Source organism: Flavobacterium turcicum (genome assembly GCF_011365745.1).
In the GTDB taxonomy this organism is placed as follows: Bacteria; Bacteroidota; Bacteroidia; order Flavobacteriales; family Flavobacteriaceae; genus Flavobacterium; species Flavobacterium turcicum.
The window spans coordinates 287,231-517,916 of record NZ_JAAOBY010000002.1; the positions used below are offsets into that span (position 1 = coordinate 287,231).

General features: G+C 33.3%; 196 protein-coding genes, 3 tRNA genes, 1 pseudogene and 1 riboswitch (2 of these 201 cut by a window edge). Of the genes and pseudogenes, 117 read left to right on the forward strand and 83 right to left on the reverse strand.

Annotated elements, in window-relative coordinates; genetic code table 11:
• The 9 genes from G9Q29_RS05140 to G9Q29_RS05180 form a co-directional block, all read right to left on the reverse strand.
• Nucleotides 1-499 carry the 5' portion of an endonuclease III domain-containing protein gene (locus tag G9Q29_RS05140; protein WP_166133994.1) on the reverse strand. 164 nt of this gene lie to the left of the window's left edge, so 499 of the gene's 663 nt are visible here — the first part of the coding sequence; the start codon lies at nucleotides 497-499; its stop codon lies off the left edge, out of view.
• A 24-nt stretch (nucleotides 500-523) separates the two neighbouring features.
• Entirely contained in the window at nucleotides 524-1,297 is a 774-nt protein-coding gene (locus G9Q29_RS05145) for a TIGR03915 family putative DNA repair protein (RefSeq protein WP_166133995.1), read from the reverse strand.
• 1 nt (nucleotide 1,298) lies between these two features.
• On the reverse strand, nucleotides 1,299-2,558 hold the full coding sequence (locus tag G9Q29_RS05150; protein WP_166133996.1) for a putative DNA modification/repair radical SAM protein: 1,260 nt from the start codon (nucleotides 2,556-2,558) through the stop codon (nucleotides 1,299-1,301).
• 54 nt (nucleotides 2,559-2,612) lie between these two features.
• Nucleotides 2,613-4,034 carry a TolC family protein gene (locus G9Q29_RS05155; RefSeq protein ID WP_166133998.1) on the reverse strand — a complete coding sequence of 474 codons (1,422 nt, stop codon included), beginning with the start codon at nucleotides 4,032-4,034 and terminating at the stop codon, nucleotides 2,613-2,615.
• A gap of 12 nt (nucleotides 4,035-4,046) precedes the next feature.
• Nucleotides 4,047-7,196: an efflux RND transporter permease subunit gene (locus tag G9Q29_RS05160; RefSeq protein WP_166134000.1), complete on the reverse strand. Its 3,150-nt coding sequence runs from the start codon at nucleotides 7,194-7,196 to the stop codon at nucleotides 4,047-4,049.
• Nucleotides 7,197-7,221: 25 nt separating this feature from the next.
• A complete protein-coding gene (locus tag G9Q29_RS05165; protein WP_166134002.1) occupies nucleotides 7,222-8,289 on the reverse strand; it encodes an efflux RND transporter periplasmic adaptor subunit in 1,068 nt (355 codons plus the stop codon).
• Nucleotides 8,290-8,441: 152 nt separating this feature from the next.
• Nucleotides 8,442-9,335, reverse strand: a complete 894-nt coding sequence (locus G9Q29_RS05170; RefSeq protein ID WP_166134004.1) for a helix-turn-helix domain-containing protein — start codon at nucleotides 9,333-9,335, stop codon at nucleotides 8,442-8,444.
• Between the two features lie 173 nt (nucleotides 9,336-9,508).
• Nucleotides 9,509-10,222 carry a DUF429 domain-containing protein gene (locus tag G9Q29_RS05175; RefSeq protein WP_166134006.1) on the reverse strand — a complete coding sequence of 238 codons (714 nt, stop codon included), beginning with the start codon at nucleotides 10,220-10,222 and terminating at the stop codon, nucleotides 9,509-9,511.
• Nucleotides 10,223-10,630: 408 nt separating this feature from the next.
• Nucleotides 10,631-11,614, reverse strand: a complete 984-nt coding sequence (locus tag G9Q29_RS05180; RefSeq protein ID WP_166134008.1) for an aldo/keto reductase — start codon at nucleotides 11,612-11,614, stop codon at nucleotides 10,631-10,633.
• A 126-nt stretch (nucleotides 11,615-11,740) separates the two neighbouring features.
• Between G9Q29_RS05180 and G9Q29_RS05185 the strand changes: the two genes are divergently transcribed.
• The gene (locus G9Q29_RS05185) at nucleotides 11,741-12,052 is read left to right on the forward strand and encodes a winged helix-turn-helix transcriptional regulator (protein WP_225872889.1); all 312 of its coding nucleotides are present in this window, start codon (nucleotides 11,741-11,743) and stop codon (nucleotides 12,050-12,052) included.
• A gap of 12 nt (nucleotides 12,053-12,064) precedes the next feature.
• On the opposite strand, the gene G9Q29_RS05190 is transcribed toward G9Q29_RS05185, so the two are convergent.
• From G9Q29_RS05190 to G9Q29_RS05225, 8 genes are all read right to left on the reverse strand, one after another.
• On the reverse strand, nucleotides 12,065-12,706 hold the full coding sequence (locus tag G9Q29_RS05190) for a hypothetical protein (RefSeq protein WP_166134012.1): 642 nt from the start codon (nucleotides 12,704-12,706) through the stop codon (nucleotides 12,065-12,067).
• Nucleotides 12,707-12,728: 22 nt separating this feature from the next.
• Nucleotides 12,729-13,643 carry a helix-turn-helix domain-containing protein gene (locus G9Q29_RS05195; protein ID WP_166134014.1) on the reverse strand — a complete coding sequence of 305 codons (915 nt, stop codon included), beginning with the start codon at nucleotides 13,641-13,643 and terminating at the stop codon, nucleotides 12,729-12,731.
• Between the two features lie 160 nt (nucleotides 13,644-13,803).
• A complete protein-coding gene (locus G9Q29_RS05200; RefSeq protein WP_166134016.1) occupies nucleotides 13,804-14,559 on the reverse strand; it encodes an SDR family NAD(P)-dependent oxidoreductase in 756 nt (251 codons plus the stop codon).
• A gap of 118 nt (nucleotides 14,560-14,677) precedes the next feature.
• Nucleotides 14,678-15,415: an SDR family NAD(P)-dependent oxidoreductase gene (locus G9Q29_RS05205; protein WP_166134018.1), complete on the reverse strand. Its 738-nt coding sequence runs from the start codon at nucleotides 15,413-15,415 to the stop codon at nucleotides 14,678-14,680.
• Nucleotides 15,416-15,492: 77 nt separating this feature from the next.
• On the reverse strand, nucleotides 15,493-16,062 hold the full coding sequence (locus tag G9Q29_RS05210; RefSeq protein ID WP_166134020.1) for a Crp/Fnr family transcriptional regulator: 570 nt from the start codon (nucleotides 16,060-16,062) through the stop codon (nucleotides 15,493-15,495).
• A 169-nt stretch (nucleotides 16,063-16,231) separates the two neighbouring features.
• Nucleotides 16,232-16,444, reverse strand: coding sequence for a hypothetical protein (locus tag G9Q29_RS05215; RefSeq protein WP_166134022.1), 213 nt, complete (start codon nucleotides 16,442-16,444; stop codon nucleotides 16,232-16,234).
• A complete protein-coding gene (gene folE / locus G9Q29_RS05220) occupies nucleotides 16,445-17,044 on the reverse strand; it encodes a GTP cyclohydrolase I FolE (RefSeq protein WP_166134024.1) in 600 nt (199 codons plus the stop codon).
• A 32-nt stretch (nucleotides 17,045-17,076) separates the two neighbouring features.
• A complete protein-coding gene (locus G9Q29_RS05225; RefSeq protein ID WP_166134026.1) occupies nucleotides 17,077-17,958 on the reverse strand; it encodes an NmrA family NAD(P)-binding protein in 882 nt (293 codons plus the stop codon).
• Nucleotides 17,959-18,063: 105 nt separating this feature from the next.
• On the opposite strand from G9Q29_RS05225, the gene G9Q29_RS05230 reads away from it, so the two are divergent.
• On the forward strand, nucleotides 18,064-18,534 hold the full coding sequence (locus G9Q29_RS05230) for a MarR family winged helix-turn-helix transcriptional regulator (protein ID WP_166134028.1): 471 nt from the start codon (nucleotides 18,064-18,066) through the stop codon (nucleotides 18,532-18,534).
• Nucleotides 18,535-18,574: 40 nt separating this feature from the next.
• Here the strand turns inward: G9Q29_RS05230 and G9Q29_RS05235 are convergent, their stop codons facing one another.
• Both G9Q29_RS05235 and G9Q29_RS05240 read right to left on the reverse strand, forming a co-directional pair.
• The gene (locus G9Q29_RS05235; RefSeq protein WP_166134030.1) at nucleotides 18,575-19,495 is read right to left on the reverse strand and encodes a helix-turn-helix domain-containing protein; all 921 of its coding nucleotides are present in this window, start codon (nucleotides 19,493-19,495) and stop codon (nucleotides 18,575-18,577) included.
• Nucleotides 19,496-19,515: 20 nt separating this feature from the next.
• Complete coding sequence (locus tag G9Q29_RS05240) at nucleotides 19,516-20,403, reverse strand: NmrA family NAD(P)-binding protein (protein ID WP_166134032.1); 888 nt, start codon at nucleotides 20,401-20,403, stop codon at nucleotides 19,516-19,518.
• A 431-nt stretch (nucleotides 20,404-20,834) separates the two neighbouring features.
• Between G9Q29_RS05240 and G9Q29_RS05245 the strand changes: the two genes are divergently transcribed.
• From G9Q29_RS05245 to G9Q29_RS05275, 7 genes are read left to right on the forward strand one after another with little or no spacing between them, the layout of a single operon-like run.
• Entirely contained in the window at nucleotides 20,835-21,563 is a 729-nt protein-coding gene (locus G9Q29_RS05245; protein WP_166134034.1) for a DUF6577 family protein, read from the forward strand.
• Nucleotides 21,556-23,574 (forward strand): methylation-associated defense system DNA methyltransferase MAD2, encoded by a 2,019-nt coding sequence (mads2, locus tag G9Q29_RS05250; RefSeq protein WP_166134036.1) that lies wholly within the window; start codon nucleotides 21,556-21,558, stop codon nucleotides 23,572-23,574. Before G9Q29_RS05245 ends, mads2 begins: the two co-directional genes overlap by 8 nt.
• Entirely contained in the window at nucleotides 23,571-24,986 is a 1,416-nt protein-coding gene (mads5, locus tag G9Q29_RS05255; protein WP_166134038.1) for a methylation-associated defense system restriction endonuclease subunit S MAD5, read from the forward strand. The genes mads2 and mads5 overlap by 4 nt, the downstream gene beginning before the upstream one ends.
• Complete coding sequence (gene mads6 / locus G9Q29_RS05260; RefSeq protein WP_166134040.1) at nucleotides 24,971-29,437, forward strand: methylation-associated defense system protein kinase MAD6; 4,467 nt, start codon at nucleotides 24,971-24,973, stop codon at nucleotides 29,435-29,437. The genes mads5 and mads6 overlap by 16 nt, the downstream gene beginning before the upstream one ends.
• Nucleotides 29,438-29,439: 2 nt before the next feature.
• Complete coding sequence (gene mads7, locus G9Q29_RS05265) at nucleotides 29,440-30,996, forward strand: methylation-associated defense system protein MAD7 (RefSeq protein ID WP_166134042.1); 1,557 nt, start codon at nucleotides 29,440-29,442, stop codon at nucleotides 30,994-30,996.
• Nucleotides 30,997-31,003: 7 nt separating this feature from the next.
• Nucleotides 31,004-36,442, forward strand: coding sequence for a methylation-associated defense system ATP-binding protein MAD8 (mads8, locus tag G9Q29_RS05270; RefSeq protein ID WP_166134044.1), 5,439 nt, complete (start codon nucleotides 31,004-31,006; stop codon nucleotides 36,440-36,442).
• The gene (locus tag G9Q29_RS05275; protein ID WP_166134051.1) at nucleotides 36,442-37,140 is read left to right on the forward strand and encodes a PP2C family protein-serine/threonine phosphatase; all 699 of its coding nucleotides are present in this window, start codon (nucleotides 36,442-36,444) and stop codon (nucleotides 37,138-37,140) included. The genes mads8 and G9Q29_RS05275 overlap by 1 nt, the downstream gene beginning before the upstream one ends.
• Nucleotides 37,141-37,195: 55 nt before the next feature.
• On the opposite strand, the gene mobC is transcribed toward G9Q29_RS05275, so the two are convergent.
• The 4 genes from mobC to G9Q29_RS05295 all read right to left on the reverse strand — a co-directional run bounded on the left by mobC (nucleotide 37,196) and on the right by G9Q29_RS05295 (nucleotide 41,975).
• A complete protein-coding gene (mobC, locus tag G9Q29_RS05280; RefSeq protein ID WP_166134624.1) occupies nucleotides 37,196-39,178 on the reverse strand; it encodes a conjugal transfer protein MobC in 1,983 nt (660 codons plus the stop codon).
• A gap of 17 nt (nucleotides 39,179-39,195) precedes the next feature.
• Nucleotides 39,196-40,482 (reverse strand): relaxase/mobilization nuclease domain-containing protein, encoded by a 1,287-nt coding sequence (locus G9Q29_RS05285; protein ID WP_166134053.1) that lies wholly within the window; start codon nucleotides 40,480-40,482, stop codon nucleotides 39,196-39,198.
• Nucleotides 40,470-40,859, reverse strand: a complete 390-nt coding sequence (locus G9Q29_RS05290; protein ID WP_166134055.1) for a plasmid mobilization protein — start codon at nucleotides 40,857-40,859, stop codon at nucleotides 40,470-40,472. The genes G9Q29_RS05285 and G9Q29_RS05290 overlap by 13 nt, the downstream gene beginning before the upstream one ends.
• Before the next feature lie 216 nt (nucleotides 40,860-41,075).
• A complete protein-coding gene (locus G9Q29_RS05295) occupies nucleotides 41,076-41,975 on the reverse strand; it encodes a toprim domain-containing protein (protein WP_166134057.1) in 900 nt (299 codons plus the stop codon).
• Nucleotides 41,976-42,125: 150 nt separating this feature from the next.
• On the opposite strand from G9Q29_RS05295, the gene G9Q29_RS05300 reads away from it, so the two are divergent.
• The 3 genes from G9Q29_RS05300 to G9Q29_RS05310 all read left to right on the forward strand — a co-directional run bounded on the left by G9Q29_RS05300 (nucleotide 42,126) and on the right by G9Q29_RS05310 (nucleotide 44,650).
• Nucleotides 42,126-42,419, forward strand: coding sequence for a hypothetical protein (locus tag G9Q29_RS05300; RefSeq protein ID WP_166134059.1), 294 nt, complete (start codon nucleotides 42,126-42,128; stop codon nucleotides 42,417-42,419).
• Nucleotides 42,420-42,767: 348 nt separating this feature from the next.
• Nucleotides 42,768-44,276: a MauE/DoxX family redox-associated membrane protein gene (locus tag G9Q29_RS05305; RefSeq protein ID WP_166134061.1), complete on the forward strand. Its 1,509-nt coding sequence runs from the start codon at nucleotides 42,768-42,770 to the stop codon at nucleotides 44,274-44,276.
• A gap of 92 nt (nucleotides 44,277-44,368) precedes the next feature.
• Nucleotides 44,369-44,650 carry a DUF6520 family protein gene (locus G9Q29_RS05310; RefSeq protein ID WP_166134063.1) on the forward strand — a complete coding sequence of 94 codons (282 nt, stop codon included), beginning with the start codon at nucleotides 44,369-44,371 and terminating at the stop codon, nucleotides 44,648-44,650.
• A 93-nt stretch (nucleotides 44,651-44,743) separates the two neighbouring features.
• Here G9Q29_RS05310 and G9Q29_RS05315 read toward each other — a convergent pair whose 3' ends face one another.
• The 3 genes from G9Q29_RS05315 to G9Q29_RS05325 are packed head-to-tail and all read right to left on the reverse strand — an operon-like array spanning nucleotide 44,744 to nucleotide 51,873.
• Nucleotides 44,744-47,395 carry a S9 family peptidase gene (locus tag G9Q29_RS05315; RefSeq protein WP_166134065.1) on the reverse strand — a complete coding sequence of 884 codons (2,652 nt, stop codon included), beginning with the start codon at nucleotides 47,393-47,395 and terminating at the stop codon, nucleotides 44,744-44,746.
• 1 nt (nucleotide 47,396) lies between these two features.
• The gene (locus tag G9Q29_RS05320) at nucleotides 47,397-48,827 is read right to left on the reverse strand and encodes a RagB/SusD family nutrient uptake outer membrane protein (protein WP_166134067.1); all 1,431 of its coding nucleotides are present in this window, start codon (nucleotides 48,825-48,827) and stop codon (nucleotides 47,397-47,399) included.
• Nucleotides 48,828-48,846: 19 nt separating this feature from the next.
• Entirely contained in the window at nucleotides 48,847-51,873 is a 3,027-nt protein-coding gene (locus G9Q29_RS05325) for a SusC/RagA family TonB-linked outer membrane protein (RefSeq protein WP_166134069.1), read from the reverse strand.
• Nucleotides 51,874-52,484: 611 nt separating this feature from the next.
• Here G9Q29_RS05325 and G9Q29_RS05330 point away from each other — a divergent pair.
• From G9Q29_RS05330 to G9Q29_RS05345, 5 genes and pseudogenes are all read left to right on the forward strand, one after another.
• Entirely contained in the window at nucleotides 52,485-52,721 is a 237-nt protein-coding gene (locus tag G9Q29_RS05330) for a helix-turn-helix domain-containing protein (RefSeq protein WP_166134071.1), read from the forward strand.
• Between the two features lie 389 nt (nucleotides 52,722-53,110).
• The gene (locus tag G9Q29_RS05335; protein ID WP_166134073.1) at nucleotides 53,111-53,512 is read left to right on the forward strand and encodes a hypothetical protein; all 402 of its coding nucleotides are present in this window, start codon (nucleotides 53,111-53,113) and stop codon (nucleotides 53,510-53,512) included.
• A gap of 133 nt (nucleotides 53,513-53,645) precedes the next feature.
• Entirely contained in the window at nucleotides 53,646-53,810 is a 165-nt protein-coding gene (locus tag G9Q29_RS05340) for a hypothetical protein (protein ID WP_205729834.1), read from the forward strand.
• A 514-nt stretch (nucleotides 53,811-54,324) separates the two neighbouring features.
• A pseudogene (locus G9Q29_RS14965) lies at nucleotides 54,325-54,456 on the forward strand (FRG domain-containing protein); the annotation flags it as partial.
• Nucleotides 54,457-54,486: 30 nt separating this feature from the next.
• Nucleotides 54,487-55,074 (forward strand): hypothetical protein, encoded by a 588-nt coding sequence (locus G9Q29_RS05345; RefSeq protein WP_262887515.1) that lies wholly within the window; start codon nucleotides 54,487-54,489, stop codon nucleotides 55,072-55,074.
• Nucleotides 55,075-55,171: 97 nt separating this feature from the next.
• Here the strand turns inward: G9Q29_RS05345 and G9Q29_RS05350 are convergent, their stop codons facing one another.
• Entirely contained in the window at nucleotides 55,172-55,696 is a 525-nt protein-coding gene (locus G9Q29_RS05350) for an ImmA/IrrE family metallo-endopeptidase (RefSeq protein WP_166134075.1), read from the reverse strand.
• Nucleotides 55,697-55,698: 2 nt separating this feature from the next.
• Nucleotides 55,699-56,037: a helix-turn-helix transcriptional regulator gene (locus G9Q29_RS05355; protein ID WP_166134077.1), complete on the reverse strand. Its 339-nt coding sequence runs from the start codon at nucleotides 56,035-56,037 to the stop codon at nucleotides 55,699-55,701.
• A 155-nt stretch (nucleotides 56,038-56,192) separates the two neighbouring features.
• On the opposite strand from G9Q29_RS05355, the gene G9Q29_RS05360 reads away from it, so the two are divergent.
• The 9 genes from G9Q29_RS05360 to G9Q29_RS05400 all read left to right on the forward strand — a co-directional run bounded on the left by G9Q29_RS05360 (nucleotide 56,193) and on the right by G9Q29_RS05400 (nucleotide 63,713).
• Entirely contained in the window at nucleotides 56,193-56,507 is a 315-nt protein-coding gene (locus tag G9Q29_RS05360) for a DUF3892 domain-containing protein (RefSeq protein WP_166134079.1), read from the forward strand.
• A 3-nt stretch (nucleotides 56,508-56,510) separates the two neighbouring features.
• Nucleotides 56,511-57,491: a nucleotidyltransferase gene (locus tag G9Q29_RS05365; protein ID WP_166134081.1), complete on the forward strand. Its 981-nt coding sequence runs from the start codon at nucleotides 56,511-56,513 to the stop codon at nucleotides 57,489-57,491.
• A gap of 3 nt (nucleotides 57,492-57,494) precedes the next feature.
• The gene (locus G9Q29_RS05370; protein ID WP_166134083.1) at nucleotides 57,495-59,156 is read left to right on the forward strand and encodes a ThiF family adenylyltransferase; all 1,662 of its coding nucleotides are present in this window, start codon (nucleotides 57,495-57,497) and stop codon (nucleotides 59,154-59,156) included.
• On the forward strand, nucleotides 59,153-59,617 hold the full coding sequence (locus tag G9Q29_RS05375) for a Mov34/MPN/PAD-1 family protein (protein ID WP_094152283.1): 465 nt from the start codon (nucleotides 59,153-59,155) through the stop codon (nucleotides 59,615-59,617). Before G9Q29_RS05370 ends, G9Q29_RS05375 begins: the two co-directional genes overlap by 4 nt.
• On the forward strand, nucleotides 59,610-60,362 hold the full coding sequence (locus tag G9Q29_RS05380; protein ID WP_166134085.1) for an NARF domain-containing protein: 753 nt from the start codon (nucleotides 59,610-59,612) through the stop codon (nucleotides 60,360-60,362). The genes G9Q29_RS05375 and G9Q29_RS05380 overlap by 8 nt, the downstream gene beginning before the upstream one ends.
• A gap of 1 nt (nucleotide 60,363) precedes the next feature.
• Complete coding sequence (locus G9Q29_RS05385) at nucleotides 60,364-61,425, forward strand: nucleotidyltransferase family protein (protein ID WP_166134087.1); 1,062 nt, start codon at nucleotides 60,364-60,366, stop codon at nucleotides 61,423-61,425.
• A gap of 760 nt (nucleotides 61,426-62,185) precedes the next feature.
• Nucleotides 62,186-62,404 carry a helix-turn-helix domain-containing protein gene (locus G9Q29_RS05390; protein ID WP_166134089.1) on the forward strand — a complete coding sequence of 73 codons (219 nt, stop codon included), beginning with the start codon at nucleotides 62,186-62,188 and terminating at the stop codon, nucleotides 62,402-62,404.
• Complete coding sequence (locus G9Q29_RS05395) at nucleotides 62,401-62,727, forward strand: HipA N-terminal domain-containing protein (protein ID WP_166134091.1); 327 nt, start codon at nucleotides 62,401-62,403, stop codon at nucleotides 62,725-62,727. The genes G9Q29_RS05390 and G9Q29_RS05395 overlap by 4 nt, the downstream gene beginning before the upstream one ends.
• Nucleotides 62,727-63,713 carry a type II toxin-antitoxin system HipA family toxin gene (locus tag G9Q29_RS05400; protein ID WP_166134093.1) on the forward strand — a complete coding sequence of 329 codons (987 nt, stop codon included), beginning with the start codon at nucleotides 62,727-62,729 and terminating at the stop codon, nucleotides 63,711-63,713. The genes G9Q29_RS05395 and G9Q29_RS05400 overlap by 1 nt, the downstream gene beginning before the upstream one ends.
• A gap of 102 nt (nucleotides 63,714-63,815) precedes the next feature.
• On the opposite strand, the gene G9Q29_RS05405 is transcribed toward G9Q29_RS05400, so the two are convergent.
• Together G9Q29_RS05405 and G9Q29_RS05410 are read right to left on the reverse strand one after the other, a co-directional pair.
• The gene (locus tag G9Q29_RS05405; RefSeq protein ID WP_166134095.1) at nucleotides 63,816-63,992 is read right to left on the reverse strand and encodes a histone H1; all 177 of its coding nucleotides are present in this window, start codon (nucleotides 63,990-63,992) and stop codon (nucleotides 63,816-63,818) included.
• 125 nt (nucleotides 63,993-64,117) lie between these two features.
• Nucleotides 64,118-65,815 carry an AraC family transcriptional regulator gene (locus G9Q29_RS05410; RefSeq protein ID WP_166134097.1) on the reverse strand — a complete coding sequence of 566 codons (1,698 nt, stop codon included), beginning with the start codon at nucleotides 65,813-65,815 and terminating at the stop codon, nucleotides 64,118-64,120.
• A gap of 349 nt (nucleotides 65,816-66,164) precedes the next feature.
• On the opposite strand from G9Q29_RS05410, the gene G9Q29_RS05415 reads away from it, so the two are divergent.
• The 4 genes from G9Q29_RS05415 to G9Q29_RS05430 all read left to right on the forward strand — a co-directional run bounded on the left by G9Q29_RS05415 (nucleotide 66,165) and on the right by G9Q29_RS05430 (nucleotide 69,871).
• A complete protein-coding gene (locus G9Q29_RS05415) occupies nucleotides 66,165-66,899 on the forward strand; it encodes a hypothetical protein (protein WP_166134099.1) in 735 nt (244 codons plus the stop codon).
• A gap of 301 nt (nucleotides 66,900-67,200) precedes the next feature.
• Nucleotides 67,201-68,061, forward strand: a complete 861-nt coding sequence (locus G9Q29_RS05420; RefSeq protein WP_166134101.1) for a helix-turn-helix domain-containing protein — start codon at nucleotides 67,201-67,203, stop codon at nucleotides 68,059-68,061.
• Nucleotides 68,062-68,102: 41 nt separating this feature from the next.
• Nucleotides 68,103-69,308 carry a hypothetical protein gene (locus G9Q29_RS05425; RefSeq protein WP_166134103.1) on the forward strand — a complete coding sequence of 402 codons (1,206 nt, stop codon included), beginning with the start codon at nucleotides 68,103-68,105 and terminating at the stop codon, nucleotides 69,306-69,308.
• Between the two features lie 32 nt (nucleotides 69,309-69,340).
• Complete coding sequence (locus G9Q29_RS05430; RefSeq protein WP_166134105.1) at nucleotides 69,341-69,871, forward strand: hypothetical protein; 531 nt, start codon at nucleotides 69,341-69,343, stop codon at nucleotides 69,869-69,871.
• A 28-nt stretch (nucleotides 69,872-69,899) separates the two neighbouring features.
• On the opposite strand, the gene G9Q29_RS05435 is transcribed toward G9Q29_RS05430, so the two are convergent.
• From G9Q29_RS05435 to G9Q29_RS05445, 3 genes are read right to left on the reverse strand one after another with little or no spacing between them, the layout of a single operon-like run.
• Nucleotides 69,900-71,018, reverse strand: coding sequence for a PepSY-associated TM helix domain-containing protein (locus tag G9Q29_RS05435; RefSeq protein WP_166134107.1), 1,119 nt, complete (start codon nucleotides 71,016-71,018; stop codon nucleotides 69,900-69,902).
• Between the two features lie 19 nt (nucleotides 71,019-71,037).
• Nucleotides 71,038-71,772, reverse strand: coding sequence for a DUF4198 domain-containing protein (locus G9Q29_RS05440; RefSeq protein WP_166134109.1), 735 nt, complete (start codon nucleotides 71,770-71,772; stop codon nucleotides 71,038-71,040).
• Between the two features lie 58 nt (nucleotides 71,773-71,830).
• A complete protein-coding gene (locus tag G9Q29_RS05445) occupies nucleotides 71,831-74,305 on the reverse strand; it encodes a TonB-dependent receptor (RefSeq protein WP_166134111.1) in 2,475 nt (824 codons plus the stop codon).
• A 319-nt stretch (nucleotides 74,306-74,624) separates the two neighbouring features.
• Between G9Q29_RS05445 and G9Q29_RS05450 the strand changes: the two genes are divergently transcribed.
• From G9Q29_RS05450 to G9Q29_RS05535, 18 genes are all read left to right on the forward strand, one after another.
• The gene (locus G9Q29_RS05450; protein ID WP_166134113.1) at nucleotides 74,625-75,119 is read left to right on the forward strand and encodes a hypothetical protein; all 495 of its coding nucleotides are present in this window, start codon (nucleotides 74,625-74,627) and stop codon (nucleotides 75,117-75,119) included.
• Between the two features lie 129 nt (nucleotides 75,120-75,248).
• Nucleotides 75,249-75,587, forward strand: a complete 339-nt coding sequence (locus G9Q29_RS05455; RefSeq protein ID WP_166134115.1) for a DUF4134 domain-containing protein — start codon at nucleotides 75,249-75,251, stop codon at nucleotides 75,585-75,587.
• Between the two features lie 11 nt (nucleotides 75,588-75,598).
• Nucleotides 75,599-76,027, forward strand: coding sequence for a hypothetical protein (locus G9Q29_RS05460; protein WP_166134117.1), 429 nt, complete (start codon nucleotides 75,599-75,601; stop codon nucleotides 76,025-76,027).
• Between the two features lie 38 nt (nucleotides 76,028-76,065).
• Nucleotides 76,066-81,648, forward strand: coding sequence for an Eco57I restriction-modification methylase domain-containing protein (locus G9Q29_RS05465; protein ID WP_166134119.1), 5,583 nt, complete (start codon nucleotides 76,066-76,068; stop codon nucleotides 81,646-81,648).
• 11 nt (nucleotides 81,649-81,659) lie between these two features.
• Entirely contained in the window at nucleotides 81,660-81,977 is a 318-nt protein-coding gene (locus tag G9Q29_RS05470; RefSeq protein WP_166134121.1) for a DUF4133 domain-containing protein, read from the forward strand.
• A gap of 39 nt (nucleotides 81,978-82,016) precedes the next feature.
• Nucleotides 82,017-84,497, forward strand: coding sequence for a TraG family conjugative transposon ATPase (locus G9Q29_RS05475; protein ID WP_166134123.1), 2,481 nt, complete (start codon nucleotides 82,017-82,019; stop codon nucleotides 84,495-84,497).
• Between the two features lie 29 nt (nucleotides 84,498-84,526).
• Nucleotides 84,527-85,225 (forward strand): conjugal transfer protein TraI, encoded by a 699-nt coding sequence (locus G9Q29_RS05480; protein WP_166134125.1) that lies wholly within the window; start codon nucleotides 84,527-84,529, stop codon nucleotides 85,223-85,225.
• 4 nt (nucleotides 85,226-85,229) lie between these two features.
• Entirely contained in the window at nucleotides 85,230-85,859 is a 630-nt protein-coding gene (locus tag G9Q29_RS05485) for a hypothetical protein (RefSeq protein WP_166134127.1), read from the forward strand.
• Entirely contained in the window at nucleotides 85,856-86,491 is a 636-nt protein-coding gene (locus G9Q29_RS05490) for a TerB family tellurite resistance protein (RefSeq protein WP_166134129.1), read from the forward strand. Before G9Q29_RS05485 ends, G9Q29_RS05490 begins: the two co-directional genes overlap by 4 nt.
• Nucleotides 86,492-86,502: 11 nt before the next feature.
• Entirely contained in the window at nucleotides 86,503-87,699 is a 1,197-nt protein-coding gene (traJ, locus tag G9Q29_RS05495) for a conjugative transposon protein TraJ (protein WP_166134131.1), read from the forward strand.
• A 17-nt stretch (nucleotides 87,700-87,716) separates the two neighbouring features.
• Nucleotides 87,717-88,337, forward strand: coding sequence for a conjugative transposon protein TraK (gene traK, locus G9Q29_RS05500; protein WP_166134133.1), 621 nt, complete (start codon nucleotides 87,717-87,719; stop codon nucleotides 88,335-88,337).
• Nucleotides 88,338-88,351: 14 nt separating this feature from the next.
• Nucleotides 88,352-88,843: a hypothetical protein gene (locus G9Q29_RS05505; RefSeq protein ID WP_166134135.1), complete on the forward strand. Its 492-nt coding sequence runs from the start codon at nucleotides 88,352-88,354 to the stop codon at nucleotides 88,841-88,843.
• Between the two features lie 4 nt (nucleotides 88,844-88,847).
• A complete protein-coding gene (gene traM / locus G9Q29_RS05510) occupies nucleotides 88,848-90,158 on the forward strand; it encodes a conjugative transposon protein TraM (protein WP_166134137.1) in 1,311 nt (436 codons plus the stop codon).
• A 17-nt stretch (nucleotides 90,159-90,175) separates the two neighbouring features.
• Nucleotides 90,176-91,021 (forward strand): conjugative transposon protein TraN, encoded by an 846-nt coding sequence (gene traN, locus G9Q29_RS05515; protein ID WP_166134139.1) that lies wholly within the window; start codon nucleotides 90,176-90,178, stop codon nucleotides 91,019-91,021.
• A gap of 26 nt (nucleotides 91,022-91,047) precedes the next feature.
• Nucleotides 91,048-91,845 carry a hypothetical protein gene (locus tag G9Q29_RS05520; RefSeq protein WP_166134141.1) on the forward strand — a complete coding sequence of 266 codons (798 nt, stop codon included), beginning with the start codon at nucleotides 91,048-91,050 and terminating at the stop codon, nucleotides 91,843-91,845.
• Between the two features lie 5 nt (nucleotides 91,846-91,850).
• Nucleotides 91,851-92,132 carry a hypothetical protein gene (locus tag G9Q29_RS05525; RefSeq protein WP_166134143.1) on the forward strand — a complete coding sequence of 94 codons (282 nt, stop codon included), beginning with the start codon at nucleotides 91,851-91,853 and terminating at the stop codon, nucleotides 92,130-92,132.
• Nucleotides 92,133-92,211: 79 nt separating this feature from the next.
• Nucleotides 92,212-92,397, forward strand: a complete 186-nt coding sequence (locus G9Q29_RS05530) for a hypothetical protein (RefSeq protein ID WP_166134145.1) — start codon at nucleotides 92,212-92,214, stop codon at nucleotides 92,395-92,397.
• Nucleotides 92,398-92,431: 34 nt separating this feature from the next.
• The gene (locus G9Q29_RS05535) at nucleotides 92,432-93,979 is read left to right on the forward strand and encodes a recombinase family protein (RefSeq protein WP_166134147.1); all 1,548 of its coding nucleotides are present in this window, start codon (nucleotides 92,432-92,434) and stop codon (nucleotides 93,977-93,979) included.
• Here the strand turns inward: G9Q29_RS05535 and G9Q29_RS05540 are convergent.
• A tRNA-Arg gene (locus G9Q29_RS05540) sits at nucleotides 93,945-94,018 on the reverse strand. The two genes, G9Q29_RS05535 and G9Q29_RS05540, sit on opposite strands and share 35 nt — an antisense overlap.
• A gap of 94 nt (nucleotides 94,019-94,112) precedes the next feature.
• On the opposite strand from G9Q29_RS05540, the gene G9Q29_RS05545 reads away from it, so the two are divergent.
• Nucleotides 94,113-94,625 carry an adenine phosphoribosyltransferase gene (locus tag G9Q29_RS05545; protein WP_166134149.1) on the forward strand — a complete coding sequence of 171 codons (513 nt, stop codon included), beginning with the start codon at nucleotides 94,113-94,115 and terminating at the stop codon, nucleotides 94,623-94,625.
• Here the strand turns inward: G9Q29_RS05545 and G9Q29_RS05550 are convergent.
• From G9Q29_RS05550 to G9Q29_RS05565, 4 genes are all read right to left on the reverse strand, one after another.
• On the reverse strand, nucleotides 94,622-94,762 hold the full coding sequence (locus G9Q29_RS05550; protein WP_166134151.1) for an SsrA-binding protein: 141 nt from the start codon (nucleotides 94,760-94,762) through the stop codon (nucleotides 94,622-94,624). The two genes, G9Q29_RS05545 and G9Q29_RS05550, sit on opposite strands and share 4 nt — an antisense overlap.
• 68 nt (nucleotides 94,763-94,830) lie before the next feature.
• Complete coding sequence (locus tag G9Q29_RS05555) at nucleotides 94,831-96,606, reverse strand: M56 family metallopeptidase (RefSeq protein ID WP_166134153.1); 1,776 nt, start codon at nucleotides 96,604-96,606, stop codon at nucleotides 94,831-94,833.
• 36 nt (nucleotides 96,607-96,642) lie between these two features.
• Complete coding sequence (locus tag G9Q29_RS05560) at nucleotides 96,643-97,011, reverse strand: BlaI/MecI/CopY family transcriptional regulator (protein ID WP_166134155.1); 369 nt, start codon at nucleotides 97,009-97,011, stop codon at nucleotides 96,643-96,645.
• A gap of 329 nt (nucleotides 97,012-97,340) precedes the next feature.
• The gene (locus tag G9Q29_RS05565; RefSeq protein ID WP_166134157.1) at nucleotides 97,341-98,567 is read right to left on the reverse strand and encodes an MDR family MFS transporter; all 1,227 of its coding nucleotides are present in this window, start codon (nucleotides 98,565-98,567) and stop codon (nucleotides 97,341-97,343) included.
• A gap of 309 nt (nucleotides 98,568-98,876) precedes the next feature.
• Here G9Q29_RS05565 and G9Q29_RS05570 point away from each other — a divergent pair, with 309 nt between their 5' ends.
• The 5 genes from G9Q29_RS05570 (at nucleotide 98,877) to G9Q29_RS05590 (ending at nucleotide 102,432) form a co-directional block, all read left to right on the forward strand.
• Nucleotides 98,877-99,380: a DUF1684 domain-containing protein gene (locus G9Q29_RS05570; RefSeq protein ID WP_166134159.1), complete on the forward strand. Its 504-nt coding sequence runs from the start codon at nucleotides 98,877-98,879 to the stop codon at nucleotides 99,378-99,380.
• Nucleotides 99,380-100,033, forward strand: coding sequence for a TatD family hydrolase (locus G9Q29_RS05575; RefSeq protein WP_166134161.1), 654 nt, complete (start codon nucleotides 99,380-99,382; stop codon nucleotides 100,031-100,033). Before G9Q29_RS05570 ends, G9Q29_RS05575 begins: the two co-directional genes overlap by 1 nt.
• 40 nt (nucleotides 100,034-100,073) lie before the next feature.
• A complete protein-coding gene (locus G9Q29_RS05580; protein WP_166134163.1) occupies nucleotides 100,074-100,787 on the forward strand; it encodes a tRNA threonylcarbamoyladenosine dehydratase in 714 nt (237 codons plus the stop codon).
• A gap of 71 nt (nucleotides 100,788-100,858) precedes the next feature.
• Nucleotides 100,859-101,533, forward strand: coding sequence for an HAD family hydrolase (locus G9Q29_RS05585; protein ID WP_166134165.1), 675 nt, complete (start codon nucleotides 100,859-100,861; stop codon nucleotides 101,531-101,533).
• A gap of 53 nt (nucleotides 101,534-101,586) precedes the next feature.
• Entirely contained in the window at nucleotides 101,587-102,432 is an 846-nt protein-coding gene (locus G9Q29_RS05590) for a DUF2911 domain-containing protein (RefSeq protein ID WP_166134167.1), read from the forward strand.
• A gap of 166 nt (nucleotides 102,433-102,598) precedes the next feature.
• Here G9Q29_RS05590 and G9Q29_RS05595 read toward each other — a convergent pair whose 3' ends face one another.
• The 13 genes from G9Q29_RS05595 to G9Q29_RS05655 all read right to left on the reverse strand — a co-directional run bounded on the left by G9Q29_RS05595 (nucleotide 102,599) and on the right by G9Q29_RS05655 (nucleotide 119,185).
• Nucleotides 102,599-103,009: a hypothetical protein gene (locus G9Q29_RS05595; protein WP_166134169.1), complete on the reverse strand. Its 411-nt coding sequence runs from the start codon at nucleotides 103,007-103,009 to the stop codon at nucleotides 102,599-102,601.
• Nucleotides 103,010-103,034: 25 nt separating this feature from the next.
• Complete coding sequence (locus G9Q29_RS05600) at nucleotides 103,035-106,325, reverse strand: T9SS type B sorting domain-containing protein (RefSeq protein ID WP_225872891.1); 3,291 nt, start codon at nucleotides 106,323-106,325, stop codon at nucleotides 103,035-103,037.
• A 425-nt stretch (nucleotides 106,326-106,750) separates the two neighbouring features.
• Nucleotides 106,751-107,182: a hypothetical protein gene (locus G9Q29_RS05605; RefSeq protein ID WP_166134171.1), complete on the reverse strand. Its 432-nt coding sequence runs from the start codon at nucleotides 107,180-107,182 to the stop codon at nucleotides 106,751-106,753.
• Nucleotides 107,183-107,219: 37 nt separating this feature from the next.
• On the reverse strand, nucleotides 107,220-108,944 hold the full coding sequence (locus tag G9Q29_RS05610; RefSeq protein ID WP_166134173.1) for a sodium:solute symporter: 1,725 nt from the start codon (nucleotides 108,942-108,944) through the stop codon (nucleotides 107,220-107,222).
• A gap of 120 nt (nucleotides 108,945-109,064) precedes the next feature.
• Nucleotides 109,065-111,596 carry a PIG-L family deacetylase gene (locus G9Q29_RS05615; RefSeq protein ID WP_166134175.1) on the reverse strand — a complete coding sequence of 844 codons (2,532 nt, stop codon included), beginning with the start codon at nucleotides 111,594-111,596 and terminating at the stop codon, nucleotides 109,065-109,067.
• Between the two features lie 157 nt (nucleotides 111,597-111,753).
• Nucleotides 111,754-112,287: a hypothetical protein gene (locus tag G9Q29_RS05620; protein ID WP_166134177.1), complete on the reverse strand. Its 534-nt coding sequence runs from the start codon at nucleotides 112,285-112,287 to the stop codon at nucleotides 111,754-111,756.
• A gap of 285 nt (nucleotides 112,288-112,572) precedes the next feature.
• Complete coding sequence (locus G9Q29_RS05625; protein ID WP_225872892.1) at nucleotides 112,573-114,375, reverse strand: hypothetical protein; 1,803 nt, start codon at nucleotides 114,373-114,375, stop codon at nucleotides 112,573-112,575.
• 107 nt (nucleotides 114,376-114,482) lie between these two features.
• On the reverse strand, nucleotides 114,483-115,688 hold the full coding sequence (locus G9Q29_RS05630; RefSeq protein ID WP_166134181.1) for an AI-2E family transporter: 1,206 nt from the start codon (nucleotides 115,686-115,688) through the stop codon (nucleotides 114,483-114,485).
• 151 nt (nucleotides 115,689-115,839) lie between these two features.
• A complete protein-coding gene (locus tag G9Q29_RS05635; protein ID WP_166134183.1) occupies nucleotides 115,840-116,376 on the reverse strand; it encodes a mechanosensitive ion channel family protein in 537 nt (178 codons plus the stop codon).
• 5 nt (nucleotides 116,377-116,381) lie between these two features.
• Entirely contained in the window at nucleotides 116,382-116,966 is a 585-nt protein-coding gene (locus G9Q29_RS05640) for a Maf-like protein (RefSeq protein WP_166134185.1), read from the reverse strand.
• Nucleotides 116,959-117,879 (reverse strand): geranylgeranylglycerol-phosphate geranylgeranyltransferase, encoded by a 921-nt coding sequence (locus G9Q29_RS05645; RefSeq protein WP_166134187.1) that lies wholly within the window; start codon nucleotides 117,877-117,879, stop codon nucleotides 116,959-116,961. The genes G9Q29_RS05640 and G9Q29_RS05645 overlap by 8 nt, the downstream gene beginning before the upstream one ends.
• A 21-nt stretch (nucleotides 117,880-117,900) precedes the next feature.
• Nucleotides 117,901-118,428: a KdsC family phosphatase gene (locus G9Q29_RS05650; protein ID WP_166134189.1), complete on the reverse strand. Its 528-nt coding sequence runs from the start codon at nucleotides 118,426-118,428 to the stop codon at nucleotides 117,901-117,903.
• Nucleotides 118,412-119,185, reverse strand: coding sequence for a Rossmann-like and DUF2520 domain-containing protein (locus G9Q29_RS05655; protein ID WP_166134637.1), 774 nt, complete (start codon nucleotides 119,183-119,185; stop codon nucleotides 118,412-118,414). Before G9Q29_RS05655 ends, G9Q29_RS05650 begins: the two co-directional genes overlap by 17 nt.
• 200 nt (nucleotides 119,186-119,385) lie before the next feature.
• Between G9Q29_RS05655 and ccsA the strand changes: the two genes are divergently transcribed.
• Nucleotides 119,386-122,598, forward strand: a complete 3,213-nt coding sequence (ccsA, locus tag G9Q29_RS05660; RefSeq protein WP_166134198.1) for a cytochrome c biogenesis protein CcsA — start codon at nucleotides 119,386-119,388, stop codon at nucleotides 122,596-122,598.
• A gap of 238 nt (nucleotides 122,599-122,836) precedes the next feature.
• On the opposite strand, the gene G9Q29_RS05665 is transcribed toward ccsA, so the two are convergent.
• Both G9Q29_RS05665 and G9Q29_RS05670 read right to left on the reverse strand, forming a co-directional pair.
• Nucleotides 122,837-123,622, reverse strand: a complete 786-nt coding sequence (locus tag G9Q29_RS05665; RefSeq protein ID WP_166134200.1) for an anti-sigma factor — start codon at nucleotides 123,620-123,622, stop codon at nucleotides 122,837-122,839.
• Entirely contained in the window at nucleotides 123,622-124,152 is a 531-nt protein-coding gene (locus G9Q29_RS05670) for an RNA polymerase sigma factor (RefSeq protein WP_166134202.1), read from the reverse strand. The genes G9Q29_RS05665 and G9Q29_RS05670 overlap by 1 nt, the downstream gene beginning before the upstream one ends.
• Before the next feature lie 449 nt (nucleotides 124,153-124,601).
• Here G9Q29_RS05670 and G9Q29_RS05675 point away from each other — a divergent pair, with 449 nt between their 5' ends.
• Together G9Q29_RS05675 and G9Q29_RS05680 are read left to right on the forward strand one after the other, a co-directional pair.
• Nucleotides 124,602-126,815, forward strand: coding sequence for a TonB-dependent receptor (locus G9Q29_RS05675; RefSeq protein WP_166134204.1), 2,214 nt, complete (start codon nucleotides 124,602-124,604; stop codon nucleotides 126,813-126,815).
• A gap of 232 nt (nucleotides 126,816-127,047) precedes the next feature.
• Complete coding sequence (locus tag G9Q29_RS05680; protein ID WP_394367676.1) at nucleotides 127,048-127,548, forward strand: glutathione peroxidase; 501 nt, start codon at nucleotides 127,048-127,050, stop codon at nucleotides 127,546-127,548.
• Nucleotides 127,549-127,730: 182 nt separating this feature from the next.
• On the opposite strand, the gene G9Q29_RS05685 is transcribed toward G9Q29_RS05680, so the two are convergent.
• Both G9Q29_RS05685 and G9Q29_RS05690 read right to left on the reverse strand, forming a co-directional pair.
• The gene (locus G9Q29_RS05685) at nucleotides 127,731-128,681 is read right to left on the reverse strand and encodes a tRNA dihydrouridine synthase (RefSeq protein WP_166134208.1); all 951 of its coding nucleotides are present in this window, start codon (nucleotides 128,679-128,681) and stop codon (nucleotides 127,731-127,733) included.
• A 59-nt stretch (nucleotides 128,682-128,740) separates the two neighbouring features.
• Nucleotides 128,741-129,238, reverse strand: a complete 498-nt coding sequence (locus G9Q29_RS05690) for a GNAT family N-acetyltransferase (RefSeq protein ID WP_166134210.1) — start codon at nucleotides 129,236-129,238, stop codon at nucleotides 128,741-128,743.
• Nucleotides 129,239-129,334: 96 nt separating this feature from the next.
• Here G9Q29_RS05690 and menD point away from each other — a divergent pair, with 96 nt between their 5' ends.
• Both menD and G9Q29_RS05700 read left to right on the forward strand, forming a co-directional pair.
• A complete protein-coding gene (menD, locus tag G9Q29_RS05695; RefSeq protein WP_166134212.1) occupies nucleotides 129,335-130,996 on the forward strand; it encodes a 2-succinyl-5-enolpyruvyl-6-hydroxy-3-cyclohexene-1-carboxylic-acid synthase in 1,662 nt (553 codons plus the stop codon).
• 90 nt (nucleotides 130,997-131,086) lie between these two features.
• On the forward strand, nucleotides 131,087-131,428 hold the full coding sequence (locus G9Q29_RS05700) for a DUF2853 family protein (protein WP_166134214.1): 342 nt from the start codon (nucleotides 131,087-131,089) through the stop codon (nucleotides 131,426-131,428).
• A gap of 70 nt (nucleotides 131,429-131,498) precedes the next feature.
• Here the strand turns inward: G9Q29_RS05700 and G9Q29_RS05705 are convergent, their stop codons facing one another.
• Complete coding sequence (locus G9Q29_RS05705) at nucleotides 131,499-132,851, reverse strand: M28 family metallopeptidase (protein ID WP_225872893.1); 1,353 nt, start codon at nucleotides 132,849-132,851, stop codon at nucleotides 131,499-131,501.
• A gap of 442 nt (nucleotides 132,852-133,293) precedes the next feature.
• Between G9Q29_RS05705 and G9Q29_RS05710 the strand changes: the two genes are divergently transcribed.
• The 8 genes from G9Q29_RS05710 (at nucleotide 133,294) to G9Q29_RS05745 (ending at nucleotide 141,829) form a co-directional block, all read left to right on the forward strand.
• Entirely contained in the window at nucleotides 133,294-134,148 is an 855-nt protein-coding gene (locus tag G9Q29_RS05710; protein ID WP_166134216.1) for a CvfB family protein, read from the forward strand.
• 451 nt (nucleotides 134,149-134,599) lie between these two features.
• Entirely contained in the window at nucleotides 134,600-135,469 is an 870-nt protein-coding gene (locus G9Q29_RS05715) for a 1,4-dihydroxy-2-naphthoyl-CoA synthase (RefSeq protein WP_166134218.1), read from the forward strand.
• A 79-nt stretch (nucleotides 135,470-135,548) separates the two neighbouring features.
• Nucleotides 135,549-136,070, forward strand: coding sequence for a PH domain-containing protein (locus tag G9Q29_RS05720; RefSeq protein ID WP_166134220.1), 522 nt, complete (start codon nucleotides 135,549-135,551; stop codon nucleotides 136,068-136,070).
• On the forward strand, nucleotides 136,070-137,581 hold the full coding sequence (locus G9Q29_RS05725; protein WP_166134222.1) for a PH domain-containing protein: 1,512 nt from the start codon (nucleotides 136,070-136,072) through the stop codon (nucleotides 137,579-137,581). The genes G9Q29_RS05720 and G9Q29_RS05725 overlap by 1 nt, the downstream gene beginning before the upstream one ends.
• Before the next feature lie 83 nt (nucleotides 137,582-137,664).
• On the forward strand, nucleotides 137,665-138,624 hold the full coding sequence (menA, locus tag G9Q29_RS05730) for a 1,4-dihydroxy-2-naphthoate octaprenyltransferase (RefSeq protein ID WP_166134224.1): 960 nt from the start codon (nucleotides 137,665-137,667) through the stop codon (nucleotides 138,622-138,624).
• Between the two features lie 87 nt (nucleotides 138,625-138,711).
• Nucleotides 138,712-139,389, forward strand: coding sequence for a metal-dependent hydrolase (locus G9Q29_RS05735; RefSeq protein ID WP_166134226.1), 678 nt, complete (start codon nucleotides 138,712-138,714; stop codon nucleotides 139,387-139,389).
• 156 nt (nucleotides 139,390-139,545) lie between these two features.
• Entirely contained in the window at nucleotides 139,546-140,751 is a 1,206-nt protein-coding gene (locus tag G9Q29_RS05740) for a tetratricopeptide repeat protein (protein WP_166134228.1), read from the forward strand.
• A gap of 25 nt (nucleotides 140,752-140,776) precedes the next feature.
• On the forward strand, nucleotides 140,777-141,829 hold the full coding sequence (locus G9Q29_RS05745; RefSeq protein WP_166134230.1) for an o-succinylbenzoate synthase: 1,053 nt from the start codon (nucleotides 140,777-140,779) through the stop codon (nucleotides 141,827-141,829).
• 34 nt (nucleotides 141,830-141,863) lie between these two features.
• Here the strand turns inward: G9Q29_RS05745 and G9Q29_RS05750 are convergent, their stop codons facing one another.
• The 7 genes from G9Q29_RS05750 to G9Q29_RS05780 form a co-directional block, all read right to left on the reverse strand.
• Nucleotides 141,864-142,340: a nuclear transport factor 2 family protein gene (locus G9Q29_RS05750; protein WP_166134232.1), complete on the reverse strand. Its 477-nt coding sequence runs from the start codon at nucleotides 142,338-142,340 to the stop codon at nucleotides 141,864-141,866.
• A gap of 240 nt (nucleotides 142,341-142,580) precedes the next feature.
• Nucleotides 142,581-142,937: a hypothetical protein gene (locus G9Q29_RS05755; protein WP_166134234.1), complete on the reverse strand. Its 357-nt coding sequence runs from the start codon at nucleotides 142,935-142,937 to the stop codon at nucleotides 142,581-142,583.
• Complete coding sequence (locus G9Q29_RS05760; RefSeq protein WP_166134236.1) at nucleotides 142,934-143,287, reverse strand: phage holin family protein; 354 nt, start codon at nucleotides 143,285-143,287, stop codon at nucleotides 142,934-142,936. The genes G9Q29_RS05755 and G9Q29_RS05760 overlap by 4 nt, the downstream gene beginning before the upstream one ends.
• Before the next feature lie 54 nt (nucleotides 143,288-143,341).
• Nucleotides 143,342-143,605, reverse strand: coding sequence for a YtxH domain-containing protein (locus G9Q29_RS05765; protein ID WP_166134237.1), 264 nt, complete (start codon nucleotides 143,603-143,605; stop codon nucleotides 143,342-143,344).
• Between the two features lie 132 nt (nucleotides 143,606-143,737).
• A complete protein-coding gene (locus G9Q29_RS05770) occupies nucleotides 143,738-143,890 on the reverse strand; it encodes a lmo0937 family membrane protein (RefSeq protein WP_166134239.1) in 153 nt (50 codons plus the stop codon).
• A 138-nt stretch (nucleotides 143,891-144,028) separates the two neighbouring features.
• A complete protein-coding gene (locus G9Q29_RS05775; protein WP_166134241.1) occupies nucleotides 144,029-144,640 on the reverse strand; it encodes a porin family protein in 612 nt (203 codons plus the stop codon).
• 335 nt (nucleotides 144,641-144,975) lie between these two features.
• The gene (locus tag G9Q29_RS05780) at nucleotides 144,976-145,863 is read right to left on the reverse strand and encodes an EamA family transporter (RefSeq protein WP_166134243.1); all 888 of its coding nucleotides are present in this window, start codon (nucleotides 145,861-145,863) and stop codon (nucleotides 144,976-144,978) included.
• A gap of 227 nt (nucleotides 145,864-146,090) precedes the next feature.
• On the opposite strand from G9Q29_RS05780, the gene G9Q29_RS05785 reads away from it, so the two are divergent.
• From G9Q29_RS05785 to G9Q29_RS05825, 9 genes are all read left to right on the forward strand, one after another.
• The gene (locus G9Q29_RS05785; protein WP_225872894.1) at nucleotides 146,091-146,609 is read left to right on the forward strand and encodes an ankyrin repeat domain-containing protein; all 519 of its coding nucleotides are present in this window, start codon (nucleotides 146,091-146,093) and stop codon (nucleotides 146,607-146,609) included.
• 21 nt (nucleotides 146,610-146,630) lie between these two features.
• Nucleotides 146,631-147,398, forward strand: coding sequence for a T9SS type A sorting domain-containing protein (locus G9Q29_RS05790; protein ID WP_166134245.1), 768 nt, complete (start codon nucleotides 146,631-146,633; stop codon nucleotides 147,396-147,398).
• A gap of 500 nt (nucleotides 147,399-147,898) precedes the next feature.
• The gene (locus G9Q29_RS05795; RefSeq protein WP_166134247.1) at nucleotides 147,899-148,483 is read left to right on the forward strand and encodes a Crp/Fnr family transcriptional regulator; all 585 of its coding nucleotides are present in this window, start codon (nucleotides 147,899-147,901) and stop codon (nucleotides 148,481-148,483) included.
• A gap of 93 nt (nucleotides 148,484-148,576) precedes the next feature.
• Nucleotides 148,577-149,467 carry an SDR family oxidoreductase gene (locus tag G9Q29_RS05800; RefSeq protein ID WP_166134249.1) on the forward strand — a complete coding sequence of 297 codons (891 nt, stop codon included), beginning with the start codon at nucleotides 148,577-148,579 and terminating at the stop codon, nucleotides 149,465-149,467.
• Between the two features lie 921 nt (nucleotides 149,468-150,388).
• The gene (locus tag G9Q29_RS05805) at nucleotides 150,389-153,796 is read left to right on the forward strand and encodes a PAS domain S-box protein (protein ID WP_166134251.1); all 3,408 of its coding nucleotides are present in this window, start codon (nucleotides 150,389-150,391) and stop codon (nucleotides 153,794-153,796) included.
• 8 nt (nucleotides 153,797-153,804) lie between these two features.
• Entirely contained in the window at nucleotides 153,805-154,218 is a 414-nt protein-coding gene (locus G9Q29_RS05810) for a response regulator (protein WP_166134253.1), read from the forward strand.
• Between the two features lie 432 nt (nucleotides 154,219-154,650).
• A complete protein-coding gene (locus tag G9Q29_RS05815; protein WP_166134255.1) occupies nucleotides 154,651-155,235 on the forward strand; it encodes a biliverdin-producing heme oxygenase in 585 nt (194 codons plus the stop codon).
• A gap of 3 nt (nucleotides 155,236-155,238) precedes the next feature.
• Entirely contained in the window at nucleotides 155,239-157,542 is a 2,304-nt protein-coding gene (locus G9Q29_RS05820; RefSeq protein ID WP_166134257.1) for an ATP-binding protein, read from the forward strand.
• Between the two features lie 142 nt (nucleotides 157,543-157,684).
• Nucleotides 157,685-158,275, forward strand: a complete 591-nt coding sequence (locus G9Q29_RS05825; protein WP_166134259.1) for an outer membrane beta-barrel protein — start codon at nucleotides 157,685-157,687, stop codon at nucleotides 158,273-158,275.
• Between the two features lie 384 nt (nucleotides 158,276-158,659).
• On the opposite strand, the gene G9Q29_RS05830 is transcribed toward G9Q29_RS05825, so the two are convergent.
• From G9Q29_RS05830 to G9Q29_RS05895, 14 genes are all read right to left on the reverse strand, one after another.
• Nucleotides 158,660-158,744 (reverse strand) — tRNA-Ser (locus G9Q29_RS05830).
• A gap of 289 nt (nucleotides 158,745-159,033) precedes the next feature.
• Nucleotides 159,034-159,118, reverse strand: a tRNA-Ser gene (locus G9Q29_RS05835).
• A gap of 165 nt (nucleotides 159,119-159,283) precedes the next feature.
• Nucleotides 159,284-160,417, reverse strand: coding sequence for a 3,4-dihydroxy-2-butanone-4-phosphate synthase (ribB, locus tag G9Q29_RS05840; RefSeq protein ID WP_166134261.1), 1,134 nt, complete (start codon nucleotides 160,415-160,417; stop codon nucleotides 159,284-159,286).
• 8 nt (nucleotides 160,418-160,425) lie between these two features.
• Complete coding sequence (locus G9Q29_RS05845) at nucleotides 160,426-161,859, reverse strand: LptF/LptG family permease (protein WP_166134264.1); 1,434 nt, start codon at nucleotides 161,857-161,859, stop codon at nucleotides 160,426-160,428.
• An 8-nt stretch (nucleotides 161,860-161,867) separates the two neighbouring features.
• Nucleotides 161,868-162,557, reverse strand: a complete 690-nt coding sequence (locus G9Q29_RS05850) for a LolA family protein (RefSeq protein WP_225872895.1) — start codon at nucleotides 162,555-162,557, stop codon at nucleotides 161,868-161,870.
• 3 nt (nucleotides 162,558-162,560) lie between these two features.
• The gene (locus tag G9Q29_RS05855) at nucleotides 162,561-165,011 is read right to left on the reverse strand and encodes a DNA translocase FtsK (RefSeq protein ID WP_166134266.1); all 2,451 of its coding nucleotides are present in this window, start codon (nucleotides 165,009-165,011) and stop codon (nucleotides 162,561-162,563) included.
• 18 nt (nucleotides 165,012-165,029) lie between these two features.
• Entirely contained in the window at nucleotides 165,030-165,404 is a 375-nt protein-coding gene (locus tag G9Q29_RS05860; protein ID WP_166134268.1) for a diacylglycerol kinase family protein, read from the reverse strand.
• An 11-nt stretch (nucleotides 165,405-165,415) separates the two neighbouring features.
• Nucleotides 165,416-165,913, reverse strand: coding sequence for a thiol peroxidase (gene tpx / locus G9Q29_RS05865; protein WP_166134270.1), 498 nt, complete (start codon nucleotides 165,911-165,913; stop codon nucleotides 165,416-165,418).
• Nucleotides 165,914-166,097: 184 nt separating this feature from the next.
• Nucleotides 166,098-166,355, reverse strand: a complete 258-nt coding sequence (locus G9Q29_RS05870) for a DUF6952 family protein (RefSeq protein ID WP_166134272.1) — start codon at nucleotides 166,353-166,355, stop codon at nucleotides 166,098-166,100.
• A gap of 96 nt (nucleotides 166,356-166,451) precedes the next feature.
• Nucleotides 166,452-166,760, reverse strand: a complete 309-nt coding sequence (locus tag G9Q29_RS05875; RefSeq protein WP_166134274.1) for a thioredoxin family protein — start codon at nucleotides 166,758-166,760, stop codon at nucleotides 166,452-166,454.
• A gap of 123 nt (nucleotides 166,761-166,883) precedes the next feature.
• Nucleotides 166,884-167,522 (reverse strand): peroxiredoxin, encoded by a 639-nt coding sequence (locus G9Q29_RS05880; protein ID WP_166134276.1) that lies wholly within the window; start codon nucleotides 167,520-167,522, stop codon nucleotides 166,884-166,886.
• A gap of 142 nt (nucleotides 167,523-167,664) precedes the next feature.
• Nucleotides 167,665-169,275, reverse strand: coding sequence for a glycoside hydrolase family 3 protein (locus tag G9Q29_RS05885; RefSeq protein WP_166134278.1), 1,611 nt, complete (start codon nucleotides 169,273-169,275; stop codon nucleotides 167,665-167,667).
• Between the two features lie 102 nt (nucleotides 169,276-169,377).
• Nucleotides 169,378-170,670, reverse strand: a complete 1,293-nt coding sequence (locus G9Q29_RS05890) for an MFS transporter (RefSeq protein ID WP_166134280.1) — start codon at nucleotides 170,668-170,670, stop codon at nucleotides 169,378-169,380.
• 9 nt (nucleotides 170,671-170,679) lie between these two features.
• Nucleotides 170,680-172,221, reverse strand: a complete 1,542-nt coding sequence (locus tag G9Q29_RS05895) for a glycoside hydrolase family 10 protein (protein WP_166134282.1) — start codon at nucleotides 172,219-172,221, stop codon at nucleotides 170,680-170,682.
• A 221-nt stretch (nucleotides 172,222-172,442) separates the two neighbouring features.
• Here G9Q29_RS05895 and G9Q29_RS05900 point away from each other — a divergent pair, with 221 nt between their 5' ends.
• Nucleotides 172,443-175,352 carry an FAD-binding and (Fe-S)-binding domain-containing protein gene (locus G9Q29_RS05900; protein WP_166134284.1) on the forward strand — a complete coding sequence of 970 codons (2,910 nt, stop codon included), beginning with the start codon at nucleotides 172,443-172,445 and terminating at the stop codon, nucleotides 175,350-175,352.
• Nucleotides 175,353-175,553: 201 nt separating this feature from the next.
• On the forward strand, nucleotides 175,554-177,485 hold the full coding sequence (locus G9Q29_RS05905) for an amino acid permease (protein WP_166134286.1): 1,932 nt from the start codon (nucleotides 175,554-175,556) through the stop codon (nucleotides 177,483-177,485).
• 146 nt (nucleotides 177,486-177,631) lie between these two features.
• Here the strand turns inward: G9Q29_RS05905 and G9Q29_RS05910 are convergent, their stop codons facing one another.
• The 4 genes from G9Q29_RS05910 to G9Q29_RS05925 are packed head-to-tail and all read right to left on the reverse strand — an operon-like array spanning nucleotide 177,632 to nucleotide 183,833.
• Complete coding sequence (locus tag G9Q29_RS05910; protein WP_166134288.1) at nucleotides 177,632-179,032, reverse strand: efflux transporter outer membrane subunit; 1,401 nt, start codon at nucleotides 179,030-179,032, stop codon at nucleotides 177,632-177,634.
• 5 nt (nucleotides 179,033-179,037) lie between these two features.
• On the reverse strand, nucleotides 179,038-182,190 hold the full coding sequence (locus G9Q29_RS05915) for an efflux RND transporter permease subunit (protein ID WP_166134290.1): 3,153 nt from the start codon (nucleotides 182,188-182,190) through the stop codon (nucleotides 179,038-179,040).
• Nucleotides 182,191-182,214: 24 nt separating this feature from the next.
• On the reverse strand, nucleotides 182,215-183,321 hold the full coding sequence (locus G9Q29_RS05920) for an efflux RND transporter periplasmic adaptor subunit (protein ID WP_166134292.1): 1,107 nt from the start codon (nucleotides 183,319-183,321) through the stop codon (nucleotides 182,215-182,217).
• A gap of 20 nt (nucleotides 183,322-183,341) precedes the next feature.
• Nucleotides 183,342-183,833, reverse strand: a complete 492-nt coding sequence (locus tag G9Q29_RS05925; RefSeq protein WP_166134294.1) for a GbsR/MarR family transcriptional regulator — start codon at nucleotides 183,831-183,833, stop codon at nucleotides 183,342-183,344.
• 227 nt (nucleotides 183,834-184,060) lie between these two features.
• Between G9Q29_RS05925 and G9Q29_RS05930 the strand changes: the two genes are divergently transcribed.
• From G9Q29_RS05930 to G9Q29_RS05975, 10 genes are all read left to right on the forward strand, one after another.
• Nucleotides 184,061-184,855: a 3-keto-disaccharide hydrolase gene (locus tag G9Q29_RS05930; RefSeq protein ID WP_166134296.1), complete on the forward strand. Its 795-nt coding sequence runs from the start codon at nucleotides 184,061-184,063 to the stop codon at nucleotides 184,853-184,855.
• Between the two features lie 102 nt (nucleotides 184,856-184,957).
• Nucleotides 184,958-186,187 carry an HD domain-containing protein gene (locus tag G9Q29_RS05935; RefSeq protein ID WP_166134298.1) on the forward strand — a complete coding sequence of 410 codons (1,230 nt, stop codon included), beginning with the start codon at nucleotides 184,958-184,960 and terminating at the stop codon, nucleotides 186,185-186,187.
• Between the two features lie 40 nt (nucleotides 186,188-186,227).
• On the forward strand, nucleotides 186,228-187,271 hold the full coding sequence (gene lpxD / locus G9Q29_RS05940) for a UDP-3-O-(3-hydroxymyristoyl)glucosamine N-acyltransferase (RefSeq protein WP_166134300.1): 1,044 nt from the start codon (nucleotides 186,228-186,230) through the stop codon (nucleotides 187,269-187,271).
• Nucleotides 187,264-188,652 (forward strand): bifunctional UDP-3-O-[3-hydroxymyristoyl] N-acetylglucosamine deacetylase/3-hydroxyacyl-ACP dehydratase, encoded by a 1,389-nt coding sequence (locus G9Q29_RS05945; protein ID WP_166134648.1) that lies wholly within the window; start codon nucleotides 187,264-187,266, stop codon nucleotides 188,650-188,652. The genes lpxD and G9Q29_RS05945 overlap by 8 nt, the downstream gene beginning before the upstream one ends.
• A gap of 69 nt (nucleotides 188,653-188,721) precedes the next feature.
• Nucleotides 188,722-189,507 carry an acyl-ACP--UDP-N-acetylglucosamine O-acyltransferase gene (gene lpxA / locus G9Q29_RS05950; protein ID WP_166134302.1) on the forward strand — a complete coding sequence of 262 codons (786 nt, stop codon included), beginning with the start codon at nucleotides 188,722-188,724 and terminating at the stop codon, nucleotides 189,505-189,507.
• Between the two features lie 57 nt (nucleotides 189,508-189,564).
• The gene (gene efp / locus G9Q29_RS05955; RefSeq protein ID WP_166134304.1) at nucleotides 189,565-190,131 is read left to right on the forward strand and encodes an elongation factor P; all 567 of its coding nucleotides are present in this window, start codon (nucleotides 189,565-189,567) and stop codon (nucleotides 190,129-190,131) included.
• Between the two features lie 87 nt (nucleotides 190,132-190,218).
• Nucleotides 190,219-191,148, forward strand: a complete 930-nt coding sequence (locus G9Q29_RS05960; RefSeq protein WP_166134306.1) for a UDP-3-O-(3-hydroxymyristoyl)glucosamine N-acyltransferase — start codon at nucleotides 190,219-190,221, stop codon at nucleotides 191,146-191,148.
• Nucleotide 191,149: 1 nt separating this feature from the next.
• The gene (locus G9Q29_RS05965; RefSeq protein ID WP_166134308.1) at nucleotides 191,150-191,512 is read left to right on the forward strand and encodes a nuclear transport factor 2 family protein; all 363 of its coding nucleotides are present in this window, start codon (nucleotides 191,150-191,152) and stop codon (nucleotides 191,510-191,512) included.
• 95 nt (nucleotides 191,513-191,607) lie between these two features.
• Nucleotides 191,608-192,480: a succinate--CoA ligase subunit alpha gene (gene sucD, locus G9Q29_RS05970; RefSeq protein WP_166134310.1), complete on the forward strand. Its 873-nt coding sequence runs from the start codon at nucleotides 191,608-191,610 to the stop codon at nucleotides 192,478-192,480.
• 213 nt (nucleotides 192,481-192,693) lie between these two features.
• The gene (locus G9Q29_RS05975) at nucleotides 192,694-193,116 is read left to right on the forward strand and encodes a hypothetical protein (RefSeq protein ID WP_166134312.1); all 423 of its coding nucleotides are present in this window, start codon (nucleotides 192,694-192,696) and stop codon (nucleotides 193,114-193,116) included.
• Nucleotides 193,117-193,166: 50 nt separating this feature from the next.
• On the opposite strand, the gene G9Q29_RS05980 is transcribed toward G9Q29_RS05975, so the two are convergent.
• Entirely contained in the window at nucleotides 193,167-194,357 is a 1,191-nt protein-coding gene (locus tag G9Q29_RS05980) for a cytochrome-c peroxidase (RefSeq protein WP_166134314.1), read from the reverse strand.
• Between the two features lie 255 nt (nucleotides 194,358-194,612).
• A riboswitch (SAM-I-IV-variant riboswitch) is annotated at nucleotides 194,613-194,709 on the forward strand.
• A gap of 54 nt (nucleotides 194,710-194,763) precedes the next feature.
• Here G9Q29_RS05980 and G9Q29_RS05985 point away from each other — a divergent pair.
• The 6 genes from G9Q29_RS05985 to G9Q29_RS06010 all read left to right on the forward strand — a co-directional run bounded on the left by G9Q29_RS05985 (nucleotide 194,764) and on the right by G9Q29_RS06010 (nucleotide 202,251).
• Nucleotides 194,764-196,086, forward strand: a complete 1,323-nt coding sequence (locus tag G9Q29_RS05985) for a Na+/H+ antiporter NhaC family protein (protein ID WP_166134316.1) — start codon at nucleotides 194,764-194,766, stop codon at nucleotides 196,084-196,086.
• 183 nt (nucleotides 196,087-196,269) lie between these two features.
• Nucleotides 196,270-197,016 (forward strand): 3-oxoacyl-[acyl-carrier-protein] reductase, encoded by a 747-nt coding sequence (fabG, locus tag G9Q29_RS05990; protein ID WP_086454968.1) that lies wholly within the window; start codon nucleotides 196,270-196,272, stop codon nucleotides 197,014-197,016.
• A 99-nt stretch (nucleotides 197,017-197,115) separates the two neighbouring features.
• Nucleotides 197,116-199,143: a hypothetical protein gene (locus G9Q29_RS05995; protein ID WP_166134319.1), complete on the forward strand. Its 2,028-nt coding sequence runs from the start codon at nucleotides 197,116-197,118 to the stop codon at nucleotides 199,141-199,143.
• An 11-nt stretch (nucleotides 199,144-199,154) separates the two neighbouring features.
• Nucleotides 199,155-200,045 carry a LysR family transcriptional regulator gene (locus G9Q29_RS06000; RefSeq protein WP_166134321.1) on the forward strand — a complete coding sequence of 297 codons (891 nt, stop codon included), beginning with the start codon at nucleotides 199,155-199,157 and terminating at the stop codon, nucleotides 200,043-200,045.
• Nucleotides 200,046-200,124: 79 nt separating this feature from the next.
• Nucleotides 200,125-201,105 carry a YeiH family protein gene (locus G9Q29_RS06005; protein ID WP_317164729.1) on the forward strand — a complete coding sequence of 327 codons (981 nt, stop codon included), beginning with the start codon at nucleotides 200,125-200,127 and terminating at the stop codon, nucleotides 201,103-201,105.
• Nucleotides 201,106-201,252: 147 nt separating this feature from the next.
• Nucleotides 201,253-202,251, forward strand: coding sequence for a zinc dependent phospholipase C family protein (locus G9Q29_RS06010; RefSeq protein ID WP_166134323.1), 999 nt, complete (start codon nucleotides 201,253-201,255; stop codon nucleotides 202,249-202,251).
• A 59-nt stretch (nucleotides 202,252-202,310) separates the two neighbouring features.
• On the opposite strand, the gene G9Q29_RS06015 is transcribed toward G9Q29_RS06010, so the two are convergent.
• Complete coding sequence (locus tag G9Q29_RS06015) at nucleotides 202,311-204,407, reverse strand: LTA synthase family protein (RefSeq protein WP_166134325.1); 2,097 nt, start codon at nucleotides 204,405-204,407, stop codon at nucleotides 202,311-202,313.
• 161 nt (nucleotides 204,408-204,568) lie between these two features.
• Here G9Q29_RS06015 and G9Q29_RS06020 point away from each other — a divergent pair, with 161 nt between their 5' ends.
• The 23 genes from G9Q29_RS06020 to G9Q29_RS06130 form a co-directional block, all read left to right on the forward strand.
• A complete protein-coding gene (locus G9Q29_RS06020) occupies nucleotides 204,569-205,006 on the forward strand; it encodes a thioredoxin family protein (RefSeq protein WP_166134326.1) in 438 nt (145 codons plus the stop codon).
• Nucleotides 205,003-205,989: an FAD:protein FMN transferase gene (locus G9Q29_RS06025; protein ID WP_166134328.1), complete on the forward strand. Its 987-nt coding sequence runs from the start codon at nucleotides 205,003-205,005 to the stop codon at nucleotides 205,987-205,989. Before G9Q29_RS06020 ends, G9Q29_RS06025 begins: the two co-directional genes overlap by 4 nt.
• A gap of 11 nt (nucleotides 205,990-206,000) precedes the next feature.
• Nucleotides 206,001-206,213, forward strand: coding sequence for a DUF4266 domain-containing protein (locus G9Q29_RS06030; protein ID WP_166134330.1), 213 nt, complete (start codon nucleotides 206,001-206,003; stop codon nucleotides 206,211-206,213).
• Nucleotides 206,214-206,251: 38 nt separating this feature from the next.
• Nucleotides 206,252-207,628 (forward strand): DUF3570 domain-containing protein, encoded by a 1,377-nt coding sequence (locus G9Q29_RS06035; RefSeq protein WP_166134331.1) that lies wholly within the window; start codon nucleotides 206,252-206,254, stop codon nucleotides 207,626-207,628.
• A gap of 25 nt (nucleotides 207,629-207,653) precedes the next feature.
• On the forward strand, nucleotides 207,654-208,316 hold the full coding sequence (locus tag G9Q29_RS06040; RefSeq protein WP_166134333.1) for a response regulator transcription factor: 663 nt from the start codon (nucleotides 207,654-207,656) through the stop codon (nucleotides 208,314-208,316).
• A gap of 6 nt (nucleotides 208,317-208,322) precedes the next feature.
• Complete coding sequence (locus G9Q29_RS06045) at nucleotides 208,323-209,717, forward strand: sensor histidine kinase (RefSeq protein ID WP_166134335.1); 1,395 nt, start codon at nucleotides 208,323-208,325, stop codon at nucleotides 209,715-209,717.
• A gap of 57 nt (nucleotides 209,718-209,774) precedes the next feature.
• Nucleotides 209,775-214,109, forward strand: a complete 4,335-nt coding sequence (locus tag G9Q29_RS06050; protein WP_166134337.1) for a CusA/CzcA family heavy metal efflux RND transporter — start codon at nucleotides 209,775-209,777, stop codon at nucleotides 214,107-214,109.
• Nucleotides 214,110-214,119: 10 nt separating this feature from the next.
• Nucleotides 214,120-215,235 (forward strand): efflux RND transporter periplasmic adaptor subunit, encoded by a 1,116-nt coding sequence (locus G9Q29_RS06055; protein WP_166134339.1) that lies wholly within the window; start codon nucleotides 214,120-214,122, stop codon nucleotides 215,233-215,235.
• Between the two features lie 14 nt (nucleotides 215,236-215,249).
• Nucleotides 215,250-216,368, forward strand: coding sequence for a VIT1/CCC1 transporter family protein (locus tag G9Q29_RS06060; RefSeq protein WP_166134341.1), 1,119 nt, complete (start codon nucleotides 215,250-215,252; stop codon nucleotides 216,366-216,368).
• A gap of 53 nt (nucleotides 216,369-216,421) precedes the next feature.
• The gene (locus G9Q29_RS06065) at nucleotides 216,422-216,925 is read left to right on the forward strand and encodes a hypothetical protein (protein ID WP_166134343.1); all 504 of its coding nucleotides are present in this window, start codon (nucleotides 216,422-216,424) and stop codon (nucleotides 216,923-216,925) included.
• 270 nt (nucleotides 216,926-217,195) lie between these two features.
• Nucleotides 217,196-218,053, forward strand: a complete 858-nt coding sequence (hisG, locus tag G9Q29_RS06070; protein WP_158729799.1) for an ATP phosphoribosyltransferase — start codon at nucleotides 217,196-217,198, stop codon at nucleotides 218,051-218,053.
• 87 nt (nucleotides 218,054-218,140) lie between these two features.
• Nucleotides 218,141-219,433 (forward strand): histidinol dehydrogenase, encoded by a 1,293-nt coding sequence (gene hisD, locus G9Q29_RS06075; RefSeq protein WP_166134345.1) that lies wholly within the window; start codon nucleotides 218,141-218,143, stop codon nucleotides 219,431-219,433.
• On the forward strand, nucleotides 219,423-220,475 hold the full coding sequence (gene hisC, locus G9Q29_RS06080; RefSeq protein WP_166134347.1) for a histidinol-phosphate transaminase: 1,053 nt from the start codon (nucleotides 219,423-219,425) through the stop codon (nucleotides 220,473-220,475). Before hisD ends, hisC begins: the two co-directional genes overlap by 11 nt.
• Nucleotides 220,476-220,491: 16 nt before the next feature.
• Entirely contained in the window at nucleotides 220,492-220,914 is a 423-nt protein-coding gene (locus G9Q29_RS06085; protein WP_166134349.1) for a DUF2846 domain-containing protein, read from the forward strand.
• A gap of 196 nt (nucleotides 220,915-221,110) precedes the next feature.
• On the forward strand, nucleotides 221,111-222,247 hold the full coding sequence (hisB, locus tag G9Q29_RS06090) for a bifunctional histidinol-phosphatase/imidazoleglycerol-phosphate dehydratase HisB (protein WP_166134351.1): 1,137 nt from the start codon (nucleotides 221,111-221,113) through the stop codon (nucleotides 222,245-222,247).
• A gap of 77 nt (nucleotides 222,248-222,324) precedes the next feature.
• Nucleotides 222,325-222,906 (forward strand): imidazole glycerol phosphate synthase subunit HisH, encoded by a 582-nt coding sequence (hisH, locus tag G9Q29_RS06095; RefSeq protein ID WP_166134353.1) that lies wholly within the window; start codon nucleotides 222,325-222,327, stop codon nucleotides 222,904-222,906.
• A gap of 104 nt (nucleotides 222,907-223,010) precedes the next feature.
• Entirely contained in the window at nucleotides 223,011-223,736 is a 726-nt protein-coding gene (hisA, locus tag G9Q29_RS06100; protein ID WP_166134355.1) for a 1-(5-phosphoribosyl)-5-[(5-phosphoribosylamino)methylideneamino]imidazole-4-carboxamide isomerase, read from the forward strand.
• Between the two features lie 99 nt (nucleotides 223,737-223,835).
• A complete protein-coding gene (gene hisF / locus G9Q29_RS06105) occupies nucleotides 223,836-224,591 on the forward strand; it encodes an imidazole glycerol phosphate synthase subunit HisF (protein WP_166134357.1) in 756 nt (251 codons plus the stop codon).
• Nucleotides 224,592-224,674: 83 nt separating this feature from the next.
• Nucleotides 224,675-225,274, forward strand: a complete 600-nt coding sequence (hisIE, locus tag G9Q29_RS06110; protein ID WP_166134359.1) for a bifunctional phosphoribosyl-AMP cyclohydrolase/phosphoribosyl-ATP diphosphatase HisIE — start codon at nucleotides 224,675-224,677, stop codon at nucleotides 225,272-225,274.
• A 153-nt stretch (nucleotides 225,275-225,427) separates the two neighbouring features.
• Entirely contained in the window at nucleotides 225,428-226,525 is a 1,098-nt protein-coding gene (locus tag G9Q29_RS06115; RefSeq protein ID WP_225872896.1) for an alpha/beta hydrolase, read from the forward strand.
• 45 nt (nucleotides 226,526-226,570) lie between these two features.
• Nucleotides 226,571-228,004 (forward strand): leucyl aminopeptidase family protein, encoded by a 1,434-nt coding sequence (locus G9Q29_RS06120; RefSeq protein ID WP_166134361.1) that lies wholly within the window; start codon nucleotides 226,571-226,573, stop codon nucleotides 228,002-228,004.
• Nucleotides 228,005-228,007: 3 nt separating this feature from the next.
• Nucleotides 228,008-229,222, forward strand: coding sequence for an ATP-grasp domain-containing protein (locus G9Q29_RS06125; protein ID WP_166134363.1), 1,215 nt, complete (start codon nucleotides 228,008-228,010; stop codon nucleotides 229,220-229,222).
• A gap of 81 nt (nucleotides 229,223-229,303) precedes the next feature.
• A protein-coding gene (locus G9Q29_RS06130) for a M1 family metallopeptidase (protein WP_166134365.1) crosses the window boundary here: on the forward strand, nucleotides 229,304-230,686 show its 5' portion. The gene runs 270 nt beyond the window's last position; 1,383 of the gene's 1,653 nt are visible here — the first part of the coding sequence; the start codon lies at nucleotides 229,304-229,306; the stop codon falls past the right edge of the window.

The following is a 230,686-nucleotide window of genomic DNA, read 5'->3' on the forward strand; positions in this document are numbered from 1 at the left end:
CTGTTTGTTCATTTGTTTTAGTTTTTAGGATGCCAACTCTGTTTAGAACTCGATGAACATGAGAGTCAACTGCTATGATATTTCCACCAAAATTAAAGTTGAGCATAATACTTGCACACTTTCTACCAACGCCTTGTAAGGCTAAAAGTTTTTCTTCTGTTCTTGGAACTTTACCTGCATGTTTATCAAGTAATTGTTGGCTCATTTCCTTCAAGTGTTTCGTTTTTCGATTGTAATGTGCTACTGGCCTGATTAGTTCAATTAATTCCTCGTCTGTTAGCTTTACTATTTCTTGAGGAGTATTTGCAACTTCATACAATGCAACAGCTGCCGTGATCACACGTTTAGTATGAGTCATTGTTGATAGCATAACAGATACTAAACTTTTAAAGTCAGTATCACTTAAACCATTAGCTTCCCAATCATTGTCATTTTCGGCAAAAATTTTGAAATCTCTGCTTAATATTTCATAAAACTTAATAATTTTTTCATTCTCCATTTTTTGTTTACTTTAGAGTTAAACTTAATCTTCTGGTAATTTTTCAATTAAATGTTTCCAATATCTTTTGGGCATATGTTGTAAATGTAAACGTGTGTTCTTTCGAGATTCAATATTTACAGCACTAAAATATCTTTTCCATAATTTTTGATAAAAAATCTCGTCTTTTTCAAAAATGGTTAAATTATTTTTAGATTTTAAAAATGAGTTATTACTAAATTCTACCTCTACATTTGAAAGTAAATTTAAATCGTAAAAAATTCCATACTTTCTTTTGGCATCAAAAATTAACCACTTTTGGTCTGCATATCGGCTTTTAAAATGATGACCAATTAGAGGAAGAACATCACAGTCTGGTTCAATTATTGCAAAGAAAACCTCATCGCTTGTTTTCATAAATCTTACAAATGCTTTCATTCTGTGTGTTTCACGTTTTACAAATTTTGTGATCTTCCGAATATTCCAAACATCACTGTTGCTAAAATCATTTTCAATGTTGGCAGTACTAGCAAAAGCGTACTTTACAAACCTTAGCATGATGGTTTCATTTTCATCAACTTCTGAAAGAAAGGCTAGATAAATTCTTTTAATTCCATCCTTTGATAATCTTTTTTTTAAACCATTTAGTACACGTTCTGATTTTTGTAAATCAGTAATGACTTTATGCTGATTTAGAAAAAGAGAATATTTTGGTCTATTTTCTTTTTCAAAGAAAACATCATTCAAATTGTACTCATAAATGTCAAAGACAGCAGTCAACCATCCTTCATACGTTCCATCATAAATAATCTTGTACATTTTAAAATAAAGAAAGTTGATTAGAGAAATTTGGTTTATACTTACTATTTTGATTTTTTAGTATTAATTGTTTTAGCTCAAAAGGTGTATAATCTTTCGTAATCGAAATAGGATTATCAAAGGTCATAAAATACTTAGCTCTACTGTAAGCAACACCAATAGTTTTAAGGTCTTCGGGTCTTATCTTTCTAAATTTTCTTGCTTCAACAATTTTTTTAGCACTAAGAAACCCAATACCTGGAATGCGTTTGATGATCTCTAAATCTGCGTAATTAATATTGATAGGAAACTGATCAAGATTTCGTAAAGCCCAACCCAGTTTTGGATCTATATCTAAATCTAAATTTGGATTAGTACTATTGACTAATTCTTTAACATCAAAATTATAGTAGCGAAATAACCAATCAGCTTGATATAATCTGTTTTCTCTGATTATGGGAACTGGTGTGCCAATTGCTGGTAATCTTGCATCATGGCTAATTGGTACGTAGCCTGAGTAGTAAACTCTTTTTAAGGACATTTTTTTATAAAAGCCATCAGCTGTTCCTAAAATTTCTAAATCAGTTTCATTACTTGCTCCAATTACCATTTGAGTGCTTTGTCCTGCTGGAGCAAAAATTGGAGCTTTGAAGTTGATTTTTTTTTCTTCTTTATGTCCATCAATTTGTTCTTTAAGAAAGGTCATCGGTGTTATTACATCTTTATGATTTTTTTCTGGAGCCAGTATTTTAAGATTTTTCTCTGAAGGAATTTCTAAGTTTATGCTTAATCTATCTGCATACATTCCTGCTTGTGTCATTAAATCACTACTTGCTCCTGGAATTGCTTTTAAATGTATATAACCATTAAAATTATGTATCGTTCTAAGTTTTTTAGCAATTCTTACAAGTCGTTCCATTGTTGCGTCTGGACTATCAAAAATACCAGAACTCAAAAACAAACCTTCAATATAATTTCTTCTATAAAAATTTATTGTTAACTCAACAACTTCGTCAACAGTAAAAGCCGCTCTTTTAACATCATTACTTTTACGACTAACACAATAAGCACAATCAAAAATACAATAGTTAGTCAATAGAATTTTCAGGAGTGATACACATCGTCCATCTTCTGTAAAGGCATGGCAAATACCATAGCCTTTAGAATCACCAAGTACTTTATTTTTATTTTCGCGATTACTTTGACCACTTGAACATGAAACATCATACTTTGCAGCATCAGCTAAAATCTCTAGTTTCTCAAGAACTCGATCCTGTTTCATAACTATTGTATCTTAAATTATTTAAAGTTTTATCTAAGTTTTTACTTTTACAGATTAGTTTGCACCTCCTCCCAATGCTTTATAGAGTAAGCCTATTGCCACAAATTTTTGTTTGTGAATAATTGCTAATTCTATCTCAACTTTTAATTTATTTGATTGTGCGGAAATTACTTCTAGGTAAGTAGTCTCACTTAAACTATAAAGCTTTAAAGAATTAGTAACCAATATATTGGCTTTTTCTACTTGCTTTTGAGCTATCATTTCTTGTTCTTTAATACTTTCTAGTGTATTTAAGAGATTTGTTACTTCAACAGTAGCAAACAGGAATGATTGTTTGAAACTAATTTCAGCTTGCAATGTTGCAACCTTTTGTTGTTCGTATTTTGTTTTTAATTTTTTACCGTTAAAAATTGGTTGTAAAATGCTTCCGGTAACTAAACCAAACAGAGAACTTGGAATATTAAACCAATTTTCTGATTTAAAGGAATTTATACCTCCTTGAGCAGTTATATTAACCGCAGGATACATATTTATTTTGGCTAAATTTGTTTTTGCCCAATTTTTTCTTAATTCAAACTCTTTTACTTTGATATCTGGTCTGTTGCTGAGAAGCTGTGCAGGAACTCCTTCACTAAATTTTGAGAGAAAAACTATATCTTGCAGTTTTGAAATTCGGTTAATTTTTGATGGCGTTGAACCTGCCAAAAGTAAAAGTTGATTTTCTTGAATGATTATTTGATTTTTAACCAACGGAATAGATTTTAGTATTTCCAATATAAAAACCTCTTGTTGCTCGACCGCTAATGAATTTATAGATCCAACTTCAAATTGTATTTTTAAAATTTTAAGAGTGTTTTCTGCTAACTTTAGATTTTGATTTATGATTTCTAATTGATTATCTAAGTACAATAGATTAAAATATCCATCGGCAACAGATGAGATTAGATGAGATCTTATAATTCTGGTGGAGGCTTCACTTTTTAACAAATCTGTGATTGCCTCTTCCTTTGTGTTTTTTAGTTTTCCCCAAAAATCTGCTTCCCAAGAAATACTTATATTTGAAGAGTAATCCTCGATGTACTTTTGACCTAAAAATTGATTTAAAGTTATTCCGTTTAAACTATTATCAGATGGTCTGTTAATGGAAGCTATACCAACTGCTGAATTAACAGTTGGTAACATACTTAACTTAGATTTTTTTACCTCCAATGTTGAAGACTGAATATTTAGTAACGCGATTTTTAAATCGTTATTCTTTGTTAAAGCTTCATCAATTAAATGGACTAGAACACTATCTGTATAAAATTCTTTGTAATTTAATTTTGATAATAAAATTGAAGTGTCTTTGTCAAATTCTCTTTTTTCAACGTTAAAAGTTGACGGTATTTCTATTTCAGGTTTTGAAATTTTATTTGATGAACAACTAATTAAAAGTACAGTAGTTGTTAGAAATAGTGATAATTTTATAAGTTTCATAATTTTTTATAATTAGTTAAGTTCCCAATCAGAATCAAGTGTTTTCTTTCTTTCTAGCTTTTCATGTATAAATTGAAAGACAACAAAGAGAACTGGAGTAATAAATAAACCTAAGATTGTACCAATGAGCATTCCAAAAATTGCCGCATAACCAATAGAATGATTACCTAAAGCTGATGGTCCTGAAACAAAAATTAAAGGGATTAAACCTGTTAGAAATGCTAATGAAGTCATTAATATTGGTCTTAATCTGGCTTTTGCACCTTCGACAGCCGATGCTGTTAAACTTTTTCCTGAATGTCTTCTTTGCAGAGCGTATTCTACTATTAGAATTCCATTTTTGGAAAGAAGTCCAATCAACATTACTAATGCAATTTGAACGTATATGTTATTGGTAATTCCTGCAAATCCGATTCCGATAAATACACCTGATAAACCTACTGGAATAGCAAGTAAAATAGCCCACGGAAGAATATAACTTTCATATTGTGCAGAGAGTAGTAAGTATACAAACAATAGACAGAGAGAAAAGATAATAATAGATTGATAACCCGTAGAACTTTCTTCTCTACTCAAACCTTTAAAATCATAAGTATACCCTGCTGGAAGATTTTTTTCACTAACTTCTTTAATTGCTTTTATAGCTTGACCAGTGCTATAACCTGGAGCAGGCATCACGGTTAAATTTGATGAGTTATAAAGATTAAAACGCTCTACAACCTCTGCACCAGTTGTAGAATTTAAAGTCACAATAGAACTAAGTGGAACTAGTTCATTTTTATTATTCTTGACAAAAATTCCATTAAGTGATTGAGGTGTTTTTCGTGATTCTGGATCAGCTTGAACCAAGACTTTGTAATACTTACCAAATCTGTTAAAATCGGATGATTGAATACTACCAAAATAACCTTGCATAACACTCATTGCATCTGTTGTATTTACACCTAAAGTTGCTGCCTTAGAGTTATCAATTACTGCTTCAAATTGCGGAAATGAAACATTAAATGTTGTAAAAGCAACAGCAACCTCTGGTCTTTGCATCAAAGCACCAATCATTCCATAGGTGATATTACCTAGTTTTTGAAGTTCGCTGTTAGTTCTGTCTTGAAGAACTAATTCCATTCCACTTGTATTACCAAAACCATCAACTGTTGGTGTATTTATTACTAGGAAATTAGCTCTTTTGTCACTTGATAGTTGATTTTGAATGTTCCCAATAACATCGTTTATCTTGTTAACGTTTCCTCTAAGCTTACCATCTTTAAGTTTAATAAAAAATGTACCAGCGGATGAGGAAAATGAGCTACTAAAAAGGTTTAAACCATTTACAGAAATAACATCTTTGATAGCAGGATTTTTAATTAAAATATCTTCGGTATTATTCATCACTTCATCTGTACGATATTTTGAAGCACCAGGAGGAAGATTTGCTGCTACGATAATAAAACTTTGATCTTCATCAGGTATGAAAGATTTTGGAGTTGTGTTTGACAACCAAAAGAAAATGCCGCCAAATACTAAAATGATTAAAGCTGCTACATATTTTTTCTTCAGTAGGAATAAAGTTGTTTTAGTATATCTCAGAGTAAGTCTATTGAATGACGCATTGAATCCATAGAAAAATTTGTCTTTAAAACTTTTTTCTTTATTAATTTCGTCATGATCTTCATGTTGTTTCAAAAATAAAGCACACAAAGCAGGACTTAGAGTCAAAGCATTTATTGCAGAAATAACAATAGCAATAGCAAGTGTAAGAGCAAACTGCTGATAAAATAAACCTGTAGAACCATCCATAAATGCCACTGGTACAAAAACAGCAGACATTATTAAAGTAATTGAAATGATAGCTCCTGAAATTTCATTCATTGCAGAAATAGTTGCCGAACGTGCATTCATTTTTTTATGGCTCATTTTGGCATGGACTGCTTCAACTACAACAATAGCATCATCAACAACAATTCCAATAGCGAGTACCAATGCAAAAAGAGTTAGTATATTGATTGAAAAGCCAAATAATTTCATGAAAAAGAAAGTTCCAACTATAGAAACAGGAACTGCGATAGCAGGTATAATTGTAGATCTTAAGTCTTGTAAAAAAATGAAAACAACTATAAATACGAGTAAGAAAGCCTCGATTAGTGTTTTTATTACTTGACTGATTGATTGATCAAGCGATTCTTTGGAAGCATAAGGAACTTTAAAATCAACACCTTTTGGAAAAGAACTCTTTAACTCTTCTAAACGTTCGTTAACAGCTAGTTGTACTTCATTTGCATTGGAACCTGACATCTGATAAATTGCCATAGTTACAGCTGGTTTTTTATTTAAATTAGAAGTAACACTGTAACTGTATGCTCCTAACTCAATTTTAGCAATATCTTTTAGATATAATATTGAGCCATCATTTTTAGCTTTTACGACGATATTTTCATATTGGGCTGGTTCAGTAAATTTTCCAGAATATCTAATTACATATTCAAAAGGCTCTTTGCTACTCTCACCCAATCTACCCGGAGCAGCTTCTAGATTTTGAGATTGAATTGCTCTTGAAACTTCAGAAGGTGTTAACTGATAAGAAGCTAATTTGACTGGGTCTAACCAAACCCTCATAGAATAATCCTTATTTCCATAAACAATTACATCGCCAACACCTTTAACTCTTTTTAAATCAGGCACAACGTTTATTTTTGCAAAATTTTCTAAAAATAAACCATCTAATTTTTTTTCAGATGAAGTTAGTGTAACTAAAGCAACCATTGTATTTTGTCTCTTAGAGGTTGTTACACCTGCTTGAACAACTTCTGCTGGTAACTGATTGGAAACTTGAGCAACTCTATTTTGAACATTTATTGCAGCTTGGTCTGGATTAGTACCTAATTTAAAGGTTACTGTTACAGTTAATGTACCGTCATTACTTGAAACAGATGAAAGATAATCCATATTTTCGACACCGTTAATTGCATTTTCTAATGGAGGCGCAACAGAACGTGAAATAGTTTCTGCGTTAGCTCCAGGATAGGCAGCTATTACAGTTACAACAGGAGGTGCAATATCTGGAAATTTTGTTATCGGCAATTTAACAAGCCCAACTATTCCTAGTGTCAATAAAATTATCGAAATGACAGTTGCTAAAACTGGTCTTTTTATTATACTTTTTAACATGTTTTAAGATTTGATATTAATGAGATTATTTTTTTTCTTTAATCTTTGTACCAGATTGAAGTCTATCAAACCCTGTAACAATATATTTATCACCTTTTTTCAATCCTGATTTTACAATAAATGAATCAGAAGATTTTCCAATAATTTCTAACGGAACTTGATTGGCGATTCCATTATTATCTACAACAAATACAAAAAGTTTATCTTGAATTGACATTGTTGAAGAAGCAGGAATTAGAATTGCATTTTCAATTGGTTTTGAAATAATTATTTTACCTGTATTACCCGTTTTAAGTAAATTATTTGGATTGTGAAATTTGGCTCTTATTAAGCTTGAACCAGTAGAGCTATCAAAACTTCCTTCAAAAGCATCTATATTTCCTTTTTTTTCATAAACTAATCCGTTGGGTAGAAGTAGTTCAACTACGATATCATTTGTTTTTTTACTCTTTTCAATATCACTAAAAATTGTGAAATATTCTTTCTCACTAATACTAAAATAGGCGTTTACAGAACTATTGTCTGATAAAGTTGTTAGTGGAGTTTGATCAGTTGCATTTACAAGACTTCCTACTTTATTAGGAATCAAGCCTATTTGTCCTGATATAGGTGCTTTTACAGTACAAAAATTCAAATTTATTTTTGCACTTTCTAATTCGGTAGAGGCACTTTTTACTGAGAGCTCAGCTTGTTGTACTTGAATTTCAGAAATAATTTTACTTTTAGCTAACTCTTTTTTTCTATTGAGTTCTATCTTAGCAGATGCAAGTTTAGCAGAAGCTGATTTATAAATTTCGCTGTAGGAAGAACTCTCAATAGAAAATAAAATCTGTCCTTTTGTTACGAAATCACCTTCATCAACAAATATTTTTTGAATGTAACCTGAAATTTGAGGTCTTAGCTCCACAGAATTGATACCTTCAATTTTCGCTACATACTCATTTTTGGTTGTTGCTTCTCCAGTTTTTACAAGAGCAACTGGTAATTCAATAGGTTGTTGTGTGCTTGAATTTGTGTTTGATTTTGTACAACTGTACTGAAATAAAACTAAAAACCCAATTAGTAACGTTTTTGCATTTTTTTTCTTAATCATTTTTTTGTTTATAAGAGTTATCGAATGCAAAGTTCGATTTATCGTATAAACATTTATGAATTCATTTTACGCCAATACATGTCCATTTTTCTCTTTTTAGAAAAAAATGAATAGTATAATTTCTTAAAAAAATGTCCAAATGTCGTATTTGATTAAAAGAAATCTGTTTTTTGATATTCTGAAGGACTATGATTTGTTTCTTTTTTAAAGAACTTACTAAAAGCTGCTTGTTCGCTAAAATTTAAATGCCGTGCAGCTGCGCTTATATTGTTACCGGGATTTCTAAGAAATAATTTTGCTTCAATAACGAGTAAATGGTTAAGCACCTCTTTAGGAGTTTTAAACATAGATTTTTTAATGATTTTTCCTAAATGCTTTGGAGTTAAACATAGTTTATCGGCGTAGAATTGTACTTCATGCTGTTCTCTTAAATGGGTACGAATAAGTTCAAAAAAATTAAGTGTAATCTCTTCATCTCTAGAAGTAGTACTATTTTGTTTTTCACTTAATTTAAAATAATTATCTACTTCATAAAGAAGCAAAGAAAAGTGATGCCAAATCATCTCTTTAAAGTAGTAATTATTGTTTCTACTATCATTTAAATCTTCAATTTCAGAGATATGAATTTTTAATTTTTCAAACAATTTTGGTTGATCCTTGATTGAACTAGATGGATTTTTAAAAAAACCTTTTAATAAATCAGTTGATTTGTGATGAAACCCTGATTGCGTTACAAACTCGAAAGAAAAAAGGATTTTTTTTGCTTTATAGTCATCTGAAATACTATTAATTGTGAAAGTTTCAGCAATATGAGAAAAAAGAATGTCATTTTCTCTAAGTTCATATTGCTCTCCAAAAACGGTGTAAACTAAAACACCACTTTCAACAACGAATAGACATAAGAAATTAGCCTTTGTTGGTGTGTTTAATTGACCATAGTAGTTAGAACTATCAATATTCACAACAGCAAGATCGGACACTCTTAGATTGTTTTTAGATTCTTTTATTATATCCTCAAAATCAAGCAGTAATATTAAGTTTTCCATCATATGATTTTTATCATTAACAATGATTTGTTAAACGATAATTTAAAAATTAAAAAAAATTCAAAGTAGCAAAGTTAATAGAAAAACTTATAGCTAAGAAATATTAGTACTAAGTAAGTAACTGGTTAACAATTTTTCTAGTTTTTCCCTAAAGTAATTTTTTTTCTTTCCTTTTAGTGTTTGGCTTTATTATAGTAGATGGCCATTTGTAATCCAGAACTATCATATTGTATTTCAGAGGGCATTGTTTCTATAATTCTATTTGGTAGTTTGCAGCCTGAAATCGCTAAACTCATTGCATCGATAATGTCGTCTTTAGCTACATCTTTTCTTAAGAATTTGGAAAGTGAACTATTATAAACCATCTTAACTCTCTTATCAAAAATCTCTAAAATTTCAAGACGCTCTTTAATCCCGTTTTCTGTTTTTTTACTAAAAATCATAGATTTTTCATTATTTAAAAAATGGAAAACTATTTCAGGATGAGATTCGTAAATTTTAATTTTATTGGAATTATTTAACAAAACGTTGTCTAATTCTTGAATCTTTTTAAAGATAAAAAAACTCTGTTTTGAAATGCCTTTTCCTAAAATCAACTTGTTTATTTTGTTAGCATTATCAAAATTTGAAGCTAGCAATGCTTCACGACATGGCACTCCAAACACACTACTTTTTCTTTTTTTGTCCAAATTTAAACGCATGAGTTTTTCACATGCTCTGACTGGATTTTCTTTATCTGGTAATCCAATAGGCATATCAATTAAATAGAAACAATCATCGCCATAAAAATTTATAACATTTTGAATAGTATCAAATTTATATACTTCCATTTCTGAACTCACTGTAATCCAACCAGATCGACAACCGTCAATTCCCACTGATTTCATATTTGTTGAATGTATTAAGAATTATTATAATAGGTCTGCTAATGTAATAAGTTTGTAAGTTATTGATTGAACATAATTCATTTAAAAATTATAAAAAATTCAAGTTTTATTCTAAGAAGTTTTTGAAATAGTTTTTTTTGAGTAAATAACAAATTTATCTTTTAAAATCTTCTTGTCATTACTTACTTTTCCATCCAAAACTTTTGCATAGTGTTGTGTTATTTGGATATTTTTATTATCTAATATTTTGTTTTCACTTTCAAGATTTACTAATTATAGAACCTTATTTTTTTATGAAAGACAAAAGCAATGTTGCTAAGTAGCAAAATATTCAAAATAGAAATATCACAATAAGCCTGCTAATTTACGTGCAGGCTTTATTCAATTTTTTTACAAATTGGTTAAAAATTAATCTTTTAGTGACCATAATTTCATCATATCTTCATCGGTTCTGTTACCGTGAATTTGAATTTTAGCTAATTCAGTTTCAATATTTGCATATTCGGTATCTGTTATTAGTACACTTGCTGCTCCAAGATTTTCAGTAATTCTTTTAGCATTTGTTGATTCAGGAATTGGCACTATAAAATCTTTTTTGTGGAGCATCCACGCTAAAGAAATTTGTGCTGGTGTTGCTTCTTTATCACTTGCAAATTGATGTAGTAAATCTAATAAGGGTTGATTTGCAATAATGTTATCCTTTTCAAAACGAGTAATTACTCTTCTGGCATCAATACCTGTGAACTTTGTTTCCGTACTTAATTTACCAGATAGAAATCCGCTTGCCAATGGAGAAAATGGAACAAAACCAATACGAAGTTCTTCGCAGACTGGAATTACATCTTTTTCATAGATACGTTCCATAATAGAAAATTCGCTTTGAAGTGCTGTTAATGGAGTTACTGCGTGTGCACGTCTTATTTCATTTACAGTTGCTTGTGATTGACCCCAACCCAATATTTTACCCTCTTTTATAAATTCACCCATACAATAAGCAATATCTTCAACTGGAATGTCTTGATTTACTCTGTGTTGGTAATATAAATCGATATGATCTGTACCCAGCATTTTTAAAGAATTTTCTAATCGACCTCTTAATTCTTTCATCAAGTGTTCTGTAGCATTGCCTTCCCAATCTTTTTGAAATAAGAATTTTGTTGCAATAACAACGTTATTTCGAACACTTTTTAAAGCCTCAGCAACCAATTGCTCGTTGGCACCCATTGCATAAATTTCGGCTGTATCAAAGAATGTGCAACCCAAATCATAGGCTTTACGAATTAATTTTATTGCTTCCTCTTTTTCTGGAGTAGCACCATATCCCATACTCAAACCCATAGCACCATAGCCAATTGCTGATACTTCTAAATCTCTTAATTTTCTTTTTTGCATAATTCTTTATTTAAAATTTGTTACAATGCAAAATTATCAATTAATAAGTATACATTTGATACCGATATACTAAAGGATACCAATAAAAATAATATGACAAGCGAAAACGAAAAAATAACAAAGAATATGATTATGTATGTCCAAGATACCTTATATGTATTTGGTGGTAAATGGAGATTGCCAATTATCATAGCCATAAAACAAGGAAATAGTAGGTTTACAGACATCAAAGCATTCATTCCAAAAATTACTAATCGTGTACTTTCTAAAGAGTTAAAGGAACTTGAACTTAATAAAATGGTAATAAGAACCGTTTACGATACATCGCCAGTAACGGTGGAATATAAAATTAGTGCGTATTGTTATACTGCCAAAGCAATAGTAGATTCAATGGCAGCTTGGGGAAAACAACATAGAGAGAAGATAAAAGAGGATTGAAACAAAGTTTGTTTAGTATTTAATTATTAAGGGTAGATTTTTAAATATAAATTCTTTTTTGTTTTGATTCTTATCAAACGTTAATGTTAAGTTCGTTTCTAAACCATTTTCAAATTTTATAAGTTTTTCATTTATAAAATAGCTTGTAAATTCATCTTGAATAATCGGTAGTTTGAATTCTATATTTGTTAAAGTTTTTATTCCATTTTTATGAGTAGTATGCTCGTCCACTATCTTCTTTTCGCCTTTAAAGGGTAATCGAAATGTCCAAGGTAATTTGGGATTTTTTTCGTTGGTAAGTATTTCAATTTCTAGTCCTTTAGGGAAATATTCTGGCTGGTATTTGATACATTTCTTAAATAACAATTCTGTTTCATCTGTATTAACAAGACACATTCCAAAAGGAGAGTATTGATTATTTATAAAATTGGAACGTTCCCATAATTTAGTGGGTAATATAAATTCACTTTTAATTTCTTCTTCACTTTCCACCCAAAGTATTTCGATAAAAAAATTTTGGAAATAAAATTTTCTGTTCACCGTTCCTTGTCCAATATGAACTCTGCTGGTTCCTTCTGTAAATCCAAATTTTACAAATTCACCAGCCTCTTGTCCTTTATTTTTTGAAAATATAAAAATATGATCTACTTCCATTTTTAATTTTTTACAAAGATATTTAATTAAACGATTTTCTATACTCTAATGGCGAAACTCCGCTTTTTGCTTTAAACAGTTTACTAAATGATTGCGGATATTCAAATCCTAACTCAAAAGCAATTTGGCTTACTGATAAATTAGTTGTCGTTAAAACATCTTTTGCTTTTTCAATTAGTTTGTTGTGAATGTGTTGTTGCGTATTTTGTCCTGTAACTGTTCTTAGCATATCACTCAAATAACTTGGCGAAAGATGCAATTGTTCTGCTAAATTAGTAACTGTTGGCAAGCCTATTTTTGAGTTATCTTCAAAGTAATTTGATAATAAATTTTCGAATTTAGAGAGTAAATCGTTGTTTGCCATTTTTCTTGTAACAAATTGTCTGTTATAAAAACGATTGCAATAATTTAATAACAATTCGAGATTAGCAACAATGACATCTTGACTAAAAGTGTCAATTCTTGATTGGTATTCTTTTTGGATATTTTGAACCAAGCTTTCGATTATTTTCTCTTCTTCATCAGATAAATGAAGTGCTTCGTTTATTTCATAAGAAAAATAGCCATAATTCTTAATTGTTTTTCCTAAAGGATAATTTCGAATTAAATCATGATGAAATAAAAGTGACCAACCTTCTTTGTCTCTGTTTTCATCATCATCCATTGCTATAACTTGATTTGGAGCAACAAATGACATGGTTCCTTCGTCAAAATCATAATAGTTTTTACCATATTTCATTTGACCTTGAAAACTTCTTTTGATTGATATATTGTAAAAATTTAAAAGTAATCGTTCCTTGTTTTCATCTGATATTGTTGCAACATCGCTGTGATTTATTAAAGTAATCAAAGGATGCGAAGGTTTTGACAATGACAATAATCGATGCAATTCAGAAACAGAATTGATTATTCTTATATTTTTATCATCTTTTTTCATTTTGTAAAGTTCTTAAAAAACAAAAAGAGAAATTTAATTGTTTCTCTTTTTGTTCAAATTATTTTAAATTTCGCCCTGCAACAAATCTAATTCTTCGCTGTTATCAGTTGTCTTTATGTCAATAGCTCTATTCCCAAAAATTTATTATTTCAGATAACAGTTATTTAAAGCCACCAGATACTTCAATAGTTTGCCCAGTAATAATACTTGAATCATCAGAGGCTAAAAATACTGCCATTTTACCAATATCGTTTGGTGTAGCCATACGACCTAAAGCACTTCTATTAACCATTCCTTTTATAGCATCGGAATCTTCAGTAGTACCTAAACTAGCCACACCTTCTGTGAAAACGCCACCCGGTCTTATAGAATTAACTCTTATATTTTTAGGACCTAATTCTTGCGAAAGTGATGTAGTTATATTGTCTACTGCACTTTTTGTTGCGCCATAAACTACAGAGTATGGTTCTGGTCTTGTACTTGCAAAAGAACTGATATTGATAATACTTCCACCATTTGTACCAAACAGTTTTACAGCTTCTTGTGATGTTAAAAGAAGACTTAACACATTAATATCAAACATTCTTCTATACGAATCTTCGGTGAATGTTTCTAATAATGCAAATTCATAGATACCTGCATTGTTTACTAATACATCTAAACCACCAAAGACTTTTACTGTTTCTTCAAAAAGCCTTTTTACATCAATTTGTTTTGACATATCGCCTTGCACAGCAATTGCATTACCGCCTGATTTTACTATTTCTGCCACTACAGCTTCTGCTCCTTCTTTGCTAGATGCGTAATTTACAACTACTTTTGCACCAGATGCTCCCATTTGTTTTGCAATGCCAACACCGATGCCTTTGGATGCACCAGTTACAATAACTACTTTGTTTTCTAATTTTTTGCTCATCTTTACTTTTATATTTTGTGAAGTACAAAGGTGCGCAGTATGCAAAATTTTAAAGTTTCCAAAATGAAGTTAGTTGTATCCAAAATGAGTTATTACAATCACAATTCCGATATTATTTTTACCAAGGACTTATTTCAGTTCTATCTTTTATATCGTTGCTAAAATATTTTCCTGTTGGTGTATTATCATCAGTTACAGTATGTTTTACTACAAATGTTGCAGCACTTTCCACAGTTCCTGGACCAGTATGATGATTGAAATCGGTAGCGGTAAAACCTGGGTCAATCACATTTACTTTGAAATTAGTTTCTCGCAACTCATAAGCCAAAGTGATAGTATACATATTTAGTGCCGCTTTTGATGAATTGTAAATAGCTGCTTTTATATCATAATATTGCCAAGTTGGATCATTGTGTAAAGTGAGCGAACCTAAACCCGAAGTTAAATTGGTAATTCGTGGTTGATCAGATTTTTTTAATAAATCCATAAAAATTTGAGTTACTTGAATTAGCCCAAACACATTAATATCATAGACTTCTTTAAAAATAGCGATATCAGTATCGATTGCTGATTGCGGAAATCCACCACTAATTCCTGCGTTGTTTATCAAAATGTCTAATTTGCCTTGCTCAGTTTCAATCGTGTTTTTGACAGCTACAATGGTATCCAGATTAGTAACATCAATTTGCACGGCTTTGATGTTTTCGTATCCATTATCGTTTAATTCTTTTACAACTGCTTCTCCTTTTTGAAGGTCACGGGTTCCTAAATAGACAAATAGTCCTTTTTTTGAAAGCTTTTTGGCTGTTTCTAACCCAATGCTTCTGTTTGCTCCTGTAATTAATACGGTTTTCATTTTTATACTTTTTAAATTAATACTGCAAAGTTGCATCGATTAAAAATGAAATCATTTGCCATTTGGCAAAAAGCAAATTATCGAATATTTTTTCTAATTCTGCTTAAAGAAGATTGTGTCATACCTAGATAGGAAGCCAAGTAGGATAGGGGTATACGGTTGGCAAGATTGGGATAAGTTTCTAAAAAAGCCAAATATCTTGTAGTTCCATTTTCTGAAACTATAGAACTTCTTCTTTCTATTTTTTGAAGTAATGCTTTTGAAATAATTTTAAATACGATGGCATCAAAGCCCAAAATCGTATTGAGCAGTTCTTGCCAATCTTTTTTCGAAAAAACAATCATTTTACAATCGGTTATGGCTTGAACGTATGCAATGGAAGGAAGTTCGTTTTCAAAACTTTCTAAATCGACTAAAATATTATTTTCTTCAATGAAATATTTGGTTATTTCTTCTCCTTTGTTGTTGTAATATGAAACCCGAGTAATGCCATCAATGATAAAACCAAACTGTTTGGAAACTTTTCCAGCTTCTAGAAAATAATCGTCTTTTTGAAGGATTAATTCTGTGGTTTTTTTTGAAATTAAGTCAATTTGTTGTTGGTTTAAATTTCCAAACTGTAAGACGTAGTCTATAAAATTTTTCATAGATGCAAGTTGGTGAAATCTGTTTTTACGAAATATGTCATTTGACAAAAAGTTTTTTAAAGTTTGAATTTCCATCTAAATTATAAAGCCTAAACTTTACTTTTTTGTTTGATAAATTTGAAAAAACACACTCATAAAATATTAGATTTATTAAAAAAGTGTGGTTTTTTTATTGCAATTCTTCACAAATAAACCCGCATAATTTAAAATTTGAAATTATTTCTGAAGCTTTATTACTATCAGTTTCAACTCTAAAAATATTATCAACATCTTCTAAATCAAAAGTCCAACAACCACTACCTAATGTATTGTCTAGTAATTGACTAATTGCAATAATTTCATTTTTTGTTGTTACATTAGTTTTAAATACAAATACTTCCATTTAACTAAACTTATTGGAGATTAGACTTATAAATTCTTTTCTAGTTTTATCTTTTTCAAATGCACCAGTGAAAGAAGAGGTTGTAGTTACGCTATTTTGTTTTTGAATGCCACGCATTTGCATACACATATGTTGGCACTCAATAACTACAGCTACGCCAAGTGGTTCTAAAGCGTCCTGAATACAATCTTTAATTTGGTCTGTCAACCGTTCTTGCACTTGTAACCTTCTGGCAAAAGCCTCAATAATTCTCGGGATTTTACTTAATCCAACTATTTTGCCATTAGGAATATAGGCTACGTGTGCTTTTCCGAAAAATGGTAACATATGATGTTCGCACATGGAATAGACTTCGATATTCTTCACTACAATCATTTGCTGATGATCTTCTGTAAACAATGCAGATTTCAAAATTTCTAAAGGATCCGATTCATATCCGTGTGTTAAAAACTGGAATGCTTTGGCAACTCTTTCGGGCGTTTTTTCAAGACCTTCTCTGTTGGTATCTTCCCCTAAATTTTCTATTATATTTTTGAAACTTTCTGCTATTTCAATTGTTTTCTCCGTGTTGTATTGGTCAATTTTTTTGTAACCTATCATTGATGAATTTAACTGTGTTTTGAAATTAATTTTTAAATATTTTCTTCTACAGAAGCCCAATGTAAATTTGGATATCTGTTATTATCAAGATTGGAGTGGTTTGCCAAAAACATACTGTAAACATATTGCGACTGTTGCCAAGAGGCATATAATTCCATTTCGCCTTTTGGGTTTGCCGCTCTTTGACTTTTGTTGTAGGCTGAAAAACCTTCCATAGAACCACCGTTTACAAGTTCAAATTTCTGATTTTTGTGTTGTTCGCTTAATTGCACTAAATCATTTGGACTTACTCTAAAACTTGCAATTCTTAAATCTCTTGGTGCATCATCATCCAAAGATGCTAATGCCGTGAAAGCAGCAGTATCGTCCATTGAAGTAAAATCCATTTCCCAGTCCATTTTATCGTCATAGTACACAATGGTTTTGTTATTTGTGTCAAACAATGGTGTGTTGTATCTTAAAATGTCTGTAAAACATCCGTTGAAAATAGAAGTTGCTTTAATTAGACTTCTATCCAAATGCTTTTTGAATTCTTTTCTTAAATCAAAGTTTCTATTTTCTCCTTCTGGAATGATTGTAAAATCTGTACAAAAATCAGAAGGAATAAAACGAGGAACACCTGCTTGAATTGCACCTTCCAAAAGATTTTTTTGTCCATCAATTATTACATCTTTTAAACCTGCTAGTACTGATACTACACAAGAAACGCCAACACAAGCTGCTGCAATTTCTGAAATGTTAGCCATATCTATTGGTATTACACTAACACCTAGATTTTTTAAAGCTTCAATTTTCTTTGGATCACTACCTTTACGAACTATCGCTTTAACTGCTGCTCCTTCTTTTACCAAAGCTTTTACAATGCGGCCACCAAGGTTGCCTGTTGCTCCAGCTACTAAAATTGTCTTTTTCATTTTTCGTTGAATTAAATTGTTTATCGCAAATGTAAACATTGTTTACTAAATAGACAACATTGTTTACTATTATTATTTTTATATCTTTGTAAAAAATATATCAAGATGAATGAAAATAAAGAGATTAAAGTTCAATATGATGATAAAGACAACTTTGGCAGGTTAATTTGTATTGCAAAAAAGCATTTTGATGTTTGGTCTCAACATAATATTAAACCTGAAAAGGTTGATATGAAATTGTCATTTATGCCTGTAATTTTTAATATTAGTCCAGAAGGCAATACTAACAGTGAATTATCAAAAAAATCATTGGTTTTTAAACAAGCAATGAGTAGAACTTTAAAAGAATTAGAAGAAATTGGTATGATAACTTCCAAAACTATAAATAATGATAAAAGAAGTAACAGAATTAATTTAACTGACAATGGTAAAGAATTTGTTACGACTTCAAATCAAAAATTATCCAATTTAATTGACAATTACATAGAATTAGTTGGAGAAGAAAAATTTAAAATAACAATGGAAGTTTTAAGCAAAATCATTGATTACCACGAGGGTTTAAATACCAATCAATAATACTAAACTTACCATTAAACCATTTTAAAGTCTCTTTTTTTTAATTAAATGAATTTCTAAACTCCAAAGGAGAAACACCACTTTTTGCTTTAAATAATTTGCTGAATGATGGCGAATGTTCAAAACCCAACAGAAAAGCAATTTCTGAAACAGTCAATTTTGTGGTTGATAATTTCTCTTTTGCTTTTTCTATCAATTTATTGTGAATGTGATGTTGTGTGGTTTGTCCAGTCAATACTTTGAGCATCGAACTCAAATAATTGGGTGATACATTTAGATTTTCAGCAATTGTATTGACAGTAGGTAAACTTTTAGCATTTAAATCATTCATTTCAAAATAATTGTCTAATAATTTTTCTAACCGATTTAATATTTGATGATTACTAATTTTACGTGTTAGAAATTGGCGGTTGTAAAATCTATCAGCATATTTTAAAAACAATTCTAATTGTGCAATAATTAGATCTTGACTAAATTTATCAATATTCGATTGGTATTCTTGTTTGATGTTTTGCAAAATGTTTATTAAACTTGTTTCTTCTTTTTCAGAAAGAAACAAAGCTTCGTTTATTGAATAGTCAAAATAGTCGTATTTTTTTATTTTTTGGACCAAACTTGTACCCCATAAAAAATCAGGATGGACAAGTAACATCCAACCTGATGTTTCTAAAACTTTATGGTTCTCAACTTCAATACTGAAAATTTGTCCTGGAGCAATGAAAAACAAAACGCCTTCATCGAAATCGTATTTTTGTTGACCGTACTTTATTTTCCCATTAATATTGCGCTTTAATGCAATGGAATAAAAATCCATAGACCAACTCACGGGACTAGCTTCTCCCAAATACTGCATTTCTTCAAAATTGATTAAACTAATCAACGGATGTTCGGGTGGTGGTAACCCTCTTTGTCGATGGTACTCGCTAATGGTTTTAAATCTATGAATTGGATTGCTTTTCATTGCTCAAAAATAAATATTTATTATGAATTATAGGTGGTTACAAAATCGTTTACAAAGTCTGAAAATTTTACTTTCCCTAAAACTGCTGGTTTGTTCAATTTATAGTCTTCGGCTAATTTACCACTGTTTAAACTTGAAAACATTTCAACATAATTATTTGAAAGAAGTTCAGGAAAACCGCTGTCTAAGAAACCTTTGCGTGTTTCGTCATCAGAAACCACAATCCACTTTAAATCAGGTTTACCTACTTTAGCTCCTAAAATATTAGCAATTTCAACTCCCGAAAGTGTGTCACTAGAAACATACCTTATTTTTCGATGTGTGGATGGCATTTCTATCTCTTCTAAAATGGCTGAAGCAATATCAATAGGTGAGACCATTTCAAAACTTTTTTCGCCACCATAATTCGCAAAAATGATTCCTGAACTTTTGATCATTGGGATAAGATTCATTAAATTGTAGTAGAAATAAGTAGGTCGAATGTGTGTTATTTTAACATCAGATAGCTCGTTCAAAGTTTGTTCAACAAAATGAGAACCTAAAATAATTCCTGTACCTTTATCTAAATGTGCACCGTAACTACTTAAATTTACAACTCGTTTTACGCCAGACTCTTTTATGGCTTTTTTGTAAATAATACCTATTTTGCGATAATATTCTCTTATATCTTCATCGGCAAAGTAATTGGGTGGCACCATCGTGTAAACGACATCTGCATCGTAAAATGTTTTTGCTAGGAAATCCCCATCATCTACTGAACCAATGGCTGCAATAGCTCCTAAATTTTCAATAGCTTGTAGTTTTTCAATATTGCTGCTTATCACTATTACTTGATGTCCTTTTTGGACTAACTCTTCCGTTAATGGTTTACTAATGTTCCCTAAAGAACCTGTTACAATAATTTTCATCTTTTTTATGTTTAAATATTTGATGCAAATTTCAGTAACTTTTAAAGTTTAAAAATAGCCAAATCAACTTTAATCGTAGTCGTTTCAATGTTTTTTGATAAATTTTACTTAGGTTTTTACAAACTTTTTATGATATTGTTATTTTGGAAATTCTTATCTAAATATTCAATAGTCTTTACAATATTATTTTTCTTGGTTTTTCATTAAAATTAAATTGTATTTTTTTATTTAAACTAAATTTAGTTTAGTAGAAATAAAATTAGGATACGATAAGGTTAATCACAATTACTCTTCACATACTTAAATAGCTTAAATTAAACACTTAGAGTTATTTAAAAAAATAAACAAAATATCGGCATTTTTAAAAATAAATTGCCAAAGTTTTGATTTTGTCAAAAACATTTCTATATTTGATGCTCCTAACCAATTTTATGAAAAATACCGAAGTAGCTTTAGCGATAAAAGGAAAGTTTTCAAATCAAACCACTATAACTTCAAAGGAGCTTGTTTTGTTCCTTTCTAACTTATTTCCGGAATTATCCAATAAAACTATACCATGGAAAATCAATCAATTAAAAGCTGAAAATCTTATCTATCAAACAGGTAGAGGTATATACACTTTTGCCTTTAAGCCTGAATTCAAGCTAGAACTCAGCTTAAAAACAAAACGTATTTACAATAAAACTAAAGTATTTACTGCTGCTGAATTGGTTGTGTGGGATACAGAAATGCTTGATGTAATTATAGAACGAGAAAATGAAAAGCGTGCTGTATTTTTGTTAGTGCAGAAGGATGAACTTAATGAGTTGTTTGAACAAATGCAATCCATGAGTAAACCAGTTTATTTGGAGCCTAATCAAGAAATCATTCAACGTTATATTCTTCCTCAAAATGATGTAATACTATTATACCCTTTGATTTCGGAAACACCTACCGATCATATTGGTGATTATGTTTTACCTACGCTAGAAGGAATCTTAGTTAATGCATGGTTGCTTTCTGAAAATTATTTGAAACCTCTTGATTATTCAATATCGGAAATTTTTGAATGTGCCTTTAGAAAATATAATGTAAATAAAAATAAGCTTCTGCGATATGCATCGAGAAGAGACCAACGAAATGAAATAGAACAACTTATACAAACAATACATAATGACTAACGAAACAATTACCCAAGAAGAAATAATTTTAGACGACAATCAAGTATTGTGTTTATTAACTTCTGAAGCCAAGAAAGCCACAAGTGCAGAAGTAAATTTACAATCTGTGGTTCGTATGCTAAATGAAGAGTATGGTTTTGATTTGGATGATATGGAACGCGATTTTAAAATTGAGTTTGTTGACCCAGATATTGGTAAAGCTAAAAAGCAGAAAGTTGAATTGGTTGTTTTTGAAAAGGGAAAAACTCATATTCAAGATACTATTATTCGAATTTGTGTTATTCAGGATGATAAAATTAAAGAGAATGACAGCAAGAAAGGATTAACAGCCACTCTTGAAAATGCAATGGCTGCCGTACCAAGTTGTTATTTTGGATTGTGGGCAAATGGTTCTAGTTATCATTTTCTTCAAAAAGAGGATGATGCTATAGGCTATGATTTTGATTTTACAGATTTATCAGATTTCCCAGGTGAAGGAGAAACATTGGCTGATATTGACCGAGCTGACCGTTCTTATAGTAGAAAACCTGCCAATGACTCGTTGATAAAAGTATTTAAACGAGCACACGATTATATTTATGGAAACGAAGGAAGAAAGAAAGATGCTTTTTGGCAATTGCTAAACCTTATTTTTTGTAAACTTTATGATGAGAAACGACGATTTATTGAAACCGATATAAGTTATAGAAGAGAATTTTGGGTTGGTATAAAAGAACAAAACACAGAAGCAGGTAGAAAAGCAGTTGCTGATAGAATTAAAGCAATTTTTCAAAAGCTAAAAGATAACTCCATGTTTTCGGAAGTATTTACAGGAAATGAAGGTATTGAATTAACTGATAAAGGAGTCGCTTTCATAGCCGGTGAACTTGCTAAATACTCTTTCTTGGATGCTTCTATTGATGTGAAAGGGATGGCTTATGAAACTATTGTGAGTAATACTTTGAAACAAGAAGCTGGACAATTTTTTACTCCTAGAAACATTGTAAAAGCTATGGTTGAAATGTTGAACCCCACTGAGAAACATCGTGTTCTGGATCCAGCATGTGGTTCGGGAGGTTTTATTGTGATGGTGTTGGACCATGTTAGAAAACAAATAGCCCAAGAGTTATTCCCAAATTTAGAAGGTCCTTTATTGATGGCTAAATATAATTCTATTGAAGTTAATGAACGTGTAAAGGAATATGCAGAAAATAGCATTTTTGGTTTTGATTTTGACCCTGATTTGAAAAAAGCTGCTCGTATGAATATGGTAATGGCTGGTGATGGGCATGCCAATGTTTTTCATGTTAACTCTCTTGCTTACCCAAAATGGGATCATCCAGAAGAAATAGCTAAAATTGAGAATGCTATTAACCGAAGTTTAGCTGTTATGGGAGATATTGAAGATCGTTACTATAAAGATGCTCGTGGTACTTTTGATATGATTTTTACTAACCCGCCGTTTGGTGCTAAAGTAAAGGTTGAAAAAGAAGTAGCTGAACGCTATGAACTTTCTAAGTATAGTGATGCTCCAGAGGTACTATTTTTAGAAGCTTGTTATGACTTTTTAAAACCCGGTGGTAAAATGGCAATTGTTTTGCCTGATGGTATCTTAGGAAACCCAAATATGCTTAAAGTAAGAGAGTGGATACTCAATAAATTTAAAATATTAGCGTCTGTTGATTTAGCAGTTGAAGCATTTTTACCACAAGTTGGCGTACAGGCCTCGTTGTTATTCTTAGAAAAGAAGACTGAATTAGCAAAACAACTCGCTCAAGATAGGGTTGAGGATTATGAGGTATTTATGGCTATTGCCGAAAAACTTGGAAAGGACAGAAGAGGTAATCCAATATATCTTAGAGATGAGGATGGTGCAGAGCTGCTATTTGATTCCATTACTGAATACTTATTTAGTAAGAAAGATGGTTCGTATATCGTGAAAAGTCGAAAAGAAAAAATAAGAAAACTAGACGATGACCTTCCTAAAATAACTGAAGCATATAGTAATTTTTTAAATGGAGATAAAGAGTGAAAGTACTTAAAGGAAAATACAGCTGGATATCAGAAGGAGATATAAGAATTGATTCTTCATTTCACTTAAGTGATGGAAGGGTCACCAGAAAAATACTTGAACAATCACCTTTAGGTAATAATAGATTAGGTGATGTCACAGATGAGATATTTTATGGAGGTAGAGCAAAAAGAATTTACGTAGAGAATGAAATCGTGGGAGTTCCTTTTATGGGCAGTTCTGATATGTTGAAATCAGATTTTAGTTCATTAAAGTATATCTCCAGAAAAATAACAAAAAACATAGAACAGTCTTATTTGAAAGAAGGATGGACTTTAGTGACTCGATCAGGGACGGTCGGAAAAACTGCATATGTAAATAAAAATTTTGAAGAAAAAACGGCCAGTGAACATATAATTCGTGTAGTTCCATGCGATAATATTAAATCAGGATATTTATATTCATTCTTATCTTCAAAATTTGGTTATTCTTTAATGACGCAAGGTACATTTGGAGCCGTTATACAACATATAGAACCCGATTACTTAGCAGCATTACCAATTCCCATTTTAAAAGAAATTATACAACAACAAAGTCATAACCTTATTTTAGAAGCGTCAAGTCTTCGTTTCGAAGCTAACACAATGCTAAAATCTGCGCAGAGAAAACTAAAAGTTTATACAAACCTTAATGATCTAAAAACAGATGCTTATGAATATTTTGGTAATCAAAGTAATAACAGAAAAGTCTCAGCATTCAAAAGAAATATTAGTGAAATTACACCAATTTCAATAAATGCTTTTAACTACTCCAAAAGAATTGAAAAGTTAGAAGAAAATGTAAAATCAGGAAAGTATTTGTCACTAGCAGAATGCCTAAATGATAAAAAATTCTTCTCTACTAGTTCGTTTCAGCGATTAGAATTAGACTCGCCAACTGCAATAAAATTGATTAATCAGTCGGATATTTTCCATATAAAAAAGCAAGGAAAAATGCTAGCGAGAAAGTTTGTTAAAGCGGATAAGCTTGTGGAATACGGAGAAGTAATTATTGCGGGTGTCGGTACTCTTGGCGAAAATGAAACATTTTGCCGGGCCATTTTCGCAAATGAAGAGCTTGAAGGGCAATTAATCTCTGGAGAATTTTTACGCATGAAAACTAATATGAAGGTTCCGCCAGGATATTTATATTGTTGGTTAGCTTCTGATTATGGCTTTAGATTTATAAGAAAAACACAGTCTGGCACAAAACTTTGTAGACCAATTCATAAATTATTAGAGTTAATACCAGTGCCAATAATCGAGGATAAGCTAATGAATGAAATAGATGAAATTGTGAAACATGCCCACAAAAAATTGTATGATGCCTATAACAAAGAAATGAGTGCGATTAAATTAATCGAAAAAGAAATAGAATCATGGCAAAAATCTTAAAACCACCTTACTTTGAGTCTGTTGTAAATGCAGGAGAAAAGCGAGTACTCGATTTTCTAGAAGCAAATCTTCCAGATAATTATTTCCTAATTCCAAATGTAGAAATTGCTTCGACCAATCCCAGAAATAACAGAACTCAGTATTGGGAATATGACCTTATTGTTGTTGCGCCTCATGCTGTATTTAATATTGAAAATAAAGATTGGAAAGGCCGCATTGAAGGTGATGATAATTACTGGTACTTGAACGACCGTCAAATGGCTAACCCATTGAAAACTGGTCGTCAAAAAACAGCAATATTAGCTTCTAAATTAAAAGAAGAAAATCATAGTTGGGGTCAAGCATGGATACAAAATTTAGTTTCTCTTTCTTATCAGAATTCCTATCAACCTATTATCTCTCGTGAAGCACAAAAGTTAACTTTTGAGTTGAATACTCGATTGCTTGAATTTATTACCGACCCTTATAGTGTTGGTAAAGTGAAAGATGATATCATTTCTATTCAAACTGCTATTGTTGATTTTTTAATTGGTAACCAAAGTAAAAAATCACCTAATGAAAAACGCGAAGTTGAAGGTTATGAGATTGTTGAAATTTTGCATCAAGAATCCAATTTTGTAGAATATTTTGTTAAGCCAAAAGGAGTTAATTCTAATGTTAGAAGGCGTGTTAAAGAATATTCGCTTAAATCTGTTGGTTTGTCCAAAGAAGAGTTACAGAAACAAGAAGAGCGTATAAAAAATCAATATAATGCTTTGAGTAAAATTAAAGCAAAACCTTTTATTCTAAATGTTGAATTTAGGAATGATGATGTTAATCATTTGTTTTATGAAATTACTGATTTTCTTGAAGAAAATTCGTTACGTTCTGAGGCTAGACATAAAACTTTTACTTTTCCAGAAAAGATAAATATCATCCGAAATGTTATGGTTGCTTTGAAAGAAGCTCACAAGGAAAATATTTTTCATAGAGATATTAATCCGGATAATATTTATTTGAGTAGCGGCTATGCTTATTTAGGAAATTTTGGTAAATCTTATTTTGTAGATCATAGTGATGAAGGTTATACTGTAATGCCTACCATAAATATCAATAATGCAACGGCTTATCATCCGCTAGAATTGACCGTTGGTGATGCTAATCAAGCTTCTGATATTTACTCTTTAGGTGTGTTAATTTATTGGCTTTTTACTGATGTAGAACCATTTAAATCACCCTATGAACTAGATAAATTAGGAGGCAAATTGCCAACCGATAAAATGCCAACAAAACTTAATACTAATCTTCCAAAATGGTTGGATGAGGTTTGTTTGAAAACAATACTTACCGACGATTCTACTCGAATTGAAAGTGTAGATGCTTTGGAAGAATTTATTCTTCAATCTTTAGAAAGTACTTCTACTGAACATCCAAAACCAGTTCCTGCACTTCCAGTTCCATCAACAAATGATTTTGCTGAATTAAAAGAAGGTGATTCTATTGGAGCGTATACTATTTACGAAATCTTGGGTAAAGGTGGATATTCTAAAGTTTTTAAAGTAAAACATAACATTCAAGATGCTTATTATACCCTAAAATTATTCAACGAAAGTGTTACTTTTTCTTCGGTTAAAGATGAATATGAAGCTCTTAAAGATTTGAAACATAATAATATTGTCAAGTTTGTTTGGAATGACTTAACGGCATCAGGACAATTTTTTACTGTTATGGAGTATTTAGATGGTGAAAGTTTAAGTAATTATACACGCACTGATGCTCGATTGCCTATAAATACAGTATATCAGGTTGGTAAAGATATTTTGTCTGCCCTGGTAGATATGCAAACTAAAAAAAGCCCATTGATGCATCGTGATATAAAACCTCACAATATCATCTGGGATAATGGTTCTCGATTTGTATTAATTGATTTTAATGTTGCCTCAGCCAATTCTGAAAATAAAGATTTTGTTGGAACTAATCCTTATTTAGCACCAGATTTAATTTCTGAAAATTATAGAGTCAATTGGGATTTGTCCGCTGATACTTTTGCATTAGGAGTTACTTTGTATGAATTGATATGTAAACAATATCCATGGCATCCAAGTAAAATGCCTTTCGCTCACAAGGCTCCGAATAATCCGAAAGTTATAGAGCCAAGAATATCAAAAGAATTTGCTGCTTTTTTACTCAAAGCGATTGGTACAAATAAATCAGAAAGATTTTTCACTGCTAAAGAAATGTATGATGCGTTACTTTTATTAGAAGACCGATTACTCGATGTTACTCCGACAGATGATAATGAAGGTGTTAGCGTACGTAATAAAAAATATCATACTCAATTGATTATTCATCAAGGAAGTTCATTCAATTTAAAATTGTATGATAAAATGAATGCTTATGTTGATTTGTATGAAGCTATTGAAAATGCTCTTTTGCGTTTTAAAGGAAAGCTTGAGAGTTACAAAACTACTATTGATTTAGGAAGCCCAATTAAATTACTGTTGAAAGTTGGAGATGAAACAATCATTAGTGATGTTTTTTGGAAAGGTGGAGCTAAGTCTTTTACAGCAGGTAATATAGACCGCGTTTATGATAGTATTAAGCAGCTTTTTGACACCCATAAAGATAAAATCAAGACTTTTAAAATAAGTGTTGAAGGCGCTAACATAGTTGATTACCTTAATTCTTTGTATAGCCAATCTCGATATGGCAATGCTGGAACCAGAGTTAATTTTAATACCAGTCAATTTGATGAGTTAACTTATACACCAACAAAGTTAGATAAGAGTTTAATTCCGGCTATAGTTGATGGACAATACAAATTACTAATCATTACTGGTAATGCTGGTGATGGTAAGACTGCTTTTATTAAAAAGATTGAAAATGATTCTAATGTAAAAGAAGTTATCCAACATCCGCATCATAATGGAGCAAGATTCAAAATAAATGGAAATCCATTTGAGAGTAATTACGATGGTTCTCAAGATGAAGAAAATAATATTAATAACGATGTTTTAGATACCTTTTTCTCTCCTTTTGAAGGATTGACCAATTATAATTTAGCTAAAGAAGGAAGGATAATTGCAATCAATGAAGGACGGCTTGTAGAGTTTTTAACTACTTCGCAAAAACATTCGAAATTAGCTACTACTATTGAAAATTATTTTTACGAAGAAGGACATACGAAATTACCTGAAGGTGTAATGATCGTTAATTTGAATTTACGCTCTGTTGTTGCTCAAGACGATGAAGGAGGTAGTTTGTTTAGAAACCAGTTTAAAGCACTTACCAAAAAAGAATTATGGAAACAATGTGATGGTTGTGTTCTAGCAAAAAACTGTTTTATTAAATACAATGTTGACAGCTTTAATGATTGTGCAGCAGGAGATACTATTATTTCAAGAATGGAATGGTTGATTAAAACGGTAAGTTTGAAAAGAGAACTTCATGTTACTATGAGAGATATAAGGTCATTAATAGCCTATACTTTAACACGTGATTATTCTTGTGAGGATTTAAAATCATTATTACAAACTACAGAAAGCGAACCGCAAAAGTATTGGCAATATTATTATTTTAATATTACTAATCCTTCTGTTCAAGATAGTGCTAACCAAGATAGACTTATAAAGCTATTGAGAGAAACTGATATTGGTGAAGTAGCAATACCATATTTGGATAGAGATTTGTTTTTCGGAAAGCATTTATCTAAAAATTACCTTGAGTTTGCTGAAAGAGAGTTTTCGTTATTGGATGTATTTAATGCTAATAAGTCCTATATTCCAGCTCATGAACAAAATACAGAGATTATTCAACAAATTAAAACCAAACATAAAAGTTTTGTTAGACATCAATATTTTGAAGGTAAATCTGAATTAATTGACACTGATTATAGAGATGAAGCTGATGATGAAATAGTTAAAATGCCTTCTTATTTGTTGCGATTACCCTATCATTCTGTTTTCACCTTTGTTAAAATATTAAAAAGCACTAACAATGAAGATTCTATAAAAAGAAGTATTTCTAGGGCTGTTTCTTTGAATGAAGGCTGTAATAATGAAAATTTGGATAAAGATAGTTTGGTTTTGTCTTCATCTGATGTAAAAGATCCTATGGGACAATCCTTCAAATTATTTAAATTAAGTGATTTTGAATTATTTGTAAATAAGACTGAACACTTGGTAAAATATTTAGAATACGAGCCGGATAGTCTTATTTTCAGACACAAAGAAGAAAAACATATCCGTTTAACCATATCACTTGATCTATATGAAATGCTATTCTTCATACAGCAAGGATTTAGCCCATCATTAAATGACCTTAAGGGAAAATTCATAGAACTAATTGTCTTTAAAAATTTACTTGAAAATTTGAGTTATAATGAAGTGGTTGTAACCCGAGATAATATTGCATTTTATAAAATTAAGAAAGACAGCTATAATCATATTAATGTTGAACCAGTAACCTTTTAACTATGGCTATAAAATTAAATAAAGAAGAAAGTGTATTTAGAAATGAATTACTTTTTACAGCTGATGCTAAAGCCGTAAATATTGACTATACCATGGTTAATTTGTATATGTTGTTGCGGCATGATGGTATAAGACCAAAACAAAGAAATAGAGCTGGTGAAAATGCTTTTATTGAAATTGAAAAGTTAAAAAATGCATTTAGAGTACTTGAAGAAGAAGGTTCTGTCACAGGATACACTGAACACTCTGAAGCTATTGAAATATGGATGCGAACTAATCTAGTAAATATGGTTTTTAGAGGAAATCTTGATAAAGAAAAGATATCTTCTCTAAGACCGATTCATTTAGAAAGTTATCGTGTACGAAACGCTCAAAATACCCGAGATTATTTTAGTGCTGACCAGGTTTACTTAATGCTGGGACAAAATCCCGAAGTTAAAGATGATTTGAAACAATTTTTAATGGAAGGTTGGGATAAAACAACTGATACCATAAGTAATACTAAAACCTTGGATGTTGATAGTTTAGCAATTTTACATTTAATAAAAAAAGTTAGACCCGGGTTTTTAGAAAGTGCTTCTGCATTAAACCAAATAAAACCCATATTGAAAGCTCAAGCTGAATTGTACTGTGATGATGTTAGGAGATTATTGGTTTATAAAAGAGAAATCCCTAGAAATGTTTTGATAGATTATTTAAAAACTATTACATCATTTCACTTATCCTTATACATTCAAAAGTTGATTTATCTGTTGCCAAAAATAGTTGAAACAGGTAGTTTTGATATTAAAGATGACTGGAGTATTGTTTTGGATAGTACCGATGATTTTGAAAGTAAAATATCAAAAATAGCTATCGAAGATGCTGATAAAATGTATAACTCTATTTATGATTACATCAAGGCCACATTTCAGATTAATGCCGTATTGAAGAAGGAAAATTTGGATAAGAATAATTTAAAGAATTTAGATACTACTTTAAATCTTTTAAAAAATCCTCAAAATGATTTTGACCTATATTTTCAAGTACTTTGGAATAATATTCAAAGTTCATTAGATGAAGAAGACAAAGAATTGTTGAATTCTATGGTAAAATATGAAACTACCTATTTTGACAAATACATTGAATTGCTTGTGAAAATAAGAGGACCATATCAATACAAGTATCACGTTCAATTTATTGATAATTTGTCTCAAAAAAATAATGAAAGAGGTTTTATTGCACAAGGAAGAAGTAAAAAACACCCTAGACGATTTGTGTTAGGAACACGATTACTCGAAGCTCTTGTACAAATACAAGTATTACATAGAGAAGATAATGATTTTATCACAAAAAGCTTATCAATAGAAGAACTCACAGAGAAAATCAGAAATCGATACGGTTTAATAATAAATGGCTTGTCTGAACCAAGATTTGAAGATGCTGATTTGAATACTCATTTAGCATTTAAAGAAAATGTAGAAGCTTTCAAACAAAAATTAAGACAAATAGGTTTTTATAATGATTTGAGTGATGCCTATATTTTACAAAAAATCAGACCTCGTTACGAACTAAAATAATTTTCCCATGGAGCTTACAAAAATTAATTCCTATTATCAAAATATCATAGATCTAGTAATTTCATTATATAATAATGAGTTTATTACAGCCAAGGCTGGACATTGCATGAAAATTACTGGTTTTGGTAATAAGGAACTTATGTATTTATGGGATGAAATAACGGAGAAATATCCGAGCATAAATACTTTTATTGTTTCTGAAGATGAAAGAGGTGACTGTTACATTTCAGCTACTAAATTAATTGAATTTAGAAATCAACAAGAAAAGCCTCTATTAGTTCTAATACCATCCAATAGTAGAACTGCTGCTGAAGATTCTTATGGCAATGCCACTTTTAAAGAAATATCATTAGAGGGTATTGAAATTAAACTGAAAGAAGTACTTATTTCTAAAATTCCTGCTAATAATAAACGTATTATTCATTCTATATTTAGCTATTTAGTTATTGATGAAATGGAAACTTCAAAGGTTATTGATTATTTAATCACCCTAGAAGAAAATGATTACGAGGCAAAATCGATAGGTAAAAACCTTTTTAAATTAGATTTGTTGCCAGATGAAGATTTATTAGAGAATGAAGATTTGCTTCGATCAAGATTGAATTTTAACCAAACCAGTGTTAAAATATTAAGTTCTTTTAATAGACCGTTATATGATAGAATAAATGAATTACCTATTGAACAGGATACTCTTCAAAAGTATTTTATTGATTTTTTCAGAACTGAAAAAGATGCAAAATCACAAGAAAGTATTTGTCAACTTATTGCTTCTTCCTATTCAGAGTTATGCTTTGATAAATGGTCTATACCTAATTTGAATTTTAAAGAAATTAAACTTTTTATTGATGATATTAGATCTACGGATTTTAAAACTGAAGAAGGTAAAAAAGTTTTAATTGCTAATCCAAATCAAACTTCAAAAGTTATAATTCGATACAGTACAAATCCGCCTCCAAAAGATATTGATGATTTGAAATATTTTAGAGTTGTTTTAATGTCTGTTGATGGTCGTTCTGGAGAAGAAATTTCAACTTTAAGAAAATTAAAAAATACGAATTCAAATAGACCTTATCAGGAGGCTAAAATTGAATTAAACCCTAATATGTTTGATGAGGGCTCTTATTTTTTCAAAGTTTTGGCTGAGGATGAACATGGTAATGTTTTGAATTCAAATGATGACTTTAAAGAATCAACTATTCAAAAAACATGGGAACAAGAAGGTAAAAATCCAGAAACAAAGAAGAACTATAATTACAAGTTGACTTGCGATTCTGATGATTTTGATTATTTTTTTGATGAAAACCCAGAGAAAGAGGAGACACAACGAAAAGATAAATTAAACAATGTTTTACAAGCTTTTTTTAAGTATAATATTGAGCGATTAAAAAGTAGGGAAGGTATAGATTTACCACCTCTGAGTGATTTGTCTAACGTTTGGTTAAATGATGATAAACTTACGCACGTTTCGACGTTCCATATTAATTATTCACCCAAACATAATTATCAAATTAATTTATCTACGAAGCTACGCCTATTAGAAAATGAGTTTTTAAAGCACAGCAATCAGTTAGGTCATATTAATTGTTCTATAAGTAATAATATTGCTTTTGTAGGACTTCAAGGAATAGATTTTGAAATCAGCGAACTAACCGATATAGCACCAAAATTATTAATTCAGTTGAGGCATCAGCTTTTTGAAGCTATAAAAAACTCAAATGAAACTGCGAATGGTATTATAGAAACTAGTAATTTATATTCTTTAAAAGAAGTAATTAAAAGCTATCTAAAGATTTATGATGAATGGTTAACGCAATTAAAGAATAATCTTTTTGATGATGAATTAAATGAAGATGAAAAAGAAACTATAAAACATTTTTTGAGTGAAATTCAAATCTTAGATTTAGTAAAAGTTAAAACTAAGCTCCCTGATGGAAGCTCAGTTTCCTGTTTACTAATGTCGCCAATTCATCCTTTGCGATTGTCTTGGTTTTTACAATTAATTGAATTGTTTGATGAGTGGTATAAAAAAACTATAGATTATCAAGTGCATTTAGAAGAATGGGGACAGCTTGAAGAACTATTCTTAGGCAATTTATCACCGGAAGTAAATCCGTTGGTTTATGTTGAACCGAATTCATTTAAGAATTATGATTATGCAGGTGAATTGTCTTTTGGTTGGGCAATATATTTAGACAATTCTAATGTTGGTACAAATGAATCTTTAGTGCCAGTAACACAACAACTAAAGCACTATTTAAGAACATTATTCAATATTTCAACAGAGAATTATGTTGAAACGGATATAAGTAAAAAATTAGTTGTTAAGCACCTTAAAAATTTCTTGTTACAACATCCTTATACCGATAAATTGGTTGTAAACTTATTTAATGTTGGAGATGCAGCAATATTCTCGGACTCGTTTGTTGAAATTGGTAAAAATTTAGATTATGTAGATACTAAATTTGAAGTTCGCATTTTCATTGGCGAAGATTCAATAATTGAACATGGTAAAGCATTAAAGAATTTAATTAATCCAGAAACCAACATTTCAGAAGAAGCCGAATTATTTTCTCAATCTTCTAAGAATAGATTATTTCCAAAGTTGAGGTTTTCAATTAATAAAATTGATGCTTATTTACAAAATCCATCAAAGTATGCTGCGCATTTAAGCTTTTTAGTTAATCCGTTTGCTGTAAAAATTACTCTTTTCAAGCCTCATCGTAACATAAAATCATTTTATTTAAATGGTTTAATATTAGAACATTCTATTGAAGTTGAAGAAATTGATGTTAACATTAAATGGAATAGATATATTGATGTTGATGCAATCCAAGACAATAATCAAAATTTATTGTATAGTTCACTATTTTCTTCTTTGCAATTTTTTGTCGCAGGTTCTTTAGCCATAAATTCAACAGAAGCGATTCCTTCTATTGAACTAAGACTTTCTAATAGAGATAAAGTTTTGCTTTCTCAATTGCATGAGTTTTCAGATTGGGTAATAACATTTGATAAAAACTTGGGACCTCAAATTTTTGACCAACCCTCAAAAGACGGAAAAACACCTTTCTTATTAGATTATGTTCCAGGAGAAGAAATTTCCGGGATATCTTCTTTTTTAACCACAAAGCCTTCGTCAGAGGTTCTAGGTTTGTTAGGTCCACATTTTGAAGAGTTCAATTTGAATATTCACAATACTGATGATGAGAAGAAAATAAAATTAATTCTTGAAGATTTAAGAGCAGTAAGTAGTTCTCTTGTATTACAACTTAATTCTACTAAGAATAAAGCTTTTGAAGTAATTGGTTCGGCTTTTACCAAAAGAGTACTAGAAAAAAAAGGTTTCCTTGAAGAAGCTGTTTTAGTTCCCATTGATTTGCATCAAAATATTTTTGAAAATCTTTCTTCTAATTCAAAAAGTAGAGCTGATAATTTGTTGTTCTCAATTGATAAAGATAAACGTGAAATATCAATTTCTATTATCGAAATCAAATGCAGAAAGTTTATAGGAGTGTCTGAGAAAGAAGATTTGAAATTAAAAATGAAAGAGCAGATAGAAAACACTATTCTGGCTATAAGACATCATTTTGATCCAAACAATTTTACTACTGTCGATCGATTGGATAGAGAGATAAAAAATAAAGAGTTTAAAACATTGTTAAGTTTCTATATTGAAAGAGCTTATCGTTATAATTATCTTTCAGACACTGCCTATAACACTTATTGTTCATTCCTTCAAACACTTGATGAAGGTTTTTGTTTAAAATTTAATCAGTTAGGATTTATTTTTGATTTTTCATTTTCTAAAAGACATGAGAAAGAAGTTGTTGATGATAGTCTAACTTTTTTCACTTTTGGGGCTAAACTAATTGAAGACATTTTAGATCCTGATTCTGATTTAAATACTACACGATTAGAAGAGAAAGAATTTGATAATGAATTACGAACTGCTCTTGGAACAAATGAAGCTTTAAAACCCTTTTTACAAAGGTTTAAATCAAAAATTAAACAACAAAAAGATGTAATCCCTGAAGTTGAAGTGCTTATTAAAACAATAGACTCAACGATAGATTCAACTCCTTCTAATAAATCTTATAGAAAAGAAGATAATGACGATTTAGACGATGATTTTAATGAAGAAGATATTCCTGTTACTCCAACACCGAATAGTCCAAATGAAGTTATTCATGAAGTAAACAAAGAGGTTGCGAGTGATACGAATACTTATATAAAGCCAGATTATGATATTATCGTTGGGAAGAGTTCCGAAAGTCCTCAATATGGGATTTTAGGAAAGAGTATTCAAAATAAAAAAATTGCTATCGATTTGAGTGAAACCAACACTATCAGTTTATTTGGTGTTCAAGGAGGAGGTAAAAGTTATACTATTGGTACTATATCCGAAATGGTTTTAAAACAATTTTCAAGCATCAATGTTTTACCATCGCCTCTAGCAGGAGTTATTTTTCATTATAGTGAAAGCATGGATTATGAACCAGAATTCACTTCAATGATATATCCAAATGATAAAAGAACTGAATTGCAAAAATTGAAAGAAGAATTTGGTGCAGAACCTGATTCAATAAAAGATGTAGTTTTATTAACTCCAAGAGATAAAATAGAAGATAGACGATTGGAATATCCTTCAATTGAAATTAAACCTATTTCATTTAATTCAATGGAGTTGAATGTTCAAGATTGGATGTTCTTGCTTGGCGCTGTAGGAAATGATTCTGCATATATCAAACAATTGAAATCCTTGATGAGAGAACAGAGGAGAAACATAACTATGGAAGGTTTGAGCGAAAGTGTAGAATCATCAGAACTACTCTCAAACAGTCAAAAAGCATTAGCCAGACAAAAATTAAGTTTTGCAAGAGAATATATTGATGACAGCTTTTATATACGGGATATTTTGAAACCGGGAAGGCTAATTATTGTTGACCTAAGAGATGAGTTTATTGTAAAAGATGAGGCACTTGGATTGTTTGTTATAATGCTTAATATATTCTCTGGAGTAAAAACTTATAATGACAAACATTTCAATAAATTTATTGTGTTTGATGAAGCTCACAAGTATATGGATAATAAAGATCTTACTGGAAATATAGTTACAGCTATACGAGAAATGAGACACAAAGGAGTAAGTATTATGATTGCCAGTCAAGACCCGCCAAGTTTACCAAATGAAATCATTGAACTTAGTAGTATAGTTTTATTACATAAATTTAATAGTCCTCAATGGCTTAAACATATTCAAAAGTCAATAACTCAATTGAGTAGTTTAACACCTTCTGATTTGAGTATATTGAAACCAGGCGATGGGTTTTTATGGTCAACAAAAGCATCTGAACAAAGTATTACGTTAAAGCCAATAAAAATTTCTACTCGTCCTAGAGTTACAAAACATGGAGGAGCTACAAAACAAGCAACAGGAGATCATTAATGATTAATTCATTTTCAAATAAAGGCAAAAGAAAAAGCAATCAGGATTATTTGTTTTCAAAATCAATTAATCCAGATTGGATTTTGCACATGGTAGTTGATGGCATGGGTGGTTATGAGTATGGGGATGTTGCTTCAAAATTAGTAGCAGAGAATATTCATACTTATCTTACTACAATAAATGATATAAGTGAAAAAGAAATTCAAAAAGCAGTCAATAAGTCTAATCTAATAATAAAACAAAAGTCAGATGATTTAAATGCTAAAATTGGAGCAACTTTGGGTGGTGCTATTATTTTAAAAAATAAAGCTTTTTTATTTTGGGTTGGTGACGTTAAAATCATTCACTTAAGAAATAATGAATTGCTTTATGAAACACATTCTCATACTTTAATAAATCAAATGATTAATAATGGAAGTATCATTAATAATATAGAGCGTTATAAGCATGTTGTAACTCGTTCTGTTTCTGGTAGTATCAAAGAAAGCATTATTGATTGTCATTTGGTCAATAATCTACTTCCTAAAGATATAATTATTATATACTCTGACGGTGTTTCAGATAAATTAAACTCTTACCAAATTAATAATGTATTTAAATCGGCTACTACAGTTCAAGAAGCTTTAAATCAAGTTGAAAATTTGTGTAGTCATGACGCTAAAGATAATTTTTCGATGTTGGTTACTCAGATAAGATAGCATTAAATTAAATTTATTTATCATAATAATATTTTTTATAGATTCTGATCCTATTTCACTTCTTAATCACCAAATAAGCCAACGCTGGATCATTTAATAATCGCTCCATTTCAGAATGAATGATGTCTTGAATGTCCTGTTTTATTTGTAAATAATTGCGTTGCACCATACTATTATCAACCATACGAATTACAGTGATATCTTCATAATTTTCTTGTTCTTTTTTTAGAGCTAGATGGTCATTTACAATTTCACAATGAAATGTTTTCAGGTCAATTTTACAATCTGGATCATCGGCAACCATACCTACAAATTCACCTGAACTTAGGGATGAAATTTTAGATGGTGGTACGGCTGATTCCAGTTGTTTGGAACGGCTAATAGATGTATCACCACTGTTTATGGATAGACTTTCTCTGTCTTGCATAATTTTACCAAAACGTTCTGATAGTTGTTTTGCACTATCACCTGTAACTTGTCCGCTAATAATATTTCCAGTGATATTCATAATGACATCTGCTTGTTCGCGTCCATAGTCTTTACGTAATTGACTGAAGTCTTGAATGCCGAGGCATGTTGCTACTTTATTGCTTCTTGCAGTTGCAATTAAACTGTCCATATTGTTGAGATAAATGGTAGGAAACTCATCAAATATTAAACTACTTTTTTGTTTTCCTTTTTGGTTCACCTGCTTTACTAAGCGATTGACATATAAAGACAAAACAGCGCCATAAATTTGTATTTTCTGTGGATTGTTTCCCATACAAACAATCTTTGGGTCGTCAGGATTATTGATGTCTAAAGTAAAATCATTGCCCGATAAAACATAGTACAATTGTGGTGAGGAAAGTCTTGCCATTGCAATTTTAGCAGAAGCAATTTGACCTTCTAATTGTTCCATTACGTCGTTGAGGTATGCATTTACGAATGGATTAATTAATACCTCAATTTCTTTCTCGGTTCTAAGCAATGTAAATAGACTATCGTAATCTGCTTGCATTAATTCGATAACATGTGGTAAGGTGCAAAATTCACCATCTTTATATTTTTTTAAATACCAAATTATTGCTGATAAAAAATTGATTGGCGATTCGACAAAGAAATCGCCTTGGCGTTTGATCCACTCACGATTGAGACCTAACAAAATGGTTCGCGCTGATTCAGATGCATCAGTAATATCAGTCATTGCCGATGGTTCTAAAGGATTGCAACGATGTGTGCGTGTAAGATCATCAAAATTAATTACATAAAATTGAGGAGGATTAGGATACAAATGTTTATAGTTAAGCCACGTATTGTATGCGATTTTAGAGAGGTCATCAAACTTGAAATCATAGATAAACATGGTAAAGCCTTTGCGTATATGTTGCGTAATTACGTGCCGGATTACAAAATAGGATTTACCAGATCCTGGTGTTCCCAAAACCATTACTGCTCGGAATGGATTGATTATATTGATCCAGCTTTTTTTTAATTTGTTTTTTAAATAGTATTTGGCCGGAAGATTTATCGAATATTCATTTTCTAAGAGTCGTTCTTCTTGTGGAAAGGTCTCGTTTTCTTTGTTGAAAATATCTTTATTATCGAGACGGTTTTTAATAATTCTAGATAATAGAGTGCCACCAGTTAGCATCAAAAGATATCCAATAGCAGTTAAAGTGATGTAAATTATGATGGCATGAATCACATTTGTTGTTACATGTAATGTGAAGTAACTGATTAGATAAATAAATATTCCAGTTATAATATAAGCGAAAGCTGTTTTGTAGTTCAGTTTTTCGTCTTTTCTACCTTTTGCACCAATTAAAGAAATTGCTAAAAATAGGAAAGCAAATAATTTGGATTTATGAAAACTACTAAACAATCGTGTATTGTGTATATTGCCTAAAATGGTATCACTAAATTCGCTGACAAGACCCCATTGTTTGAAACCAGCATAACAAAAATAATAAAAATGTAATACTAAAATAATGATACTGATAAGTCTAGTCATATCTAGAATCTTTCTCAGAGCTTGTTCGTTTTCGCCTGTTTGCATCGCCATATTATTTAGTTTTATTGATGATCAGATTGACCTTTTCTTTTTTTCTTTTTTCGTTTTCCTTTGAGTTGTTTCGGTACATAATCTAAGGGGTTTTCTGGTTGAGTAAGCAGTTTGAGTACTTTTCCAAAAGCTGTATTTGAGTCAGTTGTTTCATTTATATTTGAAGGAGCATTAATCGCAATTTTAGATTCAGATTCCATTTGTTTATGATAAATAGAAACTTTCTTTTTTTGTTCTGAAGCAGTTATAAATCCACATCGTTCTTGAATTGCCTTGGCGCTATATTGTTTGCCCAAAGTGCTACCATTTATGACACATTTTGTGGAATGATCGACGTATGTGATTCCATAGATTAGTCCTTCACTATTTTTTCTAAGAACAGTATTGATTCCCTCTTTTTGAAGTAACAAAGCCAATTCAGAAAGGGTAGTTTTCTTTCCTAAAAAGATCAGGTCGATGGCGTTTTTGATTCTATTTTTATTTGATGTTGAAATTGTTTTATTTTGAATGAACTTTTCTTCTAAGAATTTCAAAGTTGGTTTGTTGTAAAAATCACTAGCTTTGATTGGCACACCAATAGGTTTGCCATTTTCGTCAAGAATGCGATAAACCAGTCCATTTGATTTAAAGATTCTTGAATTTTCAGCACCTCGATCAGCAAGTACATTGTATTGTAGCAAAACTGCATTAAGTTCACTAAGATTTGCATATTTATAAGAGGAAAGCACTCCGTCAAGCACATTTGTAATTGCTTTTTTAGATTCAATTTTTCCATATTGAATTTTACTCGTTGTGATGGGTTTTAATTCAAAAGCTTCTCTTTTTTTAGCACCTTGTGCTTTAACTAGTCCGAAATTTTCTTCAATTTCTTTTCGAGCTGGTTCAGATTTTATAATAGCCAAATGATGCAAGTCAATTCGTTTGCCATCGCTTTCAATATTTATGGTTACCAAATGTATATGAGGATGTCCAGCATCGTGATGTTGGTATATCAGGTAAGGTTGATTCCCGAAACCTATTTTATCCATATACGTATTTGCGATAGCCATTAATTTTTCTTTAGAATAATTTTCTGAGGGATCAAAATTTAATGAAATATGCACACTGTTTCGCTTTACATTTTCATTCAATTCTAGTTGTTTTAAGAACCGATTTAGTTTGATAGTAGTATTCATTTTATCAACATCAATTGGATAATTTCCTGCTCCAATACACTCAGCAACACCTTGCTTTACTTTGTTTTCATTGTAGTTGAAAATAGTTTGAATTGAATGGCTTGTTTTTATTACTGCAACCATTTTTCTGTTATTTTTTGGATGTATTTTTTAGTTTCTTCAATCTTATTAAATAGTATTTTTTTATCCAGTTCGTAACTCATTATCCAGTTTTTAAATTCAGGAATTTGATGTAATGTGTGAAGCTTTTTCACCACTTGATTAAAGTTATTTCCGATGGCATTTAGTTCTTTATACAGTAGCATTATTTGAGCCATCATCTCATCTAAAGATTGGTTCCTGTAAGTAGTTTGAATGGGTTTTTCAAGTAATATATTACGCAGGTAATTGCTTAATTTTCTGCACGTTGTTTTTTTGAATTTTGCATGCAATTTTTGGTATTCATCTGTTGTTAATCTTAGATGAATCCATTTGGTGCGGTTGTTTTTTTTCTCTTCCATCATCTATAGTTTTCATTTTCTCTAATTTTCGGTGTCACTGCCCACGAGTTCCGAGTGATTGGGCAGCCAGATTCGGTTGTGATACAACCGTTCATCTGGCCGATTGCAGGAACGTGGCAATCTTTTAGCTATTTCAATTAGTTTCAAGATCTCTTAAGAGTTGCAATTTTTCCGATATAGCAATTTCTTAACCTATTAAAATAGTTGTCTTTACATTTATAACTTGCGTCTGAAATGCTTTTTAGAAGCTTTCGAAGATTGCGTCAAGTAGTCGTTAAAATCATTAAAGCTTTTGTAAAGGTGACTTTCGTCTTTGTATTTTGTACTCAATGAAAGTGCACGTTCAGTACAATTTAAACCCGTATTATCTCGATCGAGATAAAGCCGAATGGATTCGTGATTTTCCATAAAAGGGCGTGCTCTTTCAAAAAAAGATACAGAATTTAAAACAACAAAATCCTGACCGTTTTCGGGAAGGTTTTTGGTTGTCGCTTTAAAGGATAAAAAGTCTATAAAACCTTCAAAAACTGCAACCTCTGTTGCACCATTAATTATAGATGTAATATCTTTTGGTGAGCTACTGATTTTATAGTAGGGATTTCTAATTTCATAACCTCCAGAATTATTTTTAAAACCAATACCAAAGTATTTTTTATCATTGATTTCGTATCGCACTTCGCGACAAAATTGACGAGCAATTTCAAGTGGTATTTTTCGGTCTTCAAGGTAATTTAAAAGTGATGTTGATCTAAGTGGAAAATCATCTACTATTTTTAGTTTTCCTTCTTTAGAATCTATTAGTCTTACGTGCTCAATAATTCGATTTTGAGTATAGAGATTAGTATTTATTTTTTCTAAAAATTCAATAAGGTTGCAGTCATGAAAAAGCAGTCCAAAATCAATTAGATTTCCTCCTTTGCCTAAACCATGATCAAACCATACATTCAATTTTTGGTTTACTTTAAACGAAGGGTCATTTTCTTTTCGCAGTGGCGAATTATACCAGTAATCTGCGTTTCTAATCTTGACAGGCTGGAATCCTAATGAAGATAGATAGGCAGTAATATCAATTTTCTTTACGTCCTCAATCAAAAGTCTTTGTTTTCTGAAATCCATAGTTACACATTTTCAAGTTCATTAATCAGTCAAGGGCAAAGTTAAATAACTAAAAAAAGGTTTCACTAACATGGACATATTGTGTCTATCTCACTTTAGGTATGACTTTATACCTTTGTATAATTAATTATTAATTTAACTGTGAAAATTATGCTAACAACAAATGATGTAGCCAAAGTATTTGATACTATACTTAGTATCCCTGGTATGAATGATGTAGTGAAGATTGATTTGAAAATTTCACGAAAAAATGTACTGTTATTGAATCATGTTATTGAGCGTGGATTATCAGCTAAAGATGATGAGAAATCATCTGTATTATTGACTAGTATTTCACAAGAAAATCTGCAAGAATTAAAACTTTTAGCAGATGAATGTTTGCAAAAAGCGGGACTTATTGAACTCAGTGAAAAGCTTACTACTTTAAGTGCCACTGGAAAGTAACAGAATTTCAAAATTGTATCGGTATCATTTAGACAAATTTTGTTTAAATGGTATCGATTTTATTATTTAACTAAAATAGAATGTTTTTGAAAAATCTAAGCACGTTTTTGATAACAATATCTGAAACAGGCTGTTGTAATTTTGGTTTATTACAAATCCAAATCAAATAACTCTTAAATCATCAAGGTTTCGAATCAAATATTTACACTTTAAGGTTATTGGATTTGAATATTAAAAAGTAATTATTTTATAAAAAATGTATCTGTAATTTTTGTTCATCTGTTAATAAAAAATTATTATTATAAACATTTCGAGTAAGAAATATTGAATCATTAAACTCCTGCAAGTATGAAATCAAGAACAACTATTAAAAGTATAATTTTAGAAACTATTTGCTTGTTGTATGTGTTATTGTTTGTTTATGCTGCAGTTAGTAAATTATTAGATTTTGAGAACTTCGAAGTACAGTTAGGTCAGTCACCATTGCTAAGTGCTTTTGCGGGATTGATTGTTTGGATTGCTCCATTAACAGAATTATTGATTTCTCTTCTACTACTGATAAAAAGATTCAGGTTAATAGGTCTTTTTGCTGCTTATAGTTTGATGGTTATGTTTACAACCTATATCTACATTATTTTAAATTACAGTTCCTTTATTCCTTGTTCTTGCGGTGGCATTCTTGAAAAAATGGGATGGACGGAACACTTACTTTTCAATTTATTCTTTGTTATAATAGCTTTAATTGGAATTCTGGTTCTAACAATAAATAATGTTACTGAATTTTTTATAAAACCACGTATAATTTACTTTTCAATCTTCGGTAGCACTGTCATAAGTATTGGATTTATTACTTTGTTTTTTATTCTTTCGGAAGACATCATTCACCATCGAAATAATTTTGTCCGTCGGTATTCTGGAAACGCTGTAAAACTGAATGAAATAGATCTTAAGGTTAGTTCCTATTATTTTGCTGGTGCTACAAAAGAAGCTATCTATTTGGGAAATTATACAGCACCGCTTTTGGTAACAAAATTAGATTCTTATTTAAAGAAAAAGACGGAATTTAAGATACAACCAAACCGAATAGAATTTCCTTTTCAGTCGGTTCAGGTTCGTATTTCGGACACTAACTTTTATTTAATTGACGGATCGGTTCCTGTTATTTTTAAAGGAAAAATAAACGATTGGAAAGCATTTGTAAAATGGGAGGGAAGTACTACTTTTTCTCATTACCAGCTAATGGACTCACTGACATTAGCTATTCGTTCCAATAACAATGAAAGCGGCGAAAGTGTACTTGGTTCATTATATTTTGGAGACAAGTCTAAAACTTACTTTAATTCAAAATTACTCCAGAAGCAAATTGATGGTATTTTTGATGTGGATGGTACTTTACATTTTGATAAAGACATTCAAAAACTAGTGTATGTTTACTTATACCGAAATCAATTTATTGTAGCGGATAAGGATTTAAAACTTAATAACCGCGGTAAAACAATTGACACGATAAGTCAGGCACAAATTAAAGTTAGAGCAGTAGAAAGTAGAAACGAAATAAAACTAGCCGCTCCTCCTTTAATCGTTAATAAAACAAGTGCACTTTATAGAAATTTGTTGTTTATTAATTCGGCTTTATTAGGGCAGTACGAGCCTAAAGAAATGTGGAATGATGCTAGTATTATTGACATTTATGATATCAATACAAATTCGTATCAAGGTAGTTTTTACGTCTATAACATCAAAAATGAAAAGTTGAAAAATTTTAGTGTGGTCGATAACAATTTTTATGGATTTATTGGATCACGTTTAGTTCATTATAAACTTAGTGACATTTTAATTAAGGCATATAAAAACTAAAACTAAAATCATTCTTAAAATATACTGCAGTGTCAGGGTAAGGTCGAAAACCTGTAATAGAGTAGACCGTTAATAATTTTAAATTTATTATTATGAAAACAAATTTTGCCAAACAGGTTTTACCTGTTGCCGTATTTGCGCTTGCGATAGCAGGTGCTTTTACAACTAATGCAATGAGTCAGCGTTCCAAAACAGTTGCTCCAGTTCAAGGATTTATTAAACTGAACCTGCAAGCAACCTCTTGTGAACAACGAGACATGTGTTCGAATGTAAATAATGGAATTGTTTGTACCGTGGGTTTAGTACCAAGTGGTGCACAATTATTTGGTAAAAATTCATCTGGACAATGTTCAGTACCTATTTACAGACCATAATTCTAAAGTTTGCACAAATGGCAATGCAATTCCATAACTGGAATTGCATTGCTTTTTTTATTTCAAATTATATTTTCTTCCAGTCTTAAGTCCTTAATTTTTACTTATACCTTTTAAATAATAGTCAAACCAAGCTTCAATTTTTTGGGTCAAATCCTGTTGGTGCGATCGATTTGATAAAACATGACCTTCGTCTGGATAAATCAACATAGTGTTTGTTTTTCCGAGGCGTCTCAATGCCAAATAAAACTGCAAACTCTGATAATAATGTACTTGGCCATCCTGTTCACCTGACCAAGATAAAAGTGGAGTAGTTACTTTATCGGCATAGTAAATTGGAGAATTTTTCAGATAGCCTTGGTAATCCTCGTAAAGTGATTTTCCGATACGTAATTGTCCAAATTCATAGTGCCAAAAATTGGGTTTTTGATAACTTGGTGATGTCCAAAGATAACCGCTTACAAAATCGTTAATAGCTGCACCTGCTACCGCAGTTGCAAACATAGTACTTTGGGTGATGATGTAATTTGTTTCATACCCACCATACGAATGACCGATAAGACCAATTCGTGCAGGATCAATAGGTTCATTTGCGATAATTTTTTTTGTAGCAGCAATTACACAATCTGTAGCGGAAGCTCCGGGATTGCCAACTTCATAATCTATATCAGGTAGCAAAACAAAGTAACCTTTTGATGTTAGATTGGCAACATTAAACCCAGTAGGATTGTTGTGTGATGGGTTAATGTAGTTGTACAATTCCTTTGAAAGTTTTTCATATACATACACGATCATAGGATATTTTGTTTTTGGATTGTAATTTGCAGGATAGCATAAAACGCCATTTAAAATGCTTCCTTTAGCGTTGGTATATTCTATCAATTTGGAGTATCCCCAGTTGTATTTGAAATGTTGGGGATTGCTTTGAAATAGTATTTTTTCGTTGGATTCTTTTGTTTCTTTAAATACTAATTTTGGTGGTGTATTAAAATTTTCTTCCACATAGACAAAGCCATTACGACTCGTAGTAGTTATAACTTGGGAAGTGCGCATTTTTTTATCTAACAAAGTTTTTAATCCAGTTTTTTTATTCCAAAAACAGTAACCCGTATGGTCCAATGATTGCGTTTTTATGATTAATGTTTCCTTTGGTTCGAAAGATGCTTTATAATTTCCAGCATCATAATTCATCTTTGATAATTGGTTTTCTGGTGAAATGATAATTCTGTAAACTACTTTATTTTTTCTGCCATTGGTCAATCGAAAAGCTTTTGAACCATCTATAGCAATACACCAAATATCATATTGGTCGTAAATAAAAACTGTGTTGTCTTTTGCAGTCCATCCAGGGTTACCAAAAGGAGGCGATTCTTCTGCCCAATCTGATTTTTGATCAGAAAACGCAACATCAAGATCTTTGGTTAAATTTTTATGTAAACCGCTTTCCATATTATAAACCCACCAATGTTTGCTTTTAAAATAAACAATATGCTTTTCATACATCGATACAGAAGTGCCTCCTTCATTTCCTAATTGATTTTGAAGTAGTACTTTTTTCTCACCAGTTTCCAGATTTGCGGTATAAATATCTAATGGCGCATCATAATTTGCTTGTGGTTCATAGTGTTGCGAATTATAAACAAAAGCCTGTTTTTGGTCACCGCTTAACATCATTTTAGGAAATTCATTATCTGTAATTTGACTGTAACGATTTTCTTGAGGCCACCAAACTGCTACTTTGGTTTTGTTATTCCAATCATCAATTTGTATTTTAGCAGGATAAAGAAATTTATCTTGTGAATTCCAAACTTGTACCTGAGAAGCATTAGGAGGAACAACGCCTTTTTGCAACCCAAAGAATATTCTTTTACCATCTTTTGAAATGTTAAGATTTGCGAAAGAAGAAGAAATGATTTTCATATCTAACGGAAATTTATTTTGCTCCTTTGGGTCAAATATGTATAATTTACTTTCTGGAATAACATAGTAGAATACAGAGGATTTATTATTTTTTTCTACATCACTTGCAGATTGCTGTAAAAAAGCAAAGGATTTACCATCGTCTTGCCATACGAAATCAGTATTGTCAAGTAGCTCAGAAGAATTAGTTACTAGCGTCTTAACTTTATTCTTTAAGTTTAGTAGAATAACTGTCGAGTTTCCCTTGGATTTAGAAGTCAAGACTACTGCATCCGCTATAGAATTATAAGAATAGTTCTCAATGGAATCAAGAACAATAGATTGGTTAGTACTTAAGTTTTTCACCTCAAAAATATTCTCTTTGTCATTGCCTTTTTTTAAAATGATAAGTTCTTTACAATTGGCTCTTAAATCATATTTGATTACTCCTTGAATAGTTTCTCGTTTGGCTGTTACTAAATTAGTTACTGTTAAGTTTCCTTTTGGATTCATAGAACAAAACCAAGTATCATCGATAAATGATCCTTTACTTTCTCCAGCAAAACTGTAGGTTATTGTTCCTTTACTGCTTTTAACAAATAAAGTGTCTTTACCATTTTCATAATAATTAACATAGCTAACCCATTTTGCATTTTCAGAGAGTTTTTCGACTGTAAGATAACTCCACAAAGGATAATCGGCAGCCGTAAGTTCCTTTTTATTATTGTTTTGAGCAACGCCACAGCATGAAACAAAAAGAATTATAAGACCTACAAAGTAGGTCTTAATTCGATTTGAATAGCTAAAAGAATTTGTAATGATATTTTCTATGATGTGGTATCTCATATTAATAGCCAGGATTTTGCGGATTTAAATTGGGATTTAACGATAGTTCAGATTCCGGTAATGGCATCAAGTTATCTGTGGAGTTCCAGCCAGGTTTTATAGGAGTTAAAACTTCATTTATTTTATTAGCTCTTTTTAAATCAAAAAAGCGATGTCCTAATTCTGTGAAAAATTCCACTTTTCTTTCTTTTAAAATTGCTGTGAGTATGTCCTGTTGGCTAATTGCAGTTGTTTCAGGAAGACCTGCTGTCGTTCTAATTTTATTCAGATCTTCTTTCGCTCCAATCAGGTCTCCTTGCTGCGCACGAGCCTCAGCTCGAATGATGTATTGCTCCGCTAAACGAAATAGTATAGAATACTCTAATGAGCTTGACGTAATGGATTTTTCTTTGTATTTGTTGGCATGAAACCAAGTATCTATGCCATTAGTAACCGGACCTATCCATTTTTCTTTACGTTGATCTCCAGATTCAAAATCAGATAGTAACTGCTCACTTAAAGCAACGAGCGAAGGAGGTCCTGAAAAGAATACAAATGTTTCGCCTTCTTGCGTGTTTTGACCATCAAAACGCGGTGAAAATTGCCAAATAGTAGTAGTACTCTCTTTCAGAAATATTTTGTTCAAATCGGTTTCCCAAGCGTATACCGCTGTATTATTTAAAGTGTAGGAAGCTGAATTGGCCGCATCCGCCCATAAACCATTGTAAAGGTATACTCTAGCTAATAATGCTTTGGCTACGGATTTATTAGGTCGTACTCGATCCGTTGAAATGTAGTCTTCTGGCAGTAGTGAAAAGGCAAGTTCAAGGTCTGCTATGATGTTAGAATAAAGTTCCGCACTCAATGTTCTATTGGCTACCTTATTAATTTCATAATTTGTTGTCGTTATGTAAGGAACGTTTCCATACAAATTGACAAGATAAAAATGTAAAAGTGACCTAACGAACAATGCTTCTCCTGTCAATTGGTTTTTATCAGCAATAGCTAATCCAGTAGAAGCGTTAACACCTTCAATAATAGCATTAGCAGCATAAATTTGATTGTAGCTGTTGCTCCACCAACTAAAGATTTCGCCATTAGAAGGAAGTATGGTATTGTTGTAAAAATTTACGGTTGTTCCTGAAATATCGCCGAAGTAAACTAGTTCATCTGCATAGTTGCCTAATTGATTAGACATTCCTGAAACATTTCCGCTTAGTATTCCGGCGTCTCGCATTTTGGTATAAATATTAATCATTGCGGCATTTGCTGTTGCTCGATCTTGAAAAACGGCGTTTGTGTTTAGTTGTGATGTTGGTAAATCTACTTCTACAAAGTTGTCACAGGCATTTAAAAATACCAAGCTAAAAAGTAACATTCCAAATAATAATTTTCTATTTAATGACTCAAAAAGGATTTTTTGAGTGCAGTTAATATTTGATTTCTTTTTCATAATATATTGCATTAAGAGATTAAAAAGTAAGCTGAAGTCCAGTTGTAAAAACCTTTAGTGGTGGAAGACTGGTATTAAATCTGGACTCAGGATCTGCTCCAGAATACGAAGTAATTGTCAAAAGATTTTGTCCCTGAAATACCAGTCGGCATTGCACTCCTTTAAGCCATTGTTGCGGAATAGTGTAGGTTAGCGAAACGTTTTTAAGTCGAATATAAGAAGCATCTTCAATAATCGCATCACTTGCATAGTATTTGAAAAAGGCATCCACTGCTGCGCTGTTAACACCAGTTGTGTATTGCTGGTAAGTGGCGTTGTCGCCCGGATTTTGCCAGCTGTCAGTAAGGATTGTTGGTTGATTGGTTAGCGTTCCTGGAATTCCTGTTCCGTAAGATCCACTATAATTCAACTGCTTGACAAATTGAAATAAAAAGTCCAAATTCCAGTTTTTGTAAGTAATAGAATTTTGAAATCCCCCAAAATATTTTGGATTTAGATCGCGTATGGATTGCCTGTCTTCAGCCGCTGTAATGGAACCGTCTGCGTTATAATCTTCAAATTGATAAAGACCAGTTTCCTGATTTAATCCTGTGTAATGGTATACTTTTCTTATATTGAGTGGCTGACCAATTACATATTGGTTTTCAAAGGTCGAACCTTTAAGATTTGGAAAGGCGAGTAGTTTATTACGTGATACAGTCAAGTTAAAATTGCTTGTCCAATTAAAAGATGCTTTTTGAATGTTGACTGTTCGCAAAGTAAATTCTAAACCGCTGTTTTGAACTGTGGCATCTAAATTTGCTTGTATTGAATTAAATCCTGTTGTAGCTGGTAATGGAATTCCAACCAATTGGTTTGAAGAACGATTCCTGTACCAACCAGCAGTTATAAAAATTCGGTCTTTAAGAAGTCCTGTTTCTAGAGCGAACTCCAATTTTTTATTGGTTTCCCAGCCAAAATCAGCGTTAAATAAGCGAGTAGGTTCTAAGCCGATAATGCCACCATAATTATTTCCAGACGATCCGTAGGTATCTATAAATTGGTAATCTCCAATTTGGTCGTTTCCAGAAGTACCGTAGCTAGCTCGTAATTTCCCGAAACTTATAAAGCTGAGTTTCTCTTTTATAAATTGCTCATTTGAAAATACCCAAGCGCTTCCAATTGCTCCAAAGGTTGCAAACTGCCTGCCAGGACCAAACCGACTGGAGCCATCTCTTCGTCCTGTGAGATTTATAATGTAACGATCATTCCACGAAAAATTTACTCTTCCAAAGAAGGCTTGGTATTTATAAATTGTTTCATTGTCAATCAGATCAAATACATTAAACGCTGATGAAAGAGAATAGATTAAGCTATTGCTGGTAAATCCGCTTGCTTCTTGAACCAGTTGGTTTGATGTCTGTTGTTGCAAGGTACTACCAATTAATACTTCGGTTTTAGCTTTGTTAAATTTTCTGGACCACGATAATTGAGGTTCAATAATCCACGATTTTCTTGAAGTGGTGTTAACGTATATAGACGAAAATTCACTGCCTACTTGAAAAGCAGGATCAAAGATTGTTGAAGGTTGTGTTCGGCTATCTTCGAAGCGTGTATCGGTAAAACCAAAACTTGTTTTAGCAACTAAATTTGGTAATACATTATAAGATAGTAAACCATTGGCTAAAAGATCATTTGATGTCGAAATGTATTTGCCTTCAAAATTAGCGAGTGGATTGTTAAAAGTACTATTTTCCCAGTTTAAATTGCCCTCTGCGTCATATAATGAAGGTGCATTTGGTGCTAACAATATGGATTGTTGCGTTATATCAATTCCAGGCTGGTTGTTTTCTTGTGCAGTATATCCCATTGAAAAATTGATCCGAAATTTTTTGTCTTCGGATACGTGATTGATATTGGCAAGAAGATTTCCTTTTTTATAATTGAAGTCACCAGGAAAAACAGTTGTTTCTTTATGAAAATTACCATTGATTAAGAATTGTGTTTGTGATGAACCTCCCGATAATGAAGTTTGAATATCGTTGAACTCTGCTGTTCCTCCAATTAATTCTTTTTGCCAATTGGTAAACCGATTTTGATCCCACGTTCCGTTTACGTCATAATCAGTTGGTCCAAATGGAATACCATCATTGATAAATGCTTCTCTGCGCATCTGTAAATATTGTTGTGTATTCATCAAATCCATGAATCGGGTGACTTTGCCCAATCCGCCTGACACGTTTGCAGTAAATTTTGTTTTTCCTTCTTTCCCTTTTTTAGTAGTGATTAATACCACACCATTAGATCCTCTCGAACCGTATATGGCAGTTGCATCAGCATCTTTAAGCACCTCAATACTTTCAATATCGGCTGGATTTATGCTATTTAATGGACTGGTTTGTCCCGGAATAACAATCCCTGTTAAATCAGAACCTACAGCATCCGAAGAATAGGGCACGCCATCAATAATGTAAAGCGGTCTATTACCATCAGCACGCAAACTGTTTTGTCCTCTAATTTGAATATCAAAACCACCACCAGCTACACCAGTATTTTGCGTGATATTAACACCTGCCATTCTGCCTTGCATCGCGGCAAGTACATTGGTTACCGGTTGTTTACCTATATCTTTTGAGGTGATTTTTGAGATACTTCCTGTGCGTTCGCTTTCTTTTACAGAGTAGTAACCTGCATTGATTTTTACTTCCTGTAAGTTGGTCGCATCTTCTACCATTTTAACATTAATAACTGTTTTACTATCGATTGGAATAGTAATCGTTTTGAAACCGATGTAGGTAAATATAAGTGTATCGGTAGGTGAAACAGAAATGGAGAATGTGCCATCAAAATCTGATAATACTGTTTTTTGTTGTCCTTTAACCGTAATGCTGACGCCGGAAAGTGGACCAATAGCATCAGTTATGGTACCGCTAACTTTGAATTGTTGTTGAGAATATGAAAACGCTAAGGTATTCCTTGCTAAGGCTGGTGTACAGAAGAGGTAAAATCCGAAAATAAACGGATAGCAAAGTACCGCCAATCCTTTATTAAATGAAAATTTTTTCATAATATTGAATAAGGTTAAATTAAAACGAAAGTTTTTTTAATTCTGGCTCTCTACACTTGTCGCAAACAGTAGGTAGAGGGCTTTTTTGTTTAAATCTCAACCGATAATAATGATGAGACTAAGATTTTTTGAGTTCTTTAATAGCCTGCAACTGTTCACGAACTAATAAACTAACTAACTCAAAAAATTAAATAAGACAGCGCAGGCATTAAGTGTAGTAATCTTTTTTTTATTTCATTTGCACAATTTTTATTGATTAAACAATAGGTACTTGCGAGAATGATCAATAACAAATTGCGCTAAGAATTGAAGATGAGAGATTTTTAATAACCTCTATAAAAAGAGGCGTGGGTACTCAGCTTACTGCACTAGAGGTACTGGTATACCTGGAAACAATAAGTGAGCCCACGCCATAGGACGTGAGCATCTTACTTATCATCTCGTTTCTATTAAATTACCAGTTTTCTAGTGCGAGATTCAAAGCGAATGCTTCAATATTGTATTTGAAGAATCGCAAATTTAATTAATTCGGTGCTAATATAATAAAATATTTTAAAATACAGGATTATAGTCCTTAGTTTTTTAATCTTTTTTGAAGTCATTTTGTGACTATGCACGAATCACTTACTGACATAGAGAAATACTTAATAAAAAAAGTAAAAGAATTGAGGGAAAAGAAAGGTCTTAGCCAAGTTTCTCTTTCTCTAGCTTTGGGAAAAAGTACAACTTTTATATCTGATATTGAAGCTCCATCCAAAAAAGCAAAGTACAATGTCAAACATTTGAATGATATTTCAAGAATATTGGAATGTTCTCCTAAAGACTTTTGGCCAGAACAACCGCTATAAATAGTTAATTCAAAGATGCTTAGGCATTTTTTTTATTTAAACAATTTATTAACTCGAAATTAAAGCTTTTCATTTCAAAACTATTTTCCATTTAATATTTTTATATTTATTAAAAGTTTTATTATAAATTAGGGAATGGTTTGAGATAGTTGGGATTGTTATAGTTTGGTTTATTGGGTTTTACCTGTGAGGAAAGTTTTATGAATGGATGATTATAATAGATATGGAAGTAGGTGGAGGAAAAAATAGGGAAAGGAGCTAGAGGCACTTTTTTTTGTTTTTAAAAGGTTAAATTCTGAGAATAGATGCCATATATAATTTAATTAATGAGCTAATAGTTTTTATCTAAAAGAAAGATCAAATTAACAAAGTTTATAAAAGCCTTAGTTATGAATAGAATGCAAACGCATGAAGATATTTATGAAAAAGTATCTTCTTTTTTTAATATTAAATTCAAGGCACAATTAAAAGATAGTCCTATCGAATTTGAAAATTTTTTACTCGTAAAAAATTTAATTACTGAAAACGAAAATTATGTAATTTGTTTGCTCAATAGAAAAGAAGTTTTAAAGTTTAAAGATCGAGATGAATTAATAATTAAATTCATAGATTATATTGATTTTAGAATTAGTGAATTTCAAGATAAGTTTGAAGAGTTAAATAATTTTGAAATTTCACGTAGTGGTATTATATATGATGAAAATGAAGTGTTTATCCTTCATGAAAACATTGGACATGGATTGTATAAATTAAATCAAATAAAAGAAAAGTTTATAAAGATGAAGTTATAATTTAATCAGTACACGCGTATATCATAAAAGTAACTTTTGATTTATATTAAACAGATAAAGAAAATTTTGTAATTAAAGGCAAGCAGAAAGGTATTTCATATACTGGATCAAAGAAATTAAAGAATCTAAAAAGATGATAGAACAAGATTTGTCGTTGTTATTTGGTGAGAATATTACTTTTATATCTCAAATAGAAGCGCCATCAAAAAAAGCCAAGTACAATATAATTCACTTAAATTTAATCTCTAAAGCTTTGAATTGCTCTCCAAAAGATTTTTTACCGGAACAACCTTTATAAAAATAGTTAGTTCAAATATGTTTAGGTATCTTTTTTTGTTTTATTTGTATTTAAGTCTGGCAGTAGTTTTATATTACTTTTTTATAATGAGTCAATATATCACTAAAAGTCGATATTGCTATTAAAATATAAAATGCTGTAATTTGTTAGGTAATATTTAAAGTTCAAGAATTGCTAAAACTTTAAAAAATGCACTATTTATTAATTTTATAAATTAGTTCTAAGCTAGTTTACCAAAGTGAAGAAGAAATCAACAGATATTTAATAACAAAATATGAAATTACCAGAATATTCTACACTTGAAGAAAAGTCGAAAAACTTTAAGATAATAAATGTTGATACAATTAAGGAAGTTGTAGAATTATTAAAGTTACACGCCAAATCACAAGGAATATATAGGGGAATAAATTCTTCTACTTAGAAAATATACACATCATTACAAAGAGAAAATATTTTAAATAATACTCAAAATTTCAGTATTGAAAAATATATTGCATTAGTTAGAAATGAACCAATTCTTAAAAAATATTTTGAAAGTTTTAAAATAGTACCATCAAAACTCTCTGTTTGGAGTTATTTACAACATTATGGTGCCCCAACACCATTTTTAGATTTTACATTTGACATTAAAAAAGCTTTATATTTTGCAACCGAAAAATTTGAAATTCAGAATTTCGTGAGAATTAATGATTTCAAGGATCGTTTTAGTTTATTTTTTATTAATGATACAGAACTCGATCTAGTTGGAATAGACAAAGTTTTTTCTGGTTTCAAAAATTACAAAAAACATGCAACAGAAGTATTTAATTCTTATCCCGCAGAATCTGACTTTGATTATAATTCTTTGATTGAACACTATGATAAAATGTTTGAATTAAATGTATTAGAAGTTTTTTTAATCAAACATAATGAAGATTTTTTGGATATTTACAATGCATATAATAATATTCGAATTGTAGCTCAAGATGGTCTTTTTATCAATAATACTAATGATTTGAATCCTCTGGAAATTTCTTTAAAAAGTTTTTTTATTGAAGCAACTCAATTTCAACATTCTCCTTGGGATGAAATTGACACTCCCCAATCCAGAAAAATAAATAAAGAATATTTATCAACACTTGAAAATAATAGAAAATTTCAAAATAGACTTAAAGAAAATATAATAACGAGTTTTGAAATAAAAAAGGAATTAATTCCTGAAATAAAAAAAATTATCAATATTAATAAAAATGACATCTACCCAAACCAAGTAGAACTAGTTTGAGATTTATTCAAGAAAAGTCAATTTTAAATAAAACTAGTTGTAACAACCAAATTAATATAGATGTAATGTATAAAAATAATCTTTTCGCTTTATGCTTTTAATACATTCCTAAAAAAGAATAACCTAAATTATTCAACCTATAATTCATTGCTTGAGTACTAACTTTAAAAACATCAGAAAGATGTATTATTGGATCTATACCTGAAGGAATATTTTTAATTTCTTCTTCAATAAACATTTTGGGCATAAGTAAAGCTGCTGCAAAAGAATTGGCCTCTTTTTCTTTTAAAAGTTCTCCAGTTGTAGAGTCAGAATTTCTATAAAGAATTTTTTCGTTTTTATTAATAAACAATGGAGTGTCTTTGTGTAAAACAAAATGTCCTAATTCGTGTGCAATAGTAAACTTTTGTCTTTGTGGAGCTTCTTTTTCGTTATATCGAATGTATGGTTTTTGTTCTTTTATGACAAATAGTCCTGAAATTGAACTGTCAAGTGTGGCAGGTTTTACATCAACACCCAAATATTCAGCTATTTTAAAGACATCTATTTTATTTGGAGTGTTAATTTTTAATTCTGATAAAATATTAAATGTTTGCTCTTCTATTTTTTTATAAAGTATCATAACTATATACTATTTAATATATTTTCAAGGCTTTCTTTTTGAGATAAATCTAGATTTTGCGTGTCTAAAATTTTAGACAATTCTGGATTATTAGAGTTTAAGTTTGATTGAATTTCTTCGTTTGAAGGGATTAAATCATAAATCCCAATTTTAAAAAATAAGGATAGCTCATAAAGTAAAAATAATGGAATTTGGTGCCTTCCTAATTCAATATTAGAAATAGAAGCTCTAGATAAGTTTAAGTGTAATGAAAGGTCTTCTTGACTTAAACTTCTTTCTGTTCTTAAGGATTTAATTCTGTTACCAATCATATAGTAGAGAATACCTTTAAAGTCTCTCATAATGTATAGATTTTAAAATATGGTGCAAAAGTACGTTATGTTTATCATAATAGCAAATAAAATGCCAAATTGACAGATATATAAATGTTTTATCAGTTTGGCACAATGATTGCAATATGTGTCAGAATTATAAACATATAAATTATTAAAATATTATGGCTAAATCAGCAGATTATTTAATTTCAGGTGTATGGAAGGATTCAGAAGAAAGGATTACCCACGTAATGTTACATCCAATGACTAATGAAAACTCTTGGAAAATGGGAGAAAAAACAAGTGATTTAGAAGCTATTAATTTATTAAAACAACACAAAAACATAAAAACAGTTGTTTGGGAATATCCAAATTGGGATATTAAGGTAAATGTAACATATGTTTTGCGAAACGGAAAAGAATATTTAAGAAGTGACCCAAATGCTTCAACAAAAGACAATTTAGATAATTTAATATCAATGAAAGCAATTAAATAAAATATGGACAAGAATTTACATTTAGATTCGGTAATTAAAACGCATCAAATTACCAAAGTGGAACAGCTTTTAACGAAGCATAAAGAAAAGAACAAAGAGGTTAAAGAGGCTTTGGAAGAAAAGTATGGTGATAGTATTTATTCTCCATTTAATTCGGGTTCATACGCAAAAAATACGGCTATGAATACCAAGTTTGATTTTGATATGGTTTCGCCATTCAAAAGAAATGCTTTTGGTTCCAAAGGAACACTAAAGGAAATGTTCGAGGATGTTTATGATTTTCTCTATGAAAAATATAACGATGTTGCTACGGTTAGAAAGCAAAAAGTTTCCGTTGGAATTGAGTTTCATAGTGATGATGATGGAGATATTGTGAAAATTGATGTGGTTCCTGGGCGAGAATTAAATCAAGACCAATATAGTGATGATGAAAATTTGAATTTGTATGTGTATTATAAGTATGGTAATTATGACGCTGGAAGTGAAAGAATTAAAACCAATGTTCAAGCACAAATTAAAAACATCAAAGATAGAGCAACCACAGAAAAAGAGTCGATTAGGAAAATTATTCGTCTTTTGAAAGTTTGGAAAAACACCAAATATAATTACCCGACTAAATCGTTCTTTTTAGAATTGATTACAATTAAAGCTTTTGATAATAAAGCAATTACTGGTAATTTATGGAGTAAATTAGAAACTGTATTGGAATATATTCGTGATGAAGTAACAAAGGACGGTTTTACACTTAAAGATCCTGGAAATAGCTCCAATGATTTAATTGATTCACTAACTGAATCCGAAAGAGAAACACTTTCGTATGATATGAAAAATATGCTTGAAAGAATTGAGGATAATGATGAAAATATCAAAACATACTTTCCTGAAAACGCAAAATTTGTTGAAGAAGAGAAAGCTGATAATAAGTATGAAAATAAAGGAAATGGATTCTATTCTGCTCCACCAAAAAATGAAAGATTCGGTTAATTGATGGATGCAAGACTAAATAAAATACAACAAATCATTTCTGAACTAAATGGAGTTTCAATTGAAATCCCATTTAGTTCAGATTTTGATTCTACTATTGTTGGAAAAATAAAGGTCTCAATAGTTGATAGCGACGAAACTTTAATTTTTGATGTTAAGATTTTTCCTGAATATCCATTAAAGAAATTTGATACAGAATCAATAACTTTTTTTAATACTGATTTTTTAGAATATGGACACGTAATGGGCAATGGCTCTATTTGTATTCATACTTCCCATAATATTGATTTAAGGAAAAAAATTGAAATAGACATTAATTCATTGAAAAGATGGATTGTAAAATATTATTTGAATAAAGAAAATGATAGTCATTATGAACATATAATTCTCCAACCAAAAGAATTTAATAACATTCATTTTTCTTATTTGTTTACCGAAGTTGATTATTCTTTCAATAAAAATCAATTTGGCTTTTTTGAATATTCAAAAATAATTGATGGTTTGTATTTTGACAAAACAATTTCTAATCATATTATTCAAAATTTCAAAGACCCTTTCAGCAGAACAATCACAGAATGTAAATGGAGTAATCACATTAAGCAATTAGCAAATAGAAATATTGGGTTATACGTGTTTTTGGATACCCCACCCACAACAAAGAAAAAATTTATAATAAGTAATTGGGAAGATTTGGAAGGTCTCGTAACACAAGATCTTTTTAAGTTTTTAGACAATGTTCAAAAAAGAAATCAAAAAATAAAAGGGAATCCAATTCCTTTACTAATTGGTTATAAGATTTTTGAATTAGAAATACATTGGCAAGTAGCAATTCTAGAAGTTGGGAAATTCCCTATCGAATCTTGTAAAGAGAATCAAATCTGGAAAGGTAGATTCATTGACAAAGATATTATTTGGAGTTTTACAAGAAATTGCTCTTACGATTATTTTTTTGGAAGAGGCAAATTGGCAGATAAGATTACCAAAAGTAAAATTTTAATAATTGGAATTGGAGCTATAGGAAGTATTGTCGCGACAACTTTGACAAGATGTGGCTGTACCAGTATTGATATTATTGATTTTGATATAAAAGAACCAGAAAATGTTTGTAGGTCGGAATATTCTTTTCTTACTGGATTGTGTAATAAGGTCGATGAATTATCAAATGAATTGTTTAGAATTTCTCCATTTGTAGAAATTGGTATTATAGATTGTCGTTTATTTCATCATTACTCAAAGGTGTTAAATAAATCAAATGATGCCAAAAACATATTGCAACAAAGTTTAGATTGCTATGATTTAATTATTGACTGTTCAACTGATAATGATTTATTATATATTTTAAACCAACTTGATTTAAAACGCTTGATAACTATGTCAATCACAAACAATGCAAAAGATTTAGTTTGTTCAGTTGAACCGAAAAGTTATGATTGGGTTATGAATCAATTTGAAAATATTTTAGAAAATGATTTGGAAGATATTCATAATCCAACTGGATGCTGGAGCCCAACTTTCAAAGCTTCCTATAATGATATTAACACACTCGTACAATTTGCAATCAAGCATCTAAACTTAAAACTTTCAGATGAAAGTAAAGTATTAAGAAACTTTGTTCTGAAAACTAAAGATGAAAACGGATTTAACATTAAACTAAACGAATTTTGATATATAAAAATAAGGAAATAGGATTGATAATTAATATTGAGGATGTTCTGCTTTCAAATATTATTGATATTGGTGTACAGCATAATCCAAATGAGTTTGGAGGTTTTTTAATAGGTTATTATACCAGTGACCAAACTCAATTAAATATTACAGATACAATTCTTCCAAATAAATATAAAGCAACACCATATTTGTTTGAGAGAGATACTGTAGGAATAGATGATAAATTGAAAAACTATTATAATGAAAATCCCCAAAAGTATTATGTAGGCGAATGGCATACACATCCTAATAATTTACCAATACCTAGTAATACTGATATTAAAGCCATTAATGCAATAACAAACCATAAAGAAGTTTCAATAAAAAATCCTGTGATGTTAATTATAGGTTATAACAAAACCAAGATCGAACTTGGTTTTTATGTTCAATTTAAAAATAAATTATATAGATATGAGTAAACTTAAATTATTTGCAATTATATTTTCTTTGATGATTCAAAGTAATATATTATCTGCCGAAAACACACCTGATAAAACAGTAGAATTAGAAAAAAGAATTAGTTATTTAGAAGACTATAAGAGTAATATTGAAAATGTTTCTATAATTGAATTTCAAAAAGCTAAAGAGGAATTAAATAAAGAAATCGTAGATGATTATGACAATGTGAAAAATATATTTAGTCTGATATTATTATTTGGAATTCCAACAACACTATATGGAATATATATGATGTTCTGGGGGATAAAGAAAAAAGTCGAAAAATTAATTGATGATAAAATTGAAACAATAGTTGAGCAAAAACGAGAAGAAATTATTAAATTAGTGAGTAATCAAGAATTTGAAAATAGTCTTAAAAACACAAAAAAGATTCTTGTTATAAGTCCAAGTGAGGATGCTCAAATAGATATTAAAAGCACGATGTCTAAATTTAAATTTAAACATTTAATTTTTAGAATAAATAATACTACTAATGTAATTCCAGAACACGATTTAATAATTTTCAACAATATTGATGGGGAGTTTTCTCAAGCTGAAATTGATAAAATAATGGCGGAAGAGAGTGATGAGGATGTTTGTTTTGTTGCTTACACTACAAAAAATCTTGATAGAAATTCCAGATTAAATTTTGCTAATTCAAAATTCACATTATATCATAGTATATTGACTACATTAAGTTTTGTTGAATCAATAAAAGAAGATTAATATGAATAAAGCTTTAAAATATGCAACTAATGGAGTATTAATATTTGGTATTGGAAATGCTACAATTAATATTTTCCAACAATTAAATAATCCCAATTCTAATCAAAAATTTGATTGGTTAAAATTTTTCAAAGCATTTGGAAATGGTGCTGTTGTAGGTGGAACAGGTGGATTTGCGATAGGTTTAATTAGGGATAATAAGATGTCAAAAATTATTGCATCGGTTGGGAATGTTCCAAAATATTTGAATAAAACCTTGAATTATTATAAAGATGACAATACATTATTACTTGAAAAAGCGGAACAAATTCAAACTAAATTAGATTCTAAATTTAAAAAAGAGCTAGCTAATTATCCTAATTTAAACGGTTCGATTACAAAAGACACTTCAATTTATGGTTCAGACATAGATATACAAATACCATTTAAAAGAAACTCTGGCTCTATTGAGAATGTTTATAATTCAGTTTCTGATTTTATATTTGACGAATTTGAAGATGCAAAATTAGTTGGAATTAGAAAGCAAAAACATTCAATAGGATTGGAATTTAATATTGAAAATGAAATAAAAAGAATCGACGTTGTTCCTTTAAGGGAAGTCGATAATAATTCAGGAGACACTTATTTATATGTAAACAATACTGGCTTTTTTGAAAGGCCAACGTACAAGAAAACCAATTATTTGAAGCAATCAAAGACATTGCAATTTTCTGCTAAAGAGAAAAAAATTATTCGCTTATTAAAAGTCTGGAAACTTGAGAATAACTTAAAATTGAAGTCAATTCACATAGAGTTTTTAGTGAAAAAAGCTTTTGAGAAAAAGCAAATTTCTTATGGAATAGAGAAATGTTTACTAGAAACAATTAGCTTTTTTGCTGAAAATATAATGTTTATTAAAATCATTGATCCTGCTAATAGAAATAACATTATATCTAATTCGTTGACTAATAAAGAAAAAGAAAGTATAAGTGAATTTTGCTATAAAATGATTGAAAATATAGCTAAAGATAAAAGAAATATTATTGACTATTTTCCGTCAATAGAGGAAGAGGCTTTGATATGATAACTAATTTATTTAGTAGTGTTTCAATTTATCTAATTTAGCGAAAAGTAAATGAAAAACATATCGAGAGTAAAATTGTTTATTTTTTACCCGTGTTTATTTTATAAAGGTAAATTTCGCCCTTGTTTAATTACCTTAACTTATTTACTAAAGTAAAATTGAAAAAAAAACTTAATTGGTTTAAGATACAAATATTTGTTTATTGTTATGGATTTCATGAGTTTATAAAAAAATGTATTTTTATTTATTATGTCTGATTGAAACTCACTTATAAGTGACAAAACATGATTTTTGACTCAGAAAGTTAAGCCTTGGTATTAAAATAGTTTTATTGCCAAAACTTAATTTTAATAGTGTTAAGCAATAACCTACTAATTCAAATAGTTCTTTAATTCCAAAATTTAAAGTGTGTAATTCGCGAATTGAACACTATACTATTTGGTTTTTACAATTTAAGTTCAATTCTTGTTTGGCTTGACATTACGGCTCTTAATTCTGGAATATATAATGTTTAATTCTGGAATCAAGCATGATGCTATTTGCTTTTTACTAAAAAGATATTATGCTTATTTTTAATTAGTAAATAATGTGTATTTTAATTTTTTTATAATTGAACTGCAAATCGATAGTGCGTTATAAAGCACTATTTACTAAAATTTAGCATCAAACTTAATAAATTACATCAATTAGTGCTTTTTAATGCTCTTTTTATTGTAATTAATGATTTTATACCTATATTTGTATAAAAAAGAGCCGTATAATGCACTTCGATGAATTGATAAAAACAATAAAAGACCGTAGAGAGTCACTCCAAGTCACACAGGATACCTTGGCAGAATTGTCTAATGTTGGATTACGAACATTAAAACAATTTGAAAGCGGAAAAGGTAATCCTACGCTCAAAACATTACAAAAATTAGCTGATGTTTTGGGAATGGAAGTGTGTTTGCAAGTGAAAAATAACACAACTAACAAATGAGAAATGCTGTAATTCTTTTTAAAGATCAAGAGGCTGGTTTGCTAACCCAGCATGATGATGCGTCGTTCTCTTTTCGCTATTACGTTTCTTGGATTACAGATAGCAGTAAGCAAGCCATAAGTCTTACTTTGCCGAAAAGCGAGCAAGAATTTTATTCAAAATTTTTGTTTCCATTTTTTTATAATATGTTACCAGAAGGATCAAATAAACTAACAGTATGCAAATACAATAGGATCGATTTGGATGATTATTTTGGACTACTTATGATTACTGCAAAGGAGGATAGTATAGGCGCTGTTAGAGTTATTAAAATAGAAAAATAATGAATTTACCAGAAATAAAATATTGTCCAGGAACTTTAGTAGAAGGATTTGATACGTATAGCAGGACTTGTTTAAATAGGGTTTTTGATGGTAAAAAAGTGCGTCATTTTTTGCCTTATGATTCCCCAGCGTCAAATGAAGAAACAGATACGCTTTTTGAAGAAAATCGAAAACGGATGTCCATTTCAGGCGTACAGGAAAAATTTTCTGTATTGCTTGAAAAAAATAAACTGCGACTTATTAATGAAGGTGAACGAGGTTCTTACATTTTGAAGCCAATTCCTGGTGCAGGTAAAAAACCAAATCAAATGCCAGCCAACGAGCATTTGACCATGCAAATTGCGAGACAGGTTTATGGAATAGAAACAGCAGAAAATGCATTGATTTTTTTTAAGAACGGAGCACCCGCATATATCACCAAACGTTTTGATGTTAACGAAGATGGCACGAAAATGGGTCAAGAAGACTTTGCTTCTTTGGCTGGCAGAACGCCTCAAACCTTTGGAGAACATTACAAGTACTTAGGGAATTACCTAGAGTTATTTGAATTGATGCAAAAGTATCTGCCGGTTTATAAATTAGAAGCACCAAAGTTGTTGAAAATTCTATTATTCAATTACTTATTTTCTAATGGAGATGCTCATTTTAAAAATTTCTCATTGCTTGAAACTGCTCAGGGTGACTATAGGTTGAGTCCTGCTTATGATTTATTGAATAGCCGTATTCATATTGAAGATAAAGACTTCGCATTGGAAGATGGATTATTGCCTAAAAACTTAGGACAAGGAAAAATCAGCAAACAATTTTCAGTACTTTCTGATTTAGCTGGGATTAGTGAAAAGAACTTTAAAGAAATTTTGAATTTGATGCTATCAAAATCTGAAATGGTTGAAAAATTGATAAACGCTTCTTATTTAGATGACACTACCAAAAGGAACTATTTGCAATCCTACCAAGGACGTTTGAAGCAATTGATGAAAGAGTAGAATGATTTACAGAACAAATTTAAATTTATTCTTGAAATAAAGAGTTAGATAAAAAACAAACCTCAATTAAAATGAATTAGTTGAGGTTTGTAGTTTAAAAAATTATTTTTTTGCTTCCGCTACAGAAACTTTTCTAAATTCTTTCAGAAGTTTTTCTAGCTCTAATGTTGATTTACGAGCTCTTGCACCAGCTGCTTTAACTCCTTTTTCAGTTAACGATTCCGCTTCTGTTTTGAACGTTTCGATTTCTGCATTTATTTTTGCAATTAAATCTTTCATAAAAGTGTTTTTAAAATTAATTCTGTAAAAGTATAGTTTTACACCAGATAGCGGATGTAATTGCTATGAATTTTTAATAATTTAGTTTTCGCCATCCTATACAATTAATCTAATCCTACTATAATTTATTCTGTTTTTAAGTTTTCTATTTGCGTTTGTTCTTTTTTGAGTTGGTCAATAAAGTACGAGGTAGGCATTCCAGTTTTAGAAAAGAAAGCAGTAGCAAAGCGTTGTGTGCTGCTAAAACCTGCTTCTTCTGCTAAGGCTTTGTTAGTATAATTTCTCATTCTTTTATCCTCTTTCAATGATGAAGTAATGTAATCAATTTTTAGGTCATTAATATAATCTACAAATTTCTTTCCTCTGTAATGAAAAATTATTTTTGATAAGTATTTTGCGTTAGAACCAAAGGCAACCGTTAGCTTGACTGCTGTTAAATCTTTTTCCAGAAATTTTTTATCTTTTTCAAATTTCTCTAATTGTTTTAAAATAGAGGCTACTGTACTTTCATTAATATCTTCAATGCCTCTAGTACTTATCTTGGTTTCAGTTTTAGTATTTTCTTCACTCTTACTCATTAATTCCTCAAATTTTTGCCTGTATAAATTCTTATTGCGGATATGAAAATATGTAATGAAAAGTAGTGATATAAACAATATGGCTATTACGCTGATAAGAATGAAATCATTGTATTTTCTATTATTTAAGGAGTTTTCGATTCTGGTCTTATCCAACAGTAATTTTTTAGTATCATATTCTTTATAAATTTTCTTAGAGAGGTACTTGTACTTAGTATTTATAATACTGTCTGCTTTTAATAATTTACCAATATAGAAAAGCTGGATTTTTAAATCTTTTTTTGATTTATAATAATTGATTAATATTTCATAGTTTTCGCGAAGATCGGGACGAATGTAATTTTTGTTTTCAAAAATTTCATCTACTTTTTTAAAATAGGATAATGCAATTTCAATTTTTTTTAAACCCAGATAACTTTTGCCGATATAGAAATAGCCAACCGATTCATTTGCAAAATCTTTATTTTTGATTACGTTCGGCAATGCGTCGCTTATTTTTTGAATTGCTAACGTATAATTACTTTTAAAATATTGATTAATTCCTTCCGAATGAATAAAGTAATTTTTCATTTCATCATTCTTCAATCTTTTTCCTTCCGAAATACCTTTTTCATTAGTTTCTGTACATAAGCCATAGTTGCCAGTTTTATTGTAGCATAAACCTAGGGAATGAAGTGAATTTAAATAGGCTCTATCATTATTTTGTTTAAAGAAAGTGATACATTCGTTAAACAAAGAGATTGCCTCATCATAAAACCCTAGGTAGTATTTTATGCTTGCAATGTTGTATTTTACTTTATAGATTAAGTATTTGTCATTGGTTTTTGAAATAAAATTATTTGCTATCAAATAATTGTCCAACGCATAATTGTGTTTTTTTTGAGCATAATATTCAATTCCTTTTGAAAGATATGCCGAACCAATTAATGCATTATCTTTTGACCTTTGGGCACTGTAAATCATACTGTCAGCATAAACCAGTCTTAAATTTTCAGGAGCATAGTAGATGTAGTTTTTGTATCCATTTACAATTTCTTCTGCATTTTTTTCTGCTTTGGCCTTGTATAAAAACGAATTCAGATATAAAGCTTGTTTTTTCTCATCTTGCTGCGAGGATTCTATCTGTTCAAACAAATAATCAAAATCTTTATTCTGGAGCGAATCAGGGATCTGAAATTTTATTTCTTGTGCATAAGTAAATTTTACTATGCAAAGAGTTACTATTAAAAGTTTCTTTTTAATCATAGGTTTCAAAAAAGGTGGGGCGATAGTTAAAGTAGACAAGTATTTTTGAACTAAAAATACTCTTCAAAAATTATAACGATACAAATTATTGAAAATTGTAATAAAGATTACAAAACCTACAAATTTTGGTGAATTTTATGCTGAAAATCACCTATGGATTTCCAGAAAATCAATACTTCATATCTTGGAAATCCATACATGATGGTTTGCAACACAAAAATTTGACTTATAGTTTTGTCATGAATTCAAAAGCAAAAATGTTTAGCATCGTGCGAAACTAAAATTCTGCTTATCCGGGTGAAATGAATTGGCTATGAAAGTAGCCGGTCACATTTAACACATTTTAATCATGAAATCTATTTCATTTTCATTAATTATTTTAGTATTACTAACTTTTTCGTGCACCTCTGATACAGTAAATTCCGAAGAAACTATTACAAGAGGAACTGCCGCAAAAAAAATAAAAAAAGCTGAAAGTCTTGAAGAAATTTTGACCGCAGAAAATCCGGCAAATATTTATGATTTTGCTGGCAAATTACATAATGATATACTTGAGGTCTATCTGAATGAAAATTATCAGTACAATACAATACCGCTTATTAGTCAACAAATATGTGCCATTGTAAATGCAAATACAGAATTCTCATTTTTAAATTTGGATAATCAACCAGCATGTCTTGAGAAGTGCCAAGATATTGTGAATTATCCTCAAATGAAATTTGATGAGTCTATTGCAAATTCCTCATTATCAAATCTAGCAAAAGTCAGTTTTTCTGATTTTATGGAATCATTACTCTTTCTGGAAGGTGTCCAATATGAAACGGTTCATCAATTTATTGTTTCCTATGAATCAGGAGTTATGGCTGATGCACAATTTAGTGAGGAGGATAAGAGAATTATTTTGACCACTGCCTCAATCACTAGATATTCTCTTTATTATGAGGGTAGAAGGAAAGATAAAGATTGGGAATCATCGGTAGGTAATAGAGCAGGAGCTTTCATTGGTGCAGTTGATAATTTAGATAGTGCTGTTGGAAGATCGCTTGTTATAGGAATCATGGCAAATCTTCCAGCTACTAATTAATTATGCGTCAATTCCAATTATTTGAAAAGGAAATAATCCACTTTTTTTATCTGGTCTTAATCCTTTTCAACTTAGTTAGTCTTTATTTCATCACAGATTTATTACTCTGTGATGAAATAGTGGGCTACCTCATAAATGGTGAAATAAAAATTGCTGACCCACATAATTTAGCATGGTTGTTTCTTATTAATGGTGCTTCAAATTTATTTTTTATTTCAGTTTCATTAATGTTTAGATTTCTTTCTAAAACAAATTTGTAAAAATTCAAATTATGATCAACAGACTTTAAATAAGAAATGTTTTGGTTAATAAAAAAGCAAAATTAAATCACTCTGGTTTGCAAGTGTTCATTTTTGAAAGCTATACCTCTAAGAATGCTTTAAAAGAGATCATTATTGCACAGTATTATTCTATATTGATAATTCATTCGGGTTATTTATGGATGCAAATTAACAACCGAGAAATATATCTGTCAGTATGTGAACTTATTTCAATTCCTAAAAAGACAACTTGTGAAATTTTGAATATGAGCGATCAATTACAAATTAGTCAGATATCATTTACATCAGATTTTGCATTTAAAAACAGTATAAAATGGCCTCACATTGGCTATTTTGAATTTTTCATTCTACAAACTGCAAATAAAATCGCTCTTAATACTAATGAGGTCTTAGTGCTAATTTACCTATTTAAATATCTAAATAGAAAGCTACATACCTCTGACAAATATGTTTTTAAAGATGAATTAATATTATATAGTTTTAATCTTTTACTTTATGAATTAGCGCGTTTCTATTCTCGATCATCTTGGTATAAAGAGGTTAAGTATTCAAGAAATGAAAGATTAGTAATTCAATTTTTTAAACTGCTAGATGTAAATTGCAGAAAGCAGCATAGTGTAAAGTTTTATGCAGATGCATTGTTTGTCACTGCAGGTCATCTCAATAAAATTGTTAAAGAAGTTGTTGAGAAAAGTCCAAAGCAACTTATAGAAACAGCTATAGTTATGGAGGCAAAAATTATGCTTCAAAATAGTAATCTAACCATTTTATATATTTCAGAAGAATTGCAATTTAGCACTACTTCTTTTTTCAGTAATTTTTTTAAAAGACATACCTCTTTGTCTCCCTCAGAATACCGTTCACGATTTAATTTTCATTAACTATTTTGAAACAAAAATTTATTAATAAAAAGTATAAAATCATGACTCAAACCTATCTTTTAGCATGGCTGGATTCGGTGGTGACTTTAACGCTTGATCCTAAAAAAAATAATCTTAATCAGATTACAACATTACAATCAAAAGTAATAATTGAAAAAGCAAATCAAGAAGCACAAGTGATTCAGTCACAATTAACAGCTAAGGTGTTCTCTTATAAAAAGGAAAGACAAATAAAGGTTTTGATTCAAAATTATCATTCTGCTTTAATAATTCTTTTGGACAATCTTACAATTACAAACGAACTAGCTGGTGAAGAGAATGAAGCTGTAAAAGGAGTCATAAGTATACTTATTTCCTGTTTAGATGAGTTAATCTTGTTTATTGAAAACAGATTTGGTAAATATTTAAGCTTGGATTCCAGAATAACAGTTGCCTATCACACTCTATCAAAAAATAAAATGCGACAAAAATTAGACAAATTAAAAAGTAGTTTTATTGCAAATATATACGATGAAGAGTTGATAGGTATCGTTTTTACTAATCTGTATTCTTTTGTCAATCCTAGAAAGAATAAAGCAGTGACTTTGCGACAAATACTTTATAAAAAAGAATTGATCAAGGAATTGGAAGCTTTGACACTAAGTGTCAAATTGGAAAAACTTCATTCCGGTTTAGAGCAGCTGCTAATTTATATGAATTTTAATGATAGGCATTTTATTAATTATTTTACTCAGTCAATAATTAATAAAATTAACTCTCTAGAAAGTACTGCCGATAAAATGGAAACTCTTCTTTTGCATTATAAAGAGTTCAATCAGATCCAGATAAAGGCGAATGCGAGCTTAAATCCTCAATTTCACAACTTAAAAAAAATAGTTAGCGGTTGGTTTAAGCAGGAAATTATTTATCTTAAGAAAAAGCAGCAACTTTTGGCTGTTCCAAATTATGATATTGATAAAAATAAGCTTCAAAGTGTAGTGATTGATAAGGTACGAGATAAAGTGTTATGTAAACTATCCACAGACCAGACTGCTCTCATTTTACGAGCTTCAAATGAATTAAAAATTCTTATTTCAAAATCAATGAATCAGGTTTTTAAAACAATAGTTCCTTTTTTGTCAACACCTAACAAGAATGATCTGTCTTTTGACTCAATGCGAAGCAAAGCATATGTTGCAGAAGAGCGCGACAAAGAAATTGCTATTGATGCTCTTGAAAGAATGATTAAAAGAATAAAAGAGTATTAATTGAATAATAATAAATCTAAACTTTAAAAAACATGGAAAAGCTATTTTACCCGATAATCGTTATAAGTATATTAATTAATAGTTGCACCAATCCAACTTTAAATAAAAAACTGGCAACAGAAATTATTACAATGAAATACAAATACCCCAAAGTTTTGGACTACGATATGTATTGCAGTGATCCAAAATATGCACAAAAAGTCCTAAATGCTGGATTAGAAAAAAAGGGGTTTGTATTGGTGCAAAGAACTCAAAAATTGAAAGATCTTGGAAAACCGCTAATACAATTCACCAATGCAGCAAAACCTTACCTTTTAATAACAACTCAGGAAGATGAAAAGTATCATATTCAAAAAGTAAAAATAGCTGATGAAACTTTTGATGAGATTGAGACAATCATATTTGAAAATAATAGTAAACAGGCTAGGGTGAATTACAGTACAAAAATCAAAAGTACTGTTTTTGCTTCTTTATTAAAAAGTAACTTATCAAAAAAACACTATACCGTCTATTTTGTGTTAACGGAAGCTGGATGGCGAATTGCGGATAAATCAGATATATAATGATTGATTCATAAAAACAGAAAAAAAATTAATTTTTATTTACAATCAACTTACTCTTTTTCCTTCTTCCATACCAAATCATGAAACCTGTAACAGGCAAAGCTGCAGCAATTAAACTTACTGTGAAAGCTAAAATCTTTCCTGGCAAATTCAAAATTTGTCCTGTATGAATGCCGTAATCCATTTCAACAATTTTTAATCCTAGTGATTTTGATTCAAATGAATGTTCTTTTAAAAGCACTCCGGTATTAGGATGAAAATAATAATTGTTTTGATGATCAAATCGCAAAGAATACGGATATGCACCGGTAGTTATTGGCTCCTTTTTATCGTCTGGTGTGGTTATAAAATACATTTCTGATGTAGGGTTTTTCAAAAAAGTTGTTTTCATGGCCTTATCGATAGCTACACTAGTTTCAGACTTATAAAATGTTGTATCGACAACTGGTTTCTTTTGTTCTAGTTCACGATTTCCACCTAGATTTGCTGTATAATAAATTCCGTCACCTACCCAATCATAAGTAAAAACTAATCCCGTTATCGCCAATACTAATCCCGCTGTAGCAATGTAAAATCCCGACACATTGTGCCAATCATAATTTACTCGTCGCCATTTTGCAGACCATTTTACTTTCAATCTGTTTTTTAAATCTTTTTTCTTTTTTGGCCACCATTGAATAATTCCTGAGATCAATAAAATAACGAATAGTATTGTCGCACCGCCTATAATGTGCTTACCAATGTAATCCGGCAAAAGCAAATACAAATGGATGTATTCTACAATTATAAAAAAGTCTTCTGCAGGATTTTCGGTTTGAAGATATTTTCCATTATAAGGATTGAAATAAACATAAAAATTCCCTTCTTTATTATGGGTGTAAACAACCGCCGATCGATTTTTACCGTGATAAGCAACCATTCCTGATTTGCTATTAGGTATAATTTTGCTAGCCTTTTCTTGTAAAACCGAAGGCAATAGAAAAGCTTTGTTTTCTTGAGTTACAAATCGCCATTCTTTTCGAGTTATGTCTTTTATCTCGTCGTGAAAACAAAAAATACAACCTGTAATACTTATAATAAACACAATTAGCCCCGAAATTAATCCAAGCCATTTGTGTAAAAAACGCATTTTTTTTCTAACATCCATAACCTTGCAGTTGTTTTCTTTACTCAATCATAATGGGATAAGTAGCACTATGAAAAACAAATTGATACTCTTTTCCGTTATACTTTCCTGAAACTTCTTCTTTAATTGTTGTTTCAACTATGTATTTTGTTGCGAATGGTAAAGTAAATTTTACCAATCCATTTTCATCCGTTTTGATTTTTTGGTTGAACTGATTTTTAAGAAAAACTACAACTTCATTGTCTTTTACTGGCTTATTTTTATATAAAATCTTCAATACAACCTCATCGTTAAGCTTCAAATTTTTCTTTGAAACGTCGACAATCGTTATGCCTTCTGGATTAATTGAAACTGTTTCGGCATATTTTTCTCCAACTTCAATTTTGGCAGTGGCGTGATAATGAGTTTTGAAAATTCCAAAATCATATTGCGTATAATCAATCACATCAATTTCATTGTTATTTAGAACAATTGTATATGTGCCGTTCACTTTTGGTGTGAAAGTAGTTTTGTAAAATGTGGCTTCTGGAGTGACCTCTAATTTTATTTTGTCACCATTTGGACTGATTGCCCAAAGTGTAAAATTTTTAACTTTTTCAAAGCCTTCTTCGCCTACTTTGTCAATTGCACCATAACTGTATTCTCCAAAGAACACTTTCACTTCTTGTTTCTGATTGATTTTTCCTTTCGTATTGGTTTCAATCCATAAAAAATGGGCAAAACTATTGACTGAAAAAAGAAAAAATAAAGCGATAAAATAAATATTGTTTTTCATAAAATAATGATTTAAAAATTCCGCTTGAAAAAGTAATCAAACGGAATTTGTTTTTTAATTAAAATCTGTAAGCAAAACTTGCCGCAACACTTCTTGGTGTTTTTGGATGAACTGTCGACCAACCGTCGTACGCTTCTTCATTAAAGATATTGTCTAATTTTAATGTTAGCGTATATTTTTCGGCACCGTAAAATAATGATGAATTTAAGATAGTGTATTCTGGAATTCTAAATTGTCCTGAAACATTTCGGTTCATGATTTTGTTTTCACTTGCATAATTTCCTCCAAAACCAATTCCAAATCCGTTTAGTTTTCCTTGTTGGAATTTATAACTTGCCCAAAGATTGGCTAAATTTTGAGGTCCAGCACTTTCTGGTCTAAAACCAACAAAATCTGGATCACCTGCAGAAAGTTCGCTATCATTATAACTGTATCCTAAAACAATATTCAAACCTTTAATCGGATTGGCAATAAATTCTGCTTCAAAACCTTTATTTTTCTGTGCTCCATCTTGAAAATTAGTTTGCGTATTTGCAGTGAAAACAGTATAAACAGCATTTGAAACTTCAATATTGTAGTAACTTAAAGTTGCAAATATTTTATCTTTTAAAATATTTAATTTTGTTCCAAACTCCAACTGATTGGCTTTTTCGGCAGAAAATGTTCGTGGTCTTGTAGTTCCATCAGCAAGTAAATCTCTTCCTGGAGCAACATTTGAAAATCCGTTCATATAATTGGCAAAAACCGAAACCTTATCTAAAATTGGCTGATAAACTAATCCAAATTTTGGTGAAAACGCAGTTTGATTATAGTTATCCGCCTTTGTAGTAACATCACCTTCATTTATAAATCGATCTACACGCAAGCTTGCCATAGCAGAAAGTGCTGGTGTAAAGTTGATTACGTCAGAAACATAAGCGCTATAAACTTCTTGTTTATTTTTGGTATTATTGTAAGTCGCATTTGCTAGAAGCGCATCAGAACCAGCTTGCGTTAGATTTCCGCTGTCACCATCGGTAATGTAAGCAGTAGGATCTGTAATTCCGAATACATTTTCGTTTACGTTTTGCAAACTTGCATTTCCTATATAAATCACACCATTTCCAACATAAGCCGAACCGTTATCAGTTACATTTCTGTTAAAGTAATCCAATCCAGCAACAATTCGGTTTCTTAATCCAGCGATTTTAAAATCGCCAATAAAGTTTTGTTGAATATCAGTAGCCAAAGTACTAGAGTTTTGATAATTGAAAAATCTCCCTAAAACGATACCTTCTGATAATGTTGCAGGATAAAACTGTGTTGTTTCATATAAATACGAATAGTATCCTTTTGATTTGGATGAACTTCTTGAAACTACGGTCTGCGATGTCCAATCTTTTGATAATTTGTAAAACATCTGACCTTGCAAACTGTACGATGGCGTTTCAATACTCAACTGATTGCTTGTGTACGAACGCTTGTTAGTGTAATTCAATTCGTCAATATTGGTAACACGTAATGGCGCACCACGATCTAAAAATAGCATGGTTGGATTTGTAGATTCAGAATTCATAATTTCTGTATTGAACAAAAATGATAGTTTTTCTGAAGCTTTTACCGACAACGATGGCGCTACAAATAATGATTTTCTAAAACCAGCATCTTGAAAACTATCTTCGGTATGATAGGCAGAATTTAATCGGAAATTGATTGATTTATCTTCGTTTAATGGAGTATTTACATCTGCAGTTAGACGATTTACACCGTAACTTGCATTGGTGTAAGCAATTTCACCACCAAAATTTTCGTAAGGTTTTTTAGTATTGATGTTTATTAATCCACCATAGGAGATTAAGCTACTACCAAAAAGAGTTCCCGATGGACCTTTTATTACTTCAATTCTTTCAATGTTTGCAGGATCTAAACTTCCGTTCGTCAATCCAGGTAAACCGTTTACCATAGTTACTTGAACTGGAAATCCTCTCAATGAAAAATATCCTGCACCATCGCCACCACGACCTGTTGAAGACCAAAGTTGTGTTAATCCTGGAGCATTTTTCAAAGCATCATCAATATTGGTAACCACTTGTTCTTTTAAAAGTTCATTTGAAATTGTAGTATAAACTTGCGGGTTTTCAATATTTTTCAATGGCATTTTCGAAACAGTCTGCGTTTCTTTTCTTGTAAATGAATTTGTCTTTACACCGTTTACAACCACTTCATTTAGTTGTTCTGAAGTTGCATTGATTGTAAAGTTTTCAACCAATTCATCACCGGCTTGGACTGAAATTGATTTCTCTTTAGAAGAATAACCTACCGCAGAGATTTTTAGGATGTAATTTCCTGGCTTGATGTTTTTGATTTCGTAATTTCCTTCAGCATTCGTAATAGTTCCTATTTGAGTTCCTTTCAGAATTATGGAAACATTGTCTGACGCTTCATTATTTGCATTGAAAATTTTTCCAGAGATGAACGCAGTTTGTTGTGCCCATGAAACTGAAAAGGTTAGTAATAATAAGCATAAGCTCGTTAATTTGGTAGCTATCTTCATTTTTATTTAGAATTGTTATTAATAGTGCAAATGTAAATTGCAAAACTTTAATAACCAAATTTATTTTTATTAATTCTAAATAAATTTAATAGAAACTGTTTAACTACTAAAATTAAAAATATTTTAAACTTTTTATAATTTTTTTTCCTTGAATTTATTGAGGGTACGATTGGGTACAAAAGGGTACAAAAAAAGTTGGACTTGTAGTGGTTTAGTGACTGTTGTTTCTTTGCCTTGTATTAATGAAAATCGTTTTTGGATAACATTCTAATTACCGGTTTATTTAGGCACTCATGTTTAACGATAAAATGATAAAATTATGTTTACAAACATTTCTTGGACCAATTACACCATTGTAGCTTCCTTACTTTTAGCAAGCTGGTATTTATTTATTGCCTTTCGATTTTACTTTGAAGAAATCAAAGAAATTGTAACTGGAAGTCGAAAATTTCAATTTAGTGCTGTAAATGAAAAATCTACACCACAATCAAAGCATGATTTCAAGGATCACGAATTTATTGATTCAACAAGTTCTGCGGCTATATCTTCATTTGTAGCATCTGATACTACATTTCAAGATGTAGATGCATTGGTAGAACGAATAAAAAGTGTAATTGCAGATGCAATCAATAGAAAGATTTTGAAACAGGAACTCTTAGATTATTTACGATTGGTTCTTGAGGAATATCCAACTGTAAAAAACTCTCCTTTTCGTTCTTCAGTAAGCGAATTTATTGTCTCAGAGTCTGCTAAAATTGAGACCATCGACTTAATACAGGCAGAGGTTGAAGATTTATGGGATGATAAAATCTAAAAAATTAACGGAGGAAATGTTCCTGTCCGACCCAGCGTGTTAGGACATATGAGAAAGGAAAGTGGAATTGCGACAGCGACAGATCCTTCGTTTTTTTATCAAATTATTTAAACTTTAAAATAATATGTTATGAAAAAATGGAAAAGAAATTTTAAAAAATTGAGCAATCAAAAAAGTGCATTAACTATAATTCTTTTTGCATCGCTTATGATTAATCATAGTGTTTATGCTCAAGATGGTTTGGCTGGAATTAATGAAGCCAATCAGCAGGTAAGAAGTTATTTTGATGCTGGAACACAATTAATGTATGCTATTGGAGCGATCTTGGGCTTAATAGGTGCTGTTAAAGTGTATCAAAAATGGAACGCAGGTGATCCTGATACTGGAAAAGTTGCCGCTGCTTGGTTTGGCAGCTGTGTTTTTTTAGTTGTAGTTGCCACTGTAATACAATCCTTTTTTGGGATTTAAACAACTACGTTATGGAAGATGTTTTAAAAGAAAAGTTGTGGTTGTACATCATCAATAACAATCCAGATTTAATGTTTACCCTCCAAGAGGAGTATAGGGTATCTGAATACTTAAATGAAAAAATAGTTACCGTAAAATCCATTGTGGACGAGCTGTTAGAGGAGGCTACACCACAATATATCATTGAGGAAATTTGTCTCAATCTGCTAACAGAAGATTTAAAACCTTCTCGATATGTGTATATCCGATTACTACTTGAAGAGGAGTTTCAATCAAATTACAATCAGTTTTATGAGTCAGGAATACTTATTTATGAAGTAATCAACCTTGTTGAAAGCTGTAAAGAAGTTTTTGAAACCATTGGTTTTACTAATGAAAATGAAGATAATACTTTTTTAAAACATGCCATTATAGGACAAATGGCGGTTTATCTCAATTAAGCTATTGATGGAAATGTAATGTATGAAAATGAGTAATTATGGCTTACAATTTATCCCAAAAACTAAGTGCCAATATTGAGGCAATAGCCATTGCAATACAGTGGCAGGAAGGCAGTGTGCTTACAGAAGAAAGTGTAACTGCATTAAAGGCGTACGCAGGTTTTGGTGGGATCAAAGCTATTTTGTATCCAAAAGGGAGTATAGAAGACTGGACAGCCTCTGGTGCTACTAAGGAGGATCTTAAATTATATCCAGAAATCATACGTTTGCACCAACTTTTAGAAGATCACTATTCTGAAAAGCAATACAATAGTATTATTGCTTCGCTTCGCAATAGTGTATTAACTGCTTTTTATACACCTGAAATTGTACCTCAAACTTTGTTTCATGCTTTTAAAGAGCAAGGAATTGTTCCAAAAAGAGTTTACGAACCATCAGCAGGATCAGGCATATTCATCACCGAAGCCGTAAAAATATTTCCAAAAATAGAGCAGATTACAGCTGTTGAAAAGGATCAATTAAGCGGTATGATTCTTTCGGTATTGAATAGTGCTTTGGCAACAAGTACAACAACCCATATAACAGGTTTAGAAGAAGCGCCGATAAATGACAATTATAGTTATGATCTTGTGGTAAGCAATATTCCATTCGGTAATTTTTCAGTTTATGATGAAAACTATCCTGATAAAGCTATTTCAGGAAAAATCCACAATTACTTTTTTGCGAAAGGATTAGACAAATTAGCCAATGGTGGTTTGATGGCTTATATCACTACCGATGGTTTTCTAAATAGTCCATCTAATGAAAGTGCCCGACAGTATCTTTTTCAAAATGCAGATTTTGTTAGTCTCACTGTCATGCCTGATAACTTAATGAAAGAAACTGGGAATACAGAAGCCCCAAACCATCTGCTTATTGTTCAAAAAAATACAGATAAAAAAGAGTTTTCAGATGACGAAAATGAGCTTTTGAAGACGCTTGTACTGGAAAATGAGTATGGGAAATACAACACCAATAAATATCTTCAGGAAAGATCAGAATTACTAATTGGTGATCAAGTGCAAGCAGGTAAAAATCAATACGGGCAAGCACATCAAAAGGTATGGCAAACTGGCGCTATCAATTCAATTGAAAGCCGTTTGTTTGAAACAATCACTGATGGACTAAAAGAAAATTTCAACAAAGAGCGTTTTGAAAAATCACAACAAATTAATAATGTTAAGCAATTAGATGCTACTACACAAAAATTTACCTATTTGTCTATGCCAGAGAGCAAAGCGATTGGTATTTCTGTGCAATTGGGATTGTTTGATACTGTGCCAGCCGAGAATATTAACCGAGCTATGGATTACATTAATCCATTGGATGAAACAGTTGTAGACAAGAAAACAGCAAGAATTTTAAGTACGATACGCACCACAGATAATCCATTGCATGAAAATATAGTGCTTATTGCCGCCAAACAAACCAATTCGAATAGGTACTTGTATAAATTATATTCTAACATTAAAGAAATTGATAGTTTTTCAGCCAATTGGATGAACGGTGGACTACTGCCTCACGAACTATTGGCATTATCCAATACATTACAGCAATTTGACCATAGTTACGTTTATGAAGGAGATAAGACCTTTGAAGCTGCTTTTAATCTTGAACAGCAATTGCACGAAGACGTCGCCACAATCAAATCGTTTTACAAAGAAGGCACACTCGTTCGAATTGGCGAGAAAGTAGGGGTTTTAAATGACATAAATGATGAGTACAAGCAAGCTTTTTTTCAACCAATACTTCAGCAAGGAAATCTTAAATTTTATGATGCTTATGTTGCTATTAGGGATAATTATTTGGAATTATTTCAAAAAGAGCAATCCGATCAAATTGACATTGAAGCATCAAGAAAAAAATTAGAAGAGCTGTATACTAATTTTGTTGCTCAATATGGAATTTTAAATAGTGTAGCCAATCGTAGGCTAATTATGCAAGATGTCGCATTTGGGTTTACCATCCTTTCCTCCTTGGAACGAAAAGAAGGCGAGAGGTATGTGAAGTCCGATATTTTAAGTGTATCAATGTTAAAGCAACAGGAACGGTATTTTACTGATGATCCAATTGAAGCACTGGCGAGAAGCTTGAACGAGAGAGGATCTGTGGATTTAGAATTTATAACCGCTGCCACAGGATTCGGAGAAAATGAGGCGATTGAAAGTCTTAATCATCATATTTATTTAAACCCAATTCTCCAAAAATGGGAGACATCAGACCTCTACCTAAGTGGAAATGTTGTAGAAAAGTTGCAACAAGCAAAAGAAGCCCTTGAGCAATATCCTGAAAATGGACAATATTATAAAGGGGTGCAGGCTTTAGAAAAAGTGCAACCTGAAGTAATTCCTTTTGAACTTTTGGATTTTAATCTAGGTGAACGTTGGATTCCGATTTCATATTATGAAGATTTTGCCAAGCAATTATTTGAACAAGCTACAGATATTAAATATTTTCCATCACTGGATACTTTCAAAGTTAGTACTGGGCACAATACAAAAATTGACAGAGAATTTGCTATAACTACCAAAAGTGGAAGAACTACTTACGGTTATACCATAATGGAGCATGCGTTAGAGAATACCACACCATTTTTCACTTATGAGATAAAGGGATTTGATGGTAAACCCATACGAGTTCCTGACAATGAAGCTATACAATTGGCACATCAAAAAATTGAAATTATTCGAAATGGGTTTCTAGAATGGTTGCAAGATTTGCCTCAAAAGGATAAAAAAACATTAGAAAACTTGTACAATCAAACGTTCAATTGTTTTGTACTTCGTGAATACGACGGAAGCCATCTGACTTTTCCTGGACTGAATAAAAAAGCGCTTGAAATTGATGATTTATACAGTTCACAAAAGAATGCAGCATGGCGAATTATTCAAAATCGAGGTGCATTAATTGATCACGAAGTCGGGTTAGGTAAAACACTTACTATGATTGTTGCAGCTAACGAAATGAAGCGATTGGGAATCATACAAAAACCTGCTATTCTTGCACTTCGTGCTAACGTAGATCAAATTGCAACAACGTACAAGAAAGCCTATCCTAATGCTCGAATTTTAGCGCCTGGAGAAAATGATTTCAGGCCATCGAAAAGACTTAGGTTATTTCACGAAATTAAAAACAACAATTGGGATTGTATTATTTTGACCCATGACCAGTTTGGAAAAATTCCCCAATCAACAGAAATTCAAAAAGAGATTTTAGAAAATGAATTAGACAATGTGGAACGTGATTTAGAAACCGCTAAAGAATTGGGTGGCGACATTTCTAAAAAAATACTCAAAGGGCTTGAAATTCGTAAAAACAATCTTGATGGAAAACTTAAGGGGTTATTAAAAGACATGGAAGAAAAGAAAGATAGCGGTATCAACTTTAATGAAATGGGTATCGATCATTTGTTTGTAGATGAATCTCACAAATTTAAGAATCTGACTTTCACAACCAGACATGACCGAGTAGCTGGAATTGGAAATATGCAAGGCAGTCAGAAAGCACTAAACATGTTGTTTGCGGTTCGTTCGCTCCAACAAAAATTTGATTCCGATTTGTGTGTCACTTTTCTTTCAGGAACACCTATTTCAAATAGTCTTACGGAAATGTATTTGCTTTTTAAATATTTGCGACCTAAAGAAATGGAACGCCAGCGCATTGAAAACTTTGATGGATGGGCCTCTGTTTTTGCTAGAAAAACAACTGATTTTGAATTTTCGGTCACCAATGAGATTATTGCTAAAGAGCGTTTTCGACATTTTATTAAAGTACCAGAACTGGCATTATTCTATAATGAAATTACAGATTATAAAACAGCAAAACATATTGATTTGGACAAACCCGAAATCGACGAGCAATTGGTAAACATCAGTCCAACACCACAGCAAAGTGCTTTCATAGTTCAACTGATGCAGTTCGCAAAGACAGGTAATGCCACATTGATTGGAAGAGCACCTTTAAGTAGAGAGGAGGACAAAGGACGGATGTTAATCGCCACTAATTATGCTAAAAAAATGGCAGCTGATATGCGCTTAATTGACGAAAGTTATACAGATCATCCCAATAATAAAATCAATACTTGTGCCCGAAATGTGGCTGAAGTTTATAATAAAACAACACTCCATAAAGGCACGCAGATTGTTTTTTCGGATATAGGAACACCTAAACCAGATGCATTTAACATGTATGATGCTCTAAAAGAGAAATTGGTTACGGATTTTAATATTCCAGCTTCTGAAATTACTTATATACATGACTGGACCGACAAAAAGAAATCGCAGCTATTTTCTAAAATGAGTACTGGAGAAATACGCATTCTATTAGGAAGCACAGAAAAAGCTGGAACGGGATTAAATGTGCAAAGACGCATAGTAGCAATGCATCATTTAGACATTCCTTGGAGACCATCCGATTTAGGGCAACGCAATGGGAGAGGAAGCAGGCAAGGCAACGAAGTTGCGAAACAACATTATGAAAATAAAGTAAAGAATTTTATTTACGCTACGGAACAATCTTTAGATAATTACAAATTTAATCTTTTGAAAAACAAGCAAACGTTCATAAGTCAAATGAAAAATTGTGAATTGAATGTTCGTTCAATTGATGAAGGGTCTATGGATGAGAAAAGTGGAATGAATTTTTCAGAATACATAGCTGTATTATCTGGAGATACCTCTTTATTGGAAAAATCAAAACTGGAAAAGAAAGTAGCTGTGATGGAAAGCCTTAAAAAGGCGCATTTTAAGGAAATTGCAAGAACAAAAAATCAGGTAGAATACCTTCAAGAGGAAAAAGTTACTACTGCCAAAACGTTGGGTAAGCTTATATTCGATGAAGATTATTATAAAAAGAATCTGAAATATGACGCCGATGGTACAAAGTTGAATTCGATAGAAATTAATGGTTTCAAGGCACAAGATTCTGAAAACATTGGAAAGCAAGTCATTGAACTTTATAAAAATTGGAAACCTGCCGATGGAGAAAGTGACGCAAAGCAAATCGGAAAGTTATATGGTTTTGCATTGTACATAAAAAGAGAGCGAGAGGCATTCCAAAATGATGGACTTTTCCAATACCGATATTCTAATAGTTTTTATGCACAACGCTCAGAAGATGGTATTAAATATTCCCTCAATGGTGGATCGCCTAACGTAGACAATCCTAAATTGGCGGCCCGGCATTTTTTGAACGCTATTGACAGGGTAGAGCATCTACGAGAAAAATACCAAAAATCCTTAGTCGTAATCGAAGAGCAATTACCAAAGTTGCAACAACTGGCCTCAAAACCTTTTAATAATGAGAATGAATTGCAACAAATGAAAAGTGAACTTTCAAGTTTAGAAAGGGAAATAGCATTACAAATTCAGCAAAATCAATTAAAACAAGAAAATCAGAATGAAACAAGTTCAAATATTGAGTCAGTTTTATCCAATACTGCACCAGTTATTCAACTGAATATAAAAAATGGAGAGGAGTCTAAAAAAGAAATAAATGCTTTTGCATCGTCTGAAAGTCAAAGTGATAAATGGCAGCAACAATCTTACGCTGGGATGAGAAAGAATAGCAGAATGAAATTTTAAAAATCGATAAGATGAAAAAAAGTGTCTACCAAATTAATAAAGGAATCAATCAAAGTATAGAATTTAAGGGATTAAAAGCACATTACATATGGTATTTAGGTGGCGGTATCATAGTACTTATGATCCTCTTTGTAGTGCTTTATATCATTGGTTTACCCTCATTTGTTTGTATTGGAATTATTGGATTATTAGGAGCGCTGTTGGTTTTTAAAATATATAAAATGAGTCGCAAATATGGAGAATTTGGAATGATGAAAGCATTGGCTAAAAGGCAAGTTCCAAAAGCAATTAGAGTTCAAAGTAGAAAAATTTTCAAGATGCAAAAATAATTTTTGGTTACAATTATTAATAGGTAAATGATAGAAAAGATGGAGAAAAGGATAGATGATATTTTACCGATTATGGATGTGGAGCATGATTGCATTCTTTCCAAACAAGGCGATGTAACGGTTGTATTCAAGGTACAACTTCCTGAAATATTTACATTGTCTGATCAGGAATATGAGGCTTTTCATCAGGCGTGGCTTAAATCGATTAAGTTATTGCCAAAGTTTAGCGTATTTCACAAGCAGGACTGGTTTGTTGATAGTAAGTTTCAAGCCGATTTTACCAATGACGATACTAGTTTTCTTTCACGAAGTAGTGAGCAATTTTTTAATGAGCGACCATTTTTAGATCATTCGTGTTATATTTTTTTGACCAAGAAACCACAAGGAAGAAAAACGTCAAGTTCTTTATTCTCTAATTTATTGAGAACAACAATAGTTCCCGAAGAAGCATTAAATACACAAATGCGTCAAGAATTCATAGATAGTACCGGACAATTTGCAAGAATATTAGAAGACAGTGGTTTTGTAAAATTAACACGGCTTCTTAATGATGATCTTCGAAGTCACAGCCGAAAGATTGGAATTATAGAGCAATATTGCTTTCTTTCTGATAATCAAAATTCCTTTGTCTTTAAAGATATTGCTTTCAATGATGGATTACAGGTTGGCGATAAACATTGTCAAATATACACATTGGGCGATGCAGCAGACTTACCAGCATTGTGTGGTTCTAGAATTAATTACGACAGGTATTCAACAGACAAAACAAAATTCAGCATCGGCTTTGCCTCTACGCTAGGGCAATTACTTTCCTGTAATCACATATACAATCAGTATATTTTTATAGAGGATTTTCAGAAAACATTGCAGAAACTAGAAAGTAAACGATTGCGATTACAATCCCTATCTGCTTACAGCAGAGAGAATTTGATAGCTCGAGATGCCACAAATGATTTTCTAAATGAGGCATTTAGCCAGCAACGATTGGCAGTTAAGGCACATTTTAATGTATTGGTTTGGACTGATACTAAAACTGAACTAAAAGATTTAAAAAATAAAGTCTCTTCTGCTTTAGCACAGATGGATGCGGTAGCCAAACAGGAAACTATAGGAGCAGCTCAGATTTTTTGGGCTGGTATTCCTGGAAACGCTGCAGATTTTCCAATGAATGACACTTTTGATACGTTTCTGGAGCAAGCAACTTGTTTTCTGAATTTAGAAACGGGCTATCGTTCTTCGATAAGTCCAATGGGAATAAGACTTGGAGATCGCTTGACAGGTAAGCCAGTACATGTTGACATTAGTGATGAGCCTGTAAAGATGGGTATCTGTACAAATCGTAATAAATTTATTCTAGGTCCATCAGGAAGTGGAAAGTCTTTTTTCACCAACCATATGGTCAGAAGCTACTACGAGCAAGGAACACATATTGTCCTAGTCGATGTTGGGCACAGCTACAAGGGATTGTGTGATATGGTAGGCGGTTATTATTTTACTTATGATGAAAAGAATCCCATACGGTTCAATCCATTTTACATAAGTGAAGGTGATAATCTGGATACAGAAAAAAAAGAAAGTATCAAAACCCTATTGTTGGCTTTATGGAAAAAAGATAACGAGACATTTAACCGAAGTGAATATGTAGCACTATCGAATGCGCTTCAATTGTATTACGAAAAATTAAATACCGATGAAAATCTGTTTCCTTGTTTCAATACTTTTTATGATTTCTTAAAAAATGATTTTGTAAAAATACTAGAAGGTGATAAAGTAAAGGAAAAGGATTTTGATGTGAACAATTTTCTATACGTTTTGCGACCGTATTACCAAAGAGGTGAATTTGATTATCTACTAAATGCTACCGAAAATCTTGAGCTACTAAAAGAACGTTTTATTGTATTTGAACTAGATAATATTAAGGACCATCCCATTCTTTTTCCTGTTGTGACCATCATCATCATGGAAGTTTTTATCAGTAAAATGCGAAAATTAAAAGGCGTCCGTAAAATGATTTTGATAGAAGAAGCTTGGAAAGCAATCGCTAAAGAAGGTATGGCAGAATATATAAAGTACCTGTTTAAAACTGTTCGAAAGTTTTTTGGTGAAGCCGTCGTAGTTACGCAAGAAGTAGAAGATATTATTTCCTCACCAGTAGTAAAACAAGCCATAATCAATAACAGTGATTGCAAAATATTACTAGATCAAAGTAAGTATCAAAATAAGTTTGAGCAAATCCAAGAATTATTGGGTTTAACTGAAAAAGAAAAAGCAATGGTATTATCAGTAAATAAGGCAAATGATCCTGATAAAAAATATAAAGAGGTATTTATCTCTTTGGGAGGTATGTTGTCTAAAGTGTACCGAACAGAAGTATCTCTTGAAGAATATTTAGCCTACACAACAGAAGAAACGGAAAAAGTAAAGGTACAGGCCTACGCTAAAAAATTTGATGGTGATATTAAAAAAGGTATAGCTGCATTGGCAAAGGATATGAAAAATGAAAACTCAAAAATAAAATAAAGTAACTGCGATAAATATATTTTAAAGATATGAGAGCAAAAAACAAAATTATGGTTTTTCTGTTGTGCTTTATGCTTACAGCTACACCTGTAGAATCTGCTACACCAGCAGGAATACTTCCTATTGCATTAATAAAAGGTGCGATTAAAAAAGTAATCAAAGCAATGGATCTGAGAATACAAAAGCTTCAGAACAAAACCATTTGGCTACAAAATGCGCAAAAAAAATTAGAAAATACTTTGTCTAAAATAAAACTCAAAGAAATTTCTGATTGGACAGAAAAGCAAAAAGACTTGTATCAGAATTACTACGAGGAACTGACGAAGGTCAAGGGTGTTATTGCTAATTACCAACGAATAAAGGACATCACCCAAAAGCAAGTTCGTCTCGTTGATGCGTATGAAAGTGCTTGGCGCCTCTTTCAGAAAGACAAGCATTTTAATTCTGGGGAATTGGATTATATGCAAAAAGTCTATTCTGGCATACTAAACGAAAGCATGAAAAATATTGATCAGATTTTTTTAATTCTAAACTCTTTTACTACAACTATGAGTGATTCTGAAAGACTTAAAATCATCAATTCCGCAGCAGATATGATTGATGCGAACTATGATGATCTTATGCTTTTTAACAGGCAAAATGTACTTTTAAGTTTGCAAAGAGCCAAAACTAAAAGTGATATTGAAGCAATTAAGAAATTTTATGGAATAGTATTACTAAAACCGTGAAATCATGAAAAGAATAATTTTATTTCTGCTCTTGGCAGGATTTTCAAATGAAACCATTTCTGCACAGGCCAAACAAAGAAAGGTATTGTTACAACAAATTGCAGCGCTACAAGTGTATATTGGTTATGCTCAAAAAGGCTATTCAATTACAAAGAACGGACTCCATACTATAAGCGACTTTAAAAGAGGAGAAATTAATCTTCATACAGATTATTTCTCTTCACTAAAACATGTTAACTCAAAAATTAAAAATTATCAGAGAGTTTCAGAGATACTATCTCTTCAGACTAGCATCATCACAAGTTACAATTTCACTTATGAGCAAATCCAACAAGATGATCTGTTTTATGGAAATGAAAAGGAATACATCAAAAGGGTTTTTGACAGAGTAATTGATAATTGTAAAGTAATAGTTTATGAACTGAATACAGTTATAACAGACAACCAGTTTCAAATGAGTGATGAGGAGCGAGTGAATCGAATTGATTCCTTGTATCAAGATATGGTTGGGAATTATAGTTTTTGTGAACAGTTTGGAAACCAAATCAGATTATTGTCTTTGTCAAGAACTAAAGATCAAATGGATATAAAAATCAGCCACGCTCTGCAAGGCCTTAAAACTAAAATACCATGAAAAAGCTTGTAAGTATAATAATTATTTTTTTCGGTGTGGTATATCCTCAAAAGACACTTGCTCAATCACAAGAAATGCAACAGTTGGTTCTGAACATTGAAAAACTGGCTCAGTTCAAGCAAATTCTAAAGGATATGAAAAAAGGGTACGAGATTCTTAACGGTGGCTACAACACTGTAAAAAATCTATCTAAAGGGAATTTCGATTTACATAAAAGCTTTCTGGATGCACTGATGCAAGTAAGCCCAACAGTTCGCAACTATAAACGAGTTGGTGATATAATAAATTACCAAGTTCTTTTAGTGAAGGAGTACAAGTATGCCTTTAACCGATTTAAAAATAGTGGACATTTCACTAATGAGGAGGTAGACTATTTTCAAAGAGTGTATGATAATTTATTTAGGCAAAGCCTTAGAAATCTCGATGAGTTAACTACAATTATTACAGCTAGTAAGCTCAGGATGTCTGATGACGAGCGATTGGTGGCAATAGACAAGATTTATGCTGATATGCAAGAGAAGCTTTTGTTTTTGAGAAGCTTCAATAATAATACTTCAGTCCTTGCTATCCAACGTGCCAAAGAACAGAATGATGTAAACGCTATCCGTAAAACAATTCAGTCCAACAATTAAAAAATACTACTATGATAAAAATAAGAAAAGCTACATTTCTTGTAGTTATGGGGATTTTGTTGCCTTTTACGACTCAGGCTCAAGGTTTAGCAGACGATATGAACAGCTTGCATAGTGTTTTGGATCAGTTGTATGACGAGATGATGCCATTGTGCAGTAACTTGTTGGGTGTTGGGCAAGGAATTGCAGGATTTGGAGCTATCTGGTATATCGCCTCTAGAGTATGGAGGCACATAGCAAGTGCTGAGCCTGTAGATTTTTATCCACTTTTTCGTCCTTTCGTTATTGGGTTTTGCATTATGATTTTTCCGTCCGTTTTGGATATGATTAATGGGATTATGAAGCCTACAGTTACGGCAACAGCGGCTATGGTTGAAGGATCAAATAAGGCTATTGAAGTACTACTACAAAAAAAAGAAGAGGCAATAAAATCATCTGATATGTGGCAAATGTACGTTGGTGCTGATGGTGATGGGGATCAAGACAAATGGTACAAATATACTCATGATAACGCTGATCCCAATCAAGAGGGAATGCTTGAAGGAATTGGAAACGATATAAAATTTGCTATGGCAAAGGCATCTTTTAATTTTCGCAATTCAGTGAAGGAATGGATGAGCGAAGTATTGCGTGTACTTTTTGAAGCAGCTTCACTTTGTATTGATACGCTTCGCACTTTTCAGCTTGTAGTACTGTCAATATTAGGACCATTGGTTTTTGGAATTGCAGTATTTGACGGCTTTCAACACACACTCAGTGTTTGGCTAGCGCGTTACATCAATATTTATTTATGGCTGCCAGTAGCAAATATATTTGGGAGTATTATTGGTAAAATTCAGGAAAAGATGCTCGAACTTGATATTTCTCAAGTCAATGATTATGGTGCTACTTTTTTTAGCAGAACCGATATGGCTTACTTGGTTTTTATGATCATTGGTATCGTAGGCTATTTTACAGTTCCTTCTGTTGCTAACTATATTGTGCATGCTGGCGGTGGTGGAGCATTAAGTCAAAAAGTCACAAGTGTTTTCAGTAATTCTTCAAACACCGCAGTAAACACCGTTTCATCGGGCGCAGGTATGGCTGTAGATGCAATGGGAAACGCAGCAGGACGTATGTCGCAAGGAATGTCAGCATCAAGTACCTCGTCACCTTATTTTAAAGACACCGAGAGCTATATGGGTGATAAATTAAAAGGAAATTCTTAATCAATAATTGAAGTATTATGTTTAATAAAATAAAAAATATTGATACCGCCTTTCGTCACGTTCGCAGCTTTACAATGTTGGTCATAACTGGATGCATCATAATCTCTTGCTTTGCACTTTACAAAAGTTTTACGCTGGTCTCACAAATGCAGGAGAAGGTATATATACTGGCAAATGGAAAAGCTCTTGAGGCCTATGCTTCTGATAGAAAAGATAACATACCAGTTGAAGCACGCGATCATGTCATGACTTTTCATAAATTTTTCTTTACCCTCGATCCAGACGATAAAGTAATCAAAACAAATGTTACTAAGGCGCTGTATATGGCTGATGAAAGTGCCAAACGCATTTATGATGACCTAAAAGAAAATGGCTATTACGCTGGCATAATCTCAGGCAATGTTAGTCAAACAATACAAGTGGACAGTGTTACGGTGGATATTAATGAGTATCCCTATTTATTTAGATGTTATGCAACTCAAAATATTATCCGCACTACAAGTATTGCTTACCGCAGTCTGATAACCGAAGGTAGTCTTCGGAATGTGTCAAGAAGTGACAACAATCCACATGGTTTTTTGATTGAAAAATGGAATACTATTGAAAATCGTGATTTAAGTAGCGAAAACAGAAAATAATAAAAGTAACAATTATGAAATTTTCATTTAAAAAGAAGCATAAAATTAAGGCTAAAGACGAACCTAATTTAAAGGGTCATTTAATACAAAAAATTAATGAAGCCATTATTAGATTGCAATGCAAATGTGCGCATTGGTTAGAAGTTAAGACAGCACATTTATCACCCAAAAGCTGGATCGTATTACTAGTATGTTTTGTAGGAGTTACAGGTACTTGTTGCATTTATGTAATAAATGGTAGTTTTTCAAATACAGACAATGCGATGCATATCGTAAAAATGACTAAAACCAAAGCCACACAACCTAAAAAGGATCTCTTTAAAAGTGATATTCCTGTTAGTAAGACAGAATTTGAAAAAATTATTCATTTTCGAAAATACATGGATAGCTTGGGACGAAGTACAACAGGAAAAATACTTTATGATAGGATTGCGCGCAATCGTCCTGGACTTTTAGATAGTCTTTCAATGATAGAAAATTATTATTACTCACAATTTAAAAATTAAAATTATGGAACAAAAAACAAAATCTCCTAAAATGTTAAGACAGCGTAAAATGTTATTGGTGCTTCCGTTATTAGTTTTACCTTTTGTAACAGCTCTATTTTGGGCGCTAGGTGGAGGAAAATTCGATGCATCAAAGGAACAAAAAACAGAAAAAAAGGGTTTTAATTTGAAATTACCTGATGCTAACTTAAAAGAAGGACAAGCATTAGATAAAATGAACTATTATGATCAAGCAGCACTTGATTCTATAAAGCTTAAGGAACTCATTGAAAAAGATCCAAACTATTTGGGGCAAAATTTTATCGAGGACTCAATTCCTATTGCAAGCGATGTGCCTTCAGCTGGTTCCGATTTTAACAATAGTAGTAAAGGATTAAAAAGCACCATAAATCGGGATCTTAACGAAGAAAAAGTTCGTAAAAAACTAGAAGCACTACAAAAAGTAATTGCCAATCCTGTAGTTTCCACAAATGAAAATTTAGATAGTGATACGTATGAAAGTATAAATACCGGTCCTACAAGTTCAAGTGAGGTTGACAGACTGGAAGAAATGATGCAATCTGTGAATACTACAAGTGGAGATCAAGATCCAGAATTACAACAACTCAGTGGCATGCTTGAAAGTATTCTTGATATCCAACATCCAGATAGGGTACAAGAAAAAATTCGGAAAGCTTCGGAGACAAATCGAGGACAAGTATTTTCCATAAGTACTACATATGATGAAAATGTTATCTCTTCATTGGAAAAGCCTTATCCAAGACCTAGTGGTGTTGAACGTCAATCCAGCCTAAACGGATTTTATTCTTTAGATGAAAATGAAGTTTCAGATGCTGTGCAAAATGCCGTTGAGGCAGTTGTACACGAAACGCAAACCATTGTAAATGGATCAACCGTTAAGTTACGACTTTCAAATGCTATTTTCATCAATGGGGTAAAGATTCCAAAGAACCATTTTGTATTCGGAGTAGCTTCCTTAAAAGGTGAAAGGTTAGCTATTACTATTGATAATTTGCGCTATAATAATGCTTTATTTCCTGTTGATCTATCAGTATTTGATCTAGATGGACTTAGTGGTATTTATATTCCTGGCGCCATTAATAGAGATGTAGCTAAAGCATCTGCCGACCGTTCTATGCAAACTTTAGGCGTTGCATCGCTTGATGATTCTTGGGGTGCACAAGCAGCTGGAGCGGGAATTGAAGCGGCAAAAAATCTACTCAGCAAAAAAGTGAAACTTGTAAAAGTAGTTGTAAAATCGGGCTACAAAGTCCTTTTATATGATGAAAAGCAACAACAACAAAAATCTAATTAAAAATAAAAATGAAAAATATGAAAAATTTCAATGTATTGGTAATGGTATATTTTTTACTTATTACTATGAGCGCCATGGCGCAACAAACTCTTAAAAAGCATTTCTTTAAAATTGAGCCGGATTCTCTAACGATTGGGTTTTCAAAAACCAGCAATATCATTTTTCCTTTTGCGATTAAAAGTTTCGATAAAGGAAGTCAAGATGTATTGGTTCAAAAAGCTAAAGGAGTTGAAAACATCCTTCAAATCAAGGCAGCTCAGCAAGGGTTTCTAGAAACCAACCTTACTGTGGTTACTGCTGACGGAGTGCTGTATTCTTTTGTCCTAAATTATGATGAGAATGCGCCAATATTGAATCTTTCTGTCAATAAGAATAAATCCGAAGGTCAAGAACTATTTTTTTCACCAGATTCTGTAAACGAGAAAGAGGTTCAGGAATATTCCAAATTGTCTTTTTACGATAAAAAAAAATTGCGAGGTGCAAAAGAAAGTAAATATAAGATTGCTTTTGAACTGAATGGAATTTTTGTAAAAGATAATGTTATGTATTACAGGATAACCGTTACCAATAATTCTAAAATCAACTATGATATTGACCAACTTCGTCTTTTTATACATGACACTAAGAAAATAAAACGTACCGCTTCGCAAGAAATTGAAATTATTCCAATTTATATTCTGAATGATGTACCACAAATTAAATTTGAGTCCGAAAATGCATTTGTATATGCCCTTCCGAAATTTACAATTCCAGAGCAAAAACACCTTGTCTTACAGCTAATAGAAAAGAATGGTGGCAGAAATTTAGAATTACATATAAAGAACAAGAAACTTATGAAAGTTAAAGTTCTTACAACACTTTAAATTTATAATCATTTAAAATAAAGATCATGAACGAGAAAAATTTTGAATACTTAAGAGACCAGATTAAGTACACCGGTTTCGGTGAAGGATTGGAAAGCGAACTGAAAGCGAAAATGCAGAAAGAAGAACCTAGTTTCACTTTGAACCATAATGCGCAATATGGAAATAGTACTACTGTTGCTACATTGAATTTTAAAAAATCAGAGCAAAGCGATATGTATTTCTTTAATTCCTATAAAGTTGAATTGCAAAAAGAAGGAACAAAAGAAGCGCTAGAACAAACTTTCTATATTAATAAAGGAAGTAATATTACAATGAAAGAAGCTTTTAATTTGATGGAAGGAAGAGCTGTAAATAAAGATCTTACAAACAAAGAAGGGGAACTTTATAATGCTTGGGTGCAAATGGATTTTAAGCAACCAGAAACCAATGGAAACTTCAAATTAAACCAATACCATCAAAATTATGGTTACGATCTTGAAGCTACATTGTCCAAACATCCAATCAAAGAATTAGAAAATCCTAAATTCAAAGAGGATCTTATGGATTCTATGAAAAAAGGAAACTTACAATCTGCTACTTTTTTAAAAGAGGGAAACGAAGTCAAACAGTATATTGAAGCAAGTCCACAGTTCAAAACAATCAATATATATGATGGTAATATGCAACGAGTGGATAATCGGCAGTCTACAGACGAAAAGCAGTCAGAAGGAGAAAAAACTGCTGTAAAACAAGATAGTAAAAAGAATAGTCAAAGTGTGGACGATGATGGTCCTGAGGTGCCAAAGGAAAGTAAGAAGAGAAAAAAAAGTCAGTCTTTATAATTTTTATGGAAACATTAAAGCCTTTATCTGATTTCTTTATAGCAATAGAGAACGATTATCGTATCAGTATAACACATATTGGTATTTATGCTGCATTGCTTCAATTTAGAGTCAATAAAGGCTTTGTAAACCCAATTCACGCGTACCGATATGAAATTATGAAAATCGCCAAAATATCAGGTCCAGTTACTTATCATAAATGCATACGTGAGCTAAGTGAGTACGGTTATATTAATTATATAGCCAAGCGCAATAAAAAGCAACCAAGTACAATTTATTTTCCTTGATGAAAAATGAAATTAATATTAACTAAAGTAACTTAAGCCCGTTCCGCGGGCTTTTGCTATCAATAGAAGGAGGTGAAGGATGAAAAATGAGGAGATTGTTAGAATTACACCGCAAAAAGCTATGGAATTATTAATTAAAGATGGTTATGACCTAAATATAGAACAAGTCACAGAAGTTCTAGATTTTTTATACGAAATGGCTGAAATAGTGGTTGATACGTATTTAGATAAAGAAAATATTGTAAATTTACAAATAATTATTTAAGTAAAAACTTGTTAAAAATATTAACTGTAATAGTATGAAAATAGCAGATTTATATATCAGAGTAAGTACAGATGAACAAGCAGATAAAGGATATTCTCAACGTGATCAAGAAGAGCGATTACGTAAATACTGTGAGTTGAATTCCATACAAGTTCGGAAAGTTGTTATTGAAGATCATTCAGCCAAAACATTTAACCGACCGTCATGGAAAAAATTACTACTAGAACTTCGGGCAAAGAAAGGTCATTCCGATTTGGTACTGTTTACAAAATGGGATCGGTTTAGTCGTAATGCTGGTGATGCTTATCAAATGATCAGCACGTTACGTAAACTAGGGGTAGAACCTCAAGCAGTTGAGCAGCCGTTAGATCTTTCAATTCCTGAAAATAAAATGATGCTTGCATTCTACCTTGCAGCTCCTGAAGTTGAGAATGATCGTAGGGCTTTAAATGTATTTCATGGCATGCGAAGAGCAAAGAAAGAGGGTCGAGTTATGGGCATTGCGCCGATAGGGTATAGCAATAAAGTAGATGAAGCAGGTAAAAAATATATAGCGATTAGAGAAGATGAAGCTGGTATTATGCGGTGGGTATTTGAAGAACTTGCTAGAGGAATATTAAACACAGAGCAAATTTGGGGTTTAGCAAACGATAAAGGTCTTCAGTGTAGTAAAAATACTTTTTGGGGCTCAATACGTAATCCAGTGTATTGCGGCAAAGTATTTATTCCAAAGTATAAAGAGGAAGAAAGTCAATTAGTCCAAGGGCAACACGTACCCTTAATTTCCGAATCGGTGTTTTATGATGCCCAAGATGTATTAGATGGTCGTAAACAGCACAGAAGAACGACAAGTACTGTGCACCCCGAATTTCCCTTAAGAGGTTTTTTGATATGTCCAAATTGCGGAAAATTACTAACAGCTAGTAAATCTAAAGGGCGTTCTCAACACTATTATTACTATCACTGCAGGTTAGGTTGTACATTTCGTGAAACGTCATCAGTTGTGAATAATGTTGTTATTGATGAAATTAGAAAATATACCAAGCCATTGCCATTTTTAGAACTTTATAAAGAAGTAATAATTTCCGTATTCAACAATAAAACTAAAAATCAGCGTAGCGATATAAATCAGCTAAAAACAGAGATTGAGAATACTAATGAAAGATTAGCCAGAGCGAGGAATCTTTTAGTAAATGGAGATTTAGATGCTGATGATTATCGTAAAATAAAAATAGAGACAGAAGAAAAAATCAACAGGTTAGAAGCAAAATTGACAACTGGAAACAGCAAGATTTCTAACATTGAACCTTTGCTTAATAAGGCAGTAAGTCATATTTCTCAACTTTCAACACTGTACGAGGAGGGTTCAACAGTAGCAAAAAGAAAAATAATTGGTTCAATTTTTCCTGAAAAACTTACATATGAAGGATTTGAATGTCGAACCACAAGAATCAATGAAGGACTAAGACTTATGTTGTTGTTTAGCAGTAAGTTAGCGGGTAAAAAAAAAGGAACAAATCAGGCAATTTCTGATTTGTTCCAAGATGTGACCTCGACTGGATTCAAACCAGTAACCTCTTGAGCCGTAATCAAGTGCGCTATTCAGTTGCGCCACGAGGCCTTTTTGCAAAGCGACTATTTGTCTTGCTTGCGGGTGCAAATATAGGCATAAATGTGTAATTTGCAAGCGTAAAAATGTAAAAAAATAAAAAAAAATGAACTTAAAAAATTACATCCGTGATATTCAGGGTTTTCCTAAAAAAGAAATTGTGTTTAAAGATATCACTCCGCTGCTTTTAGATCCTCAAGCAACACAAAAATGCCTTGAAGAACTGGTTAATGCTGTAAAAGATTTGCAAATTACAACCGTAATTGGTGTTGAAAGTAGGGGTTTCTTTTTCGGAACGTTGCTGGCTCAACAATTAAATGTGGGTTTTGTTCCGGTGCGAAAGCCTAAAAAGTTGCCTTATGAAACAATTTCGGCTACGTATGCACTTGAATATGGCACCGATTCGTTAGAAATTCACATTGATGCTATCAAAAAAGGCGATCGCGTGCTTATTCATGATGATGTTTTGGCTACTGGTGGGACTGCAGCAGCCGTATGTGAATTAGTAGAACGTTTAGGTGGTGTGGTGGTGCAGTGCAATTTTTTAATGGAGTTGTCCTTTTTAAATGGTCGCGATAAAATTAAAAACTACGACACTTTTGCGGTGTTAACATATTAGCGCAACGCACGCGAAGTTACATAATAACGGTAGGCCAATAGAGCAAGTTGCCATTTTTTGGCTTTAGAGATGTCTGTTCCACGTTTGGTGAGACTTGGTAACACTATTTTATTGATTTGAGCTAAAACTTTGTACATCTGTTATTTTTTTGAGGCAAAGGTATAAAAAAAGACAGTCTTGGATTGAGACTGTCTTTGTATATCAATTAATTATTCTTCTTTTGTTTTGCTTCGAAGGTTTCCATTGCTTTTTCAAAGTCTTTCATTTTCTTTTCGAACTCTTCCATTTCCTCGTTAAAAGGTTTCATTTGTTTTTCAAATTCCTCCATTTTTTTTTCAAAAGCTTTAATTTGAGGTTCCATGGCTTCCATTTTTTTATCAAAGGCTTTCATTTTTTTATCAAAATCAGCCCATTCTTTTTCGTTTTTGTAGTTACGAACTCCTGATGGTGCTTTTGGTGCAGTTGGAAAAATAGGCGCTTTTGGGGTCTTGAAATTAAACTTTGGCGCTACTGGAGGCACTGGTGGCTGAGGGCGTTCAATTACGCTTCCATTTTCGCCGATGTAATTTTTGGTAATAATTCGGATTGAGTTTCTTTTTCCCTGTTCATCCTTAGTAACATTTACGCTGGTGATTGTGTTAGGTAATAAACTTTCCGCTTCTAGGGCACTCACACGTTTGCCATTGACATATACCTCAGTATCTTCCGGGATACCATTTTTTTCTGTTGTAATTTGCTTAATAACAGTTACTGTTTTCGGATTTGAAGTATTATTCAAATTAGAAGGGTCTACACGGTCTAGGTTTAAAGTATTGGAAGTAAAAGTTGTTGCTCCGTTTTGTGCCGAGAATTCTTTTTTTGTAAAAATTTCAATAACAGATTTATTATTGTCTTTTGATACATTGACATTTGCAATATCATCAGGATTGGTGCTGTCTAAATCTTTTTTAGTTACTTTTTTGCCATTAATGAAAATACTGACATTGTTATCATTTAACTCTGGAAGATTTTTTGAAATCACCTCGCTTGTTTTACCTTTTTTCACAGTGTCTGCAACAATCACTGCATTGTTACTTTGGGTTGGGGTACTTGAACTAGTTGTCGTACTAGTTTTTTCTTGTGCAACTACTTCAATTTGAAATAGTGCAAAAAAGGCGACTAAGGCAGGAACAACTGTGGCGTATTTCCAAGAATTCCATTTTTTTGATTGATTTTTGTTTAACATAACGATTCGTTTTTTGATTAATGATTGATAAAAAGGATTGGTAAGCGCAACACAATTTTGGTGTGTTGTAATTTTTAAAAGTGTGAATTGGTATTCTTTTTTGTTAGCTGTTTTTTGGATGGCATGATGATCTGCAATGAATTCTAAATTTTGCACCATCGCTTTTTTGTAAAGCCACATAAGCGGATTAAACCAAAAAACAATACAAAAAATGCGACTCAATAATACGTCAGCCGAGTGATATTGGGCGCTGTGAACTTTTTCGTGAGCAATTATATTATTGAGTTCATTAACGCTGTACAGTGATGAATTGTAGACTATTGTTTTAAAAAAGGAGAAAGGCGCTGTGTTTTCAGTTGTATTTACAAAAGTGAAACCGTTTATTGTTTCTGAGACTTGCATTTTTAGAATTCGCTGAAGTTTGTATATGTCTAGAATAAACGTTCCTAAAAAATATAAAACTCCTAAACCATAGCAAATACTGCTAATAAGCCACCAATTAATTGTGGGAGGAGCTTCGGTTTTGTAGTCGCGCACCGGAAGATTTGACCAATCAATAGGGTTTGGATTGGGGTCAACCCAAATAATTTCCGTGTAAGTAAGCAACGGAAATACCGCCGAAGTCACTAAACCTACTAATAAAAACCAACGATTTCCGGTAAAAAATGTCTCTTTGCGCAGCAAAACGTAATACACGGCAAAAAACAATGCTAGTAGGCAGCTGGCTTTAATAAAGTAGAGTTGAAGTGGTTCCATTTTTATTTTTGGTTTTAGGAAATAGTGGGTAAACGACTAGCTGTTTTGTTCTTGTTGCTCAATCATGTTTAAAATTTCACGCAATTCAGCTGCCGAAATTTTTTCTTCTTGTGCAAAATGGGAAACCATATTTTTATAGGAGCTATTAAAAAACGTGTCAATTGCGGTATGCATAAAACGCTTGCGGTATTCTTCGAGGCTCACCGTTGGGAAATACTGATGCGAATTTCCGTAGGCGTTGTGAGATACATATCCTTTTTCTTCAAGATTACGAACTATGGTTGATAATGTATTGTAATGCGGTTGGTCTTCGGTAATTTCATTCAAAATGTCTTTCACGAAAGCTTTTTGTAGCTTCCAGACAATGTGCATGATTTCTTCTTCTTTGTTAGTGAGCTTTTGCATGATATTTTTATTTGATTCAAACGTACAACTATATTTCTAGTTTACAAACTATGTTTATAGTTATTTAACTAAATTTTTAGTTTTTGGTTCTTTTTTTGTGTTTAAATGCTTGTAATTAAAGTGAATACTTTTTTTTAGAAGTGTTTTGAAATTGAAAACGTTTTTATAAATGTAATTAGGTTTCTGTAAACGGGTTTGCGTGAGGGATAGGAGCAAACCGCCGCAGCGGTGCAGATAGCCCGACGCCATAACAGCAAAGGGGCTACTCTAAATAATTATGAGTAGCCCCTTTGCTGTTATGGGGGCACGCCCCAATTTTTAAAATGATTTTATTTTACAGTTGTTTTTTCTTTCTGAACCATTTTTTGCACCCAAACGCAACCTGCAACGGCCAAGATTCCTAAAGTACCCATAAAAAACCAATTGGCTTGATAACCATAAGAGGCAATAATTTCGAGTCCCGTTTTAGAACTCGCAATGTGCGCCAAACTAAAACTCATGGTAAAAAGTGCCATGTATCGTCCTTCATGACCTTTCGGAGCGCGACTCAAGGCAAAAGAGTTGGAAAATGGAAAAATAAACATTTCGCCAAACGTGATAAATAGAATACTTACAACTAGAATTCCTGCCCAAAAATGAATCAATAACACATAAAAACTTAGCGCCATAAGTAAGGAACCCCACAAAATAATTTTGAGTTTGTCAATGTTTTTACGCTGACTGTAGCTTACAATAGGCATTTCGAGAAAGAAAATGAGCAAGCCGTTTAAAGATAGTAACAAACCACTTTGAAACTCGGTCAGGCCAAATTTTTCGTTGTGGTACAACGGTAAAGTGGTGAAAAGTTGAAAAAATAGTACTGCAGTGACAAAACACACAAACAGAAATATCCAAAAAATTTGATCTTTAAAAACCGAAGTTGGCAAATCAGTTTCGGCCTGTTCAGTTTCCAAATCTGCTGGTTTTTTGCGCTCTTTCACGAGCAACCAAAAAATCAAAATCGAGATAATACAAGAGCTACCATCAACCCAAAAAAGTCCGCTGTAGCCCAAATTCATAATGATTAATCCGCCCAGCGCTGGTCCTGCGGTGAAACCTAAATTTACGGCCAATCGCACCAAAGTGAGCGCTCTGGTTCGGTTTTCGGGCTTTGCGTAGGTGGCGAGCGATACAAACATGGCAGGTCTAAACATATCCGCAACCGTCATAATGCAAAACATACTTAAACACAGTCCCCAAAAAGTACGCACGTATTGTACCGCAAATAGTAGTAATCCACTGGTAAATAAGCTGAAAACCATGATTTTGTAAAAACCAATTTTGTCTGATAATTTTCCGCCTAACCAAGAACCTAACATCGAACCAAAGCCGAAAGCGACCATAATCCAGCCCACTTGCTCGTACGAAAATTGTAAATCCTCTTTTAAATATTTTGATAAAAACGGCAAAACCATCGTGCCGGCCCTGTTGATGAAGGTGATTAGCGTCAAAATCCAAACTTCTCTGGTAAATCCTCTAAAATTATTGATGTAGCGTGTAAAAGCAGTTTGCAGCATAGCCTAGAATTGTGAGTTGCAAATTTACGATGTTTTTCAGGAGCTTTTTCCAGCTATTCGCTACAATCTTTTATTTTTTTAAAGAAAAAAAATAAAAGGATTTCCGCTGCTATCTGGGCTAGGGTTTCGGTCTTCGGTAGTCATTTCTACTAGTTACTTTTCGTTGTGGTATTCTAACTTTTACACTATTTTTGCATCAAAATCAAACCATTGAAAACACTTTTCACTTTTCTGTTTTTTTGGACGTCTACTTTTGCATTCGCTCAAAAGTCATATCAGGCGACAGCTGTAGCTCAGTTTCAAAAAAAAATGAATACCGAATTTGCTGATGCAACCACGAGTCCGCTTACAACAGAGGATCGAGCTAAGTTCAAATCGCTTGATTTTTTTCCGGCCAATGCCTCTTTTTTTGTAATTGCGACTTTGCTAAAAACAGAAAATGCAGTTCCTTTTGCCATGAAAACCACCACAAGCAGACAACCTTTATATATTAAGTATGGCGAATTGCATTTTGAATTGGAAGGCAAAAAATTAAAGCTAAACGTATACCGCAATTTGGAACTTGCTAAACAAGCAAAATACAAAGACTATTTGTTTTTACCTTTTTCTGATCGTACATCGGGTCGTGAAACTTACATTGGCGGTCGTTATGTTGATTTAAAGATTCCAAAAGGGAAAAAAATAGCGATTGATTTTAATACCGCTTACAATCCGTATTGCGCCTACAATTCAAAATATTCTTGCCCAATAGTGCCTTTAGAAAATGATTTGGACGTTGCTATCAAAGCTGGCGTTAAAAAATTTCACGATTAATGGAGTTTTTTAATGCACATACACACCTTTGGAGCAAGCAAGCGCATATTGTAGAGTTGGTTAATCAATATCCGCAGGAAATGAATGACGCCATACCGCAGTACTCAATTGGCATTCATCCTTGGTACATTAATGAAACGCGTCTTGCTGCAGATTTTGATATCATACAAAGGAGCATGAGCCAACCCAATTGTTGGGCAGTAGGTGAGTGCGGACTTGATAAACGCATCGAAATTCCATTACCCTTGCAACAGCAAGTTTTTGAAACGCAATTGTTGCTTGCTCAAGAGTACAACAAGCCCGTAATTATTCATTGTGTAGCTGCTTTTCAGGAGGTTGTTGTCATCAAAAAGAAGCTGCAAATTAGCGTGCCTTTGATCATACATGGTTTTTCAAAAAATAAAGCGGTAGCATGGCAACTGCTTGACAATGGCTTTTACATCTCATTTGGGAAATATTTACTGCGCAACCCTGGATTGGAAGAGGTTTTTGCAAGTATCCCCAACGATCGTTTTTTCCTAGAAACGGACACCGTCGAAGAAGGAATTGAGGCCGTTTACGAACTCGCTGCACGTTATAAAAACACAACAGTTGCAGCCATACAAACACAAATACAAACGAATTTTAATACCGTTTTTGGACCTAAAACATAATTTTTAATTTCAAAAACTTTTCAACTTAAAACAGAATAGAATGGCAGAATGGACAGAGAGAGCAGAACTTTTATTTAAAAAAGAAGGTCTGACTAATTTACAAAATGCAAACGTACTCGTGGTAGGATTGGGCGGTGTAGGCTCATTTGCTGCTGAATTTTTAGCTAGGGCAGGTGTGGGTAAAATGACAATTGTTGATGGTGATGTGGTAGATATTACCAATATCAACAGGCAATTGCCAGCTTTACACTCTACAGTAGGACAACCAAAAATTACAGTTGTAGGAGACCGTTTGCAGGACATCAACCCCGAATTACAACTAACGCGAGTGCAAGAATTTTTGTCGCCAGAGCGTGCTTTTGAAATTGTTACGCCTGATTTTGATTATGTTTTAGATTGCATTGATAGTGTAACTCCAAAACTAAACTTGATTATCGCTGCCAAACGCAAAAGAGTTAAAATTATTAGCAGCATGGGCGCAGGCGGAAAAATGGAAGCATCGAAAGTAAAGGTTACTGATATTAGTAATACTGTGAATTGTTTTTTTGCCAAAACCATTCGCAGACGCTTAAAAGAAGCCAAAATAGACAAATTAAAAGTTGTTTTCTCTTCTGAAATTCAAGACGAATCTAGTTTAAGAATGACTGACGGTTCTAATTTTAAAAAGTCATTTTACGGAACCAACAGTTATATGCCAGGTTTGTTTGGGTTGTATGCTGCTGAAACGGTGATTCGTTATTTGATTAAAAAATAGCATTGACTTTTTTATTTCTTTATTCAGTTTTAATTAATTCATAACTCATAATTCATAACTCATAATTTAAAATGATTCAAACAGTAATTTTTGATATGGATGGCGTAATCGTTGATACAGAGCCGGTACACCGCTATGCTTATTTCAAACAATTTGAGGAGTTGAATATTGCTGTAACCGAAGAAATGTATACCTCATTTACAGGATTTTCAACGCGTAATACATTTCAAAAATTAAAAGAACTTTTTGTAATTGACCAAGAAGTTGAAGATTTGATTCAGCGCAAGCGTACCATTTTTAATGATGCTTTTGATACCAAAAGTGATTTAGAATTGTTGCCCGGAGTAGAAAAATTAATAAAAGATTTGTTTGCTAATGGAATGCAATTGATTTTGGCTTCGTCAGCTTCAAAAGTAACGATCGAACGTGTATTTAGTCGGTTTAAACTGCATGATTATTTTACTCATGTAGTTAGTGGCGAGGATTTCCCAAAATCAAAACCACATCCAGCTATTTTTGAGCATGCTGCTAGTTTATCAATTGCTCCAAAAGAAAATTGTATTGTTATTGAAGATAGTACCAATGGCGTGAAAGCTGCAAAGGCGGCCGGATTACTTTGTATTGGGTACAACAGTTTGCATTCTGAAGCACAAGACTTGGCTTTGGCCGATGTCATTGTCCAAGATTTTAAAGAGTTGAGTTTTCAAACCGTTCAGCAAATAGATTTGAAATTAAGAAATTTTTAACATTTGACGGGTCTTGAATTTGTAAATTTGGGCAACAAAAAAATTAAAAAACAATGAAAAAAATAATCCTTGCGCTAGCTTTAATTGTTAGCGGTTTAAGTGCTGAGGCACAATTAAAAACACCACAATCAAGTCCAAAAGCAACTTTATCACAATCAGTAGGTTTAACTGATGTAGAGATTGTGTATTCTAGACCAAGCGCTAGAGGTCGCGTCGTTTTTGGAAACTTAATTCCGTTTGGAAAAGTTTGGAGAACGGGAGCAAATGAAAATACAACTGTTTCTTTTGGTGACGATGTAGTTATCGATGGTCAAACGTTAAAAAAAGGGACTTACTCTTTGTTTACTGTTCCAAAAATCGAAAGCTGGGAAGTGATTTTTTACAAAACAACAGACAACTGGGGAAATCCAGCAGAGTGGAAAGAAGAAAATGTTGCTTTGAGAACTACAGTAAAACCAGAGACTTTAAACAAAAAAGTAGAGACTTTTACAATTGGTTTGAGCAATATCGACAACAATTTTGCATTTCTTGAAATGTACTGGGAAAACTCATATGCAGCAGTAAAATTTGAAGTACCAACGCAACAAAAAGCAACAGCTAACATCAATAAAGTTTTGGCTGGTCCAGCTGCGGGAGATTATTTCTCTGCTTCTCAGTTTTTGTTTCAATCTAATGGCGATGCGAACAAAGCGTTAGAATATGTGAACAAAGCATTAGACATGACGAAAGAAAAACCATTTTGGTATAACAGACTAAAATCGTTAATTCAAGCGAAATTAGGTGATAAAAAAGGTGCTATTGAAACTGCAAAAGTATCATTAGCAGCGGCAGAAGTAGCCAAAAACCAAGATTACGTAAAAATGAATAAAGATAGTATTGCAGAGTGGAGTAAAAGCTAAACCAATGCAATAAGAATTTTAAAATCCCGTCCGGTAACCGCGACGGGATTTTTTTGTAGCTAGTTGCTGTAAATTAGAGACTGGAATAATTACTTTGATTGGATTTGTGAAATCGTCAAAATTTTAAATCAATTTTGATTTATCTAATTTTGGTAATATGTTATTATTATTCTCTCCAATAAAACTTTTTGCTACCATTTATATCTTCAAACATCGATGATTCTATCCAATCATATTTCCCTTCTTTATCTTGATATAGGATCAATTTGTCAGTTTTGATATTTTCTATATATGATTTGACTTCTACAGTACAGGAACTAAAATCCTCAATTTGGTCACAATTTATATGTGAATGAATACTGGTTTCTCCTTTTGGGTCTTCAATTCCAATTGTAATTTCAGAATTATATGTTGCAATCCAAATTGAAAATATTCCGGATTCACTTTTCAAATAACAATCAAATGAATCATCATCTTGATATTTAATAGTCCTCGTAAACTCGGGAAAATTTAATTGGAGAAATCCAATTATCAATTTTGAGAAATCTTTTTGACTCATTAATTGTCGACGTTCCATTTTTCAAGTTTGTAAAAACATTGTTTTATCTTTTTAGGGAAAAATGACCCTTAAAATTTCTTCCGTTTCCTATTTCAACCGTAAACCAATAATCTGATGAAAATACTTGTTCTCCATTTAAAGTACCATCCCATCCAAAATCCTTAAAGGTTAATTTCTTCACAAATTTCCCGTAGCGATCATATATATATGTAATTGATTCTGGAAACTTTTCTATCCCTTGGATATGCCAATAATCATTATACCCATCATCATTAGGAGTAAAAAATTTGGGGTAATCTATTAAAATAATCTCCTTTTTATCAAAACCACAACCTTTTTTATCTCTTACTTGAACCTCATAGATTCCTCCTGAAAGGTTGTTAAAGGTATTGTTCTTTTGATAGTTAATTCCGTCAATAGAATATTCAAAATCACCATCGCCAGAGGTTTTAATTTCAATAAGATTATTTTGCGAAATATCTTGAATTTTAACCTCGACAATCTTGGGTAAAGTTGATCGAACCAAAGTAAATGAAAATGAGTTTTCGCAACTCAATCCATTACTTATTTTCGCAACTCTTAGTGTGTACTTTCCAGCCCGTTCTAAATTCACTTCAAACGAATTAGAAACAATAGTATTATCCTCATATCTCCATTCCCAACTATCGAAAGACGGATTAGTTGCGATTTTTAAAGAAATTTCTAAATCGCATAAATTGTATTCTTTATTTAAATTAATTTCAGGTAACTCATTTACAATTAATTGAAAACTTGTTTCAGAGAAACATAGAGGATTAGATCGATTTTCTACCCTTACAATTATTCTTTGGTTCCAAGCAATTGTATTTTGATAATTTAAAGGCAAAGGACTTGGAAGTATATTTCCATTTTCGTCTTTGTATGAGATTATATAAGCAGATTTGTTAGTAATTATTTGATTTTCAATATCTGATGTATCGAAAAAAGAAAACCCGTCACCTTGATTACAAGCATATATCGTTTTTGGTTGATTAATTATTGGTTTAATAGATGTTACTAAGCGTAATAATGTTTCTGTATAACAATTTGTTCGAGGGTTAGTAACTCTAACAGTAATTGTCTCTCTATTTGGGATCGAGTTTGTATAAGGATTTGGTAAAGGGTTTGGAAGTTGATTTCCATTACTATCGTAGTAATTTAGCAGCATTCCTATTTGATTTCCCAAAACATCAGATGCCACATTTGATGTATCAAAATATTCTGAGATTCCATCATTGTTATCATCACAACCAATAATCTCTTGTAAAGGATTTGCTTTTGGCAAAATGCTAACAATTAAATTGAAAGTTGATTCAGTAAAACAGTTACTATCAGTATTTATAACTTTAACTGTTATCATTTCTTGATTTATAACTAGATTAGAAATTGCATTTAATGAAGCTATAATTTTCTGTCCATTTTGATGATAAAATTCTACTTTTTTATTCGCTGCACTGCCAATAATCAAAGTTTCTATAGGCTTTAAGTTAAATTGTCCAAACCCATCGGTATCATTATCACATACAACCAAGTCAGATATTGCGGCTATATTAGGTATTGGATTTACGATTAAATCAAAAGTAGTTTCTGAATAGCAGCAAAGATTGTTTCTTTGACTAACCCGCACTGTTATTGATTCTCTATCTTTAACAGTGTTGGTAAAAGGATTTGGTAATGATTTGTATTTATTTCCTTTTCCATCTATAAAAGTTATCTCTTTATCCGTTTGTCCGCCTAAAACCTGTTCGGTAACCATAGAAAGATCAAAAGATTTTGAAATACCTGAACCTGCTACGCTTTCGCATGCTGATACATTAGTGATTCCGTAGGCTTTTGGTGGTTCTTTAACATCTATTATTTCGGTTAAAACTTCCACTGTACCATCTTTTCCAGTTACGGTGGCTGTTACTGTGAATTTTCCATCAATTGAAAAATCGTGAAAAGGAGATAGATCTGTAGATAAATTATTTACTCCAGAGGCAATATCTCCAAAATTCCATACAATTGAAGCTACTTTTGATGCATCATCAACACTAAATTCTTTTAAAAATTCAGAGCAGATATTAGAAAAATTCATTTCGAAGTTATTAGATACGTTTTTTACATTTCCAGTTACATTTATATAGAAATTGGCATCTAAAATTCCATCATCATCAGTAGAAAAGTATTGATTATATCCAATATTAGGTGAGCGGTTACATCCTCTAAACCAAGAAACATCTGTGTCTTGTACAGATCCAGCAACAAAAGCAACGGTTGATCCACCTCCTAAATCGGGATTGCTACCTTTTTCTACTTCTACTAATATTCTTTCAACACCAGCTGGAACTTTTACCGCTGTATTAAAATCTATTTGTTTTATTTGAGACTCTCTACTTAAAGTTGGAGGAAGGTTGATTACTTGACTACTACCAATAAGATCTGTTTCTGAAAAAGAAACTGGGAAATTAGCATCGATTTTGTAAATATTAAATTTTACCGTAGCTCCCCAATCAGCACCATTAACCGCGACCTGACCTGAAGTTATTGTATATTCCTCTTTGGGAGATATCCCAAAATCTTTCAAGTAAAAATCTCTAGCCCAATAAAAAGTTTGTCCATAACAACCATACATATCTGTTTTTACTAAATCATCACAAACGTTATGAGATAATCGAGTTACTGAGTCCAAACTATTAGGGTTGAGAGTTTCACCCGTTACTGTTATGTAAAAATTAGCATTAGGTACAGGGATATTCAAATCTGTTGTTGGTTCTAAAAGTTGGTTTTCATTGCAACCTTTATACCATGATTCTCCACGATCATCTATCGTTCCAGCCACAAAAACTTCAGGTGTTAAATAATTTATATAATTACTTATTTTGCCTACAACCACTAATATTTTTTCAACGCCAGCCGGAACAATAATAGGCTGATAAAAATCTACTTGCACAATTTCTGGATTACCATTAATAGCTTTGGTAGCCACGGTACCACTGGATCCAAGTAAAGGCTTTTCTAAGTACGAATTATAAATATCAGGGAACCGTTCATCAACAACATAAACCGAAAAATATAGTTCTGAACCAATATCTGATTGTGCAATTCCAATTTGTCCAGACTTTATAACAAATTGTTCATTTGGTGTTATGCCAAAATCAGATAGTTTAAAGACTTTACCCCAAGTTTCTTCTTCCTTGCAGGAGAACATATCGGTCTTAATTAGTGTTGTTCCAACATTATTGTTTAAAGTTATTTGGGAATTTATATGTTGGAAACATAATAGCAAAAGAAGTATAGCTATAATGTTAAATTTACTTTTTTTAGTTAGAGTCATTTTAATTGATGTTGCTTTTCAACTTTTTACCAACGATTGTTTGCATTAACACCTCCGTTTTTTATTAATTTACCGTAAATATAGCTGATTTAAACTACAAAAAAATAGCTTTATATAAAAGATATTGACCAACAAAGAGAAAAATGAACAGGAAAAATGTCTTTAAAAAAACATTTTTTAGGTCTGAAAAAACAAGTCATGTGCTTTACTGTGCTTGTTGAATTCTATTTATGTATGGATTAAAAATCTTAAAAGTTGATAGTTTTAAAAATCCCTAATAGTTATCCGGATGGTAGTTTTTTATCTAGTTGTTGTCTAATAAAGACTGGAGTTCATTAATTGGATTTTTGAAATCGTCCTATGTTCAGATCAAGTTTTACAAGTATAAAATACTATATTACGTAAAGCCTAATAGATAATCATTTTTATTTTTCACTTAATTTTTTCATTAAAAGTGGAAATTCCTCATCGGCTATTTTGTTATCCATTTTGCCATCATTGTTGTTGTCTCCATATTCTAATCCAGTGTTAATGAAATCTTCTATTCCATTCAATTCTTTGCGGTCTAGTTTGTTAATCATTTTAATAAAATTGTTTTCTCCAATTTTGTAAATAATCTGAGTTATTAAAAAACCTTTATCGTAACATCCTGCTCCATCGCCACACTGAAAATGATTAAGCCTTCTTAAAGAATCGTAGTCGCCTTTTAATGGTGATTTAATGATATCAGCAAGCTTTTTATTATCTGCAAAACTTTGATTTTCGAGTAAAGTTTTTCCAATTGCTATACCTTCAATGTTTTCCTTTTTACAAGAAATAAGAACTAAGAGAATTGGTATAAATATTAGTATGTGCATTAAGTAGACTTTTTGAAACTGTTCACTAAACTTAATATTAAGCCTCTACTGCCTTTTCGTTTCTGAAAATCGTGTACTGTAGTAATTGAGAGAGTACAATTGTTCCCATTGCGCCAATAAAGTTTAACCACAAATAACCAAGCTTTTCTTCGCCACTTGGATAGATGTAAATAGCATAGTAGTAAATTACAAAAATCGCCAACTGACATACTACTGCACTATAAAATATAGCTTTTGATTGTACTTTTTTGCTGTAAAAACCAACAAGGAAGATTCCTAGTACCGTTCCGTAAAAAATAGAACCGATGATGTTGACCAACTGAATTAAGTTCTCAAACAAAGTTCCTACGCAGGCAAATAAAATAGCAATTACACCCCATAACAATGTAAAAAATTTGGTGGCGTACAAATAGTGTTTCTCTGATTTTTCCTCTTTTACATTTCGTTTGTAAATGTCAATTGCTGTTGTTGAGGCCAGCGCATTCAATCCCGATGCTGTTGATGACATGGCCGCTGAGATAATAACTGCTAACAGTAAGCCTATCAAACCTTTTGGTAAATAATTGAGGATAAAATGAAAAAACACATAATCCTTATCGTTGGTTTCGCTGTTGCTATCGGCTTTTGAAATAATTTCTTTGGCGCGGTCGCGTAAGTCTTTTTCTTTTGAGGATAGAGCTACTAATTCTTTTCTTAAAATCGGATTGTCATAATCTTGATTTAACTGATCGATGTACAATAAGTTGATTACCTTTTTATCTTCTGAAAGTTCGTTTAATTTCTTTTCAAGAGCGTTATATTCGCCTTTGTAAGTTGATTTTTCAATCAGGGCTTTGTTATTTGGGTTAAAGTTCAAAGGAACGGGATTGAATTGAAAAAATACAAATACCATCACACCCGTTAGTAGAATGAAAAACTGCATTGGTACTTTTAAGAGTCCGTTCATGATGAGTCCCATTTGACTTTCACGCACTGATTTTCCTGATAAGTAGCGACCAACTTGCGATTGATCGGTACCAAAATAGGCTAGGGCCAAGAAAAATCCGCCTGTAATTCCGCTCCAAAAAGTGTATTTTTCCTCTGGATCGAAAGAGAAATTAACGATATTCATTTTATCATTTGCCCCAGCGATATGCAACGCACTTGTAAAAGTCATATCATTGGGTAAGTAATACAATATCAAGAAAAAAGTAATAAACATTCCCGACATGATTACAAACATTTGTTGTTTTTGAGTCACGTTTACCGCTTTTGTTCCTCCTGAAAAAGTATAAATAATCACCAAAACACCAATCACAATATTCATGTAGGTGAGATTCCACCCTAAAATAGCCGATAAAATAATTGCTGGTGCGTAAATCGTTAGTCCTGTACCTAAACCTCTTTGAAACAAAAATAAAATAGCTGCCAGCGAACGGGTTTTTAAATCAAAACGTTTTTCTAAATATTCATAAGCGGTATATACTTTGTATTTGTGGTACAAAGGAATAAAGGTAACGCAGATAAGTACCATAGCTATTGGCAAACCAAAGTAAAACTGCACAAAGCCCATTCCGTCATGATACGCTTGTCCGGGAGTTGACAGAAAAGTGATCGCACTCGCTTGTGTAGCCATTACCGAAAGTCCCACTACATGCCAAGGAGTTTCGTTATTTCCTAAAATAAAATCCTCAACATTTTTACTGCCTTTGGTTTTCCAAGCGCCGTAAATAACAATAAAAAGTAAGGTAACAATAAGGATAACCCAGTCAAATAATTGCATAGTTTAGGCGTATAATTTCATAATAAGACAAAAGATCAAGATGTAGAGTGCATTGGCTAGGAGCACCCAAGTATAATTTTTTTTCCAGGTTTTTGGTTTTTTGGTTTCCATGGTTTTGTTTTAAGGCTTTATTTTTTGTGCAGGTACTGTTGTGGTTTGTTGAATTGAGATCATATTGGCCAATAATTTATAGGCGCCGGTTACACCTTCAGGTAGTTCTCTAAAAAAGCTTAGTCCTGTGTAAATGTAATGTCCTTTTCCGTAAGGCGCTACCAATAAAGCTCCATTTTTTGGGGTTTCACCTTGATCGTTTGATGATATGATAGATATGAAAGCTTTGTCAAAGGTACTTGGGTAGTACAAACCTTGCTCTTGTTTCCAGCCTTTGAAATCTGCCGAAGTTATTTTGTTTGGGAAATTTAAAACAGGATGATTGGGAGCTAAGAAACGAACTTCCGCATCTTCTTCGGTCACGCGATCTCGAGATAATTTCAATGAGTAAGGTGCTAAATTTTCGGTAACTAAATCAGTAGGTGTATTGTACTGAACAATCATTGTTTTACCTGATTTTACAAAATCGAAAAGAATTTCTTGTTTGTTTTTGAGTGCATTTACGGTGTTGTAAGCACGTACGCCAGTAATTACTGCATCGAACGATTCTAAACTTTCAGGTGTAATTGCATCTGGTTTTAAAATGGTAACGCTGTAACCTAATTGAGATAAGCTATTAGGAACTTCATCTCCAGCGCCCATGATGTAAGCTATTTTTTCACCAAAGGATTTTAAATCGGTTTTAATTATTTTCGTTTGCGCTGTTTGCAATACTTGTTGTTTCGTTATATGGTCATAATTGATGATGATTTGCTCTTTATCAAATCGTTTTCCGTCTACCGTTGCGACACTTTTTGCAAAACCTTCAGTGGCATTTTGTGGCGCTGTGACTTCAAAAAATACCAATTGCTCGCTGCCTTTTCTGGCAATTTCAAACGGAATAGTAGTTGGTATTACTTTCCAGTTGGTTGGAACTTCGAGCGCTAAAGTTCCTTTCACAGCATCTTTGCCCGCTTTAATTTTTACTCCAATATACTTGGATTTGTTGTCTCTAAATAGAATTACTTTATCGGTTATGGAAGTGGTAACGTCTGGCACCACATCAAGATAGTTATAGATTTCTCCTTTCACATCATCGTTGTATTTGTAAACGACAGTGCGTTCAAAAGGAAGTGTAATTCCATTAATTTGAAGGTTAAAAACCACTTTCGCTTCGCGGATAATATCAGGAATACCAATGTTTTCTTGCTTATTTACAGCATACATGCCAACGGTTCCGTTTTCACTCAACCAATAAGGGAACGTATAGTTTGTTGTTTCTGGTAATTTTAAGTCGATTGTAAAATTTTGAACAATGTTATTTTTTAAATCTTTCTCTATTGTAGTCGTGTTTTGTTCTGGTAATGCAGTTACACTTTGCAATAGGAAAGGTGCATTACTTCGGTTGATAGCCTCCATTTTTAATTTCAAAACACTTCCAGGAGTTGTTTCTTGAATAGGAGAAACGGCTTCAAGGTACAAGCCTGCGCAGGCCGCAATTAGTTCTTTTACTGCAGCAGCTTTCAAAGGAGCCCACTGCTTGTCACCTAAAGCGGTCATCATACTGTATGCTTTGGCTAAAGCTGGAATACTTGCAGCTGGATTTTTATGATCAAAATCTTTGGCAATAGCAGTCAATAATTCACCAATAGGTTTGCCGCCTTTAACGCGATTCCAAGAAGTGTCAATTCCTTCAAAAAGTGATTTTTTATCTTGTAAAGGTGTACCATTTATAAATTCAAGATACTCTATTTCTTCGCCACGAGCGCCTGTGCTACCAAATCCTTGCGATTGATGACGGCTACGACTCAAAGCTGCAATTTCTTGGTTTGATTTGCCAATACCCGTAAAATACACACCCGTTTGTAAAGCAATTAGATTTGTTTTGTCGGCAGTATTAAATTTTTCGATAGTGCCATAAAACCACCACGATGTGTTAAAAAATTGTCGTTTGGTTTGCCACGGTTGTACCCATTTTAATTGTTCAGGAAATCGATTTGCGTTTGCAGCCTCTTTAAAACTTTCTACGCTTAGCATGGCTGATGCGGTATGATGTCCGTGAGTTGTTCCCGCCGAACGATGGTCAAATCGATTTACAATTACATCAGGTTGAAATTTTCGGATAGCCCAAATTACATCTGCTAAAACTTGTTCTTTATCCCAAATGGCAAGTGTTTCGGTTGGATTTTTAGAAAAACCAAAGTCATTAGCACGAGAAAAAAACTGTTCTCCTCCATCAATTTTTCTAGCTTCAATAAGTTCTTGAGTTCTGATTACGCCTAATAATTCCCTTAGTTGTGTTCCTATTAAATTTTGTCCACCATCACCTCGAGTTAATGATAAATAACCTGTTCTTGCTTTTTGATCGTTAGCCAAATACGAAATCAATCGTGTGTTTTCATCATCAGGATGTGCAGCAATATAAAGCACTGATCCTAAAAAATTTAATTTTTCTATTTGGTTATAAATTTCTACACTATTTAATTTGGCGGGTTGCTGAGCGCGTAGGGTAGGAGCAAAAAATAGGATACAAGAAAATAATTGAACTAGTTTTTTAAACATTCTTTTAAAATTTAGTTGGCAGTAGCTTCAAATGTAGGAATTAAATATTTTTTGTAGAAATGTTTTCACTTTTCTTTAATGCTACAATGTTTTTTTAACAAAAAAAGAGATAAAACAGCTTTGGTTCTCTCTCTTTCTAGTTGTGTTACCTGAAAAGTTAGTCTCTATCATGACCTCTTCCGCCTCGTTCATGGTCGTCGTGTCCTCGACCACCTTTTCTGTGGTCGTCATGACCTCTTCCTCTATCATGGTCTCTATCATAATACTTTCTTTTGTCAACGTAGGTTTTAGTAACATATACATCACGATCGTTTCTACCTATGTTACGTTGCGGACGTCCTCTGTATCCATGGTAATATTTTACCTTGTGCGTATTAAAGTTAGCGTATGGTCTTGATCCTCGGTAATCAGTAAGTACTACTTTATAACCTCGGTACAAATCATAGTTACGGTATCTGTATGGCAAAGTTCTTGAACGAACCCATCTTCCATCTCCAAAATAAATAAATTGAGTAGCGCGAACATCGTAGTAGGCTTCAATGTCTGGAATATAATAGTAAGATACATCATTGTAACCAACAGGTCCCCATTGAGGTGCACGACCGATGTTTACGTTTACTGATACTTGTGCTTCTATTGTGCTGCTTGCAAAAAGAAGTAGTGCAACAGCGAGTAGTTTATATGTTTTCATAATATGTGATTTTAAGGTATAAAATTAAGTGCAATTGCTTTTTTGAAATATTTCTATTTTCGAATTTTCAACAACTGTGCCAGAATTAAAAATTTCTTTTCACTTGGTTTTTTAAGTGTTTGTAAATCAATGAAATATTTTCTAAAAAAAAACATTTTAATCTTTGATAATTCCTTTATCATCGATGTAAAATTTTTTAAAAGCAGTAAATTTTAGAGCTTAGATTCTTTTTTCTTCTGCTTTGGTTATAGCTAATTTTGATCTCGTAATCAGAAAGTATTTAATTTACAATCTGTAATTAACTATGCGAGGTTTGGCCAAATCAAAATCTTGTAATCTAAAGTCAGTAGTTTCTAATTCATTTGTTTTAAATATATCAGTACCATTGCCGGGAATCGAAGGATAATACGAAAGAGAAATTTGAAATGCACTAAAAACTAAATAGTCGTTGTTAATAATGAATCCGACACTTAACTTAGAATAGGCTTTACTACTTAAAATGCTTTTCTTACTATTTCCTAAAGTCGCTAAAGAATAATTTACGTAAGGATTTAATCTAAATCCCCACAATTTCCATGGTGAATAGGCTTGAGTTTGTAAAACTACCAATGCTTTTTGAGTTCCATATTGTGCCGTGTTAAAACCACTTAATCCTTCATTTTGATTGATTGATAACTGGTCTCCAATAATACTAGATCGGTGAGCACCTAGAACAATTTGAGGTTTTATAAATTGTCTCACTTTCCAAGTTCCAATACTCATTAAGTTAGTAAAATAATTGGCTTCGAAAGTAAAAGCTGATTGCTGGGTTTTCGATCCATCAAAAAAGGAGCCTAGCTCTATATTTGTACTTAAAAAACCCCATTCAAAAAAGTGTCCGAAAGCAGCTCTTGCGCCTGCATAAAAGCGATTTATTTGATTTTTATTTTGGTAGCCCGCGGTTAAACCATATATTTTGCCGGTTGGTACGTCTTCAATAATACCGTTTTGAAAGATGTATCGGTCTCTTACGAATCGTCGTGAGGTAATACCTAATCCAATTAATGCTAGTTTTTCGTTTGCGTAAAAATTATCAGGATCAAAAACAGCTGTTGGACTTTCGCTATATTGAATATTTAAAAATCGTCCGCTTAGCACCAGTTTAGAGCTTCGATCGTCTACTGTTTGACCCTTAAAAATTTGAAAAGCCCTACCAACCCAAAAATCTTGTGTATTAAATTTGAAATTTTGAAATTCAAAAACCGAATTAACATCTGGCAGCGTATCTTTTCTGAAGTTTTGTTCTATAAAAATACCACCTGCCCACTTGGCTACAGGGGAGTAAAATGGGCGCTCAAGTCCTACGCTTTTGTTATAGTACCCATCTAAATCCAATCTGTATTTGATATCAGTACTAACAAAGGTATTTTTTATAGTTGGAATGCGATACCCTACATCATAAGCAGTTTTACCATCTTCAAAGCGGTTGGTGATTTTATTTTGAAATTGATGTCCGGAACCCAAAAAGTTGCGTTCATTCAATTCGAAATTGATTCTGGAACTGGATAAAGATCCTTGCGGAAGCATGCTCCAAGAATCCAACACGCGAATAGTTACATCAACGGAATCAGTGCTTGTAGTGCTACTATCGGGTGTAATATCAACCCTATTAATGTACCGTTGTGCTCGAATTAAACGCTCAGATTCCCGCACAAGTAAGGAGTCGAAAGCCTTGTTTTTCTTAATTAACAGTAAATTTAAAATTGCCAATCGGTTGGTTTTAATGTGCGCTCTGTTCCCCAGTTTTTCTGCCCACCGAGTTGGTTTTTTAAGTGTATCAGTATCAGAATATCCAAAGGGATCAAGTGTAATTATGTTTATTTTACGAATTATTTTACCTTCAAATGGACTGTATTTTTTTTGAATTTGTGGTGTGCTTCTACTGCGAATAGAATTTCTTTTAAAGACTAATTTGTGTAACAGTTTGTTAAACTTATTCTTTTTTGAAAATGAGTTTATGTTTTTTGCGATGGTCGTTGAATCCTTTTTCCCTTCTCTTTTTTGACCAAACGAAATTGTTGTTCCAAAAAAGAACAGCACACAAAACATTATTTTGAAAAAAGTATTCATAAAATAGTTGCGCCTACAAATAATAGCTGGGTAAAAAAAATACAATTTTCTTTTGCAATACGATTTTTGAGACAGTTGCTAAGATACTATGTTTTTGGGGTATTTGCATCTGTTATAGTTGTAGTTTCTGTGAATACAGGCACTGGCACATCTGCTTTAATGACATTGGTTTTTGGTTCGGTATCTTCCTCAGAATCAAAAAGTGGTAGCTTAATATTCCTCCATGTATAGGTTTTGGGTAAATGATCGCCCATCAAATATCCCCATGGTTCTAAAGATTCAATGCGGTCAAAAATTACTTTTAGCATAGCCAATATTGGAAGTGCCAAAAACATTCCCGAAACACCCGCGATTGCTCCTCCAATGATGATAGCGATGATAGATACAAAAGCGTTAATTTCTACTTTCGAACTAACAATCATTGGTACTAAAATATTATTATCAATCAATTGTACCACGACTGTAACAACAATTACTCCAACTATTACTGACAAGTCAGGTGAACCTGTTAACGAGGCCACGATACTTAAAACACCTGCAAATAAAATCCCGATGTAGGGAATTAAGTTTAAGATGCCAGTAATGATTCCTAGTAAAATAGCATATTTCACCCCAATTAGCATAAAGCCAATAGTAGTCATTGTTGCTACACAAATTAGTTCGATGATTAAACCAACGATATAACTATTTATGGCCATTCGGATGTTGGTTAAAATATCTTTTAATTGAGCATGGTTTTCTTTGTTTACTAGTTTTCCTAAAAACATCAAGAAATGGGTGCGATACAGTAAAATTAAAAAAGTATAAATTGGTATTAAAGTAAGATTTAATAAGGTATCCGTGAACGACATTAGCGTTGTACCAATTATCTCTTTACCTTTTTCCATAGAATCTTCTGCAGCTGTATCAATGTATTCTTTTTGTTCAGAAGAACTTAAGTTGAAGTTGGTGCGAATGTAGTCCTGAATATTTCCTAAATGAATGGTTAAGTTTTTTTCTATTTTATCAAAATCTTCAGTAAAATCACTAATTTGAAAAGAAAGAAAAACAAACAATCCAACAAAGAATAGAACGAACAGAATAACGGCAATCATTACCGCAAGCACGTTTGGAAATCGCAATTTTGCTTTCAAAAATTGAACTATTGGATATAGTAAAATAGCAAACAAAAACGACATGATTATGGGCACCAGAATTCCTTGACCGATATAAAACAAAAATAGCAATGAAATTAATGCTAATAAAATGAAAGTAAGTTTCGCGTAAAAAGGGAATTGCATCGAGTTGCTCATATTATGTTTTTTTTATAAGTATTAAAGTTATAAAACTAAATTTTTAAAGAGCAAAGATGAATCAAAAAAAAACTAACTATTTACATATTTAGGATTGAAAGTTATAGAATTTAAACTTCTGATATAAAGTTACAATTCCGTTTAATCTCATCTAATCAATGAAATCTTGATCGTGGAACTCATTTTTTAAAATTGAAATTCCTTTTTGTAGTAATAAATTGTTTGGAAAAATTATTTGTTCCCCATCAATTGTGCGCAAAAAAACATGGAAAGCACCAATGTCTTCAATTTCTGCTTGAATAGGAAAATCTTTGTCGTGAATTTTAATTACATCACCAATTTTAAATGGAAACGAAAAAAACAAAATAATCCCTGATGTGATATTACTCAAAATAGACCATTGAGCAAACATGGCAACGCCTACAACTGTTGTAAAAGAACTCAAAGCAATTATGATATCTTTTGCTTGAACTCCCCAAACTATGATTAAAGCAATAACTACTAGAATGTTTAAAAATAGGTGCAAGTATTTAATCACCAAATTAGTTCGGTGTTCAATGGTTTGGTGCGATTGCGCATATCTACGTACCAATTTAGTAGTTACAATACGTAAAATAAAAAAAACTATTGCAGTTATTCCGCTAGCGATTATCTCTCGAGAATACTCTTGAATAATGGATAAATTCATAGGATTTAAGGTAATTGGTTCAAATAATCAAATACTTTGTCAGTAGGCAATCCCATTATATTGGTGTAAGAACCTTCAATTTTTGCAACTCCAATAAAACCAATCCATTCTTGAATGCCATAGGAACCGGCTTTATCGTAGGGTTTGTAGTTTTCTACGTAATATTGAATAGTTTCTTTGGTCAAATTATGAAAAGTGACTTTGCTGTATTCATGAATAACGGTCGTTTTTTCATTCGTTTTAAAACAAACAGAGGTAATAACTTCGTGGGAGCTGTTTGAAAGTGATTGTAATATTGAGATAGCCTCTTGTTCATTTTTTGGCTTGCCAAGCGCTATGTTTTTGTGCCATACAATGGTGTCACTGGTTATCAAAATACCATTATCGGGTAGTTCATTTTCAAACGCATCCGCTTTTAAAACAGCCAAATAATCTGTTATTTCGTGCGCTTGCAAATGTGATGGATAAACTTCTTCAGTATCTTTTAATCGAATTTCAAAATCCAAATCTAAGTCTTTTAAAAACTGCTGCCTGCGCGGAGAACCTGACGCTAGGATTATTTGGTATTTTTTTAATTTATCTTTAAGCATTGTATTGTAAATTTAGATTGAGCAGTGCAACTGATAAGATTCCAAAGAACAAAACCCATTTAAGCACTGAACTCAATAAATGATAATCAGATTTATTTTTTGCAGACCACATTTTAATGGTAAAATAGAGTAGTGGACCAGTTACAAAAATTAAAAGGTAGACCACTACAAAAAGCAAATCCATCAAATACATATTGATGTAGCGCAACAAAATGAATAGCGGAGCTATACTAAGCACAAATACCAATTTACTTGTTTTGATGGCGCCTAAAACAATAGGTAAAGTTGCCATTCCTTGCTGTGAATCGCCGTCTAAATCCTCCAAATCTTTGACCATTTCGCGCAATAAATTGACTATAAAAGCAAATATGGCATAATCTGTTAAGATAGAGAAAAAGAGACGCATTTGCTTTTGGTTATCTAAGCCGGTTGCAGGATACAAATCGAAAACACCAATTATCAATATACTAATTGATAACAATAGTGCCACCACAAAATTACCCACAAGTACCATTTGCTTTAAGCTAGTAGCATAAAAATAAAGAGTGGCAGCAATAAAGATAAAGACAGCTGCAAAGCTAGGTTTCATAATCACATTCGACAGATAAAAACCAATAGCTACGCCGACTGTAGTTAAAGCAATATAGTAATTATAGGCTTTTTGCTCTGAAATAGTCACTCCAACAATTTGTTTTCCAGGTTTGTTGACAGCATCAGTTTGTTGGTCGTAAATATCGTTGATTACATAGCCACCTGCGGCAATGCAAAAAGTTGCGATAACCAACAAAAGGTACTGCCAATCGGCAAGTGCTAGCGGTATTGATTGCCATTTAAAAAATACAAATCGAAATAGCAACTGCATTAAGGCCAGCATCATTAGATTTTGATAGCGAATCAGGCGAAGAAAATTCATAAGCTATTATTTCTTTTTCTTTTAATCGTGTTGTCCGTTAAAATGTTCCATCCATTTGCCTTGAACTCTCATTACTTGTTCAATCACATCTCGCACTGCACCTTTACCACCATTTTTATGTGAAATATATCCTGATATTTCTTTAATTTCAGGGCTAGCATCCTGCGGACAAGTTGCTAATCCTACTAATTTCATGACATGATAATCAGGAATATCGTCACCCATGTACAGAACTTGCTCAGGATTGATATTGGAAACGGCTGTGTATTCGTTAAAAGTAGCTACCTTATCTGGAGTTCCCAAATAGATGTCTGTGATGCCTAAGTTTTGTAAACGGATACGAACTCCTTCATTACTCCCGCCAGAAATGATACATACCTTATAGCCACTTTCGATCGCGGCTTTAATAGCATAACCATCTCTTATGTTCATAGTTCTTAATATTTCGCCTTCATTGGTTACAAATACTGAACCGTCTGTGAGCACACCATCTACATCAAAAATAAAACTAGTGATGTCATTCATTATTTCTTTATAGCTTTTTGCCATTTTCTTGTATCGATTGAGTTAAAAGTAAATAAATTTCTTTTTGGTATTCCTCTTTTAAAAAATTGAGGTGTGTTGTTATGGTATTTTGATCGTTGCGTTTTGCTGGGCCTGTTTGTGCATCGATGGGTGAGAGTATTTGAATTTTTGCTGCTGTTTCTTGAATTAATGGTTCAAGTATGTCAAATGGAACTTGATTTTCTTGGCAAATTGTTGCAGCGATAGCGTACAAATGATTGGTAAAATTATTAGCAAAAACCGCAGCTACATGCAATGCCTGGCGTTGCTCGGTATTGATGGCTATAACTTTATCTGAAATTACTTTTCCTACTTTTTGAAGTACATGAAAATCAGTTGCATTTTCACTTTCGATACAAATAGGTATGGGTCTAAAATTAATTTCTTTGTTTTTAGTAAACGTTTGAAGTGGATAAAAAACACCTTTCCGATTGTTGTCGTTTAAAATTTGAAGTCCTGCCGCTCCTGATGTATGAGCCACCAATCTATTTTTGAAAGGTATTTGAGAGGACACTTCGGCTATAGCATCATCGGATACACAAATGATGTACAAATCGGCTTCGATTAATTCTTCAAAAGAAGAGGTAATTTGGTCCCAAGGAACTAAAGGTGTAATGGTTGCAGAATTTCGAGCGTAAACTTGCACTAATTCTACATCACTGCCATGTGAATTTTCATATTCAAACGCGGCAATTAAATGTTGCGCAACGTTTCCTGAGCCTATTACTACTACTTTGATCATCATGCAAAAATAGAAAAAAAATATGGCAAATTTTTGCAAAGAAAAATCACTCTTGTTACTGTTTTGTAATGCTTTCAGTTTCAAAAAAATCAGGCTTTCAATACCTTCTTAATTTTGATTTAATTAACAAATGTGCGATTCGCGAAGTCAACATTTTTAAGTACTTTTGTGGCACTTTTACAAAACATAACCCCATAAAAATGGAGAAAAAAATAGTTTCTTTTTTGTTTTCAACTCGCTTAATGGCCTTTTTGTTTGTTGCATACGCTGCTGCTATGGCTACAGGAACTTTTATTGAAAGCAAATACAATACAGATACCGCAAAAATTTTAATTTACAATTCATGGTGGTTTGAAGCCATTCATGTTTTTTTTGTGATCAATTTCATTGGTAATATCAAGCGTTACCAACTTTTAAAAAAAGAAAAATGGGCGACATTGTTGCTGCATTTATCTTTCATATTCATCATTTTGGGAGCTTTTGTTACTCGATATATAAGCTATGAAGGTGTTATGCCAATACGTGAAGGTGCAACTGAAAACCAAGTTTTTTCAGAGAAAACTTTTTTGACTGTTTTTGTTGATGGGGAATATCAAGGCCAAATGCGACGCAGAGTTTTTGAGGAAAAGGTGTTGTTTTCACCTGCGACCTCAAATGATTTTACAATGTCAGGTAAATTTGCTGATACACCATTTGAGGTAGAGTACGAAAATTTTGTCATGGGTGCAACAGAGTATGTGAAACCAGATCCAAAAGGAATTACTTATCTAAAAATTGTAGAGGCAGGCGATGGCGGCCGACACGAGCATTTTTTAAAAGAAGGCGAAGTTCAAAACATTCACAACGTTTTGTTTTCGCTGAATAAATATACGGATGGTGCCATAAATATTATAACAACTGGAAAAGAATACACAATTCAAACTCCTTTTGAAGGTAATTTTATGAGAATGGCCGACAAGTTACAGGGTAAAGTAACCAAAGATAATGTTCAGCCATTGATGATGCGTTCGTTGTATAGCGTGGGCGATATGCGATTCGTTTTTCCAGATCCGGCTGTAAAAGGAATTATCGATTACAAATCGAACAACGATTTTAAAGCAAAAACTCACGAAGACGCGCTAACAGTAAAATTGATTGCTGAAGGTCAGGAAAAATCAGTAACGCTATTGGGTTCAAAAGGTAAAGTAGGAGAACCTAAAACTGTTAAAATTGGTAAAACTGATTACACTTTATTTTTCGGAAGTAAAGCCTATGAGTTGCCTTTTAAAATTAAACTAAACGATTTTATAGCTCAAAAATATCCGGGTACTGAAAAAAGTTACTCTTCATTTGAAAGTAAAGTAACAGTCCAAGACAAGGAAACTTTTGATGCACGTATTTATATGAACAATGTACTAGACCATGATGGTTACCGCTTCTTTCAATCTGGTTTTGATCCAGATGAAAAAGGTACTATTCTCTCTGTAAACCATGATTTCTGGGGTACGGGACTTACTTACGTTGGATATTTTATTCTTTATTTTGCTATGATGGCCATCTTATTTACAAAACACTCTCGTTTTGCTGACTTAAAGCGAAAATTAGAAGTTGTTAAAACCAAAAAGGCTAAGTTTTTACCTGCTGTATTGCTGTTGTTTAGTTTGGGTTCATTCGCGCAAGCGCAAGAACACAATCATGACGAACATGAAGGACATGTGCATGAAGAGACTGCAGCTGCGCCAGCGCCAACACAACATGCGAGCCACTCACAAAAAAAATTAAGCCAATCTGAACTTTTAGCTTTTATTACTAAAAACAAAGTTTCAGAGGCACATGCGGCTAAGTTTGCACGTTTGGTTATTCAAGATGCCGGTGGACGAATGAAACCTATTAACACTTTTTCTTCGGAATTGTTGCGTAAGGTGAGTCAGAGCAACTCGTTCAATGATATGAATTCGGACCAAGTTTTTCTATCGATGACGCAATATGCTAACTATTGGATTGATATTCCAATCATTCATTTAAGAAGAGGGAATGACAGTATCAGAAAAATTATTGGTGTAGATAAAGAAGCAAAAGTGGCACCTTTTGTTTCATTTTTTGATGAAAAAGGAAATTACAAATTGGCCAAATACCTTGAGAGTTCCTTCAGCGCGGCCAATCCGAATCAATTTGAAAAGGATTTCATTGAAACAGACAAAAGAGTTAACTTAATGGAATCTGCTTTGAGCGGTAGAATTTTGAAGATTTTCCCTGTTCCAAACGATGCCAATAACAAATGGGTATCATTTTTAGAATTGAATGAAGCTGGAATAAAAGGAATGGAAGCAACTTACACCAAAAGTGTCCTACCATTGTATTTTGGCGCACTTGCAAACGCAGCCACCACTGGCGATTTTAATACTTCAGATGAATTGGTAGAGAGTATTACTGGTTTTCAAAAACGTTTTGGTAGTAAAGTAAGACCAAGTGAAGATAGGATTTCCTCAGAAATTTTATATAACAAGTTTGATGTATTTAATAAGCTGCAAACTTGGTATATGTTAGGTTCTATTTTAATGTTGTTGTTTACAATTTTACAAATTTTTAAAGAACGTAAATGGTTACATTATGCGGTTAACGGGATGCATATTGTTATTGGACTTCTATTTGCACTGCATACAGTTGGGCTAATTGCACGGTGGTACATATCTGGTCATGCCCCGTGGAGTAATGCTTATGAATCAATTATATATATTGCGTGGGCGACTATGTTTTTTGGATTGGCTTTTGATCGCAAATCAAAACTTACAGTAGCGTCATCAGCTTTTGTAACCGCTATGATTTTATTTGCTGGTAATCTGAACTGGATTGATCCTGAAATTGCCAATTTACAACCGGTTTTAAATTCGTATTGGTTGATGATACACGTAGCTGTAATCGTTGGTAGTTATGGTCCGTTGGCTTTAGGAATGATTTTAGGAGGTGTTGCTTTGTTGTTAATGTTGTTTACCAATGAAAAGAATAAAGTAAAAATGGATTTAAATATTCAAGAGATTACCTATATCAATGAAATGGCACTTACAATTGGTTTGATAATGCTTACTATTGGTAACTTTTTAGGAGGTCAGTGGGCTAATGAAAGTTGGGGACGCTACTGGGGTTGGGACCCTAAAGAGACGTGGGCTTTGATTACTATTATGGTTTATGCATTTGTAATTCACGCGCGTTTTGTTCCATCATTGCGTGGTAAATGGATTTTTAATTTAATGAGTATGTTCGCATTTTTATCAACTTTGTTTACATATTACGGAGTTAATTTTCACTTAGTAGGATTACACTCGTATGCAAGTGGAGAAGCTCACTCTTTAAATTGGATTTATTATACTTTGGGTGGAATTGCTTTATTTGGTGCAGTTTCGTATCCTAAGTATAGAAAATATTATAAGAAGTAAATTATAACTTATCTTCATAAAAAAGCCCAACTATTTTAGTTGGGCTTTTTTATTGTTCTTTAAATCACAAAAAGTTAATAGTTGATTGTACTATTTGCAATATGATTTACTTAAAACAAGAAATAAATTTTCTCCCAATTATCGATACCAAAGTAATTAATTACTGTGCTTAATTGGTTTATAAAAAAAGGGCTCAACTGTTGTTGAACCCTCTTCTCTTTATAAAATTAGTTTGGTTTTATACTTTACCCAAAGTATATAATTGTTCCATTGTAGGAGTTAAACTTCCACCAGCTGGTTCTAATGTAATTCCGAATCCTTCGGCACCATTAGCACTGCTTACTGCAAATAATTTTTGCTCGTTTTTATCAAAGTTCTCTAGTAAACCTATGCTCGTAGGAGTAAGTGGATTTAATTTAAGTGCCCAAACTTGGTAAACCATTCCTTCTGGTGGTTCAGGTAAATTTGCAGCATCAATATAAACTACCTCAGTTTCTTGATTCCAATATACCTTTGCTGAAGACTGTGGGCTAACTGCCTGTCCACCTAAACTCACTACTGTGTTTTTGATATCACGAACTACTGCTAAGCTAGACTCAACCGCTGTGTTTTTAATTTTTAAGGTATTGAATTCTTTTTCAATTTTAGCCTTGTCGTCTTGAGCAGCGGCCACTAATGAAGAAGTTTGATTCAGCTCATTATATTGATATGCTACACCCACTAACAAAGCTACAGATGCGGCCCATCCTAAATATTGGAATTTATTCTTTTTAGGTTCCAATTGAATTACGGGAGCATATTTAAGCTCTAATTTTTCTTTAATTTTTTCGTAGTTAGCCACCGAATGAAAAGGTGAAAAACTAGATGATAGTACTACAATAGCTTTTTCTATCGAAATGATTTCTGAATTAATTTCAGCATTATTTTTTGCCTTTGCGGCAACTTCTTCACTCTCTGTTTCCGTTAATAAACCATAAACATAAAGTTCCAGAATTCCTGAGTCAATATATTCTTTTGTTTCCATTATACTTTCAAATAATTTCTGAGATCGTTAATACAATTTCTATTTTGTGTTTTTACTGTTCCTAAAGGTATAGCCAACTCGTCACTAGCCTCTTGTTGGGTGTAACCTTTAAAAAACAATAAGTCAATTATTTGAATACATTTTGGTTTGAGTCTTTTTACAAATTCATTTAATCCAATCGTATCCACTTTGTCAGACAGTATCGAACTGTCTTCAAAATGATTTACGAAATTATCTGTAGAAAGGTTTTTTTGACTGTTATTAAAATTTTTGGAGCGCAGTTTGTCAATTGAAGTATTTCTAGCAATATTAAGGATCCAGGTATAAAATCGTCCTTTACTTTCGTTATACGAATCAATGTTTTTCCAAATTTTCACAAAGACTTCTTGCAATACATCTTCGGCCTCTTCTCTGTTTTTTACTAAAACATTGATAACCGAGAACAGACTTTTTGAATACATATCGTAAAGATGTGTGAATGCCCTCTCATCTTTTTTGTATATCAATACTAATAATTCTTCTTGACTCATAGTTTATATTGTTTATCTCTTACAAATTTATGCAATTTCAATTAAAAGAAGACTGATTTTGGCGAGTCTTCTGGTTTTAAAATCTAAAGAAAACTATCTTTTGAACGTAAATATACATAAAAACTTGCCTTTTCGTAAGTTATAGTCAAAAAAAGATGATTTATGTAAAACCATTTTAATCTTATTTCCGTAAATAATTTTAGATAGATATAAATAATTTTAAAATCAAAAAAAAACAGAAACTTGTTTAACTTTCTATTTTAACACTTTTCTTTTTCAAAGTAGTTCTCTGATTGTCAATTTTTTAAGTGTTATATGTTAATTATACGTTCTTATTTTTCTTGATATTACCATTGAAAAGAAATATTTTCGCCCTCTAATCTCTATACATATTAGTATTTAATATCATCTCATAAGCACTTCATATGTATAGTTTTATATCAAAACAAATGAAAAATATTTTTTTGACGTTGTTAACATGTTTCGGTTTAACGACTTGGGCGCAAATTAAAAAAGCGAAGATTGTAGATAAAAACGGCAATCCAATAGAAAATGTGTATGTGTTGAATACAAAATCTCAAACACATGCACACAGTAATGAATTTGGAGTTTTTACCTTATCTGAAACGGTTGACGGAGATCCTCTTGAAATAGTAGCCTTTGGTTACAAAAGACGAATTAGCAAATTTAATTCAAATGAGGAAGTTATTGTTCTTGAAGATGGTCTATTTCGTTTAAAAGAAGTTGTAATTCAACCCAAACTTTCGGCTATGAATGTCATTTCAAAAATTGATTTGCAAACTACACCCGTAAACTCTTCGCAAGAGATTTTACGCAAAGTTCCAGGTTTGTTAATTGGTCAGCACGCAGGTGGAGGTAAAGCAGAGCAGCTTTTTTTAAGAGGTTTTGATATTGATCATGGTACTGATATTGCCATTTCTGTTGATGGAATGCCTGTAAATATGGTTTCGCATGCGCACGGTCAAGGTTATGCTGATTTACATTTTGTTATACCTGAAACGGTAGATAAAATTGATTTCGGAAAAGGAACTTACTATGCGGACAAAGGAGATTTTGCAACGGCAGGATATGTAGCTTTTCAAACGAAAGATAAAATCGAAAACAGTAGTATTGGTGTAGAGATTGGTCAATTTAATACGCTCAGAACAGTAGGATTATTTGATCTTTTGGGGCAACAAAAAAATCAAAGCGCTTACATTGCAACTGAATATATTCTGACAGATGGTCCGTTTGATGCGCCTCAAAATTTTAATCGAATCAATCTTTTAGGGAAATATTCGGTTAGTTTGAATGATGCAAGTAAGTTCTCAATTTTAGCTTCTCGTTTCAAAAGTAAATGGGACGCGTCTGGACAAATTCCACAACGATTGGTTGATTTGGGAGTGATTACTAGATTTGGTGCAGTTGATAGTACGGAAGGTGGAACAACTTCAAGAACTAATTTTAATGTGGCTTGGTCAAAACCAATTAGTGAAAGTAGCTATTTTAAGGCCAATGCTTTTTATTCGAATTACGAGTTTGAATTGTTCTCGAATTTTACATTTTTCTTGAATGATCCTGTAAATGGAGATCAAATAAAGCAAAAAGAAGAGCGAGCGATTTATGGTTTGAATGCTGATTTACATCAAAAATCATTTATCAATGACGCCGAAGTACTTATGCAATACGGAATTGGTTTTAGATCAGATGCAACAATTGACTCTGAATTATCAAGTACGCTGAATAGAAAAACCGTTTTGCAACGATTAAAATTAGGCGATATAGAGCAATCTAATTTATTCTCGTACGCAAATGCAGAATTTAAAATGGGAAAATGGATTATAAATCCTGCATTGCGCTTGGATTATTTTAAATTCAATTACCAAGATATGTTAGCCAACACGTTTCAAACACAGGCAGAAACAGAAGTGAAGTTTTCACCAAAATTGAATTTTATTTATTCAAAAAGTAATGAATTACAATTTTTTGTCAAATCAGGAATGGGTTTTCACTCCAATGATACAAGAGTGGTGGTTGAAAATAATGGCAGAGAAATACTTCCAACAGCAATTGGTACTGATATTGGTACAATTTGGAAACCTACGCCATCACTATTAGTAAATGCTGCTTTGTGGCATTTGTATTTGGATCAAGAATTTGTATATGTAGGTGATGCGGGAGTGATTGAGCCGAGTGGGAAGTCCCGTAGAATGGGCGCTGAACTTAGTTTGCGTTATCAATTGAATGATCATTTGTTTTTTGACGCAGATGCCAATTACACTTATGCGCGTAGTATTGAAGAGCCAAACGGGCAAGATTTTATACCGTTAGCACCTGATTTTACAACAACAGGTGGATTGAGTTTTCAAAATGTGCACGGATTTTCAGGAGGTTTACGTTATCGTTACCTCAAGAATCGTCCAGCTAATGAGGATAATTCTATTATTGCAAAAGGGTATTTTATATCTGATTTGAATGTAAATTATCAATTAAAGAAAATTAATATTGGCATTGCCATCGAAAATATATTCAATACCGAATGGAATGAAACACAATTTGCAACAGAATCGAGGCTTCAAAACGAGCCAGAAAGTGTTGAGGAAATACATTTTACTCCAGGAACGCCTTTCTTTTTGAAAGGGAAAATTACCTACGCGTTCTAAATACCACGAGAAGTTTTTGTTGTTTATTTGTTTGGAAGCCTGACAGTTCATAGGGTCGGGCTTCCTTTTTTTATTTAACCACTGTTTAACAAAAAAATAATTTATTAAAACAAAAAAAGAAGTACTTTTAACAAAAATTATAATTATGAAAAACTTAGTTTATATAGCAACTTTTGCTTTAGTATTATTTAGTTGTCAAAACCAAGCACAACCAAAAAAATCAGACAAAATTATGAGTACAGCAGTTACAGCTAAAGAAAACATTTATCAGTTTAAAGTAGAAGATTTATCAGGCAAAACATTTGATTTTAGTACGCTAAAAGGAAAAAAAGTAATCATTGTAAATACAGCATCTAAGTGTGGATTAACTCCTCAGTATAAAGATTTAGAAGCGGTTTACAAAGAGTACAAAGATAAAGGTTTAGTAATTGTTGGTTTTCCAGCAAATAATTTTGCATCGCAGGAGCCAGGAACAAACGAGGAAATTGCAACATTTTGCCAAATGAATTACGGTGTTACTTTTCCTATGATGGATAAAGTTTCTGTAAAAGGTGATGATATGGCTGCTATTTATCAGTTTTTAACTCAAAAATCTAAAAATGGTTTACAAGATTCAAATGTAGAATGGAATTTTCAAAAATACCTAATCAATGAAAAAGGAGAACTAGAAAAAGTAATTTCTCCTAGAGTTTTGGTTACTGATCCAGAAGTAATGAATTGGATTAAAGCATAAGCAGTTAGCTAACTTTATACAGTAAAATATCTTCAAAGAGATTTTCAGTCAAATGAAAATCTCTTTTTTTGTGATTTAACTAAGTTTCCAATATTTCATAAACATTGAACCATTAAGAAATTAAGTTAAATGAAGTATTAGCGCTTAATTTTTCTTCATTTCTTAATGGTTTATATTTCCCTCTAGATTTTTTCGTTTTTGAAAATTTCAGCTACAGCAGCTTCGTAGTTCCGAATACTTTGAGCTTTTTTGATCTTTTTTAAAACTTTGTGCGGGTTTGAAAAAGTAGTACTAAAATACTCCCACAAATGATACATTTTCAATAAGATATGTGTACTTCCTGATAATGACTCGCTGTAAATAGCGTACAATGTATCATGAAAAGCGCTAAATAATTCCATTTTATTAGATGGATATTCGGTAGTGTCATTTTTTATCATCGTTGGTAAAAAAGGATCGGCAATTAAACCGCGGCCAATCATCCAATGTGATATTGATGGAAAACGCTCTTGCATTTTTCTAAACCCTTCAACCGAAGTAATATCTCCATTATAATACAAAGTATGTTTGGCTTGATCAATACATTTTTGAAAACCATCAAGATCTACCCCGCCTTTGTACAGTTGTTTTCCTAAGCGAGCGTGTATGGCAATATTTTTCAGTGGATACCTATCAAGAATTGGAAGCACATCTAAAATTTCTTGCGGAGATTCATAACCCAAGCGCATTTTCATTGATACCAAAATATCGGTTTCATTGTGGGCACGTTCCAAAATATGATTGATTTTTTCGGTATTGCTGATTAGACCTGAACCCATTCCTGATTTTGTGACCATCGGATATGGGCAACCTAAATTCCAATTGAGTTCTTTATAGCCTAATTCTAAAACATATTTGGCAACAAACAAAAATTCTTCGGCATCGTTAGTAATTACTTGTGGAATAACCTCTAAATCTAAATTATTGTCCAATTGCAAGTCACGCTGATAAGATGGTTTGATGACCAATTTTCCATTTAGTCGAATGTAAGGAGAATAAAAAGTATCAATACCACCAAATAATTTATTTTGGGCATTGCGAAAACGAAAATCGGTAAATCCTTGTAAAGGTGATGAAAGAAGGGTAAAGCTCATATTATTTTAAAAAACACAAAGGTATCTTTTATAACGCAAGTACCCTAATTATAGCTGCATTACTCCAATATCAATTGCATAAAAACCGAGTGCAACCAACGATCAAATTTAAATCCTGATTCTTTAATTACGCCCACCGTTTTAAAACCAAATTTTTCGTGAAAGGTTACGCTACTCTCATTTTCGGCATCAATTACGGCAATCATGGTGTGCAGTTTTTGTTGTTTTGCTAACGAAATGAGCTCTTGCAATAGCAGTTTGCCAATGCCTTTTCCATGAAAATTTTCATCAACGTATACCGAGTGCTCTACTGTAAATTTATACGCTTCACGGAAACGAAATTCACTATACATCCCAAAACCAACTACTTGATTTTCAATACTGGCTACAATCACTGGGAAATTTTTAGCCAGTTTGTCTTCTATGATATTTTTTTGTTGCTCTAATGTTCTCACGTTGTAATCGTAAAGCGCTGTAGAGTGCAAAATATTGTAATTAATAATATCGAGAATGGCTTGAGTATCTTCGGGTTGATAGGGGCGAATGCTTACAGACATGGCTATTTGATTTGGTTCAAAATTAACAAAAAAGAGCTAAAAGAAAAGGAAATAGCCTGCCAAGTTTGTAACTTTGTAACTCAGAAAAATGACACGATGATATACCCCAAAATACCTTTAGCGCAAAGCATAATTGAGTTCTGTTTGGCCAAAGGAATCACCACTATAATAATTTCGCCCGGTTCACGTAATGCGCCCTTAACCATAGGTTTTGCGAGTAATCCTGCTTTTACCTGCTACAGTATTGCCGATGAGCGTTCGGCAGCGTTTTTCGGTTTAGGAATTGCGCAGCAAACCAAGCAGGCAGTAGCTTTGGTTTGTACATCTGGATCAGCTTTGCTAAATTATTATCCCGCTTTTGCGGAAGCGTTTTACAGTCAAATTCCGTTGATTGTTATTTCTGCTGATCGTCCGCAAAGTAAAATTGATATTGGCGATGGGCAAACGATAAGGCAAGAAAACGTGTTTGCTAACCATTCATTGTACAATGCCAATTTACAAGAAGAGGTGTCGAATGAAAACGATATCAAAATTAATGAAGCCATAAATACTGCTTTGACTCAAAAAGGACCTGTTCATATCAACGCACCTTTCGAAGAGCCTTTGTATGAAACTGTCACAGAACTTTCGGTTAATGTGAATGTAATTCCTGTTGCAATTGAAAATTCAATTCTAGCAATTGATGAAGTACAAAAAGCTGCTGAAAGTTGGAATAAGGCATCAAAAAAAATGATTTTAGTAGGTGTCAATGAACCAAATGCGGTCAACGATGCTATAATTGAAGCTTTAGCTCAAGATGAATCGGTTGTAGTGCTAACAGAAACGACTTCTAATTTGCATCATACCACCTTTATCAGCAACATCGATACGATTATTACGCCTTTTACGGAGACTGAATTTGAACAACTTCGACCTGAAATCTTGATTACTTTTGGTGGAATGGTAGTATCAAAACGCATTAAAGCTTTTTTACGAAAGTACAAACCAAAGGAACATTGGCACATCGATCCGTTGCGTGCTTATGATACTTTTGGCGCGTTGACAAACCATTTTACGGTAACTCCCAATATATTTTTTGAGTCATTATTTCCGCTTGCGCAAAAGGGAAGCAGTACTTACTTCCAAGAATGGGATCATATTAAAAGTCACAGAAAACTAAAAGTCGATTTGTACTTGTCGAAGATTCCTTTCTCAGATTTTAAAGTATTTGAAAAAGTAATTCCAGCACTACCGCAGCACTCGCAATTACAAATAAGTAATAGTTCGGCCATTCGGTACGCTCAATTAATTGAAATTGATCCAACCATCGAAGTGTATTGCAATCGCGGAACGAGTGGAATTGATGGCAGTACGTCTACCGCAATTGGCGCCGCCGTTGCCAATAAAAAACAAACCGTGTTTATCACAGGTGACATCGGATTTTTGTACGATACCAATGCACTTTGGAACCACTACATTCCTAAAAACTTTAAAATTATTTTGATTAATAACGGTGGTGGCGGTATTTTCAGGATTTTGCCAGGTCATGCTGAAACTCCTGTGTTTAATACTTATTTCGAAACTTCACATTGCTTAACAGCCGAGCATTTGGCAAAAATGTATGGTTTTAAATATACCATTGCTAGTGATGAAGGAAGTTTACAGACCGCGGTAACCGAATTATTTGCTCAAAATGAACAAGCTTGCATTCTTGAGGTTTTCACTCCAACGTTATTAAACGACCAGATTTTATTGAATTTTTTTAAAGAGTTAAATTAAATTTAATCTCACTTTTCTTGGTTCAGAAGATTTTATGTTTAAATTTGGTTGTGTTACTAAACTAATAAACAACCATTAAACCAATTATTTATGAGTGCAAGAGAAGAATTAATTACCAAGTATGCTGCTGATTTAAAAGAAAAATGCGGTGTAGAACCAAATATGGATTTGCTAACCAAAGTTACTATTGGATGCGGCCCATCAATTTATAATGCAGATGCTGCTACGGTTGCAGGAAGTCAACAAGCGGAATTAGACAATGTAAAAAATAACTTTTTGATTAAAAAATTAGGTCTTACTGACGGTCCTGAGCTTGATGCTGCCATTGATGCGGTGATGGAGCAGTACGGACGTTCAAACAGAAATAAGTTTAGAGCAGTTATTTATTATTTGTTAACGGTACATTTCAAAAAAGAAAGCGTTTACAATTAATAAACTTTGTTTTACTGCATAAAAAAAGCGTTCGAATCATCGAACGCTTTTTTGTTATAAGAAGTTGTATTTATCGAATTGGCAGCGGGAATACAGGTAAACTCGAGTGACCTAATTCATCCACCGCTTGAACAGCAAAAAAGAAATTGTCTTTTGAGTACGGAATTTCAGCTTTGGTTCCTTTTACAAAAATTGTTTTTTCCCAATGTTGTGAGGACGTTTCACGAACTAAAATGTTATAGCCATAAACTGGTTTTCCTGCGGGTGCAGTCCATACCAAAGTAGAGAAATTAGTTAAGTCTTTTACTTCAATTCCAACGTTGGTTGGAGCTTTTGGTGACCAAGCTAAGTTGCTGTAAGAAGCTAAGTTAGATAAGGTTACTTTTTTCATATATTCAAAGTCCATAAACTCTACTAAGTCGCCGTATTGAATGTTGTTTTCCTTACGAACGTCTTGGTGTTGATGGTCGTAGTTTTCGTTCATTTCACAAAAACGAACAGCTGTAAAACCATTTTGACTAAAAGGAGTGTGATCTCCTCCGCGCAAGAAACGATCATTGCGATATACTAAAGAAATATCTAATTGGTCTACGTATTGGTTGGTTATCGTTTTGATGTAACGTGCCAATTGTCTTGACGGGCTGTCGTTATCACGGTTGATAGACTTTCTAACTTTTGCTTCAGCCTCAGTTTCTAAAAACGGAATTGCCTCACTGAACACGCGCACCTTTGTATTGTCGCGCAACATTGTTCCGCTCGAAAGGCTGTTACCAATCATGTCGTTGTTGAACATGGCAATTAGATTCCACTTTTCGTTTTTGGCTTTATCAGCCAAATGTTTGGCACCATACAAACCTTGTTCTTCGCCAACAACTGCAACAAAAATCAAGGTAAAAGGGAATTCTCTTTGGCTCATGATGCGCGCCAATTCCATCATAGCAGCAACTCCTGAGGCATCATCATTGGCGCCGGGAGCATCACTTTTAGCATCCATCACGTCAGACGCTCTGGAGTCTAAATGGCCGCTAATAACCATCACACGGTCATCAGTAGGGTCAGTACCTTTTAATGTAGCCATTACGTTACCCAACTGGCTGTCGGTAGCAATGCGGCGTCCATCGGCTTTTACAGTAAAATAGTCAATTACAGATGTCAATCTGCCGCTTGAAGCTAAAGCATATTTATCAAATTCAGATTTTACCCAGCGTTGTGCTGCGCCAATACCGCGTGTATTACTTTTGGTATCGCTTAAAGTATGGCGGGTACCAAACGAAACGAGTTTGCGTACGGTAGCTTCCATGTTTTCCGATTTCACTTCGGACAGCATTTTTTTAATTTCGGGATCGTCTACGGTTGATTGTGCCACGCTCGAAAACGAGAAACAAAAGAATAGCACAAATGTAATAATGGAGTTAGATTTCATTAAGTAGTTTTTATTAGTTTCTCCAAAGTTAATAAAAAAGAAAATGAATGCTGCTTGCGTGTTTAATTTTAGGATTTGTTTGAAGTTGAAGTTGGACAGTTTTAGGTGGTATTTGGATTGGAATTTGAATCGTAAATTTATTATTGAAGACCTAACAGGTTTTTAAAACCTGTTAGGTCTCAGCCAAATTAATTTTTTAAGACTTACAATGGAGAACGTCGCCTGAAAACATAAATTGCAAATCTAGCCGCGATGGAAGCGAGTATCCCACGCTTTTTTGCGTGGATACTGCGGACAGCGGGACTACACGCGAGCAGAAAGATAGTTGTATGCTCCCAAAAAGAAAAAGAATAGAAATATTTAGGCTTTATTTTTTTGTGGACCGTTTCTGAATATCCTATTTTCAAACTTCGTACCTTTGTGCTTTAGAAATTGAACTATAATGATTGAAATAGGAAAATACAATACGCTTACTATATTACGTGATACCCAAGTGGGTTTGTTTTTGGGAAATCCGGAGCTGGATCCAGAAGGAATTCACGATGTGTTACTGCCAAACAAATATGTTCCAAAGGTATTCGAAATAGGTGAGGAGCTCATTGTGTTTGTGTATTTGGATCACGAACAACGACCTGTGGCGACTACGCTTGAACCTTATATTTTACTGAACGAATTTGCGTTGCTTAGGGTAAACTATACCAATCAAGTGGGTGCTTTTATGGATTGGGGAATGGAAAAAGATATCTTGGTTCCGTTTAAAGAGCAAGCACGCCCGATGGAAAAAGGCAAGCGCTATTTGGTGTACTTGTATCTTGATCAAAAAACCAATCGTTTGGTGGCATCAAGTAAATTAAACCAGTTCTTGAAAAATGAAAACCTTACGGTCGAAAAAGGAGAAGAAGTTGATTTAATTGTTTCGCACATAACGGAGTTGGGGATTAACGTAATCATCAACGAAAAATACAAGGGTTTGATGTACAAAGACGAAGTGTACGATGATGCAATTCGCACAGGAGATCGTATGCGCGGATATATCAAATCCATTAGACCAGATAACAAGATAGATGTTTCGCTTCAAATTCAAGGTTACCAAAGTATTGAACCAAATGCAGAGAAAATTTTAGACGAGCTAAGAGCAAGTCGCGGTTTCTTGCGACTTACCGATAATTCTCATCCAGAAGATATCAAAACGGTACTGAAAATGAGTAAGAAGACTTTTAAAAAGGCAATTGGCGCTTTGTATCGAGAACAACGCATCGAAATTAAAGAAGACGGCATTTATTTGATTAAAGAGTAAAAAAAAGAAAGACTAATCGATAATGATTAGTCTTTCTCGTTTTAATGTTAAGCTTGTACCTGCAAGCGTATCATTAAAAAATATAGGTTGCAATTTGTTTATCAATGCGTTTACGTTATTATAGCAACAGTTTTGCTATTTCTGTTATACTTTTAAACGAAGCAAACGATACAACCTTTTCTATACCTTGTTGTAGTCACGAATCACTACTAAATTCATTCTTGCAATTTATTTGAATCGAAATATAACCTAAAGTAAACTGTGTTTAACATTAAAATACAAACTCATTTTAAATGGTTATTCCGTTGATTATCATATGTTAAAGATATTTAAATTCAAATAATAATTTGCTTTTTTGGTTTTAAATTTTACTTTTTTTCACATTTGTTTTCTATAAATCAGATAAATATTACCACAAGCTTATTGAAATGGAATAGGGATAATGTAAAAAATGATTTATTTTTACACTGAAAATTTTAAATCATTCAAAATGGATTGGATTACTGCCAAAGAGTACGAAGATATCACTTATAAAAAATGCAATGGGGTAGCCCGAATTGCCTTTAACCGTCCGGATGTGCGCAACGCATTCCGACCAAAAACAACTGCCGAATTATACAATGCTTTTTACGATGCGCAAGAGGATACCTCAATTGGTGTGGTATTGCTGTCTGCTGAAGGTCCTTCGTCTAAAGATGGCGTTTATTCTTTTTGTAGCGGTGGCGATCAAAACGCACGCGGGCATCAAGGGTATGTGGGCGACGACGGGCAACACCGTTTAAATATTCTGGAGGTACAAAGATTAATTCGCTTTATGCCAAAAGTTGTTATTGCTGTTGTTCCAGGATGGGCAGTAGGTGGCGGACACAGTTTACATGTGGTTTGTGATATGACTTTAGCTAGTAAAGAACACGCTATTTTTAAACAAACCGATGCTGATGTAACTAGTTTTGATGGTGGTTACGGCTCGGCATATTTGGCCAAAATGGTGGGACAGAAAAAAGCGAGAGAAATTTTCTTTTTGGGTCGTAATTATTCAGCGCAAGAGGCAATGGATATGGGCATGGTAAATGCGGTAGTGCCACACGATGAATTAGAAGCAACTGCTTACGAATGGGCTCAGGAAATTTTGCAAAAATCGCCTATGGCTATCAAAATGCTAAAATTCGCCATGAATTTGACAGATGATGGAATGGTTGGTCAACAGGTATTTGCTGGTGAAGCGACACGTTTAGCATATATGACTGAGGAAGCAAAAGAAGGTAGAAATGCGTTTCTTGAAAAGAGAAAACCAAACTTTGAAAAAAAATGGTTGCCTTAACGAAATAGTTTCATTTGCTGCTTGAAAATTACACCACTTTATTTACTTAGATTAAAGTGCTTAAACAATTGTACTCTTTATGGAATTATTTACGAATAATATTATTGACACTCAAAATTTACCCAAATTAGAGTCTATTCCGTTTACGGCTTTGAATAGTAAATACGGAATTGTTATTGCTTGTAATCTGGCACTGATTATTGGTGTACTTACTGGCGGGTTGTTTGTTCTTGCTGAACTTGAACCTGATATTTTTAGTAACAGAATTTGGTTCATTATTGGTGTTTTGACGCCTTTGTCGTTATTATTTATTGTTTGTTTTGCAATCATTGGTTTTAAGAAAAAAGGTTTTGCTTTTCGCGAGCATGATGTGGTCTATCGTTCTGGAATTATTGCTACAAATACTATTGTAATTCCTTATAATAGAGTGCAGCATGTTGCCTTACATGAAGGGTTTGTTTCACGATTTTTAGGATTGGCAAAGGTTCAAGTTTTTACAGCAGGCGGCAGTGCAAGCGACATTGAAATTCCGGGTATCGAAAAAGAACAAGCCGAAAATATCAAACAATTATTGATGGGCAAAATTCAAAAACAATTATAATGCGTACTGATTTTAGTCAGCCGCAAAGGCAGTCAGCTGTTGGTATTTGGGTTTTGTTTTTTTATACATTACAACAATACGCACGAGCCTTTTGGCCTGTTTTTTTGGTTTTCTTTTTTAGGTTAAAAAACTTTTATTTGGGGTACATTTTTGGAGTGATTGGGCTTTTTTTAGTGCTAATCGCTCTCATTTCGTACTTAAAATACAGGAACTTTACTTTTTATCTGGATGAAGAAAATCAAGAATTCATTATCAACGAAGGTATTTTAAACAAGACCAAAACTGCCATCCAACTCAATAAGATTCAGCAAGTAAATATTAACCAGTCGTTTATTCAAAAAATAATTGGGGTTTATGAATTGCAAGTTGATACTGCAGGCAGCAGCAAAAAAGAGGGAAACATCAAGGCCATTTCGCAGCAACTGGCTTTGGATTTAAAAGCATGCTTGCTGGAAAATGAAGGCAAAGAACGTATTTTAGGTCTAAATGAACCTGGTACAGCAGTAGAATTTGAAAGCAACACAACGATAACACCTTTTATAAAAATTAGTTTTTTTAGCTTGTTAAAAGTCGGAATTACTTCAAACTACCAGCGAACTATTGCTTTGTTGGTTTTATTTTTCAGTACTGTTTTCGAGAGCCTTTCAAAATTAGCCGATCAAGAAACCGGCTATGAGCAGGATTTTGGGTCTTATTTTGATTCCTCTCAAGGATTGACGGCTATAATCATGGGTTTTTTCATGGTACTTGTTGCTGTTTTGGTACTAAATATTATTCGGGTTTTTGTGCAGTTTTTTAATTTTAATATAGCCAAACAAAAAGGTTCATTACTTTTATCATACGGCCTTTTAAACTCCAAGAGCACTATTGTAAAACCAGAGAAAGTTCAAATCACCACCGTTACACAAAATTACTTTCAACGTAAGTGGGGTATTTTAGACGTAAGAATTAAACAAGCAACCGGTGGCGACGAGGAACAGCGCAAATCAGCAATTGAAATTCCAGGTTGTGATCCTATAGAGCGCGACGCGATTTTACAGTTGTTGTTTTCTAAACTACCTGAAAAAGGAATCGAATTGACTCCCAATTATCGAAAGTTAGTTTTTGCGCTTTTTATTACCGTAGCTATCCCTGTTGCCTTATTTTTTGGGTTGGCAAATACTTTTTTTCCTGAGATAATGGAATATGTAGGTTGGGTTCCGTTTTATGTTGTACTGATGACTGTTTTGCAGTATTTTAAGTTCAAAAATTATCGCTTGTACATTCATCCAGAATTCATCATTAAAACGTCGGGTGCTTGGGATGTTAGCGAAGCAATTATTTTGCCTCAAAAAATTCAAGCCATTACCACTTCACAGCTGTTTTGGCACAAAAAAGCAGATATTGGTTCAGTTGTTTTGCATACAGCAGGAGGAAATATTTCATTTCAATTGGCTAATTATACCGTACTCAAGGAACACATCAATCGATGGTTGTACGAATTAGAAACTTCCAACAGCAATTGGATGTAAAAAACAATGCATATCGTTGTTTTATGCCGTACATTTGTACATACAATTGTCAGTAAAATAGAATTTAAAAAATAAAAAATAGTATGAAGCAGTGGATTGAAGCCGCACGTTTACGAACCCTACCCTTATCTGTATCCGGAATCATCGTGGGTAGTATGTATGCATTGCGACCAACAAATACAATTGAAACACCTACAGAAGTTTTTAGCTGGTCTATTTTTGGCCTTGCTTTGTTAACAACCTTGGGCTTGCAAGTGCTCTCTAACTTTGCTAATGATTATGGCGATGGAGTAAAAGGAACTGATAATTCTGATCGGGTAGGTCCCATGCGTGCCATTCAAAGTGGCGCTATCAGTGCCCAAGCCATGAAGCAGGCTATTATTATTACATCTGTTTTAACCTTGTTTTCAGCAGTAGCCTTAATTTATGTTTCTTTCAAAGACACTAATCTTTGGTTTTCACTATTCTATTTGGTTTTGGGAATTCTGGCAATCGTATCGGCCATTCGCTATACAGTAGGAAAAACTGCTTATGGCTACCGTGGTTTTGGGGATATTTTTGTATTTGTTTTCTTTGGTTTGGTGAGCACTTTGGGAGTTAATTTTTTATATGCCAAACAACTTGATTTCGATTTATTTCTTCCTGCTGCCGCTATCGGATTATTAAGTACTGGAGTTCTTAATTTGAACAACATGCGCGATGAAGCTTCAGACAGAAAATCAAATAAAAATACCATGGTAGTACAAATGGGCGGTGCCAAAGCTAAAAAATACCATTATTTCTTGGTAATTACGGCAATGGTTTTGGTTATAATTTTTGCTATTTTAAGCGAGTATCGCCTAGATCAATACCTTTTTGTTTTGGCCTATATTCCATTAATCAAACATTTAAAAACCGTACAAACCAATCAAAATCCAAAAGAACTCGATCCCGAATTAAAAAAATTAGCATTAAGCACTTTCGCGCTGTCTTTGCTTTTGGCGTTGTGCATGGTATCGCTTATTCAGGATATTATTGTTAACCTGTTTTTAGGCGGTCGCTAAGTTCATTTTACCCCAAAAAAGAGTTTTATTTTACAACTATCGGCTATATTTTTTCGTTAATACACACAAACCTTTAATTCAATTCTTATGAAAATTACATTTTATGGTCACGCTTCACTAGGTATCGAGGTAGGTGGCAAAAACATTTTAGTAGATCCTTTTATATCTCCAAATCCAAAAGCGGCGCATATCAACGTAAACGAGCTGGCTGCTGATTATATTTTACTTACGCACGCGCACGGCGATCACATTGCTGATGTTGAGGCTATCGCAAAAAGAACCAATGCCGTAATTGTATCCAATGCTGAAATTGCAGATTACTATAGTGCCAAAGGTTTTCAGGCTCACCCGATGAATCACGGCGGAAGCTGGAATTTCGATTTTGGTAAAGTGAAATATGTGAATGCAGTGCATTCAAGTTCTTTTCCTGACGGAGCAACTGGTGGAAATCCAGGAGGTTTTGTAATTGAGAGCGAGCACAAAAACATCTACATTGCAGGTGATACGGCCTTGACAATGGATATGAAACTCATTCCAATGCGCACCAAATTAGACTTAGCTATTCTTCCAATCGGGGATAATTTCACTATGGATGTTGAAGATGCTATCCTTGCGTCAGATTTTGTAGAATGTGACAAAGTTTTAGGCTACCATTTTGACACTTTCGGTTATATCGAAATCAATAAGGAAGAGGCTATCCGTAAGTTTTTCAACAAAGGAAAAGACTTAATGTTGCTAGAAATAGGAGCATCTATCGATTTGTAAATGGTTTAGGAGCTTTTTCCTGCTATTCGTTACAATCTTTTACAAAATGGCTGGCCTTATCAGGCTGGCCATTTTATAAAAGGATTTCCACTACTATCAGGGCTAGGAAGAGTGTTTCTTTCTAAACTAATTGATTTCAGAGTTAACTATCTTATTATGTTACAAAAAAAATATTTTTTTATTTACTTCGCGCTGTTGCTAGCCTCAGGTGTTTTCGCTCAAAAGGAAGGCTATTGGGATAAAGCACGCGCAACCACACAAGAAATTCAAGTTTCGGCACGTGATCGAATGTTAGTCAAAACTCAAGATTTACCTGAAGGCACTATCGAAATTTTGTTTCGCATTACTTTGCTTGATAAAAACCAGCAAATGGCGAGCAGTTTGGTATCTGTTCTAAAGGCAATTCCTGATCCTACCGGAATAAGTCAAGGTTCTGCCGGAGCGGTTTTTTTACTTTCTAAAATATCGGGTGATGATACTTGCAAATACGCCGTTTTTACCTCAGCTAGTGCTGCACAACAATACGTAAAAGACGGAACGGCAACTGCTGCTTGTTTCGAGCAAAGCAAAGCCGTTAGTAAAGATGCGCAATTACTATCTGCTGATAAGAGTCTTTGCTTGCAGCAAAACTCTGGAAACTTATGGTTTGCTTTTGAAAGCAAAAATTGGATCATGAGTCAAAAAATTATTTTAGAAGTGGTGCCTTGGGTTGATACAAAATTGAGTCGTGGTTGGACAGTCGATAACCGAAAAGCAATAATTGAACAATGCAAGACCTCTAATTTGGCTAAAAAAATGTCTAATTCAGATGATTTTTGTGTTTGTATTTTAGATAAGATTCAAAACAAATACAAGGCAAAGGAATTTACAAAATTACTGCCTGCAGAACAGTCTAAAGCTTTTAAAGATTTCGGTAACAGTTGTTACGGCGAAACGAGCTTGTCACAATCAATTTATGCTGATTTACGCACGCAAGCCGCTACATTAGCCAAGCAAGGCAAACCTGCTGAAGCGATAACGCAATTGCTAACTGTCGTAAATGATGGTCAAGCAACAGCTTTAGATTTTAATACATTGGGTCGCAATTATCTCATAACCAAACAGTACGGCAAAGCAATTAAGTATTTAGAAGAAGGAGCTCAAAAAGATCCATCTGAATTGCTTATACAGCTCAATTTGGCGCATGCCTATTTGTTGAATGATGATTTTTCGGCAGCAAAAAAAATACACAAAACCTATCAAAATCAAAATGTAACGGCACAGGCTAGTTGGGTAAAACAAACGGAGCTTGATTTTACTGCTTTTGCAAAAGCGGGTATTCAATCAGCAGATTTTGATCGTATTTTGAAATTACTTCGTTAAAATAACAAGTTTTAAAAACAATATCGTGAAAGCAACTTATCATAAATACATGCTCGAGTTCAAGCGTCCGTCAGGTACCTCACGTGGTGTTTTGACAGAGAAAGAAACGTGGTTTATTAGCATTGAGCACAACGGAAAAAAGGGAATAGGAGAGTGCGGTATTTTGCGTGGCCTAAGCGCGGATGATCGTCCTGATTACGAGCGACGTTTGCAATGGACTTGCGAGAATATTAATTTGGGAGTGACAGCGCTTTGGGATGCTTTGATAGAGTTTCCGTCAATTCAATTTGGCGTTGAAATGGCTTTTCAATCTTTAGCGAGTGCGAATCCGTTCGAGTTGTTTCCTTCTGATTTTACAAACGGAGCTCAAGCCATGGATGTTAATGGTTTAATTTGGATGGGCGAGGAAGCTTACATGAAAGAGCAAATTGAAGAGAAATTAGCAGATGGTTTTCGATGTGTAAAACTCAAAATTGGAGCCATCGAATTTGAAAAAGAATTGTCTTTATTGCGTTATATTCGTACTCATTTTACTGCTGATCAAGTAGAACTTAGAGTCGATGCTAACGGTGCTTTTGATAAAAATGATGCTTTAGATAAATTAACACAATTATCTGAATTTGAATTACATAGTATTGAACAACCCATTGCTAAAAATCAAGCTGACAGTATGGCAGAGTTGTGTAAAAACACTCCTTTCCCAATTGCATTAGACGAGGAATTGATTGGAGTTTATTCTACCGCAGATAAAGAAGAATTGTTGCAAAAAATTAAGCCGCAATACATCATTTTAAAACCTAGTTTTGTGGGTGGTTTTCGAGGTACACAAGAATGGATCGACTTAGCCGAAAAACATCAAATAGGTTGGTGGATTACCTCAGCTTTAGAAAGTAATATTGGCTTAAATGCAATTGCTCAATGGACGTATTTGCAGAACAGTCCGCTTCCACAAGGATTGGGAACTGGTGCTTTGTATACCAATAATTTTGATAGTCCGCTACAAGTAAAAGCAGGACAACTGTGGTACAAAAAGGAGGTGGGATGGTCTTTTGATTTTGCTTTCTTCGAAAAAAGATAAGAACAATAATTTTTGAAAATAAAAAAACGGAGCTTTAGGAGCTCCGTTTTTGCATATAGTGGCGCAATGAGGCCGAGGCCCTTTGCTGTAATTTTTTCTGAAAAAATCCGGTCCAACCTAGTAAAGTACCTTTGAAACCAAAAGCTTGTTTTGACCATTTATATAAATCAAAATCATCGGTATGTTTACTAATAAGCCCATTTTCAAACTGAAATTGTGCTTGTATTTTGTTAACAACTACCTTATTTGTTGCACTAAATGGATAAGTGGCAACCCATTTTGTCTTGCCTACAAATTCGTTTGCAGCAACATCAACAAATTCAATTCTTAAATTTCCTTTGCTTTTTTCAAGTAACATTTGCCACATGGCGGCAACTTCTTCACCGTGCAACACTCCAAAAACTGGATCTCTGAATTGCACGTTTGGCGCATAACAGCGCGACATTGCCACAAAATCACCTTTTGCGAAAGCAGTGTAAAATGTATTTAATAGTTGCTCGTTGGTCGTCATTTTTTAAACTCGGTTATAAGAACAATGCATTTGGTTCGTTTTACTCTTTTTCATTTTGCAAATCAAATTGCTTTATATGAAAGTTGAGATGAAACCATAAGCACATTGTAAAGCTTTTTGGGCTACAAATAAATTTATTTGCTATTTACCTCAAAAAGTAGTATAATATTTAAAGATAACTTTTTTTAGATATCTCTATTTATTTGGCAAATAATAATCTAGAATTTTATTCAATTCTAATTATTCGACCGTTGTGCTTTGCTCATTGTAGGCTGCTGTTTTCTTTTGAACCAAAGCGCCTACTGCAAATTGCAACAAAGTACCAAATACTTTTTTTATAGGATTATGTGTGCTACCAACAATGGCTTTACGTGTTACATAACCGGTAAGCAAGCCTAAACCATTACTTATTAAATCATTTTTTAGATCAGATGATTGACGGACTTCGCCAAATGTTCTTTTTAAAATATTGATAGGTTTGTAGTGGCTGTAGGTTTCGTGATATTGATTTTTTAGATCTAACAATTCCAACTCTTGCTTGCGCTTCAATAGATCAATAGCTTCTTGTAAGGTGTCTGAGGGATTGATAGGTTTCATAGCGTTTTGTTTTTAAGCATTTTTACAATAATCAAGTTGCTGATTGGTGTTTTGATCCATTTATCTTTGAATACAAACAGTAAAACAGCAATAAGCAAATAAAATACTGCTACAATGAAAAAACCATGATGTATTTTGCCAACAAGATCACCTACATAAAAAGAAAGCCCAATGTTTAATAGCAATGCAAACATTCCAATTACAACAGCAATCATCATGCGTGATAATAACGATGAGGATAAATCAGCTGCTTTATCGATAGCTTGTAACTTGGCTAATTCAATTGAAGTTTTGGTATAGGTTTCTGCTTTTTCAAAGAGATCCTCTATTGAAGGTGTTTTTTTTTCCATGATAGTTGTATTGCATTAAAAGTTCAAACAAACTGAAATCGTTTGTTGTGCTATTTAAAGTTTTTTAGCCGCTTGGGTTAAAGCTTCTGTACCTTCAATTATAGCATCTTTACCTTCTTCGGTAGCCGAATCGTATTTTTTTTGAATAGTTCCTATCAGCGCATCAATTTGACTTTTTAAATCTTCGGCATAACCAGCGCCTTTATCGGCTATTTTTTTTCTGGTTTTGCTACCTTTTTCAGGTGCAAATAATACTCCTAATAATGCTCCAACGGCAACTCCGCCTAAAATTCCTAATACTACTTTATCTGCTTTCATAATAATTTGTTTTAATGTTGATCTTTTGAATATGCCTTTGCAAATGCAGGACACTATTTTTACTTGAACTAACAACAAAACCTAAATCTCTAATTAAGAACTAAGTTTTGAGGATATAAAATTGCTAAAATCTTAGACGCTTTTTCCTGAAATAAGTCTGAATAGTACTGCAATGACAGCAATAACTAAAAGAAGGTGAATGATTGACCCTAGACTGTAAGCGAAAAAGCCGATAGCCCATAAAATAACTAAGATAACTGCGATGGTGTAAAGAAGATTGTTCATGATTTTGGTTTTTAAAAGATTAGTTTTAATTAACCGTTGGATGTATTTGGTAGTAATCTAATAGTCTTTTTTGTAAAGAATATTCAAAAACAAAAACAATTTACCTTTTCATACACCCAACGGCCTATTTATTAATTATTAGTTAAGTCTTAAACCGATGTAGGCACTAAGAACACTGTTTTTTGCATCTGAGGAAAGAAAATCGCCCTCTTTTCCAATTTTTGTTAAACCGTAGTTGTAACGTACTCCAAAATTTACAGCATCTAAATCGATACCAATACCTGCAGCAACACCTGCGTCAAATTTGTTAAAATCATTTGTATCTAAAGCTTGTTCTCCAGAAATTACACCAGATTCAAATGTTCTTTTACCGCTTACCATGTATGCAGCATAAGGACCAACGTGAACGTTAAAATTTTCTGTTAAATTAGCTACTAACAATACAGGAACTTCAATATAATTTACATTGAATTTAGATGTACTATTGTTAGTTACTAACTCAGCACCTTTAGTCGTGTAGTTGATCTCAGGTTGAATTGCAATACTATTTGTAATTGGTAATTTAGCATACAAACCAGCATTGAATCCCGTCAAAATATTATTATCATCTACTGTATCAGTATACAAATTAGAAAAGTTTAAACCTCCTTTAAATCCAAAAGCAGCTGTTTTTTCTTGTGCTTGTACTCCCGTAAATGCTAATAAACCAGTTACTACTGCTGCATAAAGTGTTCTTTTTGTATTTTTCATGGCTTTGTTTTTTTAATTGTTTTTATATAGTACAAAGATGGGATGCTTCACCATAAATCGTGTTACACGAATTTGTCTTATTGTTATACAATTCACATATTTTACAAAGCGAAACTCTTTTTTGGAGCTATTCTATGAGTTTTTTTACCAATTTGGATAGAAATGGACTATAATTGTTTGCTTAATGATGATTTTTGATTCGAAGTAAAGTAGTTGTTTCTCGTATTGTTGTCCTATAAAGCAATACTCTTTCACCACTTGTTTTTGTACTAACAATTAAAACTTTATTGATTGAAGAAATGGATTGCTGCGAAATATTTTGCTAAACCTAATTATTAAATAAGATTTTCTAATTTTTTATCATTTTTAAGTTCTGCAGTTCTTTTTGAAGTAATTGTTGATCCAGCAGATGCAATAACCACACAGCAAAGTGCTATTATTTCATTTGTAGTCAGACGTTCACTTAAAAAAAGAAGTCCGCAAATAGCTGCTGCAGCAGGTTCTAAACTCATTAAAATGCTAAAAGTACGAGCGGGTAATTGTCCAAGTGCTTTCATTTCGAGTGTAAATGGTATTGCGCTAGATAAAAGAGCAAGAGCAATTCCCATATATAAGTAGGTTGGAGTAAGGAGCAGGAGTCCTTTTCCGGCAATTCCAAAGGGTATAATTAACAAGGAAGCAAAAAGCATTCCTGTAGCTACAGCTTGACCTCCGTTCATAATTTTCGAAATTTTCCCTCCTAATACAATATAACCTGCCCAAAGGCCGCCAGCTATCAATGCAAAAACAACTCCTAAAATATCAATTTTGCTATTGGTCCAGGGGGCAATCAATGCAATGCCTGTAGCTGCTAGAGCAACCCATAAATAATCTAAAATTCGCTTTGAACTCAAAACAGCGACCAACAATGGTCCGAAGAACTCTAAGGTAACCGCAAGTCCTATCGGAATGCGCTCGATAGCCATGTAAAAAACTAAATTCATTGCTCCTAACGATAATCCATACGGAATTACAATTTTCCATTGTTTAGCGGTTATCTGAAATAAGTTTGGTCTGTAAACAGCTAGCAGAATTAACGCTGAAATCCCAATACGTAGTGAAGCCGTGGCTGATGAACCCAATACTGGAAATAAGGTTTTCGCAATGGCTGCTCCTGATTGAACGCTTATAATGGCAAAAAGCACGGCGGGAATAGGAGGGATCGAAAGTAATTTGTTTTTCACAACTCTAATTTAAAGTAGTAGTAAATCTACTAAAAATTATAGTTTAACGGTGTACTATTTTTTTCATGATAAATTAATTTAAATACAAAATAGAACAACCAATTAAATTTAATTTTGTGATTAAATTATTGAAAATGAGTGTTTTTTTGCGATTATTTTTTAATATCTTTAACACAATCAAAAAATTAAAACGTCAATAATTAATTTTTTTAAAATCGTTAAATCCAATGATGAAAAATTACTTTTTACTCTTTTCAGTATTCTTCACCCTTTTTTTACATGCTCAAACTAAGAATGTATTTGATATTTCGCGAAAAGGAAGCTTAGATGAAATCAAAAATGTTTTTCAAGAAAACCCAAAGCTCATAAATTCCGTAGATACTAATGGATATACACCTTTAATCCTAGCATGTTACAGAGGCAATCAAGATGTAGCTCTATTTTTAGCAGAAAAGGTAAGTGATATCAATTACAATAGTGGAATGGGAAGTGCAGTAATGGCAGCGGTAATGTCAGGAAATAGCGCAATTGTAGCAAAACTTATTGAGTTAAAAGCCAATTTGAATGAAGTAGATGCACAAGGAAAAACAGCGCTAATTTATGCAACCTTTTTTAACAAAAATGAAATTGTTAAAATGCTTATCAAAGCAGGTGCAAATCTCAATATCAAAGACAACGATGGTAAGAGTGCACAAGATTTTGCCACATTCAATAAAAATACTGAATTAATAATATTGCTAAATTAAATAACCATTAATTACTTAAATATGAAGAAAATCTACTTACTGCTATTTTTTATTGCAACAAGCTATTTTTGCCAAGCTCAAAAAACATCGGGCGAGGTTTCACTTGGTAGTCTTATGTCGGCAAAAATTGATTTGGATTCTAATACATCAAGAGTTACGCTTACGCTAAAAGGCCCGTCTGATAGGTGGTTTGCTTTTGGTTTAAACGCCTTGAGTATGAATTCTGGTACAGATTGTGTAGTGATGCGAAGCGCAACATCATTTAGTGATGACAGATTGCTTGGATTTCAAGCTCCGGTTGCTGATGCAGTACAAAACTGGACTGTTTCTAGCAATACTGTTAACGGATCAACAAGAACAATAGTAGCAACAAGGGCCTTTAATACAGGCGATGCTTCTGATTATATTTTTGATTTTAATTTAAGCTCTTTAAATGTTATTTATTCATTTGGATCGGGTTCAAATTACACATTAGGTTATCATGGATCAACTAATCGCGGAGCAACTACGCTATCATTTACTACCTTAGGAACCAATGATTTTGTAGCTACTGAAAATGTAAATATTTATCCTAACCCGTCAAACGGAGTATTTAATATTTTAAAAAATGATTTAACTACGGTTTCAAAAGTTAGAGTTTTTGATATAAATGCAAAATTGTTGAAAGAAATTGATAGTACAAATGACGATGCTATTGCTGTAAATTTATCTCAATATGCAACAGGTCTTTATTTTATGGAAATTACCACTGGTAAAGATAAAATGATTAAAAAAATTCAAAAGAATTAAGAGCATTAAGGAAAGTAAAGGTTAATTTCAACCTGAAGTCAATTTTTGATTACATCAAATGCAAAACGATACGACTTTAAAAGTTCATTATTAATTGATTTCTAAAGTAAAGCTTAAAATTACTAGATCAAAACATTCATAATAAAAAAACCGATTAGGGATCTAATCGGTTTTTTTGTTAGAAATTCTTGAAAACGGACAACAAGAAGGAAATAAAAGTTAATACATGTAATAATTAGAGAAAAGATATTTCATTGATCGTAAAGAATTCTAGAAGAAATATAGTTTCGAAAGAATTTATAAGTAAGTTAAAAACTTCGTTTAGACTGATGGATTATGTACTTATTTTATCTTGTGGAGAGCTGTACGACTGAAATTTTATAGATATTTAGCATAAAGATAAAAGCATTTGCATATACCAAGTCTTGAAAGCAACAATTTTTTAATTTGTATCTTTGAGAATTGCTTTTACAATGATTTTTTACAAAACTAAAAGAACTATGTTTGACGTTTTTTTTTCGCATATCCTGCAAAAAGTACCGCTAACAATTGCAGATAAAGAACTTTTGAAAACCTATTTTACCTATAAAAAACTCCACAAAAAACAAGCGCTTTTGGAAGAAGGGCAAATTGCGATCTCGCTTTCTTTTGTGACTAAAGGTTTGTTGAAATCGTATAATACAGATCAAAAAGGAGTAGAGCATGTTAATTTATTTGCTTGGGAAGGTTGGTGGACATCTGATTTATCCAGTTTTTTTAAAGAGGAAAAATCGGTTATTACTATTGAGGCTGTTGAAGAATCAGAAGTTTTGATGATAACTTTATTAAACTTTGAAAAAATGACACTTGAAGTTCCTATTATGGATAGGTATTTCAGGATTTTATTTCAAAATAGTTTGTATACCAAAGAACAACGCTTGTTGAGTACGGCAACACATTCTGCCGAGGAAAGATATCGCCATTTAGCTGCTAGTAATCCACAGCTTTTACAACGCGTTCCTCAAAATTTAATCGCATCTTATTTGGGTATTACTCCAGAAACTTTAAGTCGGATTAAAAGAAGTATCGCTTTAAGTAAATTTTGATGAAATTACAAGAGATGAATTTCTTATTTTACATCAAGTAAGAGCAATTGATGTTAGCCTATTTTTGTTGTTTTATATTTAAAATCAACTTTTATGACAACACATCATATTCCTAAAGTATTAATTACAGGAGCAACAGGTCAAGTGGGTAGCAAAACGATTGAATTTCTTGCTTCCAGTGCATCTATTGAACTTATCGCAGCGGTGCGATCTCCGGAGAAAGCCATTCCATTTCAAGACAAAGGCATCGCAACAGTACTATTGGATTTTGACGATGAAAATACGCATCATGCAGCTTTTGAAGGGATTGATCGACTATTTATGGTAACAGGTTACACCGTTGACATGCTGCGTCAAAGTAAGGCTTTATTGGATGCTGCCAAAAAGCAAGGTGTGAAACATGTTGTTCATTTGGGAGCTTGCGGTCCTGATGATACAAGCATTGGACATTGGGCTTGGCATCAATTTGTAGAGCGTTATATTGAGTGGTGCGGATTTACTTTTACGCATTTAAGGCCTCAAGATTTTATGCAAAATTTGTTAGCATACGGAGGCAAAAAAGCAATAACTAACGGAATCCTAAATCACTATGTTGAAGATGCTCGATTGAGTTGGGTTGATTTAGAAGATGTTGCACAAGTGGCTGCACTATCCTTATTATATCCTGAGACACATGCAGGTAAAACTTATCGATTAGGATTTGATGCCCAAACATTCAATGAAATTGCGGAACTATTAACAAGCATAGTAGGCAAACCTTTCCGCTATGAAGCGCTCGATCCAGAAGTATTTAAGGAAGCCATGGAACGTTCAGGTGCTGAAATGGCTTATATGAATTGCGTGTACGATCATTGGAAGCGTCATGCTGCTGGAACAATTCCAAATGCGGCTGCTACTTTTGATACTTTTTATGAAATTACCGGAAAACAGCCCACCAAGTGGAAAGGTTTTATCGAGAAACATAAAGCTATTTTTGATTACTAATTGTTTAAACATCTCATAAACGGGGAACCAAAGCTAATGTGGCTATCATAAATTTATCTTTGAAGATCGTTTATACTTGATTTAACAATTTTTTACACGAATAATTTTAATAATTATTTTATTGAAATTACGGGAATTATGTAGGACTTTCTTGTAAATAAAAAACCCTTACTCACTTTTTAAAAGTTGTTAGGGTTTTAATTCTGCGGAGGAAGAGGTCCTGGGCCGCAACTCCATTGCTAATTTCCGAAAGGACAATTTTAAAGACATTACTCGTGCTTTTCGAGTCACGCACTTTGAACACATTGGTGGTGCTTTGATTGCTGGTTACAGTACCAAACTTAGAGCTCAAAACTCCAACAAAAACAATTTTATTCCCAACAAAATAGAGCGTCACATTGCTTACATCGATACTTGACTTGAAGGATACAAAGCAGCTTTAGCCAAAGAGGATGCTGATTTGATTTATCAAAATAAAGTAAGCATCTAAAATAATTATGAAATTTACCGCAGACATCAAGCCATTGTAAAGCATACCTACAGCGTTATCAAATGGCAATGAGACTTTTATTTTATCATAACCAAGAAAACTATAAAACACGCAGCAGCTGATATTGGATTGATTTTAACGCTTACAACCTGCACAAATCTTCAAACTGATTAATCACGATCTACTTAAATATTATCTAAGGATACGGGCGTTCAATCTTGGGATTCTAAGAGCAATTTTAACCCTTTTTTTTCACACTTTTTTACTTCAATAATTACAAAGCGAGTTTTATCAGAACGAATGTTAAATTTAATTTAAATTATATATATTTACTTTATGGGTATAAAAGTAGTTGGTTTGGAGGTTTTTAGACGAACTGACGTTAGCTGACATGTTAAACTTTTATGTAAAACGTCTAAAACTATCTTGACATGAATACAAAACTATTATTAGTCGATGATGATATTGAAGATTTAGAAAATTTAACTGGCATTATTTTAGAAATTTCACCAACCATAAAAATTTCTGTAGCTCAAAACGGCAATGAGATGATAAGACTTCTGGAAAGCGAAGCGCAACTTCCAGATTTTATCTTCCTGGATTTAAACATGCCCATAAAAACAGGCTTTGAATGTCTGACAGAAATTAGGAGTAACGAAAAGTGGAAAGCTATAAAAATTGTTATTCTGACTACCTCATCGCATAGAGAGCAAATAAACGAAGTGTATAAAATGGGAGCTGATCTTTATATAAGAAAGCCAAATAGTTACAATGCGTTTAAAGAAATTCTGTCTAAGTGTTTAAAAATGGATTGGGGCTTTGAAAAAAGTGTAAATGCTTTTGAGAATAAGGATAATTCGATAAACTTTTTCGATTCAAGACTCGTTTATAATGATATTGTAGAAAATATTGCATTAGGCATTGTAGTAGTCAATTTTTTTCAAGATGGTAGTTTCTTTATTTCATATACTAACAAAGAATTCCATAAAATAGCACCTACTTACAGCAATAAAATACACAATGAAAATAGCAATCACTTATTTGATAGTGCACACCCTGATGATTTACCATTGATTCAAGCTTCTGTAAAACAGTTATTTGAATTGAAGGGATTTGATATTGAATTCAGGATAATAGATGCAGGAAAAACCAAAAACATAAGGTCGCAGGGAAAGCCTATTTTCAATAAATCAGGCAATTGCATAACCGCATATATTTATTTTAATGATATTACAGAACAAGTAAAAAACCAAGAATCACTAAAAGAATCTGAAAAAAAGTATAAATACATGTTTGAGAATGCTCCTCACCCGATGATTGTGTGGGAGATTGGAACATTAAATATATCAGATGTAAATAAGAAAGCAACGGAATTGTATGGCTATACAAAAGAAGAATTTACACAACTAAATAGCAAGGAAATAAGTCATCCAGAGGATATTCCTTTGATTGAGCGTATTACAAGGAACTTGGAAAATTATGGGTATGAACATCAAAAAGTATGGAGACACCTAAAGAAAAATGGTGAGTTGATGTATGTGGACGTGAGTGCAAATGTTTTTGAACTAAATGGTAAACTTGTTTCCATCGCTCACATCCAAAATGTAACCGAAAAGATAAAGGCTGATGAAGAAATAAAACTGATGGACTTCGCATTTAAAAAGTCTGCCACACCTATCATGTTGCTTTTGGCAACTGGTGAATTTTATAGTTTTAACGATGCTTTACTAAAGTTATTGGGTTACACCAAAGAAGAATTGAGCAAAATGAATTTGTTAAATGTTGCAACAACAATGGACGAAGCAAGTTGCATTAAACAATGGAATGAAATAAGAGAAAAGAAAAATATAGTTTTTGACTGTCATTTTGAGAGAAAGGATGGTACTCTATTGGATGTGGAAATAAGTAGTAACTTAATTAACTACAATGAAAATGAGGTGTACTTTTGTTATTTGAATGACATCACCGAAAAAAAGAAAGCAGAAGAAAAACTAAAACTATCAGACTATATTATTCAAAAAAGTACAACTGCCATATATCTTATAAAGTCTGATGGATCAATTTATGATTTTAATGAAGCAGCTCATAACATGCTTGGTTATACCAAAGAGGAATTTGCAATGCTTGATCAAATGGATATTGACCCTAGGTTAAATTCAGATATTATACTAGAAGACTTCGAAGTTTTAAGGAGGGAAGGTAAAGTACATTTTCAGGCTACAATTGTTAAAAAGGATGGCGCTTTAATAGATGTGGACATAATCTCGACCTTTATTGTTTATAATGGATTAGAATTGAAATGCTCATTTTTAACTGATATAACAGAGCAGAATAAAGTATCTGCAGAAATTTATTCTATAAATGAATTGTTGCAACGCCAAACTAACCGTTTAATTTTGGCAACAAAAAGCGCACAATTAGGAATTTGGGATTGGAATTTAAAAAATAATGAGCTTACCTGGGATGAAGGAATGTATAGGCTATACAATATTGCTGAAAACGAATTTAATTCTGTATACGAAGGATGGTTTTCAAGATTACACCCACAAGACATTCAACGGTTGAATAACGATTTGGAACTTGCCATTACTAATAAAAAAGAATATAAGCCTGAATTCAGAATTGTATGGAATGATTCATCAGTTCATTATATAAATTCCTCAGCAATTATTGAAAGAGACAATGATGGAAATGCTATACGAATGATTGGAACCAATTGGGATGTAACTGCGGAAAAAGAGCGCATACAACATCTTAAATTATTGGAATCTGTTATTGTCCATACAAAAGATAGTATTTTGATAACAGAGGCTGAACCATTTGATTTACCAGGACCTAGAATAATTTTTGTGAATCCAGCATTTGAAAAAATGACAGGTTATACGCCTGAAGAAGTAATTGGTCTATCGCCTAGAATATTGCAAAATGAAGATACCGATAGAAAAGAATTAGACAAATTGCGAACTGCAATGAACAATTGGGAGCCATGTGAAATAACAATATCGAACTCGAGGAAAAATGGCGAGAAGTTTTGGAATAACTTCAGCATAGCACCAATTGCAAATGAAAAAGGATGGTATACCCATTGGATTGCTGTAGAAAGGGATGTGACAAAAGAAATTGAAGCTGCCTTAGAAAAGGAAAGAATGATAAAGGAACTGATGGATATCAACTTAGAACTAAAGCAGTTTAGCTATATAACTACTCATAACCTAAGGGCACCCTTAACTAACTTAGTTTTAATTTGTAAATTATTAAGCCCAGAGACAATAGAAGATCCATCAACATTAAAACTGATAGAGTTCCTCAAAACATCAACCAATCAATTGAATGAAACGCTAAATGACCTTATCAATGTACTCATCGTAAAAGATAATACGGACCTACTATTAGATGAATTGTCTTTTGAAGAAATACTCGATAAGGTAAAACAATCCATTTCCGGAACATTGAGTGATCGCAAAGTAGTAATTGAGACTGATTTTTCTGAGGTCCCAACTGTACACTTTACAATGGTTTATCTAGAAAGTATCTTTTTAAATCTAATTACAAATTCAATAAAATACCGTCATTCTGAAAGAAATATCATTATAAAGATAAAAACCATAAAAAGTGAAAATGGTAGAACCCAACTTACTTTTTCAGACAATGGAATAGGGATGGATATGTCTCGTGTAAAGCACAAGATATTTGGTTTTCAAAAACGGTTTCACAAAAATTCTGATGGCAAAGGGATAGGATTGTTCCTTGTCAAATCTCAAATAAATGCGTCAGGAGGCCAAATCGAAGTGGATAGTGAGGTGAATGTAGGCACCATTTTTACAATAACTTTTAAATAACCCATAAAATGACAAAAACAGTTTTAGTAATTGACGATGATTCTATAACCATTCATTTGAATAAAATGGTGTTAAAATCTGCAAGTTTCTGCGACAAAATAGTAGCGGCAAAAAGTGGGGATGAAGCTTTATCTTATTATGAAAATATAGAAAAAGGAGATATCCCAATGGAAAATTTGCCCGAAGTAATACTTTTGGATTTGAATATGCCAGTACTGGATGGATGGGAATTCCTTGAAATTTTTGTACAAAAGTTCCCCGATTTTGCGAAAAAAGCAAATATTTTCGTCCTTTCTTCATCTATAAACCCTAGTGATCAGGAAAGGGCACTAAAAGACCCAAACATTGCAGCCTTTCTAGCGAAGCCACTCGACAAAGAGGAACATTTTCATATAATTGAATCCTTTTTAAATAACCAATAGAGAAAAAAAGTTTCTTAATATCTTACTGAAATTATTCCGGCTGGAGCAAACATGCAACTATTAACTCAGCTGCACGACAGTGGCCCATATGGTATGTGGCCCAAATCGATAGAAAGGATTTCCTAATTAAACTTGGTAGTTCAAACAGATCTTGAAGTAAAATCCTCGAATATTTGTTCGGCAGTATTTTAAACATGCTAATAAAACATGCTTTGAATGTCTGACAGAAATTAGGAGTAACGAAAAGTGGAAAGCTATAAAAATTGTTATTCTGTCTAAGTCATCGAATCAAGAGCAAATAAATAAATTGTATCAAATGGGAGCAGATCTTTATCTGCAAAAGCCTAACAGCCACAATTCGTTTAAAAGTATTATATCTAAGTGTTTACAAATGGATTGGGATTCGCTAAAACATATTTAACGCTAAAAAAAATGTTTATACAAAATTTAAGAGCTGCAACAGCTTGCAGCCATAAGCAGCTTGAACAAAATAATTTGTCGCAGGCATTACTAAGCAATAATGTTAATGAAACTATTTACTCTAGTTACCTTATCCAACTTTATAGCTTTGTAAAAGGTTTTGAGCAATATGTTTATCCCGAATTAGAACCGCATTTTTTAAATATTAACAATAGAAGAAAAGCCCATTTTATTGAAGAAGATTTAAAAGCACTTGGCATTACAGTTGATAAAAATAGGCTGCTTAAAGAAGTATTCTTTAGAGATACATATCCTGATGTTTATTTAGCAGCAGGTGCATTGTATGTGCTAGAAGGTTCAACGCTTGGTGGGCAAATAATTGTGAAACACTTGCAAAAAGCAATGCCTCCCGATCTATTAAATGCCTCCTATTTTTTGGGCTACCAACAACGAACAGGTAGCATGTGGAAAGAGTTTTTACAACAATTTACTGCTTTACCACAATCAACACAGCAAGAGCAACAAATAATCACGGGTGCTTTTAATACATTTAAAATTATAAATAACTTGCTTAGCAAAAGCAACAAAAAAATTTAACATATGAAAATTAAAAGTATTGTAAATGATTCTGTAGCAAACTTGCTTAACTGCGAAAGTGAAGCCATACATATTCCTGGTACCATTCAAACGCATGGTTTTTTGCTTGCCGTTACACAAGGTGATTATACCGTGGCTTTCTGCAGTGAAAACTGTGTTGACTTTTTGAACAAAACACATATTGAATTGCTTGGCAAAAAGCTTGAAACAATTTTTGAAAAGGCTGATATTGAAAATATTCAAGAACAGTTTAAAGAGTTTTCGGATCATTTAGCGCGACCCTTTATTATTAATTATAATGAAAAAACATTCCATGTTACTGCACACAAAAGCGATAAAGTAATTATACTTGAATTTGAACCATTTACAGAAGCTAAAATAGATTTGCCGGATCTCTTAAATCGAATGCAACGATTTACATATCACACCGAAAGGTCAGACAATCTTCAAAGTCTTTGCCAGAATATTGCTGATGAAACCCGAAGTATTACTGGCTATGACAGGGTAATGATTTACCGTTTTGATAAAGAATATAACGGTCAAGTATTTGCTGAAAGTAAAAAAGAAGACCTAAAGCCTTTTTTACATTTGAATTATCCACATACTGATATTCCTTCACAGGCAAGAGAGCTTTATTTGAGTAATTTAGTAAGAATGTTAGTGGATGTAAATTACACGCCTGCTCCTATATTTACAGTTAATGATGAAGCAAATGTAAACCGTAATCTTGATTTAAGCCTTTCCAATTTACGAAGTATGTCGCCCATACACCTGGAATATTTAAAGAATATGGAGGTGGGTGCTACTTTTGTAATTTCTATTATTCATCATAAGAAATTATGGGGTTTAATTTCTTGCCATCATTACAGTCCCAAACATATTCCCTATTACACTAGGCTCACTGCACATTTACAGGCCATATTTCTTTCATCGCAAATAGATGTGCGACAAGCAGCAGATGAGTTTGAACTTGCAAAAGAAATCGGGAAAAAAGTAGTTGATTTTCAAAACTTATTAACAAATAACCCAGCTATCATAACGAAAAAAGACACTCTCTCAAAACTTAAAGATTTAATAAATGCAGATGGAGTGATACTACATTATAATGAAGAAAATTACACCGAAGGTAATTTACCAACCAATCAACAAATTGATGATTTGATTAACTGGCTAAAATCGGAAAAAGGGTCTGAGAATTTCAATACTCATCAATTGCACCAACATTATGCTGGAGCCACAAAAATCGCCAATAGTATTGCCGGTGTGATGTATTTACCGTTAAGTGACACCAACAAAAGTTGTATCGTATGGACGAGGCGTGAAGTAGAAAAGAGTGTTGATTGGGGAGGAGACCCATCAAAAGCAGTACAGAAGAACGAGGAAAATTTGATGCTTTCACCCAGAAAGTCATTTGAAGTTTGGAAACAAGTCGTAAAACTTACCAGCGAAGAATGGAAAACACCAGAACTTAAAGAAGCTGAAGCAATTACAATAGCCATACAACGCCAACTACATTTAGCCGATTTAAGAATAGAGGAAGAAAGATATTTAAACCTTAATCAAAAATTGCAAAAAGCGAATGATGAATTGGAAAATATGAATTGGATTAGTACCCACGACCTAAAGGAGCCACTGCGCAAAATTCAGTTTTATGGTTCTATTATTCTTGAAAGAGATGGTACAAACTTAACTGATTCTGTTAAAGAAAATATTTTACGAATGCAAAAATCTGCAGGTAAAATGCAAATTTTAATTGATGATTTGCTCACCTATTCCAAAGTAATGAATGAAGAAAAAAAGCTCGATTCTGTAGACTTAAATGAAGTTATTGAAGGTATCTTATTAGATTTTAAGGAAAGTATCGAAGAAAAGAATATTACAATAGTGCTTCATAATTTACCAACTATGTTTGGCATACAATTTCAATTGAGGCAATTATTTTTAAACCTAATTAGTAATTCAATAAAATTTACCAGACCAGAAGTAGCGCCAGTAATAAGTATTTCAGCCGAAAAGGTGACCAGTAAAAGATCAAATTTTGCATTGAAAGAATTTTATAAAATTATTGTAAAAGATAATGGGAAAGGTTTTGATGCAGCCTATGAAGAAAAAGTATTTAAAATATTTCAACGCTTACACAGTCAAACTGAATTTATGGGTACTGGTATTGGGTTATCAATCTGCAAAAAAATTGTAGAACTTCATGATGGTTACATTGAGGCCGAAGGGATAGATGGTGTAGGTGCAACTTTTTCTGTTTACTTTCCTGTAGAACATTTAACAATAACGCACAAAAATATCAGCTAATATGCGCTACAAGCGCTTTGGGCATTTGGCATAAGAGAAAAATTGGTTTGTATTAAAATTTTGGCAAATTCAAAGATAGGGCTTAATTTAAACCAAACCGCTTGTAGCGCGGGAACGGTGCGTGTAATCTAAAATGAGAACCATGAAACAAAAATTATTACTGACATTACTATTGATTTTTACAATCAAATCATTTTCACAAGATTCAAAATTAAGTATTGAAGCTAATTTTCCAATTGCAATTGGTGACAATTTTTTAGAGCAGAATTATAACGGATTAGTAGACTTAGGAGGCAAATATAAATTTTCCGACAGTAAAACAGTAGATGTAGGAGTTTCTATAAATTTCGGCTTTTTTCAGAACACAAAATCTAATGCTACTTCCTTAAATCAACTCTTTGAGGTTAAAATTTTCCCGATACAACCTCGAATTTATACGGAATTTAATATTCCAAATTTAGAAAAATTTCACCCTCATATTGGATTAGGATATTCAATCGTAATCTATAATGCAGATTGGGTAGAAAATAGAAATGCAGATTTTCCTATCGATATTAACGATAATGAGGGTGGCTTTAATTTGAATATTGGTCTATCCTATGATTTGAATAGCAGATTATTCATTCAAGCACAATATGACTTTATAAAAATTAGAGTTGAAGATGGAATTCCCGACACGAGCTACAATACAAATGTTAATATTTTGAAATTTGGAATTGGATATCGGATATAAAAAACTAAACATAATAGATAATCAATTTCCATGAATATGTTCTTATTACAGAGCTTAATCAAGTTACAGGGATCTATAGTAAAAATGTTCCTAAAAAGATCAGAATAGAAAGTATTGATAGAAGAAAAGAGTTGTTTCAACAAGCAATTTTTACTGACTTCTTAATAATTATTGTTGCTGTAGGAACTCATGTTAGGGATTTCAATACTGATTTAAAAGATGTTTTTTAAAATGAAGTTTAATGAGGAGATTTCAGAAACTTAATCAGAGGAGTTAAATAAAGAATATACCGTTAGTTTGTGTTAAAAATATAATATTGTGGGGTCAAAGTGGGGATATTTAGAAAACAAAAAACCCTAACTAATAGTTAGGGTTTTAATTGAGCGGAGAAAGAGGGATTCGAACCCCCGGACCTGTTACAGTCAACAGTTTTCAAGACTGCCGCATTCGACCGCTCTGCCATTTCTCCAATACGTCGCTATCGTTTTCTGATTGCGAGTGCAAATATAATAAGTTTTTTCGAATGTGCAATATTCTTTTATAATTTTATAAAAAAATGATTCAATAACAGTGTAGAGTAAGAGTTATTTCTAAATAAAAAAACACCACAAATTTTCTGTTTTTTAAGTGAAATCAAAAAAGAGTTAGACTTGCTACCGAGAATGATAGAGGAGGAGTTGTTTAAAGAAAACATTTAAAAAGTGAATTTTTAAATATTATAAATGAAAAAGCCCGAAACTTAAGTTTCGGGCTTTTCGCGGAGAAAGAGGGGTTCGAACCCCCGGACCTGTTACAGTCAACAGTTTTCAAGACTGCCGCATTCGACCGCTCTGCCATTTCTCCAATAAATCGCTTTCATTTGCTGATTGCGTTTGCAAATGTAGGGCTCTTTTTGGTTTATACAAGCGCTTTTTCGGAAAAAAATCGACTCTTTTTTGGTTGATCTTTTAACCGTTTCATTATGTTGGTTTTACGATCAAAAAAAATAAATTATTTTTAAATATTTTTTTAGTAACTAACATATTCCGTTATTTCAAGGCCGTAACCAATCATTCCAACACGTTTTTCTTGAACAGAATTGGTTACTAATCTAATTTTTGAGATATCAATATCGTGCAAAATTTGTGCTCCAATACCAAAATCTTTACTATCAATCACAATTTTTGGTGCTTTCATTTCACCTTTGGACTGTAAAATTTTCAAATCAGCCAAACGACTCAATAAATTAACCGATTGCATATCTTGATTTACAAAAATAACGGCTCCTTTTCCGTCCTCGTTAATTTTGCGGAACATATCGTCAAGTTGTTTATCTGCATTATTAGTTAGGGTACCTAATAAGTCATTATTCACTTGCGATGAGTTAATCCGAGTTAAAATTGGTTCACCCAAGTTCCATGTACCTCTGGTTAATGCGATATGAATTTGCTTATTGGTTGTTTGCTCGTAAGCGCGCAATCTAAATGTACCAAAGCGAGTTTCTAAATTAAAATCCTCTTTCTTTACAATTAGACTATCATGTTGCATTCGATAAGCAACGAGGGCTTCAATTGAAACTAATTTTAAATCGAATTTCTTAGCTACAGCAACTAACTGCGGTAGGCGAGCCATTGTACCATCTTCGTTCATGATTTCTACAATCACACCGGCCGATTTAAAACCTGCCAATCTAGCAAAATCAATAGCGGCTTCAGTATGTCCGGTTCTACGTAAAACACCACCTTGCTTGGCAATTAAAGGAAAAATATGTCCAGGACGCGCTAAATCGTGGGGTTTTGTCTCTGTATCAACTAGCGCTTGAATTGTTTTTGATCGGTCAGCGGCAGAGATTCCTGTAGTTACTCCATTTCCTCTTAAATCAACAGATACTGTAAAAGCTGTTTCCATAGGATCAGTATTGTTGCTAACCATTACATGTAATCCAAGTTCTTTACATCTACTTTCTGTCAATGGAGCACAAATAAGTCCTCGGCCATGTGTAGCCATGAAGTTAATCATTTCTGGAGTTACTTTTTCGGCAGCAGCCAAAAAATCACCTTCATTTTCACGATCTTCATCGTCAACTACAATGATTACTTTTCCTTGACGGATATCTTCTATTGCTTCTTCAATTGTATTTAATTGTATTGTGTCTAGATCCATTTTGACATTTAGTTTTGTGATGGTAGTATTTTTTTAATAAATTTTTGGAAAGGAACGAGTAAACTGTCCATGTTAATTAATCCTATGTCGTTCGTTGCGCGGTAAGTTAATAATACAGCTAGAGGTGTCAGTATAAAAGAAGACAGCCAAGAACCTAGAAACGGCGTCATTCCGTTTTCTTGTGCCAATCGTTTTCCGAAAGTATTGATAAAATGAAAAGTAATAAAAATCAAAACAGCAAAAACAATTGGTAATCCCAAACCGCCTTTACGAATGATAGCACCTAAGGGAGCGCCAATAAAGAACATCAAGAAACAAGCAAATACAATAACAAACTTATCATACAAAGCTATTAAGTGTTTGTTGATATTTTTCTGTTTGTTAAATAATTCTGTTTTAGAGGAATCAATAGAGTAGGCAGTACTTTTTAAATTGCTAACGGCTATATTTAAAATATCTTTTTGTTGTTTATCTGTATACAAAGTCAAAACATCATCAGGTAATTTCTTTTTCACAGAACTTTTAATAATCTTATTTTTTGTCGGATAATTTACTCTGTTGTTGCTGCTTTTCGCAAAAGAAACGATATCAGTTTTTAAATTCTTGTTCAAAGAATCTAAAGTATAATTCAATTCGTTGGCAGTTAACATTGTGTTGGTATTAGCTACCGACTCGTCATTGATATCAGATTTATAAAATTCAGATAAATCAATATTTATAATTTGCTTTTTAAATGCGCTTTTTATAAAAGGCATTTTGCTGCGGTCCTCGTATTTTTTAGGAACAATATCTTCATAATAATGGCCGTCATTTAAAACTAGCTGCAAAATACTTGATTCTTCGCTACTAATTAATTCACCATCTTTGGCTTTGATAACTGTTTTGCTACCATCACCAGTTTTTGATTTTTTATGAATTGTAATTCCAGAAAGAATATTTCCTTCTTTACCACTTTTTTTATCGACTTTAATGTTGTAAAAACCTACATCGCTGAATTGTCCTTCGGCGATAGCAAGTGCCGGTTTTACTTGAGCAATATTTTTTCGAAAGTTTATAAACTTGTATTCAGCGTAAGGAATCACATTATTTGCAAAGAAAAAGGCAACAATACTTAGCAACGTAATAAAAACCGTTAAACTTCGCATGGCTCTTTGTAATGAAATCCCAGAGGATTTCATAGCGGCAAACTCGTAGTTTTCGGCAAGATTACCGAAAGTCATGATTGATGCCAGTAATATCGATAAGGGTAATACCAATGGTACGATTCTAGGCATAGAAAAAGCCAGGAACTTTACGACCATAAATATGTCTAAATCTTTCCCGGCTAACTCTGATATGAATAACCAAACGGTTTGTAAAATGAAGATAAAAAATAAGATTACAAATACTGTTGTAAATGTAGTCAGAAATGTTTTTAATAAGTATTTGTCAAGAATTTTCACCTAATGCTTTAATCTAATTTGTTGATGTAGTAATTGGGATATTTGCTTCCCACAAAGGTAAATTGATTTTTTGACAAAGGTTGGTTGGTTTTAAAAGAATTAACGGTTAAAGTTGTTTTTGTTCCTTTTTTTCCAACTTCTATTAAATTGTAAATGTGTTTGGTTTGTACATCAATTCCTAAAAGGATTTCTTTTCGTTGATCTTTAGCATTTGTAGGAACTAATTTGATGTATTGAATTTTTCTACCTTTTACATTTTGAATAATGTCCATAGTATACTTATATCCTGAATTAAAAAAAGTCAACATTTTAGATGGAGTAATAGCATTGTCATCTTTTTCATTGACGCTCGAAATGGTAATTTCCTCATCCTCAGGTACAATTGTATATGTTTTTTTTCCGTCAAAAATTTTAGTAACTCCCATAAAATTCAATACGTATTGATTGCCTTTCATGGTCACATTGCCTTTACTGTCTTGGTTGATATTTTCTTTGGCATTGTTTAATGAATATTTAAAATCAATTCCAATATTATTGTAACTTTTAACTTTGGCCGTCACTTGGTCAAGCAAATCTTTTGCTTTTTTATCTTGAGCTTGCGTTGAAAAACTAAACAATACGCAGGCCAAAGCAAGAGTACATTTTTTTGCTAATTTTTGAAAGTTGTTGTTTTTTGAGTCTTGAATGATAAGTTCCATGTTTTAATTGTTTTGTTCATTGTTGAAAAATTGATCAAGAGCATGCATATCCATGATGTTTACACTTCGCGCTTTACTTCCTTCAAAAGGACCTACTATACCAGCAGCTTCTAATTGATCAATTAATCGTCCTGCTCGGTTGTAGCCTAGTTTAAGTTTTCTTTGCAATAGTGATGCCGAACCTTGTTGTGCATTGACAATAATTTCGGCGGCTTCTCTGAATAAGCTGTCTCTTTCAGAAATATCTACATCAAGATTAATGCCATTTTCCTCTCCAACAAACTCTGGTAATAAATAAGCTGTTGCATATGCTTTTTGTGCACCAATGAATTCTGTAATTTTTTCGACTTCGGGCGTGTCTATGAAAGCACATTGTACACGTACGACATCGTTGCCATTAGTGTAAAGTAAATCACCTCGACCAATTAATTGATCAGCACCTTGTGTGTCTAAAATAGTTCTAGAGTCAATTTTAGATGTTACTCTAAAAGCAATTCGAGCCGGGAAATTGGCCTTAATTAAACCGGTAATTACATTCACAGACGGACGTTGAGTAGCAATTATCAAGTGAATACCAATAGCTCTGGCCAATTGCGCCAATCTTGCTATAGGTACTTCGACTTCTTTTCCTGCGGTCATAATTAAATCGGCAAACTCATCAACTACCAATACAATGTAGGGTAAAAATCGATGGCCATTTTCAGGATTTAGTTTCCTAGCCTTAAATTTATCGTTATATTCCTTAATGTTACGAACCATTGCATCTTTCAATAAGGAGTAACGATTATCCATCTCTACGCAAAGAGAGTTCAAAGTATTTACTACTTTCGCATTGTCGGTGATAATAGCATCATCCATATCAGGCAACTTAGCCAAGTAATGTCTTTCTATTTTATTAAAAAGTGTTAGTTCGACTTTTTTAGGATCGACCAAGACAAATTTCACTTCTGCGGGATGCTTTTTGTACAAAAGTGATGTTAAAACTGCATTCAATCCAACCGATTTACCTTGACCAGTAGCACCTGCCATCAAAAGGTGTGGCATCTTTGCTAAGTCAACTACAAATGTTTCGTTTGAAATGGTTTTTCCTAATGCAATTGGCAACTCCATTTCGGCTTCTTGAAATTTAGCGCTTCCAATTACACTTTTCATAGAAACCATCGTTGGGTTTTTATTTGGTACCTCAATACCAATAGTTCCTTTCCCAGGAATTGGAGCAATGATACGAATTCCTAATGCTGAAAGTGAAAGGGCAATATCATCCTCTAAACTCTTAATTTTGGAGATTCGAATTCCAGCTTCTGGCACAATTTCGTATAAAGTTACCGATGGACCAACGGTAGCTTTTATTTGTGCAATTTCGATTTTGTAATTGCGTAAAGTATCTACAATACGATTTTTATTTTCTTCTAATTCTTCTTGATTAATGGTAATTCCGCCGCTTGAATATTCTTTTAAGATATCAATAGTTGGGAATTTATAGTTAGATAAATCCAAAGTAGGATCAAATAAACCAAAATCAGCTACCAATCTTGATGCTAGATTTTCTTCGATGATATCTTCCTCCGGCGCCGTTTCAATAACAAATGATTCTACTATTTCTGGTTCGACTTTAATACTAGGAGCAGGAGTAAGCTCCATAGCGATGGGCTTGTTGGCTGGTTTTACGGCTAAGTCAGATGATGCGCTTATAGTTGGCTTGAGTGCTTCCTTGTTGATTTCAAATTGGGTGCCATTAGTTTTTAAATGTATGGTATCAATTTCTTCCTCTTCTGGAGTTGCATATTCTTCTAGGTTATAAGCGGCGCTGTTTTCTTTATCTTTTACTCCAATTGAAGGAGTTGCTTCTTCTTTTGCGGAAGCGGTAAATAAAGATTGAATTTTTTCAGGTGAAATTTTAACTTTGAATATTACATAAATTATTATACCGAAAATTAAAGTCAATAAAGTCCCCGTTTTTCCTAAATAATCTTGCAAAAACAAGTTAAGTTCATAACCAATTGTTCCGCCTAATTCAGGTACAGAAGTGGCAAAAAATCCTAACAAGACGCATAGAATAACCATAATGAATAGATCCCAGAACCAAATGTTTTTTAGTTTGCGACCAGGTATACCAAGTACCATGTAAAGTCCTGTTAGAAAAAAGAGTCTAACAAACAAAAATGCTGCAATCCCAAATCCCTGAAAAACCAATAAATCTGCCAGAAATGCTCCAAATTTACCTAACCAGTTTTCTACCGTTTCCGAACGATCTATTAGCGCTTGAACAGCACTTTGATCTTGTTGCCCATGGAGGAAAAATGAAATAAAAGCGACTAGCAATGCAACCGAAAAAAGCACTAACAATGCTCCCAAAACAATTTTTTGTTGTTTAGAGATTACTATACTTTTTGGTGAATCTGCTTTGTCTGCGTTTATTTTGTTTGGGGGAGTCGTTTTGGTTGTTTTTGCCATTCGAGATTGTAAAATTGCCTAAAAAATAAAAGGGATGTAAATAACAAGACCAATAACAATTGCAGTTAGAGCGGCAAAAAATACCGCTCCTGCTGCAATGTCTTTTATGAATCCTATTTTTTCGTGAAAATTAGGGTGAATGAAATCGGCCATTTTTTCAACTGCGGTATTAAGTCCTTCTGTGCATAACACTAAGCCTAACGCCAATGTTTGAATAAGCCATTCGGTTTTTGAAATTCTAAAATAAAATCCAGCTGCTGTAACCGCCACTCCAAGACCGCATTGTACCATGATGCTATGCTCTGTTTTGATAAGTGTAACTGCGCCTTTAAATGCAAATTGTACACTTTTTAAACGTCCAGATAAAAATTTATTGTCTTTTTGAAATTCCATAGTGTTTGTGATTACAATACTGCTAAAGCAGCTTCGTAATTTGGTTCGTCAGCAATTTCAGCTACTTGCTCAGTGTGTGTAATCACACCATTAGCATCAGTAACAATGATTACGCGAGAGTGTAAACCTGCTAAAGGTCCGTCAGTGATTTCTAAACCATTATTCTTACCAAATTCTCCTGAAGCAAAATCAGATAAATTTACCACATTTTCAAGTCCTTCAGCTCCACAAAAACGTTTTTGAGCAAATGGTAAATCGCGAGAAACACAAAGAACTACTGTGTTATCAAGACTTGCAGCACTTTCGTTAAATTTTCTAACAGAGGCAGCACAAGTTCCTGTATCAATACTTGGAAAAATATTCAAAACTAATTTTTTACCTGCAAACGAAGTTAAATCGGCTACAGATAAATCAGTTGCAACTAGTTTAAAATCAGATAATTTTGAGCCAACTGTTGGTAGTTCGCCTGAAGTGTTTATTGGATTTCCTCCTAATGTAATAGATGCCATAATTTTTGTTTTTTTGTGAGGTTCAAAAGTATGAAAATTATTTAAGATTTAAGTCTACGCTTTGGGTTTTAAGTTTTGATTTTAGCGTTTATTTAAAATTAATTTTACGTCACAGTGTGTTCCATTTTCCCAAAAAAAAAACGCACTCCGAATTGGAATGCGCTTTGTATGATGTAAAACTTTTTTATTTATCGATTGATCCAAGCACTCGTTTCATAAATTGGTTCAAAGCTTCTTTTTTATCAACACCAGATTTAACCAATTTGTTGACTTCAATCGCACCGTACATGTTTGAGATTAACTCGCCAATAACATCTAATTCTTCATCTTTTAAGGAAGGAATTTCAGTCATAGCCTCTAATACATCAATGGTTTCAATGATGTAGTCCTCATCGTTTTCCTCGATAAATTGTGTTAAATGTTTGATTACGGGTAACTTCATATTCTTTTTTTATTTTGGTGTCTAAGTTTTTAGTTAATTCAAAGTTTAGAATTTTGTTGCCTAGGCTGACAATTTTAAACTTTGAACTGAAAAAAATTAAACAATTTCGTTTACCAACTCAACCAATACTTCTTGTTTGTTGGTTTGTGTTTCGTTTACTAATTTTCCATTTACAAAAGTAGCAAAAGTAGGTAAGTTGCTTACATTAGCTAATTTGCGTGATTCTGGGAAATTTTCAGCGTCTACCAAAGCGAAAGTCATGGCTTCGTTTTCAGTAGCCAATTTTTTAAATTTTGGTTTCATGATTCGGCAATTGCCACACCAAGAAGCTGAAAACTGTACTACCACTTTTTCATCTTTAGCGATTAAATCTTGTAAACTATCAGAAGTTAATTCTATTAACATGGGATGTTTTTTTAGGGTTGAAAGTAACAAAGGTTCACAGAGGTAAAGTTTTTAGAACTTCTTGACTTTGTGTGACAAAAAAGCTGTCGCTCAGCCCCTCTAAACCTTTGTATCTTTATTTTATTAGTTTAAACTTAAGTATTCAGCAGTACTTACGCGGTCAGCGCTCATTGCTTCTTTACCAGCTTCCCAGTTTGCAGGACAAACTTCACCTTTTTCTTGAATGTGTGTGTAAGCATCAACCATACGCAAGTACTCGTTTACGTTACGACCTAATGGCATATCGTTTACACTTTCGTGGAAAATTTTACCCGTTTCATCAATTAAATAAGTAGCTCTAAAAGTTACGTTAGATCCTTCGATGATAACAGAATCTGTTTCTTCACTGTACTCAGTTGAGTCGATGTCAAGAATTCCTAAAATGTTAGATAAGTTACGGTTTGTATCAGCAAGAATTGGGTAAGTTACACCTTCAATTCCACCATTGTTTTTTGGAGTATTCAACCAAGCAAAGTGTACTTCGTTTGTATCACAAGATGCTCCAATGATCATTGTATTTCTTTTTTCAAATTCTGGTAAAGCAGCTTGAAAAGCGTGTAATTCAGTTGGGCATACAAAAGTAAAATCTTTTGGGTACCAAAATAAAAGTACTTTTTTGTTGTTGTTTACTGCTTCTTCGAAAACGTTGATTTTTAAATTATCACCCATCTCAGAGATAGCATCTACTGCAATACTTGGAAATTTTTTACCTACTAATGACATTTTTATTGACTTTAAAGTTAATTTTTTGATTTTGCAAAAGTAGTTGTTCCTTGTTTAAATTAAAACAGATGTTTCATTACATATTCTTATACTTTAATAAACTTTTCTTATGTCTTATCTCAATTAACTTAAGTCCTCGTTGTTAATTCAAAGGAACATGTACGGATAACGTTCCTTTTCCTAAAGTATCTGTCAATAAATGTTGCGCCGCAATCTCTTGAAACTCTTTAAAATCTTGGTAAACCATTACCAAACCTTTTGCTTGCGACAGACTTGGAATGACTTGTAAGGAGTATGGATTCCCAAACACGTAGACTGTACATTTTTTAGTTTCTAAAAGTTTTTGTAGCATGTGCAACACGTCGTCTTCTAACTCAAAATTATTTAGTGGCTTGGCTTTTGGGACAAACAATGCTATTAGTAGAGAATCAAAGTTTTGTAATTCCTGTTCAAATTGTGATAAAAATGATCTATCGTCAAGTGTATAGGCAAATGTCGGACTTGATAATTCGCTTTCTAAACTATTAAAAAATAAATTGTTAATTGGTCCGTATAAGCTTATTTTGGCAAATGATTTCTTCTCAATAGGATTTAATAATTCTGCCTTTTTGGTTTTATTTATTAAGGTTGTAATGCTGTTTTGAGCAATTTTTGTATTAAGTTTTGATGTTGTTTCCCAGTCAAAAGTAGTTGCGCTTTCAAGCTGAAATTCACTATTTGTATCAAATAAACCTGCTTTTTTCTTGTACTTCAAGATGCGATCGTAACTAGCGTCGATTCGTTCCGGAGTAGCATTGGTTTTAATAAATTGAATTCCTTCAGCAATGTTTTCTGCAAAACACAAAACATCATTTCCTGCCTGAAAAGCCTCCCATTCTAATTGTCCTTTTTCACTGTACAATTTTGAAACGCTGTGCATGTTCAAGGCATCTGAAATAACGAGTCCCTCAAATCCCATTTGAGTACGTAGTAATCCTTCAATAACTTTTTGAGATAAAGTTGCCGAAGTATTTTCGCCATCGTTTAAAGCAGGCACCGCTAAATGTCCAATCATAATAGAATCAACATCGGCTGCAATTCCGGCAGCAAAAGGATGCAATTCATTATTCATTAATTCCTCCAAACTTTCTGTTAAAACAGGTAAGCCAAGGTGAGAATCGACATTCGTATTGCCGTGTCCGGGAAAATGTTTCAAACAACCTAAAATGCCTACATCATTTAAACCTTGCAAATAAGCTAGCGCGAATTGAGCGACTTTTTCTTTGTCTTCACCAAAGGAACGGTAGCCAATTACTGGATTATCCGGATTGTTATTGATATCAGCTAATGGCGCTAAATTGTAATGAATACCAACTTTTTTTAAATCAGTACCAATTTGTTTTCCTACTTGATAAACCAAATCTATTTTGCTCAAGGGCAAAGATCCAAGAGTAATTGCGTAGGGATATTGAGGTGTTTTTTCAACACGCATTGCTAATCCCCATTCGGCATCTATACTAATAAGTAATGGAGTAGAGGCGCATTTTTGATAGCGAACAATAAGCTCTTTCAGGCTTTGGCAACTTTCATCATTTAAAATGACTTGTTTTTTAGACTCGTAATTAGTGGCAGCACTGGCTCTACTATGAAAAAAAGTAAGTCCACCAATGTGATGTTCGCTAATTAATTGTTCCAAAGCTTGAATTTCACTTTCGTTGTCGTTAATGAATGCTGCCGGAAAGAAAAACTGTCCAATTTTTTGTTCTAAAGTCATTGTAAAAGTGGAATAGTATTGTTGTAAAAGCAAAATGCGTTGGTTCTGGTAACGAATATTGTGCGAACTTGCTGCAGGCTTGCTGTTTTATTTTAAATTAAATTACTTCGATTGACGAAGATTCTCAGGAGTACTTTTTTTGCCAAAATCATTAGGATAAATCAAGAATCGTGACAAAATTAAACCCGGAATAGTAGCCACAAAAACCCAAATAAAGAAGTTTCCGTACCCTAAATATTCTTGTATGTAACCACTAACCATGCCTGGTAACATCATACCAAGAGCCATAAGACCAGTAGCAATAGAATAGTGGGAGGTTTTCGATTCGCCTTCGGCAACATAAATTAAGTACATCATGAAGGCAGCAAAACCAAAACCGTAGCCAAATTGCTCTGCCACAACTGTTGCGTATACATACCAAATATCTGTAGGGTGATAATGCGCTAATAAAATAAATCCGATTATAGGTAAATGCATGGTTAAAATCATGGGCAACATCCATTTTCCTAAGCCATCTTTACTGATGACAATTCCGCCTAAAATCCCTCCAATTGTGAGCGCAATTAAACCAAAAGTTCCGTAAATAACGCCAACTTCTTGCGTACTCAAGCCTAAACCTCCTTTTTCTAAAGGATCAATTAAAAATGGACTCAGCATTTTCAATAATTGTGACTCTCCCAAACGGAACAATAAAATAAAAACGAGTACTAAACCTATTTGTTTCTTTTGAAAAAAACTTTTGAAAACAGTTCCAAAGCTTTTATTTGTAATGCTTTCAGCACTTAATGGAGCGGCTGTTGATTCTGTTTTTGGACTCACGAAAAAATTATAAATAGTGATAATAGTCATTAAAATTCCAACTAAAACCATTGTGCAGGACCATGCTTTATTTTTATCTCCAAATTCAATTTCGAGGTAGCCTGCCAGTACTACAATTAATCCGTTTCCGGTAAGCATCGCAAGTCTGTAAAATGTACTTCTAATTCCTAAAAAAAAGGACTGTTGGTCTTTGCTTAGCGCCAACAAATAAAAACCATCACTCGCCACATCATTTGAGGCAGAAGCAAAAGCTGCTACCCAAAATATCGCCAAGGTCACAAAGAAAAATTGCTGCAGTGGAAGCATAAAACCTACCAAAACAAAAGCAATTGAAATCAGTAATTGCATGCTTAAAAACCATTTTCGTTTGGTAGAATATAAGTCGATAAACGGACTCCATAATGGTTTAATAACCCATGGTAAGTACAGCAAACTGGTGTAAACACCAATAGCTTCATTGTCAATTCCTAAGTTTTTATACATGATAACCGACACCGAAATGATGATGGCATACGGTAATCCGGAAGCGAAGTTTAATATGGGTATCCAAAACCAGGGCGTGTTATCTGCTTTCATAGTTTGTTTTTAGTTTGATGCTGCTGCAAATGATACAATGGTTGGCTCACTTTCGTTGCCATACAAATCGATAAAGGTAATTGCGCAGGTTTTGTTTTTGTCTAGTTTATAACTCGGAATAGCAATTTCAGCCAACTTTGTTTGCTCATTGAAGGTCACTTTCGCAATCATTTGACTTGGGTTATTGATGTCTAATTTTGTTTGAAATCGAGAACTGTAAACCACTACATAACGCATGATTTCGCCCGCCGGTTGAGCAACAATAAAACGCGAAGCTATCGGGTCATATTGAATTGTAGTAGCAATTGGTTTGCTCTGGTTTTTTTTCACTGCTTGTGGCACCACGTTGGGCAACGCAGGATATTTGTATTGATTTTCAAGAAGCAATTTAGCCACGGTTTGATTTTTATTTACAAATCCTTTGGCACTGAAATAAGCATTTCCTTGAACGTTTTTGTAAGTTCTAGTCAAATCAATTTGGTTTGGAATCTCTTTGGGATTGTTCCATCTTTTATCCGAATCTTCGTTTACTTTATAAGTGCTGTTTCCGATGTAAATAGCAGTGTTGTTGGAGTTGTCAGCCCACCATTTCAACAATTTTGAATACGATGCTTTTGGATGATCAATACTCCAATACAATTGTGGCAAAATATAATCGATCCATTTATTATCCATCCAAGCTAATGGATCGGCAAAAAGATCGTCGTAATTGGTTTGCCCCGCCTCAGTATCGGAACCTTTTGGGTCAACCGATTTATTGCGCCAAACTCCAAACGGGCTAATTCCGAATTGAACCCAAGGTTTTATCTTTTTAATCGAAAAAGCGACATCTTTAACAAAAGTATTCACGTTTTGTCTTCTCCAATCTTCTAAACTTAAACCAGCCCCATATTTTTTATATGCAACTGCGTCATTGAATTTTTCGTTAGGCACTTTGTAAGGATAAAAATAATCGTCAAAATGAATGGCGTCAATATCGTAATTGGTCACTACTTCGTTTACCACGTTTAATAAATGAGCTTGTACTTCAGGCAAGGCAGGGTTGTAATAAATTTTTCCGCCATAGCGAATCATCCATTCCGGATGTTTAAAATAATCGTGCTCAGGACTCAAAATACTGGTATTGTAATCCATTGTGGCGCGGTACGGATTGAGCCATGCGTGAAATTCAAAACCTCGATTGTGTGCCTCGGTAATCATCCAAGCCATGACATCGTAGTAAGGTTGTGGCGCTTTCCCTTCTTTACCTGTTAAAAAACGAGACCATGGCGCCAATTTAGTTGGGTAAAAAGCATCGCCAACACTACGTATTTGAACGATTACAGCATTGTAATTCAGTTTTTTGTAAGTTTCTAAAATTTCAAGATAATCTGCTTTTTGCTTGGCAACGTTATCAGTGCCCGCTTTTGGCCAATCAATATTTACAACTGTTGCAATCCATACGGCTCTAAATTCGTTTTTAGGATGTTGAGTAGCTGTTTGTGCGCTCATTTGATGAAAAGTCAGTAAAAAGATGGACATCAATAAAGCACAGCGCTTGAAATTTTTCATTCGAGTGTAATTTTTAAAGTGTTCAAAAATAGTTTTTTTAGTGATAATAGCTAGCACAATTACCCCTAAAATTTGGCTTTATTTGAGTTTGCAATTTCTTTGCCAAATCAGTACGCAGCTCTTTTAGGAAGTTGTTGCTAATATAAATTTTTAGAAAAACGGACCACAATTGGCTATTGATATTTCTATATTTGTGACTCAATTCTCTTTTTACCCAAAACATGTCAATTATTTCACAATTAGAACAAATAGCACTTGAACTTGATGGAACTTTAGTTTACGATGATTTGCACAAAATATTGTACGCAACGGATGCTTCGGCTTACCGCATTTTTCCTTTGGCTGTCGCTTTTCCAAAAACGGAACAAGATATTGCTCGAATCATAACTTTTGCTGCAAAGCATCAAATTTCTATTACTCCGCGCACCGCAGGAACTTCATTGGCAGGTCAAACCGTAGGAAACGGAATAATTGTAGATGTGTCGAAACATTTTACGGCGATTAAAGCTTTTGATGCCGCTGCGCAAACAGTAACGGTGCAACCAGGAGTTATTCGTGACGAACTGAATTTGTACTTAAAACCACACGGATTATTTTTTGGTCCCAACACATCTACTTCTAATCGATGCATGATTGGCGGCATGGTAGGAAATAACTCTTCAGGAACTACGTCTATTCGATATGGTGTGACTCGCGATAAAATTATCAAGATAAAAGCCGTTTTAAGTGATGGTTCAACTGCTGTTTTTGAAAATATTACAACGGCTGAGTTCGAGCAAAAAATGAAAGGTTCTACTTTAGAAAGTCAAATTTACCGAACTTTATTTGAGGAACTTTCTAACAAAGAGCAGCAACTCGAAATTAAAAGAGAATTTCCAAAACCTGAAATTCACAGGCGCAATACGGGCTACGCAGTTGATATTTTGTTGCAATCGGAACTTTTTGGAGGAACAAATACTTATATCAACGTTGGACAATTACTTTGCGGAAGCGAGGGTACATTGGCGTTTACTACTGAAGTTACCTTGAAGGTAGATGTTTTGCCGCCTGCCAATAACGTGATGGTTGTAGCTCATTTTGATTCCGTTCAAGAAAGTCTCGAAGCAGTGGTAACAGCGATGAAACATCATTTGTATACTTGCGAATTAATGGACGATACTATTTTAGATTGTACCAAAACCAACAGAGAACAAGCCAAAAATCGATTTTTTATTCAAGGTGATCCTAAAGCTGTTTTAATGCTTGAAGTGGCTTCTGAAATCAGTATGCAAGATGCCGAAAAACAAGCCGACGCTTTAATTTTAGATTTACAACAGCAGAATTTCGGCTATGCTTTGCCAAAAATATACGGTGATGATATCAGCAAAATAAATGAACTTCGAAAAGCAGGTTTAGGTCTTTTGGGTAGTATTGTTGGCGATGATAAAGCAGCCGATAGTATTGAAGATACTGCAGTAGAATTAAGTGATTTACCTAATTATATAGCTGACTTTTCAGCAATGATGGAACGCCACGGTCAAAGTGCTATTTATTATGCGCATGCCGGCGCTGGAGAAATTCACCTTCGACCTGTTTTAAACTTAAAGACAAAAGAAGGTGTGCACCAATTTCGAAATATTGCTACCGAAGTAGCTATTTTGGTTAAAAAATACCGCGGTTCCTTAAGTGGTGAACATGGTGATGGCATTGTACGCGGGGAGTTTTTGCCATTTATGATTGGTGCTAAAAATTACGAATTACTCAAGCGAATCAAAAAAGCATTTGATCCAAATGGAATAATGAATTCGGGTAAAATTGTTGATGCGTTAAAAATGGACGAGAATTTGCGTGTTGAAGCGGGTAGGGAAGAGCCCAACATTGCGACCATTCAAGATTTTTCAGATAGTATGGGAATTTTGCGCGTTGCCGAAAAATGTAATGGTTCAGGAGATTGTCGCAAATTACCGTCAGCAGGTGGCACTTTATGTCCGAGTTACCGCGCTACTCGAAACGAAAAAGATACTACCAGAGCACGTGCCAATGCGCTCCGAGAATATCTTACACATTCTGAAAAAGAAAATAAATTTGACTATAAAGAATTGTACGAGGTTTTCGAATTGTGCGTGAGCTGTAAGGCTTGCTCCAGCGAGTGTCCGAGTAATGTTGATGTAGCAGCGCTAAAATCTGAATTTTTGTATCAGTACCAAAAAACAAATGGTTTCTCGCTACGTAACAAAATATTTGCTTACAATGCTAGACTTAATGCCTTGGGAAGTATCACCCCGAAAATAACCAATTGGATTGTTAACTTGCCTTTGGTAAAAAACAAAATGGGCGTTGCCAAAGAACGCACTGTACCACACTTAGCCGCAAACACTTTTAGATCATGGTTAAGTAAGCAAAAAAGAAAGAAAACTGAATTTCCAAACGGAAAATTAGTTTTGTTTGTGGATGAATTTACCAATTATTATGATGTACAAGTTGGCATCGACGCGTATGAATTACTATCGGCATTGGGTTACGAAGTGCTTATCGTTGATCATGAAGAAAGCGGAAGGGCTTTTATTTCCAAAGGTTTTTTAGAACAAGCCAAAGCGATTGCCAATACCAATGTTGCTATTTTTTCGGGATTTATTTCTGAAGACTTACCATTAGTTGGTTTAGAACCCTCGGCAATTTTAACTTTTAGAGACGAATATTTGCGCTTAGCAGATGATGTAGAAAAAGCCAAAGAAGTGGCTGCACATACTCATACGATTGAAGAATTTTTCAAACTCGAAATCACCAAAGGAAAAATTTCATCAAAAAATTTCTCTGATAAAGAAAAACAGATTAAAATTCATGGACATTGCCATCAAAAGTCTTTGAGTACGATTGAAGCAACTTTTGCAATGCTAAATCTACCAAAAAATACAACGGTAACCATCTATAATTCGGGTTGCTGTGGTATGGCGGGCTCTTTTGGATATGAAAAAGAGCATTATGAAATTAGTATGCAAATGGGCGAAGATACTCTTTTCCCAAAAGTAAGAAACACAGCTAACAGCACAGCTATTGCAGCAGCAGGAACAAGTTGTAGGCATCAAATTTTTGACGGAACGTCACGTCAAGCCTTGCATCCTGTTTCTATTTTAAGAGATTGTTTGCTTTAAACGAAGAATTGCGTTATGAAATGATGGAATAATTTAACTTAAAGACAACAAGCTCTAAGTTTAGTTTTTGAAAAAAAAAGAGTAACAAACTATGATAATACAATTAGTTTTATACTTTTGATTTTTGAAGTTATTTTGCAGAATCAACAACATAAATTTGCAAAAATTACAGATTATAAATTTAATTGATAAAAATACAAGATGGCATTAAAGGGCTTATTTAGAAAAAAAACCGTTCAAGATATCTTAAAGCAAGTTGAAAAAAACAATGCCGATGGCCATGCAGCCTTGGGCAAGCACTTGACAGCCCGAGATTTGACCGCATTTGGAATTGCAGCAATCGTAGGAGCTGGTATTTTTAGTACAATTGGTAAAGCTAGTGCCGATGGTGGACCTGCCGTAATATTTCTTTTTCTTTTTACTGCCGTTGCCTGTAGTTTTGCTGCATTTGCTTACGCTGAATTTGCATCAATGGTGCCGGTTTCAGGAAGTGCATACACCTATTCGTATGTAGCTTTTGGTGAAATCATCGCTTGGATTATTGGTTGGGCATTGATCATGGAGTATTCTGTGGGAAATATAACAGTAGCCATTTCGTGGAGTGACTACTTTACCGGCTTGCTTCAAAGTGGAGGTATTAACCTGCCACAATGGGTTCAAATGGATTATTTATCAGCTTCTCGCGGATATGATGAAGCTATGGCGCTAATGCAAAGTGGAAAAGATTTTGCTAATTTGAGTCCTGCATTACAAAATGCTCATAATGCTTGGCAAACTGCACCGGTTATTGGCTCGTTTCATTTTGTAGCTGATTTGCCTGCCTTGTTAATCATTGTTTTAATAACTGCTTTGATTTATCGTGGTATGAAAGAGTCGCGTAATGCAAGTAATATCATGGTAGTTGTCAAATTATGTATCGTACTTTTGGTAATTGCCGTAGGTATTTTTTATGTAGATACGGCCAATTGGGATCCGTTTGCACCAAATGGTGTTTCTGGAGTTTTAAAAGGAGTGTCAGCTGTATTTTTCGCCTATATTGGTTTTGATGCTATTTCTACAACTGCTGAAGAATGTAAAGATCCACAACGCGATTTACCTCGTGGGATGATGTGGGCGATCATTATTTGTACGCTTTTATATATCGCCATTGCATTGGTTTTAACCGGAATGGTTTCTTACGATTTACTAAATGTAGGCGATCCGTTAGCCTTTGTTTTTGAAAAATTAGATTTGAAATGGATGTCGGGAATTATTGCTGTTAGTGCGGTCGTGGCTATGGCAAGTGTATTGTTGGTTTTTCAAATGGGACAACCTCGTATTTGGATGAGTATGAGTCGCGATGGTTTGTTACCAAAACGTTTTTCAAAAGTGCATCCAAAATACAAGACACCATCTTATGCTACCATTGTAACTGGATTTGTTGTCGCAGTACCAGCCTTGTTTTTGAATCTGACTTTAGTTACTGATTTGTGTAGTATTGGTACTTTATTTGCCTTTGTTTTGGTTTGTGCGGGAGTTTTAGTACTTCAAAATAAACCAGATATCCCAAGAGGAAAATTCAAAACGCCATATGTAAATTCTAAGTTTATAATGCCAATTTTATTGTTGATTGGTGTTGTTTATGCTTTTGTGTACAACAAAAAAGCCACTATGGATTTTGTTACTAATGAAACTCAAATCAATTCCTCTGCAGCGATTATTACTAGCTTAACCAAAGAAGAAACTACAAAAGTATATGATTATTTAGTTGGTTTGGATGCTAAAAATGCTACAACAGAAACTCCAGATTTAGAGCAAATTTTAAATCAGTACCAGGAAGATGAAGCAAAGTATGCAGAAGTTGTAAAAGGTTTGCCTGTGGCTGATACTTTAAAATATGAATCAGGTTTTAGTTTATTCAAACATAAAATTCCAATGTGGATTTTCCTTTTGAGTTTAATAGGGCTAACTGCTTGGGCTTATCGCGCTAATTTATCTTTAATTCCGCTTTTGGGTTTAATATGTTGCTTGTACATGATGGCAGAATTAAGTGTTTGGAATTGGATTTATTTTGGAGTTTGGTTGCTTTTAGGATTAGTTATTTACTTCGGCTTTAGCCAAAAAAATAGTAAACTAAATACAGTTTCAGAATAAGAAATTGATTTTATATTTTAAAAATGCTTTACATCAGTGGAGCATTTTTTTTTGGTTATAAGTCAATTATTTTTGGATTTAAAAAAACCGCTAGTATTCTTTTTACTAGCGGTTTCAAACAAACCAAACAATCAAATTTTAATGTTTTATTTCCAACCTCCGCCAAGTGCTTTATACAATTGGATGATTGCTTTATATTGTTGGAATTTATTGTCTATCAAATTAAGTTCTGCATTTAAAGCGTTGTCTTTCACAGTTAAAACTTCTAGATAATTTGCCAATCCATAGGTAAGAAGCTCATCTGAATAGTCCGTGGCTTTGTTTAATGCAGCTACTTGTTTTTCTCGAACAGTTAACTTGTAAGTTTCATTGTTATAAATGGCTAGCGCATCCGATACTTCTTTTCCAGCTGTCAATAAGGATTGTTCAAACTGAAGGTAAGCTTTTTCTTGATTTGCTTTTGCAATTTCAAATCTTGTTTTTATTTGACGTTGGTTGAAAATAGGTTGTGTTAAGCCTGTAATCACATTAGCAAAAATGGAGTTGGCACTGAACCATTCTTTTAGGTCAATACTCTGCAATCCGCCTGCAGCAGTAACTTTAAACGTTGGGTAAAAATTACTTTTTGCAACATTAGTTTGCTCAAAATTAGATATCAAATTATATTCAGCGGCAATTACATCTGGTCGGTTTCGTAGCAATTGTACTGATGTACCAAGTGTTATAGCCGGTTTTATGCTTTGTGCTTCAAAAGTACTCCTTTCAATTTTATTAGAATTTTGCCCCATCAGAATACTCAAGGTATTTTCTAGAATGATGGTATTATTTTTAAGATCAGCGATGATAATTTCAGTAGCGTATTTTTGAGCTTCTGTTTGTTTTACACCAACTTCAGTAACATTACCTGCTTTTTTTAACGCAACAATAGTTTCAATACTTTGATTACGGTTAACTAAAGTTTTTTCGGCTAACTTTATTTGTGCATCAATGGCCATCAGTTGGTAGTACGTAGCAGCAATATTTGCGATCAATTGTGTTTTAACAGCTTGATTTGCAGCAGTGCTTTGTAAAAAAGAGGCGTTGGCAGCGCGTTTATTACTTCTAATTTTGCCCCAAATATCCGCTTCCCAAGATAGATTTCCAGTAAGTTGGTATTGATCAGTGCTACGATCACGCAACAAGGCACCAAATTGGCTGTTTCTAGAAAGTTCCTGATGTGTCCAGTCTGCAGAAGTTGAAAAAGTAGGGTAGAAGCCTGCTTTACCTTGTTTCATCGTGGCTTCTGCAGCTGCGATGTTTTGCATGGCAATTTTAATATCCAAGTTATTTTCGAGTCCTTTCTGAATGTATTGTTGTAAAATGGGATCTGTAAAGACATTTTTCCAAGCCACATCTGCAAGTGAAATCGTATCTGTTGCTACGATTTCATTTCGGTATAAATTTTCAGTTTTTAATTCGGGTCTTTTGTATTCTTTGGCCACAAAACAAGATTGCACTGTGAGGGCTAAAGCGATCAAAAAGATAATTTTATAGCTGTTGTTTTTCATTTTTTTTAGTCTAAATTTTGAGAATCTGATTCTGAATGAGTAGTCGGAATTGGCTTTGCACTAATTTTTTCTTGCAAAGTTTGAAAGATGATAAACAACACTGGGATAACAAATACGCCCAACAAAGTTCCTATCAGCATACCGCCAATTGCTCCTGTTCCAATCGCTTTGTTTCCAACTGCTCCAGCTCCTTGTGCCAACATCAATGGTAATAATCCAAAGATAAAAGCAAACGAAGTCATCAAGATAGGACGTAATCTCGCAACGGCTCCTTGTATAGCAGCTTCTGCAATTGAAAGTCCATTTTTTCTTGCTTCTGTCGAAAATTCGATAATCAAAATAGCGTTCTTAGCAAGTAAACCAATTAACATAATCAAGGTAATTTGCAGGTAAATATTATCGCTTACATCAAATAGAAAAGCAAATAAATAAGCTCCAGCCAAACCAATTGGTAATGAAATTAATACTGCAAATGGTAGCATATAACTTTCATATTGTGCGGCTAATAAGAAATAAACAAATACTAGACACAATAAGAAAATATACAAGGTTTGTCCACCCGCACTGATTTCTTCACGAGTCATTCCTGAATATTCATAACCATAACCTACTGGTAAACTTTGACTCGCCACTTCTTCAATAGCCTTAATGGCATCACCGGAACTAAAACCATCTTTCGGTGCACCAGTAATTTTTACAGAAGTAAATAAATTAAAACGGTCAATTGCTTGTGGACCAAAAGTTTTTTCTAGCGTAATAAACTGAGATATTGGAGCCATTTGACCATTATTATTGCGAACCAAAACTTTATTTAATGATTCCGGATCGCTTCTAAATGATGGGTCTGATTGATAAACTACACGGTATTGTTTTCCAAACTTGTTGAAATTAGAAGCATAAACACCACCATAATAACCTTGAAGAGTACTTAAAACATCAGTAACTGTTAAACCAGATTTTTTAATTGCCGGTACGTTTAAATCAATTCGGTATTGAGGATAATTTGGCGAAAAAGAAGTTGCAGCATATTTAATTTCCGGTCTTGCATTTAATGCTGCCAAAAATGAATTGTTGACTTGACTTAATTCTTGAATAGTTCCTCCTTTTTGATCCTGTAATTGAAATTCAAATCCATTTGTAAAACCAAAACCGACTAAGGTTGGCCTAGCAAAATATAGTACTTTGGCATCTTTTACAGCAGCAGTACGCTTAAATAATTCTTGTACAATGGCATTGATTTCTTGATTGGCTTCTTTTCGCTCGGCCCAAGGTTTTAATTTTACGATTACCATTCCGTAATTACTTCCGGTTCCACTGATCAAACTTCGACCAGAAATACGTAGAACACCTTTTATTTCAGGAATATCTTTTACTTTATTTTCAATTTGCAACAAGACTTTCTCAGTGTTTTCTAATGAAGTTCCCGGTGGCAATGACACATCCGAAAGGATAGCACCCGTATCTTCTCCGGGTACAAAGGCTTTTGGTGTGACATTCAATAACAACACAAACAGACCCGCAAATAAGGCAATTCCGAGTACTGCAACCCATTTTCTTTTGATGAAAAATGAAACTGATTTTCTGTATTTATTAGTTGTTGCTTCAAACCCAACATTAAACGCGGTGTAAAAACGATTTAAAAAACCAGTTTTCTTTTCGTTATCGTGTCCTTTCAAGAAAATCGCACACAAGGCAGGTGATAATGTTAATGCATTAACAGCAGATAAAACAATCGCTACAGCTAAGGTTAAACCAAATTGTTTGTAAAAAACTCCTGCTGAACCGCTAATAAATGATACCGGAATAAATACCGCCGACATCACTAAAGTTATCGAAATGATGGCACTACTAATATCACTCATGGCGCTGTGTGTTGCTTTTTTAGGGTCGTGTTCCCCAGCTTCCATTTTTGCATGTACAGCCTCCACAACTACAATGGCATCATCGACCACAATACCTACTGCTAAAACCAATGCAAAAAGGGTCAATAAGTTTATGGTGAAACCAAATAAACTCAAGAAAAAGAATGTTCCTACAATGGCAACAGGAACTGAAATAGCAGGGATTAGCGTTGATCTCCAGTCTTGTAAAAAGATAAAAACAACAATAAATACTAAGATAAACGCTTCGATTAAGGTATGAATTACTTTTGTAATGGATTCATCTAGAAAATCATTTGCGTTAATCAGAGTGGTATAATTTACTCCTTTTGGGAAGTTAACTGAGCTTTCTTCTAAAACTTTTAAGGAGCCTTCAATTACCTCTTGCGCATTCGATCCAGCAGTTTGCGCCACAGCAATAGCTACCGATTGATTGCCATTTGTTAAGGTATTACTAGCATAGTTTACAGCTCCTAGTTCGATTTTTGCGACATCTCCCAATTTTAAAACCTCACCATTTGCTGTAGAACGAATGACGATGTTTTCGAATTCTTGGGTATTTTGTAAACGTCCTTTGTATTTTAAAGTATATTGAAACGATTGGTTGCTACTTTCCCCTAACTGTCCGGGTGCTGCTTCGATATTTTGCTCCGCTAATAAAGCAGTAACATCAGAAGGAACCAATCCATAGGCGCCCATTACATCTGGCTTGAGCCAAATACGCATCGAATAATCTTTTTGTCCAAAAATAGTTGCTTCACCCACGCCAGCAACTCTTTTGATTTTTGGCAAAATGTTGATGTTGGCATAGTTTTGTAAAAAGGTCATGTCGTAATCAGGATTTTCGCTGTACAAAGAAAAAATCAAGATGTTGTCACTTTGTCTTTTTGATGTGGTAACTCCAGCTCTGGTAACTTCTTGTGGCAATAGAGGTGTAGCTCTTGAAACTCTATTTTGAACGTTTACAGCTGCTAAATCTGGATTTGTACCCAGTTTGAAGTAAATACTAATCGAAGCTGATCCGTCATTGTTTGAAGTAGAGGTCATGTAGGTCATATCCTCGACACCATTAATTTGTTCTTCTAGCGGAATAACCACCGAATTCATTACCACCTCGGCACTTGCACCTTGATAATTTGCTGTTACTGTAACTGTTGGTGGTGCTATTTCTGGATATTGCGAAACCGGAAGCGAAAGCAATCCTAAAGCACCCAATATCACTATGATAATAGAAATCACAGTTGACAATACTGGTCTGTCAATAAATTTTGAAAACATATGTTTTGATTTTTAAAAAGTCAATTATTTTTTTGCAGTATTGATAATGGAATTAAAATCAACTACTTCTGGCTTTATAAGTGTGCCTTCTGTTACAATTCCTATACCTTCAATTAACATTTTATCGTTTGGATTTAGGCCACTGTCCACTACAAAAAACTGTCCACCAGGTACTGATCTCACAGTTATTGGAACTGCTTTTACTTTACTTTCTTTATCCACAATTAACGCAATACGTTTGTCTTGCATTTCTAGAGTTGCGTTTTGAGGAATGATGATCACATTTTGCAAATCAGTCGGAATTTGAATTACTCCACTTTCGCCAGAGCGCAATAATCGATTTGAATTAGGGAAACTCGCTCGAACATTGAATGAACCAGTTTGCGCATTGGCTTGACCGCTAAAAGTTTCTATTTTACCTTTTTGCTCGTAAGCAATTCCGTTACTTAGGACCAAGTTAACTTTTGGCATTTTGTTGATTTTCTCCTGAAAGGTTTTACCTGCAGCATGCATCATTATATCTAGCTGTTGTTTTTCATTTACTGAAAAGTAGGCATAAATAGTACTTACATCTGAAATGCGTGTGAGTGGTTCTGCAGTTTGACTACTTACATAACTTCCTAATCGTAAAGGCAATGAACCTACAATTCCGTTAACAGGGCTTTTTATAGTAGCATAATTAATGCGGGCTACAATACCTTGATAAATACTTTTGGCATTAGCCAAATTTGCTTTAGCAGTTTCAAGTTGCACATCGCTGATAATATTGCGTTCTACAAGTGGTTTTAGACGGCTAACTTCTACTTGAGCAGCAGTTACTTTCGCTTTTGCGGCAGCGGCCTCCTGATTTGCAGTTTGTGTTTCTAGTTTAAAAAGAAGTTGTCCTTTTTTAACTTCTTGACCTTCTTGCACATAAATTTTTTCAATATAGCCATCTACTTTAGCGCGAATATCAATATCTGTAATTCCTTCTAAACTTGTAGGATATTCAGCTAAAAGGGTTGTGCTACTTGTAGCTATTTGAGCCACTTTGTAGGTTGGTGTAGGAGGTGCAACTTGCTCCGTTTCTTTTTTACAAGAAAGAAAGCTTATGGTTATCAAAAGGGCGCTTATTAAGTATCTCTTTTTCATTGGATTTGGTGTTTCTAAAATTAATTTTTGGAGTTGTTATTGTGATTTTCAATCTCTTTGAATGTCGAAATAGTCTTTAATAAAAGAGATTCTACTTCGTAAACATGATTTTTATATGCTTTTACATTTTGCATGTTACAGCGTTCTTCAACGCACGAGGCTGTTTGTTCTCTATAACCAAGTAATTTATCGATGAGTGTTTTTTCGCTCTCTAATATTTTGACATAATTCTGAAGCCTCTCGCTAAAAGGTGAAGCTTTAAAATATTTTTTTCGATCGCCTGAAAGAGTGTGGTAATTTATTTTACCCATCTTTAGCAGTAAATTTAAATTGGTTGAAATGGAGCTTTTACTAGCTGCCATTTTTGCTATAATTTCTTCAAATGTGAGTCCGTTTTTACAACCATCAACAATTAAGAGTCCTAAAATACGAGAACCCAAAGGCGGTAAATGGTATAAAAGTTCGAAATGAATGCCAAACATTTCAATCAATTCCTCGCGTTCTTTCTGCATAAATTCTGTTATTTTTTTGCAAAATTACAAGTTAGTTCGTAATTTACCGAACTAAGCGAACTTAAATTTATGTTAATTTGAATTCTAATAAACAAGGAGTGCAAAATGAGTGTAATATTTATTTAAAAGCCTAAAAAGTAGCTATGAATCAATTACATTCGAAAAAAATGCTTAATATTGGAAATTGTAATAAAACGATTAACTACTTTTAACTAGACCATACAATTATGAACACAAAAAATTATTCACCATTTATAGTAGCCGCATTTTTAATTGTAGCAACAATTACAACAGCCCAACATAAGTTTGTTAATACTCCTCCAGAAGTTTCGCCTATGCCTATGAAACCTGAAATGACTGAAATTTGGGAGCCACAAGTTCAAGTAGTAACGCCTGCGAAAGTTTTAGGAAACGCTCCTTCGGATGCGATTATCTTATTTGATGGAAAAAATTTAGATCAATGGGTAAGTCAAAAAGATCAAAGTAAAGCTGCGCCATGGAAAATTGTTGATAAAGATTACATGGAAGTGGTTCCTGGTTCTGGCGGTATACAAACTAAAATGTCATTTGGGGATTGCCAATTACACCTAGAATGGAGTGCTCCAGATGAAGTGCTTGATGGCGGACAGGCGAGAGGTAATAGTGGTGTTTTTTTTCAAAACCGTTATGAACTCCAGATTTTAGATTCATACAACAATAGAACATACGCTAACGGTCAAGCAGGTAGTATTTACAAAGATCATCCACCTTTGGTTAATGCTGTAAAAACGCCTTTAGAATGGAACGCATACGATATTATTTATACCGCACCAAGATTTAAAGCGGATGGTAAAATTGATGCTCCAGCTCGAATTACGGTTTTCTTGAATGGCGTTTTGGTGCAAAATAATGCGACAATAAATGGACTAACTTTGTATATAGGTTTGCACAATTATCCGTCTGCGCACGGAGAGGACGTGATTTCGCTGCAAGATCATGATTCCAAAAATCAGTTTAGAAATATTTGGCTTCGAAGATTATAACATCAAAATAGAAATGGAGCGCTTGTAACGCTCCATTTTTGTAGGATTTCATTTTTGAAAATGAATTTACTTATATTTGTTGACCTTTAAAAATAAAAAGAAGTGACTCCAATCAATAAGAAGAAAATATTTAATGACCCTATTTATGGGTTTATCACTATACCGAATGCACTAATTTATGATCTAATTCAGCATCCATATTTTCAGCGTTTACGCCGCATTTCACAAATGGGGTTATCCTATTTAGTTTATCCTGGTGCCAACCATACTCGCTTTCATCACGCATTGGGCTGTATGCATTTGATGCAAAAGGCAGTTGATGTGCTTCGTTTTAAAGGAGTTGTTATTTCAGCAGAAGAGGAAAATGCCCTTTATATTGCTATTCTGCTTCACGACATTGGCCACGGTCCATTTTCGCATGCTATGGAAAAAAGTATTGTTGAAGATGTGCACCACGAAGAAATTTCTTTGCTGTTCATGAATCAGCTAAATATTGAATTCAACGGACAATTAAGCTTGGCCATTCAAGTGTTTAAAGGAGAGTACAACCGTAAATTTATGTTGCAATTGATATCTAGTCAATTAGATATGGACCGAATGGATTATTTGAAAAGAGACAGTTTTTACTCAGGAGTGGCAGAAGGAAATGTAAATTCGGAACGTTTGATTCAAATGATGAACGTGGTAGATGATTATTTAGTTATCGAAGAGAAAGGAATTTACTCTGTTGAGAAATTTTTGATGTCCCGAAGATTAATGTATTGGCAAGCGTATTTGCACAAAACGAGTTTGGTAGCCGAACTTATTTTGATGAAAATCTTAAAAAGGGCAAAAGAATTGACATTAAAAGGTATTGTACTGCCTTGTAGCGAACCACTATTGTTTTTTATGCAAAACAGAGTTTCATTGCAAAATTTTGATGCCGCTACTTTATATTTGTTTTCTCAATTAGATGATTTTGATATAATTGGTGCATTAAAAACATGGCAAAAACAGCCCGATTATATTTTGTCGGCTTTAAGTAAAATGATCGTCAACAGGGATTTGTTGAAGATCAAATTGAGTAGCGAAAAAGTAGATTTAGACTATTTACAAGAATTGAAAGAACGATTTTCTAGAGAATACCATATTTCTGTTACAGATACTAACTACTTTATTTTTAGGGGAAAAATCAAAAATCAAGCCTACAGTAAAGAGGCAGAACCTATTCGAATTTTGAAAAAAGATAGTACTGTTGAAGATGTAATTGAATCTTCTGACCAGCTGAATTTAAAATCGTTATCTAAGGCAGTGACTAAGTATTATCTATGTTTCCCAAAACAACTGTTATAAAAACAGCATTTAAAATCTATTTTTTTATATTTTTGTCGCGATGAAATTTACAGCAGAACAAATAGCGGGGATATTAGAAGGAGAGGTAATTGGCAATGCCAATGCCGAAGTTTCTACCTTATCAAAAATTGAAGAAGGAGCAGAAGGTTCTCTTACTTTTTTGTCTAATCCGAAGTATCAAAATTATATTTATACCACAAAAGCTTCTATAACAATTGTTAATAAAAGTTTTGTAGCCGATGCTCCTGTTGAGACTACGCTTATAAAGGTAGAAGATGCTTATGCTAGTTTTACCAAACTTTTAGAATTTTATAACGAAGTTAAACTAAACAAGACTGGTATAGAGCAACCTTCTTTTATAGCTGATAACGCAAAATTGGGAACCAATACTTATTTAGGTGCCTTTAGTTATATCGGGCAAAATGTTGTTTTAGGTGATAATGTCAAAATTTATCCCAATTGTTTCGTAGGTGATAATGTAGTTATTGGAGACAATTGTGTTGTTTTTGCTGGTGCAAAAATATATTCAGAAACAAGGATTGGAAACAATTGTACGATTCATTCCGGTGCTATCATTGGTGCAGATGGTTTTGGTTTTGCTCCAAATCCAGATGGAACTTATACTAAGATTCCTCAAATTGGAAACGTAGTTATTGAAGATAATGTCGATATTGGTTCTTGCACTACAATTGATAGAGCAACAATGGGTTCTACAATTATACGCGAAGGAGTAAAATTAGACAACCAAATACAAATTGCACATAATGTCGAAATTGGGGAGAATACCGTGATTGCTGCCCAAGCAGGGGTAGCAGGTTCAACCAAAATTGGTAAAAATTGTATGATTGGTGGTCAAGTGGGTATTTCTGGTCATTTGTCAATTGGCAATAATGTGCGCATTCAGGCACAATCAGGCGTTGGTCGCAATATAAAAGACAATGAAATTTTGCAAGGAAGCCCAACATTTGGATACAATGATTTTAGTAAGTCATACATTCACTTTAAAAACTTACCTAAAATTGTTGCAGAAATTGAAGAATTAAAAAAACAAATATTAAACCAAAAAAATGGAAACAATGGTTAAACAGAAGACCATCAAAACAGAAATCTCACTAACAGGAGTTGGCTTACATACTGGTAAAGAAGTTAAAATGACTTTTAAACCTGCTCCAGTGAATAATGGTTTTACTTTTGTTCGAATAGATCTTGAAGGACAACCCGTTATTGAAGCAGATGCTAATTTTGTAGTAAATACACAAAGAGGTACCAATCTTGAAAAACGCGGTGTACAAATTCAGACTCCTGAACATGTTTTAGCGGCTTTAATTGGTTGCGATTTGGATAACGTTATTATTGAATTGAATGCTTCTGAACTTCCAATCATGGATGGTTCATCTAAATATTTTGTTGAAGCTTTAGAACAAGCGGGTTTTGAGGAGCAAAATGCTAATCGCAACGTTTATGTGGTAAAAGAAGTTATTTCATTTACAGATGAAGCAACGGGCAGTGAAATATTAGTAATGCCTAGCGACCAATATTGTGTTACTGCAATGGTTGACTTTGGTACAAAAATTCTTGGAACACAAAACGCTAACATGAAAAGCATTTCAGAATTTAAATCTGAAATTGCTAATTCAAGAACATTCAGTTTTTTACATGAACTAGAATCTCTTTTAGAACATGGATTAATAAAAGGAGGCGATTTAAACAACGCTATTGTGTACGTAGATAAAGAAATTTCTGCAGCCACAATGGAGAATTTGAAGCGTGCTTTTGGTAAAGATGAAATTTCAGTAAAACCAAATGGTATTTTAGATAATTTGACTTTGCATTATCCAAATGAAGCAGCACGTCATAAATTGTTAGATGTTGTTGGTGATTTAGCTTTGATAGGAACTCGTATTCAAGGAAAAGTAATTGCAAACAAGCCAGGACATTTTGTGAATACTCAGTTTGCCAAGAAAATGGCAAAGATTATCAAAATTGAACAACGCAACTATGTGCCAGTTTATGATTTGAATCAAGAGCCTTTGATGGATATTCATAAAATAATGGCTGTTTTGCCACATCGTCCACCGTTTTTATTGATTGATCGCATTATTGAAATGTCTGAAAGTCATGTGGTTGGGATGAAGAATGTAACGATGAATGAAAACTTCTTCGTGGGGCATTTTCCAGAGGCTCCAGTTATGCCAGGAGTTCTAATCGTTGAAGCTATGGCGCAAACAGGCGGAATTTTGGTTTTAAGTACTGTTCCAGATCCAGAAAATTACTTGACGTATTTTATGAAAATTGATAATGTCAAGTTCAAACATAAAGTTTTACCCGGCGATACATTAATCTTTAAGTGTGATTTGATTACACCAATCAGAAGAGGTATTTGCCACATGCAAGCCAATGCTTACGCTAACGGAAAATTAGTAGCTGAAGCAGAATTAATGGCGCAAATTGCAAAAAAACAATAATTTTTTTGTTGATTTGGTTAATCGTTTTTCGGTTAATCGATTAAACAGGTAAACGATTAAATAAAGATTATGAATCAACCACTAGCTTACGTTCACCCTGGTGCTAAAATTGCCAAGAATGTTGTTATAGAGCCTTTTACCACCATACACAACAATGTAGTTATTGGTGATGGAACATGGATTGGATCGAATGTGACCATCATGGAAGGAGCCCGCATCGGAAAAAATTGTAATATTTTTCCAGGCGCAGTTATATCGGCAGTGCCGCAAGATTTAAAGTTTGGAGGCGAAGATTCTCTCGTAATTATTGGCGACAATTGTACAATTAGAGAGTGCGTTACAATAAATAGAGGTACAGTTGCTTCTGGTCAAACTGTTATTGGAGACAATTGCTTGATTATGGCAACGGCTCATATTGCGCATGATTGTCACGTTGGTAACAACGCCATTATTGTAAATGGTGTATTATTAGGTGGTCACGTGACTATTGGCAATTACGCTATTATTGGAGGATTGTCAGCTATTCATCAGTTTATTAGTGTGGGGGACCATGCTATGATTTCTGGTGGATCATTGTTGAGAAAAGATGTTCCGCCTTACACAAAAGCAGCAAAAGAACCACTTTCATATGTAGGTATAAATTCTGTTGGTTTAAGAAGACGTGGATTTACCTCTGAAAAAATCAGAGAAATTCAAGAAATCTACCGTATTTTGTATCAAAAGAATTACAATGTAACGCAAGCATTAGGGATCATTGAGGCAGAAATGGAAGCGACTCCAGAACGAGATGAAATTATCGATTTTATTCGAAATTCATCAAGAGGAGTAATGAAAGGCTACTCAGGAAATTATTAAAAATAGAAACAAATATAAACCGCTATTACATTTAAAATAATAGCTAAACATACCAAAATGGCAACTACATCAGATATTAAAAACGGATTGTGCATTAAATACAACAACGATATTTATAAAATTATCGAATTTTTACACGTAAAACCAGGTAAAGGTCCTGCGTTTGTGAGAACTAAATTAAGAAGTTTGACTAACGGAAAAGTATTAGATAATACATTTTCTGCAGGTCATAAAATTGATGAAGTTCGTGTAGAAAATCATAAGTTTCAGTTTTTATATCCAGAAGGAGATCAGTTTCACTTCATGAATACAGAAACTTTTGAGCAAATTTCATTGAACAAAAATATTTTAGATTCACCAGATTTATTAAAAGAAGGTGAAAATGTAATGGTAAGTATTAATACCGAAACTGATTTACCATTATCTGTTGATATGCCAGCTTCAGTAGTTTTAGAAGTAACTTACGCTGAGCCAGGAATTAAAGGAAATACAGCTACTAATGCTACTAAATCTGCAACTGTTGAAACAGGTGCTACTGTAAATGTACCTTTGTTTATCAACGAAGGTGACAAAATTAAAATTGAGACAGCTACGGGTTCTTACATGGAGCGTGTAAAAGAGTAATTAATTTAGGTTTTCTATTTTTTGAAACAAATTTCAAGTTTGATCAAAATAGAAAACCTAATTTGCTTTTTATTAAAGGTATATTAGATGAAATTCGAAAAAGTTTACGCTTTACAAGATATAGCCGCAATTATTGGTTGTGAGTATGTTGGTGATGCCAATTTTCCGGTGCAAGGTATGAATGAAATTCATGTCGTTACACCAGGAGATATAGTATTTGTGGACCATCCAAAGTACTATGACAAAGCTTTGCAATCGGCCGCTACAATTGTTTTAATCAATAAAAAAGTAGACTGTCCAGAGGGCAAAGCACTTTTGCTTTCTGATGATCCTTTTCGAGATTTTAATGTATTAACAAAGCATTTTAAACCCTTTCAAGCAACTAATTCTGCTATTGCTTCTACTGCAAAAATTGGAGATGGAACTGTAATACAACCCAATTGTTTTATAGGGAATCAAGTTGTAATTGGCAAAAATTGTTTAATTCATCCCAACGTCACTATTTACGACCATACTATAATTGGTGACAATGTGATTATTCATGCAGGAACCATTTTGGGAGCTGATGCTTTTTATTACAAAAAACGTGCAGAAGGTTTTGACCAATTAATCTCCGGAGGTCGCGTTGTGATTGAGGATAATGTTGGTATTGGCGCTTTGTGTAGCATTGATAAAGGTGTAACGGGTGATACAACTATTGGTGCAGGCTCAAAGTTAGACAACCAAGTACACGTTGGTCACGACACTGTTATTGGTAAAAAATGTTTAATTGCTTCGCAAACCGGAATTGCCGGATGCGTTATTATTGAAGACGAAGTTACTATTTGGGGACAAGTAGGAACTACTAGTGGTATTACTATCGGCGCTAAGGCGGTAATTATGGGACAAACGGGAGTTACCAAATCAGTTGAAGGCGGGAAGTCCTATTTTGGAACTCCGATAGAAGAATCCAGAGAAAAATTGAAACAATTAGCTCACATTAAAAAGATTCCAGAAATTTTAAACAAACTAAAATAATATGTCTGTAAAAGAGATAGTTCAAAAGTTTTATAAGTCGGATGCCTTAATTGATAGCGCGGTCATTAAAGATTTTCTTCATCCAGAAGTGGTAGTGGAGTGGAATAGTAGTAAAGGTTTTGTTGAGCTAGATTACAATGCATTGGTTCAATTATCCGATGAATTAAGTAAAGCTTACGTGCGTTCAAAGGTGCGCATTAGCCATATCTTAGCAGAGAATGATCTGGTGTCTTTACGCTACTCCCATTTTGTAAAAACTATTGAAAATCCAAGAGAGGAGATGTTACTAGCTCATTTTAATGTTATTTGGCAAATTAAAGACAACAAATTATTTCGTGGCTATCAAATGAGTCAATTATCCTAATTTTAGTATCAAAAAACTGCCGAAGCACTAGTAATTAGTGATTACTATTTTATACTTTTGCATAACCATTTTAAAAACTACATAAAAAATATATCATGAGTGTTTTAGTTAATAAAGATTCCAAAATAATTGTTCAAGGTTTTACTGGAAGCGAAGGTACATTCCACGCTTCTCAAATGATTGAATACGGTACAAACGTTGTAGGTGGTGTTACTCCAGGAAAAGGAGGAACAAGTCATTTAGATCGTCCGGTATTTAATACTGTAAAAGATGCTGTTGATCAAGCAGGTGCTGATACAAGTATCATTTTTGTACCACCAGCTTTTGCTGCTGATGCTATTATGGAAGCTGCTGATGCTGGTATTAAAGTAATCATTGCAATTACTGAAGGAATTCCAGTTGCAGATATGATTAAAGCTAATGCTTATGTAAAAGAAAGAGATGCAAGATTAATTGGTCCTAACTGCCCAGGTGTAATTACTCCAGGTGAAGCTAAAGTGGGAATCATGCCAGGTTTTGTGTTTAAAAAAGGTACAGTTGGTATCGTTTCTAAATCAGGTACTTTAACTTATGAAGCAGCTGACCAAGTTGTAAAACAAGGATTAGGAATCACTACTGCAATTGGTATTGGTGGAGATCCAATTATTGGAACTACTACAAAAGAAGCAGTTGAATTGTTAATGAATGATCCTGAGACTGAATTAATCATCATGATTGGTGAAATTGGTGGTCAATTAGAAGCAGATGCTGCTAAATGGGTGAAAGCTGATGGAAACCGCAAGCCAGTTGTTGGATTCATTGCTGGAGAAACAGCTCCTGCTGGAAGAACAATGGGTCACGCTGGTGCAATTGTTGGAGGATCTGACGATACAGCTGCTGCTAAAAAGCAAATCATGAGAGACAACGGAATTCACGTTGTTGATTCACCAGCTGAAATTGGTAAAAAAGTAAAAGAAATTTTAGGATAATCACCTGAAATATAAATATTATAAAGCCTCACATTTTGTGGGGCTTTTTTTGTTGTAAATTGAATTAAAGAAATATCTTTGCACTTTATTTAAAAAATCTTGTATCCAAGGTTTTTTTTTAATAAAAACAAAACACACGAATAGTTTTCAGTGAGCCTCACGATTTTGTGAGGTCTTTTTTTGTGAAAATCTATTCCATTAAAAATAACATATATGTACAAAGAATTAGAAAAATTCACGGTTACCAATCAATTTTTATTTAATGTTGATGATAGTTTAGAGCAAGTTTGTAATGCCTCTGAAGGATCTGGCGTATTTTTAGTTTACGCTGTAGGTGACGAGAAAGAATTAATTATGGTGAGTTCAACTGGGACTGTTCAAAATAACGGCGCTTTAAAAATAAAAAATGGCGGTTTATTCGATAAAATTGTAGAAGGTCACCAATTTGCAAAAACAGGAAGGAAATATTCTTGGCCAGCTCAAATGAAAAAGGAAGCTATATCTTCTCTTGAAGTGGTTTGGTTTGAAACTTTTAACAATGAAGTAAAATCAATTCCAACTGCTGTAGAAGGTCAAGTTTTACAATCATTTTTGGATGAGAATGGAAGGTTGCCTAGATGGAATGTTGCATTCTAATAAATTTCCTTAAAAAAATTTAAAGTCCCCAATTAAAGTAGGGGACTTTTTTATTTAAAAGGATTCGCCCACTTTGGATCGGTATATACATTAGAGCCTGATAAGGTTTTTATGAAAGCGATCAATGCATCGACTTCGGTAGCTGTCAAATTCAATTTTTGTCCAGATCCGTTTGGACGCAATCTCGGATCTAAATTGGTATTGCCCGAAGCAATTGTAATAGTGCCATAATGGCCAATCACATTTTGCAAAGTAGCTAAATTAGCTGTGTGCATAAATGCTCCATTGCTACTTCCATCTTTTTTGATAGCGTCTCGCAAGGTTGGGGATCTAGTATTTGTAATATCAATACCATTTGAATTTAGTATTCCGATAATTCCGTTATTGCGACTATTGGGGTCAATACTAAATTCTGGCGCTTGATGGCATCCTGCGCAACCCAAACCTCCAGCAGTTCTACTACCACTTGAATCAAATACTGGTGGTGTTAAAAACAGATTTTTTCCTTGATTTTCTTGTACTGTAAAGTTTGGAAAAGGTTGATTTTCATTAGCTACAAGTGCGCGACCTATATCATATTTTGCATCGAATGATTGAATGCTTCTAATAAATTGCGCTAAAGCCAATTGAATCTTGTTTTCAGTAATATCTTCTGAACCATAAACAAACTTGAACAGTTCTTTATAATATCCAATGTTTTGAAGTTTACTCGTCAGTGTATTAAAATTACCATCGCCCAAGGTGCCGCTAAAACCCATTTCAATATGATCTTGAATAGGTTGTGTTGTTTGATTTTCTAAATTAGTTGCTCGTTCATTCCAGAAAAATTTACTTTCATTACTAAAACGAGTATTGATCAATCGCATGCTATGTCTACTCGTTAATCCGTTTACACCAGTACTTGCTTGTGCAACATCTCCAAATGCATTTGCTTGAACGTGACAACTTGAACATGAAACTGTATTTGTAGCTGAAAGATTTTTGTCATAAAATAAAATACGGCCCAACGTAGCTCCTTTGTCTGTAATAGGATTGTTAGTTGTATTGTCCTTTGTGATATAAGCAGGTACTACCTGATTAGCATAATTGTCTAATTGATTTAAATTTATTTTTCCTTCAAAGCTTGCTTTTATATTGGGGTAAGCTTCAATTGCAATATAATCAGTTGCATCGTTATTATTGCTGCAACCTGCCGCTAAAATACTAGCGGCAATAAATAAGCTATGTTTAAGTAATTTCATTATTTTGTGTTTATAAACTTGATTGTTTTACTATTCAAACCTTTAAAAATGATTTATTATTTAGATTAGACTATCAATTATAAAAATAGTTTAATTTGAATAGATACTTATTTATTATCATAAATTATTGATAATTAATTTTTATTATCTAATATTATTTGAAAAATATTAATAGAAGTATTTTTCTTTTTTAGTAAAAAGTTTGATGTTTTTTACCGTTTGTTTAATTATTCGCAAAAAATCAATTACTTTTGCACCCGTTATCACGAATCCTGTAAAGGGATAGCAACCTGCAACAACAAGCAAGGTGCTAAAACGATAAGCCAAATCCTTTGGAAAAAATGTTGTTTACATTCCCAATACCAGCTTTGTTTTTCGTCATAACACTTAATTTAAAATTATTTTTATGACAAATTTTACTAAGGAATCCGGAAATCCGTATGCTTTGATTCCGCTATTTATTTTTATTTTTACTTTTTTGGGCGCTGGTATTTTACTAGATGATTTTTATGCGTTTCCTTCACCAGTAGCAGTATTAGTAGGTATTATTGCTGCATTTATTTTGTTTAAAACATCAACTGACGATAAAGTAGATACTTTAATTGCTGGTTGTGGTGATAGTAAAATCATGACAATGTGTTTGATTTATTTGTTCGCTGGTGCTTTTGCCGTGGTGAGTAAAGCAATGGGTGGTGTAGATGCAGTAGTAAATTTAGGGATTAGTACTATTGATGTAGCTTATTTTCCGTTAGGGATATTCTTGATTGCCTCGTTTTTATCTACTGCTACAGGAACTTCTGTTGGTGCTATTGTAGCAATTGGACCAATTGCGATATCGCTCGCTGATAAAAGTGGTGCTTCAATGCCATTAATAGCAGGTGCTTTGTTAGGAGGCTCTATGCTTGGTGATAATTTATCAATGATATCAGACACTACAATAGCTGCAACTCAATCTCTTGGTTGTGATTTGAAAGATAAATTTAAAATCAACTTGTTTATTGCACTTCCGGCGGCCATTGTAACTATTTTAATTTTCTTCTATTTAGGTTTCAATTCAGATGTTGTTGCTGTAGATATCGCTAAAAATGATTACTCTTTATGGGCTATTTTGCCGTACGTTTTGGTAATCGTTTTTGCCGTTGTGGGTGTCAATGTGTTTTACACATTATTACTAGGAACAATAATTGCAGGTCTGATTGGTTTTTACAACGACTCATTTACGGTAATGGAATTTACCCAGAAAATTTATGAAGGATTTACTAGTATGACCGATATCTTTTTGCTTTCTATGCTTACAGGAGGATTAGCTGCTATGGTTGATAAGGCTGGAGGTATTACTTGGGTTTTAAACCAAATCAAAAAAAGAATTAAAAGTAAAAAATCAGCACAAACAGGTATTGGAGTACTAGTAGGTTTTGCCAATTTAGCCATTGCGAACAATACCGTTTCTATTGTAATTACTGGGCCTATTGCAAAGGAAATTAATGATGAGTATGGATTGAGTGCTAAAAAATCGGCTACTATTTTAGATATTTTTTCATGCGTTATTCAGGGAATATTGCCTTATGGAGCTCAAATTTTGTTGATACTGAGTTATGCTAATGGTAAATTAGATTTTCTTGATATTTTGAGTAACGCATGGTACCATTTATTTTTACTTGTGTTTACATTGATTGCTATTTATGCTACTTTTTGGGATAAATTAGCCTACCGTTTTTTGAAGGTATAATTGTAAAAATTATTGTTCATAATCAAGACTAAATTTTTTTTAAAAAAGGAAATAGTATATATTTGGCAAGTCGTTTTTAGCCCTGATAGCAACGGAAATCCTTTTGGGTATGCGACAGCGGACCTAAAAGATTGCAGTGAATAGCAGGAATAGCTTCGAATAAAAAATAACTAATTTTTGATTATGAAATTACTAGAAGGAAAAGTTGCCATTATAACAGGCGCAAGTCGCGGAATTGGAAAAGGAATTGCAGAAGTTTTTGCAAAACATGGCGCTAATGTTGCGTTTACATACAGTTCATCAGTAGAGTCGGCAATGGCTTTGGAGAACGAATTGAATGCATTGGGTATCAAAGCTAAAGGATACCAATCAAACGCTGCAAATTTTAACGAAGCACAAACGTTTGTGGATGCAGTTTTGGCTGATTTTGGCACGGTTGACGTATTGATTAACAACGCCGGAATTACAAAAGATAATTTGTTGATGCGTATGTCTGAAGAAGATTTTGACAACGTTATGGATGTGAACTTGAAATCGGTTTTTAACATGACAAAAGCCATTCAACGTACATTTTTAAAGCAACGTGCCGGATCAATTATAAATATGAGTTCTGTGGTTGGGGTGAAAGGAAACGCGGGACAAACGAACTACGCGGCTTCAAAAGCGGGTGTAATTGGTTTTTCGAAATCAGTTGCTTTAGAATTAGGTTCTAGAAATATTCGTTGTAACGTAATTGCACCTGGATTTATTGAAACTGAAATGACTGCAAAGTTAAACGAAGATGTTGTAAAAGGTTGGAGAGATGGAATTCCTTTAAAAAGAGGTGGTTCTACAGAAGATGTTGCAAACGCTTGTCTTTTCTTTGCATCGGATATGAGTGCTTATGTAACCGGTCAGGTACTTAATGTATGTGGCGGAATGTTGACTTAAAATGTCATTAAAAGTTTTAAAATTCAAAGATTGACCGAATTTTGAACTTTAAAACATATTATAAGCTGTAAATTCTTCAAATCTTTTAATAAAGAATAAATGACAACAAACACAATACTATTGGTACTTTTATCTTTGATACTAGCTGGGGTATTGTCGTATTTACAGTATATTTATAGAGCCAAAAATCAAACTAAAACGGTTTGGTTTTTGGCTTTTTTGCGTTTTTTATCTCTTTTTGGTATTTTGTTACTATTGATAAATCCGATAGTCACGCGTAAAACCTTGGAGCTATTTAAAACTCCTTTGGCAGTTGTTGTTGACAATTCTAGCTCTATTTCTTTTTTAGAAGCTACCAAACAAGCCAAAGCAACAATGCAAGCTTTGCAAGAAAATGCAGCATTACAAGAAAAGTTTGAAATACAATCTTTTCAATTTTCTAACACCATGGAGCCTTTTAGTCAGGTAGATTTTAAAGGAAGCCAAAGTAATATTGATGTGGTTGCTAAAAACTTGAAGAGTAATTTTAAAAACAAAACTTTTGCTACCGTTTTGATTACTGACGGAAATCAGACTTCTGGAAGTGATTACGTCTTTCAATTCGATCCACAAAATAAAGTATATCCTGTAGCTGTTGGTGATACAACAACCTATTTGGATTTAAAAATTAGTCAATTAAACGCTAATAAGTATGCTTTTTACAAGAATAAGTTTCCTGTAGAAGTCTTTTTACAATATGCAGGAAAGCAAAATGTTACGGCTAGTTTTTCCATTTCGCAAGGGAATAATGTCGTGGTAAAGCAAAGTGTTTCTTTCTCTGCTTCAAAAAATACCGCCACTTTGAATTTGCTTTTACCTGCAGATAAGGTGGGATTGCAGTTGTATCAAGCTAAAATAAGTTCGAATTTAACTGAGAAAAATAAATACAATAATGTAAAGAACTTTGCAGTTGAAGTACAAGATCAAAAAACAGCGATAGCTATTGTATCGGCTATTGATCACCCGGATATTGGTGCTTTTAAAAGAGCGATTGAAACTAATGCGCAACGCAAAGTAACGGTAGTTAAACCCAATCAAATAAACAACTTACGCGATTATAATATTCTTGTATGTTACCAGCCAACTGCTGCTTTTAAAAGTATTTTTGAAGGTGCTAAAAATGCTAAGATTAGTAGTTTTGTAGTGACTGGAATGGCAACTGATTTCAACTTTTTGAATCAGCAGCAAAATGATTTGAACTTTAAAATGAGCGGCCAAAGTGAAGATTATTTGAGTGTTTTGAATACTGATTTTAATTTATTTGCCACTGATGATATCGGTTTCGATGAGTCTCCTCCGTTACAAAATGCATTTGGGACGATAACTGCAAAAGCGGGACTTGAAATTTTACTTTCGTCAAAAATTCGAGTAATGAACACCAATGCGCCGCTATTGGCTTTTGCTGAAAATGAAAACCAACGAACTGCTTATTTGCTGGGCGAAAATAGTTGGAAGTGGCGTTTACAATCGCACATAAAAGAAAAATCGTTCGAAAAATACGATCGTTTTATCGATAAAATTATTCAGTATTTAGGATCAAAAGCAGCCAAAAAGCCTTTAGTCGTAGATCATGAACGGTTTTATAACGCGGGAGAATCAATTGTTATTAGTGCACAATATTTTAATAAAAATTATGAGGCCGATGATAAAGCACGACTAACAATTAACTTGCTAAATAAAAAAACAAAACAGCAGACAAATTATGATTTGTTGAATGCGGCAAACGGTTATAAAGTAAATCTTGATGGCTTGAAAGCAGGAACCTATCAGTTTACAGTAAAAGAACTCAACTCTAATACGACCTACAGCAGCAGTCTAGAAATTATTGATTTTGATATCGAAAAACAATTTGTAAACGCTGATATTGAAAGATTGTCGCAATTGGCAACGCAAACTTCCGGACAGTTATTTTATCCTAGTCAGGTTGACAAGCTTATGCAGACTTTGTTAGAAAATAAGGATTATCAAACGACTCAAAAAGAAATAGTTGTCAAAACACCACTCTTAGACTGGGTGTGGTTATTGGTTATTATTGCACTTTTACTTGGTACAGAATGGCTCGTTCGCAAATACAATGGTATGTTGTAATATTAAAAAATATGGATTTTAGACTCAAAGTTTTTTATACTGTAGCACAACGTTTGAGTTTTACAAAAGCTGCAGCCGAATTGTTTATCACCCAACCCGCGGTTTCGAAGCACATTCAAGAGTTAGAGGAGTATCATAAAATCAAACTTTTTGAACGCAATGGATCGCGAATTGCCATTACAGCTGCTGGAAATGTCCTTTTGAAACATGTAAAAAACATTTTTGATATTTACAGTGAAATCGACTTTGATATGAACGCATTGCTGCAATCACAGTCGGGTGTTTTGCGAGTAGGAGCGAGTACAACCGTTTCACAATATATTATTCCGCCCGTTTTGGCTCAATTTCATCAAAAACTACAAGATGTTCAGGTTCGTTTATGGAACGGAAACACGGAACAGATGGAAACAGCCTTGCTTCAACAAGAAATTGAAATTGGAATTGTTGAGGGAAAATCTAAGAATAAACTAATCAAATATACTCCGTTTTTAAAGGACGAACTTGTTTTGGTTTGCAATAGTAAAAACCCATTAACCAAGCGTGACACTATTGGAGTTGATGATTTGAAACAAATGCGTTTTTTATTACGCGAGCAAGGTTCTGGAACACTTGAAGTTATAGATGATGCGTTGAAAGCTTTGGGTGTAAAACTATCCGATTTGCAAGTAGAAATGCAATTGGGAAGCACGGAGAGCATCAAATCGTATCTTATTAATTCAAACTGTGTGGCTTTCATATCTATTCACGCTATTCAAAAGGAACTGCAAAATGAAGAATTGTATTTACTTGATTTAGATCGTTTTGCGATAGAACGGTTTTTTTATATCATTACTTTACAAGGAAAAACACATTCACTTGCCGATGTTTTGGCACATAAAATATTGAGTTATTATAACTTATAGTTATAATAGATTACAAGATACGATTGGTATAACACAAACAATCGTCGCACCTTTGTATTGTAATTTTCAATACAAAATCGTGAAAACTCAAATACAATCCAATTCGATAATCTTAGTAAAAGAATTGTTGGCACAAAACAAAGTGGCTAGCATTGTCTTTTTCACTTTTTTATTTGTTTGTGCAACAGGGCTCATTAGTCCGGCAATAGCTTTGTTACTGGGAATAGTTGTAACTCATTTTTTCGGAAATCCGATTGCTATTTACTCTCCAAAAATAATCCAATGGTTGTTACAAATATCCGTAGTTGGTTTGGGTTTCGGAATGCAGTTAAAACATGTTGTAACTGCTGGTTCGGCTAGTTTTGGAATTACAGTGGTTTCTATCGCAAGTACTTTGTTGCTAGGAACGCTTTTAGGAAAATGGTTTAAAACAGATCGCAAAATGAGTCATTTAATATCTTGTGGTACAGCAATTTGTGGTGGTAGCGCCATTGCGAGCATTGCACCCGTGATTCGGTCTACTGAAAAACAGACTGGCTTGGCACTTGGCGTTATTTTTATTTTGAATGCTATTGCTTTGTTTTTGTTTCCGGTTGTTGGACACCTTTTGAAATTATCTCAAAATGAATTTGGAGTATGGAGTGCCATTGCCATTCACGATACAAGCTCAGTTGTTGGCGCCGCAAGTAATTACGGCGCAGAAGCATTGCAAATTGCGACAAGTGTAAAATTAGCTAGAGCCTTGTGGATCATTCCCATTTCAATCGTCACGGCATTATTAACTAGTAACAAAGCGGGTTCAATTAAAATTCCGTATTTTATATTCGTTTTTTTAGGAGTAATTATCATGCAAACTTATTTTCCTGTTCCAGATTTTATAAATGTTAAAATTAATTCACTATCAAAAATAGGTTTGACAATTACTTTATTTTTAATTGGTTCAGGTCTTACCAAAGAAATGCTTTTTAAAGTAGGCGCAAAACCATTATTGCAAGGATTGTTATTGTGGGTTTTTATCGCGAGCGGATCTCTATTGGCGGTAATGTATTTTTTTAATTGATATTCAAAAAAGACAATTAAAGCGAAAATTCAATTTTTGATAGAAAACAGATGTTAAGTAAAGCTTAATAATGCATTAGTAATTGCAGTTCTTTTTTTGAAAACCAATTTAATGAGATACATTTGCCTTTCTAAAAAAAATAATTAAATGAAAAATTTCAAACTGAAACCAACTCTTATTGTTTTTACTACAATTTGTGCAGCAGTAGTACTGATGTCATGGGGTGTTGTAGGGCATGAGCGCATCAACAGAGCTGCTGTAATGGCGTTGCCAAAACCTTTACAAACATTTTTTTACAACCACATTGATTTTATCACGCAAGAAAGTACAGTTCCTGATTTGCGTAGAAATGTTTTGAATGACAAAATGGAGCCACCTCGCCATTATTTTGATATGGAAAACTTTGGTGATCCTGCTTCGTTTCCTAAAACTATGGAGGAAGCTAAAGCTAAATATGACGAGAAATTTTTGACCAAAAACGGAATTTTACCTTGGCACATTCAGGAGTTAATGGAAAAATTAACGAAAGCATTTAAGGATAAGCGTAAAAACGAAATTCTTTTTATTGCGGGTGATTTAGGTCATTATATTGCAGATGGTCACATGCCATTACATACATCAGACAATCACGACGGACAAAATACAGATCAAAAAGGAATCCATTCTTTATGGGAAAGCCGCTTACCAGAGTTGTTCGCCAAAGATTATAAGTTTAACGTTCCACAAGGTGTGTATTTAGAAAATGTAGAAAAAGCTACTTGGGATTTAATAAACGATACGCATAGTTTGGTGGAACCATTACTTGCTATTGATAAAAAACTAAGAAATGCTACACCACAAAATAAAATTTTTGTAACCGATGCGGCAGGTGTAATTGTAAAAAATAAGTATGGAGGTACGATGTATTCTGATGAATACGCTAAACAATTGCATGCTGACATGGATGGTATGGTTGAAAAGCAAATGAGAAAAGCCATCACCGTTACGGCTAGTTTTTGGTACACAGCTTGGGTTAATGCAGGTAAACCTGATTTGAGCAATTTAGATACTCCGGAATTAACTAAAAGAAATAGCAAATTGCTAAAAAAAGACATGAAGACGTATCTAAAAGGAGATCTTTTTGGTTTGACAAGTGATAAAGAATAAAACTATATTAAGTATCAAAAGCGGGTGAGACGAATGTTTTCCCCGCTTTTTTTATATCATTAATTGAGATTGTCTTTTTTATTTTTTAAAATATCAGAAGCTGTCTGGTAATAAGAAATAGTTTGATTTACAAGATCAGTTCTTTCTTTTTTTAGAGGTGTTTGGTCGTAAAGTAGTTGATAATTTGGATTTATTTTTTGACCACTTTGTAGCCTCAACTGAAATTGTTTTACTTTTTGTTTTGGTGAAATTACCGTTAATACATTATCCTTTATTAAACCTAGATCTTGATAAGTAGCAACGAAAGCTCTTGGCTTATAGTTTGCTTTTAGAACATCTTGTCCATAAAATTTACTACGATAATCAAAATTTAGAAGACCAAGTACCGCAGGCATCACATCTATTTGTGACATTAGGTTAGTGTATTGAGCTGGTGCAATAAAACCAGGACTGTAAATCATCGCTGGAATGCGGTATTTATCAAGTGGTAAAGTAGTTTTTCCTGCACTTGAGGCACAATGATCCGCTAGAATTACAAAAACAGTATTAGCAAACCAAGGCTGTTTTTGTGCCATTTCAAAAAATTTGCGTAAGGCATAATCCGTATATTTTACGCCACCATCGCGTGATTTAGCATCACCAGGAATATCTATCTTTCCATTTGGGTAAGTAAAAGGTCTGTGATTGCTAACAGTCATAATGTGGTTAAAAAACGGCTGACCAGTTTTGGCTTCCTGATTCATTACGTTAATTGCTTTGTTATACATATCTTCGTCACAAACGCCCCAAATGTTAGCAAAAGTGATTTCTTTGGGTGTAAAAGTCTTTTTGTCTAGAATATCATAGCCGTTACCTGCGAAAAAATCCTCCATATTATCAAAAAAAGCATCACCTCCATACATAAATTTAACGGCATATCCCTTTTGCTTGAAAATGCTACCAGTTGAAAATTTATTCTGATTATCCTCTCTTTTTACAACACTTTCGCCCGCTGTTGGTGGTAAGCATAGAGTAACCGCTTCTAGGCCACGAACCGTTCTATTTCCGGTGGCATACAAGTTAGTAAATACTAAACTTTTAGTTGCTAAAGTATCCAAAAAGGGCGTTAAGCCTTTAGTATTGCCATACATCTGCATAAAATCGGCACTAAAGCTTTCGATAGTGATTAAAACTACATTCTTTTTATTCTCAATTCCATCATTATTAATCATATGTATTGAACTTGATCCTTGCAATGATGGAATTTGTTCTTGAAGTAGGGCAAAAGCTTCATCCGAAGGTATTGTTTTATAAAATTTAAAATAGTCCAATTCGCTATGCACAAAAGCAAAATAAAACTTGTACAATCCGTTGGCTTGCAATTCATTGGTAAAAACATTTCGAGAGTTTTCTTTAGTCGATAAATAAGGTAAAGTAAGTAATGCTAGACCAAAAAGGAGGATATAGATTCCTGATATTTTAATTTTTTGTGTAAAAGTGGGAATGTTTTCTATATAGCTTTTTGATTTTTTAACAATGTAATAAGTGATTAATCCCGCTAGCGCGAACAAAGCTGAAAACAAGGGAATTACAGGATAAGATTCCATGATATTTCCTATTACTTCATTAGTATAAATTAAATAATTGACCGCAATAAAATTGTAACGAACACCAAATTCATTCCAGAAGAAATATTCACTGATTGCATTTTGCAAAATCAACAGAACATAAAGTAAAATAACAAAAGAGAATAACCAATATCGAATTGTATTTCGGAACTTCGGTAAAAAAAGTAAAAGTCCAAAAAGGAGCGTTTTTATAGAAAGAAAACCAATTGCAATTTTTGGTAACGCGCTTCCGTATTCATTTAGAATAGTATTGCCAAAAGTTATGTAGCAAAGCACTGCTAAAAAAAGTCCTAGAATTATGTACCCGTAAGGAGAATGATATTTGGCGTTTGAAATGAATATTAAATAAAGCCACAAGAATGAGCTAATCAAAATAAAAATCAAGACGTCCGATAGAAATCCTAAAATATAAATCGAGAAAGTTTCAGTAGCAGTAAATGAAGACTGTGTTATCGGATGAAAATATAGTACCAGCCGAACTACTAAACTGATTGATAGGTACAACATCAGTAAATAATTGAATGGCGCTGTTATCTTAAAAAACTTCATATTCTATTTTTTAAGGTAAATGTAACGGTAGTTAAACCATTGATATTTTAAGATTTGCTTAATGTTGCTCGCCAAATTAATATTAACTTAAGAAAGGCCGTTGTGGAAATCAGCAATCAATAAAATGAATAATTTTACAGAGAATTTTAATTCAAGGTCAAATGAAGAAATCCATTATTTTTTTATTCCTCATGATAGGAACAATAGGTTTTTCACAAAGCTGGAAAACATCTTTTACAGAAGCAAAAGCTCAAGCAGCTGCCGAAAACAAAAACATACTTTTAGTTTTCTCAGGATCGGATTGGTGTGCTCCTTGTATAAAATTAGACAAAACCATCTGGCAATCGGAAGAGTTTAAAAGTGAATCTGCTAAAAAATGGGTGATTTACAAAGCTGATTTTCCAAAGAAGAAAGCCAATTTATTGCCAGCAGAATTAACCGAAAGCAATAAAAAGTTAGCTGAGCAATACAACAAAGCAGGAAATTTTCCGCTGGTACTGTTGTTAAATCCTGCAGGATCAGTATTGGGAATTAGTGGTTACAAAAACGTGAGTCCACAAGAATATATTCAATTGATTCATTCTTTCGAACAAAAATGAAAAAGATAGCCTTTTTGATAGCAGTTATTTGTAGCCTTTCGGCACAGTCACAAATCATTCATAAACGCAAGTTGTTTATGTTAGGGAGTCCATTTGAAGTGACTGCTGTTGCAAAAGATACTATTGCCGCAAATGTATACATTGATTTGGCCATAGCCGAATCAAAACGAATTGAAAATTTAATCTCAGATTGGATTCCCACCACTCAAATTTCTCAAGTCAATAAAAATGCGGGCATTAAGCCAGTTAAAGTGGACAAAGAAGTTTTTGAACTAGTCGAAAGAGCTATAAAAATTTCGAAGTTAACCAATGGTGCTTTTGATATTTCGTATGCTTCGATGGATAAAATCTGGAAGTTTGATGGGTCGATGAAAGTAATGCCTACCGAAGAAGCAATCAAACAATCAGTTTCGAAAATTGGCTATCAAAACATCATATTAGATCCTAAAGAGCAGACCATTTTTCTGAAATTAGAAGGAATGAAGTTAGGCTTAGGAGGAATAGGACAAGGGTACATAGCCGACAAAATAAAGAGTTTATTATTTTCTAAAGGATGTTTGTCAGGAATCATAAATGTTTCAGGTGATATAAATGCGTGGGGAAAGCAACCTGACGGGAAACCATGGACAGTAGGAATTGTAAATCCCGTAAATAAAAATAAAATTTTCGCCACTTTTCCACTAACCGATAGCGCGGTGGAGACTTCGGGGAGTTACGAGAAATTTGTTGTTTTTAATGGCAAAAGATACTCACACATCATTGATCCGAGAACGGGTTATCCTGCCACGGGAATTGTAAGTGTGTCTGTATTTGCAAAGCAAACAGAAATTGCAGATGCCTTAGCTACAGGAATTTTTGTGCTAGGAGTAGACGTTGGTTTGGATTTAGTCAATCAAATAAAAGGAGTAGAGTGCATCATTGTAGATGATACGGGTAAAGTGCATTCATCAAAAGGAATAGATACCAAAAATACAATCAATTAAATAGTAGTGCGATGATAAAGAAATTAGGATTAATGCTGGTAGGTTTGTTTGTTTTGCAATCTTGTAGTGCGGTAAAGGAATATGAAAAAGAAAAAATTAACGATCCTGATATGAAGCTATCAGCAAGAACAGCAGAGCGTTATGAAACTTCTTTTCAAGTGTACCGTGAAGCTTCAGCTGGAGCCAATGGCGGTAAATCGGGTGGTGGTTGTGGTTGCAATTAACCTTGCAAATATTTGACTTTAATAGCAATTCAATTAAAATGAAGATAAAATTTATAGCACTCTTGCTTATTGGAACAGCAACTGCATTTGCACAAGATACAGCCAAGGAACCTGTGTTTAAAAAACGTGTATTAGAAACTACCGAAGTTGATTTTTTGGCAAGTTATTATACGCAAGATGGTTCAAGATCGGCTGTTTCAGGTGGGCTTGGATCTGAAAAACTTACTGATGTCGCTTCAAATATTGTAGTGGCAATGCCATTAAATGATGATGATGTTTTAACTATTGATTTGGGTATTTCGGCTTACTCGTCAGCTTCCTCAAGTAATATCAATCCGTACGATACTACAAATGGCACGCCTTGGCAAGCCTCTTCAGGTGCATCACAGAGCGATCAGCTTACATCTATCGTAGCTAATTACAGCCATAGTAGTGACTCACGAGATCTTATTTGGAACGGAGATGTATCTTTTTCTAATGAGTATGATTACACTTCCGTTGGAGTAGGTGGTGGAGTAGCACGTTTGTTCAATGAAAAAAACACAGAGCTTAGTGTAAAAGTGAATGCCTATTTAGATCAATGGAGACCTATTTATCCAAAAGAATTATCAGATTTTGATGGTAATGGAAATAATTTTTTAAGTCAAGGTATTTTCAATGGTAGAACTATTTGGGATCAAAATGGACAAGCATCGACAGCTTATTTACCAAGTGCTTTCAAGCCAGTTACGGCAGTTAATAGGAATTCATTTTCGGCTTCATTTGGATTTTCACAAGTTTTGACAAAAAAATTACAAGTTTCATTTTTCTTTGACGTTTTACAACAACAAGGACTTTTATCCTCACCATATCACAGAATGTATTTTGCTGATAAAGCGAACTTTTATGTAGGGCAGCCGCAATTTATTGCAAATTATACCAATGAAAACAATAAAGGAGCGTATCAATTAGCCGATGATATAGAGCGATTGCCTGACACTCGTTTTAAACTTCCAATTGGAGCACGATTGAATTATTATGTAAATGAACGTGTTGCTTTGCGAACCTATTACCGCTATTATTCAGATAATTGGGACATACAATCGCATACCGCTAGTATTGAAGTTCCTGTAAAACTGACGGATAAATTTACGGTATTCCCAATGTACAGGTACTATACACAAACACAGTCTAAATATTATGCGCCTTACGAAACCCATTTGTCAACTGAAAAATTTTATACTTCAGACGCTGATTTAGCTACTTTCGATGCCAATCAATATGGTTTTGGGGTGAATTATACCGATATTTTTACAGCGGCTAAAGTTTGGAAATTTGGACTGAAAAATATTGATTTTAGATTCAATCATTACAAGCGAAGTGATAATCTTACAGCCGATATTGCAACCGTTGCATTTAAATTTATAATGCAATAAAGCTTAATTTTACAAAAAAAGAAACATGCACTTATTAATTGTAGAGGATGAGGCTGGGATTATTCAGTTTTTGAAACAAGGATTAGAAGAAGAAGGTTACACCGTGAGCAGTGCTGCTGATGGGAGTCTTGCATTTGAGAAAATCCAAAAGGAAAACTTTGACCTCATTTTATTAGATTGGATGTTGCCCAAAATGACAGGTTTAGAGTTGTGCAAAGCCATTCGGTTAAAAAATAATACTACACCCATTATTTTTTTAACTGCTAAAGATACGGTTCAAGAAACTATTGAGGGGTTGAAAGCAGGAGCCAATGATTATATCAAAAAACCTTTTAGTTTTGACGAATTATTAGAACGAATCAAGATCCATTTTAGGAATCAAGGTGAGATTACAAAACTGACTTTAGGAAGCATAACAATTGACTTAGCGCAGCATAGGGTTTTAGTAAACGATGCGGAGGTTGCCTTTACACAACGGGAATTTGAGCTTTTGACTTACTTAATTAAAAATAAAGGTAAAGTTTGTACCAGAACACAAATTATTGAAGATGTTTGGGACATTCATTTTGAATATGATACTGGCGTTATTGATGTTTTTATGAATGCTATTCGTAAAAAATTGAATTTAAAATTAGAACAAGACAATATAAAAACTATTCGTGGAGTAGGCTATATCGCTAATGATTAAATAAAAATGCAACAACTTTCATTTAAAAATAGAATTGCTCTCAATTATATTGTCACCACAGCTTTACTGATTTTTGTGGTGTTTTGTATCATCTATTCAATCGTAAAATTTAGTGTCTACAATCATGTCAACACTGATATTAAAAGCGAGGCAGACAAGCATTTAACCGAAATCGAAATCGTTGGCAATTCATTTCATTTAATTCACAAAGAAGAATGGAAGGAACGTGAACACAACACACTTGATGTGAATCCTGTTTTTATTCAGTTTATTGATCAAGATGGAAAATTAATTGAAAAGTCACCAAATCTTAAAAATAAGACTTTATCTTTTGACCCTAAGCATGTTTCAAATGTACTTTTTGACGATGTTCTAGCCAATAGCGCCATCAGGCAGATGCAAGTTCCCATTTACAATAAATCTAAAATTATTGGGTATTTGATCGTTGCTATGTCACTTGAAGATGCTACGATGGTTCTTGAAAATATCTCCAAAGTATTGATTATTACTTATCCTCTAATTTTATTAGTCCTTTTTTTTCTGGCTCGTTTTATTGCTGGTCGATTTATAAAGCCAATTAGTTCTATTATTACTACTTCAAACGATATTACAAAAGACAATTTGACGTCACGGATCGTATTGCCTTTTCAAAAAGATGAATTGTATGTTCTATCGCAAACAATAAATAATTTGTTAGACCGCATTGAAACCGCTGTAGAACGTGAAAAACAATTCACTTCTGATGCATCGCATGAACTCAGAACTCCACTAACAGTTATCAAAGGAACACTCGAAGTTTTAATAAGGAAACCGAGAGAGCACGCTGAATATAGCGAGAAAATAAACTTTTGTGTCAACGAAGTAAACCGCTTAAATAACTTAGTAGATCAATTATTATTGTTGGCTCGTTTTGAAAATCAAAAACAGACATTAAAAACAGAAAAAGTATATTTAAACGCCTTGTTTTTAGATACTATTTCTCGATTTTCATCGATCATTCAAAGCAAGAAAATCAATGTTAGCACCAATTTTGCTGCGGAACATTACATAGAAACTGATGGATATTTATTTTCGATTGTAATTAACAATTTAATATCGAACGCATTAAAATATTCGAATCAATACGGAAACTTGACAGTAGTTTTGAAAGAAGTTGACTCTATAATTGAATGCCAAATTAGTGATACTGGGATAGGAATTCCTGCTGAAGATGTGGATAAAATTTTTAATCAATTTTACAGATCTCAATCCAGTAGTCATCCCGAAATTAAAGGCACCGGTTTAGGACTTTCTATTGTGAAAAGATTGTGTACTTTACTCAACATTGATATTGCAATTAACAGTCAAGAAAACAAAGGAACCACGATTATTTTAAGATTATTTGAAGCACACCTTAAGTAGTTCTTAAGGAAATACCTATCTTTAAACCTTACTTTTGAGGTATAAAAAAAGATTAAAATGCTTGAAAAAATAATTGCTTTCAGTTTAAAAAACAAACTCATTGTTTTACTATTCACACTCGGAATTTTTGGATTTGGTCTCTTTTCTGTTTTTCAAATTTCAATCGGTGCAGTTCCAGATGTGACTAATAACCAAGTTCAGGTAATCACAACTTCTCGTAACCTTTCTACGCAAGACATTGAACAATTCATCACCTATCCTGTTGAAATTGAAATGGCTAACTTGCCAGGTGTCAAAGAAATTCGATCCATTTCTAAATTTGGTTTGTCTGTAGTCACCATTGTTTTTGATGAGAATTTAGGAACCTATCTTCCAAGACAACTTATTGCCGAGAAAATCAAGACTGCTTCTGAGAAAATTCCGCAAGGTTTTGGTACACCAGAAATGGGTCCAATTACCACCGGACTAGGAGAAATCTATCAATATACTTTAGAAGTTAAACCAGAATTTAAGAATAATTATTCAGTAACAGATTTACGCACCATTCAGGATTGGGTAGTAAAGCGCCAGTTATCTGGAATTAAAGGTGTTGTAGAAATTAACACTTGGGGTGGTTTTTTAAAACAATATGAAATTGCAATTAGTCCATCGAGTTTAAAAGCCATGAATATTTCGACGGCTGATGTTTTCACCGCTCTCGAAAAAAACAACAGTATTGCGGGTGGTGCCTATATTGAAAAAGTGAATCAAAGTTATTTTATCAGAGGTGAAGGAAAAGTAAATTCACTAGAAGATATTGGAAATATTGTAGTTCAAAATAATAATGGTCTTCCTGTTTATATTAAAAATGTAGCACAAATTCGTTACGGTCATGCCAACCGTTTTGGTGCCATCACCGGCAATGGCGAAGGGGAAAAAGTTTTGGGACAAGTCATGATGCTCAAAGGAGGAAACTCTAAACAAGTTATTGATGATGTGAAGAATAGAGTTGCCGAAATCCAAAAATCACTGCCTGAAGGTGTTTACATCAATGGATTTTTAGAACGAAGCGAGTTAGTTGGGAAAACGACTTTTACCGTTGCCGAAAACTTGATTTTAGGATGCTTAATCGTAATTTTTGTTGTGGTACTATTGCTAGGAAATTGGCGTTCTGGCTTGGTTGTGGCCTCTGTAATTCCATTATGTTTGTTGTTTGCCATTTCGTTCATGAATATATTTGGAATCGATGCCAATTTAATGAGTTTGGGTGCGATAGATTTTGGAATTATCATCGATGGTGCTGTCATTATTGTCGAATTTATTGCGTTTCAAATTGCCAGCAAATCCTCTCATTTAGGGATTCTTAGTAAGGAAGAACGCCAGCTAGAAATTGACCAAATCACCTATAAAAGCGCCTCCAAAATGATGAATTCAGCTATTTTTGGCCAGTTGATTATTCTGATAGTTTTTATTCCAATTCTATCCTTATCCGGAATCGAAGGTAAAATGTTCAAACCAATGGCAATGACGTTTAGTTTTGCTTTGTTAGGCGCCATGATTTTTTGTTTTACCTATGTTCCTGTGGTTTCTTCATTGTTTTTGAAACCAAAAGAGGAAAATCCAAATTCATTATCCAGCAAGTTAATCCGTAAGTTGAATTCATGGTATTTGCCTATTATTACTTGGGCAATAGCCAATACCAAAAAAGTTTTATATGGTGCACTTGGTTTATTATTGCTGGCTGCAGGCTTATTTGCAACCATGGGAGGAGAATTTATTCCTACTCTTGACGAAGGTGATTTTGTGATTCAACCCGTTTTAAAAACAGGAACGTCATTGACTAAGACGATTGCAATAACTACAAAAATTGAAAAAATAATCCTTAAAAACTTTCCAGAAGTTACTCAGGTTGTGAGTAGAATTGGTGCTGCCGAAGTACCTACTGACCCGATGTCTATGGAAGAAAGTGATGTCATTGTGAAATTAAAACCCAAATCCGAATGGACTTCGGCTGCTACCAAAGATGAATTGGCAGATAAAATAAAAGCAGCTTTAGAAAATCAAATTCCGAATATGGAAATCGAATTTACGCAGCCGATAGAAATGCGTTTCAACGAATTAATTTCGGGAACGCGTTCTGATGTTGCTGTTAAAGTTTTTGGCGAAGACTTGGATGTTTTGGCACAAAAAGCACACGAAATAAAAAATGCAATTGCAAAGGTAGAAGGAGCTTCGGATATTATCATCGAAAAAACGGAAGGTTTACCGCAAATGTCAGTAGTCTATGATCGTTCGAAAATTGCCCGTTATGGGTTGAATATTGCCGATTTGAACGAAATGATTGCCCTTGGCTTTGCCGGAAAAACGGTAGGAACTGTTTTTGAAGGCGAAAAACGTTTTGATATGGTTGTGCGTTTGGATCAAACAAACCGACGAGATATTGAGGATTTACGAAATTTATACGTTCCAACTCCTAACGGTGAACAAATTCCTTTGCGCGAGTTGGCTTCGATCGAATATACTGAAGGTCCTGCGAAAATTTCTAGAGATAATACGAATAGAAGAATTGTAGTGGGAATCAACGTTAGGAACCGAGATTTGCAGAGTGTAGTTACTGATATTCAGCAAATTGTTGAAAACAAAATCAAATTACCAGCAGGTTATTACGTGAAATATGGTGGACAATTTGAAAATTTACAAAGTGCCAAAGCCCGATTGATGATTGCAGTTCCTATCGCTTTATTTTTGATTTTTATCCTTTTGTATTTTGCTTTTGGATCTGTGAAAGAGGCTTTAATGGTGTATTCAGCAATTCCGTTGTCAGCAGTGGGTGGTGTTTTGTTTTTATGGATACGCGATTTACCGTTCAGTATTTCGGCAGGTGTTGGTTTCATCGCACTTTTCGGAATCGCAGTATTAAACGGAATTGTACTCATCGAACATTTTAAAGAACTCAAACACCAAGGAATGAAAGATATTGATGCTTTAATTCTGAAAGGAACTACTGATAGATTACGTCCGGTATTATTGACTGCAGCTGCAGCCGCATTAGGATTTTTACCTATGGCAATTTCATCTTCAGCAGGAGCCGAAGTGCAACGACCTCTTGCAACGGTTGTTATTGGGGGATTGTTTACGGCAACAATTTTAACCATGATTGTATTGCCTATTTTATACAAAGTTTTTGAGAATCAGTCTTTCAAAAAAGCGAAACTAAAGAAAACTCAAAATGCAACTTTTATCATTATGTTATTGTTAAGTACTTCATTTGCATTCTCGCAAAATTCTAATCCAGAATTGGATAGTTTGATGTCGAAAGCAATGCAAAATAACAAAGGTATCAAAGCGGCTCAATTGCAAGTGGACAAGACTAAAGCCAATATCAAAACGGCGAATACTTTTGATAAAACCAATATTTATTACAGTTACGATCAAAATAATTTAGCACTCAATAACCAACCTTTGCGTGTTTTTGGTGTGCAACAACGTTTTGCTTTTCCAACGGTTTACGGAGCGCAGAAAAAAGTATTTTCTTCTGAATACGAAAAGGAAAAAGCTAATTTTGAAATTCAAAAAAACAAACTTTCTTTGGCTGTAGCCAAATCCTATCAGCACATTGTTTATTTGCAACATCAAGAAAAACTGTATCAGTATTTGGATAGTTTGTATCAAAATTTCTCGAAAGCAAGCGACAGACGTTTTGAATTAGGAGAAACGAATTATCTCGAAAAAATTACGGCTCAAGCCAAGTTTAGACAAATAAGAACCAAGCTTTCGCAAATTGAGAATGATAAAAAAGCACAGTACGAACTGTTGCAATCCTTACTACAAACCGATGAAACAATTGTGATAAAAAGCAATAAAATAGCACCCTTATCATCTTCTATTGACGAAACAAGTAAAATACTATATACTGCTTATTTAGAAAGCATTACAACTAATTATAAAAGTCAAATTATGTTGCAAAAACAACATTGGCTGCCAGATATTAACCTAGATTATTTTCAAGGTAGAAATAATGGATTATCGCAGTCGTTGTATGGTTTTCAAGTTGGATTTGCGGTACCCATTTTATTCTCAGGACAAGTAGCAAAAAGTAAAGTAGCACAGCTGGAATTGCAAAGTTGGGAACAACAAAAGCAAAATGAAGCTACAAAAATAGAGAAGTACATCACTCAAAAAAAGAATGAATTAGCAAAACATCAGGAGGCAATAAACTACTACAATTCATACGGTAAAAAATTATCGGATGAGATTATAAAGGTGGGAAATAATAGCTACAAACATGGTGAAATTGATTTCTTTCAATACATCCAAAGTCTAGAAAATGCCACAACTATTCAAGTAGATTATTTAGACACTATTTTGCAATTCAATCAAACCCAATTAGATTTACAATACCTCAATTTTTAATATTTTACCAATGAAAAACGCACTCTATATAATCACTATCTCACTTTTTTTATTTTCTTGCAAAGAAGCTAAAACGGAAGAATCAGAACCAAAAGATAACGGCTTAATTACTGTATCTGCTACTCAATTCAAAACTTCGGGAATGGAGATTGGGAGTCCAACAGAACAGGATTTTGATGTTACCGTAAAAGCATCAGGGAAAATTGACGTACCACCACAAAACCGAGCTAAAGTGAACACTTTTATGGGTGGTTATGTAAAATCGACAACGCTTTTGGTTGGAAATAGAGTCACAAAAGGTCAAGCTTTATTGACTTTGCAAAACACCGAATTTCTGGATATTCAAAAAGAGTATATGGAAGTAGCGGAGCAATTGAATTTCTTGAAATCAGAATACGACCGCCAAAAAACCTTGTACGATGAAAAAATTACTTCGCAAAAAAACTACTTAAAAGCCGAAAGCGACTATAAAAGAGCTAAAGCCATGCATCAAAGTTTACGTGCCAAATTGTTACTCTTGAACATTAATCCTAGAAATGTCGAGAGAGGAATATTGACTTCAACAATCACCATTTTTTCTCCAATAACCGGTGATATTGTGATTATGAATGCCAATGTAGGTATGTATGTGGCGCCTTCGGATGTGATTTTAGAAATTGTAGATACGGATCACTTGCATTTAGAATTAGCCGTTTTTGAAAAAGATATTTTGAATGTGAAAATTGGACAAAGAATACAATTTAAAGTTCCCGAAGCATCCAAAGAAGTGTTTAATGCCGAAGTACATTTAGTAGGAAAATCAATTGAGGGAAATGACAGAACGATTAATATTCATGGACATTTAGACGATGCCATAAAGCAAAAGCTGTTGACAGGAATGTTTGTAGAAGCGGAAATAATTATCGATTCTAAAAAAGGATTAGCGATTCCTGTTGAAGCATTGGTGACAGAAAACAATAAAAATTTTGTACTTTTAGTCAAGAATGAAAAAAATGGATATTCGTTCCAGAAGGTAAGTGTTACTGTTGGTTCGAAGTCTGAAAAATTTGTCGAAATACTGCCAAACACAGCAATATCAGCTTCATCAAGACTATTAACAAAAGGAGTTTTTGATTTGGTTAATTAATAAAAAAGGAAATAATGGACTTGAATAAACTTAAAGATCAGTTGCAAACAGAGGTTGATACCGCCTTTTTGTACGATAGTATTGCTGCCATTCAGTCTGACGAAAATCTTTCGAGAGTTTTACTAAGCTTAGGCGAAATCGAGAAAGGACACGCAAAACACATGTTAGATAAAGTTCGTACCATAGAACCAAATTTCAACATGCTTTTGCCATCTAGTAGAGCAAAATTTCAACTGAAGTTGGGTAAAATTTTTGGTTATAGTTCCATAATTAGCTCGTTATCTTCAATAGAAAAACAGTTTGCCGAAAATTCGGTTCGAAACAAAATTAAAACGGGTGAAAAACCAACTGGTTTTGAGCACAATCACCTAAATATTATTGAGGCTGTAAATAATAATGCAGCTTTAAATGTTTCTGGAGGGTTGTTGTCTAAATTTGAGAGTAGGCATAAATCCGTGGGCGGAAATGCTTTGCGAGCGGCAGTTTTAGGTTCTAATGATGGATTGGTTTCTAATATGAGTTTGGTCATGGGAGTTGCTGGAGCAGCTGTTTCTAATGATACGATATTGTTAACCGGAATTGCAGGACTTTTGGCAGGTGCTATATCAATGGCGCTAGGCGAATGGCTTTCGGTACAAAGTTCCAGAGAATTAAACCAGCGTCAAATTGATTTAGAAACTGAAGAATTAGAAGCTTCTCCCGAAGAAGAGAAAAAAGAATTGGTTTTATTGTATCAAGCCAAAGGAATGAATGTGGTCGAAGCACAAAAATTGGCTGACAAAGCTTTTGAAAATCCGCAAACAGCGATTGATGCCATCATCACAGAGGAATTAGGAATTGACAAAGAAGAATTAGGAGGATCAGCTTGGGAAGCAGCTACAGCATCGTTTGTGCTTTTTGCAATTGGAGCGATTATTCCGTTATATCCTTTTATGTTTTTAGACGGGAAAAATGCAATTTTACTGAGTGTCGGAAGCAGTGTTATAGGGCTTTTTGGAATAGGAGCAGCCATCACTTTATTGACAGGAAAAAGCATTTTATTTTCAGGATTCAGACAAGTGGCTTTCGGTTTGTTAGCTGCAGCAGTTACTTACGGAATTGGTTCGTTAATAGGCGTTTCCTTAGCAGGATAATATTCTAAAAAAATTAAATATCACAAATAAATACTAACTTAAAGTAAAAGATTATGAATGATGCACACTTACACCTAGTTGTAAACCATTTTCCTATTATTGGAACAATCCTTGGACTTGGGATTTTAATCGCTGGAATAGTACTCAAGAATAAATCGGTACAAAACACCGCTTATGTATTATTTGTCATTGCAGCTGTTTTTGGCTTTTTTAGTATGTCTACCGGTGAAGGAGCAGAAGAAATGGTGGAAGATTTCCCAGGAATAGGAAAAGCAATTATTCATGAACATGAAGAAATGGCTGAAAAATTAGCAATTGTTTTGTATGCGCTGGCAATTACATCATTATTTGGTCTTTATTCTAATTTGAAAAACAAGCCAAAAGCAAATCTAGTTTCTTATATCGCGACAGTTGTTGCAATCATCGCTGTGTTTTTTGCGCAAAAAACGGGTATAACAGGAGGCGAAGTTCGTCATACTGAAATTAGATCTGAAAGTGCTGCTGCGGATAGTGCTACAGAGAAAATCGCTCCTACAAATGAGGAGGAAAAGCAATAAAAAAGATATATTTAACAAAAAAGCAATATTTAGTTAAAGTATTAATTGCTTTTTAATTAAAAAAGAATCTATATTTGCAAAGAAAAATAAAACACATGTTTACAATACAATTACATCATCATCATTTTCATTATTGCTCTCAAGCGATGTGTTAATGGTATGCATGTAAATCATCATATTTAAAAACCCGTTTGAGTACATCAAACGGGTTTTTTATTACCCCACATTGTACTCAAACATTATCATTCTAAAAAAACAAAAAACAAAAAAATGAGTACATTAAAAATTGCAATTCAAAAATCAGGTCGTTTAAACGAAGACAGCATTCAAATTCTAAAAGATGCAGGTATCTCAATTGATAACGGAATCGACCAATTAAAAGCTGAAGCCTCTAACTTTCCTCTTGAAGTTCTTTATTTAAGAAATTCGGATATTCCACAATATTTAATGGATGGTGTAGTAGATATTGCCATTGTTGGAGATAATTTATTGGTTGAAAAAGGCGGAAATATTGAAGTTATTCAAAAATTAGGGTTTTCAAAATGCAAAGTATCTGTTGCTGTACCTAAATCGTTTCAATATACATCTGTCAAAGATCTTGACGGAATGCGCATTGCTACATCGTATCCTAAAACGGTATTGGATTTCTTTAATTCAAAAGGTGTTACGGTTGACATTCATCAAATTTCAGGTTCGGTTGAAATTGCACCAAACATTGGTCTTGCTGATGCTATTGTAGATATTGTATCAAGCGGAAGTACCTTGTTTAAAAATAATTTGAAAGAAGTTGAAGTTATATTTAAAAGTGAAGCGGTTTTGGCTGTTTCACCAAAGGTAAGTCCAGAATCTCAAAAAATTATCGACACGTTGAAATTCAGAATTGAGTCTGTTTTAAGAGCTAGAAAATCTAAATACATTTTGATGAACGTTCCGAATGATAAAATTGAGGCAGTTGGTAAAATTCTTCCAGTTTTACGCAGCTTAACCGTTTTACCATTGGCGCAAGAAGGTTGGAGCAGTGTACACTCGGTAATTGACAAAGACACTTTTTGGGATGTTATCGATCAGTTGAAAGAGGCTGGAGCCGAAGGAATCTTGGTATGCCCAATAGAGAAAATGGTCTTGTAAAAACTTTAGATGATAACTTATTTTTAGTAAAAATTCATTGCGAACTTTGCGAAAACCTTTGTGAACTTTGCGGTTAAAAACAATACAATGAACAAAATATACAATCCAAAACCAGAAACGTGGTCTAGTATTTTAGAACGACCTACAAAAACGGTAGATGATATTGAAGCTACTGTAAAAGAAATTTTTAAAGAGGTACAGAAAAAAGGGGATGAGGCTGTGGCCAAATATACCTCGCTTTTTGATGGCGTTGCAGTAGACACAATGATTGTTACTGAAGCTGAAATTCAGGAGGCTATTGCAGCAGTACCTCAAGAGTTAAAAGAAGCAATTGCTTTGGCAAAGGCTAATATTACAGCCTTTCACCGTGCTCAGAAAACAGAGCGTGTGGCTGTTGAGACTGTACCTGGAGTTTCATGCTGGCAAGAAAAAAGACCTATTCAAAAAGTAGGTTTGTATATTCCTGGAGGAACAGCGCCTTTGTTTTCGACTGTTTTGATGCTTGCCGTTCCTGCTGAAATCGCGGGTTGTAATGAGATTGTTTTGTGTTCACCACCCGACAAAGGAGGTAAAATTAATCCTGCTATTTTATTTGCGGCCAATTTGTGTGGTGTAACTAAAATCATGAAAGTAGGCGGAATTCAAGCTATTGCAGGTTTAACTTTTGGTACAGAAAGTATTCCTAAAGTGTACAAAATTTTTGGACCAGGAAATCAGTTTGTAACGGTAGCCAAACAATTGGCAACACAGTTTGGCGTTGCTATTGATATGCCTGCTGGCCCATCAGAATTATTAATTGTGGCTGATGATACTGCCGTTCCTGCTTTCGTAGCGTCGGATTTATTATCGCAAGCAGAGCATGGAGCAGATAGTCAAGTTATTTTAGTTTCGACATCAAAAAAATTAATTGATGCTGTTGCTGATGAAGTTGCTACTCAAATTGAGGCTTTGCCAAGAAAAGCCATTGCTGAGAAAGCCATTGCCAACTCCAAATTAATTTACGTTGAGACTGATGCCATTGCTTTAGATTTAATCAATGAATACGGTCCCGAACACTTTATTATTTGCTCTGAATTTGATGATTTTTATAGCAATAACGTCCTTAATGCAGGTTCTGTTTTTATAGGAAACTATACTCCTGAAAGTGCAGGTGATTATGCCTCGGGAACCAATCATACCTTACCAACGAATGGTTATGCCAAGAATTACAGTGGTGTAAACTTAGATAGTTTTATGAAAACGATGACTTTTCAAAAAATTAACGAAAAAGGAATTCAGGCCATCGGAAAGGCAATTGAAATTATGGCCGAAGCAGAAGGATTGCAAGCACACAAAAACGCAGTTACATTACGATTAAAAGCACTTGAAAATGGAAAATAAGTTCGATATTACTAATTTAGTTCGGGAGAATGTAAAAAACATGAAACCGTATTCATCTGCTCGTGATGAGTTTGAAGACTTTGATACTGCCGAAATGATTTTTTTGGATGCCAATGAAAATCCGTTTGAAAATGGCGTAAACAGATATCCAGATCCGCAACAAATGCGTGTAAAACGCCTTTTAGCAAAACAACGTCGTGTACAAACGAATCAGATTGTATTAGGAAATGGTAGTGATGAAATTTTAGATTTACTTTTCAGAGCATTTTGTGAACCAAATACTGATAACGTGATTACTTTGCCACCAACTTATGGCATGTACGGCGTTTTATCTAATTTGAATGCCATTGAAAATCGAGAGGTTTTACTTTCGGAGGATTTTCAGCCAGAGATTGAAAAAATCATGGAAGCCGTTGACGCGAATACTAAAATGATCTTTTTATGTTCGCCAAATAACCCAACAGGAAACTCCTTTTCAGATGAAAAAGTAGCGTATTTGTTGCAAAATTTCAAAGGACTCGTTGTTATTGATGAAGCGTATATTGATTTTTCTAAAAAAGAAAGTTGGATCAATGAATTGGATGAATATCCAAATTTGATTATTACTCAAACGCTTTCTAAAGCTTATGGATTGGCTGGAATCCGTTTAGGAATTTGTTATGCTTCTAGAGCGGTTACTACCATATTAAACCGAATTAAACCTCCTTACAATGTAAACGAATTGTCGCAAAATAGAGCGGTAGCAAGACTTGAAGATCAGAAAGCTATTGCAACTGAAATTGAGTCAATTATATCACAAAGACAACTTTTAATTGAAGCTTTATCAGAAGTGAGCTATGTAGAAAAAATTTATCCTACAGAAGCCAATTTTGTTTTGGTAAAAGTGGATGATGCCAATAAAAGATATACTGAGTTAATTGCAAAAGGAATTGTAATTCGAAATAGAACTACTCAAGCACTTTGTGAAAACACATTGCGTTTGACAGTAGGAACTCAAGATGAAAATAAAAAATTAATAGTAGCTTTGAAGGATATTGTATAACCTTAATTCAAACAAAATGAAAAAAACAATTTTAACTTTATTAGTGTCGTTATTTTTTGCGGTTGGAGCAGCTGCGCAAGAGACAAGTACATCAGAAACAGGTAAGATTTATTTTTTGCGTTCAACAGGTTTTCAGGGCTCAGCAGTAGCTTTTAAAACTTTTATTGATGGTGAATTTGTGTGCAAGTTGAATAACAAAAAATACTCTATCCATGAGGTACCTGTTGGGAAACATGAATGTTCTGTTCAATTTGGCGGCAAAGTATCCAAAGAAAAAGCAGAGAAATTTGTAATTGATGTACAACCGGGCAAAACAGTTTATGTTCAAATTGTATTTGAATCAGGTATACTTATAAACAATGTGTATTGCGAAGAAGTAACAGAAAACACTGCTACTAGTAAAATGCAAAACATGAAGGAAGATACTGAATGTAAATAATACTTTTAGCTTCACTGCTTCGCGTGAGGGATAGCAGTGGAGCTCTTTGTAGTGCCGCGCAGCGGGGCATTACAAAAGCGGAAACGAATAGCCCGACCCGACTTTTTTTTGGAGGGTCACGCCCAAAACTTGAAATATTAAATTAAAATAACAGAACGCAGTTGCAGTTGCCAATGCGTTTATTAGTAGGAATACCATGAAAAAAGTGCTTTTTATAGATCGTGATGGAACGATGGTTTTGGAACCGCATGACTACCAGTTGGATAGTTTTGAGAAATTAGAATTTTACCCAAATGCGTTTCAATATTTGGGGAAAATTGCAAAAGAATTGGATTTTGAATTGGTTATGGTGACCAATCAAGATGGTTTGGGAACTGCTTCGCACCCCGAAGAGAATTTTTGGCCAGTGCATAATTTGGTGATGAAAGCTTTTGCAAATGAAGGTGTTGTTTTTAATGAAGTTTTGATCGATAAAACATTCCCACATGAAAATGCTCCTACACGCAAGCCTGCAACAGGTTTGTTGACTAAATACATCAATAGTTCAGACTATGATTTGGGAAATTCATTTGTAATTGGAGACCGAATTACCGATGTGGAATTAGCGAAAAACTTGGGTGCAAAAGGGATTTTCATCAATACTGATGAAGCATTAGGAAGTGACGAGATAGCTTCAAAAAGAGAAGAATTAGACTCGGTAATTGCCTTACAAACTACAGATTGGAAAACGATTTATGAGTTTTTAAAACTAGAGGAACGTTCTGCAACCATTTCTAGAAAGACGAATGAAACTGATATTTACATCAATTTAAATCTAGATGGAACTGGGAAGAGTAAAATTGAAACCGGAATTGCGTTTTTTGATCACATGCTGGACCAAATTGCACGTCACGGTCAAATGGACTTGGAAATTCTTGTAAAAGGGGATCTACAAGTTGATGAACACCACACGATTGAAGATACTGCTATTGCTCTTGGAGAAGTTTTTGCAAAGGCATTGGGTAACAAATTAGGCATTGAGCGTTATGGTTTTTGCTTGCCAATGGACGACTGTTTAGCTCAAGTTGCTATTGATTTTGGTGGTAGAAATTGGTTGGTTTGGGAAACCGAATTCAAACGAGAAATGGTAGGTAAAATGCCAACCGAAATGTTCTTTCACTTTTTTAAATCGTTTTCAGATGGTGCCAAAGCCAATATCAACATCAAAGCTGAAGGTACCAATGAGCACCACAAAATTGAAGCGATTTTTAAAGCTTTTGCAAAAGCGATAAAAGTAGCCGTGAAGCGCGATACGGAAAAAATGATTTTACCAAGTACAAAAGGTATGTTGTAAAAATGTTTCAAGTTTAAAATTTCAGGTTGACTCGAGCAACTTTAAACGTTAAACTTGAAACTTGAAACAAAAGTGAAATGAAAATAGTAATTATAAACTACGGAGCCGGAAATATTCAAAGCATCATGTTTGCCATAGAGCGTTTGGGTTTTACGGCAGTGCTTAGTAACGATTGGAAGGAAATAAAAGCGGCGGATAAAGTTATTTTTCCCGGTGTTGGTGAAGCAAGTTCTGCAATGAAAATGCTTATCGATAGTGGTCTTGATGTATTGATCCCAACCTTGAAACAACCTGTTTTAGGGATTTGTTTGGGTATGCAATTGATGTGCAACAAATCCGAAGAGGGAAACACGGCCGGTTTGGAAATTTTTGATGTAGATGTGGTCAAATTTACTTCAAAAGTAAAAGTGCCACAAATGGGCTGGAATCAAATTTATAATTTGAAATCAGATCTGTTCAAAGGAATTGCTGAAAAGGAGTACATGTATTTGGTACATAGTTTTTATGCGCCAAATTGCCCCGATGCCATTGCTACCACAAATTATGAAGTAGAATATGCCTCAGCATTGAAGAAAAATAATTTTTACGGAACTCAATTTCATCCTGAAAAAAGCGGCGATGTAGGCGAACAAATTTTAGGGAATTTTTTAAAATTATAAGATTGAAAAATTCAAAGATTGAAAAATTAGGGAGTCAAATATTTCTTTGACTAACAGTGTTAATCTTTAAATAATTCAATTATTAAATCTTTAAATTAAAATAAATGAGAATAATACCAGCAATAGACATCATCGACGGGAAATGTGTCCGTTTGTCAAAAGGTGATTACAACACCAAGATTATTTACAACGAAAATCCGTTAGAAGTTGCTAAGGAATTTGAAGCGCACGGAATTGAATATCTGCATTTGGTGGATTTAGACGGAGCAAAATCAAGCCAGATTGTAAATTATAAAATATTGGAACAAATTGCAACTCAAACTAGTTTAAAAATTGATTTTGGCGGTGGTTTGAAAGCAGATTCCGATTTGAAAATTGCGTTTGAAAGTGGTGCCAATCAAATCACTGGTGGAAGTATTGCCGTGAAAAATAGAGAACTATTCGGAAAATGGATTTCGGAGTACGGCGCGGATAAAATTATTTTGGGAGCAGATGCAAACAATGAAAAAGTAGCTGTTTCAGGCTGGTTAGAAGATTCAAATGAAGATTTGATTCCGTTTATTCAAGACTATCAAAACAAAGGAATTCAATATGTAATTTGTACCGATATTGCAAAAGACGGTATGCTTGAAGGACCATCGTTTGATTTGTATGCTAAAATTTTGGCAGAAGCCAAAGGAATAAAACTTATTGCTTCAGGAGGAATTTCGACTTTTGATGAATTACCTAAATTAGCGGAATTAGGTTGCGAAGGAACGATCATAGGTAAAGCTATTTACGAAGGACGAATCTCATTGAAACAGTTAGAAAACTACATAATAAATAAATAGATTATTTCGCGAAGAAGGACAAAGAAGACACAAAGATTCGCCAAGATTTTTGTGTATCTCTGTGAAACCTTTGCGAATCTCTGTGTAACAACAAAAAATATGCTTACAAAAAGAATAATTCCTTGTCTCGACATTAAAAACGGAAGAACTGTAAAAGGTGTCAATTTTGTGGACTTACGTGATGCCGGCGATCCGGTTGAATTGGCCAAAATATATTCGGATGAAGGAGCTGATGAATTGGTTTTTCTTGATATTTCGGCAACGGAAGAAAGAAGAAAAACATTAATTGATTTGGTTCGAAAAGTAGCTGCAACTATTAATATTCCATTTACAGTTGGTGGTGGAATTTCCTCTGTCAAGGATGTGGATGTTTTATTGCAAAATGGAGCTGATAAAGTATCTATCAATTCATCAGCTGTTAAAAATCCGCAGTTGATTAATGATTTGGCACAAAAATTTGGAAGTCAATGTGTTGTAGTTGCAATTGACGCCAAGCAAATTGACGGCCAGTGGATTGTACATTTAGTGGGCGGAAAAGTACCTACCAAATTGAATTTATTTGATTGGGCAAAAGAAGTCGAGCAACGTGGCGCAGGTGAAATATTGTTCACCTCGATGGATAATGACGGAACTAAAAACGGCTTTGCTAATGAGGCTTTGGCCAAACTTTCGGAACTAGTTAATATTCCAATTATTGCTTCGGGTGGTGCAGGAAATATTCAGCATTTTGTAGATTCGTTTATATATGGAAAAGCCGATGCAGCCTTAGCAGCAAGTGTATTTCATTTTAAAGAAATTGAAATCAAAACATTAAAAGAAGCTCTTAAAAATAATGATATCGAAGTTAGGATATAGAAACAGATACTAGAATAAAGAGAAAAGAGAATCGAACTAGATAATCTTTCAATCTTTAATCTTTCAATCTTTAAATTAAAAAAATGAAAATAGATTTCTCAAAAAATACAGACGCATTAATTCCAGCCATTATACAAGACAGCGACACGAAAGCCGTTTTGATGTTGGGGTACATGAACGAAGAAGCATATCTTAAAACTATCGAAACACAAAAAGTAACTTTTTTTAGCCGCTCTAAACAAAGACTTTGGACAAAAGGCGAGGAGAGTGGCAACTTTTTAATCTTAGTTGATATAAAAAATGACTGTGATGGCGATACCTTATTGATTCAAGCAAAACCAGTTGGTCCAACATGTCATACAGGTGCTGATACTTGCTGGCAAACAGAAAACAAAGCTGATTATGGGTTTATTTCGCAATTAGAGAAAACCATCGAAACGAGAAGAGAAAAAGCTGACTCTGAAAAAAGTTATGTAGCATCCTTATTTCAATTAGGAATCAACAAAATTGCACAAAAAGTAGGAGAAGAAGCAATAGAAGTAGTTATTGAAGCCAAAGATGATAATGATGATTTATTCTTGAGCGAAAGTGCTGATTTGTTGTTTCATTATTTGATTTTGTTGCAAGCCAAAGGATTCAAATTGAATGATGTTATTGATGTGCTAAAAAGTCGCCAGAAATAATCTAGAAAACTATAAAAACAAAACCCAATAGAATTTTAAAATCTATTGGGTTTTGTTTTTTATTTAAAATACTAAACTTGTATATTTAATTTTTGAAAATCAAATAATTAAATATCTGAAAAAGTTTTTCAATCTTTTAATACAATCCACATCTTGCAACAAAACACCAATCATACCGGCTTGTACATTATTCTAACTACAGAGGAAGATGATTTGAGACCGGTTTACATAGCAGGAAATTTCAATAATTGGCAAACACAAGACCAATCATTTGCTATGGAGAAAATGGGGCAAAACATATACCATTTTAAGTTCCCAAACGATTTTGTTTTTCCTGAAACTCTTTTGTATAAATTTACAAAAGGTGATTGGAGTGAAGTAGAAATTGACGAAAATGGCAATCGAACAGAAAACCGCACAACTGTTTTAAGAACAGGAATTCAGCTCGAGTCAGTAGCGAGATGGAGGAAAAATTGGTTGCCCTTTAAGCAGTCGTTTTTACCGCAAATACAATTAATTTCAGATGAATTTGAAATCCCTCAACTCCATAAAACACGAAAAATTTGGGCTTTACTGCCACACGATTACGATCAGTCAGAGGAGAGGTATCCTGTCATGTATTTACAAGATGCTCAAAATTTATTTAACGATAATTCTGAATTTGGCAACTGGGAAATCGATAAAAAAATAGCAGTGATGTCAGAGTACAAAATCGGTAAAATTATCATCATTGCTATTGAGCACGCTGAAGAAGACAGACTCAAAGAATATAATGTGGGTAAAACAATTTTAGGAAAAGGACAAGGTAAAAAGTACATTCGATTTGTTACCGAAACACTAAAACCATACGTTGATGTTCATTTTAGAACAAAAAAAGAACGAGAATTTACTGGAATTGGTGGAAGTAGTATGGGTGGATTGGTCAGTATTTTTAGTGGGCTCCGAAATCCTGAAGTTTTTAGCAAGTTGATGATATTTTCTCCTTCGTTGTGGGTTGTGCCCGAATTAACTATTAAAACCAACGAAGTTCCTTTTCCTGAAACAAAAATTTATTTATACGCTGGCGGAAATGAAAGTAAAACGATGCTAAATCAAGTTAAAAATTTTAAAAATGAATTAATAAAGAGTACATTTATAAAAGACTTGAACTTATTGAATGTCAGTGTAAATAGATATGGGCAACACAGTGAGCGCTATTGGAGTGATGAATTCCCAAAAGCAATCGAATGGTTGTTTTTTCAACAAAAGTAAATTCAATAAACAAATAGTTCCAATAACTAGTTTACATACATCATTATGAAAATAAAAATCATTCCAGATTTAGAAGGCTTTTCAGGAACGATCTTGATTCCAATATTTGAAAATGAAGAGGTTGATAGAAACACAGTAATCTTAGAAAACACCTCAGTACCATCAACTCTTTTTAGCGGAAAAAAAGATAGCACTTATGCGTTTCAATATAAAAATAATTTGTGTTTGGCAATTGGTTTGGGAAAACAAGCCGATTATAAAACAATAAAAACTATTTTTAGGCGTGTAGCAACAAAACAGCAAGATCTGCTAAATGAAGATGTTGCCATAGTGATTTCAGAAAATTTTTCTGCAACTCAGGTTGAAGCGATCATTTCTGGTTTATTATTAGGAACTTATAATTTAGGACATTACAAAAAAGAGCAAAAGAATCATGCTTTTTTAAATCCGAATTTCATTTTAAACATAGTCACTACTTTAAATTTCAAGTTGGCAGCCGAAAGAGGAATTAAAATTGCTCATGCGCAATTGGCAAATTTCCATTTAGTAGATCTGCCACCCAATACCGTTACACCCAAGTATCTCGCCAATTGGGCTATAGAAAAAGGAAAACAATATGGTTTTGATGTAGTTGTTTTAGGCCATGAAGATGCCAAAATTGCAGGACTTGGTGCATTTTTAGCGGTGGGTAAAGGTAGTGAGCAAGAGCCGCAGTTTGTAATCATGAAATATGTACCAAAGAACGCTATTCAGCCACTTAAGCACGTGGGATTGGTAGGTAAGGGCATTACTTTTGACACAGGAGGCTTAAATATAAAAACTGCAGGAATGTTGCATATGAAGTGCGATATGGCAGGTGGCGCAGCTGTATTTGGTGCCATGCAATTAATAGCTGATTTGCAACTACCTATTAAAGTAACTGCTATTGTTCCTTGCGCGGAGAATGCAGTAGATGCCAAGTCTTTTTTGCCAAGCGATGTAATTAAAAGCTATAGTGGTCATTCTATTGAAATTATTGATACTGATGCTGAGGGCCGACTAATCTTAGCTGATGCTTTGTCCTACATGATCAAGAATTTTAATCCTGAATATTTAATTGATATTGCTACATTAACAGGTAGTAGTGTAGGTACTTTTGGCTATGAATGCGGTGCATTATTTACGAACAATTCTAAAATAGCGGAGCAATTACAAGTAAATGGGGACGCAATTGGCGAAAGGCTGTGGCAGTTACCACTCTGGGATTGCTACAAAAGTGATATTCAAAGTGATATTGCAGATGTGAAAAACTATAGTGGAAAAGCAGTTGCAGGAGCAATTAGTGCGGCTAAATTTTTAGAATATTTCACAAACGAGCATCCTGCTTGGGCTCATTTAGATATTGCAGGCGTGGCATTTGGCGATGATGAATTTGCTAAAAGTAAACACGCAACAGGTTATGGTGTACATTTATTAACTTTATTTGTTGAAAATCTTTAAGTTATGAAAAATTCCAAAAATTTTCTTTGCATCTCGAACTACTTTAAAGGGACTGATTTTTTAACTCATCTAAGCAAATTAAACAACAATGTTTATTTGGTTACTAGCGAAAAATTAAGAGATAAACCTTGGCCTCACCAACACATAAAAGAAATTTTTTATATGGAAGGGCAAGACGTCGACTGGAATTTAGAGCATTTATTATTAGGTGTAGGTAACTTTATGAAATCTACAAAAATTGATGCCATTGTAGCTCTTGATGATTATGATGTAGAAAAAGCTACTTATTTACGTGAAAATTTACGAATAGACGGAATGGGGCAAACAACAGGAAGATACTTTAGAGACAAATTAGCCATGCGCATGAGAGCGAAGAGTTGTGCAATTCCAATACCCGCTTTTTGTTCTCTTTTTAATGATCATGATATCAATACTTTTGCAGATACTGTTGCAGCTCCGTGGGTTCTCAAACCAAGATCTGAAGCTTCAGCTACAGGAATCATAAAAGTATATGATAAAGAAACACTTTGGATTCATATAAACGAGCTCGGTAACAATAGATTTAAATACCTTTTAGAACAGTTTAAACCTGGTTCCGTTTACCATTGTGATAGTTTAATTTCAAATGGTCAAGTCATTTTCAGTTTAACATCGAAGTATTTGGCGACCCCGATGGAAATATCGCAAGGTGGTGGCGTTTTCAGAACAGCTAATGTACACTATGATTCAGAGGATGATATAATTATAAAAGAATTAAACGTTCAGGTGATGAAAAGTTTTGGTTTAAAGCATGGTGCCGCGCACACCGAGTTCATCAAAAATGAAGAAACAGGTAAAATGTATTTTCTTGAAACTTCGTCAAGAGTAGGCGGTGCTCATATAGCCGAAATGGTAGCAGAGGCATCTAATATTAATTTGTGGAAAGAATGGGCAGCAATTGAAAATTCATTAGCCAAAGGAACGGCATACCAATTACCAACTGTTAAAAAAGAATATGCGGGTATTGTACTCACACTTTCAAAGTACCAACATCCGAACTTAGCTGCTTTTTCTGATCCAGAAGTTTGCTTTAAAGTCCCTTTAGAATACCATGCAGGAATCATTGTTAAATCGGATAATGCGGAACGTATACAATTTCTATTAGAAGATTATGGAACCCGATTACGAGAAGACTTTACAGCTATAATAGAGCAAGTTAAAGTGGATAATTTACATTAATACTTATAATAAAAATCAACAAGAAAAAATCACTTTTTTAAAATGAATAAATTATTAGATCTTGTTGTTCATATATGAATCATGAAAAAAACGTTTATTTTTATCTTATTAGGCTTTGCAATTCAAGCAAGTTTAGCACAAGAGCTTTTGCAGAAAAACATAGAAAAATTTTCACGTCAGGACAGCTTACGTGGCAGTATCACAAAGGAGCGCGCTTGGTGGGATCTAAAAAAATACCATCTTGATATTAAAGTTAATCCTCTAGATAGCACAATTAGTGGATCAAATACAATTACGTATCAAGTTTTGGAAAATGAAAAAAAGATGCAAATAGATTTGCAACAACCGATGCAAATTTCCAAAGTCATTCAAAACGGAAAACAAGTTTCTTTTCAAAGAGTCGGTAATGTATACTATCTTAATTTGACGGAAGCTCAAACAAAAGGAAGTATACAACAAGTACAGATTTTTTACAATGGAAAACCAAAAGTAGCTGTTAATCCGCCTTGGGATGGAGGAATTACTTGGAAAAAAGATGCCAATGGAAAATCTTTTATAGCATCCTCCTGTCAAGGTCTAGGTGCAAGTGTTTGGTGGCCCAACAAAGATCACATGTATGACGAAGTGGAGAATATGTTAATTAGTGTGAATGTTCCTTCATCACTGACCAACGTGTCAAATGGACGTTTGCAAAGTGTCAAAAAACTAAAAGATGGAACGAGTACTTTTTCTTGGTATGTTTCCAATCCCATAAACAACTACGGGGTAAATATTAATATTGGAGATTATGTTTCTTTTTCAGAAAAATACAAAGGTGAAAAAGGAAATTTAGATTGTACTTATTATGTTTTGAGAGATAATTTAGCAAAAGCTAAAAAACAATTTAAAGACGTTCCTAAAATGTTGAAAGCTTTTGAACATTGGTTTGGACCTTATCCATTTTATGAGGATAGTTACAAATTGGTTGAAGCGCCGTACCTTGGTATGGAACATCAAAGTAGTGTTACATACGGAAACGGATATCAAAATGGGTACCGTGGCAGGGATCTAAGCGGAACAGGATGGGGATTAAAGTTTGATTTTATTATCATACACGAGTCTGGTCACGAATGGTTTGCTAATAATATTACCTACAAAGATATTGCTGACATGTGGATTCATGAAAGTTTTACCAATTATTCTGAAAGTCTCTTTCTAGAATATTACTACGGAAAGGAAGCTGGATATACTTATGTGAGAGGTCTTAGAAATATAATTGAAAATGACAAACCTATAATTGGTAAATACGATGTAAACAATGAAGGTTCGGGTGATATGTATCCTAAGGGAGCAAACATGTTACACACCATACGGCAATTGGTGGATAATGATGAAAAATGGAGGAAAATATTGAGAGGATTGAATAGTACTTTTTATCACCAAATGGTAACGACCAAGCAAATTGAAGATTATTTAAGCAAGCAA

Bases quoted from the DNA above. Each gene is read 5' to 3' on its own strand.
- G9Q29_RS05145 (WP_166133995.1), bottom strand. From the start codon at position 1,297: ATGTACAAGATTATTTATGATGGAACGTATGAAGGATGGTTGACTGCT.
- G9Q29_RS05150 (WP_166133996.1), bottom strand. From the start codon at position 2,558: ATGAAACAGGATCGAGTTCTTGAGAAACTAGAGATTTTAGCTGATGCT.
- G9Q29_RS05155 (WP_166133998.1), bottom strand. From the start codon at position 4,034: ATGAAACTTATAAAATTATCACTATTTCTAACAACTACTGTACTTTTA.
- G9Q29_RS05160 (WP_166134000.1), bottom strand. From the start codon at position 7,196: ATGTTAAAAAGTATAATAAAAAGACCAGTTTTAGCAACTGTCATTTCG.
- G9Q29_RS05165 (WP_166134002.1), bottom strand. From the start codon at position 8,289: ATGATTAAGAAAAAAAATGCAAAAACGTTACTAATTGGGTTTTTAGTT.
- G9Q29_RS05170 (WP_166134004.1), bottom strand. From the start codon at position 9,335: ATGGAAAACTTAATATTACTGCTTGATTTTGAGGATATAATAAAAGAA.
- G9Q29_RS05175 (WP_166134006.1), bottom strand. From the start codon at position 10,222: ATGAAATCAGTGGGAATTGACGGTTGTCGATCTGGTTGGATTACAGTG.
- G9Q29_RS05180 (WP_166134008.1), bottom strand. From the start codon at position 11,614: ATGCAAAAAAGAAAATTAAGAGATTTAGAAGTATCAGCAATTGGCTAT.
- G9Q29_RS05185 (WP_225872889.1), top strand. From the start codon at position 11,741: ATGATTATGTATGTCCAAGATACCTTATATGTATTTGGTGGTAAATGG.
- G9Q29_RS05190 (WP_166134012.1), bottom strand. From the start codon at position 12,706: ATGGAAGTAGATCATATTTTTATATTTTCAAAAAATAAAGGACAAGAG.
- G9Q29_RS05195 (WP_166134014.1), bottom strand. From the start codon at position 13,643: ATGAAAAAAGATGATAAAAATATAAGAATAATCAATTCTGTTTCTGAA.
- G9Q29_RS05200 (WP_166134016.1), bottom strand. From the start codon at position 14,559: ATGAGCAAAAAATTAGAAAACAAAGTAGTTATTGTAACTGGTGCATCC.
- G9Q29_RS05205 (WP_166134018.1), bottom strand. From the start codon at position 15,415: ATGAAAACCGTATTAATTACAGGAGCAAACAGAAGCATTGGGTTAGAA.
- G9Q29_RS05210 (WP_166134020.1), bottom strand. From the start codon at position 16,062: ATGAAAAATTTTATAGACTACGTCTTACAGTTTGGAAATTTAAACCAA.
- G9Q29_RS05215 (WP_166134022.1), bottom strand. From the start codon at position 16,444: ATGGAAGTATTTGTATTTAAAACTAATGTAACAACAAAAAATGAAATT.
- folE (WP_166134024.1), bottom strand. From the start codon at position 17,044: ATGATAGGTTACAAAAAAATTGACCAATACAACACGGAGAAAACAATT.
- G9Q29_RS05225 (WP_166134026.1), bottom strand. From the start codon at position 17,958: ATGAAAAAGACAATTTTAGTAGCTGGAGCAACAGGCAACCTTGGTGGC.
- G9Q29_RS05230 (WP_166134028.1), top strand. From the start codon at position 18,064: ATGAATGAAAATAAAGAGATTAAAGTTCAATATGATGATAAAGACAAC.
- G9Q29_RS05235 (WP_166134030.1), bottom strand. From the start codon at position 19,495: ATGAAAAGCAATCCAATTCATAGATTTAAAACCATTAGCGAGTACCAT.
- G9Q29_RS05240 (WP_166134032.1), bottom strand. From the start codon at position 20,403: ATGAAAATTATTGTAACAGGTTCTTTAGGGAACATTAGTAAACCATTA.
- G9Q29_RS05245 (WP_166134034.1), top strand. From the start codon at position 20,835: ATGAAAAATACCGAAGTAGCTTTAGCGATAAAAGGAAAGTTTTCAAAT.
- mads2 (WP_166134036.1), top strand. From the start codon at position 21,556: ATGACTAACGAAACAATTACCCAAGAAGAAATAATTTTAGACGACAAT.
- mads6 (WP_166134040.1), top strand. From the start codon at position 24,971: ATGGCAAAAATCTTAAAACCACCTTACTTTGAGTCTGTTGTAAATGCA.
- mads7 (WP_166134042.1), top strand. From the start codon at position 29,440: ATGGCTATAAAATTAAATAAAGAAGAAAGTGTATTTAGAAATGAATTA.
- mads8 (WP_166134044.1), top strand. From the start codon at position 31,004: ATGGAGCTTACAAAAATTAATTCCTATTATCAAAATATCATAGATCTA.
- G9Q29_RS05275 (WP_166134051.1), top strand. From the start codon at position 36,442: ATGATTAATTCATTTTCAAATAAAGGCAAAAGAAAAAGCAATCAGGAT.
- mobC (WP_166134624.1), bottom strand. From the start codon at position 39,178: ATGCAAACAGGCGAAAACGAACAAGCTCTGAGAAAGATTCTAGATATG.
- G9Q29_RS05285 (WP_166134053.1), bottom strand. From the start codon at position 40,482: ATGGTTGCAGTAATAAAAACAAGCCATTCAATTCAAACTATTTTCAAC.
- G9Q29_RS05290 (WP_166134055.1), bottom strand. From the start codon at position 40,859: ATGGAAGAGAAAAAAAACAACCGCACCAAATGGATTCATCTAAGATTA.
- G9Q29_RS05295 (WP_166134057.1), bottom strand. From the start codon at position 41,975: ATGGATTTCAGAAAACAAAGACTTTTGATTGAGGACGTAAAGAAAATT.
- G9Q29_RS05300 (WP_166134059.1), top strand. From the start codon at position 42,126: ATGCTAACAACAAATGATGTAGCCAAAGTATTTGATACTATACTTAGT.
- G9Q29_RS05305 (WP_166134061.1), top strand. From the start codon at position 42,768: ATGAAATCAAGAACAACTATTAAAAGTATAATTTTAGAAACTATTTGC.
- G9Q29_RS05310 (WP_166134063.1), top strand. From the start codon at position 44,369: ATGAAAACAAATTTTGCCAAACAGGTTTTACCTGTTGCCGTATTTGCG.
- G9Q29_RS05315 (WP_166134065.1), bottom strand. From the start codon at position 47,395: ATGAGATACCACATCATAGAAAATATCATTACAAATTCTTTTAGCTAT.
- G9Q29_RS05320 (WP_166134067.1), bottom strand. From the start codon at position 48,827: ATGAAAAAGAAATCAAATATTAACTGCACTCAAAAAATCCTTTTTGAG.
- G9Q29_RS05325 (WP_166134069.1), bottom strand. From the start codon at position 51,873: ATGAAAAAATTTTCATTTAATAAAGGATTGGCGGTACTTTGCTATCCG.
- G9Q29_RS05330 (WP_166134071.1), top strand. From the start codon at position 52,485: ATGCACGAATCACTTACTGACATAGAGAAATACTTAATAAAAAAAGTA.
- G9Q29_RS05335 (WP_166134073.1), top strand. From the start codon at position 53,111: ATGAATAGAATGCAAACGCATGAAGATATTTATGAAAAAGTATCTTCT.
- G9Q29_RS05340 (WP_205729834.1), top strand. From the start codon at position 53,646: ATGATAGAACAAGATTTGTCGTTGTTATTTGGTGAGAATATTACTTTT.
- G9Q29_RS05350 (WP_166134075.1), bottom strand. From the start codon at position 55,696: ATGATACTTTATAAAAAAATAGAAGAGCAAACATTTAATATTTTATCA.
- G9Q29_RS05355 (WP_166134077.1), bottom strand. From the start codon at position 56,037: ATGAGAGACTTTAAAGGTATTCTCTACTATATGATTGGTAACAGAATT.
- G9Q29_RS05360 (WP_166134079.1), top strand. From the start codon at position 56,193: ATGGCTAAATCAGCAGATTATTTAATTTCAGGTGTATGGAAGGATTCA.
- G9Q29_RS05365 (WP_166134081.1), top strand. From the start codon at position 56,511: ATGGACAAGAATTTACATTTAGATTCGGTAATTAAAACGCATCAAATT.
- G9Q29_RS05370 (WP_166134083.1), top strand. From the start codon at position 57,495: ATGGATGCAAGACTAAATAAAATACAACAAATCATTTCTGAACTAAAT.
- G9Q29_RS05380 (WP_166134085.1), top strand. From the start codon at position 59,610: ATGAGTAAACTTAAATTATTTGCAATTATATTTTCTTTGATGATTCAA.
- G9Q29_RS05385 (WP_166134087.1), top strand. From the start codon at position 60,364: ATGAATAAAGCTTTAAAATATGCAACTAATGGAGTATTAATATTTGGT.
- G9Q29_RS05390 (WP_166134089.1), top strand. From the start codon at position 62,186: ATGCACTTCGATGAATTGATAAAAACAATAAAAGACCGTAGAGAGTCA.
- G9Q29_RS05395 (WP_166134091.1), top strand. From the start codon at position 62,401: ATGAGAAATGCTGTAATTCTTTTTAAAGATCAAGAGGCTGGTTTGCTA.
- G9Q29_RS05400 (WP_166134093.1), top strand. From the start codon at position 62,727: ATGAATTTACCAGAAATAAAATATTGTCCAGGAACTTTAGTAGAAGGA.
- G9Q29_RS05405 (WP_166134095.1), bottom strand. From the start codon at position 63,992: ATGAAAGATTTAATTGCAAAAATAAATGCAGAAATCGAAACGTTCAAA.
- G9Q29_RS05410 (WP_166134097.1), bottom strand. From the start codon at position 65,815: ATGATTAAAAAGAAACTTTTAATAGTAACTCTTTGCATAGTAAAATTT.
- G9Q29_RS05415 (WP_166134099.1), top strand. From the start codon at position 66,165: ATGAAATCTATTTCATTTTCATTAATTATTTTAGTATTACTAACTTTT.
- G9Q29_RS05425 (WP_166134103.1), top strand. From the start codon at position 68,103: ATGACTCAAACCTATCTTTTAGCATGGCTGGATTCGGTGGTGACTTTA.
- G9Q29_RS05430 (WP_166134105.1), top strand. From the start codon at position 69,341: ATGGAAAAGCTATTTTACCCGATAATCGTTATAAGTATATTAATTAAT.
- G9Q29_RS05435 (WP_166134107.1), bottom strand. From the start codon at position 71,018: ATGGATGTTAGAAAAAAAATGCGTTTTTTACACAAATGGCTTGGATTA.
- G9Q29_RS05440 (WP_166134109.1), bottom strand. From the start codon at position 71,772: ATGAAAAACAATATTTATTTTATCGCTTTATTTTTTCTTTTTTCAGTC.
- G9Q29_RS05445 (WP_166134111.1), bottom strand. From the start codon at position 74,305: ATGAAGATAGCTACCAAATTAACGAGCTTATGCTTATTATTACTAACC.
- G9Q29_RS05450 (WP_166134113.1), top strand. From the start codon at position 74,625: ATGTTTACAAACATTTCTTGGACCAATTACACCATTGTAGCTTCCTTA.
- G9Q29_RS05455 (WP_166134115.1), top strand. From the start codon at position 75,249: ATGAAAAAATGGAAAAGAAATTTTAAAAAATTGAGCAATCAAAAAAGT.
- G9Q29_RS05460 (WP_166134117.1), top strand. From the start codon at position 75,599: ATGGAAGATGTTTTAAAAGAAAAGTTGTGGTTGTACATCATCAATAAC.
- G9Q29_RS05465 (WP_166134119.1), top strand. From the start codon at position 76,066: ATGGCTTACAATTTATCCCAAAAACTAAGTGCCAATATTGAGGCAATA.
- G9Q29_RS05470 (WP_166134121.1), top strand. From the start codon at position 81,660: ATGAAAAAAAGTGTCTACCAAATTAATAAAGGAATCAATCAAAGTATA.
- G9Q29_RS05475 (WP_166134123.1), top strand. From the start codon at position 82,017: ATGGAGAAAAGGATAGATGATATTTTACCGATTATGGATGTGGAGCAT.
- G9Q29_RS05480 (WP_166134125.1), top strand. From the start codon at position 84,527: ATGAGAGCAAAAAACAAAATTATGGTTTTTCTGTTGTGCTTTATGCTT.
- G9Q29_RS05485 (WP_166134127.1), top strand. From the start codon at position 85,230: ATGAAAAGAATAATTTTATTTCTGCTCTTGGCAGGATTTTCAAATGAA.
- G9Q29_RS05490 (WP_166134129.1), top strand. From the start codon at position 85,856: ATGAAAAAGCTTGTAAGTATAATAATTATTTTTTTCGGTGTGGTATAT.
- traJ (WP_166134131.1), top strand. From the start codon at position 86,503: ATGATAAAAATAAGAAAAGCTACATTTCTTGTAGTTATGGGGATTTTG.
- traK (WP_166134133.1), top strand. From the start codon at position 87,717: ATGTTTAATAAAATAAAAAATATTGATACCGCCTTTCGTCACGTTCGC.
- G9Q29_RS05505 (WP_166134135.1), top strand. From the start codon at position 88,352: ATGAAATTTTCATTTAAAAAGAAGCATAAAATTAAGGCTAAAGACGAA.
- traM (WP_166134137.1), top strand. From the start codon at position 88,848: ATGGAACAAAAAACAAAATCTCCTAAAATGTTAAGACAGCGTAAAATG.
- traN (WP_166134139.1), top strand. From the start codon at position 90,176: ATGAAAAATTTCAATGTATTGGTAATGGTATATTTTTTACTTATTACT.
- G9Q29_RS05520 (WP_166134141.1), top strand. From the start codon at position 91,048: ATGAACGAGAAAAATTTTGAATACTTAAGAGACCAGATTAAGTACACC.
- G9Q29_RS05525 (WP_166134143.1), top strand. From the start codon at position 91,851: ATGGAAACATTAAAGCCTTTATCTGATTTCTTTATAGCAATAGAGAAC.
- G9Q29_RS05530 (WP_166134145.1), top strand. From the start codon at position 92,212: ATGAAAAATGAGGAGATTGTTAGAATTACACCGCAAAAAGCTATGGAA.
- G9Q29_RS05535 (WP_166134147.1), top strand. From the start codon at position 92,432: ATGAAAATAGCAGATTTATATATCAGAGTAAGTACAGATGAACAAGCA.
- G9Q29_RS05545 (WP_166134149.1), top strand. From the start codon at position 94,113: ATGAACTTAAAAAATTACATCCGTGATATTCAGGGTTTTCCTAAAAAA.
- G9Q29_RS05550 (WP_166134151.1), bottom strand. From the start codon at position 94,762: ATGTACAAAGTTTTAGCTCAAATCAATAAAATAGTGTTACCAAGTCTC.
- G9Q29_RS05555 (WP_166134153.1), bottom strand. From the start codon at position 96,606: ATGGAACCACTTCAACTCTACTTTATTAAAGCCAGCTGCCTACTAGCA.
- G9Q29_RS05560 (WP_166134155.1), bottom strand. From the start codon at position 97,011: ATGCAAAAGCTCACTAACAAAGAAGAAGAAATCATGCACATTGTCTGG.
- G9Q29_RS05565 (WP_166134157.1), bottom strand. From the start codon at position 98,567: ATGCTGCAAACTGCTTTTACACGCTACATCAATAATTTTAGAGGATTT.
- G9Q29_RS05570 (WP_166134159.1), top strand. From the start codon at position 98,877: ATGAATACCGAATTTGCTGATGCAACCACGAGTCCGCTTACAACAGAG.
- G9Q29_RS05575 (WP_166134161.1), top strand. From the start codon at position 99,380: ATGGAGTTTTTTAATGCACATACACACCTTTGGAGCAAGCAAGCGCAT.
- G9Q29_RS05580 (WP_166134163.1), top strand. From the start codon at position 100,074: ATGGCAGAATGGACAGAGAGAGCAGAACTTTTATTTAAAAAAGAAGGT.
- G9Q29_RS05585 (WP_166134165.1), top strand. From the start codon at position 100,859: ATGATTCAAACAGTAATTTTTGATATGGATGGCGTAATCGTTGATACA.
- G9Q29_RS05590 (WP_166134167.1), top strand. From the start codon at position 101,587: ATGAAAAAAATAATCCTTGCGCTAGCTTTAATTGTTAGCGGTTTAAGT.
- G9Q29_RS05595 (WP_166134169.1), bottom strand. From the start codon at position 103,009: ATGGAACGTCGACAATTAATGAGTCAAAAAGATTTCTCAAAATTGATA.
- G9Q29_RS05600 (WP_225872891.1), bottom strand. From the start codon at position 106,325: ATGACTCTAACTAAAAAAAGTAAATTTAACATTATAGCTATACTTCTT.
- G9Q29_RS05605 (WP_166134171.1), bottom strand. From the start codon at position 107,182: ATGCACATACTAATATTTATACCAATTCTCTTAGTTCTTATTTCTTGT.
- G9Q29_RS05610 (WP_166134173.1), bottom strand. From the start codon at position 108,944: ATGCAATTATTTGACTGGGTTATCCTTATTGTTACCTTACTTTTTATT.
- G9Q29_RS05615 (WP_166134175.1), bottom strand. From the start codon at position 111,596: ATGTTTAAAAAACTAGTTCAATTATTTTCTTGTATCCTATTTTTTGCT.
- G9Q29_RS05620 (WP_166134177.1), bottom strand. From the start codon at position 112,287: ATGAAAACATATAAACTACTCGCTGTTGCACTACTTCTTTTTGCAAGC.
- G9Q29_RS05625 (WP_225872892.1), bottom strand. From the start codon at position 114,375: ATGTTTTGTGTGCTGTTCTTTTTTGGAACAACAATTTCGTTTGGTCAA.
- G9Q29_RS05630 (WP_166134181.1), bottom strand. From the start codon at position 115,688: ATGAGCAACTCGATGCAATTCCCTTTTTACGCGAAACTTACTTTCATT.
- G9Q29_RS05635 (WP_166134183.1), bottom strand. From the start codon at position 116,376: ATGAATTTATCCATTATTCAAGAGTATTCTCGAGAGATAATCGCTAGC.
- G9Q29_RS05640 (WP_166134185.1), bottom strand. From the start codon at position 116,966: ATGCTTAAAGATAAATTAAAAAAATACCAAATAATCCTAGCGTCAGGT.
- G9Q29_RS05645 (WP_166134187.1), bottom strand. From the start codon at position 117,879: ATGAATTTTCTTCGCCTGATTCGCTATCAAAATCTAATGATGCTGGCC.
- G9Q29_RS05650 (WP_166134189.1), bottom strand. From the start codon at position 118,428: ATGGCAAAAAGCTATAAAGAAATAATGAATGACATCACTAGTTTTATT.
- G9Q29_RS05655 (WP_166134637.1), bottom strand. From the start codon at position 119,185: ATGATCAAAGTAGTAGTAATAGGCTCAGGAAACGTTGCGCAACATTTA.
- ccsA (WP_166134198.1), top strand. From the start codon at position 119,386: ATGGAGAAAAAAATAGTTTCTTTTTTGTTTTCAACTCGCTTAATGGCC.
- G9Q29_RS05665 (WP_166134200.1), bottom strand. From the start codon at position 123,622: ATGGAAACAAAAGAATATATTGACTCAGGAATTCTGGAACTTTATGTT.
- G9Q29_RS05670 (WP_166134202.1), bottom strand. From the start codon at position 124,152: ATGAGTCAAGAAGAATTATTAGTATTGATATACAAAAAAGATGAGAGG.
- G9Q29_RS05675 (WP_166134204.1), top strand. From the start codon at position 124,602: ATGAAAAATATTTTTTTGACGTTGTTAACATGTTTCGGTTTAACGACT.
- G9Q29_RS05680 (WP_394367676.1), top strand. From the start codon at position 127,048: ATGAGTACAGCAGTTACAGCTAAAGAAAACATTTATCAGTTTAAAGTA.
- G9Q29_RS05685 (WP_166134208.1), bottom strand. From the start codon at position 128,681: ATGAGCTTTACCCTTCTTTCATCACCTTTACAAGGATTTACCGATTTT.
- G9Q29_RS05690 (WP_166134210.1), bottom strand. From the start codon at position 129,238: ATGTCTGTAAGCATTCGCCCCTATCAACCCGAAGATACTCAAGCCATT.
- menD (WP_166134212.1), top strand. From the start codon at position 129,335: ATGATATACCCCAAAATACCTTTAGCGCAAAGCATAATTGAGTTCTGT.
- G9Q29_RS05700 (WP_166134214.1), top strand. From the start codon at position 131,087: ATGAGTGCAAGAGAAGAATTAATTACCAAGTATGCTGCTGATTTAAAA.
- G9Q29_RS05705 (WP_225872893.1), bottom strand. From the start codon at position 132,851: ATGAAATCTAACTCCATTATTACATTTGTGCTATTCTTTTGTTTCTCG.
- G9Q29_RS05710 (WP_166134216.1), top strand. From the start codon at position 133,294: ATGATTGAAATAGGAAAATACAATACGCTTACTATATTACGTGATACC.
- G9Q29_RS05715 (WP_166134218.1), top strand. From the start codon at position 134,600: ATGATTTATTTTTACACTGAAAATTTTAAATCATTCAAAATGGATTGG.
- G9Q29_RS05720 (WP_166134220.1), top strand. From the start codon at position 135,549: ATGGAATTATTTACGAATAATATTATTGACACTCAAAATTTACCCAAA.
- G9Q29_RS05725 (WP_166134222.1), top strand. From the start codon at position 136,070: ATGCGTACTGATTTTAGTCAGCCGCAAAGGCAGTCAGCTGTTGGTATT.
- menA (WP_166134224.1), top strand. From the start codon at position 137,665: ATGAAGCAGTGGATTGAAGCCGCACGTTTACGAACCCTACCCTTATCT.
- G9Q29_RS05735 (WP_166134226.1), top strand. From the start codon at position 138,712: ATGAAAATTACATTTTATGGTCACGCTTCACTAGGTATCGAGGTAGGT.
- G9Q29_RS05740 (WP_166134228.1), top strand. From the start codon at position 139,546: ATGTTACAAAAAAAATATTTTTTTATTTACTTCGCGCTGTTGCTAGCC.
- G9Q29_RS05750 (WP_166134232.1), bottom strand. From the start codon at position 142,340: ATGACGACCAACGAGCAACTATTAAATACATTTTACACTGCTTTCGCA.
- G9Q29_RS05755 (WP_166134234.1), bottom strand. From the start codon at position 142,937: ATGAAACCTATCAATCCCTCAGACACCTTACAAGAAGCTATTGATCTA.
- G9Q29_RS05760 (WP_166134236.1), bottom strand. From the start codon at position 143,287: ATGGAAAAAAAAACACCTTCAATAGAGGATCTCTTTGAAAAAGCAGAA.
- G9Q29_RS05765 (WP_166134237.1), bottom strand. From the start codon at position 143,605: ATGAAAGCAGATAAAGTAGTATTAGGAATTTTAGGCGGAGTTGCCGTT.
- G9Q29_RS05770 (WP_166134239.1), bottom strand. From the start codon at position 143,890: ATGAACAATCTTCTTTACACCATCGCAGTTATCTTAGTTATTTTATGG.
- G9Q29_RS05775 (WP_166134241.1), bottom strand. From the start codon at position 144,640: ATGAAAAATACAAAAAGAACACTTTATGCAGCAGTAGTAACTGGTTTA.
- G9Q29_RS05785 (WP_225872894.1), top strand. From the start codon at position 146,091: ATGATGAAAAATTACTTTTTACTCTTTTCAGTATTCTTCACCCTTTTT.
- G9Q29_RS05790 (WP_166134245.1), top strand. From the start codon at position 146,631: ATGAAGAAAATCTACTTACTGCTATTTTTTATTGCAACAAGCTATTTT.
- G9Q29_RS05795 (WP_166134247.1), top strand. From the start codon at position 147,899: ATGTTTGACGTTTTTTTTTCGCATATCCTGCAAAAAGTACCGCTAACA.
- G9Q29_RS05800 (WP_166134249.1), top strand. From the start codon at position 148,577: ATGACAACACATCATATTCCTAAAGTATTAATTACAGGAGCAACAGGT.
- G9Q29_RS05805 (WP_166134251.1), top strand. From the start codon at position 150,389: ATGAATACAAAACTATTATTAGTCGATGATGATATTGAAGATTTAGAA.
- G9Q29_RS05810 (WP_166134253.1), top strand. From the start codon at position 153,805: ATGACAAAAACAGTTTTAGTAATTGACGATGATTCTATAACCATTCAT.
- G9Q29_RS05815 (WP_166134255.1), top strand. From the start codon at position 154,651: ATGTTTATACAAAATTTAAGAGCTGCAACAGCTTGCAGCCATAAGCAG.
- G9Q29_RS05820 (WP_166134257.1), top strand. From the start codon at position 155,239: ATGAAAATTAAAAGTATTGTAAATGATTCTGTAGCAAACTTGCTTAAC.
- G9Q29_RS05825 (WP_166134259.1), top strand. From the start codon at position 157,685: ATGAAACAAAAATTATTACTGACATTACTATTGATTTTTACAATCAAA.
- ribB (WP_166134261.1), bottom strand. From the start codon at position 160,417: ATGGATCTAGACACAATACAATTAAATACAATTGAAGAAGCAATAGAA.
- G9Q29_RS05850 (WP_225872895.1), bottom strand. From the start codon at position 162,557: ATGGAACTTATCATTCAAGACTCAAAAAACAACAACTTTCAAAAATTA.
- G9Q29_RS05855 (WP_166134266.1), bottom strand. From the start codon at position 165,011: ATGGCAAAAACAACCAAAACGACTCCCCCAAACAAAATAAACGCAGAC.
- G9Q29_RS05860 (WP_166134268.1), bottom strand. From the start codon at position 165,404: ATGGAATTTCAAAAAGACAATAAATTTTTATCTGGACGTTTAAAAAGT.
- tpx (WP_166134270.1), bottom strand. From the start codon at position 165,913: ATGGCATCTATTACATTAGGAGGAAATCCAATAAACACTTCAGGCGAA.
- G9Q29_RS05870 (WP_166134272.1), bottom strand. From the start codon at position 166,355: ATGAAGTTACCCGTAATCAAACATTTAACACAATTTATCGAGGAAAAC.
- G9Q29_RS05875 (WP_166134274.1), bottom strand. From the start codon at position 166,760: ATGTTAATAGAATTAACTTCTGATAGTTTACAAGATTTAATCGCTAAA.
- G9Q29_RS05880 (WP_166134276.1), bottom strand. From the start codon at position 167,522: ATGTCATTAGTAGGTAAAAAATTTCCAAGTATTGCAGTAGATGCTATC.
- G9Q29_RS05885 (WP_166134278.1), bottom strand. From the start codon at position 169,275: ATGACTTTAGAACAAAAAATTGGACAGTTTTTCTTTCCGGCAGCATTC.
- G9Q29_RS05890 (WP_166134280.1), bottom strand. From the start codon at position 170,670: ATGAAAGCAGATAACACGCCCTGGTTTTGGATACCCATATTAAACTTC.
- G9Q29_RS05895 (WP_166134282.1), bottom strand. From the start codon at position 172,221: ATGAAAAATTTCAAGCGCTGTGCTTTATTGATGTCCATCTTTTTACTG.
- G9Q29_RS05900 (WP_166134284.1), top strand. From the start codon at position 172,443: ATGTCAATTATTTCACAATTAGAACAAATAGCACTTGAACTTGATGGA.
- G9Q29_RS05905 (WP_166134286.1), top strand. From the start codon at position 175,554: ATGGCATTAAAGGGCTTATTTAGAAAAAAAACCGTTCAAGATATCTTA.
- G9Q29_RS05910 (WP_166134288.1), bottom strand. From the start codon at position 179,032: ATGAAAAACAACAGCTATAAAATTATCTTTTTGATCGCTTTAGCCCTC.
- G9Q29_RS05915 (WP_166134290.1), bottom strand. From the start codon at position 182,190: ATGTTTTCAAAATTTATTGACAGACCAGTATTGTCAACTGTGATTTCT.
- G9Q29_RS05920 (WP_166134292.1), bottom strand. From the start codon at position 183,321: ATGAAAAAGAGATACTTAATAAGCGCCCTTTTGATAACCATAAGCTTT.
- G9Q29_RS05925 (WP_166134294.1), bottom strand. From the start codon at position 183,833: ATGCAGAAAGAACGCGAGGAATTGATTGAAATGTTTGGCATTCATTTC.
- G9Q29_RS05930 (WP_166134296.1), top strand. From the start codon at position 184,061: ATGAACACAAAAAATTATTCACCATTTATAGTAGCCGCATTTTTAATT.
- lpxD (WP_166134300.1), top strand. From the start codon at position 186,228: ATGAAATTTACAGCAGAACAAATAGCGGGGATATTAGAAGGAGAGGTA.
- G9Q29_RS05945 (WP_166134648.1), top strand. From the start codon at position 187,264: ATGGTTAAACAGAAGACCATCAAAACAGAAATCTCACTAACAGGAGTT.
- lpxA (WP_166134302.1), top strand. From the start codon at position 188,722: ATGAATCAACCACTAGCTTACGTTCACCCTGGTGCTAAAATTGCCAAG.
- efp (WP_166134304.1), top strand. From the start codon at position 189,565: ATGGCAACTACATCAGATATTAAAAACGGATTGTGCATTAAATACAAC.
- G9Q29_RS05960 (WP_166134306.1), top strand. From the start codon at position 190,219: ATGAAATTCGAAAAAGTTTACGCTTTACAAGATATAGCCGCAATTATT.
- G9Q29_RS05965 (WP_166134308.1), top strand. From the start codon at position 191,150: ATGTCTGTAAAAGAGATAGTTCAAAAGTTTTATAAGTCGGATGCCTTA.
- sucD (WP_166134310.1), top strand. From the start codon at position 191,608: ATGAGTGTTTTAGTTAATAAAGATTCCAAAATAATTGTTCAAGGTTTT.
- G9Q29_RS05975 (WP_166134312.1), top strand. From the start codon at position 192,694: ATGTACAAAGAATTAGAAAAATTCACGGTTACCAATCAATTTTTATTT.
- G9Q29_RS05980 (WP_166134314.1), bottom strand. From the start codon at position 194,357: ATGAAATTACTTAAACATAGCTTATTTATTGCCGCTAGTATTTTAGCG.
- G9Q29_RS05985 (WP_166134316.1), top strand. From the start codon at position 194,764: ATGACAAATTTTACTAAGGAATCCGGAAATCCGTATGCTTTGATTCCG.
- fabG (WP_086454968.1), top strand. From the start codon at position 196,270: ATGAAATTACTAGAAGGAAAAGTTGCCATTATAACAGGCGCAAGTCGC.
- G9Q29_RS05995 (WP_166134319.1), top strand. From the start codon at position 197,116: ATGACAACAAACACAATACTATTGGTACTTTTATCTTTGATACTAGCT.
- G9Q29_RS06000 (WP_166134321.1), top strand. From the start codon at position 199,155: ATGGATTTTAGACTCAAAGTTTTTTATACTGTAGCACAACGTTTGAGT.
- G9Q29_RS06010 (WP_166134323.1), top strand. From the start codon at position 201,253: ATGAAAAATTTCAAACTGAAACCAACTCTTATTGTTTTTACTACAATT.
- G9Q29_RS06015 (WP_166134325.1), bottom strand. From the start codon at position 204,407: ATGAAGTTTTTTAAGATAACAGCGCCATTCAATTATTTACTGATGTTG.
- G9Q29_RS06020 (WP_166134326.1), top strand. From the start codon at position 204,569: ATGAAGAAATCCATTATTTTTTTATTCCTCATGATAGGAACAATAGGT.
- G9Q29_RS06025 (WP_166134328.1), top strand. From the start codon at position 205,003: ATGAAAAAGATAGCCTTTTTGATAGCAGTTATTTGTAGCCTTTCGGCA.
- G9Q29_RS06030 (WP_166134330.1), top strand. From the start codon at position 206,001: ATGATAAAGAAATTAGGATTAATGCTGGTAGGTTTGTTTGTTTTGCAA.
- G9Q29_RS06035 (WP_166134331.1), top strand. From the start codon at position 206,252: ATGAAGATAAAATTTATAGCACTCTTGCTTATTGGAACAGCAACTGCA.
- G9Q29_RS06040 (WP_166134333.1), top strand. From the start codon at position 207,654: ATGCACTTATTAATTGTAGAGGATGAGGCTGGGATTATTCAGTTTTTG.
- G9Q29_RS06045 (WP_166134335.1), top strand. From the start codon at position 208,323: ATGCAACAACTTTCATTTAAAAATAGAATTGCTCTCAATTATATTGTC.
- G9Q29_RS06050 (WP_166134337.1), top strand. From the start codon at position 209,775: ATGCTTGAAAAAATAATTGCTTTCAGTTTAAAAAACAAACTCATTGTT.
- G9Q29_RS06055 (WP_166134339.1), top strand. From the start codon at position 214,120: ATGAAAAACGCACTCTATATAATCACTATCTCACTTTTTTTATTTTCT.
- G9Q29_RS06060 (WP_166134341.1), top strand. From the start codon at position 215,250: ATGGACTTGAATAAACTTAAAGATCAGTTGCAAACAGAGGTTGATACC.
- G9Q29_RS06065 (WP_166134343.1), top strand. From the start codon at position 216,422: ATGAATGATGCACACTTACACCTAGTTGTAAACCATTTTCCTATTATT.
- hisG (WP_158729799.1), top strand. From the start codon at position 217,196: ATGAGTACATTAAAAATTGCAATTCAAAAATCAGGTCGTTTAAACGAA.
- hisD (WP_166134345.1), top strand. From the start codon at position 218,141: ATGAACAAAATATACAATCCAAAACCAGAAACGTGGTCTAGTATTTTA.
- hisC (WP_166134347.1), top strand. From the start codon at position 219,423: ATGGAAAATAAGTTCGATATTACTAATTTAGTTCGGGAGAATGTAAAA.
- G9Q29_RS06085 (WP_166134349.1), top strand. From the start codon at position 220,492: ATGAAAAAAACAATTTTAACTTTATTAGTGTCGTTATTTTTTGCGGTT.
- hisB (WP_166134351.1), top strand. From the start codon at position 221,111: ATGAAAAAAGTGCTTTTTATAGATCGTGATGGAACGATGGTTTTGGAA.
- hisH (WP_166134353.1), top strand. From the start codon at position 222,325: ATGAAAATAGTAATTATAAACTACGGAGCCGGAAATATTCAAAGCATC.
- hisA (WP_166134355.1), top strand. From the start codon at position 223,011: ATGAGAATAATACCAGCAATAGACATCATCGACGGGAAATGTGTCCGT.
- hisF (WP_166134357.1), top strand. From the start codon at position 223,836: ATGCTTACAAAAAGAATAATTCCTTGTCTCGACATTAAAAACGGAAGA.
- hisIE (WP_166134359.1), top strand. From the start codon at position 224,675: ATGAAAATAGATTTCTCAAAAAATACAGACGCATTAATTCCAGCCATT.
- G9Q29_RS06120 (WP_166134361.1), top strand. From the start codon at position 226,571: ATGAAAATAAAAATCATTCCAGATTTAGAAGGCTTTTCAGGAACGATC.
- G9Q29_RS06125 (WP_166134363.1), top strand. From the start codon at position 228,008: ATGAAAAATTCCAAAAATTTTCTTTGCATCTCGAACTACTTTAAAGGG.